The organism is Telluria sp. AC161 (genome assembly GCF_979258535.1).
The window spans coordinates 57672-284609 of sequence record NZ_OZ409861.1; the positions used below are offsets into that span (position 1 = coordinate 57672).

210 protein-coding genes and 1 riboswitch (1 of these 211 cut by a window edge) are annotated in these 226938 nt (G+C 64.2%); of the genes, 133 read left to right on the top strand and 77 right to left on the bottom strand.

Annotated elements, in window-relative coordinates:
* Positions 1 to 35 precede the first annotated feature (35 nt).
* From gshA to ACZ0AJ_RS00295, 9 genes are all read left to right on the top strand, one after another.
* On the top strand, positions 36 to 1337 hold the full coding sequence (gshA, locus tag ACZ0AJ_RS00255) for a glutamate--cysteine ligase (protein WP_499453127.1): 1302 nt from the start codon (positions 36 to 38) through the stop codon (positions 1335 to 1337).
* An 87-nt stretch (positions 1338 to 1424) separates the two neighbouring features.
* On the top strand, positions 1425 to 2369 hold the full coding sequence (gshB, locus tag ACZ0AJ_RS00260) for a glutathione synthase (RefSeq protein WP_499453129.1): 945 nt from the start codon (positions 1425 to 1427) through the stop codon (positions 2367 to 2369).
* Between the two features lie 4 nt (positions 2370 to 2373).
* Positions 2374 to 2775, top strand: coding sequence for a PTS sugar transporter subunit IIA (locus ACZ0AJ_RS00265; protein ID WP_183556650.1), 402 nt, complete (start codon positions 2374 to 2376; stop codon positions 2773 to 2775).
* Between the two features lie 87 nt (positions 2776 to 2862).
* A complete protein-coding gene (locus ACZ0AJ_RS00270) occupies positions 2863 to 3132 on the top strand; it encodes an HPr family phosphocarrier protein (RefSeq protein ID WP_183556652.1) in 270 nt (89 codons plus the stop codon).
* Positions 3133 to 3173: 41 nt separating this feature from the next.
* A complete protein-coding gene (gene ptsP / locus ACZ0AJ_RS00275; RefSeq protein WP_499453131.1) occupies positions 3174 to 4943 on the top strand; it encodes a phosphoenolpyruvate--protein phosphotransferase in 1770 nt (589 codons plus the stop codon).
* A 67-nt stretch (positions 4944 to 5010) separates the two neighbouring features.
* Positions 5011 to 6180: a homoserine O-succinyltransferase MetX gene (gene metX, locus ACZ0AJ_RS00280; RefSeq protein WP_499453133.1), complete on the top strand. Its 1170-nt coding sequence runs from the start codon at positions 5011 to 5013 to the stop codon at positions 6178 to 6180.
* A complete protein-coding gene (metW, locus tag ACZ0AJ_RS00285) occupies positions 6177 to 6794 on the top strand; it encodes a methionine biosynthesis protein MetW (protein ID WP_183556659.1) in 618 nt (205 codons plus the stop codon). The genes metX and metW overlap by 4 nt, the downstream gene beginning before the upstream one ends.
* 148 nt (positions 6795 to 6942) lie before the next feature.
* Positions 6943 to 7824, top strand: coding sequence for a M48 family metalloprotease (locus ACZ0AJ_RS00290; RefSeq protein WP_308638629.1), 882 nt, complete (start codon positions 6943 to 6945; stop codon positions 7822 to 7824).
* A gap of 7 nt (positions 7825 to 7831) precedes the next feature.
* The gene (locus ACZ0AJ_RS00295) at positions 7832 to 8770 is read left to right on the top strand and encodes a pseudouridine synthase (protein WP_499453136.1); all 939 of its coding nucleotides are present in this window, start codon (positions 7832 to 7834) and stop codon (positions 8768 to 8770) included.
* Here ACZ0AJ_RS00295 and ACZ0AJ_RS00300 read toward each other — a convergent pair whose 3' ends face one another.
* Positions 8771 to 9541, bottom strand: coding sequence for an exodeoxyribonuclease III (locus tag ACZ0AJ_RS00300; RefSeq protein ID WP_183556665.1), 771 nt, complete (start codon positions 9539 to 9541; stop codon positions 8771 to 8773).
* A gap of 204 nt (positions 9542 to 9745) precedes the next feature.
* Here ACZ0AJ_RS00300 and ACZ0AJ_RS00305 point away from each other — a divergent pair, with 204 nt between their 5' ends.
* Positions 9746 to 11707, top strand: coding sequence for a hybrid sensor histidine kinase/response regulator (locus tag ACZ0AJ_RS00305; RefSeq protein WP_499453139.1), 1962 nt, complete (start codon positions 9746 to 9748; stop codon positions 11705 to 11707).
* A gap of 32 nt (positions 11708 to 11739) precedes the next feature.
* Positions 11740 to 12411, top strand: coding sequence for an orotate phosphoribosyltransferase (gene pyrE / locus ACZ0AJ_RS00310; RefSeq protein WP_183556670.1), 672 nt, complete (start codon positions 11740 to 11742; stop codon positions 12409 to 12411).
* A 184-nt stretch (positions 12412 to 12595) separates the two neighbouring features.
* Here pyrE and gatB read toward each other — a convergent pair whose 3' ends face one another.
* From gatB to gatC, 3 genes are read right to left on the bottom strand one after another with little or no spacing between them, the layout of a single operon-like run.
* Positions 12596 to 14056: an Asp-tRNA(Asn)/Glu-tRNA(Gln) amidotransferase subunit GatB gene (gene gatB / locus ACZ0AJ_RS00315; RefSeq protein WP_499453141.1), complete on the bottom strand. Its 1461-nt coding sequence runs from the start codon at positions 14054 to 14056 to the stop codon at positions 12596 to 12598.
* Between the two features lie 32 nt (positions 14057 to 14088).
* Positions 14089 to 15564: an Asp-tRNA(Asn)/Glu-tRNA(Gln) amidotransferase subunit GatA gene (gene gatA / locus ACZ0AJ_RS00320; RefSeq protein ID WP_499453143.1), complete on the bottom strand. Its 1476-nt coding sequence runs from the start codon at positions 15562 to 15564 to the stop codon at positions 14089 to 14091.
* Positions 15565 to 15613: 49 nt separating this feature from the next.
* Positions 15614 to 15913 carry an Asp-tRNA(Asn)/Glu-tRNA(Gln) amidotransferase subunit GatC gene (gene gatC, locus ACZ0AJ_RS00325; protein ID WP_183556676.1) on the bottom strand — a complete coding sequence of 100 codons (300 nt, stop codon included), beginning with the start codon at positions 15911 to 15913 and terminating at the stop codon, positions 15614 to 15616.
* Between the two features lie 316 nt (positions 15914 to 16229).
* Here gatC and ACZ0AJ_RS00330 point away from each other — a divergent pair, with 316 nt between their 5' ends.
* The 6 genes from ACZ0AJ_RS00330 to ACZ0AJ_RS00355 all read left to right on the top strand — a co-directional run bounded on the left by ACZ0AJ_RS00330 (position 16230) and on the right by ACZ0AJ_RS00355 (position 23259).
* Complete coding sequence (locus ACZ0AJ_RS00330) at positions 16230 to 17273, top strand: rod shape-determining protein (RefSeq protein WP_183556678.1); 1044 nt, start codon at positions 16230 to 16232, stop codon at positions 17271 to 17273.
* A 99-nt stretch (positions 17274 to 17372) separates the two neighbouring features.
* Positions 17373 to 18533 carry a rod shape-determining protein MreC gene (gene mreC / locus ACZ0AJ_RS00335; protein ID WP_499453145.1) on the top strand — a complete coding sequence of 387 codons (1161 nt, stop codon included), beginning with the start codon at positions 17373 to 17375 and terminating at the stop codon, positions 18531 to 18533.
* Between the two features lie 6 nt (positions 18534 to 18539).
* Complete coding sequence (gene mreD / locus ACZ0AJ_RS00340) at positions 18540 to 19058, top strand: rod shape-determining protein MreD (RefSeq protein ID WP_183556682.1); 519 nt, start codon at positions 18540 to 18542, stop codon at positions 19056 to 19058.
* 34 nt (positions 19059 to 19092) lie between these two features.
* Positions 19093 to 21081, top strand: a complete 1989-nt coding sequence (gene mrdA, locus ACZ0AJ_RS00345; RefSeq protein ID WP_499453147.1) for a penicillin-binding protein 2 — start codon at positions 19093 to 19095, stop codon at positions 21079 to 21081.
* 3 nt (positions 21082 to 21084) lie between these two features.
* Complete coding sequence (rodA, locus tag ACZ0AJ_RS00350) at positions 21085 to 22203, top strand: rod shape-determining protein RodA (protein WP_183556686.1); 1119 nt, start codon at positions 21085 to 21087, stop codon at positions 22201 to 22203.
* 18 nt (positions 22204 to 22221) lie between these two features.
* Complete coding sequence (locus tag ACZ0AJ_RS00355) at positions 22222 to 23259, top strand: septal ring lytic transglycosylase RlpA family protein (protein WP_499453149.1); 1038 nt, start codon at positions 22222 to 22224, stop codon at positions 23257 to 23259.
* Between the two features lie 27 nt (positions 23260 to 23286).
* Here ACZ0AJ_RS00355 and ACZ0AJ_RS00360 read toward each other — a convergent pair whose 3' ends face one another.
* The 7 genes from ACZ0AJ_RS00360 to argS all read right to left on the bottom strand — a co-directional run bounded on the left by ACZ0AJ_RS00360 (position 23287) and on the right by argS (position 29699).
* Positions 23287 to 24063, bottom strand: coding sequence for a PEP-CTERM sorting domain-containing protein (locus tag ACZ0AJ_RS00360; protein WP_499453151.1), 777 nt, complete (start codon positions 24061 to 24063; stop codon positions 23287 to 23289).
* A 206-nt stretch (positions 24064 to 24269) separates the two neighbouring features.
* Positions 24270 to 24995 carry an SPOR domain-containing protein gene (locus tag ACZ0AJ_RS00365; protein WP_499453152.1) on the bottom strand — a complete coding sequence of 242 codons (726 nt, stop codon included), beginning with the start codon at positions 24993 to 24995 and terminating at the stop codon, positions 24270 to 24272.
* Positions 24989 to 25726, bottom strand: coding sequence for a type III pantothenate kinase (locus ACZ0AJ_RS00370; RefSeq protein ID WP_499453154.1), 738 nt, complete (start codon positions 25724 to 25726; stop codon positions 24989 to 24991). Before ACZ0AJ_RS00370 ends, ACZ0AJ_RS00365 begins: the two co-directional genes overlap by 7 nt.
* Positions 25723 to 26487, bottom strand: coding sequence for a biotin--[acetyl-CoA-carboxylase] ligase (locus tag ACZ0AJ_RS00375; RefSeq protein WP_499453156.1), 765 nt, complete (start codon positions 26485 to 26487; stop codon positions 25723 to 25725). Before ACZ0AJ_RS00375 ends, ACZ0AJ_RS00370 begins: the two co-directional genes overlap by 4 nt.
* Positions 26484 to 27269 carry an SDR family oxidoreductase gene (locus tag ACZ0AJ_RS00380; protein WP_499453158.1) on the bottom strand — a complete coding sequence of 262 codons (786 nt, stop codon included), beginning with the start codon at positions 27267 to 27269 and terminating at the stop codon, positions 26484 to 26486. Before ACZ0AJ_RS00380 ends, ACZ0AJ_RS00375 begins: the two co-directional genes overlap by 4 nt.
* A gap of 6 nt (positions 27270 to 27275) precedes the next feature.
* Entirely contained in the window at positions 27276 to 27953 is a 678-nt protein-coding gene (locus ACZ0AJ_RS00385) for an SPOR domain-containing protein (protein ID WP_499453159.1), read from the bottom strand.
* A gap of 33 nt (positions 27954 to 27986) precedes the next feature.
* Positions 27987 to 29699 (bottom strand): arginine--tRNA ligase, encoded by a 1713-nt coding sequence (gene argS / locus ACZ0AJ_RS00390; RefSeq protein ID WP_499453161.1) that lies wholly within the window; start codon positions 29697 to 29699, stop codon positions 27987 to 27989.
* Positions 29700 to 29908: 209 nt separating this feature from the next.
* Between argS and rsmB the strand changes: the two genes are divergently transcribed.
* From rsmB to ACZ0AJ_RS00430, 8 genes are all read left to right on the top strand, one after another.
* Complete coding sequence (gene rsmB / locus ACZ0AJ_RS00395; protein WP_499453163.1) at positions 29909 to 31498, top strand: 16S rRNA (cytosine(967)-C(5))-methyltransferase RsmB; 1590 nt, start codon at positions 29909 to 29911, stop codon at positions 31496 to 31498.
* Positions 31499 to 31541: 43 nt separating this feature from the next.
* Positions 31542 to 32117, top strand: a complete 576-nt coding sequence (locus ACZ0AJ_RS00400; protein ID WP_499453165.1) for a DUF4390 domain-containing protein — start codon at positions 31542 to 31544, stop codon at positions 32115 to 32117.
* A 4-nt stretch (positions 32118 to 32121) separates the two neighbouring features.
* Positions 32122 to 34422, top strand: coding sequence for a sensor histidine kinase (locus ACZ0AJ_RS00405; RefSeq protein ID WP_499456697.1), 2301 nt, complete (start codon positions 32122 to 32124; stop codon positions 34420 to 34422).
* A gap of 196 nt (positions 34423 to 34618) precedes the next feature.
* Positions 34619 to 35389: a response regulator gene (locus ACZ0AJ_RS00410; RefSeq protein WP_183556706.1), complete on the top strand. Its 771-nt coding sequence runs from the start codon at positions 34619 to 34621 to the stop codon at positions 35387 to 35389.
* A complete protein-coding gene (locus ACZ0AJ_RS00415; RefSeq protein ID WP_499453167.1) occupies positions 35389 to 35829 on the top strand; it encodes a GTPase in 441 nt (146 codons plus the stop codon). The genes ACZ0AJ_RS00410 and ACZ0AJ_RS00415 overlap by 1 nt, the downstream gene beginning before the upstream one ends.
* Positions 35830 to 35951: 122 nt before the next feature.
* Positions 35952 to 36209 carry a BTH_I0359 family protein gene (locus ACZ0AJ_RS00420; protein WP_183556710.1) on the top strand — a complete coding sequence of 86 codons (258 nt, stop codon included), beginning with the start codon at positions 35952 to 35954 and terminating at the stop codon, positions 36207 to 36209.
* Positions 36210 to 36289: 80 nt separating this feature from the next.
* On the top strand, positions 36290 to 37078 hold the full coding sequence (locus ACZ0AJ_RS00425) for a class II glutamine amidotransferase (RefSeq protein WP_499453169.1): 789 nt from the start codon (positions 36290 to 36292) through the stop codon (positions 37076 to 37078).
* Between the two features lie 97 nt (positions 37079 to 37175).
* The gene (locus tag ACZ0AJ_RS00430) at positions 37176 to 38453 is read left to right on the top strand and encodes an EAL and HDOD domain-containing protein (protein ID WP_499453171.1); all 1278 of its coding nucleotides are present in this window, start codon (positions 37176 to 37178) and stop codon (positions 38451 to 38453) included.
* A 252-nt stretch (positions 38454 to 38705) separates the two neighbouring features.
* Here the strand turns inward: ACZ0AJ_RS00430 and metH are convergent, their stop codons facing one another.
* Complete coding sequence (gene metH / locus ACZ0AJ_RS00435) at positions 38706 to 42476, bottom strand: methionine synthase (protein WP_499453173.1); 3771 nt, start codon at positions 42474 to 42476, stop codon at positions 38706 to 38708.
* A gap of 236 nt (positions 42477 to 42712) precedes the next feature.
* On the opposite strand from metH, the gene ACZ0AJ_RS00440 reads away from it, so the two are divergent.
* Entirely contained in the window at positions 42713 to 42943 is a 231-nt protein-coding gene (locus ACZ0AJ_RS00440; protein WP_499453175.1) for a BrnA antitoxin family protein, read from the top strand.
* Positions 42944 to 43039: 96 nt separating this feature from the next.
* Here the strand turns inward: ACZ0AJ_RS00440 and fmt are convergent, their stop codons facing one another.
* Together fmt and def are read right to left on the bottom strand one after the other, a co-directional pair.
* Positions 43040 to 43987 (bottom strand): methionyl-tRNA formyltransferase, encoded by a 948-nt coding sequence (gene fmt, locus ACZ0AJ_RS00445; protein ID WP_499453177.1) that lies wholly within the window; start codon positions 43985 to 43987, stop codon positions 43040 to 43042.
* Complete coding sequence (gene def, locus ACZ0AJ_RS00450; protein WP_183556720.1) at positions 43987 to 44526, bottom strand: peptide deformylase; 540 nt, start codon at positions 44524 to 44526, stop codon at positions 43987 to 43989. Before def ends, fmt begins: the two co-directional genes overlap by 1 nt.
* Positions 44527 to 44808: 282 nt before the next feature.
* On the opposite strand from def, the gene ACZ0AJ_RS00455 reads away from it, so the two are divergent.
* The 4 genes from ACZ0AJ_RS00455 to ACZ0AJ_RS00470 all read left to right on the top strand — a co-directional run bounded on the left by ACZ0AJ_RS00455 (position 44809) and on the right by ACZ0AJ_RS00470 (position 50654).
* A complete protein-coding gene (locus ACZ0AJ_RS00455) occupies positions 44809 to 45930 on the top strand; it encodes a LysM peptidoglycan-binding domain-containing protein (protein ID WP_499453179.1) in 1122 nt (373 codons plus the stop codon).
* Between the two features lie 7 nt (positions 45931 to 45937).
* Positions 45938 to 47068: a DNA-processing protein DprA gene (dprA, locus tag ACZ0AJ_RS00460; protein WP_499453181.1), complete on the top strand. Its 1131-nt coding sequence runs from the start codon at positions 45938 to 45940 to the stop codon at positions 47066 to 47068.
* 213 nt (positions 47069 to 47281) lie between these two features.
* Positions 47282 to 47740, top strand: coding sequence for a Smg family protein (locus ACZ0AJ_RS00465; RefSeq protein WP_183556726.1), 459 nt, complete (start codon positions 47282 to 47284; stop codon positions 47738 to 47740).
* A gap of 244 nt (positions 47741 to 47984) precedes the next feature.
* Positions 47985 to 50654, top strand: coding sequence for a DNA topoisomerase III (locus ACZ0AJ_RS00470; RefSeq protein ID WP_499453184.1), 2670 nt, complete (start codon positions 47985 to 47987; stop codon positions 50652 to 50654).
* Positions 50655 to 50725: 71 nt separating this feature from the next.
* On the opposite strand, the gene ACZ0AJ_RS00475 is transcribed toward ACZ0AJ_RS00470, so the two are convergent.
* From ACZ0AJ_RS00475 to ACZ0AJ_RS00485, 3 genes are read right to left on the bottom strand one after another with little or no spacing between them, the layout of a single operon-like run.
* Positions 50726 to 50932, bottom strand: coding sequence for an addiction module protein (locus ACZ0AJ_RS00475; protein ID WP_332532557.1), 207 nt, complete (start codon positions 50930 to 50932; stop codon positions 50726 to 50728).
* Between the two features lie 43 nt (positions 50933 to 50975).
* The gene (locus tag ACZ0AJ_RS00480) at positions 50976 to 54581 is read right to left on the bottom strand and encodes an ABC transporter permease/M1 family aminopeptidase (RefSeq protein ID WP_499453185.1); all 3606 of its coding nucleotides are present in this window, start codon (positions 54579 to 54581) and stop codon (positions 50976 to 50978) included.
* Between the two features lie 2 nt (positions 54582 to 54583).
* Positions 54584 to 55477, bottom strand: coding sequence for an ABC transporter ATP-binding protein (locus ACZ0AJ_RS00485; RefSeq protein ID WP_332532559.1), 894 nt, complete (start codon positions 55475 to 55477; stop codon positions 54584 to 54586).
* A 230-nt stretch (positions 55478 to 55707) separates the two neighbouring features.
* Here ACZ0AJ_RS00485 and ACZ0AJ_RS00490 point away from each other — a divergent pair, with 230 nt between their 5' ends.
* Both ACZ0AJ_RS00490 and coq7 read left to right on the top strand, forming a co-directional pair.
* The gene (locus ACZ0AJ_RS00490; protein WP_499453187.1) at positions 55708 to 56139 is read left to right on the top strand and encodes a hypothetical protein; all 432 of its coding nucleotides are present in this window, start codon (positions 55708 to 55710) and stop codon (positions 56137 to 56139) included.
* 15 nt (positions 56140 to 56154) lie between these two features.
* Complete coding sequence (gene coq7, locus ACZ0AJ_RS00495; protein WP_499453189.1) at positions 56155 to 56799, top strand: 2-polyprenyl-3-methyl-6-methoxy-1,4-benzoquinone monooxygenase; 645 nt, start codon at positions 56155 to 56157, stop codon at positions 56797 to 56799.
* A gap of 165 nt (positions 56800 to 56964) precedes the next feature.
* Here the strand turns inward: coq7 and ACZ0AJ_RS00500 are convergent, their stop codons facing one another.
* From ACZ0AJ_RS00500 to ACZ0AJ_RS00515, 4 genes are read right to left on the bottom strand one after another with little or no spacing between them, the layout of a single operon-like run.
* On the bottom strand, positions 56965 to 57387 hold the full coding sequence (locus ACZ0AJ_RS00500; RefSeq protein ID WP_499453191.1) for an OsmC family protein: 423 nt from the start codon (positions 57385 to 57387) through the stop codon (positions 56965 to 56967).
* Between the two features lie 54 nt (positions 57388 to 57441).
* The gene (locus ACZ0AJ_RS00505; protein WP_499453193.1) at positions 57442 to 58626 is read right to left on the bottom strand and encodes an ABC transporter permease; all 1185 of its coding nucleotides are present in this window, start codon (positions 58624 to 58626) and stop codon (positions 57442 to 57444) included.
* Positions 58623 to 59354 (bottom strand): ABC transporter ATP-binding protein, encoded by a 732-nt coding sequence (locus ACZ0AJ_RS00510; protein ID WP_499453195.1) that lies wholly within the window; start codon positions 59352 to 59354, stop codon positions 58623 to 58625. Before ACZ0AJ_RS00510 ends, ACZ0AJ_RS00505 begins: the two co-directional genes overlap by 4 nt.
* Positions 59355 to 59368: 14 nt before the next feature.
* Complete coding sequence (locus ACZ0AJ_RS00515) at positions 59369 to 60808, bottom strand: alpha/beta fold hydrolase (protein WP_499453197.1); 1440 nt, start codon at positions 60806 to 60808, stop codon at positions 59369 to 59371.
* 263 nt (positions 60809 to 61071) lie between these two features.
* On the opposite strand from ACZ0AJ_RS00515, the gene rplM reads away from it, so the two are divergent.
* From rplM to erpA, 4 genes are all read left to right on the top strand, one after another.
* Positions 61072 to 61500, top strand: a complete 429-nt coding sequence (gene rplM, locus ACZ0AJ_RS00520; RefSeq protein WP_183556744.1) for a 50S ribosomal protein L13 — start codon at positions 61072 to 61074, stop codon at positions 61498 to 61500.
* A gap of 9 nt (positions 61501 to 61509) precedes the next feature.
* A complete protein-coding gene (gene rpsI / locus ACZ0AJ_RS00525; RefSeq protein WP_183556746.1) occupies positions 61510 to 61902 on the top strand; it encodes a 30S ribosomal protein S9 in 393 nt (130 codons plus the stop codon).
* A gap of 166 nt (positions 61903 to 62068) precedes the next feature.
* A complete protein-coding gene (argC, locus tag ACZ0AJ_RS00530) occupies positions 62069 to 63106 on the top strand; it encodes an N-acetyl-gamma-glutamyl-phosphate reductase (protein WP_343024925.1) in 1038 nt (345 codons plus the stop codon).
* A gap of 229 nt (positions 63107 to 63335) precedes the next feature.
* A complete protein-coding gene (erpA, locus tag ACZ0AJ_RS00535) occupies positions 63336 to 63704 on the top strand; it encodes an iron-sulfur cluster insertion protein ErpA (RefSeq protein WP_183556750.1) in 369 nt (122 codons plus the stop codon).
* 69 nt (positions 63705 to 63773) lie between these two features.
* Here erpA and ACZ0AJ_RS00540 read toward each other — a convergent pair whose 3' ends face one another.
* Positions 63774 to 64871 (bottom strand): anhydro-N-acetylmuramic acid kinase, encoded by a 1098-nt coding sequence (locus ACZ0AJ_RS00540; RefSeq protein ID WP_499453200.1) that lies wholly within the window; start codon positions 64869 to 64871, stop codon positions 63774 to 63776.
* Positions 64872 to 64960: 89 nt separating this feature from the next.
* A complete protein-coding gene (locus ACZ0AJ_RS00545; protein ID WP_482897333.1) occupies positions 64961 to 66325 on the bottom strand; it encodes a peptidoglycan DD-metalloendopeptidase family protein in 1365 nt (454 codons plus the stop codon).
* A 180-nt stretch (positions 66326 to 66505) separates the two neighbouring features.
* On the opposite strand from ACZ0AJ_RS00545, the gene tyrS reads away from it, so the two are divergent.
* The 13 genes from tyrS (at position 66506) to ACZ0AJ_RS00610 (ending at position 79938) form a co-directional block, all read left to right on the top strand.
* Positions 66506 to 67735: a tyrosine--tRNA ligase gene (tyrS, locus tag ACZ0AJ_RS00550; protein WP_499453203.1), complete on the top strand. Its 1230-nt coding sequence runs from the start codon at positions 66506 to 66508 to the stop codon at positions 67733 to 67735.
* Positions 67732 to 68190, top strand: coding sequence for a D-aminoacyl-tRNA deacylase (dtd, locus tag ACZ0AJ_RS00555; protein ID WP_499453205.1), 459 nt, complete (start codon positions 67732 to 67734; stop codon positions 68188 to 68190). Before tyrS ends, dtd begins: the two co-directional genes overlap by 4 nt.
* Positions 68191 to 68236: 46 nt before the next feature.
* Positions 68237 to 68902 (top strand): YbhB/YbcL family Raf kinase inhibitor-like protein, encoded by a 666-nt coding sequence (locus ACZ0AJ_RS00560; RefSeq protein ID WP_499453207.1) that lies wholly within the window; start codon positions 68237 to 68239, stop codon positions 68900 to 68902.
* Between the two features lie 42 nt (positions 68903 to 68944).
* Positions 68945 to 69619 (top strand): histidine phosphatase family protein, encoded by a 675-nt coding sequence (locus ACZ0AJ_RS00565; RefSeq protein ID WP_499453209.1) that lies wholly within the window; start codon positions 68945 to 68947, stop codon positions 69617 to 69619.
* A gap of 281 nt (positions 69620 to 69900) precedes the next feature.
* Entirely contained in the window at positions 69901 to 70926 is a 1026-nt protein-coding gene (gene dusB / locus ACZ0AJ_RS00570; RefSeq protein ID WP_258836773.1) for a tRNA dihydrouridine synthase DusB, read from the top strand.
* A gap of 116 nt (positions 70927 to 71042) precedes the next feature.
* The gene (locus tag ACZ0AJ_RS00575) at positions 71043 to 71276 is read left to right on the top strand and encodes a helix-turn-helix domain-containing protein (RefSeq protein WP_005667930.1); all 234 of its coding nucleotides are present in this window, start codon (positions 71043 to 71045) and stop codon (positions 71274 to 71276) included.
* Positions 71277 to 71367: 91 nt separating this feature from the next.
* Positions 71368 to 72954, top strand: a complete 1587-nt coding sequence (gene purH / locus ACZ0AJ_RS00580) for a bifunctional phosphoribosylaminoimidazolecarboxamide formyltransferase/IMP cyclohydrolase (protein ID WP_183556791.1) — start codon at positions 71368 to 71370, stop codon at positions 72952 to 72954.
* 187 nt (positions 72955 to 73141) lie between these two features.
* The gene (ruvC, locus tag ACZ0AJ_RS00585; protein WP_183556793.1) at positions 73142 to 73681 is read left to right on the top strand and encodes a crossover junction endodeoxyribonuclease RuvC; all 540 of its coding nucleotides are present in this window, start codon (positions 73142 to 73144) and stop codon (positions 73679 to 73681) included.
* Between the two features lie 15 nt (positions 73682 to 73696).
* A complete protein-coding gene (gene ruvA / locus ACZ0AJ_RS00590; protein WP_499453212.1) occupies positions 73697 to 74275 on the top strand; it encodes a Holliday junction branch migration protein RuvA in 579 nt (192 codons plus the stop codon).
* Positions 74276 to 74288: 13 nt separating this feature from the next.
* A complete protein-coding gene (gene ruvB / locus ACZ0AJ_RS00595) occupies positions 74289 to 75365 on the top strand; it encodes a Holliday junction branch migration DNA helicase RuvB (RefSeq protein ID WP_183556797.1) in 1077 nt (358 codons plus the stop codon).
* 129 nt (positions 75366 to 75494) lie between these two features.
* Positions 75495 to 77831, top strand: a complete 2337-nt coding sequence (locus ACZ0AJ_RS00600; protein ID WP_499453214.1) for an ATP-binding protein — start codon at positions 75495 to 75497, stop codon at positions 77829 to 77831.
* The gene (locus ACZ0AJ_RS00605; RefSeq protein ID WP_499453216.1) at positions 77828 to 78295 is read left to right on the top strand and encodes a response regulator; all 468 of its coding nucleotides are present in this window, start codon (positions 77828 to 77830) and stop codon (positions 78293 to 78295) included. Before ACZ0AJ_RS00600 ends, ACZ0AJ_RS00605 begins: the two co-directional genes overlap by 4 nt.
* Positions 78286 to 79938: a hybrid sensor histidine kinase/response regulator gene (locus tag ACZ0AJ_RS00610; protein WP_499453218.1), complete on the top strand. Its 1653-nt coding sequence runs from the start codon at positions 78286 to 78288 to the stop codon at positions 79936 to 79938. Before ACZ0AJ_RS00605 ends, ACZ0AJ_RS00610 begins: the two co-directional genes overlap by 10 nt.
* Here ACZ0AJ_RS00610 and ACZ0AJ_RS00615 read toward each other — a convergent pair.
* The gene (locus tag ACZ0AJ_RS00615) at positions 79930 to 80337 is read right to left on the bottom strand and encodes a hypothetical protein (RefSeq protein WP_499453220.1); all 408 of its coding nucleotides are present in this window, start codon (positions 80335 to 80337) and stop codon (positions 79930 to 79932) included. The two genes, ACZ0AJ_RS00610 and ACZ0AJ_RS00615, sit on opposite strands and share 9 nt — an antisense overlap.
* Before the next feature lie 296 nt (positions 80338 to 80633).
* On the opposite strand from ACZ0AJ_RS00615, the gene ACZ0AJ_RS00620 reads away from it, so the two are divergent.
* The 3 genes from ACZ0AJ_RS00620 to ACZ0AJ_RS00630 are packed head-to-tail and all read left to right on the top strand — an operon-like array spanning position 80634 to position 84185.
* Entirely contained in the window at positions 80634 to 82445 is a 1812-nt protein-coding gene (locus tag ACZ0AJ_RS00620) for a CIA30 family protein (RefSeq protein WP_499453222.1), read from the top strand.
* A gap of 16 nt (positions 82446 to 82461) precedes the next feature.
* Positions 82462 to 83583 carry a sensor histidine kinase gene (locus ACZ0AJ_RS00625; protein WP_499453224.1) on the top strand — a complete coding sequence of 374 codons (1122 nt, stop codon included), beginning with the start codon at positions 82462 to 82464 and terminating at the stop codon, positions 83581 to 83583.
* On the top strand, positions 83580 to 84185 hold the full coding sequence (locus tag ACZ0AJ_RS00630) for a response regulator (protein ID WP_499453226.1): 606 nt from the start codon (positions 83580 to 83582) through the stop codon (positions 84183 to 84185). The genes ACZ0AJ_RS00625 and ACZ0AJ_RS00630 overlap by 4 nt, the downstream gene beginning before the upstream one ends.
* Here the strand turns inward: ACZ0AJ_RS00630 and ACZ0AJ_RS00635 are convergent.
* From ACZ0AJ_RS00635 to ACZ0AJ_RS00650, 4 genes are all read right to left on the bottom strand, one after another.
* Positions 84152 to 84676, bottom strand: a complete 525-nt coding sequence (locus tag ACZ0AJ_RS00635) for a hypothetical protein (protein ID WP_499453228.1) — start codon at positions 84674 to 84676, stop codon at positions 84152 to 84154. The genes ACZ0AJ_RS00630 and ACZ0AJ_RS00635 overlap by 34 nt on opposite strands.
* 61 nt (positions 84677 to 84737) lie before the next feature.
* Positions 84738 to 85079, bottom strand: coding sequence for an SMR family transporter (locus tag ACZ0AJ_RS00640; protein WP_183556821.1), 342 nt, complete (start codon positions 85077 to 85079; stop codon positions 84738 to 84740).
* A gap of 39 nt (positions 85080 to 85118) precedes the next feature.
* The gene (locus tag ACZ0AJ_RS00645; protein WP_183556824.1) at positions 85119 to 85571 is read right to left on the bottom strand and encodes a DUF2147 domain-containing protein; all 453 of its coding nucleotides are present in this window, start codon (positions 85569 to 85571) and stop codon (positions 85119 to 85121) included.
* Between the two features lie 106 nt (positions 85572 to 85677).
* Positions 85678 to 85872 carry a hypothetical protein gene (locus tag ACZ0AJ_RS00650; RefSeq protein WP_183556826.1) on the bottom strand — a complete coding sequence of 65 codons (195 nt, stop codon included), beginning with the start codon at positions 85870 to 85872 and terminating at the stop codon, positions 85678 to 85680.
* 232 nt (positions 85873 to 86104) lie between these two features.
* Here ACZ0AJ_RS00650 and ACZ0AJ_RS00655 point away from each other — a divergent pair, with 232 nt between their 5' ends.
* Together ACZ0AJ_RS00655 and ACZ0AJ_RS00660 are read left to right on the top strand one after the other, a co-directional pair.
* Positions 86105 to 87586, top strand: a complete 1482-nt coding sequence (locus tag ACZ0AJ_RS00655) for an alanine/glycine:cation symporter family protein (RefSeq protein ID WP_258836655.1) — start codon at positions 86105 to 86107, stop codon at positions 87584 to 87586.
* 161 nt (positions 87587 to 87747) lie between these two features.
* Positions 87748 to 88773, top strand: a complete 1026-nt coding sequence (locus ACZ0AJ_RS00660) for an MBL fold metallo-hydrolase (RefSeq protein ID WP_499453233.1) — start codon at positions 87748 to 87750, stop codon at positions 88771 to 88773.
* Here the strand turns inward: ACZ0AJ_RS00660 and ACZ0AJ_RS00665 are convergent, their stop codons facing one another.
* From ACZ0AJ_RS00665 to ACZ0AJ_RS00680, 4 genes are all read right to left on the bottom strand, one after another.
* The gene (locus ACZ0AJ_RS00665; RefSeq protein WP_499453234.1) at positions 88774 to 89457 is read right to left on the bottom strand and encodes a transglycosylase domain-containing protein; all 684 of its coding nucleotides are present in this window, start codon (positions 89455 to 89457) and stop codon (positions 88774 to 88776) included.
* Positions 89457 to 90602: an acyltransferase family protein gene (locus tag ACZ0AJ_RS00670; RefSeq protein WP_499453235.1), complete on the bottom strand. Its 1146-nt coding sequence runs from the start codon at positions 90600 to 90602 to the stop codon at positions 89457 to 89459. The genes ACZ0AJ_RS00665 and ACZ0AJ_RS00670 overlap by 1 nt, the downstream gene beginning before the upstream one ends.
* A 32-nt stretch (positions 90603 to 90634) precedes the next feature.
* The gene (locus ACZ0AJ_RS00675; protein WP_499453237.1) at positions 90635 to 91000 is read right to left on the bottom strand and encodes a hypothetical protein; all 366 of its coding nucleotides are present in this window, start codon (positions 90998 to 91000) and stop codon (positions 90635 to 90637) included.
* 242 nt (positions 91001 to 91242) lie between these two features.
* Positions 91243 to 94041: a valine--tRNA ligase gene (locus ACZ0AJ_RS00680; protein ID WP_499453239.1), complete on the bottom strand. Its 2799-nt coding sequence runs from the start codon at positions 94039 to 94041 to the stop codon at positions 91243 to 91245.
* A 246-nt stretch (positions 94042 to 94287) separates the two neighbouring features.
* On the opposite strand from ACZ0AJ_RS00680, the gene ACZ0AJ_RS00685 reads away from it, so the two are divergent.
* The 9 genes from ACZ0AJ_RS00685 to ACZ0AJ_RS00725 all read left to right on the top strand — a co-directional run bounded on the left by ACZ0AJ_RS00685 (position 94288) and on the right by ACZ0AJ_RS00725 (position 102818).
* On the top strand, positions 94288 to 96402 hold the full coding sequence (locus ACZ0AJ_RS00685) for a hypothetical protein (RefSeq protein WP_499453241.1): 2115 nt from the start codon (positions 94288 to 94290) through the stop codon (positions 96400 to 96402).
* Positions 96399 to 96839: a hypothetical protein gene (locus tag ACZ0AJ_RS00690; protein WP_499453243.1), complete on the top strand. Its 441-nt coding sequence runs from the start codon at positions 96399 to 96401 to the stop codon at positions 96837 to 96839. Before ACZ0AJ_RS00685 ends, ACZ0AJ_RS00690 begins: the two co-directional genes overlap by 4 nt.
* Positions 96840 to 96895: 56 nt before the next feature.
* Positions 96896 to 97008, top strand: a riboswitch (TPP riboswitch).
* Positions 97009 to 97085: 77 nt separating this feature from the next.
* The gene (gene thiC, locus ACZ0AJ_RS00695; protein WP_499453245.1) at positions 97086 to 99011 is read left to right on the top strand and encodes a phosphomethylpyrimidine synthase ThiC; all 1926 of its coding nucleotides are present in this window, start codon (positions 97086 to 97088) and stop codon (positions 99009 to 99011) included.
* On the top strand, positions 99012 to 99215 hold the full coding sequence (gene thiS / locus ACZ0AJ_RS00700) for a sulfur carrier protein ThiS (RefSeq protein WP_183556875.1): 204 nt from the start codon (positions 99012 to 99014) through the stop codon (positions 99213 to 99215).
* 56 nt (positions 99216 to 99271) lie between these two features.
* Positions 99272 to 100117 carry a thiazole synthase gene (locus ACZ0AJ_RS00705; RefSeq protein ID WP_499453247.1) on the top strand — a complete coding sequence of 282 codons (846 nt, stop codon included), beginning with the start codon at positions 99272 to 99274 and terminating at the stop codon, positions 100115 to 100117.
* Positions 100114 to 100857, top strand: coding sequence for a bifunctional hydroxymethylpyrimidine kinase/phosphomethylpyrimidine kinase (locus ACZ0AJ_RS00710; protein ID WP_499453249.1), 744 nt, complete (start codon positions 100114 to 100116; stop codon positions 100855 to 100857). Before ACZ0AJ_RS00705 ends, ACZ0AJ_RS00710 begins: the two co-directional genes overlap by 4 nt.
* 10 nt (positions 100858 to 100867) lie before the next feature.
* Positions 100868 to 101482, top strand: coding sequence for a thiamine phosphate synthase (thiE, locus tag ACZ0AJ_RS00715; RefSeq protein ID WP_499453251.1), 615 nt, complete (start codon positions 100868 to 100870; stop codon positions 101480 to 101482).
* Positions 101483 to 101520: 38 nt separating this feature from the next.
* Positions 101521 to 102234 (top strand): ion channel, encoded by a 714-nt coding sequence (locus ACZ0AJ_RS00720; protein ID WP_258836643.1) that lies wholly within the window; start codon positions 101521 to 101523, stop codon positions 102232 to 102234.
* Between the two features lie 59 nt (positions 102235 to 102293).
* Positions 102294 to 102818 (top strand): GNAT family N-acetyltransferase, encoded by a 525-nt coding sequence (locus tag ACZ0AJ_RS00725; RefSeq protein WP_499453254.1) that lies wholly within the window; start codon positions 102294 to 102296, stop codon positions 102816 to 102818.
* Here the strand turns inward: ACZ0AJ_RS00725 and ACZ0AJ_RS00730 are convergent.
* A complete protein-coding gene (locus tag ACZ0AJ_RS00730) occupies positions 102813 to 103940 on the bottom strand; it encodes a metallophosphoesterase (protein ID WP_499453256.1) in 1128 nt (375 codons plus the stop codon). The genes ACZ0AJ_RS00725 and ACZ0AJ_RS00730 overlap by 6 nt on opposite strands.
* 255 nt (positions 103941 to 104195) lie before the next feature.
* Between ACZ0AJ_RS00730 and ACZ0AJ_RS00735 the strand changes: the two genes are divergently transcribed.
* The 4 genes from ACZ0AJ_RS00735 to hpaR all read left to right on the top strand — a co-directional run bounded on the left by ACZ0AJ_RS00735 (position 104196) and on the right by hpaR (position 107532).
* Positions 104196 to 104582, top strand: coding sequence for a hypothetical protein (locus ACZ0AJ_RS00735; RefSeq protein WP_499453258.1), 387 nt, complete (start codon positions 104196 to 104198; stop codon positions 104580 to 104582).
* A gap of 75 nt (positions 104583 to 104657) precedes the next feature.
* Positions 104658 to 105764 (top strand): S-(hydroxymethyl)glutathione dehydrogenase/class III alcohol dehydrogenase, encoded by a 1107-nt coding sequence (locus ACZ0AJ_RS00740; RefSeq protein WP_183556889.1) that lies wholly within the window; start codon positions 104658 to 104660, stop codon positions 105762 to 105764.
* A gap of 211 nt (positions 105765 to 105975) precedes the next feature.
* The gene (locus ACZ0AJ_RS00745; protein WP_499453260.1) at positions 105976 to 106821 is read left to right on the top strand and encodes a hypothetical protein; all 846 of its coding nucleotides are present in this window, start codon (positions 105976 to 105978) and stop codon (positions 106819 to 106821) included.
* Positions 106822 to 107043: 222 nt separating this feature from the next.
* On the top strand, positions 107044 to 107532 hold the full coding sequence (gene hpaR, locus ACZ0AJ_RS00750) for a homoprotocatechuate degradation operon regulator HpaR (protein WP_183556894.1): 489 nt from the start codon (positions 107044 to 107046) through the stop codon (positions 107530 to 107532).
* A 56-nt stretch (positions 107533 to 107588) separates the two neighbouring features.
* Here the strand turns inward: hpaR and ACZ0AJ_RS00755 are convergent, their stop codons facing one another.
* Positions 107589 to 108134, bottom strand: a complete 546-nt coding sequence (locus ACZ0AJ_RS00755; protein ID WP_258836636.1) for an SRPBCC family protein — start codon at positions 108132 to 108134, stop codon at positions 107589 to 107591.
* A gap of 134 nt (positions 108135 to 108268) precedes the next feature.
* On the opposite strand from ACZ0AJ_RS00755, the gene ACZ0AJ_RS00760 reads away from it, so the two are divergent.
* Positions 108269 to 108811, top strand: a complete 543-nt coding sequence (locus ACZ0AJ_RS00760) for a hypothetical protein (protein ID WP_499453263.1) — start codon at positions 108269 to 108271, stop codon at positions 108809 to 108811.
* A 72-nt stretch (positions 108812 to 108883) separates the two neighbouring features.
* On the top strand, positions 108884 to 111196 hold the full coding sequence (locus tag ACZ0AJ_RS00765; protein WP_499453265.1) for a UvrD-helicase domain-containing protein: 2313 nt from the start codon (positions 108884 to 108886) through the stop codon (positions 111194 to 111196).
* Here ACZ0AJ_RS00765 and ACZ0AJ_RS00770 read toward each other — a convergent pair.
* From ACZ0AJ_RS00770 to ACZ0AJ_RS00780, 3 genes are all read right to left on the bottom strand, one after another.
* Positions 111126 to 112046 carry a BPSS1780 family membrane protein gene (locus ACZ0AJ_RS00770; RefSeq protein WP_499453267.1) on the bottom strand — a complete coding sequence of 307 codons (921 nt, stop codon included), beginning with the start codon at positions 112044 to 112046 and terminating at the stop codon, positions 111126 to 111128. The two genes, ACZ0AJ_RS00765 and ACZ0AJ_RS00770, sit on opposite strands and share 71 nt — an antisense overlap.
* Positions 112043 to 113026 carry a homoserine kinase gene (locus ACZ0AJ_RS00775; protein WP_499453269.1) on the bottom strand — a complete coding sequence of 328 codons (984 nt, stop codon included), beginning with the start codon at positions 113024 to 113026 and terminating at the stop codon, positions 112043 to 112045. Before ACZ0AJ_RS00775 ends, ACZ0AJ_RS00770 begins: the two co-directional genes overlap by 4 nt.
* A 64-nt stretch (positions 113027 to 113090) precedes the next feature.
* Positions 113091 to 113633, bottom strand: coding sequence for a hypothetical protein (locus ACZ0AJ_RS00780; protein ID WP_499453271.1), 543 nt, complete (start codon positions 113631 to 113633; stop codon positions 113091 to 113093).
* A 194-nt stretch (positions 113634 to 113827) separates the two neighbouring features.
* Here ACZ0AJ_RS00780 and polA point away from each other — a divergent pair, with 194 nt between their 5' ends.
* Positions 113828 to 116602, top strand: a complete 2775-nt coding sequence (gene polA, locus ACZ0AJ_RS00785; RefSeq protein ID WP_499453273.1) for a DNA polymerase I — start codon at positions 113828 to 113830, stop codon at positions 116600 to 116602.
* 95 nt (positions 116603 to 116697) lie between these two features.
* Positions 116698 to 119646, top strand: coding sequence for a hybrid sensor histidine kinase/response regulator (locus tag ACZ0AJ_RS00790; RefSeq protein WP_499453275.1), 2949 nt, complete (start codon positions 116698 to 116700; stop codon positions 119644 to 119646).
* On the opposite strand, the gene ACZ0AJ_RS00795 is transcribed toward ACZ0AJ_RS00790, so the two are convergent.
* A complete protein-coding gene (locus tag ACZ0AJ_RS00795) occupies positions 119643 to 121886 on the bottom strand; it encodes a TonB-dependent siderophore receptor (protein WP_499453277.1) in 2244 nt (747 codons plus the stop codon). The two genes, ACZ0AJ_RS00790 and ACZ0AJ_RS00795, sit on opposite strands and share 4 nt — an antisense overlap.
* A gap of 208 nt (positions 121887 to 122094) precedes the next feature.
* Here ACZ0AJ_RS00795 and ACZ0AJ_RS00800 point away from each other — a divergent pair, with 208 nt between their 5' ends.
* Both ACZ0AJ_RS00800 and ACZ0AJ_RS00805 read left to right on the top strand, forming a co-directional pair.
* The gene (locus ACZ0AJ_RS00800; RefSeq protein ID WP_499453279.1) at positions 122095 to 122979 is read left to right on the top strand and encodes a dienelactone hydrolase family protein; all 885 of its coding nucleotides are present in this window, start codon (positions 122095 to 122097) and stop codon (positions 122977 to 122979) included.
* A 188-nt stretch (positions 122980 to 123167) separates the two neighbouring features.
* Complete coding sequence (locus ACZ0AJ_RS00805) at positions 123168 to 123866, top strand: ZIP family metal transporter (RefSeq protein WP_499456698.1); 699 nt, start codon at positions 123168 to 123170, stop codon at positions 123864 to 123866.
* Between the two features lie 142 nt (positions 123867 to 124008).
* On the opposite strand, the gene ACZ0AJ_RS00810 is transcribed toward ACZ0AJ_RS00805, so the two are convergent.
* The 3 genes from ACZ0AJ_RS00810 to ACZ0AJ_RS00820 all read right to left on the bottom strand — a co-directional run bounded on the left by ACZ0AJ_RS00810 (position 124009) and on the right by ACZ0AJ_RS00820 (position 126966).
* Complete coding sequence (locus ACZ0AJ_RS00810; RefSeq protein WP_499453281.1) at positions 124009 to 124863, bottom strand: sulfurtransferase; 855 nt, start codon at positions 124861 to 124863, stop codon at positions 124009 to 124011.
* Positions 124864 to 124873: 10 nt separating this feature from the next.
* Entirely contained in the window at positions 124874 to 125794 is a 921-nt protein-coding gene (locus ACZ0AJ_RS00815) for a DMT family transporter (RefSeq protein WP_499453283.1), read from the bottom strand.
* Between the two features lie 71 nt (positions 125795 to 125865).
* Positions 125866 to 126966: an aromatic ring-hydroxylating oxygenase subunit alpha gene (locus ACZ0AJ_RS00820; protein ID WP_499453285.1), complete on the bottom strand. Its 1101-nt coding sequence runs from the start codon at positions 126964 to 126966 to the stop codon at positions 125866 to 125868.
* Between the two features lie 331 nt (positions 126967 to 127297).
* Between ACZ0AJ_RS00820 and ACZ0AJ_RS00825 the strand changes: the two genes are divergently transcribed.
* From ACZ0AJ_RS00825 to dxs, 3 genes are read left to right on the top strand one after another with little or no spacing between them, the layout of a single operon-like run.
* Entirely contained in the window at positions 127298 to 127564 is a 267-nt protein-coding gene (locus tag ACZ0AJ_RS00825) for an exodeoxyribonuclease VII small subunit (protein WP_499453287.1), read from the top strand.
* Complete coding sequence (locus ACZ0AJ_RS00830) at positions 127561 to 128454, top strand: polyprenyl synthetase family protein (protein ID WP_499453289.1); 894 nt, start codon at positions 127561 to 127563, stop codon at positions 128452 to 128454. Before ACZ0AJ_RS00825 ends, ACZ0AJ_RS00830 begins: the two co-directional genes overlap by 4 nt.
* Positions 128455 to 130329: a 1-deoxy-D-xylulose-5-phosphate synthase gene (gene dxs / locus ACZ0AJ_RS00835; RefSeq protein WP_499453291.1), complete on the top strand. Its 1875-nt coding sequence runs from the start codon at positions 128455 to 128457 to the stop codon at positions 130327 to 130329.
* A gap of 89 nt (positions 130330 to 130418) precedes the next feature.
* Here the strand turns inward: dxs and ACZ0AJ_RS00840 are convergent, their stop codons facing one another.
* The 6 genes from ACZ0AJ_RS00840 to ACZ0AJ_RS00865 all read right to left on the bottom strand — a co-directional run bounded on the left by ACZ0AJ_RS00840 (position 130419) and on the right by ACZ0AJ_RS00865 (position 135651).
* A complete protein-coding gene (locus ACZ0AJ_RS00840; RefSeq protein ID WP_499453293.1) occupies positions 130419 to 131342 on the bottom strand; it encodes a hypothetical protein in 924 nt (307 codons plus the stop codon).
* 130 nt (positions 131343 to 131472) lie between these two features.
* Positions 131473 to 132150 carry a TorF family putative porin gene (locus tag ACZ0AJ_RS00845; RefSeq protein ID WP_499453295.1) on the bottom strand — a complete coding sequence of 226 codons (678 nt, stop codon included), beginning with the start codon at positions 132148 to 132150 and terminating at the stop codon, positions 131473 to 131475.
* A complete protein-coding gene (locus ACZ0AJ_RS00850) occupies positions 132102 to 133367 on the bottom strand; it encodes a S8 family peptidase (protein ID WP_499453297.1) in 1266 nt (421 codons plus the stop codon). The genes ACZ0AJ_RS00845 and ACZ0AJ_RS00850 overlap by 49 nt, the downstream gene beginning before the upstream one ends.
* Positions 133364 to 134038 (bottom strand): zf-HC2 domain-containing protein, encoded by a 675-nt coding sequence (locus tag ACZ0AJ_RS00855; protein ID WP_499453299.1) that lies wholly within the window; start codon positions 134036 to 134038, stop codon positions 133364 to 133366. Before ACZ0AJ_RS00855 ends, ACZ0AJ_RS00850 begins: the two co-directional genes overlap by 4 nt.
* On the bottom strand, positions 134035 to 134622 hold the full coding sequence (locus tag ACZ0AJ_RS00860; RefSeq protein WP_499453301.1) for an RNA polymerase sigma factor: 588 nt from the start codon (positions 134620 to 134622) through the stop codon (positions 134035 to 134037). Before ACZ0AJ_RS00860 ends, ACZ0AJ_RS00855 begins: the two co-directional genes overlap by 4 nt.
* Before the next feature lie 126 nt (positions 134623 to 134748).
* The gene (locus ACZ0AJ_RS00865) at positions 134749 to 135651 is read right to left on the bottom strand and encodes a DMT family transporter (protein ID WP_499453303.1); all 903 of its coding nucleotides are present in this window, start codon (positions 135649 to 135651) and stop codon (positions 134749 to 134751) included.
* Between the two features lie 94 nt (positions 135652 to 135745).
* Here ACZ0AJ_RS00865 and ACZ0AJ_RS00870 point away from each other — a divergent pair, with 94 nt between their 5' ends.
* Positions 135746 to 136699, top strand: coding sequence for a LysR family transcriptional regulator (locus tag ACZ0AJ_RS00870; RefSeq protein WP_499453305.1), 954 nt, complete (start codon positions 135746 to 135748; stop codon positions 136697 to 136699).
* Here the strand turns inward: ACZ0AJ_RS00870 and ACZ0AJ_RS00875 are convergent.
* Genes ACZ0AJ_RS00875 through ACZ0AJ_RS00885 form a run of 3 tightly spaced genes read right to left on the bottom strand, consistent with a single transcriptional unit; the run spans position 136696 to position 138720 of the window.
* Positions 136696 to 137442, bottom strand: coding sequence for an SDR family oxidoreductase (locus tag ACZ0AJ_RS00875; protein WP_499453307.1), 747 nt, complete (start codon positions 137440 to 137442; stop codon positions 136696 to 136698). The genes ACZ0AJ_RS00870 and ACZ0AJ_RS00875 overlap by 4 nt on opposite strands.
* Positions 137443 to 137469: 27 nt before the next feature.
* The gene (locus tag ACZ0AJ_RS00880; RefSeq protein WP_499453309.1) at positions 137470 to 138162 is read right to left on the bottom strand and encodes a 2OG-Fe(II) oxygenase family protein; all 693 of its coding nucleotides are present in this window, start codon (positions 138160 to 138162) and stop codon (positions 137470 to 137472) included.
* A gap of 3 nt (positions 138163 to 138165) precedes the next feature.
* Positions 138166 to 138720, bottom strand: a complete 555-nt coding sequence (locus ACZ0AJ_RS00885) for a cob(I)yrinic acid a,c-diamide adenosyltransferase (RefSeq protein ID WP_499453311.1) — start codon at positions 138718 to 138720, stop codon at positions 138166 to 138168.
* An 80-nt stretch (positions 138721 to 138800) separates the two neighbouring features.
* Between ACZ0AJ_RS00885 and ACZ0AJ_RS00890 the strand changes: the two genes are divergently transcribed.
* From ACZ0AJ_RS00890 to ACZ0AJ_RS00920, 7 genes are all read left to right on the top strand, one after another.
* Positions 138801 to 140282 carry an FAD-linked oxidase C-terminal domain-containing protein gene (locus ACZ0AJ_RS00890; RefSeq protein ID WP_499453313.1) on the top strand — a complete coding sequence of 494 codons (1482 nt, stop codon included), beginning with the start codon at positions 138801 to 138803 and terminating at the stop codon, positions 140280 to 140282.
* Positions 140282 to 141346, top strand: a complete 1065-nt coding sequence (gene glcE, locus ACZ0AJ_RS00895; RefSeq protein WP_499453315.1) for a glycolate oxidase subunit GlcE — start codon at positions 140282 to 140284, stop codon at positions 141344 to 141346. Before ACZ0AJ_RS00890 ends, glcE begins: the two co-directional genes overlap by 1 nt.
* A 12-nt stretch (positions 141347 to 141358) precedes the next feature.
* Positions 141359 to 142591, top strand: coding sequence for a glycolate oxidase subunit GlcF (glcF, locus tag ACZ0AJ_RS00900; RefSeq protein WP_499453317.1), 1233 nt, complete (start codon positions 141359 to 141361; stop codon positions 142589 to 142591).
* A gap of 50 nt (positions 142592 to 142641) precedes the next feature.
* On the top strand, positions 142642 to 142962 hold the full coding sequence (locus tag ACZ0AJ_RS00905; protein ID WP_499453319.1) for a hypothetical protein: 321 nt from the start codon (positions 142642 to 142644) through the stop codon (positions 142960 to 142962).
* Positions 142963 to 143034: 72 nt separating this feature from the next.
* A complete protein-coding gene (locus ACZ0AJ_RS00910) occupies positions 143035 to 143499 on the top strand; it encodes a hypothetical protein (RefSeq protein WP_183556956.1) in 465 nt (154 codons plus the stop codon).
* On the top strand, positions 143499 to 144398 hold the full coding sequence (locus tag ACZ0AJ_RS00915) for a DUF2145 domain-containing protein (RefSeq protein ID WP_499453321.1): 900 nt from the start codon (positions 143499 to 143501) through the stop codon (positions 144396 to 144398). The genes ACZ0AJ_RS00910 and ACZ0AJ_RS00915 overlap by 1 nt, the downstream gene beginning before the upstream one ends.
* On the top strand, positions 144388 to 144879 hold the full coding sequence (locus ACZ0AJ_RS00920) for a hypothetical protein (RefSeq protein WP_499453323.1): 492 nt from the start codon (positions 144388 to 144390) through the stop codon (positions 144877 to 144879). The genes ACZ0AJ_RS00915 and ACZ0AJ_RS00920 overlap by 11 nt, the downstream gene beginning before the upstream one ends.
* 19 nt (positions 144880 to 144898) lie before the next feature.
* Here the strand turns inward: ACZ0AJ_RS00920 and ACZ0AJ_RS00925 are convergent, their stop codons facing one another.
* Complete coding sequence (locus tag ACZ0AJ_RS00925) at positions 144899 to 145381, bottom strand: glutathione peroxidase (protein WP_499453325.1); 483 nt, start codon at positions 145379 to 145381, stop codon at positions 144899 to 144901.
* A 193-nt stretch (positions 145382 to 145574) separates the two neighbouring features.
* Here ACZ0AJ_RS00925 and ACZ0AJ_RS00930 point away from each other — a divergent pair, with 193 nt between their 5' ends.
* Together ACZ0AJ_RS00930 and ACZ0AJ_RS00935 are read left to right on the top strand one after the other, a co-directional pair.
* Positions 145575 to 147848: a TonB-dependent receptor domain-containing protein gene (locus tag ACZ0AJ_RS00930; RefSeq protein ID WP_499453327.1), complete on the top strand. Its 2274-nt coding sequence runs from the start codon at positions 145575 to 145577 to the stop codon at positions 147846 to 147848.
* Positions 147849 to 147938: 90 nt separating this feature from the next.
* A complete protein-coding gene (locus ACZ0AJ_RS00935) occupies positions 147939 to 150125 on the top strand; it encodes a TonB-dependent receptor plug domain-containing protein (protein ID WP_499453329.1) in 2187 nt (728 codons plus the stop codon).
* 147 nt (positions 150126 to 150272) lie between these two features.
* On the opposite strand, the gene ACZ0AJ_RS00940 is transcribed toward ACZ0AJ_RS00935, so the two are convergent.
* Complete coding sequence (locus tag ACZ0AJ_RS00940; protein WP_183556964.1) at positions 150273 to 151409, bottom strand: PilT/PilU family type 4a pilus ATPase; 1137 nt, start codon at positions 151407 to 151409, stop codon at positions 150273 to 150275.
* A gap of 9 nt (positions 151410 to 151418) precedes the next feature.
* Positions 151419 to 152462: a type IV pilus twitching motility protein PilT gene (locus ACZ0AJ_RS00945; RefSeq protein WP_183556967.1), complete on the bottom strand. Its 1044-nt coding sequence runs from the start codon at positions 152460 to 152462 to the stop codon at positions 151419 to 151421.
* 54 nt (positions 152463 to 152516) lie between these two features.
* On the opposite strand from ACZ0AJ_RS00945, the gene ACZ0AJ_RS00950 reads away from it, so the two are divergent.
* Complete coding sequence (locus ACZ0AJ_RS00950) at positions 152517 to 153218, top strand: YggS family pyridoxal phosphate-dependent enzyme (protein ID WP_499453331.1); 702 nt, start codon at positions 152517 to 152519, stop codon at positions 153216 to 153218.
* A gap of 10 nt (positions 153219 to 153228) precedes the next feature.
* Entirely contained in the window at positions 153229 to 154041 is an 813-nt protein-coding gene (gene proC, locus ACZ0AJ_RS00955) for a pyrroline-5-carboxylate reductase (RefSeq protein ID WP_499453333.1), read from the top strand.
* Positions 154042 to 154194: 153 nt separating this feature from the next.
* Here proC and ACZ0AJ_RS00960 read toward each other — a convergent pair whose 3' ends face one another.
* From ACZ0AJ_RS00960 to ubiA, 4 genes are all read right to left on the bottom strand, one after another.
* Positions 154195 to 154497, bottom strand: a complete 303-nt coding sequence (locus ACZ0AJ_RS00960) for a hypothetical protein (protein WP_183556973.1) — start codon at positions 154495 to 154497, stop codon at positions 154195 to 154197.
* Positions 154481 to 154864, bottom strand: coding sequence for a phage holin family protein (locus tag ACZ0AJ_RS00965; protein ID WP_183556975.1), 384 nt, complete (start codon positions 154862 to 154864; stop codon positions 154481 to 154483). The genes ACZ0AJ_RS00960 and ACZ0AJ_RS00965 overlap by 17 nt, the downstream gene beginning before the upstream one ends.
* Position 154865: 1 nt before the next feature.
* Positions 154866 to 155186 carry an ElaB/YgaM/YqjD family protein gene (locus ACZ0AJ_RS00970; RefSeq protein ID WP_332532988.1) on the bottom strand — a complete coding sequence of 107 codons (321 nt, stop codon included), beginning with the start codon at positions 155184 to 155186 and terminating at the stop codon, positions 154866 to 154868.
* A gap of 66 nt (positions 155187 to 155252) precedes the next feature.
* Positions 155253 to 156107: a 4-hydroxybenzoate octaprenyltransferase gene (ubiA, locus tag ACZ0AJ_RS00975; RefSeq protein WP_332532989.1), complete on the bottom strand. Its 855-nt coding sequence runs from the start codon at positions 156105 to 156107 to the stop codon at positions 155253 to 155255.
* A 304-nt stretch (positions 156108 to 156411) separates the two neighbouring features.
* Between ubiA and ACZ0AJ_RS00980 the strand changes: the two genes are divergently transcribed.
* Positions 156412 to 157914, top strand: coding sequence for a PhoX family protein (locus tag ACZ0AJ_RS00980; RefSeq protein ID WP_499453337.1), 1503 nt, complete (start codon positions 156412 to 156414; stop codon positions 157912 to 157914).
* A 31-nt stretch (positions 157915 to 157945) separates the two neighbouring features.
* Positions 157946 to 158518 (top strand): PEP-CTERM sorting domain-containing protein, encoded by a 573-nt coding sequence (locus ACZ0AJ_RS00985; protein WP_499453339.1) that lies wholly within the window; start codon positions 157946 to 157948, stop codon positions 158516 to 158518.
* 96 nt (positions 158519 to 158614) lie between these two features.
* Here ACZ0AJ_RS00985 and ACZ0AJ_RS00990 read toward each other — a convergent pair whose 3' ends face one another.
* The gene (locus ACZ0AJ_RS00990) at positions 158615 to 159460 is read right to left on the bottom strand and encodes a rhomboid family intramembrane serine protease (RefSeq protein WP_499453341.1); all 846 of its coding nucleotides are present in this window, start codon (positions 159458 to 159460) and stop codon (positions 158615 to 158617) included.
* 125 nt (positions 159461 to 159585) lie between these two features.
* On the opposite strand from ACZ0AJ_RS00990, the gene ACZ0AJ_RS00995 reads away from it, so the two are divergent.
* Both ACZ0AJ_RS00995 and ACZ0AJ_RS01000 read left to right on the top strand, forming a co-directional pair.
* Positions 159586 to 161670, top strand: a complete 2085-nt coding sequence (locus ACZ0AJ_RS00995) for an alpha/beta hydrolase family protein (protein ID WP_499453343.1) — start codon at positions 159586 to 159588, stop codon at positions 161668 to 161670.
* A 315-nt stretch (positions 161671 to 161985) separates the two neighbouring features.
* Positions 161986 to 163692, top strand: coding sequence for a mechanosensitive ion channel family protein (locus ACZ0AJ_RS01000; RefSeq protein WP_499453345.1), 1707 nt, complete (start codon positions 161986 to 161988; stop codon positions 163690 to 163692).
* Here the strand turns inward: ACZ0AJ_RS01000 and ACZ0AJ_RS01005 are convergent.
* Positions 163670 to 164617, bottom strand: coding sequence for a LysR substrate-binding domain-containing protein (locus ACZ0AJ_RS01005; protein ID WP_258836589.1), 948 nt, complete (start codon positions 164615 to 164617; stop codon positions 163670 to 163672). The two genes, ACZ0AJ_RS01000 and ACZ0AJ_RS01005, sit on opposite strands and share 23 nt — an antisense overlap.
* Positions 164618 to 164764: 147 nt before the next feature.
* Between ACZ0AJ_RS01005 and ACZ0AJ_RS01010 the strand changes: the two genes are divergently transcribed.
* From ACZ0AJ_RS01010 to ACZ0AJ_RS01025, 4 genes are read left to right on the top strand one after another with little or no spacing between them, the layout of a single operon-like run.
* Positions 164765 to 165955, top strand: a complete 1191-nt coding sequence (locus ACZ0AJ_RS01010; RefSeq protein ID WP_499453348.1) for a PilT/PilU family type 4a pilus ATPase — start codon at positions 164765 to 164767, stop codon at positions 165953 to 165955.
* Between the two features lie 12 nt (positions 165956 to 165967).
* Complete coding sequence (gene rfaE2 / locus ACZ0AJ_RS01015; RefSeq protein WP_258836587.1) at positions 165968 to 166441, top strand: D-glycero-beta-D-manno-heptose 1-phosphate adenylyltransferase; 474 nt, start codon at positions 165968 to 165970, stop codon at positions 166439 to 166441.
* A gap of 5 nt (positions 166442 to 166446) precedes the next feature.
* Positions 166447 to 167625, top strand: coding sequence for an aminotransferase class V-fold PLP-dependent enzyme (locus tag ACZ0AJ_RS01020; RefSeq protein WP_499453351.1), 1179 nt, complete (start codon positions 166447 to 166449; stop codon positions 167623 to 167625).
* Positions 167625 to 168806 carry an SGNH/GDSL hydrolase family protein gene (locus ACZ0AJ_RS01025; protein WP_499453353.1) on the top strand — a complete coding sequence of 394 codons (1182 nt, stop codon included), beginning with the start codon at positions 167625 to 167627 and terminating at the stop codon, positions 168804 to 168806. The genes ACZ0AJ_RS01020 and ACZ0AJ_RS01025 overlap by 1 nt, the downstream gene beginning before the upstream one ends.
* A gap of 6 nt (positions 168807 to 168812) precedes the next feature.
* Here the strand turns inward: ACZ0AJ_RS01025 and ACZ0AJ_RS01030 are convergent, their stop codons facing one another.
* On the bottom strand, positions 168813 to 169967 hold the full coding sequence (locus ACZ0AJ_RS01030; protein ID WP_499453355.1) for an epoxide hydrolase family protein: 1155 nt from the start codon (positions 169965 to 169967) through the stop codon (positions 168813 to 168815).
* Between the two features lie 60 nt (positions 169968 to 170027).
* Entirely contained in the window at positions 170028 to 170459 is a 432-nt protein-coding gene (locus ACZ0AJ_RS01035; protein ID WP_499453357.1) for a pyridoxamine 5'-phosphate oxidase family protein, read from the bottom strand.
* A 75-nt stretch (positions 170460 to 170534) separates the two neighbouring features.
* Here ACZ0AJ_RS01035 and ACZ0AJ_RS01040 point away from each other — a divergent pair, with 75 nt between their 5' ends.
* Positions 170535 to 171206 (top strand): TetR/AcrR family transcriptional regulator, encoded by a 672-nt coding sequence (locus ACZ0AJ_RS01040; protein WP_499453359.1) that lies wholly within the window; start codon positions 170535 to 170537, stop codon positions 171204 to 171206.
* A 263-nt stretch (positions 171207 to 171469) separates the two neighbouring features.
* On the opposite strand, the gene trmL is transcribed toward ACZ0AJ_RS01040, so the two are convergent.
* Both trmL and ACZ0AJ_RS01050 read right to left on the bottom strand, forming a co-directional pair.
* Positions 171470 to 171940 (bottom strand): tRNA (uridine(34)/cytosine(34)/5-carboxymethylaminomethyluridine(34)-2'-O)-methyltransferase TrmL, encoded by a 471-nt coding sequence (gene trmL, locus ACZ0AJ_RS01045; protein WP_258836581.1) that lies wholly within the window; start codon positions 171938 to 171940, stop codon positions 171470 to 171472.
* A 24-nt stretch (positions 171941 to 171964) separates the two neighbouring features.
* Positions 171965 to 172696: a ComF family protein gene (locus tag ACZ0AJ_RS01050; RefSeq protein ID WP_499453362.1), complete on the bottom strand. Its 732-nt coding sequence runs from the start codon at positions 172694 to 172696 to the stop codon at positions 171965 to 171967.
* A 60-nt stretch (positions 172697 to 172756) separates the two neighbouring features.
* Here ACZ0AJ_RS01050 and ACZ0AJ_RS01055 point away from each other — a divergent pair, with 60 nt between their 5' ends.
* The 7 genes from ACZ0AJ_RS01055 to ACZ0AJ_RS01085 all read left to right on the top strand — a co-directional run bounded on the left by ACZ0AJ_RS01055 (position 172757) and on the right by ACZ0AJ_RS01085 (position 178681).
* Positions 172757 to 173671: a methyltransferase domain-containing protein gene (locus tag ACZ0AJ_RS01055; protein ID WP_499453364.1), complete on the top strand. Its 915-nt coding sequence runs from the start codon at positions 172757 to 172759 to the stop codon at positions 173669 to 173671.
* 298 nt (positions 173672 to 173969) lie between these two features.
* Complete coding sequence (gene coxB, locus ACZ0AJ_RS01060; protein ID WP_499453366.1) at positions 173970 to 175163, top strand: cytochrome c oxidase subunit II; 1194 nt, start codon at positions 173970 to 173972, stop codon at positions 175161 to 175163.
* Positions 175164 to 175202: 39 nt separating this feature from the next.
* Positions 175203 to 176828, top strand: a complete 1626-nt coding sequence (gene ctaD / locus ACZ0AJ_RS01065) for a cytochrome c oxidase subunit I (protein WP_183557012.1) — start codon at positions 175203 to 175205, stop codon at positions 176826 to 176828.
* A 10-nt stretch (positions 176829 to 176838) separates the two neighbouring features.
* Positions 176839 to 176946, top strand: a complete 108-nt coding sequence (locus ACZ0AJ_RS01070) for a cytochrome oxidase small assembly protein (RefSeq protein WP_332533005.1) — start codon at positions 176839 to 176841, stop codon at positions 176944 to 176946.
* 1 nt (position 176947) lies between these two features.
* Complete coding sequence (locus tag ACZ0AJ_RS01075) at positions 176948 to 177529, top strand: cytochrome c oxidase assembly protein (RefSeq protein WP_183557014.1); 582 nt, start codon at positions 176948 to 176950, stop codon at positions 177527 to 177529.
* Positions 177516 to 177725 (top strand): DUF2970 domain-containing protein, encoded by a 210-nt coding sequence (locus ACZ0AJ_RS01080; protein ID WP_183557016.1) that lies wholly within the window; start codon positions 177516 to 177518, stop codon positions 177723 to 177725. The genes ACZ0AJ_RS01075 and ACZ0AJ_RS01080 overlap by 14 nt, the downstream gene beginning before the upstream one ends.
* An 80-nt stretch (positions 177726 to 177805) precedes the next feature.
* Positions 177806 to 178681 carry a cytochrome c oxidase subunit 3 gene (locus ACZ0AJ_RS01085; RefSeq protein WP_332533008.1) on the top strand — a complete coding sequence of 292 codons (876 nt, stop codon included), beginning with the start codon at positions 177806 to 177808 and terminating at the stop codon, positions 178679 to 178681.
* Between the two features lie 15 nt (positions 178682 to 178696).
* Here ACZ0AJ_RS01085 and ACZ0AJ_RS01090 read toward each other — a convergent pair whose 3' ends face one another.
* Positions 178697 to 178897: a twin transmembrane helix small protein gene (locus ACZ0AJ_RS01090; protein WP_183557020.1), complete on the bottom strand. Its 201-nt coding sequence runs from the start codon at positions 178895 to 178897 to the stop codon at positions 178697 to 178699.
* Between the two features lie 33 nt (positions 178898 to 178930).
* On the opposite strand from ACZ0AJ_RS01090, the gene ACZ0AJ_RS01095 reads away from it, so the two are divergent.
* The 7 genes from ACZ0AJ_RS01095 to budC all read left to right on the top strand — a co-directional run bounded on the left by ACZ0AJ_RS01095 (position 178931) and on the right by budC (position 184945).
* Positions 178931 to 179656: an SURF1 family protein gene (locus ACZ0AJ_RS01095; RefSeq protein WP_499453370.1), complete on the top strand. Its 726-nt coding sequence runs from the start codon at positions 178931 to 178933 to the stop codon at positions 179654 to 179656.
* Positions 179634 to 180242 (top strand): SCO family protein, encoded by a 609-nt coding sequence (locus tag ACZ0AJ_RS01100; protein WP_499453372.1) that lies wholly within the window; start codon positions 179634 to 179636, stop codon positions 180240 to 180242. Before ACZ0AJ_RS01095 ends, ACZ0AJ_RS01100 begins: the two co-directional genes overlap by 23 nt.
* A 24-nt stretch (positions 180243 to 180266) precedes the next feature.
* The gene (locus ACZ0AJ_RS01105) at positions 180267 to 181424 is read left to right on the top strand and encodes a COX15/CtaA family protein (RefSeq protein ID WP_499453374.1); all 1158 of its coding nucleotides are present in this window, start codon (positions 180267 to 180269) and stop codon (positions 181422 to 181424) included.
* Positions 181424 to 182317 carry a heme o synthase gene (gene cyoE, locus ACZ0AJ_RS01110; RefSeq protein ID WP_258836573.1) on the top strand — a complete coding sequence of 298 codons (894 nt, stop codon included), beginning with the start codon at positions 181424 to 181426 and terminating at the stop codon, positions 182315 to 182317. Before ACZ0AJ_RS01105 ends, cyoE begins: the two co-directional genes overlap by 1 nt.
* 13 nt (positions 182318 to 182330) lie before the next feature.
* Positions 182331 to 182921, top strand: a complete 591-nt coding sequence (locus ACZ0AJ_RS01115) for an SCO family protein (RefSeq protein ID WP_332533013.1) — start codon at positions 182331 to 182333, stop codon at positions 182919 to 182921.
* A 29-nt stretch (positions 182922 to 182950) separates the two neighbouring features.
* On the top strand, positions 182951 to 184030 hold the full coding sequence (locus ACZ0AJ_RS01120) for an AI-2E family transporter (RefSeq protein WP_499453377.1): 1080 nt from the start codon (positions 182951 to 182953) through the stop codon (positions 184028 to 184030).
* 153 nt (positions 184031 to 184183) lie between these two features.
* Positions 184184 to 184945 carry a meso-2,3-butanediol dehydrogenase gene (budC, locus tag ACZ0AJ_RS01125; protein WP_499453379.1) on the top strand — a complete coding sequence of 254 codons (762 nt, stop codon included), beginning with the start codon at positions 184184 to 184186 and terminating at the stop codon, positions 184943 to 184945.
* Between the two features lie 67 nt (positions 184946 to 185012).
* On the opposite strand, the gene ACZ0AJ_RS01130 is transcribed toward budC, so the two are convergent.
* Both ACZ0AJ_RS01130 and ACZ0AJ_RS01135 read right to left on the bottom strand, forming a co-directional pair.
* A complete protein-coding gene (locus ACZ0AJ_RS01130) occupies positions 185013 to 185189 on the bottom strand; it encodes a hypothetical protein (RefSeq protein WP_499453381.1) in 177 nt (58 codons plus the stop codon).
* Positions 185190 to 185341: 152 nt separating this feature from the next.
* Positions 185342 to 186442: an NADH:flavin oxidoreductase/NADH oxidase gene (locus ACZ0AJ_RS01135; protein WP_183557035.1), complete on the bottom strand. Its 1101-nt coding sequence runs from the start codon at positions 186440 to 186442 to the stop codon at positions 185342 to 185344.
* A 201-nt stretch (positions 186443 to 186643) separates the two neighbouring features.
* On the opposite strand from ACZ0AJ_RS01135, the gene ACZ0AJ_RS01140 reads away from it, so the two are divergent.
* Positions 186644 to 186943: a putative quinol monooxygenase gene (locus ACZ0AJ_RS01140; protein WP_499453383.1), complete on the top strand. Its 300-nt coding sequence runs from the start codon at positions 186644 to 186646 to the stop codon at positions 186941 to 186943.
* Positions 186944 to 186980: 37 nt separating this feature from the next.
* On the opposite strand, the gene ACZ0AJ_RS01145 is transcribed toward ACZ0AJ_RS01140, so the two are convergent.
* The 3 genes from ACZ0AJ_RS01145 to ACZ0AJ_RS01155 form a co-directional block, all read right to left on the bottom strand.
* Entirely contained in the window at positions 186981 to 187226 is a 246-nt protein-coding gene (locus ACZ0AJ_RS01145; RefSeq protein WP_499453385.1) for a glutaredoxin domain-containing protein, read from the bottom strand.
* A 137-nt stretch (positions 187227 to 187363) separates the two neighbouring features.
* Entirely contained in the window at positions 187364 to 187837 is a 474-nt protein-coding gene (locus ACZ0AJ_RS01150) for a putative quinol monooxygenase (RefSeq protein ID WP_499453387.1), read from the bottom strand.
* Between the two features lie 39 nt (positions 187838 to 187876).
* Positions 187877 to 188764 (bottom strand): AraC family transcriptional regulator, encoded by an 888-nt coding sequence (locus ACZ0AJ_RS01155; RefSeq protein ID WP_499453389.1) that lies wholly within the window; start codon positions 188762 to 188764, stop codon positions 187877 to 187879.
* A gap of 317 nt (positions 188765 to 189081) precedes the next feature.
* On the opposite strand from ACZ0AJ_RS01155, the gene paoA reads away from it, so the two are divergent.
* The 8 genes from paoA to ACZ0AJ_RS01195 all read left to right on the top strand — a co-directional run bounded on the left by paoA (position 189082) and on the right by ACZ0AJ_RS01195 (position 198553).
* The gene (gene paoA / locus ACZ0AJ_RS01160; RefSeq protein ID WP_499453391.1) at positions 189082 to 189732 is read left to right on the top strand and encodes an aldehyde dehydrogenase iron-sulfur subunit PaoA; all 651 of its coding nucleotides are present in this window, start codon (positions 189082 to 189084) and stop codon (positions 189730 to 189732) included.
* A complete protein-coding gene (locus tag ACZ0AJ_RS01165; protein ID WP_499453393.1) occupies positions 189729 to 190688 on the top strand; it encodes an FAD binding domain-containing protein in 960 nt (319 codons plus the stop codon). Before paoA ends, ACZ0AJ_RS01165 begins: the two co-directional genes overlap by 4 nt.
* On the top strand, positions 190685 to 192895 hold the full coding sequence (paoC, locus tag ACZ0AJ_RS01170; protein ID WP_499453395.1) for an aldehyde oxidoreductase molybdenum-binding subunit PaoC: 2211 nt from the start codon (positions 190685 to 190687) through the stop codon (positions 192893 to 192895). The genes ACZ0AJ_RS01165 and paoC overlap by 4 nt, the downstream gene beginning before the upstream one ends.
* A gap of 57 nt (positions 192896 to 192952) precedes the next feature.
* Positions 192953 to 193984 (top strand): SMP-30/gluconolactonase/LRE family protein, encoded by a 1032-nt coding sequence (locus tag ACZ0AJ_RS01175; protein WP_499453397.1) that lies wholly within the window; start codon positions 192953 to 192955, stop codon positions 193982 to 193984.
* Positions 193981 to 196425 carry a membrane-bound PQQ-dependent dehydrogenase, glucose/quinate/shikimate family gene (locus tag ACZ0AJ_RS01180; RefSeq protein ID WP_499453399.1) on the top strand — a complete coding sequence of 815 codons (2445 nt, stop codon included), beginning with the start codon at positions 193981 to 193983 and terminating at the stop codon, positions 196423 to 196425. Before ACZ0AJ_RS01175 ends, ACZ0AJ_RS01180 begins: the two co-directional genes overlap by 4 nt.
* A complete protein-coding gene (locus tag ACZ0AJ_RS01185) occupies positions 196422 to 197012 on the top strand; it encodes a (R)-mandelonitrile lyase (RefSeq protein WP_499453401.1) in 591 nt (196 codons plus the stop codon). The genes ACZ0AJ_RS01180 and ACZ0AJ_RS01185 overlap by 4 nt, the downstream gene beginning before the upstream one ends.
* Positions 197013 to 197145: 133 nt before the next feature.
* A complete protein-coding gene (locus ACZ0AJ_RS01190) occupies positions 197146 to 197826 on the top strand; it encodes a carboxymuconolactone decarboxylase family protein (protein WP_499453403.1) in 681 nt (226 codons plus the stop codon).
* Positions 197827 to 197986: 160 nt separating this feature from the next.
* Complete coding sequence (locus ACZ0AJ_RS01195; protein ID WP_499453405.1) at positions 197987 to 198553, top strand: DUF3617 domain-containing protein; 567 nt, start codon at positions 197987 to 197989, stop codon at positions 198551 to 198553.
* A 13-nt stretch (positions 198554 to 198566) separates the two neighbouring features.
* Here the strand turns inward: ACZ0AJ_RS01195 and ACZ0AJ_RS01200 are convergent, their stop codons facing one another.
* Entirely contained in the window at positions 198567 to 199847 is a 1281-nt protein-coding gene (locus ACZ0AJ_RS01200) for an Nramp family divalent metal transporter (RefSeq protein ID WP_499453407.1), read from the bottom strand.
* Positions 199848 to 200156: 309 nt separating this feature from the next.
* Here ACZ0AJ_RS01200 and ACZ0AJ_RS01205 point away from each other — a divergent pair, with 309 nt between their 5' ends.
* Positions 200157 to 201185, top strand: coding sequence for a glycerophosphodiester phosphodiesterase (locus tag ACZ0AJ_RS01205; protein ID WP_499453409.1), 1029 nt, complete (start codon positions 200157 to 200159; stop codon positions 201183 to 201185).
* A 151-nt stretch (positions 201186 to 201336) separates the two neighbouring features.
* Entirely contained in the window at positions 201337 to 203019 is a 1683-nt protein-coding gene (locus ACZ0AJ_RS01210) for an alkaline phosphatase D family protein (RefSeq protein ID WP_499453411.1), read from the top strand.
* A gap of 42 nt (positions 203020 to 203061) precedes the next feature.
* Here ACZ0AJ_RS01210 and ACZ0AJ_RS01215 read toward each other — a convergent pair whose 3' ends face one another.
* From ACZ0AJ_RS01215 to nhaR, 5 genes are all read right to left on the bottom strand, one after another.
* Positions 203062 to 203421, bottom strand: a complete 360-nt coding sequence (locus tag ACZ0AJ_RS01215) for a hypothetical protein (protein ID WP_499453413.1) — start codon at positions 203419 to 203421, stop codon at positions 203062 to 203064.
* Positions 203422 to 203449: 28 nt separating this feature from the next.
* Positions 203450 to 205000 carry a hybrid sensor histidine kinase/response regulator gene (locus ACZ0AJ_RS01220; protein WP_499453415.1) on the bottom strand — a complete coding sequence of 517 codons (1551 nt, stop codon included), beginning with the start codon at positions 204998 to 205000 and terminating at the stop codon, positions 203450 to 203452.
* A gap of 6 nt (positions 205001 to 205006) precedes the next feature.
* Positions 205007 to 205810, bottom strand: coding sequence for an alpha/beta fold hydrolase (locus ACZ0AJ_RS01225; RefSeq protein WP_499453417.1), 804 nt, complete (start codon positions 205808 to 205810; stop codon positions 205007 to 205009).
* 86 nt (positions 205811 to 205896) lie between these two features.
* On the bottom strand, positions 205897 to 207237 hold the full coding sequence (locus tag ACZ0AJ_RS01230) for a hemolysin family protein (protein ID WP_183557055.1): 1341 nt from the start codon (positions 207235 to 207237) through the stop codon (positions 205897 to 205899).
* Positions 207238 to 207296: 59 nt separating this feature from the next.
* Entirely contained in the window at positions 207297 to 208205 is a 909-nt protein-coding gene (nhaR, locus tag ACZ0AJ_RS01235; protein ID WP_499453419.1) for a transcriptional activator NhaR, read from the bottom strand.
* Between the two features lie 115 nt (positions 208206 to 208320).
* Here nhaR and ACZ0AJ_RS01240 point away from each other — a divergent pair, with 115 nt between their 5' ends.
* The 8 genes from ACZ0AJ_RS01240 to ACZ0AJ_RS01275 all read left to right on the top strand — a co-directional run bounded on the left by ACZ0AJ_RS01240 (position 208321) and on the right by ACZ0AJ_RS01275 (position 221202).
* Positions 208321 to 209367, top strand: coding sequence for a DUF475 domain-containing protein (locus ACZ0AJ_RS01240; RefSeq protein ID WP_258836550.1), 1047 nt, complete (start codon positions 208321 to 208323; stop codon positions 209365 to 209367).
* A 118-nt stretch (positions 209368 to 209485) separates the two neighbouring features.
* Entirely contained in the window at positions 209486 to 210061 is a 576-nt protein-coding gene (locus ACZ0AJ_RS01245; RefSeq protein ID WP_183557061.1) for a TerD family protein, read from the top strand.
* A 63-nt stretch (positions 210062 to 210124) separates the two neighbouring features.
* Positions 210125 to 210820, top strand: a complete 696-nt coding sequence (locus tag ACZ0AJ_RS01250) for a TIGR00266 family protein (RefSeq protein WP_499453422.1) — start codon at positions 210125 to 210127, stop codon at positions 210818 to 210820.
* 12 nt (positions 210821 to 210832) lie between these two features.
* Entirely contained in the window at positions 210833 to 211417 is a 585-nt protein-coding gene (locus ACZ0AJ_RS01255; protein ID WP_499453423.1) for a TerD family protein, read from the top strand.
* A 381-nt stretch (positions 211418 to 211798) separates the two neighbouring features.
* Positions 211799 to 213415 (top strand): methyl-accepting chemotaxis protein, encoded by a 1617-nt coding sequence (locus tag ACZ0AJ_RS01260; RefSeq protein ID WP_499453425.1) that lies wholly within the window; start codon positions 211799 to 211801, stop codon positions 213413 to 213415.
* 94 nt (positions 213416 to 213509) lie between these two features.
* Complete coding sequence (locus ACZ0AJ_RS01265) at positions 213510 to 216353, top strand: PAS domain-containing protein (protein ID WP_499453427.1); 2844 nt, start codon at positions 213510 to 213512, stop codon at positions 216351 to 216353.
* Between the two features lie 227 nt (positions 216354 to 216580).
* The gene (locus ACZ0AJ_RS01270; RefSeq protein WP_499453429.1) at positions 216581 to 220720 is read left to right on the top strand and encodes a CheR family methyltransferase; all 4140 of its coding nucleotides are present in this window, start codon (positions 216581 to 216583) and stop codon (positions 220718 to 220720) included.
* An 80-nt stretch (positions 220721 to 220800) separates the two neighbouring features.
* Complete coding sequence (locus ACZ0AJ_RS01275) at positions 220801 to 221202, top strand: hypothetical protein (protein WP_499453431.1); 402 nt, start codon at positions 220801 to 220803, stop codon at positions 221200 to 221202.
* Positions 221203 to 221610: 408 nt separating this feature from the next.
* Here ACZ0AJ_RS01275 and ggt read toward each other — a convergent pair whose 3' ends face one another.
* Both ggt and ACZ0AJ_RS01285 read right to left on the bottom strand, forming a co-directional pair.
* On the bottom strand, positions 221611 to 223377 hold the full coding sequence (gene ggt, locus ACZ0AJ_RS01280) for a gamma-glutamyltransferase (protein WP_499453433.1): 1767 nt from the start codon (positions 223375 to 223377) through the stop codon (positions 221611 to 221613).
* Entirely contained in the window at positions 223378 to 223806 is a 429-nt protein-coding gene (locus ACZ0AJ_RS01285; protein WP_499453435.1) for a hypothetical protein, read from the bottom strand. It abuts the gene before it with no gap.
* 177 nt (positions 223807 to 223983) lie between these two features.
* Between ACZ0AJ_RS01285 and pstS the strand changes: the two genes are divergently transcribed.
* From pstS to ACZ0AJ_RS01300, 3 genes are all read left to right on the top strand, one after another.
* Positions 223984 to 225012 (top strand): phosphate ABC transporter substrate-binding protein PstS, encoded by a 1029-nt coding sequence (pstS, locus tag ACZ0AJ_RS01290; RefSeq protein ID WP_183557097.1) that lies wholly within the window; start codon positions 223984 to 223986, stop codon positions 225010 to 225012.
* Between the two features lie 90 nt (positions 225013 to 225102).
* Positions 225103 to 225765 (top strand): winged helix-turn-helix transcriptional regulator, encoded by a 663-nt coding sequence (locus ACZ0AJ_RS01295; RefSeq protein ID WP_499453438.1) that lies wholly within the window; start codon positions 225103 to 225105, stop codon positions 225763 to 225765.
* A gap of 22 nt (positions 225766 to 225787) precedes the next feature.
* Positions 225788 to 226938, top strand: partial view of a bifunctional diguanylate cyclase/phosphodiesterase gene (locus ACZ0AJ_RS01300; protein WP_499453440.1) — the start only. Its footprint extends 1543 nt past the window's final position; 1151 of the gene's 2694 nt are visible here — the first part of the coding sequence; it begins with the start codon at positions 225788 to 225790; the stop codon falls past the right edge of the window.

The window sequence follows — 226938 nt, forward strand, 5'->3', positions numbered from 1 at the left end:
AACAACAAGAAGCGCACAACAAGGACGTCCAATCAATGGTTCCGCACCTCGCCACCGCCCAGACCGGTCCTTTGCTGGACCTGGAAAAGAAAATCCTCGAAGCCACGCCTGCCATCGAGCGCTGGTTCCGCCTCGAGTGGCAGGAGCACACGCCGCCCTTTTATTGCTCGGTCGATCTGCGCAATGCCGGTTACAAGCTCGCACCCGTGGACACCAACCTGTTCCCGGGCGGCTTCAACAACCTGGCCAGCGAAATGCTGCCGCTGACGGTGCAGGCGGCCATGGCCGCTGTCGACAAGTATTGCCCGGACGCGCGCAACCTGCTGCTGGTGCCGGACGCCGACCGCCGCAGCCCGATCTACCTGCAGAACGTCGCGCGCCTGATGCAGATCTTCCGCCAGACCGGCTTGCATGTCCGCCTTGGCACGTTCTCGCCCGACATCACCGAGCCGACACCGCTGGCGCTGCCTGACGGCAATATGCTCGTGCTTGAGCCGCTCGTGCGATCAAGCAATGGCCGCCGCGTCGGCCTGCCCGACTTCGATCCGTGCACCATCCTGCTCAACAATGACCTGTCGGGCGGCATTCCGTCGATCCTGGAGAACGTCCACGAGCAGGCTTTGCTGCCGCCGCTGCACGCCGGCTGGGCGCTGCGCCGCAAGAGCAACCACCTCAAGGCGCTGGACGAAGTGGCCAAGAAGTTCGGCAAACTGATCGACATCGATCCGTGGCTGGTCAACCCGCTGCACAGCACCTGCGCCGAAGTCGACCTGCGCGAGAACGTCGGCACCGAAGCGCTGGCCGACGATGTTTCGGCGCTGTTCTCGAAGATCAAGAAGAAGTACAAGGAATACGGCATGAAGGAGCGCAAGCCCTTCGTGATCCTCAAGCCCGATGCCGGCACCTACGGCATGGGCATCATGACCATCAAGGACGCGAGCGAAGTGCGCGACCTGACCCCGGCCCAGCGCGCGCGCATGTCGGTGGTCAAGGATGGCGTGGCCGTGACCGATCTGATCATCCAGGAAGGCGTGCCCACCTTCGAATCGATCGACGACGCCGTTGCCGAGCCGGTCGTCTACATGATCGACCGCTATGTCGTGGGTGGTTTCTACCGCGTGCACGCCGAGCGCGGCATCGACCAGAACCTCAATGCCCCCGGTTCGCAGTTCGTGCCGCTGGCGTTCGCGCAGCAGCACGCGATGCCCGATCCGAAGGCCAAGCCGGGCACCGCCGCGCCCAACCGCTTTTACGTGTACGGCGTGGTCGCGCGCCTGGGCATGCTGGCCGCGTCGCTCGAACTCGAACGCACCGATCCGAATCCGGAAGTGTACTGACGCACTGCGTCCGGCAAACCTCGGGCCCTGGCCGCGAGGTTTGCCGTTTCGGGCTAAAATCAAGGTATTACATCGATTGGACGCCCCATGAAAATCGCTTTTCTCGCCGACCCGCTGTCCGGATTCAAGATTTACAAGGATTCGACCTTCGCCATGATGCGCGAGGCGGCCCGGCGTGGTCATGCCCTGTACTTCTTCGAACAGCGCGACATGGTGCTCGAAGAAGGCATCGTCAGCGCGCGCGTGACGCAAATCCACCTGACGGGCGAGCCGGATGTCTGGTACACGGCCGATGCCGCAGTCGACGTAAAGCTGTCCGAATTTGACGCCATCATCGAGCGCAAGGACCCGCCGTTCGACATGGAATACGTCTACGGCACCTACCTGCTCGAACTGGCCGTGCGCCAGGGCGCCTGCGTGATCAACAGCCCGTCGGCGATCCGCGACCACAACGAAAAACTGGCGATCGGCCAGTTCAGCCAATACACGTCGCCGACGATGGTCACTTCGGATGAAGCGCGCCTGCGCGCCTTCCACGCCAAGCACGGCGACGTGATCTTCAAGCCGCTCGACGGCATGGGCGGCGCCGGCATCTTCCGCGTAAAGAGCGACGCGCTCAATCTGGGTTCGATCATCGAGACGCTGACGGCCAACGGCCGCCACACGATCATGGCCCAGAAATTCATCCCGGCGATCGACAAGGGCGACAAGCGCGTGCTGGTCATCGGCGGCAAGCCGGTGCCGTTCGTGCTGGCGCGGATTCCGCAAAACGGCGAAGTGCGCGGCAACCTGGCAGCCGGCGGCATCGGCGTGGCGCAACCGATCGGCGAGCGCGATCGCGAGATCGCCGAAGCCCTTGGCCCGTTGCTGGCCGAGCGTGGCCTGTTACTGGTAGGATTGGACGTGATCGGCGAGAACCTGACCGAAGTGAACGTGACCAGCCCGACCTGCTTCCAGGAGATCTTCGACCAGACCGGTTTTGACGTGGCCGCGATGTTCATCGACGCGGTCGAACAGAAAGTACTTGGATAACGACATGGTAGGCATCCTGCTCCTGACCCACGCACCGCTGGGCCAGGCATTCATCGCCGCGGCAACGCACGTATTTCGCGGCCCCACCGAGCGCGTCGAGGCAATCGACGTGACGGCTGACCAGGATATCGGCCAGATCAACTGCCTGGCCAAGGAAGCCATCGCGCGTCTTGACGATGGCGACGGCGTCCTGGTGATCACCGACGTCAAGGGCGGCACGCCGTCGAACTGCTGCAATTCGCTGGCCGACGCGGGCCACGTGGAAGTCATCGCCGGCATCAGCCTGCCGATGCTGCTGCGCGCGATCACGTACCGGCGCGACTCGCTCGACGTGGTGGTGGAAATGGCGTTGGCCGGTGCGCAGAACGGGGCAGTGCGGGTGGATAACCGGATCCGGGTGGGCTAGGGCAGGCGGCGATGGCGTTGGCAATGGCGATGCGTGCGAGGAGATACCGGGCGCAGTCAGACACATTACAAAAAAGATAAAGCGACTATGATTCAACAAGAACTCGAGATCATCAACAAGCTGGGCCTGCACGCACGGGCCTCCGCCAAGTTCACGCAACTGGCCGCCAGATACAAGAGCGACGTCTGGCTCACCCGCAACGGCCGGCGCATCAACGCCAAGTCGATCATGGGTGTCATGATGCTCGCCGCCGGCAAGGGCGCCAAGGTCACGCTCGAAGCCGATGGCGCCGACGAAGAAGCCGCGCTGGCCGCCCTGACGGCGCTCGTCAACGACAAGTTCGGTGAAGGTGAATAATGCCGCGTGAAGCGGTCCCCTCGCGTTCAACGGATTCTTCCATGGCTTCCTTTCTCCTTCACGGCATTCCGGTTTCGCGCGGCATCGCGATCGGCCGCGCGCACCTGCTCACGCCGGCCGCACTCGACGTCAAGCACTATTTGGTCCCTGAAGAACAGGTCGAGGCCGAGGTGCGGCGCCTGCAGGATGCGATCGCCGCCGTCCACCATAATCTGCAGGAACTCTGGACCGGCCTGCCGAAGGATGCTCCGACCGAACTGGGCGCCTTCATCGACGTGCATGCGCTGATCCTGTCCGACCCGATGATCTCCGAAGCGCCGCTGGACATCATCCGCGCGCGCCACTACAACGCCGAATGGGCGCTGGTGACGCAGATCGATGAATTATCAAGCCAGTTCGACGAGATCGAAGACCCCTACCTGCGCGAGCGCAAGTACGACATCCAGCAGGTCGCCGAGCGCGTGCTGAAGGTCTTGACCGGCACTGCGCTGAGCGTCGCGCCGGTGTTTGCCGACGAAGACCAGCCACCGCCGCAGATGATCGTCGTGGCCCACGACATCTCGCCGGCCGACATGCTGGCGTTTCGCGATCGCGATGGCGCATCACGCTCGTTCATCGGCTTCGTCACCGACGTCGGCGGCCAGAACTCGCACACGGCCATCGTCGCGCGCAGCCTGGATATCCCTGCAGTCGTCGGCATGGACCAGGCGTCGCGCCTGGTGGAGCAGGACGACTGGCTGATCGTCGACGGCGACGCCGGCGTCGTCATCTGCAATCCGAGCCAGCTGGTGCTCGAGCAGTACCGCGCGCGCCAGATCACGATGGCCAAGGCACGCAAGCGCCTGCTCAAGCTCAAGAAAACGCCGGCCATCACGCGCGACGGCACCACGATCACGCTGCTGGCCAATATCGAACTGCCCGACGATTGTCCGGCCGCCCTCGAAGCCGGCGCCAATGGCGTGGGCCTGTTCCGCTCCGAATTCCTGTTCATGGGCCGCGGCGCGCAGGCGCTGCGCATCCCGGACGAAGAAGAACAGTTCGAGCAGTACCGCAAGGCGGTGCTGGCGATGAAGGGCCGTCCGGTCACGATCCGCACGCTCGACGTGGGCGCCGACAAGCCGCTCGATCAGACCGACCACACGGCGCTCAATCCGGCGCTCGGCTTGCGCGCGATCCGCTATTGCCTGGCCGAGCCGCAGATGTTTTTGGTGCAGCTGCGCGCGATCCTGCGCGCGTCGGCCTTCGGCAAGGTGCGCATCCTGATCCCGATGCTCGCGCACGCGTTCGAGATCGACCAGACGCTGGGCATGATCGAGCAGGCCAAGATCCAGCTGCGCGACGAGAAGATCCGCTTCGACGAAGGCATCGAGGTCGGCGCCATGATCGAGATCCCGGCTGCCGCGCTGGCGCTGCCGCTGTTCGTGCGGCGCATGGATTTTTTGTCGATCGGTACCAATGACCTGATCCAGTATCTGCTGGCGATCGACCGCGTCGATTACGAAGTGGCGCACCTGTATAATCCGCTGCACCCGGCGGTGCTGCAGCTGATCGCCTCGACCATCGCCACGGGCCACAAGGCAGGGCTGGACGTGGCGGTGTGCGGCGAGATGGCCGGCGACGTCAAGCTCACGCGTCTGCTGCTGGGCATGGGCCTGCGCGAGTTCTCGATGCACCCGGCGCAGCTGCTGGCGGTGAAACAGGAAATTCTGAATACCGACCTTGGCGTGGTCACGACCCGTACCCGGCGTATCCTGCGCGCGATGGAGCCGGGCGAAATCGCCAGCGCCGTCGAGCAGTTGCAGACCCTGTGAGTCGCGCGCCGTTGCCACGCCCGGCAACGGCTTGACCACCGCATCATCAATCAAAGCACACAGTCCCATGGGATCTCTAGGAATAGTCACACCGCAGGCGATGCACTTCGCCGAGCCGCTGCGCCTGCAAAGCGGCGCGCAGCTCAGCAACTACACGCTGATGTATGAAACCTATGGCACGCTCAACGCCGACAGGTCCAATGCGGTGCTGGTCTGCCACGCCCTGAATGCATCGCACCACGTCGCCGGCCAGTATGACACGCCCAAGAGCGCTGGCTGGTGGGACAATATGGTCGGCCCGGGCAAGCCCGTGGACACCGACCGCTTCTTCGTCATCGGTGTGAACAACCTGGGCTCGTGCTTCGGCTCGACCGGCCCGATGCATGTCAATGCCGCTACCGGCAAGCCGTATGGCGCGAGCTTTCCGCTGGTGACCGTGGAAGACTGGGTGACCGCGCAGGCACTGTTGGCCGACCGCCTCGGCATCGACCGCTTTGCTGCCGTGATGGGCGGCTCGCTGGGCGGCATGCAGGCCCTGTCGTGGAGCATCAAGTTCCCGGAGCGCCTGCGCCACTGCATCGTGATCGCGTCCACGCCGAAGCTGTCGGCCCAGAACATCGCCTTCAATGACGTCGCTCGCCAGGCGATCCTGACCGACCCCGATTACCACGGCGGCGACTTTTATGAACATGGCGTGGTGCCGAAGAATGGCCTGAAAGTGGCGCGCATGATCGGCCACATCACGTATCTGTCGAACGACGACATGGCCGAGAAGTTCGGGCGCAAGCTGCGCAACGCCGCCGAGACGAATGACTACAACTTCGACTTTGGCGTGGACTTCGAGATCGAATCGTACCTGCGCTACCAGGGCGACAAGTTCTCGGAATACTTCGATGCCAATACCTACCTGTTGATCACGAAGGCGCTCGACTACTTCGATCCGGCGCGTGAGTACGATGGCAATCTTGAAAAGGCGCTCGTCGGCACCAAAGCGCAGTTCTTGATCGCGTCGTTTACGACCGACTGGCGCTTCTCGCCCGAGCGCAGCCGCGAGATCGTCGAAGCCCTGATCAGCAACCGGCGCCGCGTGACCTACGCCGAAATCGACGCACCGCACGGCCACGATGCCTTCCTGCTCGACGATGCGCGCTACATGAACGTGGTGCGCGCGTATTACAACCGCATCGCCCTCGAACTGGCGCCAGGCGCCGTGACCACCGCCACGGAGGCCGCATGAATTTCGCCGACCTCAATACGCTGCGGCCCGACCTGGCCTTCATCGCGCACTGGGTGGGCGAGCGCGCCCACGTACTCGACGTCGGCTGCGGCGACGGCGCCATGCTGCGCTACCTCGAATCCGGCAAGCGCTGCTCAGGCTACGGCATCGAGATCGCCGACGACAAGGTCCTGGAAAGCACCGCGCGCGGGATCAACGTGATCCAGCACGATATGGAAAAGGGCCTGGGCCTCTTTGGCGACAACACGTTCGACACCGTGCTGTGTCTGAACTCGCTGCAGATGATGCAGCATGTCGAAGGCCTGCTCCGTGACATCGTGCGCGTCGGCCACGAGGCGATCGTCTCGTTCCCGAACTTCGCGCACTGGCCGCACCGCCTGGCGCTGCTGCGCGGGCGCATGCCGGTTTCGCGCGCGCTGCCGTACCAGTGGTACGACACGCCGAACGTGCGCTGCGCCACGATCTACGATTTCCAGGAACTGGCGGTGGAGTGCGGCCTGGAAGTGCTGGAATGCGTGGCGCTGGCCGACGGCAAGGTGGTCAAGTTCCTGCCGAACCTGCGCGGCAGCATGGCGGTCTTCCGCCTGCGTAAAAAAGCGCCGCCGGCAGTGTAAGGCGGGGCAGGTTGCGACTTATGTGCGTTGGCGGCTTGAGCTGGGCCGGTACATACGGCATGATCACGTCGATTCTGCGCGGGCGCTGCCCATTTATAACCAATTTTACGAGGCCGGCTGCCAACAACAGCCTGCCGGAGCCATGATGATGAAACTGAAACAACTCGCCGTTTGTCTGACCCTGTTTGCCGCGACCGGCCTGGCCACGGCGCAGGACGCCGGCGTCGTCGTCCAGGATGGCATCGAGGTCAAGCCACTGTCGCGCATGCGCGTGCTGGCGCCCGAAGAGCAGGTCAACGAAGCGGCGCGCCTGCAGTACACCGAGATGATGAGCCAGGCCAAGGAGAAAGGCTTGCTGGCGCCGACCAGCGACCCGCAGCTCAAGCGCCTGCGCACGATCGCCCAGCGCATCATTCCGTTTACGCCGCGCTGGAATCCGGTGGCCAGCAAGTGGGACTGGCAGGTCAACCTGATCCAGGCCGACGAGGTCAACGCGTTCTGCATGCCGGGTGGCCGCATCGGCTTCTACACCGGCATCCTCACCAAGCTGCAACTGACCGACGACGAAGCCGCGGCCATCATGGGCCACGAGATCGCGCACGCACTGCGTGAACACGGGCGCGAGCGCCTGGCCAAGTCCAACGTCACCGCGCTAGGCGCGCGTGTCGGCGGCGCGCTGTTGTCGGGCATCTTCGGCGTCGATCCCAACCTGACCGCCACGGCGGCCAATGGCCTGGGCAGCATGCTGGTGCTGAAATTCTCGCGCGACGAAGAGCGCGAAGCCGACCTGGTGGGCCTGGATATCTCGTCGCGCGCCGGTTACGATCCGCGCGCCGGCATCGCCCTGTGGCGCAAGATGGCCACGCTGAACCAGAGCGCGCCGATGGAAATCCTGTCGACCCACCCGGGCGGCGACACCCGCATCAAGGACATGGAAGCGCACATGAACGTGCTGCTGCCGCTGTATGCGCGTGCCAAGAAGACGACGGTCGCCAAGCTGCCGGCCTACAAGAGCACTGCGCTGAATTGAGGCGTTGATGGGCAGTAGCGCCAGGGGCCGCCAGGCCGAAGCCAATGCACTTGTCCCGCTGCCCGTGCGTGACGGCGTCGCGCCCAGCTATCTGTGGCTGACCGAGACGCGCGCCGGCGGCATGCTGCGCTTTTTGTGCGAGCGCTTTCCCGACGTGCCGATGCAATCCTGGGCAGCGCGGCTGGAACGGGGCGAGGTCGTCGATGCCAAGGGCGCGCGGGTGGCGTTCGACACGCCGGTGCGCCAGGGCATGCGCATCTGGTACTACCGCGAGCTCGACGTGCCCGAGGTGCCCATCCCGTTCCAGGAGGCGGTGCTGTTCCAGGATGACCACATCCTGGTCGCCGACAAGCCCCATTTTTTACCAACGATTCCGAGCGGGCGCTTCTTGAGGGAGACGCTGCTGGTGCGCCTGAAGCGCACGCATGACTTGCCGCACCTGGTGCCCATCCACCGGCTCGATCGTGAGACGGCGGGCGTGGTGATCTTCTCGCACAATCCTGACTCGCGCGGCGCCTACCAGTCGATGTTCCAGAAGCGGGTGGTCACCAAGACCTATGAAGCGATCGCGCCACTACTCGAGGGGCGTACGCTGCCGTTCACATACCGCAGCCGCATGCAGGATGCGGCGCAGTTTTTTCTCAGCGAAGAAGTGGCGGGCGAACCCAATTCGGAAACCCTGATCGAATTGATCGAGCAGCGCGGCGCGCTGGCACGGTACCGGCTGCATCCGCACACGGGGCGCAAGCATCAGCTGCGCCTGCACCTGGCGTCGCTCGGTGCACCGATTGTCGGCGACAGTTTCTATCCGGTGGCGCGGCCCTGTGGCAGCGACGATTTCAGCGCGCCGCTGCAGTTGCTGGCGCGCGCCATCGCATTCGACGATCCGCTCACGCGCCAGCCGCGCAGCTTTGCCAGCCGCTTCGACCTGCGCTGGCCCGCTTGATTACAGGTCGTAGTCGATGATGAGCGGGGCGTGGTCCGAGAACTTCACGTCCTTGTAGACCGAGACGGTTTTGGCGCGCGCCGCGATGCCGGGCGTGGCGACGTGATAGTCGATGCGCCAGCCGACGTTCTTCGCGTAGGCCTGGCCGCGGTTGCTCCACCAGGTGTACTGGTCCGGCCGCGCATCCAGGCCGCGGTGCACGTCGACCATCCCCAGCTCGTCGAAGATGCGCGTCATCCACGCCCGTTCTTCGGGCAGGAAGCCTGAGTTCTTCAGGTTACCCTTCCAGTTCTTCAGGTCGATCTCCTTGTGCGCGATGTTCCAGTCGCCGCAGATGACGACTTCGCGGCCCTCGGCCTGCAGTTCCTGCAGATGCGGCAGGAAGACTTCCATGAAGCGGAACTTGGCCAGCTGGCGCTCGGGTGACGAAGAGCCGGACGGGCAGTAGACCGAGATGACGGTCAGGTTGCCGAAGTCGCAGCGCGTGTAGCGGCCTTCGGCATCGAACTCCAGGCACCCGAAACCGATGCGGTGCTGGTCCGGTTCGGTGCGGCTGTAGACACCGGTGCCCGAGTAGCCCTTTTTCTCGGCGTAGTGGAAGCGCCCGTGGTAGCCGTGCGGACGCAGGAAATCTTCGGTCATGTCAGCTTCCTGGGCCTTGAGCTCCTGGACGCAGATGTAGTCGGCGTCCTGCGTGGCCAGCCAGTCAAAAAAGCCCTTCTTGTGGGCGGAGCGGATACCGTTGAGGTTTGCGGAAATGATTCTTGGCATGGAGATGTTCAAGCAGGTGAAAGAGGGCAGAGCGCACCATGGGGCACGTCGTCAGCCGGCAAGTGTAGCGTGTTTTGATGCTACCCGTCATGCCTTGAGGTTGTTGCTTTATGGGGACTGGCGGTGATAAATGGCAACGATCTGTTACACTGGCGGTCCCCTGCGCGTCGACGGCACGCCGCATTTTCCCTTCTTCCCGATCCCATGAACATTGACAAACCGCTCCCTGCGGACGTCGTCGCTATTCCCGTGCGCGAGCACGATGACGCCACGGCCGCCGAACTCTACGATTTCGTGGAGAACGCCGTCGAAGGGCTGCACCGCGTCGGCCCCGACGGCACCATCCTGTGGGCCAACCGCGCCGAATTGCAGATGCTCGGCTATGGCTGGGAAGACTACGTCGGGCGGCATATCGCCGACTTTCACGAAGACCCGGCCACGATCGATTTCATCCTGCGCACGCTGCTGGCGGGCGAGGCGCTGTACGACCAGCCCGCACGCCTGCGCTGCAAGGATGGCTCGATCAGGCACGTGCTGATCCACTCGAACGGGCATTTCGTTGACGGCCAGCTGCGCTACACGCGCTGCTTCACGCGCGACGCGTCCGAACGCCATGAGCGCGACCAGGCGCTGGCGCAGCGCGACGCCATGCTGATGGCCGCGCCGGTCGCTGCGGCGCTGTTGATGGGGCCCGAGTTGCGCTTCCGGCTGGTGAACAACCGCTACCGCGACCTGATCGACACCAGCAGCATGCTAGGCCAGACCTTCGACGAAGCGTTCCCGCATCTGGGCGGTGCCGGCGTCGCCGAGGCGGTCGCCCGCGTCTACGCCAGCGGCGTGTCATACCAGGCCGAGGAGCTGTCAATCACGCGCCTGGATGCAGATGGTCAACCGGTCGAACGCTTCTTCAAGTTCAGCCTGGAGCCGTTGCTGGACCTGGACGGCCGGCCGGAAGGCGTGATCGTGGTGGCGGTCGACGTGACCGAGCACGTGCGCAACCGGCTGGCGATCGAGCACGCCGCCCGCGAGCGCGAGCAGCTGCTGGTCGACCTGGGCGCGGCCAGCCAGGCCAAGGATGAATTCCTGGCGATGCTGGGCCACGAGCTGCGCAATCCGCTCTCGCCGATCGTCACCGCGCTGCAACTGATGCGCATGCGGGGCGACGGCACGTACGGCCGCGAGGGCGAGATCATCCAGCGCCAGGTCGACCATCTGGTGCGGCTGGTGGACGACCTGCTCGACGTCTCGCGCGTCACGCGCGGCAAGATCGAACTGAAGGTCGAACAGGTGGAGATGGCGCAGGTGACGGGCCGCGCGCTCGAGATGGCGAGCCTGCTGGTGGAGCAGCGCCGGCATCGTCTCGAGGTCGATGTCGAGCCGGGCCTGGTGTGGGAAGGCGATCCGGCGCGGCTGGTGCAGGTGGTGTCGAATCTCTTGACCAATGCCGCGCGCTACACCGAACCGGGCGGCCGGATCTGGCTGCGCGCACGGCGCGACGGCGCGGACGTGGTCGAAATCAGCGTGCGCGACACGGGCATCGGCCTGGCGTCGGCGATGCACGAGCAGGTGTTCGAGCTGTTCTTCCAGGGCAAACGCAGCATCGACCGCGCCGAGGGCGGGCTCGGAATCGGGCTGGCGCTGGTCAGGAACATCGTCGGACTGCATGGCGGCACAGTCGAAGCGCGCAGCGAAGGGCGGGGCCTGGGCAGCGAGTTCGTCGTGCGTCTGCCGCTGCACGGCGTAGCGGGGCTGTCCGCACCGGTGGCCATCGCGGCCGCACCAGCCACTGACAGCGCGCCGCAGCGGGTGCTGGTGGTGGACGACAATGCCGACGGCGCCAATACGCTGGCACGCCTGCTGACGGCGCACGGGCACACGGTCGAGGTGTATCACGATCCGGTGGCGGCGCTGGCGGCGATTGAACGCTTCCGGCCCGACGTCGCACTGCTCGACATCGGCCTGCCGGTGCTCGACGGCTACCAGCTTGCTGCGCGCATCCACGCGCTGCCGGCAGGGCGCCTGTGCCGGCTGGTCGCGCTGACCGGATACGGCCAGGCCACGGACCGCGCGCGCAGCCAAGCCAGCGGCTTCGCGGCGCACATGGTCAAGCCGATCAGCGGTGCCGAAGCACTACGGGTCGTCGCCGGCAGCGCCGTGAGCGATTAAAATAGCCGCTTTCGACATCCAGGGAGAAGTACATGACTGATCTGCGCCAGCAATTCATCGGGTTTTCGGTCGAGGCCGAAGTATTGAAGTTCGGCCAATTCACGACCAAGGCCGGGCGCCTGTCGCCATACTTCTTCAACGCCGGCCTGTTCCACGACGGCGCCACGCTGGGCAAGCTCGCCCAGTTTTACGCGCAGACGCTGCTCGACTCGGGCGTCGAATTCGACATGCTGTTCGGCCCGGCCTACAAGGGCATCACGCTGGCCTCCGCCACGGCAGTGGCCCTGGCCGCGAAAGGGCGCGACACATCGTACGCGTACAACCGCAAGGAAGCGAAGGACCACGGCGAAGGCGGCACCATCGTGGGCGCCAAGCTGCAGGGCAAGGTCGTGATCATCGACGACGTGATCAGCGCCGGCACCTCGGTGCGCGAATCGGTCGCCATGATCCGCGCCGCCGGCGCCGAGCCAGCCGCTGTGTTGATCGCACTGGACCGCATGGAGCGCTCGGGCGCCGACGACGCACTCTCCGAGCAGTCAGCAGTCCAGGAAGTCTCGCGCGAATTCAACATCCCGGTGATCTCGATCGCCAACCTCGCCGACCTCTTCACCTACCTCGACACCCACACCGCCGACCCGCGCCTGTCGCAACACAAAGACGCCGTCTCCGCCTACCGCACCCGCTACGGCATCCAAAAGCAATAGCCCAACAATTAGGGTCAGAGTCGAATTGTCGGGCAATTGCTCGCGCTCGCCCGATAAGTGGGGACATAGTGGCAAGGCTGGGCAATTAGTGCGGGTAAAAATGAATCAGGGTCAGCGTCGGATTGCTGGCAATTGTGGGCAATTGCTCAATAATTCGACTCTGACCCTAATTGAGGAGGAAGGATTAGCTGGTCAGCTTTTTCTTCAGCAGTTCGGTCACTTGCGCTGGGTTGGCTTTGCCTTTGGAGGCTTTCATGGCCTGGCCGATCAGGGCGTTGATCGCGGCTTCTTTGCCGGCGCGGTATTGTTCGACGGATTTGGCGTTGGCGGCCAGGACCTCGTCGACGATCGCTGCCAGTGCGCCCGTATCCGAGATCTGCTTTAGCCCCTTTTGGTCGATGACCGTGTCGGCCAATCCCTCGTCGTCCGATTTTGCGTCCCACATTGCGGCGAAGACTTCTTTTGCGGCCTTGTTCGAGATCGTGCCGTCGGCGATGCGCTTGAGCAGCAGCGCCAGTTGCGCGGCGCTCACTGGCGAGGCTTGCAGCTCGACGCCTTCGCGGTTCAGTGTCGACGACACGTCGCCCATCATCCAGTTGGCGGCCGACTTTGCGTTTTCTTTCCCGGCTTTTGCCACCACCGCTTCGTAGTACGTCGCCATCGTCTGCGACGACGTGAGCACCAGGCTGTCGTATTCCGGCAGGCCGTATTCGCCCGTGAAGCGTGCGCGCATGGCGCCTGGCAGCTCCGGCATCTCCGCTTTCACGCGCTCGATCCAGTCCTGGCCGATCGCCAGCGGCGGCAGGTCAGGGTCGGGGAAGTAGCGGTAATCCTGCGCGTCTTCTTTCGTGCGCATCGAGCGCGTTTCCTTGCGGTCCGGGTCCCACAGGCGCGTGGCCTGGATGACCTTGCCGCCGTCTTCGATCAGTTCGATCTGGCGCCGCACTTCGTAGTGGATCGCTTCTTCCATGAAGCGGAACGAGTTCAGGTTCTTGATTTCGCAGCGCGTGCCGAATTCCTGCTGGCCGACCGGACGCACCGAGACGTTGACGTCGCAGCGGAACGAACCCTCTTGCATATTGCCGTCGCAAACACCCAACCACATCACCAGCGAGTGCATCGCCTTGGCGTACGCCACCGCTTCGGCGGCGCTGCGCATTTCAGGTTCGGACACGATTTCCAGCAGCGGCGTGCCGGCGCGATTCAGGTCGATCCCGCTCATGCCCGCATAGTCTTCGTGCAGCGACTTGCCGGCGTCTTCCTCGAGGTGGGCGCGGGTCAGGTTGACCGTCTTCATTTCGAGCTTGCCGTCTTTTTCGTAGGCGAAGGACAGCGTGCCGCCCTGGACCACCGGATCGGCGAACTGGCTGATCTGGTAACCCTTCGGCAGGTCGGGATAAAAGTAGTTCTTGCGCGCGAAGACCGACTCCGGCGCGATGGTGCCGCCGACCGCCAGGCCGAAACGGATCGCGCGTTCGACCGCGCCGCGGTTCAGCACCGGCAGCACGCCTGGCAGTGCCAGGTCGACCGGGCTGGCCTGCGTGTTCGGCTCGGCGCCGAAACGGATCGCGCTGCCGCTGAAGATTTTCGATTGGGTCGTGAGCTGCACGTGGTTCTCAAGACCGATGACGACTTCCCATTGCATAGTGTTCTCTCTTTGTTCTGTGTCGGCGCGAATCAAACGCCGTCCGGCGTGCGCGTATGCCAATCGGTCGCGAGCTGGTACTGGTGCGCGATGTTGAGCAGCTTGGCTTCGGCGAAGTAGTTGCCGATGATTTGCAGGCCGACCGGCCGCTTGCCGTTCTTCTCGCCGGCGCCGAAGCCGCACGGGATCGACATGCCGGGCAGGCCCGCCAGGCTGGTCGAGAGCGTGTAGATGTCGGCCAGGTAGTTCGCCACCGGATCGTTCGACTTGGCGCCCAGATCCCACGCCACGGTCGGCGCGACCGGGCCCATGATCACGTCGCACTTGTCGGCAAATGCAGCCTGGAAGTCGTCGGCGATCAGGCGCCGGATCTTCTGCGCCTGCACGTAGTAGGCGTCGTAGTAGCCGTGGCACAGCACATAGGTGCCCACCAGGATGCGGCGCTTGACCTCGGTGCCGAAACCTTCGGCGCGGGTTTTGCGGTACATGTCCTGCAGATCCTTGTACTCGCTGGCGCGGTGGCCGTAGCGCACACCGTCAAAGCGCGACAGGTTCGACGAGGCTTCTGCCGGCGCGATGATGTAATAGGTCGGGATCGACAGCGCGGTCTTCGGCAGCGAGATGTCCACCAGCGTCGCGCCCAGTTTCACGAACTGTTCGAGCGCCGCGCGCACGGCGGCTTCGACGTCGCTCGCCAGGCCTTCGCCGAAATACTCGGCCGGCACGCCGATGCGCAGCCCGGTCAGCGGGTGCTCCAGCGCGCGCGTGTAGTCTTCCGCGACGTTGCCCTGGTCGACCGTCAGGCTGGTCGAATCGCGCTCGTCGAAGCCGATCATTTCATTGAGCAGCAGCGCGCAGTCCTCCGCGCTCTGGGCGATCGGGCCGCCCTGATCGAGCGACGAAGCAAACGCGATCATGCCGAAGCGCGATACGCGCCCGTAGGTCGGCTTGATGCCGGTGACGCCGCAGAACGCGGCCGGCTGGCGGATCGAGCCGCCAGTATCGGTGGCGGTGGCCGCCGGCGCCAGGCGCGCAGCGATCGCCGCCGCCGAGCCGCCCGACGAGCCGCCTGGCACTGCCGTCATGTCCCATGGATTCTTCACTGCGCCGTAGGCCGAGTTTTCGTTGGCCGAGCCCATCGCGAATTCATCGAGATTCACCTTGCCCAGCGTGACCATGCCGGCATTGCGGAAGCGCTCGACCACGGTCGCATCGAACGGGCTGACGTAACCCTCGAGCATCTTCGAGCCGGCCGTCGTGCGCCAGTCGCGCGTGACGAAAATATCCTTGTGTGCGATCGGCACGCCGGTCAGCGGGCCGGCCGTGCCGGCGGCGAAGCGCACGTCGGCCTCGGCGGCCTGGGCCAGCGAGCGCGCGTGGTCCACGTGCAGGAAGGCGTTGTGTTCGCTGGCGTCGATGCGGCCGAGGTAGTGGCGCGTCAGTTCGGTGCTCGAGATCTGCTTCGAGTGCAGGAGCGTGGACAGCTCCTTGAGGGTCTTGTTATGCATGTGCGTGTCGATTCTAAAAGCGGATTCGTGAGCGATTCAAAAGCCGGGATTACTCGATGACCTTCGGCACCAGATACAGGCCGTCCTGCGCTTTCGGGGCCGGCGCCTGGTAATCGTCGCGGTGGTTCTGTTCGGTCACCACGTCGTCGCGCAGGCGCAGCGGCAGGGCAAGGATCGCCGACAGTGGCTGCGCCAGTGGCGCCACGCCGGTGGTGTCGACCGCCTGCATCTGCTCGGCCAGCGCGAAAATGCCGTTCAGCTCGGTCAGGGCGATCTCGGCGTCGGCCTCGTTCATCTCGAGCTGGGCCAGGTTGGCAATGCGTTTTACGTCAGATAGGGTCAGGGACATGGCAAGGTGGCGCGGCCAAGGCTGCGCAGAATGTGATTAGGCGAATAAAGAATGTTAGCAAGTTGTCAGCGAACAGCATTTTAAAGTTGATAAAACCCTTCAAATATCGCGCAAACCGCTTGCAATTCGGTGGGGAAATCCACCTGTATTGGGCATGTAAACGACAAATTATAAGGTAGAATGGCGGGCTAATGCGTTGTCGTGCCGAAAGCTATGGCTCCCGCGCAATGAAAGTCCGCGGTGCCCTCGGTTGGCAGGTGCGGCACAGAATCCCCGATCAATGTTTAGGCGCACATTGATGCGCATCAGGACACCCATGTTTGGTTTTTTACGCAGCTATTTCTCGAACGACCTCGCCATTGACCTCGGTACCGCCAATACGCTGATTTACGTGCGTGGCCTGGGTATCGTGCTGGACGAGCCGTCGGTCGTCGCGATCCGCCAGCAGGGCGGGCCAAATGGCAAGAAGACGATCCAGGCGGTCGGCAAGGAAGCCAAGCAGATGCTGGGCAAGGTACCCGGCAATATCGAGGCGATCCGCCCGATGAAGGATGGCGTGATCGCCGACTTCACCGTCACCGAACAGATGCTCAAGCAGTTCATCCGCATGGTGCACGAGTCCAAATTCTTCCGCCCGTCGCCACGCATCATCATCTGCGTGCCATGCGGTTCGACCCAGGTCGAGCGCCGCGCGATCCGTGAATCGGCCCTTGGCGCCGGCGCCTCGCAGGTGTACCTGATCGAAGAGCCAATGGCCGCGGCCATCGGCGCCGGCCTGCCGGTGTCGGAAGCAACCGGCTCGATGGTCGTCGACATCGGCGGCGGCACCACCGAGGTGGGCATCATCTCGCTGGGCGGCATGGTCTACAAGGGCTCCGTGCGCGTGGGTGGCGACAAGTTCGACGAAGCCATCGTCAACTACATCCGCCGTAACTACGGCATGCTGATCGGCGAACAGACCGCTGAAGCAATCAAGAAGGCAATCGGCTCGGCGTTCCCGGGTTCGGAAGTCAAGGAGATGGAAGTCAAGGGCCGTAACCTGTCTGAAGGCATCCCGCGCTCGTTTACCATTTCGAGCAACGAGATCCTCGAAGCGCTGACCGACCCGCTGAACCAGATCGTCTCGGCCGTCAAGAACGCGCTGGAACAGGCCCCGCCAGAGCTGGGCGCCGACATCGCCGAAAAGGGCATGATGCTCACCGGCGGCGGCGCGCTGCTGCGCGACCTGGATCGCCTGCTGATGGAAGAAACCGGCCTGCCGGTGCTGGTGGCCGAAGACCCGCTGACCTGCGTGGTGCGCGGCTCGGGCATGGCGCTGGAACGGATGGACAAACTCGGTTCCATCTTCTCGTACGAATAAGCCGCACGTGGTCTTCCAGGACGGGCAGGGCGTGCAGTCACAAGCTGCGCGCATCTGCCCGTCTTGATATGAACTCCCGCGTTACCACCACCAGAGCTCATGGAATATAGTCCTCCGCCGCTGTTCAAACAAGGCGCGCCCGCGCGTGTCAAGGTGACGGTGTTCGCGCTGATCGCGATCGTTCTGCTGGTGGTCGACGCCCGCATGGGGCTTCTTGCCGGCGTGCGTACGGTCGCCGCGACCGTGCTGTACCCGATGCAGATGGCCGCCATGCTGCCGCGCGATGCAGTGGGCAATATGGGCGTCTATTTCTCGTCGGTCTCCACGCTGCAAAAACAGGTCCAGGCGCTGAAGAACCAGGAGCTGGCCCAGGCCCGCCTGCTGCAGCAGGCGCAGTTCCAGATGGCCGAGAACATCCATCTGCGGCGCCTGATGGACGGCAAGCAGCAACTGCCCGTGCAATCGCAGATGGCCGAAATCCTGTACGACGCGCGCGATCCGTCGACGCGCCGCATCGTCATCAACCGCGGCTCGCGCGACGACGTCACGCCGGGCCTGCCGGTGATCGACCATGCCGGCGTGGTGGGGCAAGTCACGCGCGTGTTCCCGTTCACGTCCGAAGTGACGCTCCTGACCGACAAGGACCAGGCCATTCCCGTCCAGGTACTGCGCAGCGGCTTGCGCAGCATCGTCTACGGCCGCGGTCATTCCGGTCAGCTCGATCTGCGCTTCGTGGCCCAGGATGCCGACATCCAGGTCGGCGACGTGCTGGTCACGTCGGGCCTGGACGGCATGTACCCGGCCGGCCTGGCCGTGGCGCGCGTGACGCAGGTCGAAAAGGCGACCGGATCGTTCGGCCGCGTCGTTGGCCTGCCGCTGGCCGGTATCGACCGCAACCGCCAGGTGCTCGTGATCATGTCGAACCACGCCTTGCCGGCGCGCCCGCCGCAGGAAACGCCGCCAACCGGCAACCGCCGCAAGCTGCCGGCGATGGCGCCGGTGCCGACGCCGCCGTTGCCCGCGTCGCCGTTGCCGGCGGCTGGCGCACCGGCGGCCGTGCAGGCGCCGATCGTACCGGGCGCTGCGTCAGGTCCTGTGCCAGGCACTGCGCCAGGCACTGCGCCAGGTACTGCGACAAGTACTGCGCCAACGACGACGCTGGCCACGCCCGTGCCGGCTGCAGCGACGCGCGCCGCCACTGCGCCTGCCGCACGGGCGCAGCCTGCACCGACGCAGCCTGCACCGACCCCAACCCGATAAGCGACCATGCCAGGTAACCGCCCGCATTACATCCTGCTGCCCGTCAGCCCGCTGTTCATCACGTTCAGCCTGGTGTGCGCCTTCATGCTCAACCTGATGCCGTGGGGCCGCTGGCTCGGCGCGCCCGACTTTGTCGCGCTGGTGCTGGTCTTCTGGGGCATCCACCAGCCGCGCAAGGTCGGCATCGGCGTCGCCTTCTGCATGGGCCTTCTGATGGACGTGCACGATGCGAGCCTCCTGGGCGAGAACGCGCTGGCCTATACGCTGCTGTCGTACTTCGCCATCATGATCCACCGCCGCGTGCTGTGGTTCCCGACGCTTACCCAGGCCATGCACGTGTTCCCGCTGCTCCTGATGGCGCAGGCAATCCAGCTGATCGTGCATTTCATCGTCTCCGGGCGCTTTCCGGGCCTGCTGCAGTTCATCGAGAGCGTGGTGGCGGTAATTTTGTGGCCCGTGATCACCTGGCTGCTGCTGGCGCCCCAGCGCCGCGCGGTCGACCGCGACCACACCCGTCCGATCTGACGACCTGAATCGACCTGAATCGACCCATAAGCGCATGACCGAATTCAAAGACAGCGATCGCGAGATCCACCAGTTCCGGATGCGCCTGACGGTGCTGATCGCCCTGGTCTTCATTTGCTTTGGCCTCCTGGTCGCGCGCGTCGTGTGGCTGCAGGTGCTGCACCACGACCAGTACGCGGCCCAGGCCGAGGACAACCGCATCGCACTGGTACCGATCGTGCCCAACCGCGGCCTGATCGTCGACCGCAATGGCGTGGTCCTGGCGCGTAACTATTCGGCCTACACGCTCGAACTGACGCCATCGAAGCTGCAGGCGAACATGGAATCGGTCATCGACGAACTGGCCAAGCTGGTGCAGATCGAGCCGCGCGACCGGCGCCGCTTCAAGCGCTTGCTCGAAGAGTCGCGCAGCTTTGCCAGCGTCCCGCTGCGCACGCGCCTGACCGATGACGAAGTGGCGCGCTTTACCGCGCAGCGCTTCCGTTTTCCCGGCGTTGAAGTGCAGGCGCGCCTGTTTCGCCAGTATCCGATGGGCGAGGTGGCCTCGCACGTGATCGGCTACATCGGCCGCATCAACCAGAAGGAAGCCGACGCGCTGGAAGAGGGCGACGACGCCGCCAACTACAACGGCACCGACCACATGGGCAAGGAAGGCGTCGAGAAGCGCTACGAGCGCCAGCTGCACGGCCAGACCGGCTACGAGCAGGTCGAGCGCTCCGCTGGCGGGCGCGCCATCCGCACGCTGCGCCGTACGGCGCCCACGCCGGGCAGCAACCTGATCCTGTCGATCGACATCGAACTGCAGAAGATCGCCGAAGAAGCGTTCGGTGACCAGCGCGGCGCCCTGGTGGCGATCGAGCCGGCCACCGGCGACGTGCTGGCGTACGTGTCGCGCCCCGGATTCGATCCGAACCTGTTTGTCGACGGCATCGACTCACAGAGCTGGAACGAACTCAATACCTCGCTCGACAAACCGCTGATGAACCGGCCGCTGTCGGGCACCTATCCGCCTGGCTCGACCTTCAAGCCGTTCATGTCGCTGGCAGCGCTCGAGATGGGGTTCCGCCGCCCGCAGGATGCGATCCGCGATCCCGGTTTCTTCATGCTGGGCGGGCACCGCTTCAACGATGACAAGCCGGGCGGCCACGGCATCGTCAATATGTATCACTCGATCGCCCACTCGTGCGACACCTATTACTATCAGCTGTCCAACGAGATGGGCATCGATAACATTTCGAAGTTCATGCGCGAATTCGGCTTTGGCCAGCCGACCGGGATCGACCTCGATTACGAAAAGACCGGCGTGCTGCCCTCGAAAGAGTGGAAGGCCGAGCGCTTCAAGCGCAACCCGGCGGCCCAGAAGTGGGTCGGCGGCGACACCATTTCGGTCTCGATTGGCCAGGGCTTCAACAACTACACGATGCTGCAGCTGGCGCATGCCACCGCCATCCTGGCCAATAACGGCGTAGTGATGAAGCCGCACCTGGTCAAGATGATCGAGGACGGCGCCACCCGCGAGCGCACGCTGACCGTGCCGAAGGAAACCCGGCGCCTGGCCATGAAGCCCGAGCACATCGCCTTCATCAAGGATGCGATGGCGGGCGTGATCCGCGAAGGCACCGGCCAGAAAGCCTTTGCCGGCGCCCTGTACACCGCTGGCGGCAAGACCGGTACCGCCCAGGTGATTGGCCTGCGCGGCAAGAAATACAATGCCAACGCGATCGATGAACGTCACCGCGACAATGCGCTGTTTACCGTGTTTGCGCCGGCCGAGCAGCCACGTATCGCGCTGGCGATGGTCGTTGAAAACGCCGGCTTTGGCGGCGCCGTGGCCGCGCCGATCGCGCGCAAGGTGCTCGATTACGCCATCCTGGGCAAGCGCCCGGCGCCGCCGGCCGAACCCAAAAAGGCCGAGCGTCCCGTCACCGTCAAGAAAATCGCACCAGCGCCAGCGCCGACGCCAGCGCCCGTGACCGCACCGCTCCAGACGGCCAGCGCACCCGCCGTCACCCGAACCGAGTAAATCATGGCCCATATCCCAGAACGGCGTTCGCTGCGGCGGCGCCTGCGCCCCTATTTCACGGTGTTCGACCTGCCGCTCACGCTGATCCTCGCGGTCCTGGTCACGATCAGCATGATCACCATGTCGTCGGCCGGCGCCGACTTCCCGGACCGGGTCGAGCACCAGATCCGTAACTTCCTGCTGTCGTTTGCCGTGATGTGGATCGCCGCGAACATCGCGCCGCAAACGCTGATGCGCCTGGCCGTGCCGATCTACACCATCGGCGTGGCGCTGCTGGTCGCAGTGGCCATGTTTGGCCTGATCAAGAAGGGCGCGCGGCGCTGGCTGCACATCGGCGTGATCGACATCCAGCCGTCCGAGATCATGAAGATCGGCGTGCCCCTGATGCTGGCCTGGTATTTTCAGACCAGGGCCCAGGTCGCGGGCTGGAAGAATTACCTGGCCGCCGGGGCGCTCCTGATGATTCCGGTGGCGTTCATCATGAAGCAGCCCGACCTTGGCACGTCGCTGCTGGTGGCGTCATCGGGGTTGTACGTGATCTTCCTGGCCGGCCTGTCGTGGAAGGCCATCGCCGCCGTGTCGGTACTGGGGCTGGCCAGCCTGCCGGTGGGCTGGTCGATGATGCACGATTACCAGCGCGAGCGGGTGATGACACTGATCGATCCGACCTCCGACCCGCTGGGCAAGGGCTTCCACATCATCCAGTCGATCATTGCGATCGGCTCCGGTGGCGTGAGCGGCAAGGGCTATATGAAGGGCACGCAGGGTTACCTGGAATTCGTGCCCGAGCGGACCACCGACTTCGTGTTCTCGGTGTATTCGGAAGAATTCGGCCTGATCGGCAACCTGTTCCTGCTGTTCGTGTACCTGCTCCTGATCGGGCGCGGCCTGATGATCGCGGCCAATGCGGCCAATACCTTCGGGCGCCTGCTGGCCGGGTCGATCTCGATGATTTTCTTTACCTATGCCTTTGTCAACATGGGCATGGTGGCGGGCATTCTGCCCGTGGTCGGGGTGCCGCTGCCCTTCATGAGCTATGGCGGCACTGCCTTTATCACACTCGGCCTTGGCGCCGGCATATTGATGAGTATTCAAAGACACCGTAAACTGGTGAAGACTTAACTAGCAGGAGGACTGCCAATGGGCGTTCGCAAAAACATCCCGGCGGTCGTAGCGGTTGCCTTTCTTGTCACGGCGTGCAGCAGTACCGGTGAACACAAACGCCTGTCGCCATTTCCATGGCCGCACAAGCCCACCGCCAAGCATGGCCCCGCGCCCAAGCTGCCCGCCGCCAATTCTGGGCGGGGCGGTTACTACAAGGACGACGGCCCGGGCGAGAATCCACCTGATGGCCTGCTCGAGACGCCCGACGCGGTCGTCGTGGCCGAACCATTCAACAAGTTCACCAGCCGTCCCTATACGGTGCTGGGCAAGACCTACACGCCGCTGGGCAACGATGAACGGTGGACCCAGCGCGGCATCAGCACGTGGTATGGCAAGAAGTTCCACGGTCAGCGCACGGCCTCCGGTGAGCTGTACGACATGTACAAGATGACGGGTGCGCACCCGACGCTGCCGATTCCGTCGTACGTGCGCGTGACGAGCCTGGAAAGCGGCCAGTCGGTGGTGGTGCGCATCAACGATCGCGGCCCGTTCCATTCCACGCGCATCATCGACGTGTCGTACACGGCCGCGCTGAAACTGGGCCTGCTCGGCAACGGCAGCCACGAGGTCGAGATCGAGCGCCTGTTCCCGGGCGATCCGATCGTCAATCCGGCGCAGATTGCCGCCGCGCGGCGTGAAGCGACATCGCAGGCGCAATCGGCGCCGCCCGAGATTGCCGCGCTGATGCTCGAAGACCGGGTGCAGTCCGACAGCGGCGCTGTCGTGCGCCTGGTGGAGCCGGCGACACCAGCAGCGCAAGAGGCGCCGGCGCCGCGCGCCACGACGGGCGACTACTACATCCAGCTTGGCGCGTATGGCCGCACCGGTACCGCCGAAGCGATCAGCGACCAGATCGCGCGCGCCGGCGTGGACGTGGGCACGCTCGAAGTGGTGAAGGTGGGGGCATTCAATCGCCTGTACGGCGGGCCGTATCCGACCCGTGCCGAGGCGACCGAGGCGATGGACGCGCTGCCGGCTTCGCTGGGGTTGAAGCCGATCGTCGTGCGGCGCTGACGCCTCGCCAGTCTTTCTGAAACGGCGTTATGCCGCCACGCGCTTGCTGCGGCGACGCACGGCGCCCAGACCGGCCAGACCGGCGAGCGCCAGCAGGATGCTCGATGGCTCCGGCACTTCGGCGGACGCCACAACCTTTGTGTAATCCAGCAGCAGTTGCGAATTGGTCAGAATCAGGTCACCCGCGACTTGCAGGTTCACCGTCAGCTGGTCGCTGCGCAGCAGTTCGTCGATGATCGACTGGTTCGAGATGATGCCGCTGATGGTGAAGGCGCCGGTGTAGTCGCGGGTGACGGTCGTGGTGTCGGTCCAGCTCTTCGTGTAGAAGTCGTAGCACTGGTAGTAGGAGCAGCCCGTGCCTTCGTACTTGACCTGAAGCGGGCTCGATGTGGTCGTGCTCGACTCAAGCAATGACGTGCTGCCCGTACCCAGAGCAACGCCGCCGATCGACAGGGCGGCGCTTTCCTGCTGGCCCATGCGATCTACCGTCGCGTAATTGGTCAGATAGCGTGCATAGCTGATCGACGTGTGGGGCATCCAGCCCGTCATGTTGCTACCAGTGGAGACTGGCGCCGACGTCGTGAACATATCGGTGCCATCGTCGCGGAACGAGAACGAGAAAGTCAGGCTGTTGACCGTGTAGTCGGCCGGCAGGAACGATTTGCCACTGAACACGGCGCTGTAATTGTTGTTTGCCATGTCGCTCGAGGCAAATGCGCCCGTCATCGCGATTGGCGTGGCCAGGGCCGAAGCGGAGATGGTGCAGAGTGCGGTCAGCAGAGCGGTCGTGATCAGTTTTTTCATGGCAAACCCCTAGTTTTGAATTTAAGAAACGATAATTTGTGTATAGCAATACTTATGCCAGCACAGCAACCTATTGATTGTAAACAATCTTATTTTCTTAAAAGAATTTAGTGTAAAGAAATTCGACAGGTTTGAGCGTCCGCGCAACACGTGGGGACGAAAAAAAGCGCACCCGCAGGTGCGCCGTCGTTGATCTTGAAACAGGATCAGCTGCAGCGGGTGACTTCAACACCGTTGTAGTTATCGGCAATACCAGTCAGACGATCGCGCTCGGCAGCGTCGATCTGGCGATACTGGTAGCCGGCGCGCGTCACTTGCGGTCCGCGCGGCAGAATGCGCACGCCGCGTACGCCCTGACGCTGCAGGTCGGCCACGAGCTTTTGCGCCGCGCCGTCCGATTTGAACACACCCAGCGAAATCGCATAGCGCAGCGGCGACGTGTCGTTCTGCATGATGAAGAAATTGGTCACGCCCCGTTCCCTGAGCTCGGCGACACGGCGCTGGGCGCCTTCGCGGCCCCCGTTCGGTGGCAGATAGACCAGGCGGCTCGTCACTTCCTGGTACGGCATCTCGATGCGCGACTGGCGCGGCGTGAGGCCAAGCCGTGCGACACGGGCCTCGAAGCGGCGCGCATCGGCCGTGCTGAAGGGGCCGGCCTGGACACAGGCGACCAGATCCCGCGCAACTGGCACTGGCACCGGCGCTGGCTCGGGCATGGGCGCAGCCACCTCGGCTTGCGGCTGCGGTGCAGCGCTCGCCGCTGCCTGCCTGGCCTGCGTTGGCGTAAGCTGCTGCATGCGTTCGGGCGCGAGCTGGTTCTTCAGGCGTGCCGGCTCGCGCGCCGCATCACCCGGCTGGCCGAGCAGGCCCTGCCCATACGCTAGCAAGACCCCGTTGGCGCCCAGCAGCGCCCAGAACACGAATTTCAGCACCGCATATCTCCCGTCGAGCCGGTGACTGCTGCATGCAGGCCGACCAGTACGATGTTATCGACCACCTGGTGCACAACCTTGAGGGCCGGCGCGATATGGGGCCCGGCGCCACCCGAGACGATGCAGAAGGCGCCGCCGAGGCCCGCCACCGCGCGCTCGATCGCGCCCGCCTGCGCCGAGAGCAGGCCGGCCAGGATCGCATCGTGCGTGTTGTCGCCAAACAGCGGCGGCAGTGCGCCGGCATCGACCTGCGGCAGTTGCGCCGTGTTGCGCGCCAGGCTCGCGGCCATCAGGGCCAGGCCGGGCAGGATCATGCCGCCGATGAAGTGGCCGTCGGCGCGCACCGCGTCGACCGTGGTCGCGGTGCCGCAGGTGGCCACGATCAGGTCCTGGCCGGGCGCCAGCGCGCGCGCGCCGATGGCAGCGGCGAAACGGTCGCACCCGAGCTGCGCCGGTTCGCGATAGCCGTTGGTAACGCCAGCGCGCTGCGGCGTGGACGCGAACCACTCGACCTGCGCCCTTGTCGGCAGCAGGGCCGCGATGCGTTCGGCCAGCACGGGCCCCGCCACGTTCGAGACCAGCACGCGCGTGGCGCCGGCCCAGTCGGACGCCAATGCATCCAGCCCGGCATGCGCTACCGCGCCAGTGGCCGACCAGGTGCCAGGCGCCGCGCCGTCGGCTGCCAGCGCCCACTTGACGCGGGTATTGCCGGCATCGATCAGCAGCATCATGCTTTCACTCGCAGCGAGACGTCGCCGGCCATCACGGTGATGCGGCCCTCGGCCGTATCGAGCAGCAGGCGCCCGCTATCGTCGACACCGGCCGCGCGGCCTTCGTGCCGTACGACGCCGCCGTCGAGCAGGATGACGGTCTCGCCCTGCCACGCATGGAGCAGGTTCCAGCGCGCGCTGAAGGCGGCAAACCCGCGCGCGGTAAATTCGCGCAGGCAGTCGGCCAGGCCGTCGAGCAGCGCCGCCAGCAACGCGTCGCGGTCCATGCGCGCCAGCCATGGCATGCCGGCCGCGCTGCGGCCCAGCTGCGCTTCCATTTCATCCGGCATCAACAGGTTCAGGCCAATGCCGATCACGGTCCAGGTGCCGCCGCCAGGGGCGGACTGGGTTTCGATCAGGATGCCGGCCAGTTTGTCGCCATCCTTGAGCACATCGTTCGGCCACTTCAGCTGCACCTGCTGGCCCAGCGTGCCAAGCGTGTCGGCCAGCGCCACGCCCACCGCCAGCGGCAGCCCAAGCAGCGCCTGCGGCCCGCCGTCGAAGCGCCAGGCCAGCGAAAACGTCAGCGAGCCTTCGGGCGACGACAGCCAGCTGCGCCCGGCGCGCCCGCGGCCGGCGCTTTGATGTTCGGCGATCAGCAGCAGCGGGGCGGCAAGTGTGCCGGCGCGCGCGAGCAGATCGGCATTGGTCGACCCGGTCTGCGCGACGACTTCAACCGCGACGCCTGCGCGCGACAGGGCGGCAATGGCGGCGGCGTTCATGGCTGCTCCCGGCGCTTCTTGGTCGGCGCGCGCGCAAAGAGACGGTCGAACAAGGCGTTGGGCATCAAGCGCAGCAGCTTGGCGACGACGCCCATCTGCCACGGGAGCACGCGGTAACTGTCGCCGCGCGCGATCGCCGCGACAGCCCGCGTGGCGAAGCGTTCGGGGGGCATCAAAAAGGGCATGGGGAAGCGGTTGGCACGGGTCATGGGGGTATCGATGTAGCCGGGCGCGATGGTCACCACGCGAATGTTCGACGGCCGCAGTTCCACGCGCAGCGCTTCGCAATAGCTGTGCAGCGCGGCCTTGCTGGCGCAGTAGGCGCCGGCACCGCGCATGCCGCGAATGCCGGCCACGCTGCCGATGCCGACCAGACGGCACGGCGTCGACTGGGTTTTCATGGCGGCGATGAACGGTGCGAACGTCGCCACCGTGGCATTCATATTGGTGGCGAAGACGGCGTCGAACACGCTCAGGTCGTCGGCCTGCTCGGTCAGCGTGCCCTGCGAAATGCCGGCGCAGGCGATGACGATGTCGGCGCCACCGTTCACGGCGATGAAGTCTTGTGCGGCACCGGCGAGGGCCGCGCGATCAAGCACGTCGACTGCATACACCTGGTGGCGCGAGGAATGGGGGAGCGATTGCCGCAGTTGGTCGAGCGCGTCGCGCCGCCGGCCGAGCAGGCCCAGCACAGCGCCACGCGCGGCATATTCGCGCGCCAGCGCGGCGCCGATGCCGCTCGAGGCGCCGGTGATGAAGACGCGCTGGCCCGGCAGCGACATGCCGGATCAGCGCTGGTTGCGCACGATGGCGACGTCGATGCCGCTGTCGAGCAGCTTGGCACGCGCGCGGTTGACGCCTTCGACCTGCGTGAACGGGCCGACGCGCACGCGGTGCAGCACGCCGCTGTCGGTGCTGCGGTCGGTGATCGCAGCTTCGAAGCCCAGCAGCGCCAATTTGGCGCGGGTGTTTTCAGCGTCCGACATTTCACGGAACGCGCCCGCTTGCAGGTAATAGATGTAGCCGTCGGTGACGGCGGCAGCCGCCGGCGCAGCAACCGTATTGACGGGCGCCGGCGAAGGTGCCGGCGTCGGGACGCGGCGCGGCGCCTGCATGCCGGCGATCGCAGCGCCCAGTGGATCGGCATCTGCGGGCGCTGCTGCCGGTGCGGCGGGTGCTGCGGGCGCTGCCGGTGCGGCAGCCGGTGCACTTGGCGCTGGCTTGGGCGTCTCGCGCACTGGCGTGCGGGTGCCGTACAGCGGCTTGTTCGGATCGTTGGCCTGGCTCGGCTCGAGGTCGGCCGGGCGGCCCATCTTGTTGGAGCGGTCGGTGAAGGGCGAGGCGCCCTTGGTGATCACGAGGGCGACCGCCACTGCGATGCCCAACCCGATGATCAGGCCGATGATGATGCCCGTCAGGGTGCTGCCGCGCTGGCGGAGGGGCGAGAAGGATCGAATGGCGGTCATGACGCTTTCTGGTTGGGCAGTGGGATGCAGTGATTACATTTTGTCCGGCGCCGACACGCCGATCAGCGCGAGGCCGTTGCGCAGCACCTGGCGCGTGGCCGCGGCCAGCGCGAGGCGGGCCAGCTTGAGCGGCTCGTCGTCGTCCAGCAGCCACTTGTGCGCGAAGTAGTAGCTGTGCAGGTCGCCGGCCAGTTCGCGCAGGTAGAACGCCACCTGGTGCGGGCCCAGTTCGGCCAAGGCGCGCTCGAGCACTTCAGGGTACGACGCCAGCTTGGCCAGCAGTTCGAATTCCTTCGGCGAGGTGAGCGGCGACAAATCGACGCTGGCGAGCGAAGCGACATCGCCGCCCCAGTTGGCCAGCGCCGAGCAGATGCGCGCGTGGGCGTACTGGACGTAGTACACCGGGTTCTCGTCGCTCGTCTCGAGCGCGACGTTCACATCGAACACGAACTCGGTGTCGGCCTTGCGTGAGATGAGGAAGAAGCGCACTGCGTCGCGGCCACGCGTGACGTCGCCCGCGCCCGACCAGTCGATCAGGTCGCGCACGGTGACGTACGAGCCGGCGCGTTTGGAAATCTTGACCTCTTCGCCGTCCTTCATCACGGTGACCATCTTGTGCAGCACGTAGTCGGGATAGCCTTGCGGGATGCCGATGTCGACCGCCTGCAGGCCGGCGCGCACGCGCGCGATCGTGCCGTGGTGGTCACTGCCCTGGATATTGATCGCCTGGTCGAAGCCGCGGCGGAATTTCTGGATGTGGTACGCCACGTCCGGCACGAAGTACGTATAGGTGCCGTCGGACTTGCGCATCACGCGGTCCTTGTCGTCGCCGTAGTCGGTGGTCTTGAGCCACAGCGCGCCGCCGTCTTCGTAGGTCTTGCCCGAGTCGACCAGCGTCTTGACGGCGGTGTCGACCTTGCCGTCGGCGTACAGCGACGATTCGAGGTAGTAGTTGTCGAACTTGACGCCGAAGGCCTGCAGATCCTGGTCCTGCTCGTTGCGCAGGTAGGTCACGGCGAAGCGGCGGATCGATTCGAGATCGTCAACGTCGCCGCTGGCGGTGGCCGGTTCGCCATCGCTGGCCGAGACGGTTTTTTTGGCCAAAAAGTCGGCAGCGATTTCGGCGATGTAGTCGCCGTTGTAGGCCGATTCGGGCCATTCGGCGTCGCCCGGCTTGAGGCCGCGCGCGCGCGCCTGCACCGAGTTGGCCAGCGTGGCAATCTGCACGCCCGCATCGTTGTAATAGAACTCGCGCGTGACGTCATGGCCCTGCGACAGGAACAGCGACGCCATCGCATCGCCCAGCGCGGCCTGGCGGCCGTGACCGACGTGCAGCGGGCCGGTCGGGTTGGCCGAGACGAATTCGATGATCACGTGGTGGCCGGCGCCGCTGGTGCTGCTACCGAATGCCGCGCCCTGTTCGAGCACGCTGCGCGCGACCGATTGCTTGGCGCTGGCGGCCACGCGCAGGTTGATGAAGCCGGGGCCGGCGATGTCGGCCGCGTCGATCAGCCCCTGCGCGCCAGGTTCGGCCAGCAGTGCGGCGACCAGGCGCGTGGCCAGTTCGCGCGGGTTGGTCTTGAGTGGCTTGGCCAGCTGCATCGCGATATTGCAGGCGATGTCGCCGTGCGATGGATCGCGCGGCCGTTCGAGCACCACGTTCGGGGTGAGATCGGTACCGGCGACGATCGGCGCGAGGGCGGCCTGGAACAGGGCAACGATTTGTTGTTTTTGTTGGGCGAGCATGGGAATGGTCGAAAATGTAATGAGGCGGCGCCTGGAGGTCAGGCAAACAGTGCACATTATACTAGCTTGACGGGCCGCTTTGGCGGGCTGCGGCGCCAGCGGCCGGCGTGTCACCCACTATCAGGATAACCACAGCGGCCACTATATTAAGCGTCGTCAAAGGCATAACCGTTACAATGGGAGCCCATTTTCGCAACATTTTATTCGCCATGACTGACAAGCGTCCAACGCTCTCCCTGAAACCCAAGGCCAAGCCGGCGTCCGACCGCCGCGGCGCCGGCGCAGCAGGCCGCAAGCCGGCCCAGGCCGCCGAGCGCGCGCAACCACGCGCACAGGGACAAGGGCAGGGCAGTCAGGGGCAAGGCGAACGCGCACCGGCCCAGCCGGCATCGGCGTCCGGCTATCAGTTGAAGCATCACGTCGTGCGTCCGCCGCGCGAAGAGCCGCGCCTGCGCGCCAGTCATGAAGTCAAAGTTGCGCCGCAGCGCGACTACAAGCCCGACCTCAAATCCGACTCGCTGGCGCTGGCGCTGCTGGGCGCGGCCAGCGCTGTCGCCCGCGTGCAGGGCGGCATGGCGCTGCCGCAGGCACTGTCGATCGTGTTTGGCGCCTATGACGTCACGCCGCAAACGCGCGGCGCGATCCAGGACATTGCCTACCGCACGATGCGCCAGCTGGGCCGCAGCGAAACGCTGCTGGGCCTGATGACGAGCAAGGCGCCCGAGCCGCCGATGCTTGGCGCCTTGCTGTGCGCGGCGCTGTCGCTGCTCGACCCGCCCGAGGGCACGCCGGCCCCGTATGAGGCGTTCACCGTGGTCGACCAGGCCGTCACCGGCGCGGCGGCGCACCCTGATTTTGCGCATGCCAAGGCAATGGTCAATGCGGTGCTGCGCCGCTTCCTGCGCGAGCGCGAGTCGCTGGTCGAAGAAGCGCTGCGCACGCCGCTGGCGCGCTGGAATTATCCGCAGTGGTGGATCGACACGGCGCGCGCCGCCTACCCGCGCGACTGGGAAGCCGTGCTTGCTGCCGGCAACGCGCATCCGCCACTGACGCTGCGCGTGAACCGTCGCCGCCAGGATGTCGCCGCGTATCTGCAGTCGCTGCAGGATGCGGGCCTGGACGCCGAGCAGGTGGGGCCGCACGCGGTGCGCCTGGCGCAGGCGATCAATGTGAGCCAGATTCCCGGCTTTGCCGAGGGCGTGGTGTCGGTGCAGGATGCCGGCGCCCAGCTGGCCGCGCCGCTGCTCGACCTGCAGGACGGCATGCGCGTGCTCGACGCGTGCGCAGCCCCTGGCGGCAAGAGCGGCCATATCCTCGAGACGGCGAACGTCGAACTCACGGCCGTCGACACCGATGCGCTGCGCCTCGGTCGCGTGGGCGACAACCTCGGCCGCCTGGGCCTGGCCGCGCAGCTCGTCACGGCCGATGCCGGCGCGACCGACTGGTGGGATGGCCGTCAATACGACCGCATCCTGGCCGACGTGCCGTGCACGGCGTCGGGCATCGTGCGGCGCCACCCGGATATCCGCTGGTTGCGCCGCAAGTCGGATACATCCCAACTTGCAACACTTTCAGCCAAAATACTCGACAACCTTTGGCAGATGCTGCTGCCGAATGGTAAATTGCTATTCGTGACATGTTCGCTCTGGCCCCAGGAATCGGAGGCGCAGGCGGCTGCCTTCGCGGCCCGCCACGACGCGGTCCGCCTCGATGCGCCGGGCCAACTGCTGCCCGTCGGTGGCGCCGGACAGGATCATGACGGTTTGTTCTACGCCCTGTTCCAGAAGAAAGCGGCGTGAAGTTCTTTTCACTACGCGCATTATTTAAGGCCCCGGCTCCCCCGTGACGTTACGATTTTTCCGCCTTCTCGCCTGTCAGTTGTTGCTGGCGATCGCGTGCGTTGCCATGGGCACGCCGGCGCAGGCGGCCGACGACATCGAAATCACCCGCGCAACCATCGAAGCGAGCGACGATGGCTACCGCCTCAACACGGCCTACAACTTCGAGCTGAACCACGGCCTGAAGGACGCGATCCAGCACGGGGTCCAGCTGCACTTCACCACCGAGATCGAACTCACGCGCCCGCGCTGGTACTGGCGCGACGAAAAGGCTGTCTCATTAAAACGCACCATCCGCATTTCGTACGACGTGCTCACGCGCCAGTATTACGTGGTCGTGGTGGGCTCGTTCCAGGAACGTTTCCAGACCTTTGAAGACGCGATGTTCATGATCCGGCGCCCGACGCGCTGGCTGATCGCGCCCAAGGGCACGCTCAAGGCCGGCGAAGTCTACGAAGTCTCGCTGCGCATGTTCATGGACCGCGAGTACCTGCAAAAGCCGTTGCAGGTCAATGCCTTCAACGACTCGGACTGGCGCCTGACCTCCAGCCGCAAGACGTTCACCTACCGTGCGGAGTGAAGTGATCAGCGGTGGGGTGCGTTACGCGCTGATCGTTGGCGGCGCCATCGTCTCGATCCTGCTGTTCCTGCTGGCCGGCGCATCCGACAACTCGGGCTTCTTCGGCCGTTACTACAGCTGGCTCCTTGGCCTGACTGCCGCGATGGCGTTCCTGCTCCTGATCGTCGTGGTCGTGGCGCTGGGGCGCCTGTATTCCCGCTACAAGGCCGGCAAGTTCGGCTCCCGGCTCATGGCGCGGCTGGTGCTGCTGTTTGCCGGCATCGGCATCCTGCCTGGTCTCGTCATCTTCATCGTGTCGGTGCAGTTCGTGTCGCACTCCATTGACTCGTGGTTCGACGTCAAGATCGAATCGGCCATCGAATCGGGCCTGAACCTGGGCCGCGCCGCGCTCGACGAATCGCTGTCCGAACTGGGCGCCACCGCGCAGACTGCCGCCGCCACGCTGGCAGGGCAGAGCGACATGACCGCGCAACCGGTGCTCGCGCGCCTGCTGGCTGACACCAGCGGCCTGCAAAGCGTGATGCTGGTCGACGCCAACGGCGCCGTGTTGTCGGCCGCCACCGAAGACCGCGGCGCCAATCTGGCGGCCGATGCACCCAATGAACGCATGCTGCGCAGCGCCGGCATGCCTGGCGGGTATGCCCAGGCCGAGGGCGGTGTCGGCCCTGCCGATGCGGGCGACGAGGCCGCAGACGGCGCTTCGAATGCGCTCGACGCCGTGACCGGCCTGCGCCTGCGCGTGGTGATGGCCGTGCCCGAACCGCCTGGCGTGCAGCAGCGCTACCTGCAACTGCTGCAGGCGGTGCCGGTGGGCCTGGCCTCGAACGCCGAGGTGCTGCGCTCGGCCTCCACCGAATACCGGCTGCGCCTCGAAGCGCGCACGGGCCTGCGCAAGATGTACATCGTGACCTTGACTCTGACGTTGCTGCTGGCGATCTTCGGGGCGATCGGCAGCGCCTTCCTCATCGCCGGCAACCTCGCGCAGCCGCTGCTGGTGCTGGCCGAAGGCACGCAGGCAGTGGCCGAGGGTGACCTGTCGCCGCGCCCGATCGTCGAGACCAACGATGAACTGGGCACCTTGACCCGATCCTTCAATGCGATGACGGGCCAGTTGTTCGAAGCCAGGAGCGCCGTGGAGCGCAACCGCGCCGCGCTGCAAAGCGCCAAGGCCCACCTGGAGTCGGTGCTGGCGAACATGTCGGCCGGCGTGATCGTGCTCGATGCCGAAGGCGTGGTGGTCAACTCGAACGATGCGGCGTACCGCATCCTGCAGGTGGAGCCGGGCGCGATGGCGGGGCCGCTGAACCGCATCGCCGGCCTCGAACATTTTTCGAACACGGTCACGCGCTCGTTCTCGGCGCAAAGTGCCCACGTGGCGGCCGAGCGCCGCAAGCGCGCGCACTGGCAGCAGCAGATCGAGATCCCGCGCGACGCCCAGCGCAAGACCGGCGCAGCCGACGAACAGGAGCACGACATCGTGCTGCTGGCGCGCGGCTCGCGCTTGCCGGTGGGCGCCGACAGCGGCTTCATCGTCGTGTTCGACGATATCTCGGACGTGATCACGGCCCAGCGCTCGGTGGCCTGGGGCGAGGTGGCGCGCCGCCTGGCGCACGAAATCAAGAACCCGCTCACGCCGATCCAGCTGGCGGCCGAGCGCATGCAGATGAAGCTGGCCGAGCACCTGCCGCAAGCGCAAGCCGACCTGCTCCAGCGCGGCACGACCACGATCGTCAATCAGGTCGACGCGATGAAGCGCATGGTCGACGACTTCCGCGACTATGCGCGCACGCCGCCGGCGATGCTCGACCAGCTCGACCTGAATGGCCTGATCGCCGAGATCCTCAGCCTGTACCTGGCCGACGACGGCAGCGACATCATTCATGCGAACCTCGCGCCGGACCTGCCGCGCGTGATGGGCGACGCGACCCAGTTGCGTCAGGTGATTCACAACCTGGTCCAGAACGCGCAGGATGCGCTGGTCGAGCGCGGGCCGGATGCGCCGGCGCCGCGCGTGGACATCACGACCGAGGCGATCCAGTACACGGGCGCCGGCGGCCTGGCCGGCACCGCGGTGCGGCTGGCGATCGTCGACAACGGGCCCGGTTTCGCGCCCCGCATCCTGGCGCGCGCGTTCGAGCCGTACGTGACGACCAAGGCGCGCGGCACGGGTCTTGGCCTCCCGATGGTCAAGAAAATCATCGATGAACACGGTGGCCGGATCGATGTCGGGAACCGCAGCGATGGAACTGGCGCAGCAGTGTCGATTTTGCTGTTAAAGTTAGCTCCCGAAGCAAGCTTGGCTTAAGGACAACTGAACAAGCGGCTGCGTGTTGCCTTGCCAATCGCACCGCCTGGCAGTGCACTGCGCCGTGTTTGTCAGTACAGTGCGTTTTTCCGGCCGATCGTGGCTCCGCTCGTAATGGTTTTTCGAACTCCCCTTCAGTGCAAAAAACTTATAAAATTGCACACACGTCGGGTAGAAGATCAGGAAGGTAGAAGAGATGGCGAACATACTGGTAGTTGACGATGAAATGGGAATCCGGGAGCTGCTCTCCGAGATTCTCGGTGACGAAGGTCATGCCATCACCCTGGCCGAGAACGCGCAGCAAGCGCGTGAGGCGCGCGCGGCCGGCGCCCCGGATCTCGTGCTGCTCGATATCTGGATGCCTGATACCGATGGCGTCACGCTGCTCAAGGAATGGCAGCGCGACGGCCTGTTGACCATGCCTGTCATCATGATGTCGGGTCACGCGACCATCGACACCGCAGTCGAAGCAACGCGCATCGGCGCGCTGAACTTCCTCGAGAAACCGATCGCGCTGCAAAAGCTGCTCAAGGCCGTGCAGCAGGGCCTGAGCCGCGCGCAGGAAGTCGCACGTGCGCCGATGGCACCACCGCGCCCGATCGCACCGAGCGTGCCAAGCATGGCGCTCGATGGCGGCGGCGCGGCATCCGCATCGGCCTCGCCATCGGCGCCGATGTTCGCATCGGCCAATACACAGCCGGGCGCCGGCGCGGCCCTTGGCAACGGCGCGCGCATGGTGCATGCGATGTCGCAGGGCGAGGGCACCGGCTACACGCTGTCGTTCGACCTGCCGCTGCGCGAGGCACGCGATGCGTTCGAGCGCATGTACTTCGAACACCATCTGGGCCGCGAAGGCGGCAGCATGACGCGCGTGGCCGAAAAAACGGGCCTGGAGCGCACCCACTTGTACCGCAAGCTCAAGCAGCTGGGCGTCGAGCCGGGCAAGCTGGCCAAGAAAGGGGGCTGATGGCCCGCGCGGCCACCAGTCTCGTTACCGGTTCGACGGCGGCGGCGCGCGAAGGCGCTATTGCGGCGCTCCTGGCCGCGCCGTTCGATGCAGCGTCTGCATCCGTCAGCAGCCTCGCGGCTGACGGACCAGCCTCTTCCGCAAGCCGCCTGCCGGCACCCGCCATTCCGTTCGACGCCGTCATCCTCGAAGGCCTGGGCGTGGCGGCCACACCTCTTGAAACCGGTCCCGGCCTGCAGGTCATGCGCATCGCGCCGGGCTGCCTGTGCTGCGACGGCAATCTGGTTTTGCGTGTAACATTGAATCGTCTGCTGCGCCAACGCCCTCGGCGCCTGTTCATCGGTCTGGCGAGCAGCGAACACCTTGATCAGTTGCGATCGTGGCTTGCAGCACCGCCATACGATCAGCTGTTGGCCCTGGAACCGACCGTGCACGCCTGAGTTTTACGGGTGCGTTCACTTGAAATCCAGCTGGCCAGCCCCACCTCTTTATCGAAGTGAACAGCCTGCCATTCGCCGCCATCCGGCAGGTTGGCACCAACTTTCTGATCGAAGGAGTCAACATGAACATGATCTATAACAGTGAACAGTACAGCGTCGTCGAATTCGGCGTCGACCGTGAACTCGAAGCACTGCGCTTTGGTGGCTTCGAGATCGTCGACAAGGCCGGCCGGCGCGAAGCGTTCATCGGCGGCCGACTCGCGCAATCGTTCCGACGCGATGTCAACAACCTGATCGCCAGCGAACCGACGATGGAAGAAATCGACGAGTTCCTGGGCGAGTACGACACCCTGATGAGCCAACCGGTGGTGCTGCATTAAGCCGCTGGTGAAGTACCTGCCGCGCCATCGCCAGCCAAGGTGATGGCGCTCTCATTTCAGTAGCATACGAAGCTGTACCCATGTGCCAGTTACTTGGAATGAACTGCAATGTCCCCACTGACATTGTCTTTTCTTTTACCGGCTTCGCCCACCGCGGCGGCCACACCGATACCCACCACGATGGCTGGGGGATCGCGTTCTTCGAAGGGACGGGCGTACGCCACTTCGTCGATCACCAGGCGGCAGTCGCCTCGCCGATCGCCGAGCTGATCAAACGTTACCCGATCAAGTCCACCAACGTCATTGCCCATATCCGCAAGGCCACCGTCGGCCAGGTGGCGCTGGAAAACTGCCATCCATTCGTGCGTGAATTGTGGGGCCGCTATTGGGTGTTCGCCCACAATGGCGACCTAAAGGCGTTCGCGCCCGTGCTCGATGGCGCATTCCGACCGGTCGGCACGACCGACAGCGAGCTGGCCTTCTGCTTCCTGCTGCAAAGCCTGCGCCGCGAGTTCGGCGACACGGCACCCACGCGCGCCGCGCTCGCTGGCGCACTCGAGCGCATCATTCCCGACATCGCCGCCCATGGCACCTTCAACATGATGCTGTCCGATGGCACCGCGCTGTACACGCATTGCTCCACCAAGCTGTGCTACGTCGTGCGCAAGCACCCGTTCGTGACGGCCTGCCTGTCGGACGAAGACCTGTCGGTGGACTTTTCGCAGGTGACGACGCCCGATGACCGGGTCGCGATCATCGTGACTGAACCGCTGACGACGAACGAGGCATGGACCCATTTCGCGCCGGGTGAACTCAAGGTGTTTGTCGATGGCTTGCCGCAGGATGTCGCGACCTTGGCAACGGCTTGATCGTTCCCCAACATTCTCACAAAAAATTTACGCTAGGAAACCCAACTGTCATTGGGATGCGGTAAAGTAGATCGGTTGCCGCGATATTGAGAATGATATGACCGATACAGCCCGCCTCGACGAGGCATCCCAGCCACTGCGCATGCGCAATTTCTTCCTGGCGCGCCAGCCGGTGCTGGACCGTAACCAGGCATTGTATGGCTACGAACTGCTGTTCCGCGGGAGTGCCCAAGGGCCGGCAGAGTTCGAGTCCGGGCTATCGGCCAGCGCCAGCGTCATCCATCATGCGTCCCAGCTCGGCCTGCCACGCGCGATTGGCGATGCGACGGCGTTCATCAATGTCGACAAGGATGCGTTGATGAGCGATATGTTTGCGTTCATGCCGCGCGAGCGCACGGTGCTGGACATCGTCAGCTCGGTCGAGCCCGATGTCGACGTCATCGAGCGCATGACGCACCTGGCGTCGCATGGCTTTCGCTTTGCTGCCGAAGCGTCGGCCCACGGCGCGGCGCTGTCGCGTTTCTTGCCGGTGATCGATTTCGTCAAGATGGATCTGCGCGCGCTGCCGCTCGTGACGATGCTGTCACTCGCACCGCGCCTGCGCAACACCGGCAAGCGGCTGGTGGCGGCGAAGGTCGAGAACCTCACCGAATACCGGACCTGCCTGGACGTCGGCTTCGACTATTTCCAGGGCTATTACTTTGCCAAGCCATCCGTGATCGCGGGGCGCAAGCTGTCGCCATCGCAGACGACGGTGCTCGACCTGATGAATCTGATCACGTCGGATGCCGACAATGCCGAGATCGAGCAGGTGGTCAAACGCGAAGTGACGATTGGCCTGAACCTGCTGCGCCTGGTGAATACGCCGGCAGTGGGGGCAGGGCGCCGCATCGAATCGATCAGCCAGGCCTTGAACCTGCTGGGCCGGCGCCAGTTGCAGCGCTGGCTGCAGATCCTGCTGTTTGCCGAACCCGACGTGCGCGGCCACAGCCAGAGTCCGCTTCTGATGCTGGCCACGACCCGCGCGCGCCTGATGGAGCTGCTGGCCCAGCGCATGCGCCCGGCGCAGCGCAACGTCGCCGATATCGCGTTCACGGTCGGCATGATGTCGCTGATGGACACGCTGTTCTGCATTCCGATGCGCGACATCGTCGAACAGATCCCTGTGATCGACGAAGTGCGCGCCGCGCTCCTGAACCGCACGGGCTTCTTTGGCGAACTGCTCAAGCTGGCCGAATCGATCGAGCGCATGGACGATGAGCAGGACGATATGCTCGCCGGCCTGAAGTCACTGGCCTTCGACGGCGACGATCTGGCCGAGCTCGAAGTAGCCGCATTCGAGTGGAGCGACAAGGTAGTACGCTACGCGATCTGACGCCACCAGAACATCACCCGAACGGGCCGCCAGGAAACTGCCGGCCCGTTTCACATCCCGCCACAGAAAAGCAATTGCCCAACAATTAGGGTCAGAGTCGAATTGTTTGACAACTTTTCCAATTTGCACGACCCCGAATGGCAGAGCCCGTTGTCAAAGAGATCAATTGCTCAATAATTCGACTCTGACCCTAATTAAAATTAGTGATATCAGGAAAAATTACTAATTAATTCTACTCTGACCCTCATTGGGTCAGGAGAGGTTGGGGGCCAGGTGGCGTTCGATTTCTTGTTTGTCCATGTTGCGGCGGGTGGCCATGTCGTCGACCTGGTCGTTGCCGATCTTGCCGACGACGAAGTACTTCGAGTCGGGGTGGGCCAGGTAGAAGCCGGAGACGGCGGCGCCGGGATACATGGCGTAGGACTCGGTCAGTTGCATGCCGATTTCTTCGGCTTGCAGCGTGGCGAACATGTCGGCTTTGACTGTGTGCTCGGGACAGGCCGGGTAGCCCGGGGCGGGGCGGATGCCCAGGTATTTTTCGGCGATCAGCGCTTCGTTGCTCAGGTCTTCGCCGACGGCGTAACCCCACAGGTCGGTGCGCACGCGTTCGTGCAGGTATTCGGCGAACGCCTCGGCCAGGCGGTCGGCCAGCGATTTGAGCATGATCGACGAGTAGTCGTCGTGCGCCGCTTCGAAACGCTGCTCGTGCTTTTCGATGCCCAGGCCCGCTGTTACGGCGAACATGCCGATGTAGTCGGCGACGCCGCTGTCTTTCGGCGCGATGAAGTCGGCGATGCACTGGTTCGGGCGCTGCTCGCCGTTCACCATGGGTTTCACGCCTTGCTGGCGCAGGCCGTACCAGGTCAGCGCCACTTGCGAGCGTGATTCGTCGGTGTAGATTTCGATGTCGTCGTCATGCACCGTGTTCGCCGGCAGCAGCGCGATGACGCCGTTGGCCGACAGCCAGCGGCCTTCGATGATCCGCTTGAGCATCGCCTGGCCTTCGGCAAACACCTTGCTCGCGGCGTCGCCCACCACCGCATCGGTCAGGATGCCGGGGAACGGGCCGGCCAGGTCCCAGGTCTGGAAGAACGGGCCCCAGTCGATGTAGCGCGCGATCATGCCCAGGTCGACGTTCTTGAAGATGCGACGGCCAATGAACTTTGGTTTTACCGGTGCGAATGCGAGACGTGCCTTGTTGGCGCGGGCCTGTTCCAGCGTGAGCATCGGCAGCGCCTTCTTGCTGGCGTGCTGGATGCGGATGCGTTCGTAGTCCTGCGCCAGCTCGATGATGTAGGCGTCGCGCGTGTCGTCCGTGACCAGCGACTGGCCGACCGACACCGAGCGCGATGCATCCGGCACGTACACGACCGGGCCGTCGTAGAACGGCGCGATCTTCACGGCCGTGTGCGCGCGGCTGGTGGTTGCGCCGCCGATCAGGAGCGGCATCTTGCGGTCGCGGAAGTACGGATCGCGCTGCATCTCGCGCGCCACGTGCGCCATCTCCTCTAACGATGGCGTGATCAGGCCCGACAGGCCCACCATGTCGGCGTTTTCTTCTTTCGCACGCGCGAGGATGTCGGCGCACGGCACCATCACGCCCATATTGACGATCTCGAAGTTATTGCACTGCATGACGACCGAGACGATGTTCTTGCCGATGTCGTGCACGTCGCCCTTGACGGTGGCGATCACCATCTTGCCCTTCGGCTTGGAGACGATGCCGGTGCGCGCTTCTTCGAGCGCTTTTTCTTCTTCGATGAACGGCACCAGGTGCGCCACGGCCTGCTTCATCACGCGCGCCGACTTGACCACCTGCGGCAGGAACATCTTGCCCTGGCCGAACAGGTCGCCGACGATGTTCATGCCGTCCATCAGCGGGCCTTCGATCACGTGGATCGGGCGGCCGTTCGCGGCCAGCACCTGCTGGCGCATTTCTTCGGTGTCTTCGACGATCCACTGCGTGATGCCGTGCACCAGCGCGTGCGCTAGGCGCTGCTCCACCGTCGCTTCACGCCACTCGAGGTTCTGTTCCTGCTTGTTGCCGCCGGCCTTCAGGGTGCCGGCGATCTCGATCATGCGCTCGGTGGCGTCCTTGCGGCGATTGAGCACGACGTCCTCGACGCGCTCACGCAGTTCGGGCGCCAGGTTGTCGTAGACGCCGACCATGCCGGCGTTGACGATGCCCATCGTCAGGCCCGCCTTGATCGCGTGGTACAGGAACACGGTGTGGATCGCTTCACGCGCCGGATCGTTGCCGCGGAAGCTGAACGACACGTTCGACACGCCGCCCGAGATCTTCGCGTACGGCAGATTGTCGCGGATCCACTGGCACGCCTGAATAAAGTCGTTGGCGTAGTTGTCGTGTTCTTCGATGCCGGTCGCGATTGCGAAAATGTTCGGGTCAAAAATGATGTCTTCGGGCGGGAAGCCCACCTGCTCGGTCAGCACTTTATAAGCACGCGCGCAAATCTCGGTCTTGCGCGCGAACGTGTCGGCCTGGCCCTGTTCGTCGAATGCCATCACGATCACGGCCGCACCGTAGCGGCGGCACAGGACCGCCTGGCGAATGAATTCTTCTTCGCCTTCCTTCATCGAGATCGAGTTGACGATCGCCTTGCCCTGCACGCACTTCAGGCCCGCCTCGATCACCGACCACTTGGAGGAGTCGATCATCACCGGCACGCGCGAGATATCGGGCTCCGATGCGATCAGGTTCAAAAAGCGCGTCATGGCCGCCTGCGAGTCGAGCATCGCTTCGTCCATATTGATGTCGATGACCTGGGCGCCGTTCTCGACCTGCTGGCGCGCGACCGACAGCGCCTCGTCGAACTGCTCGTTGAGGATCATGCGCGCAAACGCTTTCGAGCCCGTCACGTTGGTGCGCTCGCCGACGTTGACGAACAGCGACGACTCGTCGATGGTGAACGGCTCGAGGCCCGACAGGCGCATCGCCACCGGGATCTCGGGGATCTTACGCGGCGCGTGCTGCTCGAGGATGGTCGCGATCGCGTTGATGTGCTCCGGCGTCGTGCCGCAGCAGCCGCCGGCGATATTGATGAAGCCCGCATCGGCGAATTCGCGCAGCAGCGCGGACGTGTCTGCTGGCAGCTCGTCAAAGCCCGTGTCGCTCATCGGGTTGGGCAGGCCGGCGTTCGGGTAGATGCAGACGAACGTGTCGGCGATGTTCGACAGCTCTTGCGCATAGGGGCGCATCAGGGCGGCGCCCAGTGCGCAGTTCAGGCCAATGGTCAGCGGCTTGGCGTGACGCACCGAGTTCCAGAAGGCCGGCACGGTCTGGCCCGACAGGATGCGGCCCGAGGCATCGGTCACGGTGCCCGAGATCATCAGCGGCAGGCGCGGCACATCCGGGTGTTCGTCGAAGTACAGGTCGATCGCAAACAGCGCCGCCTTGCAATTGAGCGTATCGAAGATCGTCTCGACCAGCAGCACGTCGGCGCCGCCGTCGACCAGGCCGCGTACCTGCTCATGGTACGACGCGACCAGCTGGTCGAACGTCACGTTGCGCGCCGCCGGGTCGTTCACGTCGGGCGAAATCGAGGCGGTCTTGGGGGTCGGGCCGAGCGCGCCGGCGACAAAGCGCGGCTTGTCCGGCGTCGAGTACTTGTCGCAGGCAGCGCGCGCCAGTTTGGCGGCCTGCACGTTCATCTCGTAGGCCAGGTGCGCCATGTGATAGTCGTCCTGCGCCACGCCGGTCGCGCCGAACGTGTTCGTCTCGAGCAGGTCGGCGCCGGCGGCCAGGTAGCGCTCGTGGATTTCCTGGATGATCTGCGGCTGCGTCAGCGTCAGCAGCTCGTTATTGCCCTTGACGAACAGTTCGCGCGCGCCGCTGCCTTCGGGCGCGGCAAAGGTTGCAAACCGCTCGCCGCGGTACGCCGCTTCATCGAGCTTGTACTGCTGGATGATCGTGCCCATCGCGCCATCCAGGATCATGATACGGCGCGCGAGAATGTCACGCAGCTGGGTTTCGATCGGCGAGATGGCGTTGGAGCGGGCGTTCATGGTGAGGTCTTTCGAGGAGGGCGGCTTGACAGATGGAGCCTGTTGGGCGGTCTACGATTATACGCCAAGCCGTTGATATCGCTGAAAGTCGGACCCATGTATGTATCCTTTTGTATGTAACACGGCATGTGTTACATGGCGTTACAATTCGCGACTTAGTAGCAATCTTTACGTTACATGGTGAGACGACAATGAAGTCAAGCCACCGCGAGTGGCGTGAACAGATGGGATTACGCATGAACAAAGAATACCGACCGGATTGGGATCAGCCAATTGACAGCAGCACGGACTCAGCAGCATCGTCGAAGCCGCAAGTCGCCAGTAATGGTGTGAAACAGATCGTCACGATCCGTCTGGATGTGGATATGCTGGAATGGTTCAAGACCGCAGGTCCTGGCTATCAGACCCGCATCAACCAGGTTCTGCGTGAACATATGGATGCCCAGCGTAATTCGCAGGCAGAGTAAGCAGTTGCAAGGCGCCGGCGAGGCGCCTTTTTCACGGCGTGAAGACAAAAACGGCAGCCCGCGGGCTGCCTTGTCATATCCGGAGCAGGCGCTTGATTAACTGAACCTCAAGCCTGTCAGCGCAAACCCTTTCAGGAATTCCGCCGCCGCCAGGCGCTTGCCACCCGGTTTCTGCAGCTCGGTCAGGCGCAGCGCGCCTGCGCCGCATGCCACCACGATTCCGCCCGCATCCGCCTGCAGCACCTGGCCCGGCGCGCCGCTGCCTTCAACGGCGTCGGCATGCCAGATCTTGACGGCCACGCCATCGACCACGCCATTCGCACCGGGGAACGGATTGAACGCACGGATCTTGCGCGCCAGGACGTCCGCCGGCAGCGTGAAATCGAGCCTGGCTTCTTCTTTCGTGATCTTGGCCGCGTAGGTCACGCCGCTTTCGGGCTGCGGTGTGGCCACCAGTTCGCCGGCGGCCATCTTGTGCAGCGCCTCGACGATCATGCGCGCGCCCAGCGCTGCTACCTTGTCGTGCAGCGTGCCGGTGGTGTCGGTGGCCTCGATCGGCAAGCCTTCCATCAACAGCATCGGGCCGGTGTCGAGGCCTTCTTCCATTTCCATGATGGTCACGCCGGCATCCACGTCACCCGCCTCGATCGCGCGGTGGATCGGCGCGGCGCCGCGCCAGCGTGGCAGCAGCGAGCCGTGAATATTGATGCAGGGGCGGATGTCGAGCGTGCTGCGCGGCAGGATCAGGCCGTAGGCCGCCACCACCATCACGTCGTAGTCCAGCGCCAGCAGCTGGGCGTGGGCCGCGCGTGCCTGTTCGGCGCGCTCCGGATCCTTGCTGTCGGTGCGCAGCGACAGCGGCTGCGCGACCGGCATGCCATGCGCCAGCGCGTATTGCTTGACGCTGGAAGCCTGCAACTGCATCCCGCGCCCGGCCGGGCGGTCGGGCTGGGTCAGGACCAGCGGCACGGTAAAACCGGCTTCGTGGATCGCACGCAGGGCGACGGCGGCAAATTCCGGCGTGCCGGCAAAGACGACCTTCATCAACGACGCGCGCCGCGCTGGGCCGCTTCGCGTGCCAGGCCGCGCTCTTCTTTCTGCAGCTTGGCCTTGATGCGGTTGCGTTTCAAAGGCGACAGGTATTCGACAAACACCTTGCCTTTGAGGTGATCCATCTCGTGCTGGATGCAGACGGCCAGCAGGCCATCGGCGTCGACCGTGAATTCCTTGCCCTCGAGATCGAAGGCGCGCACCTTGACGCGCGATGGCCGCTCGACGCCGTCGTAGACGCCCGGCACCGACAGGCAGCCTTCGTCGTACACGGCGCGCTCGTCGCTCGACCAGGTGATTTCAGGATTAATGAAGACCATCAGATCGTCCTGCGCTTCGGTCACGTCGATCGTGACGACTTGCTCGTGCACGTCCACCTGGCTCGCGGCCAGGCCAACGCCGGGCGCGTCATACATGGTGTCGGCCATGTCGGCAACCAGCGTGCGCAGGCGCTCGGTGCCGAATTCGGTCACGGGCGTGGCAATCTTGTGCAGGCGTGGATCGGGATAGCGAAGGATGTCGAGTAGGGCCATGATCAGTTCGGATTTCGAGAGGGTGGGTGCGGTTGACGGGGTGCTGGAGCGCAGACAATTTCAGACAGCAAATGCGCCACACGCCCCGCAGGACAAACGCCGGTTTGTCTTGCTAGTTCAGGCAATTGTGTGCAGAATTTGATTCTATACAGCAACCCTTCCGTGGGCGGGGAGCGGTACGTCGTGATGCTTCTGGCGCCGCGGCCAGGCGCAATAGGCGCGCGGCCTGCAATCGTATTCGGATTTACGCTGTCTTAACGCCGGACTTAACGGACGTCTTCAATGAAAAATTTTAGCACAGTCATGGCCCATGCTGCAGCGGTGGCCTTGCTGGCCTGCGCCGCGAGCGGCGCCGCCGTGGCCCAGACGGATACTGCCACCCCGTCGGCGGCCTGCGCGTTCCGCCCCGACGCCCCCGACAAGCACGTCGTTGTCAAGCGCGATACCCTCTGGGATATTTCTGGCAAGTTCTTGCGCAACCCATGGTGCTGGCCCCAGGTCTGGGGCATGAACCGTGATGAAATTCGCAACCCGCACTGGATCTATCCGGGCCAGGTGATCTGGTTCGACCGCGCGCGCGGCCGCCTGTCGTTCAACCGGCCCGGCGAAGATGGCGATGGCCGTGGCCAGCCGCCGCTGACGCGTCTGTCGCCGCAGGTGCGCAGCGAAGGCACGGGCCAGGGCGCGGTGCCGTCGATTCCCGCTGGCGCCATCGAGCCGTACCTGACCCAGCCGCTGGTGGTCGAAGCCGACGAGCTGGCCGGCGCGCCGCGCATCGTCGCCTCGCAGGAAGGCCGTTTCTACCTGGGCAAGGGCGACCGCGTGTACGTGCATGGCGCGCTCACGAGCGACACGGTGTACCAGGTGTTCCGCCCCGGCACCGTGCTGCGCGATCCACAGACCGGCAAGGTGATGGCGCATGAGGCGGCTTTCCTGGGCAGCGTCAAGCTCGTCACCCCGGCCGGCCCCGGCGTCGATGCGCACACCTTCCAGGTCGTCGACACCGTGCGCGAAATGGGCGTGGGCGACCTGCTGGTGCCGCAGCCGCCCACGCCGGTGCGCAACTACGTGCCGCATGCGCCATTGCAACCGATCGATGCGCGCGTGATGTCCATTTACGCCGGCGTGACTTACGCCGGCCAGAGCCAGGTCGTGACTGTCAACCGGGGCGCGGTTGACGGACTCGATGTCGGCGCCGTGCTGCAGCTCTATCATGTCGGGAAGACTGTGGCCGACCCGGCGAGCCGGGGTTTCCTCGGCATGGGGCGTGCCCAGTTGAAAATGCCTGACGAGCAAAATGGCAGCCTGTTCATCTTCCGCGTGTTCAAGAACGTCTCGTACGGCTTGATCATGACGGTGACAGCGCCCGTGCAAGTCGGCGACGTGGTCAAATCACCGGAGTAACCCCGCCGTGCAGGCCACGGATCCCCACCCAACGCCGGACCAGCACGCCACTCCGATCGCCGACTGGCTGCGCCTGGAACAGGCGGCCGGGGTAGGGCGCCGCAGCGTACACGCGCTGCTGGCCGTGTTCGACACCCCCGGCGCCATCCTGCGCGCCGGTCCGCAAGCGCTGGGCGCCCACGTCACGCCGGCCCAGGCGCGCGCCATCTGCGCCCCCGTCACGCCCGCGCTGGCGGCGCTCATCGATGCCACGCTGGCCTGGCTGGCCGCGCCTGACCACCATCTCGTCACGTGCCACGATCCACGCTATCCACCGGCGCTGGCCGAGATTCCCGATCCGCCGCTGCTGTTATATGTCAGTGGCCGCGTGGAATTGCTGGCGCAGCCGCTCGTCGCTGTCGTGGGCAGCCGTAATGCCAGCGTGCAGGGCAGGGTGGATGCCGAGTCGTTTGCCGCCGCGTTGTCAGGCGCCGGGCTGTGCGTGGTGTCGGGGCTGGCGCTGGGGATCGACACGGCGGCGCACGAGGGCGCGCTGCGCGGCGCTGGCTCGACGATCGCCGTCGTCGGCACCGGCCTGGACCGCGTCTATCCGGCACGCAACCGGGCGCTGGCGCACCGGATCGCCGCGCAAGGCTGCATCGTCAGCGAATATCCGCTGGGCATGCCGCCGCTGGCCGCCAACTTCCCGCGCCGCAACCGCATCATCAGCGGCCTGGCCGCCGGCGTGCTGGTGATCGAGGCAGCGGCGCAGTCCGGCTCGCTGATCACGGCGCAACTGGCAGCCGAGCAGGGCCGCGAGGTGTTCGCGCTGCCCGGTTCCATCCATTCGGCGCTGACCAAGGGCTGCCACCGCCTGATCCGCGAAGGCGCGCAACTGGTCGAGACGGTGGACGATGTGTTGACGGCAATGCGGATGTCGCCGCTGGCAGGGCTGCCGCAGGTCGATGCCGCCGCGCCTGCGTCGGAGGACGATGCCATCCTGCTTGGCGCTCTGGGCCACGAACCGGTCGCGCTCGACGCGCTGCTGGCCCGCCTGGCGCTCGATCCGGGGACCCTTGGCGCACGCCTGCTCGAGCTGGAACTGGCCGGCCTCGTGACACAGTTGCCGGGCGGCCGCGTGCAGCGCATCTGGCGTTGACAGCGCCGTGGCAGGGCGTATTTATGACCGACAATGACAGCGGGGTGATGCTTCCCGATCCGTATTATGCCAATGGTATGTGCTTGTTTTTAATCATTATTAATAAGCTGGCTTATTGAACAAGGCTTGGATACAACGGTTTTTCCGTGGTGCGGCGTGGCTGGCGTGCTCCACTTGTGCCTCACGAAGTTTAGCTGCTACAGTAGCGTCACTATGTTCGACATCCTGGTCTATCTCTACGAGACGTACTACCGTCCCGACGCCTGCCCCGAGCCGGCAGCCCTGGCGCGCAAGCTCTCCGCCGTTGGTTTCGATGACATCGAAATCACGGAGGCGCTCGACTGGCTGGGCGGGTTGACCGACGCGCCGCTGCCCGAAACAATCGATGCGTCCACGGGCACCCGTTACTACGTCGACGAAGAATATATCGAGCTGGGCAGCGCAGCGATCGGCTTCATCGCCTTCCTCGAAAGCGCCAAGGTGCTCGGCCCGATCCAGCGCGAAATCGTCATCGAGCGTGCGCTCGCCTGCGACGAATCGCCCATTGCATTGAGCAAACTCAAGATCATCGTGCTGATGGTGCTGTGGAGTCAGGGCAAGGAGCCGGACGCGCTGATGTTCGACGATCTGTTCAGCGACGACGACGAGCAGGAGCCGCGTTTATTGCACTAAATTCGGTGCAATAAGGGTAATAAACGAACGGGGCTGCGCGCCCCGTTTTGTATTTCCGGCCTGTCTGTCTGAATGCACCAGCGTGGGGCGGCCCCTTGCCGGAAGCGCGAAAACCCGCTTATCATTGGCCGCTTCATTCAGGACGTTACCAAACTGGCATGATGGCCAGAATTTCACCGGCGCCGGCCCGAGCATGTATGATGCGCAAGCCCCACACTATATAGACAGTACGACGAGAAACACTATGACCAAATCCCTCATCATCGCCGAGAAGCCGTCGGTCGCGAACGACATCGCCAAGACGCTGGGCGGCTTCACCAAGCACGATGAGTACTTCGAATCGGACGAATTCGTGCTCTCGTCGGCTGTTGGCCACCTGCTCGAAATCGCCGTGCCCGAAGAGCACGACGTCAAGCGCGGCAAGTGGAGCTTCACGCACCTGCCGATGATCCCGCCGTACTTCGCGCTCAATCCGATCGCCAAGACCGAATCGCGCCTGAAGGTGTTGAATCGTTTGATCAAGCGCAAGGATGTGACGACCCTGATCAACGCATGCGATGCCGGGCGCGAGGGTGAACTGATCTTCCGCCTGATCGCGCAGAATGCGAAGGCCAAGCAACCGGTCAAGCGCCTGTGGCTGCAGTCGATGACGGCCGGCGCCATCCGCGACGGCTTCGCCAATCTGCGCAGCGACGAAGAAATGCTGCCGCTGGCCGACGCCGCGCGCTGCCGCTCCGAAGCCGACTGGTTGATCGGCATCAATGGCACGCGCGCCATGACGGCGTTCAACTCGAAAGAGGGCGGCTTCTACCTGACCACCGTTGGCCGCGTGCAGACGCCGACGCTGTCGATCGTCGTCGAGCGTGAAGAAAAGATCAAGAAATTCGTCCCGCGCGACTACTGGGAAGTGCGCGCCGAGTTCGTGTGCGCCGCCGGTATCTACGAAGGCCGCTGGCTCGACCAGAAGTTCAAGAAGGACGAGAACGACCCTGAAAAACGCGCCGAGCGCCTGTGGAGCAAGACCGCGGCCGACTCGATCGCCGCCGCTTGCCGCGGCAAGCAGGGCGCCGTCACCGAAGAATCCAAGCCGACCACGTCGATGGCGCCAGCGCTGTTCGACCTGACCAGCCTGCAGCGCGAAGCCAACGGCCGTTTTGGTTTCTCGGCCAAGAACACGCTGGGCCTGGCCCAGGCGCTGTACGAAAAGCACAAGGTGCTGACCTACCCGCGTACCGATTCGCGCCACTTGCCCGAAGACTATATCGCCACGGTCAAGGAAACGCTGGTCGCGCTGGCCGAAACCAATAACTACAACCAGTTCGCCAAGCAAGTGACCAAGGGCGGCTGGGTCAAGCCGAACAAGCGCATTTTCGACAACACCAAGATTTCGGATCACTTCGCGATCATCCCGACCGGCATCGTCCCGAAAAACCTGTCCGAGCCGGAACAGAAACTGTACGACCTGGTCACGCGCCGCTTCCTGGCCGTGTTCTTCCCGGCCGCCGAATTCCTGGTCACGACGCGCTTTACCGAAGTCTCCGGTCACCAGTTCAAGACCGAAGGCAAGGTCATGACCAATCCCGGCTGGCTGGCCGTGTACGGCAAGGACCTGGGCGACGACAAGGATGGCGCCAACCTGGTGCCGGTGGCCAAGGGCGAGAAGGTTCTGACCGAAAAAATCACGGCCAACGGCCTGGTCACCAAACCGCCCGCACGCTACAACGAAGCGACGCTGCTGTCGGCCATGGAAGGCGCCGGCAAGCTGATCGACTCGGATGAGCTGCGCGACGCAATGGCCGGCAAGGGCCTGGGCACGCCAGCCACCCGCGCCGCCATCATCGAGGGTCTGCTGACCGAGAAATACCTGCTGCGCGAAGGCCGCGAGCTGATGCCGACCGCCAAAGCATCGCAGCTGATGACCTTGCTGCGCGGCCTGGGTGTGAATGAACTGACAGCGCCCGAGCTGACCGGCGAATGGGAATTCAAGCTCTCGCAAATGGAAAAGGGCAAGATCTCGCGTGAAGAATTCATGCGTGAAATCGCCCAGATGACCCAGATCATCGTCAAGCGCGCCAAGGAATACAGCAACGACACGATTCCGGGCGACTACGCGACGCTGACCACCCCGTGCCCGAACTGCGCGAACGTGGTCAAGGAAAACTACCGCCGCTTCGCCTGCACCAAATGCGATTTCTCGATGAGCAAGACGCCGGGCAGCCGCCAGTTCGAGATCAGCGAAGTCGAAGAGCTGCTTGAAAAACGCACGATCGGCCCGCTGCAAGGCTTCCGCTCGAAAATGGGCCGCCCGTTTGCCGCCATCCTGCGCATCGTGCGTGACGAAGAGATCAAGAACTTCAAGCTCGAGTTCGATTTTGGCCAGGACGATGAAGGCGCCGACGGCGAAGGCGTGGACTTTACTGGCCAGACGCCGGTCGGTCCGTGCCCGAAGTGCACCGGCGGCGTGTTCGAAATGCCATTGGCCTATGTGTGCGAACACAGCGTGGCCAAGCCAAAGACGTGCGACTTCCGCAGCGGCCGCATCATCCTGCAGCAAGAAATCCTGCCTGAACAGATGAGCAAATTGCTCAATGAAGGCAAGACCGACCTGCTGCCGGGCTTTGTCTCGCAGCGCACGCGGCGCGCGTTCAAGGCGTTCCTGGTGCGTGGCAAGGACAACAAGATCAGCTTCGAATTCGAAGAGCGCAAGGCCAAGCCGGGCGCCAAGGTCAAGGCGGGCGCTGCCGATGGCGCCGCAGACGCCGAGGCAACGGTCGACGGTGCAGCCGCACCGGTGAAGGCGGCGCGCAAGGCGGCCGCCAAGCCAGCGGCGAAGAAAGCACCTGCCGCCAGGAAGGCAGTGGCCAAAAAGCCGGCGGCCAAGAAAGCGCCTGCCAAGAAGGCGGCGGCGAAATAAGACAGCGCCCACCGGCGTAAAAAAACCGCGGCATGCCGCGGTTTTTTGTTTGTGAGACGAACCGAACGCTGTCAGTCTTGCCATTCCTTCAAGGCGCGAATCGCTGCTTCGCCGTTGTGAATGGCTTGCACGCGCCGCACGACTTCGTTGCGCCACGCTTCATCGGCGTCCTGATCGGGCCCGTCGATGTCCTGCAGCAGCATGTGTAGCACTTGCTGTTTCTCTGTTGCGTTCAGCATCTGGATTTTTTCGGTAATCTCCGTGACCAGGTTTGACATGACGCTTCCTCCCCCATATTTTGATTTGATCATAGCGCGAGAACTACGGCTTGTCGACTGCACGCATATTGTCACGCGGTTTTCGATCGATCAGCTTGTTATCGGGATCGATGCCGGCGCGCGCCGGGATGCCATCGACCACCAGCGTAATCTGCTGTTCATCCTTGCTGACGAGGCGCCGTTCGCGTGCCAAAGGATTGCCGTCGCTGTCGTCCACACCGAATTCGATGAAATCGTGTAATGGCATCGGCTGCTCTTCGCCCTGGTCGGTAGCACGCATCTTGCCGGCGCTGGCGCGGATCGTCACGTCGTAGCGGCCATCCGCGCGCCGGTGTGCCGTGGCGCTGTCGGCCCGGTTCTCGTACAGCACGATTGATTCGAACAGGTCGTCGATCAAATAGGCCTTCGCGGGCGGTGTGACGGCGCGCAGGCCGTCGATCAGGCTTGACGCGGTCGGGTAGGGCGGGCCCTGGTAGCCGTGCTGCGCCAACAGCCCGCGCAAGACGCCGTTGACGACATCCTCGCCCAGCATGTCCTGCATCAGGTACAGCGCCAGCGCGCCTTTCTGGTACTGGATGTACGGCTGCTGCTCGTTGAGCGCGAGCGGCGCTTCCTTGCGCTGCTCGTTCGCGCGGCCCCTCAGGTAGCCGTCGAGGTCATAGCGCAGGAAACGCCGCATCTTGCCCGCGCCGTAGGCGCGTTGCATGACCATCAGCGCCATGTATTCGGACACCCCTTCGCTCAGCACCGCACTGCCCCGTGTGTTGGCGCCCACTAACTGGTGCCCCCACCACTGGTGCGCCGTCTCGTGCGCGCTGATGTAGAACGGGTAGTCGAGGTCTTTCGGCGAGCCGGGATCGATGCGCGCAATGAAGCCGGCGCTTTCCGAGAACGGGATCATGCCCGGGTAGGCAACGGCCATAGTGCTGTAACGAGGGAATTCGACGATGCGCAATTCGCGCAGCGGATAGCGCCCGAAGTTGCGCGCGCCATAGTCGAGGCCCGCCTGGGCGCCGCGTACCATGCGCTCCACATTGGCTTCGTGGCCCGGGTGGTAATACACGTCGATCGTCACGTCCTGCCAGCGTTCGTGGCGCACTTCGTAGCGCGCCGACTGGAAGGCGTAGTTGTTCAGCATCGGGCGGTCCATCTTGTAGCGGAAGTAGCGCCGCCCGTCCTGGCTCCATTCGCGCACCAGCGTGCCTGGCGCCACCGCGATCTGGTCGGCGCTCGTGCTGACGGTGGTCTCGAAGTCGATCCAGTCGGCGTCCACGCCCAGCAGGTGGTTGGCGCGCGCCGCAGGGTCGTCGCGCGCGGCCATGCGCGCGCGCGGGGCCAGGCCATAACGGCGGCGATCGCGCTCGTCGCGCAGTTCCACCGCCGGCTGGTAGCCGATGCGCGGCATGACGTCATTCGTGAAGAACGTGCCGTTGCCGACCACTGGCGTTTCGCTGCCCAGGCCCAGCAGGCCGCGCGGCGCGTAGTCGACGGTAAAGTCGAGCGCCATGCGCGCGCCCGGCGCCATCGGCGCGGCCAGGCGGTAGCGATAGAAACCGCGCTCCGGGTCACTGGCCGCCAGCGTTGCCGGCTGCGTGAACGTCACGTTCAGGCGCGCGCCGCGTTGCTGGTACAGCACCACGTCCGACACCGGCTTGCCGCTGCGGTTTTCAAGCTGATAACGGCCCTTGACCTGCAGCGCGCGCGCTGCCGGATGGATGGCCGTGTCGAGCCTGACGGCCGTGATGCGCGGCTGCGGCAGGAAGGCGGTGCGGTGGTAGCGTTGTTCGTAGTCGGCGCGCAGCTGTTCGGTCTGGCGCGCGCTCAGGTAGCCGCCCTGCGCCATTTCCCACGCGATGAAGGCGCCGCTGCCCGCGAACACGACGGCGCCGGCGCCGATCGTGGCCAGCACCGGGAGGCTCAAGCTGCGGCGCGCCAGGTGCAGGCGCTCGCGCCAGCCGCTGTCGACGCCGCGCGGCCACAGAGCGCGCGCCGCGCCCAGCAGCATCAGCGCCGCGCCGCCCCAGTACAGCAGGTAGAAGCGTTCGCGCAGCAGGTAGTGGCCAAAGCCGTTCACCGCCGAATACGTCAGGTCGGGCCAGACCGCGTACAGCACCAGCGGATGATCCAGGCCCGCGCCATTGAAGGTGAGCGCCGCCAGCACCCAGCCGATCATGACGAAGTTGGCCAGGTATTTGTGGTTGACGATGACTTGCACGGCGATCGCCAGCACCGCGAGCAGCGCGAAGTGGGGCAGCATGATCGAGAACAGCGCCTGCAGGTACAGGCCCGGTTCGAGCTGGAAGTACCCCTTGAACAGCTGGATCAGCATGGCCGTGACCATGGCAACGAGCAGCAGGCAGGCTTGTAGTCCGACCAGCGCCAGCGTCTTGCTGGCCAGTGGCAGCCAGCTTGGCACCGGCAGCGCATCGAGGATCTGGCTGGTGCGCATCTCGCGCTCGCGCCAGACCAGTTCACCGGCATAGAAGATGGTCGTGATGATCACGAAGAGACCCGTCACATCGCGGATCAGTTCCAGCATCATGTAGGTGACGGGATAGGTTGGCGTCCCATACATCGCGCCCAGGTCGAGCGCGCTGGCGATCAGCGCGAGCACGCCGGCCGTGGCCAGCGCCACGAAGTACGCGTTGCGGGTCGATTCGCGCAGCTCGCCCCAGCCCGATTTGACGAGCAGCACGGCCAGGCTGCGGGCCGCGAAATCGGGCGGCGTGCTGGTGTCGCGCGCCGCGCGCGACAAGGGCGGGGTGAGTCCGGAGGGCAGTCCGGACGGCAGTTCGGGCGCCAGCTTGCGGCGCGCGCGCGTCTGCCCTTCGGTCTCGCCGACAGCCTGGAAGCGCCAGTAGCCAAGCAGCAGCACCAGCAGCGAGAAGCCGGCCCAGATCACGCGGTTGACCAGATACACGTCGGTCAATGCGATCAGGCGCGCGTTGCGCTCGGCCAGCGGCCAGTATTCGGTCAGACGGATCAGGGCCGTGGTGCCGAACGGGTCGATCAGCGCGGCCAGCGTCTTGAAATCGAGGTCGCGCGCCAGCGACGGCGCGACCGTGTACCCGAGCGTCATGATCACGCTGGCCACGTACACCGGCAGCATGCGCCGGGTGAGGGCGGCCAGCACGAAGAAGATCGCGCCAAAGATGAACAGGTTGGGCAGGAGCGTGAACAGATACGGCGTGAGCCAGGCGGCCAGCGGCGCGGCGCCGAGGCGATCGGGCGCGATCCCGGGCAGCATGGTGCCGAACCACAGGCCCAGCACGATGCCGGCGAAGATCACGGCCAGCGTGGCGTACGCGCCCAGGAAGCGGCCGAACACGTAGTCGGCCTTGCGCAGCGGCGCGCTGAAAAAGAAGTGGTGCATCTCGTGCTCGAAATCCTGCTGCACCGCGCGGCCCATGACGGCGGCGGCAACGATGACCCCGAGGCTGCCGAGCATCGCCGTGGCCAGTGCGATCTGACGCGGCCCGTCGATCGCGATGCGGGTGCCGAACGTGATCGACAGCTCGCGAAACGCGCCGCCCGACGCCACCATCCACAGCATCCCGAGCGCCAGGAAGCCGCCAAAATACACCCAGGTCGACAGCAGCCGCAGGCGCTGCCTGGCCTCGAAGCGGGCAATGACGAGCAGCGCGCGCACGGTCAGCAATCCCCGGCGGCGGGATTATGACGGCCGGCGATGGTGGCGAAGTACACGTCGTCCAGGCTCGCGCGGGCCGGCTCGAAGCCATCGCCCGGATCGTCCTCGGCATACACGTGGATCAGCGTACGGCCACTGAGCAGGCGGCTCGAGATCACGCTGTGGCGTGCCTGAAATGCCGGCAGTTCGGCCTTGGTGACGAAGCGCGCCCAGATGAAGTCTTCGATGCCGTAGATGAGTTCTTGCGGCTCGCCGCACAGCAGCACCTGGCCCTTGTTGATGATCGCCATATTCGCGCACAGGTCGGCCACGTCGGACACGATGTGGGTCGAGAGCAGCACGGTGCGCTCTTCGCCGATGTCCGACAGCAGGTTATGAAAGCGCACGCGTTCCTGCGGATCCAGGCCGGCCGTGGGTTCGTCGACGATGATCAGGCGCGGGTCGCCGAGCAGGGCCTGGGCGATGCCGAAGCGCTGGCGCATGCCGCCCGAGAAGGTGCCCAGGCGCTGCGCGCGCACGTCCCACAGATTGGTCTGCTGCAGCAGGCCGTCGACGACCTCGCGCCGGCGTGCCCGGTGCGACAGCCCCTTGAGCTGCGCGAAATGGTCGAGCAGGTCGTAGGCCGTGACCTTGGGGTAGACGCCGAAATCCTGCGGCAGGTAGCCGAGCATGCGGCGCACCGCGTCTTTTTCATCCAGCACATCGATATCGTCGAGGAACACCGAGCCGGCGTCGCATTCCTGCAGCGTAGCGAGAATCCGCATCAGTGTCGATTTGCCCGCGCCGTTCGGGCCGAGCAGCCCGAACATCCCGGCCGGGATATTCAGCGTGACACGGTCGAGCGCGACCACGCCGTTGGCGTAGGTCTTGGACAAATTGCGGATCTTTAATTGCATGACAACTCCCGGCTGCAGTGATGTATTTACATCGCAGCTACTCTTTTTTCACACTGGCATTGTATTCAATCGTCACGGCCAGGACAGGCACGGTGCGATACACGGGCCAAAGCGGGCCCCAGGCTGCATTATCCGGTGACAGGGTGCATGCCGGGTTTCTTTCTATAAATTTGTTGTCCCGCGCAACGGGTGCGCGGCCCGCGCCCGTCCAAATTATGGATAATGGCAATATGGATGCCGCCACCCAAGACAAACTGCTGGTCCTGATGCGCGAAGGGCGCAGCCGGGCCGAATCGACCGACTGGTTCCGCGTCGGCCTGGGCCTGGTGTACCTGGCCGGCCTGATGACGAAGGACGAAATCGACTTCAAGACCGTCGACCGCGAATTCAACCGCTTCATCTATCACACGCTGGGCAACGGCCACACGATCACCAGCGTGCTGCAGTTCATGAGCGGCGAAAAGGTCATGCCCACCGTGGAGTCAAGCCGTTTCCTGGACGCGTTTTCCCGCCACTGTCCCGGCGTGCCGATCGTGTCGGTGCCGTACCTGCTCGAACTGAACCTGGGCGTGGCCAAGAACATCTCGGGCATCGAGCCCGAAGGCCCGCTGGTCGAGTGGATCGCGAGAACTAAAGCTTATAATGAAGGCCTCAGCGACTAGATTACCGAGCCAGCCATGACCGCGAATCGTTTCATCAGCCCCCTGGACCATCTGATTGTCGGCGTCGACAAGGCCTTGCGCGTCGTCGGCGGCGTGACCGCCATGTCGCGCCCGAACCCGGCCACGCACGCCATGGACAGCGAACTGTCCGATACCGATCGCCGTCACAGCGCGGGTCTGATGCGCGTGAACCATGTCGGCGAAGTGTGCGCCCAGGCGTTGTACGATGCGCAGGCCAGTTTCGCCCACACGCCGCAACTGCGCGCACAGTTCGAAGAAGCAGGGCAAGAAGAAGAAGACCACCTGGCCTGGTGCGCGCAGCGGCTGGACGAACTGGGTTCGCAACCGAGCGTCCTGAATCCCCTGTGGTATGCGGGCGCCTATGTGATGGGCGCGGTGGCGGCCCGGATCGGCGATCCGGTCAGCCTGGGCTTCGTGGTGGAGACCGAACGCCAGGTCGAGGCGCACCTGAACAGCCACCTCGAACTGCTGCCGCAGCAGGACGCCAAATCGCGCGCGATCGTCGACCAGATGCGCATCGACGAAATCGCGCACGCCGACGCGGCCCAGGCGATGGGCGCAGCCCCGTTGCCGATGCCGGTCAAGATGGCGATGCGGGCGATGGCCAAGGTCATGACGACGGCGGCGTATCGGATTTGATCGGAGGGGCCTTGCACCCGTGCCCCTTGAACGTCATTCCCGCGCAGGCGGGAATCCAGGTGGCCCAGCATGCTACCTGCTTCAACGTCAGTGGCAGTGCATCGGACCTGGGTTCCCGCCTTCGCGGGAACGACGTGCCAGCGTCAACAAATCAGGACGAGCGGCCTAGCTTTCGACGATCTCGATCGAGTGCGTGATCTCGGCGGTCCTGGCCAGCATGGCCGACGCCGAGCAGTACTTGTCATGCGATAGCTGCACCGCGCGTTCGACGGCCGCCGGTTTCAGATTGCGGCCCGTGACCACGAAGTGGAAGTTAATCTTCGTGAAGACCTTCGGATCGGTCTCGGCGCGCTCGGCCTGCAGCGTCACGTCGCACCCGCGCACGTCTTCACGCCCGCGCTTGAGGATCAGCACCACGTCATACGCGGCGCAGCCGCCGGTGCCGATCAATACCATCTCCATCGGGCGTGGTGCCAGATTATGGCCGCCGCCTTCCGGCGCACCATCCATCGCCACCATGTGGCCGCTGCCCGTCTGGGCCCGGAAGCTCATGCCCGACGGGCCGTTCCAGCTGACTTTTACATCCATGTTCTGCTCCGCTGTGCTGTGTTCTTGAAAAGGGGCTTCGATTGTACGGCGGGATCACACACCCAGCACGTATTTCTCGCTCTTCATGCGCCAGCTCGCGAACGCCACCACCAGCAGCGCCGGAATCAGCGCGCACAGGAATGTCAGCACGAACGGCAGCGGGCCGATGTCGCCCGTCTTGGCCAGTTCCTTGACGAGGGTCTGGTTCGACAGCATCGGCACCAGATACATCCAGGTCGCGGTCTTGAGTTCCATGAACGAGATCACGAAGCCCGGAATCACGGGCAGGATGGTCACGAAGCTGACCGTGGTCTGGGCTTCCTTGAAGGTCTTCGCGTTCATCGCCAGGCCAATGAACAGGGCGCTCGAGAGCAGCGACAGCGGCACCGTGACCAGGCACACGAGCATCAGCTCACCCCAGCCCAGGTTCCACGACATGCCGATTTCCTCGAGTGGCAGCCAGCGCAGGATCGCGTGGGCGACGCACAGGATCAGCGTCACGCCCAGCAGCGACGGCACGCTCGCGGCCAGCCATTTGCCGACCACCAGCTCCCAGCTGCGGGCCGGCTGCGCCATCAGCACTTCGAGCGAGCGCCGTTCGCGCTCGCCCGCCGTGCTGTCGACGGCCGCCGACAGGTTCAGAAAAAACGCCGGCAAAAACAGGATGCCGATGATGCCGCCGATGACCATCGCCGAGCGCGAGGCATTGGTGCCCGTGTCATGGCGCTGCAGTTCGATGGGCGAGAGGGTGGCGGGCGAGACGCCGTGCGCGAGCAGGCGCGCGCTGGCGATATTGCTGCTGTAGGCCTGCAGGATGTCTTCGACATCGCGCCGCTGCGGGCCGCTCTCGGTGGACGAATCGAACCACAGCTCCAGGCGCGCCGGGCGCATGGCCTGGTAGTTGGCGACGTAGTCGTCCGTCACGCGCAGCACGGCAACGGTCTTTTTGGCGCGCAGCAGCTCGCCAATCGCGTCCTCATTCATCGGCGCGGCCTCGGTGACGGTCACGCTGCGCTCGCGCAGCTGGGCCATCAGGGTCGGCGCTTTGGCGCCGCCGATGACGACCATCTCGATGCCTTCACGCTCGGTGCGCGTGTTCCGCTCGATCATCTGGTTCAGCAGCAGGCCGATGATGGCCGGGTACATCAGCGAGGCGGCCAGCAGGAAGGCCAGCGTGCGGCGCTCGCGCAGCATCTCGCGCAGCTCTTTCAAAAACACGATCCGGATCTTGGACTTCATGCGATACCTTCTTCGGTGCCGACCAGGCTGACGAAGGCGTCTTCCAGGTTGGTGATGCCGGTGCGCCGGCACAGTTCTTCGGGCGAGCCCTGGGCTACGGTATGGCCCTTGGCGATGACGATGACGTCGTCGCACAGGTGCGTCACTTCCTGCATCACGTGGGTGGCCATGATCACGCAGCTGCCGTCCTCGCGCAGCGCGTTCAGCGCCGTGCGCAGCGCGCGTGTGCTCATCACGTCCAGGCCGCGGCTCGGTTCATCGAGCAGCAGGTGGCGCGGGCGGTGCAGCAGCGTGCGTGCCAGCGCGACCTTGATGCGCTGGCCCTGCGAGAAGCCCTTGGCCCGGCGATCCAGGATGTCTTCCATGCCCAGCAGCTCGGCCACTTCGCCGATGCGCGTGCGCAGTGCCGCGGCCTGCATGTCATTGAGTTCGCCGAAATAATGCAGGTATTCGCGGGTGGTCAGGCGCTCGTACAGGCCGAACTGGTCGGTGAGAAAACCGATATTGCGGCGCACCGCCATCGGGTCCTGTTCGGGGTCGACGCCGCCGACCAGGATGCTGCCGTGGTCGCGTTTGAGCAGGCCGACGAGCGTGCGCAGCAGGGTGGTCTTGCCGGCGCCGTTGGGGCCGAGCAGTGCGGTGATCTGGCCATCGCGCGCGGTGAAGGAAACGCCGCCCAGCGCCTGGACGGCGCCGAAGGCCTTGCGTACATCGTGAACTTCGATCATGGCGTGTCCGAATCTTATGGTTGCGGCCCGGCGCTGCCGAGCTGGAAGGTGGGCGCCGGGATCTCGGCCATGCAGGCCGCGTCGAGCTTGTCCTGCGGATGGTCGAGAAAAGCGCGCAGCAGGCGCGGCGCGCAGCCCAGTTGCGAGACACCGTGGCCGGCATTGGCCACCACGATCTGCTGGGCATGCGCCATCGACCGGGCGGCGCTCGCGGCGCGGTGCGGCGGCGTGACCGGATCGAGCGCGCCCGAGAGCAGCAGGGCCGGTGCGTCGATGCGGGTCGGTTCTGCATACGGCACGACCGGTACCTTGATGTCGTCCTTGCACAGCTTCGGCATCATCTCGGCCAGCGGCCGCGCCAATACGGCGGCATCAAGCTTCATCAGCTCGGGCGTGAAACGGGGCACGTCTTCGGCGCACACCACGGCGAAGTGCAGCAGCATCGACATGCTCGCATCGTTGCCGAAGTCACCGGCCAGGTTCTGGCGCGCGATGAACGGCTGCCAGCGCCCGCGGCTCGCGTTATGGATCAGGAACGGCAGGCGCCGTGCATCGGCTGGCGCATACAGGATGTTGTGCACGGTGCCCAGGAAGCGGTCGGACGACATCGTGAAACTGGTCTGCTCGGCCGTGCGTGGATTGGGCAGCGACAGGCGCAGGTCGCCCGCTTCGAGCCGGGTGACCAGGCCATCGAATTCGGCGCGCAGGTTCGGGTATGCCTTGTGGCAGGCAGCGTCTTTGGCGCAGGCGGCAAACACGCCGTCGAGCGCGGTCTGCGAGTCGCGGCCGCCGGCCGGGATCACCTGGTCGGGGGCGGCCACGCCGTCGAGCACGAGCGCGCGCACGCTGGCCGGATAGGCGCGGGCATAGGTTTGCGCCAGGCGCGTGCCGTACGAGCCGCCCCACAGATTGACCTGGCCGTAGCCCAGCGCAAGGCGCACGCGTTCGAGGTCGCGCGCAGCGGCCAGCGTCGTGTAGGCGCTCAGTGGCGACGTGTTGGCCGCGATGCAGGCGCGCAGTTCGGCCATCAGCTCGGCGTCGCCCATGGTGTCGTGTTCGGGCTTGCTGACGCAGCCGAGCTTGCCCGAACGGCCGGTGCCGCGCTGGTCGATGAAGACGATGTCGCGCGTGGCGCGCACGCGGTCGAATGCGGCCTTGAGCAGTACCAGCACATCGCTGCCCGCCTGGCCCGGGCCGCCGGCCAGCACGAACAGCGGATCGGTGCGGCTGCCCTGGCGGAAGGCCGGCGCCACGGTCACGTGCAGCGCCAGCGTCGGGCCCTGCGGCTTCGCATGGTCGAGCGGCACCGTCACGCTCACGCAGCGCAGCGCCTCGACCACGCCGGGCAGGTGGCAGCTGCGGTCCGTCACGGCCGGTGCGGCGGCGCTGGCGCTACCCGCAGCCAGCAGCAGCGGCAGCGCCAGCAGGGCGGGCAAAATCTTGAATATCGTCACGACATCTCCTCAGGTTGCAACGATGATAAGTTCGCGTTGTTTCTATGGTCAACCCATTGTTTCAACTATGCATCAAGGCATGCGGACCGGGTCAGGACTGTGGCAGGGATGGCCCCTGAAATCACCAGATGGCGATTGACGGCAGTGCCCGTGCAGGTTATGATCGTCGGCTTTCCGTTTGCTCAGGAAAAGATAACAAGGCCGAGTCCGCTGAAGTACAGGGCGGAACCACCATTTGAGCAATTTTTTATTTTGGAATAAACATGAAAACTTTTTCCGCTAAGGGCCATGAAGTCCAGCGCGACTGGTTTGTCATTGACGCGACGGACCTGGTCCTCGGACGTGTTGCCAGCGAAGTGGCACTCCGACTGCGCGGCAAGCACAAGCCGGAATTCACCCCGCACGTCGACACCGGTGACTTCATCGTTGTGATCAATGCAGGCAAACTGCGTGTGACCGGTACCAAGGCCACCGAAAAAACGTACTACCGTCACTCGGGCTACCCGGGCGGTATCTACGAAACGAACTTCCTGAAAATGCAACAGCGTTTCCCAGGTCGCGCACTCGAGAAAGCGGTCAAGGGCATGCTGCCTAAAGGCCCACTCGGCTACGCAATGATCAAGAAGCTGAAAGTGTACGCGGAAGGTTCGCACCCACACGCTGCTCAGCAACCACAAGCACTGACCCTCTAAGGAACTGACATGATCGGTAACTACAACTACGGCACCGGCCGTCGCAAGAGTGCAGTCGCTCGCGTGTTCATCAAAACTGGCACCGGCCTGATCATCGTGAACGGCAAGCCTGCTTCGGAATACTTCTCGCGCGAAACCGGCCTGATGGTCATTCGCCAGCCGCTGGAACTGACCGGCAACGTCGAGCGTTTTGACATCAAAGTCAACGTGCACGGCGGCGGCGAGTCGGGCCAGGCTGGCGCCGTCCGTCACGGTATCACCCGCGCTCTGATCGACTACGACGCAGCACTGAAGCCAGATCTGGCCCGTGCTGGCTTCGTCACCCGCGATGCGCGTGAAGTCGAGCGTAAAAAAGTTGGTCTGCGCAAAGCACGTCGCGCAAAGCAATTCTCGAAGCGTTAATTCGCTGTTGCCAGCGCCTTCGGGCGCTGTGCCGAAAAAGCCGTCCACCGCAAGGTTGGGCGGCTTTTTTGCTTTACAGAGCGGTACGCCCCGCATTTCCCAGGCTGTTAAAATGCACCCTTCGTCCTGAACGCAGGGCCTTTCTACCATTCTCGAGGAACAGAACATGATCAAAGTTGGCATCGTTGGCGGCACCGGATACACGGGCGTGGAATTGCTGCGGCTGTTGGCCGTGCATCCGGATGTGCAACTGACGGCAATCACGTCGCGCAAGGAAGACGGCCTGCCGGTGGCCGACATGTTCCCGTCGCTGCGCGGCCGCGTCGACCTGGCGTTCTCCAGTCCTGACAAAGCCGACCTGAAAAGCTGCGACGTCGTGTTCTTCGCCACCCCGCACGGCGTGGCGATGGCGCAGGCGCCCGAGCTGCTGGCAGCCGGCGTGAAAGTAATCGACCTGGCGGCCGACTTCCGCCTGAAAGATCAGGCGACGTTCGAGAAGTGGTACAAGATCGACCACACGGCGCCCGAGCTGCTCGAAGAAGCCGTGTACGGCCTGGCAGAGCTCAACCGCGACGCGATCAAGGGCGCGCGCCTGATCGCCAATCCGGGCTGCTACCCAACTACGATGCAGCTTGGCTACTACCCGCTGCTCAAGGCCGGCATCATCGACGCGGGCAACCTGATCGCCGACTGCAAGTCGGGCGTGTCGGGTGCCGGTCGCAAGGCCGAGATCGCCACGCTGTTCTCCGAGTCGAGCGACAACTTCAAGGCCTATGGTGTGAGCGGTCACCGCCACACGCCGGAAACGACGGCCCAGCTGGCACGCTTCACCGACCAGAAGGTCGGCCTGATCTTCACGCCGCACCTGGTGCCAATGATCCGCGGCATGCACGCGACGCTGTACGCGCGCTTGACGCAGGAAATCGACGATGCGGCGCTGCAGGCCCTGTTCGAAGACGAATACAAGGACAGCGAGTTCGTTGACGTGATGCCGTTCGGCTCGCATCCTGAGACGCGCTCGACCCGCGGCTCGAACGTGCTGCGCCTGGCGCTGCATCGCCCGGATGGCGGCGACACGGTCGTGATCCTGGTGGTGCAGGACAATCTGGTCAAGGGCGCTTCGGGCCAGGCTGTGCAGTGCATGAACCTGATGTTCGGGCTGGATGAAGCGACCGGCCTCAAGCAGATCGCGCTGTTGCCGTAACCGGCGTCGCTGGTGCCTGCCAGACTTGAATTGCGGCCACTTGGCCGCATATTCGAGGCTACTGCACCAGCGCTTGCAGAAGGATCATGTCCTCTTGACATCATCAAGGGACGGTATCCTGTCTGAGTGACAACTGGTGTCTCATCTCGCCGACTTTCCCTGAGGGTCGGCAGCATGAGTTCCCCCAACCGTCTATAATGGGCGGAGTTTGATTATCCAGGAGCATTCCATGACCGCAGTCGCCGAAGTAGTAGATTTCGACACGATTCCCGTACCAATCAACTTCACCGACAGCGCGGCACAGAAAGTGGCCCAGCTGATCGAAGAAGAAGGCAACCCCGACCTCAAGCTGCGCGTCTTCGTGCAGGGCGGCGGCTGCTCGGGCTTCCAGTATGGCTTCACCTTCGACGAGATCATCAACGACGATGATACGACGATGGAAAAAGCAGGCGTCCAGCTGTTGATCGACTCGATGAGCTACCAGTACCTGGTCGGCGCCGAGATCGACTACAAGGATGACCTCGAAGGCGCGCAGTTCGTGATCAAGAATCCGAACGCCACCTCGACCTGCGGTTGCGGTTCGTCGTTCTCGGCGTAGGCAGCGTAGCGCACCCCGGCTGCTGCCGGGGAATCAGAAAAAGCCCGCGTCAAGCGGGCTTTTTTGCGTTCATGCCGGGTACAGCGCGCCCAGCACGCGCAGGCCGCGTGCGCCCGTGACCGCCGGCAGATTACCCGGCTCGCGCTGCGTGAAGCGCCAGCCCAGCCAGGCAAATGCCAGCGCCTCGACCCGGTTCGGTGCCACGCCCAGTTCGGCCGTTGACGCCACCGTCACGCCATCGAGCTCGGCGCTGATGGCGCGCAGCAGCATGCCATTGTAAGCGCCGCCACCGCATATATATACCGCGTCCGGCGCGATGCCTTCATCACGGATGGCGCGTGCGATCGTCACGGCCGTCAGGCGCGTGAGCGTGGCCTGGACGTCGGCCGGGGCGACATCGTGGTAGGCGGCCAGCCTGGCATCGAGCCAGTCCGCATGGAACAGATCGCGCCCCGTGCTCTTGGGCGCAGGCAGCCCGAAGTACGGCTCATCCAGCAACGCTGCCAGCAATGGCGGGTGCACGGTCCCGCTCGCGGCCCAGGCGCCATCCTCGTCATAGGCGCGGCCCTGATGACGCGCAATCCACAGGTCCATCAAGACATTGCCCGGACCGGTATCGAAGCCCGTCACACGCCCGTCGCCGTGCAGCACGCTGATATTGCCGATGCCGCCGATATTCACGACCACGCGCGCTGTGCCCGGCGCGCCGAACGCGGCCGCGTGAAAGGCCGGCACCAGCGGTGCGCCCTGGCCGCCGGCGGCGACATCGCGGCTGCGAAAGTCGGCGATCACGTCCAGGCCGGTCAGTTCAGCCAGCAGCGCCGGATTATTGGTCTGGCGCGTGAAGCCCAGCTCGGGACGATGGCGGATCGTCTGGCCATGCACGGCCACGGCAGCGACTATACCCGGGCTGGACGGCAACAGCGCGCGTACGCAGTCGGCATACGCTAGTGCCAGCGCATTGGCGGCCAGCGCCTCGCGCTCGAGCTCGTTGTGGCTGGCCGCCTGCAGCGCCATCAGCTCATCGCGCAAGTCGGCAGGAAAGGGCGTGAAGGCGGCTGCAATCGTGCGGATCGCGCCTTGCGAAAAGTCGGCCAGCACGCCATCGACGCCGTCAAGGCTGGTGCCAGACATCAGGCCGATGAAAAGGGATGGGGTCTCGGTCATGTTTTTATCAATGAATCAGGCCATACAAAGCAAAACGCCCTCCGGCATCGAGATGCAGCGGAGGGCGTCGGGACAGGGGTGAAGCTGTCTTAGCGGGCGGCCATGGCCGAACCGCTTGGACCCAGCAGCGAGAAGCGGTGATTCATCTCGGCTGCAGCCATGCGGAAACGTGCGAGTTCGGCCTGGTTCAGCGGTTGCTGTGCCAGCGACTTGTACTGGTTTGGATCCTTGGCCACGCCTGCAACACGGAATTCGTAGTGCAGGTGTGCGCCGGTCGACCAGCCGGTCGAACCGACGTAGCCGATGACCTGGCCCTGGTTGATCTTGGCGCCCTTGCGCAGACCTGGCGCGATACGGCTCATGTGCGCGTAGGCGGTGCTGTACGCCGACCAGTGCTTGAGCACGACCATATTGCCGTAGCCATTGCCGTTGCCGGCGAAGTCGACGGTGGCGTCAGCCACGGCGCGGATCGGGGTGCCGGTCGATGCTGCGTAATCGACGCCCTTGTGCGCTTTCCATTTGCCCGACAGCGGGTGCACGCGCATCGAGAAGCCCGACGAAATGCGCGAGTACTCGAGTGGCGACTTCAGGAAGGCTTTCTTGAGTGCCTTGCCGTCCAGGGTGTAGTAACCGCCCTGTTTGGTGATCGGGTCTTCGTACCAGACCGACTGATAGGCCACGCCGCGGTTGACGAACTCGCCAGCCAGGATACGGCCGGTCTTGACCTGTTCGCCGTCGAGCCAGAAGGTCTCGTAGACCACATTGAAGCGGTCACCGCGCTTGACGTCGGTGCGGAAGTCGATATCGGTCGAGAACATCTCGATGATCTGGCCGACGATCGAATCGGGCAGGCTGCCGCCGTCGACGTTGGAGTCGGTGGCTGCATACAGCGACGACGCGATGTCGCGCGAGCGCATCTCGACGCGACGCTCGAGCTTGGCCGGCGCTTCGAGGGCGACGAAGGATTCGCCCTTGCGCTCGACGCTGATCGTGCGTGCGTTGCCGTTCTTGCCATCGATGACGGTGGCACGCATCGACAGCAGCAGGCCATTTTCATCGGTCTCGGCCTGGATACGCTTGCCGGTCTGGAGCGACAGCAGGCGACGTGCCAGCTTGTCGGAACGAACGAATTTCTGTGCCTGTGCATCTTCGATGCCAAGGCGGGTGAAGAGCGAGCCGAGCGAATCGCCGCGGCGGATGCGTTCTTCGTGGATGAATTGCTGCTCGTCTTGCTGGAGCGCGGCGATCTGGGATGCCAGATTTGGCAATTCCAGGTTCGTCGCGACCGAGGTCACGGGCAGGTCGGAAGGATCGCTGGCGATCGGGGCGACACCTACTGCGCCAAAGGCGCACATACTGAGGAAGACGGCGCCGGCGCTCAAAACGCGGGCTTTGCGGGTCTTCGGCACCAGCTGCAGCAGTGTCTGACGGGTAATTTTCTGTATAGGGTTCATGCAATCAGTTAAAATTTGCGGCTGAACTTTCAAGGGCCATGTTCATGACGTTTAACAAAGTTTTCTTTGGGAAACGAAAACAGGATCGTGAATTATACCAAAAGATGTGGTCCTACAACCGTTTTAGCCAATTTCCTACACGAATTTATGACCTCAACAGCAGTTCCTGGCGGCAATTCCATGGTAAATGCGCCTGTGCGCCTTCCTCTGACTGACCGCGTTCTCGAGTCCCTCGCCATCGCAAAAAGGGGTGTCGACGAGTTGCTGGTCGAGGCCGATTTTGCGCAAAAGCTGGCGCGGTCGGAGCAAACCGGCACACCGCTGCGCATCAAACTGGGTCTGGACCCAACGGCGCCAGACCTGCATCTGGGTCACACCGTGGTGCTGAACAAGTTGCGTCAATTGCAAGATCTGGGTCACCAGGTGATCTTCTTGATTGGTGACTTCACGTCGATGATTGGCGACCCGTCGGGGCGCAACGCCACCCGGCCGCCGCTGACGCGCGAGCAGGTCGAAGAAAACGCGATGACGTACTTCCGTCAGGCCTCGCTGGTGCTGGACGCCGGCCGCACCGAGATGCGCTACAACTCGGAGTGGTGCGATCCGCTCGGCGCGCGCGGCATGATTCAGCTGGCGTCACGCTATACCGTAGCGCGCATGATGGAGCGCGACGATTTCACCAAGCGCTACAAGAGTGGGACACCGATTGCCGTGCATGAGTTCCTGTATCCGCTGATGCAGGGCTACGATTCGGTCGCTTTGCACTCCGACCTTGAGCTGGGTGGAACGGACCAGAAATTCAACTTGCTGGTTGGCCGCGAACTGCAGAAGGACTACGGTCAGGAGCCGCAGTGCATCCTGACCATGCCGCTGCTCGAAGGCCTGGATGGCGTCGAGAAGATGTCCAAGTCGAAAAACAACTACATCGGCATCACCGAAGCACCGAACACCATGTTCGGCAAGCTGATGAGCATTTCGGACGACATGATGTGGAAGTACTTCAATTTGCTGTCGTTCCGCTCGCTGGACGACATCGCCCAATTGAAGGCAACGATCGACGGCGGCGCCAACCCGCGCGACGCCAAGGTGGCGCTGGGCAAGGAAATCGTGACGCGCTTCCACTCGGCCCAGGCGGCCGACGATGCGCTGGCCGACTTCGTCAACCGTTCCAAGGGCGGCATCCCCGACGACGTGCCGGAAGTGGCGCTGTCGGGCGCCCCGATGGGCGTGGCGCAATTGCTCAAGCAAGCTGGCCTGTGCGCATCGACGTCCGAAGCCATGCGCATGGTCGGCCAGGGCGGCGTGCGCATCGACGGCGCCGTCGTGGCCGATAAAGGGTTGCAGGTGGCTGCCGGCACGCTCGTCGTGCAAGTGGGCAAGCGCAAGTTCGCGCGCGTGACGCTGGCATGATCGGCCTGCTGCAACGCGTGAGCGAAGCGGCAGTGCGCGTCGACGGCGCGATCGTCGGCGCCATCGGTCCGGGCCTGCTGGTATTACTGTGCGCCGAAAAGGGCGACACCGAGCGCGAAGCCGACCTGTTGCTGACTAAGATGCTCGGTTACCGCGTCTTTTCGGACGAGGCCGGCAAAATGAACCGCAGTCTGGTCGACGTCAATGGCGGCCTGCTCCTGGTGCCGCAATTCACGCTCGCGGCCGATACCAAATCCGGCACGCGGCCATCGTTCACGCCGGCGGCAGCGCCGGAAGACGGCCGGCGCCTGTTCGATTACGCCGTGCGCCAGGCGCGCGCGCGTCACGGGCAGGTGGAAACCGGCGTGTTCGGCGCCGACATGAAGGTGTCGCTCATCAATGACGGGCCGGTGACATTCTGGCTGCGCGTTGATCCGGTCGTAGCAACGCGCTGAAACCCCGCCTGGCTCCAGGTGTCAAACCAAGTAGCCGGGAGGAAGCATGCGCATCTGGAGCAATTCGTTTACCAACGGGGCCGCCATGCCCGCCGCCTGCGCGTTTGCCGTGGGCGACTCTGCCGCCCGTGTCAGGCTGTCGAGCAACCGCAACCCGCATATCGCCTGGGCCGACGTACCGAACGGCACCGAATCGCTGGTACTGGTCTGCCACGATCCCGACGTCCCGCGCGATGGCCGCGGCGTCAATGTCGACGGCTGCACGGTGCCGCTGACGGCGCCACGCATCGATTTTTTCCACTGGACGCTGGCCGATATCCCCGTGTGCCTCACGGCGCTGGCCGAGGGCAGGTTCTCCAATCGCGTCACGCCGCATGGCAAACCGGGTCCGCTGGTGCCGTTCACCATCAAGAACGGCATCGAGCACCAATTGCGCCATGGCCTCAATGACTATACCGACTGGTTTGCCGGCGCGCCCGGTATGGCCGGCGAGTTCTATGGCTATGACGGCCCGTGCCCGCCCTGGAACGACGAGCGCGTGCACCACTATGTCTTTACCCTGTATGCGCTCGATATGCCACGCCTGCCGCTCACGGGGCGCTTCACGGGATTGGAAGCCCGCATGGCGATCTACGGGCACATCCTCGACGAGGCGTGCATCTTCGGCACCTATGCACTCAATCCCCACGCCGTCGCCGATCTGCCAAAATAGCGCTTCCATCCGATTGCCCCGAGGTTCGGGCACAAGAACCTCATGACCCAGACCACGGCGCCCCAGGGCGCGACCACGATCCTGCTCATCCGCCACGGCGAAACCGCCTGGAATGCCGAACGCCGGCTGCAGGGCCATCTCGATATCCCGCTCAACGCCGAAGGCGAGCGCCAGGCGGCGCTGCTTGGCGCGGCACTGGCCGGTGAAGCCATCGACCACGTGCTGTCCAGCGACCTGGGCCGTGCCCGGCAAACCGCCGAAGCGATCCTGCGCGCACGCGGCGCAACGACGGCGTTGCAGGTCGATCCCCAATTGCGCGAACGGTGCTATGGCGGCTTCGAAGGCTTGCTATATAGTGAGATCGCGGCTCGCTATCCGGCGGACTTTGCCGCCTGGCAGGCGCGCAATGTCGACGCAACGCTGCCACCGGGCAAAAACCAGGGTGAATCGTTCCGCGCCTTTTTCGACCGCGTCACGACGGCGATCGCGGCCCACGCTGCCCGCCATCGGGGGCAGACGCTGGCGTTGGTGGCACACGGCGGCGTACTCGAGTGCGCCTACCGCGCCGCGCTGGGCCTTTCCCTGGACACTCCGCGCGACTTCAAGGTGCACAACGCCAGCATCAACCGCTTTGCGGTCGAGCAGGGCAAGCTGCGCCTGCTCAGCTGGGGCGAAGTCGAGCATCTGCGGCAACCCGCCCTCGACGAGTTGCCGTAGGGTGGAAGGCTCCGCCTTCCACGCGGTGATGGTTGGCAGTGGGTTATCCGGCACGGAACCGGCACCGATTGGTTGGCGGTGGGCTCGCCTCTCGCGTGACCGGCGCCCATAGCGATCGACGCGTGGACGGCGCAGCCGTCCACCCTACGTGAGCGTCTCACTCCCCATTTCCTGACCTTGCCAATATCGCACACACAACAATTTGAAAAATTGTGCTGATAAATTGAGCAGCGCTTGAGGTAAAATAGCAGGTTCCCGTGTCACTTTTGAGTCTGCCTGCTGTGCAAATAGGTCCTTATCTCCTGCGTAATAACGTCTTTGTCGCGCCGATGGCTGGTGTGACGGACCGTCCGTTCCGGCAACTGTGCAAGCAGCTCGGCGCGGGCTATGCGGTGTCCGAGATGGCTGCGTCCAATCCGCGCCTGTGGGCCAGCGAAAAGACATCGCGCCGGATCGACCATGCGGGCGAGATGGAGCCCAAGGCGGTGCAGATCGCCGGCGCCGATCCGAAAGACCTCGCCGATTGCGCGAAGTTCAACGTCGAGCGCGGCGCGCAGATCATCGATATCAATATGGGTTGCCCGGTCAAGAAGGTCTGCAACAGCTGGTGCGGGTCGGCCCTGTTGCAGCACGAAGACCTGGTCGAGCGCATCCTGCACGCGGTGGTCGAGGCCGTCGACGTACCGGTCACGCTGAAGTTCCGCACCGGCTGGGATCGCCAAAACAAGAACGCGCTGCGCATCGCGCGCCTGGCCGAGCAGGCCGGCATCCAGATGCTGACCCTGCACGGCCGCACCCGGGCCGACGGCTACAAGGGCGACGCCGAGTACGACACCATCCGCGCCGTGAAGGCGTCGGTCGGCATCCCGGTGGTGGCCAACGGCGACATCACCACGCCCGAGAAGGCGAAGTTCGTGCTCGACTACACGGGGGCGGACGCCGTCATGATCGGCCGGGCGGCCCAGGGCCGGCCATGGATCTGCCGTGAAATTGATCACTTCCTGCGCACGGGCGAGCACATGCCTGCGCCGCTGGTGGAAGAGGTGCGCGAACTGATGCACGAGCACTTGCCGGCGCACTACGCCTTCTATGGCGAGTTCATCGGCGTACGCACCGCGCGCAAGCACATCGGCTGGTATGTCCAGGACTTGCCAGATGGCGAGGAATTCCGTCAGCGCATGAATCTGCTGGAATCGACCGCCGAGCAACTTGCGGCGATGGATGACTTCCTGAAATCCCAGCACCGCCATGGCGAGCGGTTACAATACCGCCCCGCGCTTCCCGCCGTGGACGCGATCGCCGCATAGAACACCAGTACAACCAGCGACAAGAAGAACAATTGGGGACGCGCTGCCCGCAGATGCAGCAAGCCAGTGCAGCAAGCCGGGCAGCAATCACACAACCAGGATGAAGCAGCAAAGACATGAGCAAAGAAAGTATCCAGGAAGTCGTCCAGAAGAGTCTTGAAGACTATTTCAACGATCTCGGCGAGCAAAAACCGACCAACATCTACGACATGATGGTGTTGACCGTCGAAAAGCCCGTCCTCGAAGTGGTCATGTCGCGCGCCGACGGCAACCAGTCGCATGCCGCGCAGATGCTGGGCATCAATCGCAATACATTGCGCAAGAAACTGCAAGAGCACGGGCTGCTCTAAGCGTTGCCGGTTGGCTGCGCTTCCTGCGCGGCCCCGGAGACCCAACGGTCTCCACGTCCGGCGCCAGGAATTCTCAACCATAGGCCTCACCATGATCAAACAAGCTCTCATTTCCGTATCCGACAAGACCGGCGTGCTCGATTTCGCGCGCGCGCTGAACCAGCTGGGCGTGAACATCCTGTCCACTGGCGGCACCGCCAAGCTGCTGCAAGAAAATGGCGTGCCAGTCACGGAAGTGGCCGATTACACCGGTTTCCCGGAAATGCTCGATGGCCGCGTCAAGACGCTGCACCCAAAAGTGCACGGCGGCATCCTGGCCCGTCGCGATTTCCCCGAGCACATCGCGAAACTGGAAGAGCACAATATTCCGCAGATCGACATGGTCGTGGTCAATCTGTACCCGTTCCAGCAAACCGTCGCCAAAGAGCAATGCTCGCTGGAAGATGCAATTGAGAACATCGACATCGGTGGCCCGACCATGCTGCGTTCGGCCGCCAAGAACCACCGCGACGTCGTCGTGGTCGTCGATCCGGCCGACTACGGCGTCGTGCTGGCGGAAATGAAGGGCTCGGGCGGCGACGCCGGTCCGGTCAGCTACGAGACCAAGTTCCGCCTGGCCAAGAAAGTGTTCGCACACACCGCCCAGTACGACGGCGCGATCACGAATTACCTGACCAGTCTGGGCGAAGACCGCGCACACGCGACCCGCTCGAACTTCCCGGCCACGCTGAACATGGGCTTCGAGAAAGTCCAGGAAATGCGCTATGGCGAAAACCCGCACCAGGGCGCCGCCTTCTACCGCGACCTCGTCACGATCGACGGCGCATTGGCCAACTACCGCCAGCTGCAAGGTAAAGAGCTGTCGTACAACAATATCGCCGATGCCGATGCGGCTTGGGAATGCGTCAAGTCGCTCGGCGGCCTGGGCCAGGCCGCCGGTTGCGTGATCGTCAAGCACGCCAATCCGTGCGGCGTGGCCATCGGCGTCGATGCACTGGACGCGTATTCGCGCGCCCTGCAGACCGACCCGACCTCGGCCTTTGGCGGCATCATCGCCTTCAACGTCGAAGTCGATGGCAAGGCAGCCGAAGCGCTGGCCAAGCTGTTTGTCGAAGTACTGATCGCGCCGAGCTTCACCGCCGAAGCGCGCCAGATCATGTCGGCCAAGCAGAACGTGCGTTTGCTGGAAATCGCGCTGGGCGCCGGCCAGAATGCCTACGACGTCAAGCGCGTCGGCGGCGGCCTGCTGGTGCAGTCGCCGGACGCGAAGAACGTCGGCATGGAAGACCTGCGCGTCGTCTCCAAGCTGCAGCCATCGCCGCAGCAGCTGCAAGACCTGATGTTTGCCTGGCGCGTGGCCAAGTTCGTCAAGTCGAACGCGATCGTGTTCTGCGGTAACGGCATGACGCTGGGCGTGGGCGCCGGCCAGATGAGCCGTATCGACTCGGCGCGCATCGCCTCGATCAAGGCCCAGAACGCTGGCCTCAGCTTGACCGGCTCTGCCGTGGCGTCGGATGCCTTCTTCCCGTTCCGTGATGGCCTGGACGTTGTCGTCGATGCCGGCGCGACCTGCGTGATCCACCCGGGTGGCTCGATGCGCGACCAGGAAGTCATCGATGCCGCCGACGAGCGCGGCGTCGTCATGCTGTACACGGGCACGCGTCACTTCCGTCATTAATCGCACTAATCCGAACGCGTGGACGACATAGCCGTCCACCCTACGATGAAGTGTAGGGTGGGCGGCTCCGCCGTCCACGCGTTCAAATCACGTATGATTTGTGGATGGTTTCCCCAAACCGTCATGCACCTGTGTTTTTGCACAGTATTTTTCCCACGAACACCCCCAGCCGGGGTAACATTCCAGCATGATTATTCTCGGCATCGACCCGGGCCTGCGCACGACGGGGTTTGGCGTCATTGAAAAACACGGCACGAAGCTGCGCTACATCGCTTCGGGCACCATCAAGACCGGGCTGGAGGGCGCCTTGCCGCCACGCCTGAAAGTCATCCTGCACGGCGTCAGCGAAATCATCGCGACCTACCAGCCGGCCTGTTCCGCCATCGAAAAAGTGTTCGTCAACGTCAATCCGCAATCGACCCTGCTGCTGGGCCAGGCGCGCGGCGCGGCCATCACGGCGCTCGTGGGCGCCGATCTCGATGTGGCCGAATACACAGCGGTGCAGGTCAAGCAAGCGGTGGTGGGCACCGGCCGCGCGGCCAAGCCGCAGGTCCAGGACATGGTCGCGCGCCTGCTCAAGCTGCCAGGTCTGCCGGGCAGCGACGCTGCCGATGCGCTCGGCGTGGCCATTTGCCATGCCCACACGATCGACACGCTGGCCCTCTTGGGCGCGATTGCGCCCGACATGATCGGGCTGCGCATGAAAAACAGCCGTCTCGTCTCATAACAAGGAATTCATTCGATGATCGGTCGTCTCTCCGGAACCCTGCTCGAAAAAGCGCCGCCCCACGTGCTGGTGGATTGCAATGGCGTCGGCTATGAAGTCGATGTGCCGATGAGCACGTTCTACAACCTGCCGCACACCGGCGAAAAAGTCGTCCTGTTTACGCACCTGACCGTGCGCGAAGATGCGCACCTGCTGTTCGGTTTTGGCAGCGCGTCCGAACGCGCGCTGTTCCGGCAACTGATCAAGATCACCGGTGTCGGCGCGCGCATGGCGCTGTCGATCCTGTCCGGCATGACCGTGGCCGAGCTGTCGCAGGCCGTCACGCTGCAAGAGACGGGCCGCCTGGTCAAGGTGCCCGGCATCGGCAAGAAGACCGCCGAGCGCCTGCTGCTCGAACTGAAAGGCAAGCTCGGCGCCGATATCGGCATGGTGGCCGGCGTCCCGCGCGACGACACGCAGACCGACGTACTCAACGCGCTCGCCGCGCTGGGCTATTCCGATAAGGAAGCGCTGCTGGCGATCAAGAACATGCCAGCCGGCGCCGGCGTCTCGGATGGCATCAAATTTGCGCTCAAGGCGCTCTCCAAAGCCTGACCGGATGTAAGCAATGAGTATCCAGACCGACAACTTTACCGAACAGCGCGTGATCGACGCCGCGCCGGCCTCGCCCAACGAAGAGGCGATCGAACGCGCGCTGCGGCCCAAGCAGCTCGACGAATACGTTGGCCAGGAGAAAATCCGCGACCAGCTCGAGATTTTCATCACGGCCGCGCGCAACCGGCGCGAAGCGCTCGACCACACGCTGCTGTTCGGCCCGCCGGGTCTGGGCAAGACGACGCTCGCGCACATCATTGCGCGCGAGATGGGCGTGAACCTGCGCCAGACCTCGGGCCCCGTGCTCGAGCGCCCGGGCGACCTGGCGGCATTGCTGACCAATCTCGAGCCGAACGACGTGCTGTTCATTGACGAGATCCACCGCCTGTCGCCGGTGGTCGAAGAGATTCTGTACCCAGCGCTCGAGGATTACCAGATCGACATCATGATCGGCGAAGGCCCGGCCGCGCGCTCTGTCAAGCTCGACCTGCAGCCGTTTACGCTGGTGGGCGCGACGACCCGCGCCGGCATGCTGACCAATCCGCTGCGCGACCGTTTCGGCATCGTGGCGCGCCTGGAGTTCTACAACGTCCCCGAGCTGACCAAGATCGTGCTGCGCAGCGCCGCGCTGCTGGTGGCGCCGATCGACGAAGAAGGCGCGCGCGAAGTGGCCAAGCGCGCCCGCGGCACGCCGCGTATCGCCAACCGCCTGCTGCGCCGCGTGCGCGACTTCGCGCAGGTGAAAGGCACGGGCGAGATCACGCGCGACATCGCCGACCGCGCCCTCAAGATGCTCGACGTCGACAGCGTCGGCTTCGACGTGATGGACCGCAAGCTGCTCGAAGCAGTGCTGTTCAAGTTTGCCGGTGGCCCGGTCGGCATCGGCAACCTGGCCGCCGCCATCGGCGAAGCGGCCGACACGATCGAAGACGTGCTCGAACCCTTCCTGATCCAGCAAGGCTATCTGCAGCGCACCCCGCGCGGACGCATTGCCACGCCGCTGGCGTATCAGCACTTTGGCGTGACGGCGCCGCGCATCAGCCCAACGGGTGACTTGTGGGACAGTCTGCCGCCAGGGCAGGGCGCTTGACCGCTTGATGTGCTTGTCCGAAAACCATCGGTTTTCGGGCGCACACGACGATTATTTACCCTGTTCTCATGTAAGTGCTACTCTTCGCCCCTTCGTCTAGCAAACGGCCATGCGATAAAGAGTCACTCAATGAGTCGCAGCACCCTGCCGTTCCCGTACAGTATCAAGCGCCATGGCGTCTCCCTGTCCAACTGCGATGATGAGCCGGTGCAGACCCCGGGCTGTATCCAGGCGCATGGCTTGCTGCTGGCGCTCAGTCCCGATGATCTGATCGTCCGTCAGGCCAGTGAAAACTGGCCGCAGCGTACCGGCCTGGCCATGGACCAGGTGCTGGACCAGCCACTGGCCGCTGTCGTCGGCCCGGATGCGGCGCAGCGCATCGTCCATGCGATGCGCACCGAAGTCCTTGAACGCAATGCACTGTACGTGCTGACGGCGCCGCTGCCCCATCCGCCTTCCCAGGAGGTGCCGATGGATTTTTCGGTGCACCAGGCCGACGGCGTCCTGATCGTCGAGATCGAGCCGGCCAGCCGCCCGGGCGACACGGTCGTGACCGACAGCGACTACTATTCGATGGTGAAAACGACGCTGGTGCGCCTGAAGTCGGCCAGCAGCCTGAGCGCGTTCTGCGACATCGCCGCCAACGAGGTACGCCGCACAACGGGCCTGGACCGCGTGATGATTTACCGCTTCCATCGCGACGAGACGGGCGAAGTGATCGCCGACGCGCACCGCAGCGACCTCAATTCGTGGCTGGGATTGCGTTATCCGGCCAGCGATATTCCGGTACCGGCGCGCGCGATCTTCAAGCGCATCGGCGTGCGGCCCTTGCCGGACGTGGATGGCGCGCTGATGGAAATTGCGCCGCTGCTGAACCCCGTGACGGGGCGGCCACTGGACATGACCTATTGCGCCCTGCGCGGCGCGTCCGTCATGTACACCGATTACCTGCGCAATATGGGCGTGGCCGCCACGCTGACGATGCCGATCCTGCGCGATGGCCGGCTGTGGGGGCTGATCGCCTGCCACCATTACGCGCCGATCGTGCTGCCCTATACCCTGCGCGCGGCCGCTGAATTCCTCGGCCAGGTCACGTCTCTCGAAATCGCCTCGGCCGAAGGCCGGGAACATCTGGAATACCGGCTCAAGTTCGAGGCGGCGCACCATGCAGTGCTGGGCCAGGCGCTTGCTGACGGCAACTACGCGGCACTGACCGATGGCACGCCCTCGCTGCTCGACGGGATCGATGCGGGCGGCGTGGCGGTGTCGGAGAACGGCCGGTGGAGCACGGCCGGCGCCACGCCAGATGCGCAGCAGCTCACGGCGCTGGCGGCCTGGCTGACGCTGCACAGCGCGCGCCTGGCCGATGGCGGCACGGTCATCGCGCTGGACGACCTGGGCCGCGCGTATCCTGAGGGCGGCGACGCGCTCGGTTGCTGCAGCGGCCTGCTGGCGTTTCCGATCTCGCAGCGCAGCCAGGGCGACTGGGTCATCTGGTTCCGCCCCGAGCAGCTGCAGACGTATCGCTGGGGCGGCAATCCGTACGAAGCCGGCAAGGCCACCGGGGAGCACGGCGCGCGCCTGACGCCGCGCCAGAGCTTCGCCGTGTGGCAGGAAGAAGTACGGGGCCGCGCCGAACCCTGGAAGGCCGTCGAGATCGAAGCGGCCAAGAACCTGCGCCTGTTGATGCTCGACGTTGTCGTCGCCCGCGCCGAACAGCTGGCGGCGCTGAACACGGACCTGGTGCGCAGCAACGACGAACTCGACGCGTTTGCCTACGTCGCCGGCCATGACCTGAAAGAACCGCTGCGCGGCATCCACAAGTACGCCCACTTCCTGCTCGAAGAAACGAAGGCGGGCCGTCCGCTCGACGCGCAGGGCCGCGAACGTATCGACGCCATGCTGCGCCTTACGGTGCGCATGGACAGCCTGCTCGACGCGCTGCTGCACTTTTCGCGCGTCGGCCGGCTCTCGCTCGCGCGCCAGCCGATCGCGCTGGGCGACGTGGTGGCCGAGGCGACCGATATGCTGGGCGCGAGTCTGCTCGGGCGCGACATCGACGTGCAGATTCCCCGCCCGCTGCCGACGGTTTCGTGCGACCGTATCCGCGTGCGCGAAGTATTCGCCAACCTGATCTCCAACGCCGCCAAATACAACGACAAGCCGCAGCGCCGGATCGAGATCGGCTACCTCGATCCGGTCGATGGCGCGGATAACGTCTCCACCTTCTACGTGCGTGACAACGGCATCGGCATCGACACCAAGCACAGTGAGCGCGTCTTCATGATGTTCAAGCGCCTGCACACGCGCGACGCGTACGGGGGCGGCAGTGGCGCCGGCCTGGCGATCGTCAAGAAGCTCGTCGAGCAGCACAATGGCCACAGCTGGTTCACGTCCGAACTGGGCGTTGGCACCACCTTTTACTTCACACTGATCGGCGCCGGCATGAAGCAGCCAGGCGCATGACGCCCCTGGTGCGGAGCGACTTGTCGCCCATTCTGGTCGTCGACGACAGCGACGAGGATTTCGACACCGTCTCGCTTGCCGCGCGGCGCGCCGGCATCGGCAACCTGCTGGTGCATGCCATGGATGCCGACGACGCCAGGCGCCAGCTGTTCGTCGTGCCTGGCGCGGACTACGCCTTCATGCTTTTGGACTGCAATCTGCCGGGTGAAGATGGCCTGACGCTGCTCGAAGAAGTGCGCCGCCATCCGCAACGCCGCACGCTGCCCGTTATCGTGCTGACAGCCAGCATCAACCCGCGCGACCGGGACGCGTTCTATGCGGCCGGCGGCAACGCCTATCACGTCAAACTGGTGAACTTCGGGGAAGGCCTGGCCAACCTCGAGAGCATCTTTCGCTACTGGCTGACGCACGTCGTGCTGCCGGGCGCGGACACATCATCGACTGGAAAACCCTTATGCCCGTGACCTGTGATACCGATCGTCCCTGGCGCATCCTGCTGGTCGATGACAATGCGCTGGACCGCGCCGATGCCAAAGCGGCGCTGCTGGGCGGGCACGATCGCCGCTACCAGTTCGTCGAAGCGACGTCGGCGAACGAGGCGATGCACCTGTGCGCGAGTTCGGCACCATTCGACTGCATGCTGCTCGACTTCTTTTTGCCCGATGGCGATGCGCACGACGTGCTGGCGCGCCTGCCGTGCGACGCCGACAAGATTCCGCACCTGCCGGTCGTGATCCTGACCGGCGTGGCGGGCACGGAGAGCCGCGCGTCGCTGCGCCACGGCGCCCAGGATTTCGTGGGCAAGGCCTGGCTGGGCCGCGAGAGCCTGACCTGGGCCGTCGAAAACGCCATCGAGCGGCGCAAGATCGCGCGCGAAGTCATGACCGAACGCCACGTAATGGACAACCAGCGCCAGTACCTGTTCGAAGCCGAGCGTACGGCGCGCCTGGAGAGCGAACGGGTAGCGCTGCTGAAGGACGAATTTCTCGCCACGCTCAGCCATGAACTGCGCACGCCGCTGGCCGTGATCGTCGGCTGGGCCGGCGTGCTGCAACGCGCGCAGGACAACCCTGCCACCGTCAGGCGCGGCGTCGACGCCATCGCGCGCAATGCCGGGCTGCAGGCCAAGCTGATCAACGATCTGCTGGACATGAACCGCATCGTAACCGGCAAGTTGATTCTGGATCTGCAGCACGTCGACCTGAGCGCGCTGCTCGATTCGGCCGCCGAATTCTTGCGTCCGCTCGCCATCGAGAAGGGCGTCGAAATCCGGGTCGACACCCATGACGGCGCGCCGCTGGAACTCGATGGCGACCCGGTCCGCCTGCAGCAGATCTTTGCCAATTTGCTGGGCAATGCGCTCAAGTTCACCCCTGGCGGCGGCGCGATCACCCTGACGGCGCGGCGCCGCGCCGATGCGCAGGTCGCGGTGACGGTGCACGACAACGGCGAGGGGATCGATGCGTCATTCCTGCCGCAGTTGTTTACGCGCTTCAGCCAGGAAAACAGCAAGGCGGCGCGCGTGCATGGCGGGCTGGGGATCGGCCTGTCGATCGTCAAGCAGCTGACCGAGCTGCATGGCGGTACGGTCAGTGGCGACAGCGCGGGTGTGGGCCAGGGCGCGACCTTCACGGTGATGCTGCCGCTGCGCGCCATCGAACAGGTGGGCGGCGACGTGGCTGGCATGGTTGCGCAAGCAGAGGCGGATCAACTGATGCTGATCGACCTGCGCGGCGTCAGCGTGCTGCTGGTGGACGACAACGAAGACATCCTGGAGCTGAGCCGGCGCGTGCTGGAAGAGCGGGGCGCCGCTGTCGTTACCGTGAATTCGGTCGTGGCGGCGCTCGCGCAATTAAGCGCTGTGCGCCCGCAGGTGCTGGTCAGCGATATCAGCATGCCCAAGCTCAATGGCTACGACCTGATCCGCACGGTGCGCAATGACATGCGGCTCGATGAATACATGCTGCCGGCGGTGGCGATGTCCGCGTTTGCGCGGCCGCTGGACCAGCAGCGCGCCTTGCAGGCGGGGTATCAGGCGTATGTGATCAAGCCGCTGCAGCCGCATCTGCTGATCCGGGCGGTGGCGCGGCTGGCAGGCCTAGTGTAATGACGCCAGCTGCCGCGCAGCGCGCCAGCGCAGCCAGGCCTGCGTCTGCGCGCGCAGCACCGGATAGACGAACGTCAGGTACAGCGTCAGCGTAAAGCCAAGCAGCACGCCGGCAGTCCACATGAACGCAGGCGCGGCGCCGCGCCACAGCAAGGCAGCGCAAAAGGCGAGGGGCACCGCCAGCAGCAGCGCGGCCAGTGCGCGCAGCAGGGCAGAGCGGCGCAGCAAGTGGCCGGCCATCCCGGTCACGAAAAAGGCGCACGCGCCGAGCACGAGGCAGGCCAGGGTTGCCGCCGCCTTGCCCGCGTGCGGCGTCATGGCGCCGGCCGGGAGCACGATTGCTGGCGCGACGAGCACCAGCATGCCGGCGGCAAAGCACAGCAGCCGCAGGATCGTCATGGCGGTTCCTCGCGCGGCAAAGTTGACAGGGGTAATGTTCTGGCTCATACGAAATCGATTGCATTATTCAGCAAGCACGGCAGTGTGACAAAGATAGCACACAGGCAATATTGCGGTCTTAATTACTGTCTTTGGCACACGACAGATTTGTCCTTGTTTTGCCGTGAATGTGTCGTTCAGATGTAGCGCGGGCCTGGTCGCACATGACAGTTGTCATCCGATAGTGATGGCAAGTGCGCCTGTCGGCATCCCGGCGCGATCGCCATACTGGTTTCACACCAACCCGTGAGGAAACCATGTCCACCATCGTCGCAAAAGCGGCAGTTGCCGCAGCCGGTCTGTCCCTCTCCTGCCTGGCGCTGGGCGCCGCCACCCTGGTCCAGGACGTACGCGTCTTCGACGGCAAGGCCGTGCACGAACGGCGCTCGGTGCTGTTCGATGATGCGCGCGTCGTCGATGCGGATTTTCGCGGGTCGGCCCCGGCAGGGGCGCGCATCGTCCAGGGGGCCGGACGCACGCTGCTGCCGGGCCTGATCGACGCCCACACCCACGCGTTCAGGCAATTCGACCTGCCGGTGCTGTTTGGCGTGACGACCCAGATCGACATGTTTACCGCCGTGCCGGTCATGCAGGACGCCAAGCGCAGCATGGCCGCAGGCCGGCATGCGGGGCAGGCCGACCTGTTCTCGGCCGGCACCCTGGCCACGGCGCCGGGCGGCCACGGCACCCAGTTCGGCGTGCCGATCCCGACCCTGAGCAGTCCTAGCGAGGCGCAGGCCTTTGTCGACGCCCGCATCGCCGAAGGCTCCGACTTCATCAAGATCGTGCTCGAAGCAGGCGGGCACGGTGTCGGCGCGATGAACTCGCTCGACATCGCGACCGCCACCGCGCTGATCGAGGCGGCGCACCGGCGCGGCAAGCTGGCCGTCGTTCACGTCAGCACTGAAAAAGACGCCCGCGCCGCGCTCGAGGCGGGCGCTGACGCGCTGGTCCATCTGTTCCTGGGCGCGGCGCCCGATGCCATGGCAGTCGACAGCCTGGCCAGGCTCGCCAAACGCAGGAATGCCTTCGTGATCCCGACCTTTACCGTGATGGAAAGCATGGCCGGCGTGCGCGGCGACGACTTGATGGGCGATGCGGATCTGGCGGCGCTGGTCGAACGCGAGGGCGCGACGACCCTCAAGGCGCGCTACGGCCAGCAGGCGCGGCCCCAATTGCTGGCCATGCCAAAGGCGATTACCGCCGCATTGGCGAAGGCGGGCGTGCCCATCCTGGCCGGCACCGATGCCGGCAATGCGGGCACGCTGTACGGCATCAGCATGCACCGCGAACTGGCCGCGCTGGTGGAGGCCGGTTTGACGCCGACCGCCGTGCTGGCCGCCGCCACCAGCGCGCCGGCCGCCGCCTTCCGACTGGGCCGGCGCGGCTGTATCGCCACGGGCTGCAAGGCCGACCTGCTGCTGGTCGAGGGCGACCCGACACGCGACATCACGGCCACGCGCCGCATCGTCGAGGTGTGGAAGGACGGGCAAAGCGCAAATGCCCTGCGCGACGCCAAGCGGCAACAGGTCGCGCAAGAGCGCGGCGCATCGACGCGCCAGGGCTTGCCGGCCGATGGACGCATCAGCCAGTTCAGCGCGGCGAAACTGGCCAGTCCATTTGGCAGCGGCTGGATGCCATCGACCGACCAGTACGCCGGCGGCAAGTCGACCGTCAAGCTCGCCGTGCTGCCGGCGCTGTCCGACGGGCAGGTACCGCTGGCGGTGCAGGCCAGCGTCGCCCCCGGTCTGCCGTATGCGTGGTCGAGTGTCGCCTTCATGCCCGGTGCGCAGCCGATGCAGCCGGCCGACCTGAGCGCAGCCCGGGTCTTGCGCTTCAAGGTGCGCGGTGACGGCAAAACCTATCAGGTGATGCTCATGGGCGCGGCCAATGGCCGGCCAAGCAGTGTGCCATTCGTCGCCGGCCCGGAATGGGCGGAAATCAGCCTGCCGCTGTCGGCCTTTGCCGGCATCGATCCGGCGGCGGTTGCCATGCTAGCATTCAGTGCCGGGCCACAGCCGGGCGAGTACCGCTTCGAACTCGCCGACGTGCGCCTGCTGGCGCAATAACGATCACGGAGTCACGATGACGACGACCTTCAGGCAGGTGCTGGCGCGACCGTGGATGCCGGCCGACTACGGCGCATTGCAATACACGTGGCTGCTGTCACTGGGCTACCTGTTCTGGAAGTTTTATTACGTGACGCCCGGCGTGGCCGAGGCGGTGCTGCTGGCGCTGACGATCATCCTGTTCGTGCCGCTGTACTGCGCCAGCTTCTGGCCCCGCGGCTGGCGCGTCGGCGCCTGCGTGGCAGCCACGTGCCTGATCGGCGCAGCCTGGGCGCCGTGGAATCCGGGCGCTGCCTGCTTCTTCATCTTTGCCTGCGCCATGTGCGCCCGCATTCCCGGCACGGCTCGCCCCGTGTGCGCCATGCTGGCCGTGATTGCCAGTGGCGCAGTCGTTGCCTTGCTGATCCCGCAGATGCAGATGGTGTTTCTGCTGCCGATCCTGATGGCCGGCATGCCGGTCGGCCTGTCGTGCATCATGGATGCCCGGCTGCGCACGTCGCGCACGCTCCTGATGCGCAAGCAGGAAGAGGTCGAGCACATGGCGCGCATCGCCGAGCGCGAACGCATTTCGCGCGACCTGCACGACCTGCTGGGCCACTCGCTGTCGATGATTGCGCTCAAGGCCGAACTGGCGCGCAAGCTGGCGCGGCGCGATCTGGCGGCCTGCGAGCGCGAAATCGCCGACATCGAAACCAATGCGCGCCGGGCGCTGGCCGAGGTGCGCGCCGCCGTGACGGGCTATCGCCACAGTGGCCTGGTGCAGGCGCTGGCCAGTGCGCGCGCCAGCCTGCTGGCGGCCGACGTGATCCTCGACGAGCGCATCGAGCGCATGGACCTGGCGCCGGCGGCCGAACACGTGGTGGCGCTGGCCGTGCGCGAAGCGGTGACGAATATCGTGCGCCATGCCGGCGCGTCGCGCTGCACGCTCAGCCTCGTGCAAGAGCAGCAGGATGGGCAGATGCACGCCGTGCTGCGCGTGCTCGACGACGGCAAGCTGCGCAGCACGGATGGTCTGCAGCCGGGCAACGGCCTGGCCGGCATGCGCGAGCGCGTCGCGGCGCTCGGCGGGCGCTTGTCGCTGCAGGCCGGCGCCGGTCTGGCGCTCGAACTGCACGTACCGTCGGGAGCATCGGCATGATCCGCATCCTGATCGCCGAAGACCAGACGCTGGTGCTGGGCGCGCTCAGCGCGCTGCTGCGGCTCGAACCGGATTTCGACGTCGTGGGTGGCGCCGCAGACGGACGCGCGGCGCTGGCGCTGTGCGTCCGTCTGGTGCCGGACATCGTGCTGACCGATATCGAGATGCCGCACATGACGGGCCTCGAACTGGCGCAGGGCCTGGTTCAGCGCAAGCTGGCGTGCCGGGTCGTGGTGGTGACCACGTTCGCGCGTAGCGGCTACCTGCGCCGCGCGATGGAAGCCGGCGTGCGCGGCTATCTGCTGAAAGACGCGCCGGTCGACGCGCTGGCAGCGGCGATCCGCGTCGTGCACGGCGATGGCCGCGCAATCGCGCCCGAACTGGCATTGGAAAGCTGGAACAGCGGCAGCGATCCGCTGACCGAGCGCGAGCGGCAGGTATTGCGGCTGGCGGGGGAAGGGCGCAGCAGCAGCGAGATCGCGCGCCAGGTGCATCTGTCGGAAGGCACGGTGCGCAACTACCTGTCCGAGGCGATCAGCAAGCTGGGGGCGGGCAACCGCGTCGAAGCCTACCGGTTGGCGCGCGATGCTGGCTGGTTGTAGTCGTCGGCGTTGCCGCGCGGCCGGCTCAGCTGGTTCCATGCGGGTGTTTTACCACCGCGCCGGGGCGGCGCTGGTGGCTGCGGCACGTGCATTAACGGATAGATGAAACTGCAATAGAGCAGGACCGTGTGCACCAGGAAGAACGTGCACAGGTAGACCATCAGCATATTGCTGCCATGCCAGATGACAACGCCGCTGGCGCCGAACGGCACCATCAGCAGCAGCGCCGCGAACGAGCGCAGCATGGCGTCGCGCCCCATGCGATGCCCCGCCATCGCCACCAGAAAGAACCCGCCCGAACCCAGCGCCACGCCCACCAGCACGATATACGGTTCGAGCCAGTCCGGGATGCCATGCGCCGTCGAGGCCAGCAGCGCAGCCGGCAGCAGGATGGCAAACACGCCGGCCGCCATGCTCAGAAGCCGCAGCACGCGCATCTCGCGCCCGCGAAAAACGGGGCGTGCGGTACGCGTGATCGGGATGGGTGTCATGGTGCGAAGGATCGGGATGGGGCCGGTTGTAACGTCCGGGCGCACGACGCGGTTGACATGATCAGTGGCCGACGCTTTTTGAAAACAGGTTAATGACCAGCACGCCCGCAATGATCAGCGCCAGCCCGGCGATGGCCGCCAGATCCAGGCTTTGCTTGAAATACAGCCAGCTGACGATCGAAATGAGCACGATGCCCACGCCCGACCAGATCGCGTAGGCGATGCCGGTTGGCAGCACGCGCAGGCTGAAGGTGAGCAGGTAGAACGACAGGGCGTAGCAGCCGACCGTGATCAGGCTGGGCAGGGGCCGGGTGAAGCTGTCGGAGGCTTTGAGGGCCGTGGTGCCGATCACTTCGGCAACGATGGCAAATCCGAGATAGAGGTAAGCGAGGTGCAGGGTCATGGAAAATAAAAACGGCCCGTCGCCGGGCCGTGGTAATGATTACTGCTCGCGCTGCCAGGTCTGGGTGCGCCCGAACATCGGCGCGCCAATGTAGCCGCGCACTTCGAGCTTGTTGCCGTTGTCGGCCAGCGTGGCCTTGCTCTTGTAGGTCTTGCCGGCGGCCGGGTCGAGGATTTCGCCACCGGTGTAGTCGCCGCCGTCTTTTTTCAGGCCCGACAGGATCGTCATGCCAATGATCGGCTGGTCCTTGCGCGCGTCGCTGCATTTCCCGCACAGCGGGTTCTGCTCTTCGGATGGCGCGCGGTACAGTTTTTCGATCTTGCCGGTCAGGACGCCGCCTTCTTCGGTGATCCGCACCAGCGCTTTTGGCTTGCCGGTCTTGTCATCGATGGTTTTCCAGGTGCCGACAGGCGAGGTGGCCTGTGCCCACGCGGCGGCGGGCAGGGCGAGCATGGTGGCGGCGATCAGGCTTGCTTGGATCAGGTGGCGCATGGTGGTGTCTCCAGTGTTGTTGTAGGTACGGCGCCAGTGTAGCCTACCGCTTCGCCCGTGTGACAGGTTGACGCCCGAGGATGTCTTCCAATCGCGCAGCCCGCGGTTATGGCGCGTTGCGTACGTCTTCCGGTGTGACCTGGTGGCGCCGTTCGGCCGGGCGGGTGAGCACGCGCAGGCTCACTTCGAGCGGCACGCCGAGCGTGGCCAGTTCGCGCGCCGCAGGGCGGGCCTCGATCGACACGTCGTGCAGCACGGCGTCGATGAGGAGGGAGGTCTTGTAATCGCTTCGTCGGTCCATGGTGGGATCGTATCATGTCCACCACGCTTTAGATCGCCAGCAATTGGTGCGCCGACCGGGCACGCCTGCACCAGCAGCGCCCATTTTCCGTCCATCCTGAGCCAGCCCGGCGCATGGCGCCACAGGACCGAAAAAATGATGTTAATTCCCTACGGAATCATGTAACTTGTGCGACGTCACGGCGGCGATATGCCGCTCTTCCGGAACCCCTCAACGCAGGAGTCGCACCCCCATGCTCGACCTGGTCAACGCAGTCAACGGTATCATCTGGAGCCCCATCATGATCGCCCTGTGCCTCGGGGCGGGCTTGTATTTCTCGATCCGCGGCCGCTTCCTGCAGGTGCGGCACATCCGCGAGATGCTGCGCCTGATGCGTGAAGGGAAAAGCTCTGAGCAGGGCGTGTCGTCGTTCCAGGCGCTGGCCATGACACTGGCCGGCCGCGTCGGCACTGGCAATATCGCAGGCGTGGCAACCGCCATCACGTTCGGTGGCCCGGGCGCTGTATTCTGGATGTGGGCCGTGGCCTTCCTGGGCGCCAGTTCGGCCTTCGTCGAGTCAACGCTGGGCCAGGTCTACAAGGAGCAGATCGGCAACCAGTACCGCGGCGGCCCGGCCTTCTATATCGAAAAAGGCCTGGGCATGAAGCGCTATGCCTGGACCTTCGCCATCGCCACGCTGTTCGCCACGGGCCTGCTGCTGCCGGGCGTGCAGGCCAACTCGATCGCGGAAGGCCTCAAGACCGCCGCCGGCATCGATCCGCTCTACACCGGTATCGGCCTGGCCGTGGTGCTGGCCGCGATCATCTTCGGCGGCGTCAAGCGCATCGCCCATTTCGCCGAGATCGTGGTGCCGTTCATGGCGGCCGCCTACATCCTCGTGGCCGTCGTGGTGGTGGCGATGAACATCGAAGCGCTGCCGGGCGTGCTGCGCCTGATCGTCAGCTCGGCCTTCGGCCTGGACGCGGGCTTTGGCGCCATGCTCGGCATGGCGATCCAGTGGGGCGTCAAGCGTGGCATCTATTCGAACGAAGCCGGGCAGGGCACTGGCCCACATGCGTCGTCGGCGGCCGAAGTGAGCCACCCGGCCAAGCAGGGCCTGGTGCAGGGCTTCTCGGTGTACATCGACACGCTGTTCGTGTGCTCGGCCACCGCCTTCATGCTCCTGGTGACGGGTCAGTACAACGTCGAAAATACTGACGGCACGGCGCGCTTCATCGGCGTGCAGGGCGTGGCGTCGGGCCCGGGCTATGTGCAGACGGCGCTCGAGAACGTGCTGCCGGGCTTTGGTGCACTGTTCGTCGCGATTGCGCTGCTGTTCTTTGCCTTCACGACCATCGTCGCCTACTACTACATCGCCGAGACCAATATCGCCTACATGGACCGCCATAACCGCCATCCGTGGCTGGGCGTGCTCCTCAAGCTGTGCATCGTCTCGGCCACGATCTACGGCGCGGTCAAGACCGCCGACGTGGCCTGGGGCCTGGGCGACATCGGCGTCGGCCTGATGGCCTGGCTGAACATCGTCGCGATCTTCCTGCTCCGCAAGGACGCCTTCAAGTGCCTGCGCGACTACGAGGCGCAGAAGAAGGCCGGCAAGGAACCCGAGTTCGATCCGGTTGCGCTCGGGATCAAGAATGCGCATTACTGGGAGGGGCGTGCTGCTGCGCTCAAGCTCCAAGGCGATAGTGCGCGCGACGCGGCGGCGATCAAATAGAGACGTGCGGCGTCCCGGCCATCCAGGCCCGGACGCCCGCTGGAGCGTGTGCCATCCGCCCCAGCGCCAGGAAGTCCGGATCGGCCGTAGTGCACTTTTATCGAATCGACGCGTTCATGCGCCTGCTTGTCGGCATCATCGTTACGGGAGCTCTCGCTACCATGGCAATCTGCACCTCTGTCTCGGCCACGACGACCCAGTCAGTCTCGCCGCAATACCATGACGGCAAATACCGCAATCCGGTCGCCATGCACAAGCTGGGTGCCGGCGGCATTGCCAAGCTGTGGTGGGCTTTCCTGTTCGACAAGCCGGCCGGGACCACGCCCCAGCAGGCAGTGCCGGTGCAGCCGCTGACCCGGGCGGCCCTGCTGGCGGCGCCCGACAACACGCTGTACCGCCTCGGTCACTCGACGATGCTGATCAAGCTCGCCGGTGAGTTCTACCTGACCGACCCCGTGTTCTCGCAGCGTGCATCGCCCGTGCAGTGGTTCGGCCCGGCGCGCTTTCATGCGCCGCCCATCTCGATCGACGAACTGCCGCCCATCAAGGCGATCATCCTGTCGCACGACCATTACGATCATCTCGACTACGCGGCGATCATGGCGCTGGCGGCAAAGACGTCGGTGTTTCTCACGCCGCTGGGCGTGGGCGACCGGCTGGTCGACTGGGGCATCGATCGCGCCAAAGTGCGCCAGTTCGACTGGTGGCAGGACGCCGAGATCGACGGCGTGCACTTCGTGGCGACGCCGGCCCAGCACTTCTCGGGGCGCGGGCCGCTCGACGGCAACTCGACGCTGTGGGCGTCATGGGTGATCCGGCACGATGACCTGCGCTTGTTCTTCAGCGGGGACACTGGCTATTTCAAGGGCTTCAAGGAGATCGGCGCCAGGTACGGACCATTCGACATGGCGCTGATCGAAACCGGCGCCTACGACAAGCTCTGGCCGGACATCCACATGCAGCCGGAAGAAACGCTGCAGGCATTTGTCGACCTGAACGCAGCCTGGCTGCTGCCGATGCACAACGGGACGTTCGACCTGGCGCTGCACCGCTGGCAGGAGCCGCTCGACCGGATCGAGACGCTGGCTGATGATCGGGGCATCAAGCTGACCACGCCGGAGATGGGCGAAGCACTGAGCCTGACGCAGCCGCATGCCGGCGGGCGCTGGTGGCATGGCCTCAAGTGATCACGCGCCGCAGTGCGCCAGTGTTGTATCGAACCAGCTTTGCGCTTTGCACGTGCCCTGCACCAGCGCACGCACCCGTGCCACGCGCGCCGCATGCGCTGCGGGCTGCCTGACAGGATGGTACGTGTTGGGCGCCTTGATCATGGCAACCAGGCCAATGAATTCTTCTTCGCTGGTCTGTTCCAGCGACTTGCCGAGATAATTCCGGGACGCCGCTGACAAGCCCATGATCTGCCTGCCGTTGTGCGTTCCCAAATAGACATGGGTGGTGTACAGCGCCAGTTGTCGCGCCTTGGACAGCCTGGCGTCGAGCACCACGGCCATCGCATCACGGCCCAGATCGATCCGTTTGCAGCATGCGAAGACGCCGCGGTACAGGGCCTGCAACGCGCCGCCAGCCCCGCCCAGGTCCGCACCTTCCAGGTAGAGGTCGCGCGCGACCGCGCCCGAGATCGTCGCAAAGCCCTGGCCGCTGGTCAGGCTCACGCCGTGGTGTACGAAGAAGGCAGGATCTTCGACGCGCAGCAGGATCTGCGTCTGCCGCGCGGACAGGGGCGCGTCAGCGATTGCAGGCATGTGCGCAGTGACAGTGTCAAAGGTGGCCCAGGCCCAGATGACGACAAGGAGCAGATAGCCCGCCACCATCGCGGGCAGGATCGACAGCCAACGGGTTCGTCGTCGCATCACACGCCTTTGACGGGCGCCTGGCCCACGGATGGTCTGCGCTGCAAACCCAGATGCATGGCGCCGTGTTCGAGCAGGCGCGCCAGCGCGTAACAGCACAGCAGCACCGGCACGTAGACGACGAAGGTCCAGGTTTGCACATTGCCCATCAGCGCGCGGTACAGGCCCGCGGTGGCAAGCACGATGAACATGTGGAACAGGTACAGCTCATAACTGAGGCTTCCCATGCGCGCCAGCCATCCCAGACCACGGCGCGGCGCAGGTGGCTGCGCGTGAAAGGCCAGCAGCAGCAGGCAGGCGCCGACGCAAATCACATATAGGTTCGACTTGAACAGATGACGGTAGACCACGTCCGACCAACCCAATACCAGCACGAGACACAACGCACCAGTCAGACCCATGATGCGGGCCCCTCGCTTGCCTGGCTGCCACCGGCGCGTCAGCAGTGCAGCGAGCACGCCCCAGGCCAGCGCCGCCATTCCGGGCAGGTATGCTTTTTCCCACCAGACCTCATCGCTCATCGGCACCAGCGCGCGCAACGGTTGCAGTCCCAGCGCCAGCACGACCAGCATGCCGATCAGGATGCGGCGCGGCAGCCACAGGCACAGCAGCGGAAAGCCCACGTAGAACACTTCTTCGATCGACAGCGACCACAGGACATCCCAGCCCGCCGGCGCCCAGCCAGTGCGGCCTTCGTACCAGTTGAACGTGAACGTCAGCGCCGAACCGAGCAAGCCGGCCAGCGAGTGGCGGTCGGTCTCTGGCATGAATCCCGGCACCTGGCACACGGCCAGCAGCGAGAGCAGCGTCAGGGCCAGGCCGAGCAGGGGCAGGATGCGCCGCGCGCGGGCGCGGTAGAAGCGGCGCAGGTCGACCCGTCCAATGTCGCCATCGCATTCGATGATACGCATCGTGATCAGAAAGCCCGACAACGTGAAGAAGATGAAGACTGCTTCGTAGCCGTTGAAGCTGATGGCGTCGATCAGTCGCTTGGGCAGCCACTGGCCAAGCAGGCTTGGACCCAGCGGCAGGCGAAACGGCAAGGCCAGATGGTGCACGATCACGAGCAGGATCGCCAGGCCACGCAGGCAATCGATGCCGACGTTGCGCCGCGCGGCGTGCCAGTGGGGAAGGGAAGTCGTCATGCGGTGCTTTCCAGGGTGATTGCTGCCATCGTCTACAGGGTGCGTTCCCAGACCAGGCGCCAGGTTGCGCGCACCCGATATGTCGTTGCGCGCAGCAACGGCGCGTTGCCTTCGAACGTGCGCCGTTCGAGAAGGTCTTGCTGCAGCAGGTCCGAGACCGACAGCCGCAGGCGCGATCTTGCATCACGCTTCCACAGTGTGTAAAGGTCAAGCTGGCGTTTCATGCTGTCTGCATCGACGATCGATGCGCTGCTGCGGCTGACAACGCGGCTGGTGTGGGTATAGCTGCCGCCGACGTCGATGCGCCCGCTCGTGCCGCCAGCCGGTCGATCGTGGCCTTGCCTTCTGATTCGACGCCACGCGCGGTCGCCCCTGCATTGACCGGCGTTGCGGTCCACGACTAAAAGCCAGGGTCAGGTCTGACATTCGGACACGAACTCGACAATTGGGTAGTCGGAACCAGCTTACACCGGGTCATGCTAATGCCGGGCAAGAAGCCATTGCAAGTAGTTAGGGCTGAGGTCGTGTCCGAATGTCAGACCTGACCCCGGCTGCGGCTGTGCTGACGACAAGGATTAAAGCGAGCGGGGCAGAAACAAAAAACGCGGCCGAGGCCGCGTTTTCTTCGGGTACTGGCTGCTTACGCCGCTGCCAGCTTTTCCAGCTGTTCCTGCATCTTGCTGAGCGTGGCCGAGAAGTTTGCCACGCGTTCTTGCTCCTGCGCCACGACGGCGGCCGGGGCGCGCGCGACGAAGCTCTCGTTCGACAGCTTGCCGTTGGCCTTGGCGATTTCGCCGGCCACGCGCGCGATCTCTTTCGACAGGCGCTCGCGTTCGGCGGCGACGTCGATCTCGACCTTGAGCATCAGCTTGGTGGTGCCGACGATCGACACGGCCGCTGGCGATTCCGGCAGTGCGTCGACGATCTGTACTTCGGCCAGTTTGCCCAGCAGCTGGATGTACGGTGCGAACACCGCCATGTCAGCGCGCCCGGCGTCGCTCGATGGTTCGACGATCAGCGGCACGCGCAGCGACGGCGCCAGCGACATCTCGCCGCGCAGGTTGCGGGTGGCGTCCACCAGCGCCTTGAGTTGCTCCATCCAGGCTTCGGCGCCTTCGTCGATCTGCGTCGCATCGGCTTGCGGATACGGTTGCAGCATGATCGTCGGGCCGGTCTTGCCGCTAAGAGGGGCGATGCTTTGCCACAGTGCCTCGGTCACGAACGGGATGATCGGATGCGCCAGGCGCAGGATCACTTCCAGCACGCGCAGCAGCGTGTGGCGCGTCGCGCGTTGCTGCGCTTCGGTGCCTTGCTGGACCTGGACTTTCGACACTTCAAGGTACCAGTCGCAGTATTCGTCCCAGACGAACTTGTAGATGCTGTTCGCGATATTGTCGAAGCGGTAGTCGGCAAAACCTTTGGCGACATCCTGCTCGACGCGGTTCATCAGCGAGATGATCCAGCGATCGGCCTGCGACAAATCTTCCGGTGCCGGCGCGCCGCAATCCTTGCCTTCGGTGTTCATCATCACGAAGCGGGTCGCGTTCCACAGCTTGTTGCAGAAGTTGCGGTAGCCTTCGGCGCGGCCCAGGTCGAAGTTGATGTTGCGGCCCAGCGACGCGTAGCTTGCCATCGTGAAGCGCACGGCGTCGGTGCCGAAGGCCGGGATCCCGTCCGGGAATTCGCGGCGCGTGGCCTTGCCGATTTTCTCGGCGGCGCGCGGGTCCATCAGGCCCGTGGTGCGCTTGGCCACCAGCGTCTCGACGTCGATGCCGTCGATCAGGTCGATCGGGTCGAGCGTGTTGCCCTTCGACTTCGACATCTTCTGGCCTTGCGAATCGCGCACCAGGCCGTGCACGTAGACGGTCTCGAACGGCACCTTGCCGGTGAAGTGCGCGGTCATCATGACCATGCGCGCCACCCAGAAGAAGATGATGTCGAAGCCAGTGACCAGCACCGACGACGGCAGGAACAGTTTCATATCGGGCGTTTCTTCGGGCCAGCCCATGGTCGAGAAGGGCACCAGCGCCGACGAGAACCACGTGTCGAGCACGTCGTCGTCGCGGCGCAGGGCGCCCGTGATGCCGGCAGCTGCGGCCTTGGCCTGCGCCTCGGCTTCATCGCGCGCGACGACGATCTGGCCGTCTTCGGCGAACCAGGCCGGGATGCGGTGGCCCCACCACAGCTGGCGCGAGATGCACCAGTCCTGGATGTTGCCCAGCCACTGGTTGTAGGTCGTGCTCCAGTTGTCGGGCACGAACTTGATCTCGCCGCTGGCGACTTTTTCCAGCGCTACGTCGGTGATCGACTTGCCCGGATTGAACGTGCCTTCCGGCGCCGGCTTGGTCATCGCGACGAACCACTGGTCGGTGAGCATCGGCTCGATCACGACGTTGGTACGGTCGCCTCGCGGGACCATCAGCTTGTGCGGCTTGATCTGTTCCATCAGCCCCAGCGCTTCGAGATCGGCGACGATCTGCTTGCGCGCGGCGAAGCGGTCCAGCCCCTGGTACTGGGCCGGGCCGTTTTCGTTGATCCTGGCGTCGAGCGTGAAGATGCTGATCGGCGCGAGGCCGGCGCGCTGGCCGACCGCGTAATCGTTGAAGTCGTGGGCCGGCGTAATCTTCACGCAGCCGGTGCCGAATTCCTTGTCGACGTAGCTGTCGGCGATGATCGGGATTTCGCGGCCGGTCAACGGGAGCGTCAGCGTCTTGCCATGCAAATGCAGGTAGCGCTCATCGGTCGGGTCGACCGCGACGGCGACGTCGCCCAGCATCGTTTCAGGGCGCGTGGTGGCGACCGTCAGGTGGCCGCTGCCGTCGGTGAGCGGGTACTGGATGTACCACATGAAGCCGTCTTCTTCCTGCGAGTCGACTTCGAGGTCGGACACGGCCGTGCCCAGCACCGGGTCCCAGTTGACCAGGCGCTTGCCGCGGTAGATCAGGCCCTGCTCGTACAGGCGCACGAAGACTTCGACGACCGATTTCGAGCGCGGCTCGTCCATCGTGAAGTATTCGCGCTGCCAGTCGGGCGACGTGCCCAGGCGGCGCATCTGGCCGGTGATCGTGCTGCCCGATTTTTCCTTCCACTCCCAGACTTTTTCGAGGAACGCGTCGCGGCCCAGGTCATGGCGCGAGATCTTTTGCGCGTCCAGCTGGCGCTCGACGACGATCTGGGTGGCAATGCCGGCGTGGTCGGTGCCCGGAACCCATGCGGTGTTGTAGCCGCGCATGCGGTAGTAGCGCGTCAGGCCATCCATGATCGTCTGGTTGAACGCGTGGCCCATGTGCAGGGTACCGGTGACGTTCGGCGGCGGCAGCTGGGTGCTGAAGGAGGGCTTGCCCTCGTCCATGGTCGCGGCAAAGTAGCCGCGCTGTTCCCACTCGGCGCGCCAGAACTGTTCAATATCGGCTGGCTCGAAAGACTTGGCTAATTCCATGATGTGGTCGTGTGTGAATTTTGCGAAAGAAACCATTATAGGTCACCTTCCAGCGCCAGCCTATCCTGGCAACGTCGCTGAATTGCCAGTCGTTGTCCAGCTCGTTTGAATCCTTCTTTGTTTGACCGGGCTCCTTGATCTACCTCCAAATGTGCAAGTGATTCCTCTGAATATCTGCAGCCTCGACGAACCATCACCCCCACTCCACTGGTCGAACGAGGGCTTTTTGACCATGAGGAGAACACCATGTCACAACTCGACCCAACCGGGATCGATAATGCAAACGAAGACGCCATCGGCGACACCGGCGTGATGACCTATGAAGAAGTATCCGGGCTGTCCAATGGCGACCTGGGGATTCCCGAGCCGTACGACACCGGGCCCACCGGCGCTGCGCCCGGGATTGCTGCGGGGCCGGGCATCGCGCCTGCCCCGCAGGTGCCCTTGCCGATCCCCTCGCTGCCCATCCCGTCCATACCGGCCATCAAGAAGGCAGTCAGCGGTTGCTACGCCAGCTCGCTGGGCAGCTTCCAGCTCGATCTGCGGGTCGACGTTGATCGCAACCGGCCGATGCGCCGGGTCAGCGGCGACTTTTACCAGACCAGCGGCAAGACCAAGTCGTACTTCGGCTCGTTCGTGGTCGACAGCCCGACCGTCACAGTGTCGACCACCCGCATCGTCGTCAAGGGCATGGGCCGCTTCACGTTCTCGGCCGGGGCGCCGGTAATACAAGTCACGATCCCGCGCGTCAACATCTTCCAGCCACAGGCCGCGGCCACGCTGCAGTTCTTCACAGTTAACAATACGCCGGGGGCGTCCTACCATTGCCCGTTCTCGTCACTGCATTTCCGCACGGTGCGTATTGAAACCGACAGCGTGTCCGACGTGAAGACCACGCCGTTTTCGAGCTACAACACGGGCTCACTGCCTTCGGGCGGCAGCGCCCGCACGGTCAATGTGGTCAGCGCCTTTGGTGAAGCGGGCATCGGCATGGTGCCCACCGCCGGCAACAATGTCATCGATGTCAGCGCGGCCGGGGCGGATGCCACCTGGAGCAATGCCGAGCTGCACGCGTCGATGCAGCAGCATTTTTCCCTGTGGGGCGACCTGCAGCAGTGGTGCGTCTGGCAGCTGGTGGCGCAGCAGCATGACCTGGGCACGGGCCTGTACGGCATCATGTTCGACCAGCAGGGCAAGCAGCGCCAGGGCTGCGCCGTGTTTCACGCCGGGATCGGCGGTGCCACGGCCGAGCAACACCGGCTGCAGCTCTACACCTACGTGCACGAACTGGGGCATTGCTTCAACCTGATGCACTCGTGGCAGAAATCGTATGCCAATCCTCCCAAACCGAACCGTCCCGAAGCGCTGTCGTGGATGAACTACCCGTGGTACTACCCGAATGGCGGCGCACCCGGCTTCTGGAGCAGCTTCGACTTCCGCTTCGACGACGAAGAGCTGATCCACCTGCGTCACGGTTTCCGCAACGACGTCATCATGGGCGGCAACAGCTTCACGAGCGGCGCCTCGCTTGGCCGTGACGTGATGGCCGATCCGATCTCGGACGAATCCGGCCTGGTGCTCGATATCTCGACCCACCAGCGCAGCTTCGCGCTGGGCGAGCCGGTGGTGCTCCAGCTCAAGCTGCGCGCGACCGATACGCGCGGGCGCCGCGCCCATACGTGGCTGCATCCGAACTATGGGCTGGTGAAGGTCATCATCGAACAACCTGGCGGCCGCCTCTGCGCCTACGAGCCGATGATCGACCACCTGGTGGGCGAGCGCCAGACGATGCTCGGGGTGGACAATCCGGTCCAGGACAGCGCCTATATCGGCTATGGCAAGGACGGTTTCTATTTTGACCAGCCGGGCCAGTACCGGGTGCGGGCCGCGTATGCGGCGCTCGACGGATCGCAAGTGCTGTCCGATATCCTGACGGTGCGCGTGCGCTATCCGGTCAGCACTGACGACAACGTGCTGGCCGACCTGTTCATGGGCGAGGATCAGGGCGCGCTGTTGTACCTGCAGGGGTCGGACAACGAAACGCTGCGCTCGGGTAATGCCGCCTTCGACGAGGTCCTCGACCGCTTCGACATGCATCCGATGGCCGCCTATGTGCGCATGGTCAAGGGCGTCAATGCCGCCCGCGCGTTCAAGACAGTGAACGCGGGCGAGGGCAAGCCGCTGTTCGTGCGCGCAGCGCGTCTCGACGAGAGCGTTGCACTGCTCTCGAGCGCTGCCCAGTGCAAGGTACTCGATCCGGTGTCCCAGGGCGAGTTGCTCACCTGCCTGGCCACGATCCAGGATGGTACTGCGGCGACTGGTGCGACCGGGCCGGGCACGCGGCCGCACCGCAAGGCATGATCCATGCTGAACCGCAGGGGCTGCGCCGGGCAATCGGGCTGGTCGGGCTGGTCGTGCTGGCGTTACTCTGTTCCGGACAAGCCTGCCGTTCAGGCGGCTTGTCCGGCAAACCTGTTGCAGTCAATGGAAAGGCGAGGCAAGCGATGACGTTACGCGTGAGGTTGGGCGAGGGGTTTCAAGACAATACGGTCAGCGTGCGGGTCGACGGCAAGCAGGTCTATGACCGGCCGAACGTGAGTACCGACCTGACGATTTCGCGTGCGGATTCGTTCGATGTGGCGGTCGACGGCCCCAGCGTGCAGCTCGAGGTGGCGGTGCAGGGCGGGCCGACGGTGCGCCGGGCGGTCGAGCCGGCGCAGACGCCGTTCGTCGAAGTGCGTTTCATCGACGGCGCTTTGCATTTGCTGCCATTGCCGGCCGAGCCGCCGATGTTGTAACCATGAGGCCCATTCAATAGTTGTTCGGCTATAATCCACCCGCTGCCATCACTGGCAGCAAACGCTAGGGGTCCTGCGCGTCGTTGCTTTTACAACGATGCGTGGGTGAGAAATACCCTCCGAACCTGATCTGGATAATGCCAGCGAAGGGAAGCAGCCGATTCGTGCGGCCGTGCGCAGTTTTGCGCCCGACCTTGCCGCACCCGGTAACTCCTTTGCTGGCTCTCATGCACGCAAGGGAGCCACATGAACGCACCGCCGAAGTCTTCGCAACTGTTCGATGCCGCCACCGCCACGGTGGACCAGGCAGCCATCGCATCGCTACCCAATTCCCGCAAGGTCTACATCGAAGGCAGCCGGCCCGATATCCGCGTGCCGATGCGCGCGATCAGCCAGTCGGCCACGTCCGACAGTTTTGGCGGCGAACCCAATCCGCCGCTGTTCGTCTACGACACGTCCGGGCCGTACACCGAACCGGCCACCGCGATCGATATCCGCAGCGGCCTGGCGCCAATGCGTCAACCGTGGATCGACGGGCGCGGCGACACCGAGCAACTGGCCGGGCCATCGTCGCAGTATGGCCAGCAGCGGCTGAACGATCCGGCCTTGAGCGCGCTGCGCTTCGACCTGCAGCGCGCGCCCCGTCGCGCCAGGAGTGGCGCGAATGTCACGCAGATGCACTACGCGCGCCAGGGCATCATCACGCCCGAAATGGAATTCATCGCGCTGCGCGAAAACATGCAGCGCAAGGAATACATCGCGTCGCTGCATGCGTCCGGCCCGATGGGCAAGCGGGTCGCCGACCTGATGGGCCGCCAGCATCCGGGCCAGTCGTTCGGCGCCAGCATCCCCGCTGAAATCACGCCGGAATTCGTACGCTCCGAAGTCGCGCGCGGGCGCGCCGTCATCCCGCTCAATATCAACCACCCTGAAATCGAGCCGATGATCATCGGCCGCAATTTCCTGGTCAAGGTCAATGCCAATATCGGCAATTCGGCCGTGACCTCGTCGATTGGCGAGGAAGTCGAAAAGATGACCTGGGCGATCCGCTGGGGCGCCGACACGGTGATGGATCTGTCCACCGGCAAGCACATCCACGAAACGCGCGAATGGATCCTGCGTAACAGCCCGGTCCCGATCGGCACGGTGCCGATCTACCAGGCGCTGGAAAAGGTCAATGGCAAGGCCGAGGACCTGACCTGGGAGATCTTCCGCGACACGCTGATCGAACAGGCCGAGCAGGGCGTCGACTACTTCACGATCCACGCCGGCGTGTTGCTGCGCTACGTGCCGATGACGGCCAATCGCCTGACGGGCATCGTCTCGCGCGGCGGCTCGATCATGGCCAAGTGGTGCCTGGCGCACCACCGCGAATCGTTCCTGTACACCCACTTCGAAGACATCTGCGCCATCATGAAGGCGTACGACGTGACGTTCAGCCTGGGCGACGGCCTGCGGCCCGGCTCGATCTACGACGCCAACGACGAAGCGCAGCTGGCCGAACTGAAAACGCTGGGCGAACTCACGCAGATTGCGTGGAAGCACGACGTGCAGACGATCATCGAAGGCCCCGGCCACGTGCCGCTGCACCTGATCAAGGAGAACATGGACCTGCAGCTCGAGCAGTGCCATGAAGCGCCGTTCTACACGCTCGGGCCGCTCACGACCGATATCGCACCCGGGTACGATCACATCACGTCCGGCATCGGCGCGGCCACCATTGGCTGGTACGGCACGGCGATGCTGTGCTATGTAACGCCCAAGGAGCACCTGGGCCTGCCCGACAAGCAGGACGTCAAGGACGGCATCATCACGTACAAGATCGCCGCGCATGCGGCCGACCTGGCCAAGGGCCATCCGGGCGCGCAGCTGCGCGACAACGCACTGTCGAAGGCGCGCTTCGAATTCCGCTGGGACGACCAGTTCAACCTGGGCCTGGATCCTGACAAGGCGCGCGAATTCCACGACGAGACGCTGCCCAAGGATTCGGCCAAGGTGGCCCATTTCTGCTCGATGTGCGGTCCGCATTTCTGCTCGATGAAGATCACGCAGGAAGTGCGCGCCTACGCTGCCGCCAATGGTGTCCAGGGCGAGAAGGCCCTGCAGCAGGGGATGCAGGAAAAAGCGATCGAGTTCGTGCGCGACGGCGCCCGGCTGTACCGGGAGGTCTGAATGACATCCATCGAAGTCAATGGCGCGCCGTGCGGCGTGCCGCCGGGCCAGACACTCGCTGGGCTGCTCGAACAGCTGGACCTGAGCGGGCAGGGGATGGCGCTGGCCGTCAATCGCGAGGTGGTTCCGCGCCAGCAGTGGCCGACGCGCCGCCTGCAGGCGCAGGACCGGGTCGATATCGTGCGCGCCATCGGTGGCGGCTAAAGGAGAACAGGATGAATGTCATGAACCAACTCAGGCAGCAACGCATGCAACCAGACATGCAACCAGATGTACAGCATGAAGTACAGCCAGACGTACTCACCATCGCCGGGCGCGCCTACCACTCGCGCCTGCTGGTAGGCAGCGGCAAATACCGCGACCTGGCGCAAACGCGCGAGGCCACGCTGGCGGCCGCCGCCGAGATCATCACGGTGGCGATCCGCCGTGTCAACATCGGCCAGGATCCGAGCGCCCCCAGCCTGCTCGACGTGCTGCCGCCGTCCGACTTCACGATCCTGCCCAACACGGCCGGCTGCTTCAATGCGAAGGACGCGGTCTACACGCTGCAGATGGCGCGCGAGCTGCTGGGCGGGCGCAACCTCGTCAAGCTCGAAGTGCTGGGCGACGCCACGACGCTGTTCCCGCACATGCCCGAAACGCTCAAGGCGGCCGAAACGCTGGTGCGCGACGGCTTCGACGTGATGGTCTATTGCAGCGACGATCCGATCCAGGCCCGCATCCTGCAGGAGATCGGCTGTGTGGCCGTGATGCCGCTGGCGTCGCTGATCGGCTCGGGGATGGGCATCCTCAACCCGTGGAACCTGTCGCTGATCATCGAGCAGGCCACGGTGCCGGTGCTGGTCGACGCCGGTGTGGGCACGGCATCGGATGCGGCAATTGCGATGGAACTCGGCTGCGACGGCGTGCTGATGAACACCGCGATCGCCGGCGCGCGCGATCCGGTGCGCATGGCGCGCGCGATGAAGCATGCGGTGCTGGCCGGGCGCGACGCGTACCTGGCGGGGCGCATGCCGAAGCGTTTCGCGGCCTCGCCGTCGTCGCCGGTCGACGGCAAAATCACGGGCGACGTCACGAGCAACGTCACGGGTAACCTCGCCGCATGACACCGTGCGTGCTGGTCTTCGCCGGGCTCGACCCCGGCGGCGGCGCGGGCCTGGCAGCCGACATCCTGGCCATTGCTGCGCAGGGCGCTCACGCGCTGCCGGTGGCCACGGCGCTGACCTGCCAGGACAATAACCGCGTGTTCGAAGCGCACCCGGTCGACGCCGGCCTGGTCACGCGTCAGGCCGCGCCACTGGTTGCGGCCTTCGATATCCGCGCCGTCAAGCTGGGCATCCCCGGCAACGCGGCCAATGCCGCGGCAATCGCGGCCATCATTCGTAACCTGCGTGCACGGCGACCGGATCTGCCGGTGGTGCTCGACCCGGTGCTGGCCAGCGGCCATGGCGATGCGCTGGGACCGGGCAGCGCCATGGCCGCCCTGTCCGATTTGCTGACACTGGCGACGATCGTGCTGCCCAATTTGCCGGAGCGCGCCGCGCTGGACATGCCAGGCACCCTGCAGATGCTCGTCACGGGCGGCCATGCGCCGGGCGACACGGTGATCAACCGCTGGCTGCAGGACGGTCAGGTGTTGCGCGAGTGGCACTGGCCGCGCCTGCTAGACACCTACCACGGCAGCGGCTGCACGCTGGCTGCCGCACTGGCGGCGCGCCTGGCGCTGGGCGAGTCGATGGCCATCGCCCTCGAGCGCGCCCAGGCCTACACGCACGCCACGCTGGCGCAATCGTTCGCAGTCGCGCCGGGGCAGCGCATCCCGCGCCGCCTGCCTCAACCCCATTGAAGGAGCCTCCATGCAAGGCCTGTATCTCGTCACACCCAACTGGAACGACACCGACCGGCTGCTGGCCGCCACCGACGCCGCACTGCGCGCCGGCGCCGCGTTGCTGCAATACCGGCACAAGGAGGCAGACGCGCGCTTGCGGCTCGAGCAGGCGACGGCGCTGCTGGCGTTGTGCCGCCGCCACGGCTGCCCGCTCGTCATCAACGACCATCTCGACCTGTGCCAGGCGATCGACGCTGACGGCGTGCACCTGGGGCATACGGATGGGGCGATCTCCGCTGCCCGCGTGCTGCTGGGCCCGGACAAGATCGTCGGGGCCTCGTGCTACGGCGACCTGGCGCTGGCACGCGCCGCGCGCAACGCCGGTGCCAGCTACCTTGCCTTTGGCGGCTTCTATCCGTCTCCGGTCAAGAAGTACACGTTCGTGACGCCGCCGACACTCTTGGACCAGGCACGCGCCGAGTTCACGCTACCCCTCGTCGTCATCGGCGGCATGACGCCAGCCAACGCCGCGCCCCTGGTCGCGCGCGGCGCCGACATGGTCGCTGCGATCACGAGCGTGTACGGGGCGGCCGACCCGCACACGGCCGCGCACGCATTCGGGAGCCTGTTTTCGGCCGGCTGAACCTACAATGGCAGTACTTACGACTTTGTCCTGCCACCATGATCTCTCCGCGCCTGTTCATCCACACCCGCCGCCATCCGTCCGCCATCCTGCTGCTGGTGCAGCTGCTCGGCATGCTGTCCTATCCGTTCATCGAAGGCACCCGGGCCGGTCAGGTGGCGTTCAACTGCTTCGGCATCGTGGTGCTGGCGTTTGCCATCCGCATGGTGCGGCGCACGCCCGGCGAAGTGCGCGTGAGCTGGGCGCTGGCAGTGCCGATCATCGTCCTGCTGCTGGCGCAGATCCTGCTCGGCTACAACCACTTGCTGGCCTGGTCGTCGGGGCTGGAAGCACTGTTCTACTTCTACGCGGCCGGCAGCCTGATTGCCTACATGATGGAAGACGAGCGGGCCACGACCGACGAGCTGTTCGCGGCCGGCGCCACGTTCACGCTGCTGGCCTGGGCGTTCACGCACATGTACATCCTGCTGCAGGAAGTTCAGCCCGGCACCTTTGCCGCCGCCGTCAACGCGGGCGCGCCGCGTACCTGGACCGAACTCAATTACCTGAGCTTTGCGCTGCTCTCGAGCACGGGCATCGGCGACGTGATTCCACTGACGCCACCGGCGCGGGCGCTGGCCAGTGTCGAGATGCTGGTCGGTTTGATGTACCTGGCGGTGGTCGTGGCACGGCTGATCGCCTTCACGACGCGCAACCGGATCGAGGTCGGCCGCGCACGCAAGCGCAAGCTGGAAGAGTGGGAACAGGATTGAGCCACAACGCTAGAATTGCTTGCTAGAATCGTCCTCCAACGACCAACAGGAGCACGTGCATGGCGTATCAACTTGAAGGCTACACGATTCGCAACTTCACGCCCGATGCATGGCCGCTCTACCGCGCGCTCCGCCTGCGCGCGCTGGAAGATGCACCCGACGCCTTCGGCAGCACGCTGGCCGCCGAATCCACGCGGCCGCGCGAAGAATGGGCGGCGCGCATGGCCCGCGCGGCCACGTCCGGCATCGACCATCCACTCGTGGCCCATGTCGCTGGCCAACCCGTCGGGCTGGCCTGGGCGAAGGTCGACGCCGACGACCCGGCCCTCGTGAACCTGTTCCAGATGTGGGTGGCGCCCGAAGTGCGCGGGCAGGGCGTGGCCGCCGGTTTGCTGGCTGAGGCGGTGCGCTGGGCGGGCGCGCGCGGCGCCACTGCCATGCAGCTTGGTGTCAATTGCGCCAACAATGGGGCAGTGCGCCTGTACACGCGCGCCGGCTTCGTCGCCACGGGGTGGCAAGAGCCAATGCGGCCCGGGTCGGATCAGGTCGAGCAGCGCATGCGGCTGGTCATCGCAGGATCATGAGCGTGCTGTCTGGCGCCGCAGCGTGATCCGGGTCAGCTCGGACGGCACGCCCAGGCGCAGCGCGAAGCCCGGCCACAATGCGGTGCCGTTGTTCAGGTACAGCGTCATGCCGTCGACGTTGTAGCGGCCCGAGACGAAGCCATTGTTGGCGCGCGCCACCACTTGATCGAGCCCGACGATCATCCCGCCATGGGTGTGGCCGGACAATTGCAGCGCGACGCCGCGGCTGGCGGCGTGGCGCGCATTGCGCGGCTGGTGGTCGAGCAGGATGACCGGTGCGCCGGCCGGCGCGCCGCGCAAGGCCGCATCGACGTCGGGCGGCGCTGCGCCCGTCTGCGGGGCGGTCACGTCGTTGACACCCGCCAGCACCAGCTGACCATTGCCGCGCTTGAGAACGGTATGGCTGTTGTCCAGCGGCGTCATGTTGAGCCCCGCGAAATACGCCATCCACGCCTTGTGGCCGAAAAAGTACTCGTGGTTGCCAGGAATGACCCAGACGCCATCCGGTGCGCGCAGGTCGCGCAGCGGCGCCACGTCGCGTTCGCGGTGCGCGATATTGCCGTCGATGAGGTCGCCCGTAATGACGATCAGGTCGGCGTCCAGCGCATTGGCGTCGGCGACGACCTTGCGTGTCCAGGGCGCGTCGAACAGGCGGCTGATGTGCAGGTCGGTCAGATGCACGACCTGATAGCCGTCGAATTCGTGCGGCAGGTTCTTCACCTCGATCAGCACGTCTTCGAGTGACGGCGACTTGATCGCCTGGTTCACGCCCAGGGCTGCCAGCAGCGCAGCCGCAATGGCGATGCCGTAGCGCAGGCGCGGCGCAATCGCCACGCGGCGGCGCCGGATCGCCATCACGATCAGGGCGCCGGCATCGACCAGCAGCTGGAACACGGCCAGCAGCAGGATCGCGCCGAAGCCCCAGTTGAACAGGATGACCAGCCCTTTCGGGAATTCGGGCGAGAACACGCTGCCCGACGACAGGCGCGACCACAGGTGGTATTGCGATATCAGCACCAGCACGACGGCGCTGGCCACTTTGGATTTCGTGGACAACGGCAATGGCCAGAGCCAGCGCACCAGGACCAGCAGGCAGGGAAGGCTGAACATCAGATGAAACATCAGCTACGCTCCGTTCGTGCCGGGACGCGGCCTGCGGTTGCCAGGGGAGTGCATGGGGGCGTCGTGACGCCCACGGAATGAGTCGGGTAAATATGCATCGTGCGGTCTGCCTGAATAATTCAACCGGTAAGCATAGCCCAGATTGGCATCAAGCACAGGCCGCCTCGCCAGCATGAACCGGGCGCGGTATAGTCTTCGATGAAACGCCAGTGCCGGCACGGCGCCTGGCACGGACCCGATCATGATTGGATGGCCATGCAGAAAATAGAGTTCGCCAGGTTGATGCACCTTGCCCAGGCGTCGGCGGCAGTCACGATGCCATGCAGCTGTACCGAGGTTCCCCTGAACGCCTGGATGGCGCAGCCGCTGACGCTGGAACTCGACCGCTTTGAAGACATCGGCACCTTGCTCGATGATCCGTATGACGAGCCCACGTTCACCGAATACCATCCGGCGGGCACGCGCTACGAGAGTGAGGACGCCCCCATCGCCCCGCGCTTCTATCCGTATAACCGCTGCACGGTGGCGCGCTGCATGACGTGTGGCCGGGTTTACCTGCGCTACAACGAGGCCGGCGGTTACTTTACCGAGTGGCGTATCCGCGCACTGCAGCCCGCGTTGCTGGTGGACGCGCGTCCTTGATGCCGCAAGCTTGTTATCATGACGTTTTGCAGCGCGCCTGCGCGCGCGGGTCCATTCAAGCAACGGGAAAATGACATGAAAACCAAGGCAGCAATCGCGTGGAAAGCGGGTCAGCCGCTGACGATCGAAGAAGTGGAACTCGAAGGCCCGAAGGCCGGTGAAGTGCTGGTTGAGATCAAGGCCACCGGCATTTGCCATACCGATTACTACACGCTGTCGGGCGCCGACCCGGAAGGCATCTTCCCGTCGATCCTGGGCCATGAAGGCGCGGGCGTGGTGGTGGACGTCGGCCCGGGCGTGACCAGCCTGCGTAAAGACGATCACGTGATCCCGCTGTACACGCCGGAATGCCGCCAGTGCAAATTCTGCCTGTCGCAAAAGACCAATCTGTGCCAGGCGATCCGCTCGACGCAGGGTCGCGGCCTGATGCCGGACGCGACGTCGCGCTTTTCGATCGATGGCCAGCCGATCTATCACTACATGGGCACGTCGACCTTCTCGAACTACATCGTGGTGCCCGAGATCGCCCTGGCGAAGGTGCGCAATGACGCGCCATTCGACAAGATCTGCTATATCGGTTGCGGCGTGACCACCGGCATCGGCGCCGTGATCTTCACCGCCAAGGTCGAGGCGGGCGCGAATGTGGTCGTGTTCGGCCTGGGCGGCATCGGCCTGAACGTGATCCAGGCAGCCCGCATGGTGGGCGCCGACAAGATCATCGGTGTCGACCTGAACCCGGAACGCGAAGCGATGGCGCGCAAGTTCGGCATGACCCATTTCATCAATCCGACCCAGGTCGAGAACGTGGTCGACGCCATTGTTCAATTGACCGATGGCGGCGCCGACTACAGCTTCGAGTGCATCGGCAACGTGAACACGATGCGCCAGGCGCTGGAGTGCTGCCACAAGGGCTGGGGCAAGTCGATCATCATCGGCGTGGCCGCTGCCGGCCAGGAAATTGCCACCCGTCCGTTCCAGCTGGTGACGGGCCGCGAGTGGAAAGGCTCGGCCTTCGGCGGCGCGCGCGGGCGCACCGACGTGCCGAAGATCGTCGACTGGTACATGGAAAACAAGATCAATATCGATGACTTGATCACCCATCACCTGCCGCTCGACCGCATCAACGAAGGCTTCGACCTCATGAAGTCCGGCGAGTCGATCCGCTCGGTGGTCGTGTATTAAATCAAGGCAGGCCTCGCCGCTTGCGTTGTATGCATGAATTGAACGCGGCCTTCGGGCCGCGTTGTCGTTATGAGTCTCGATTGACGGCCTGCGCCGCGATTTCGACGGCCTGTCGCAGCGCGCTGGTTCGTGGCGGGAGCGGCGGCTAGAGTGATGTCATCGCCGGCTGCGTCCGGCCCGTTGTCATTGTCCCTGGCCCAAGGAGAACATCATGCCGCATCCTGCACCGCTCACACGCCGACTGGCGCTTCCTTTCATTGGCCTGGCGCTGTGCGCCGCTTCGCTGGCATTGACCATGCCCATGCAGGCTGGCGCGCAGGAGGCCAAACGCGCGGTGCGCGTGACGCAGGGTGAGCCGTACGCGCTGGTACGCGGCAAGGAAGGCAGCTTCAATATCAGTGGCAGCAGCGACGACTGGCCGGCGGTGAAGGCGGCCCAGCGCGCCATTCCCGGCGAGTTCATCTGGTTCCGTGAAGGCGGACGCGACTACGTGATCCAGGATGCGGCAATCATGGCCAAAGTGCGTACCGCCTGGGCGCCGCTGGACCGGCTGAGTGCCCGCATGGACGTGCACAGCAAGGAAATGGATGTCCACAGCAAGAAAATGGACGAGCTGGGGCACCGGATGGACCGGGTTGCCGTCAGCAAGGACAACCTGCCGAGCGAGCGCGACATGCGCGAAATCGATGGCGGCATGCAGGCGCTGAGCCAGCACATGGAACGCCTGAGCAGCCAGATGGAAACGGCACGTGACCAGGCCGAGCGCGAGCGCCTGAGCCGCGAGATGGCGGCGACCGGAGCGCGCATGAATGCCGCGGGCCGGCAGATTGGCCAGGCCTACGACTCGCCGCAGATACGCAAGTCGCACGCATCGATGGAGGCAATTGGCCGCCAGATGGAAGAGGCCGGCAAACCGATGCATGTGCTGGGCGAACAGATGGGCATGCTGGGCAAGGAGATGGAGCGCGAAAGCAAAGTCGCCGACAAGACAGTGCGCGCGTTGATCCGCGATGCGCGGGCGAAGGGCCTGGCGCGGCCGGCGCCGGTTGCCGGTTGATGCGCTCCCGTTGATGATAAGAGGGCGGCCATCAAGCCGCTCTTTTGTGCTGCGGAGGGGCTGCGGTAATATCTGTTCACAAAAAATTCGCATGGAATCGGCTGCGTGAAGCGAAATCCACCGGGCTGGCAAGTATATTAGTCAGCCAGGCACGACTGCGGCGCTCGTTGCGCAGCGGTCGATGCAGAACCAGAGACAGAATCACCTATTACGGAGCATTCCTTGGCCCGCCGGATCACCCACCGCAATCTTCCCCAGCTCTTTCTGAAGGCGCGAGAGTCGTTGTTGCTGCACTTCCGTCCCATCCTCAACCACTTCGGTGTGACCGAACAGCAATGGCGTATCCTGCGCGTGCTGGACGAGCATGAGCAACTGGAACCACGGGAAATGTGCGAACTGTGCCAGATCCTGAGCCCGAGCATGACGGGCGTGCTGTCGCGGATGGAAGAGCTGGGGCTGATCGAGCGCCAGCGTGTGGCGGCCGACCAGCGCCGCATCTGGGTGCGCCTCGCGCCCAAGGGCGACCGCCTGATCGACGACATCGCGCCGCTCATCGAGCGCCAGTACAAATTGATCGAAGCGGCTTACGGGGCGCAGGTCGTGGCCGATCTGTCGCTGGCGCTCGAAGGTTTTATTGCCGCGCAGACGACGCCGGTCGAGCGCGTCGCACTGCCGGCGTCGATCAAGCCGGTCAACAGCCGCCGGCCGTAGCCGGCGTGCCTGTGCCAGCGTGGATCGATCAGTGCTGCTCGATCAGTGCTGCTCGATCAATGCTGGTCGACCTTGCCGCGCCAGGCGCCGGTTTCACTGCCACGTTGTTCGAGCAGTTCCTTGAGGTTGGCCAGGTTGGCGCGCGCTTCCATGCGCACGGCGCCCAGGGCGTCGCCCAGGGTTTCCAGCGCGCCTTCGGGCTCGTAATCCATCTGCAGCGCGATGCGCGTCACGGTGTCCGAGATCTTGTGGAAGGTGACGACGCCGCCATTTTTCACGCCGGTGACGCTGCGCCACGCGATGCGGTTGTCCGGGATCTGCTCGGTGATCTCGGCATCCCACTCTTTTTCTTCGCCGGCGACGTTGGCGCGCCAGTGCAGGTGCGTGTCGTCGAGCTGGCGGATTTCCTTCACGCTCTTCATGAATTGCGGGAAGTCTTCGAACTGCGTGAACTGGTTATAGGCGGTGCTCACCGGCACATTGATCTCGATGGTTTCGACGATTCCCGAGCTGGCGCCAAAGCCATTGTTTCCCTTGAATTTTTTCGACAGCATGACACCGCCGACGGCCAGTGCGGCCATGGTCACTACGCGTCCTAGCATGATCATTCTCCTTGTTAAGATTTTCACGAGATTGTCGCAACGATGGCTTTAACATAAGCCAAAAAGGTGATCGCGGGGCGCGCGGTTGGGATGGATTTCGAAAGAAATTATGCGAAGTTAATGAGATTTCCTCAATGAAATCCGTGATGACGAAGTTCATGCGTTCCGCATTGAAATACTTGCAAGAAAGTGGGACGATGATTCCATCCCGGCATGACAGCGGGCTGCCCGCCCATAAGGAATGTACTATGCCGATGTCTTCTGCCGTCAAACAGCGCCGCCTGTGCCTTGCCCTGCCAGCGGTCATTCTTGCCGGCGCAACCAGCACAGCCGCCCAGGCCCAATCGTTGCTGGGCACCACGCCCGCCCGTATGCTGGGCATCGGTGGCTATGACGTGGCGCTCAGCGTGGATCTGTTCGGCGAGTCGAGCAAGCATGTAGTTCGCGCCTGGAACACGGAACGCGTCACGGTCACTGGCAACCACAGCGACACGCCATGGCATCTGGAATTCATCATCACGCGCTTCAAAGATGGCGAAAAACTGCTTGTGAGCACAAAGCTGATGAGCGGCGCTGACGTTCTGGCTGCGCCAGTCCGCACCAGTGATTTTGGCCAATGCGTGGTCGTGCGTGCCGACGATGCGATGAATGTGGCACTGGTGATTAAAAACGTTTGACGCAGCCGGTGGTGACGCGTACGCCACGAAACTGGATGGGCATACAGTATATGGCGGCGGTATAATGGCCGGATGCTGAAACTCGACACCCTGAATCCTGAACAATTTGCCGCCGTCACCTTGCCGGCGCAAAGCGCCCTGATCCTGGCCGGCGCCGGCTCGGGCAAGACGCGCGTTCTGACCACGCGCATTGCCTGGCTGATCCAGACCAATCAGGTCTCGCCCGCTGGCATCATGGCGGTGACGTTCACGAACAAGGCCGCGAAAGAAATGCTCACGCGCCTGTCGTCAATGCTGCCGATCAACACGCGGGGCATGTGGATCGGCACCTTCCACGGCCTGTGCAACCGGCTGCTGCGCACGCACTACCGCGACGCCGCGCTGCCGCAGACGTTTCAGATTCTCGATTCGCAAGACCAGCTTTCGCTGATCAAGCGCATGCTCAAGGCGCACAACGTCGACGATGAAAAGTACCCGGCCAAGGCGCTGATGTACTTCATCAACAACGCAAAAGACCAGGGCTTGCGCGCGTCGCAGGTTGAGGCCTACGACCCGATCGAGCGCCGCATGGTCGAGCTGTATGAGCTGTACGATCAGCAATGCCAGCGCGAAGGCGTCGTCGATTTCGCCGAACTGCTGCTGCGCTCGTATGAGCTGCTGTCGCGCAACACGCCGCTGCGCCACCACTACCAGATGCGCTTCCGTCACATTCTGGTCGACGAGTTTCAGGATACCAACGACCTCCAATACAATCTGCTCAAGCTGCTGGCGGGGCAGGGCGAATCGGGCGGCGGCGCCATCTTCGCCGTCGGCGACGATGACCAGAGCATCTACGCCTTCCGCGGCGCCAACGTCGGCAATATGTCGGCGTTTGAACGCGACTACCAGGTCAAGAACCTGATCAAGCTCGAGCAGAATTACCGCTCGCATGGCCACATCCTCGACAGCGCCAACTTCCTGATCGCCAACAACGCCAAGCGCCTGGGCAAGAACCTGCGCACGGATGCGGGTCAGGGCGAGCAGGTGCGCGTGTATGAGGCCTCGTCGGATCTCGAAGAAGCGCAGTGGATCATCGAAGAATCCAAGAGCCTCATGAACGAGGGCATGGGCCGCAATGAAATCGCGATCCTGTACCGCAGCAACGCCCAAAGCCGCGTGATCGAGCATGCGCTGTTCGCGGCCGGCATTCCCTATACGGTGTACGGCGGCCTGCGCTACTTCCAGCGCGCCGAGGTCAAGCACGCGATCGCTTACCTGCAGCTGATGGACAATCCGTACAACGATTCGGCCTTCATGCGCGTGGTGAACTTTCCCACGCGGGGCATTGGCGCGCGCTCGATCGAGCAGTTGCAGATGGCGGCCGACAGCTATGGCATTTCGCTGTACGCGGCGGTGCCGTACATGACGGGCAAGGCCGGCACCGTGCTGGGCAACTTCGTCAAACTGATCGAAGGCGCGCGCTTCGAGACCCAGCAATTGCCGCTGCCCGAACTGGTGCGCGTGGTGCTCGAGCGCAGTACGCTGCTGACGCACTACGGCAATGAAAAAGAAGGCGCCGACCGCATCGAAAACCTGGAGCAGATGGTCAGCGCCGCAACCCAGTTCGTACAAGAAGAAGGGTTCGGCACGCAGGCGCCGGCCCACCTTGGCCCGCCGGCGCAGGCGCAGGCCGGCGAATCGGTCGTGTATCAGGATGGCATCGAGATCCTCGATGGCGGCGCGCCGCTGCCCACCGTGATGTCGCCGCTGTCGGCGTTCCTGTCGCACGCGTCGCTCGAAGCAGGCGACGCCCAGGCGCAGGCTGGGCAAGAGGCGCTGCAACTGATGACGGTGCACTCGGCCAAGGGCCTCGAATTCGATGCCGTGTTCATCACGGGCCTCGAAGAAGGCCTGTTCCCGCACGAGAGCAGCGCGCGCGAAGCCGATGGTGTCGACGAAGAACGGCGCCTGATGTACGTGGCGATCACGCGCGCGCGCCGCCGTCTGTACATGAGCTTTACGCAGCAGCGCATGCTGCATGGCCAGACCCGCTTCAACATGAAATCGCGCTTCTTCGACGAACTGCCCGATGAATCGATCAAGTGGCTGTCGCCACGCGTGCAGGGCAACTGGTTTGGCGGGCGCAAGTCGACGACGGCATGGGACGACGCCAAGTTCCGCGAAGGCGGCAGCGACAACAAGATCGCGCAGCAGATCACGCAAAAGGCGGGCAACGGCACCGGCTGGCGCGTGGGCGAGAGCGTGGTCCACGCCAAGTTCGGCGAAGGCGTGATCGTCAATATCGAGGGCGGCGCCGGCGCGGCGCGGGCCCAGATCAACTTTGGTTCGGCGGGGGTGAAGGTGCTGGATCTGTCGATCGCGAAGCTGGAGCGGGTAGGCCGCTAAGGGAAAAGCCAACACTGGCGGCATGGCCGCCAGTGTTTGCTGATTGCTGCTGATCGTTCCTGACTACCGCTGCTTGTCGAGGCTGACCTTGCTGCCGGGCTCTGCCGGTGGCTTGCCGAAGATACTCGCGGTAACCCACATACAGCGCGCACTGCAGCAGCAGGATGAACAAAAAGATCACCCACATGATCACGACGCGCGCGATGCTGCTACCACCCAGAATGACGGCGATGACCATGCACACGGTAAAGAAGATGCCGAACCACGCCAGCAGCATCACGATGAAAATGCCGGCGCTGCGTTTGACGGCAAAAAAGCTGTAGAACACGGCCTTGAACGGCGGCATTTTCTGCCAGTAGGTCAGCGGCGCGGCAAAGCACAGCGAAATCAGCGCCACCGCGTCGAGCGCGAAAATCAGGAACATCGCCAGCACGTCCTGGCCTGCCAGCACGGCCGGGGTGCCACTGGTGCTCTGGGCCTGCACCTGTTCCCAGAAGTCCGGCTGCACGGCAAAGCGCGTGATCAGCGTCAGGATCAGCGAGACGCCCAGGTAGACGATGCCGACCTTGCACAGCTCGCGCAGCACCGGCTTGCGAAAACCCGTCAGCGCCACGGCCGGGGTAACGCGCTGGCCGTTTTCGATCATCGAGCACGCCATCATGAACGCCATCGAGAACGAGGGGATCAACACCACCGCCACCATCGCGCCCAGCACCGGCACGGCGCTGATCAGAATACTGACCAGGATATTGGCGAACAGCAGCGTGGTCAGCGCGGCCGGTTGTTGACGAAACAGCAGGGCGCCATTTTTGAGCCAGGTCCAGCCGGTAGATGCAGGTAGTTTGTTCATGTAATGACAGTGGTGGGCAAGCCCGGCGCGGGGTGCGCAATGCGCTCGCGCAGAATACGTTCGAAATGGGTGGGGTCGTGCGGCGTCAACAGCTCGGCCGCGCGGGGAAGGTGCAGATCATACAGGCGTGACAGCCAGAAGCGTAGTGCGCCTGCGCGCAATAGTGGTTGCCAGGCGTCGCGCTCGTCATCGGTGAACGGGCGCACCGCGTGGTAAGCGTCGAGCAGGGCGCGCACGCGTGCTTCGTCCAGCTCGCCCGTGGCCAGATCGACGCACCAGTCGTTGACGGTGACGGCCACGTCGTACAGCCAGGTGTCGATGCCGGCAAAGTAAAAGTCGAAGCAGCCGCTCAGGCGCTCGCCCTCGAACATCACGTTATTGCGAAACAGGTCGGCGTGCACCGGGCCGCGGGTCAGGTTGGCATAGGAAGCGCTTGCGGCGAATGTGGCCTGGTACGCGACCTCGTCCTGCAGCAGCGTGGCTTCGGCCTCGCTCAACAATGGGGCGACCTCGGGCGCGGTTGCCGTCCACCAGTCGATACCGCGCAGGTTAGGCTGCTGCAGCGTAAAGTCCTGCGCCGCCAGATGCATCCGCGCCAGCATGCGGCCCACTTCGGCGCAATGCACCGGCTGGGGGGCAAGCTGCGAGCTGCCATTCAGGCGGCTGACGATGATCGCCGGCTTGCCATGCAGGCTCACGATCAGCTCGCCATCGTTGCTGGGCACCGGCGCCGGCACGGGAATGCCGCGTCCGGCCAGGTGGCGCATCAGGTTGACATAGAAGGGGAGCTGATCGAAGCGCAGGTTCTCGAAGATCGTCAGCACGTAGTGACCAGACTGCGTACCGTGCTGAGTATTCAAGAAGAAATTGCTGTTGTCGATGCCGGAGGAAATGCCTTCAAGCCCGACGGCCTGGCCGAGGGGGAACTGCTTGATCCACTGGTGAAGGTCATCCAGCGAGACCGCGGTGAAAACTGCCATGAGCTAGCAAGAAAGAGAAGTGGACGATGGCCGCGAAACTGCCGCGCGAACGCGGCAGGCGGGATCATTGTTTGGTGGTCGGCTCGAGCGCAGGTGGCGGCGGCACGTCGGCGCGCGCCGGGACGGTCCCGGCTGCACCGGCACGGGCTGGCGCCGCTGCGGCTGGCTGCTCGTCGGTGTTCTGCTTCTTGGGATTGCCAAAATCAAATTCCATCACTTGCCATTGTGGGGCGCGGATGCTGCTGCCCGAGATATCGCCTGGTTGGGCATTTCCCGGTGCAACGTTGGGTTTCATGGTGTAGCGGCTTGGGCCGGCTTGCACTTCGACTTCGTTGATCTTGCCATCATTGCCGCGTTTCTCGGTAATAACCGTGCCTTTGCGCGGCGGGATCGTCGTGGCCGGCACGTCGCTGCCCGGCTCGATACGCTCGAGCTGCGGCGGCGCGTCGCTTGGGCGCTGCTGCTGGGCTGGCTGGGCTGGCGTCGTGGCGCGTGGCGCCGGCTGGGTCTGTGTTTGCGGTGGTGTGGTCGGCTGCGCCGATGCCAGGCCCGCGTGGGCGAACAGGCACAGCGTCAGGAGGGCAAAGCGGGGTGTCGAGCGCAGCATGATGGTCACCTAATGTCGTTTAGTCCATTGTAGCAAACAGTATCGCCTCCCTGTGAAACGTGTGCCACATCCCATGATTGCTGCGAGGAATTGAGACGCTGGAGCGGGCGCTGCTCATCCTGCGGATTCTGCGATAATGGCAGCGACCCTGGCGCCACTCTCGACGCCGCATGCTTACCTGATTTTCGCCCCCTATGGACAATACCCTTCTGCTCGTCGACGGTTCCAGCTATCTCTACCGCGCCTTCCATGCATTGCCCGACCTGAGGAGCCCGGATGGCTTCCCGACCGGCGCCATGCACGGCATGGTCAATATGCTGCGCCGCCTGCGCGCCGACTTCCCGGCCGCCTACATCGCCTGCGTGTTCGATGCAAAAGGCAAGACCTTCCGTGACGACCTGTATCCCGAATACAAGGCCACGCGCGCGTCGATGCCGGAAGACCTGGGCAAGCAGATCGGGCCGATCCACGAAGTGGTGCGGCTCATGGGCTGGCCGATCCTGATGGTCGACGGCGTCGAGGCTGACGACGTGATCGGCACACTGGCCGTGCAGGCCACCGCGCGCGGCATGAAGACAGTCGTCTCCACAGGCGACAAGGATCTGGCCCAGCTCGTCAACGACAAGGTCATGCTGATCAACACGATGAGCAACGAGCGCCTGGACGACGCCGGCGTGCTGGCCAAGTTCGGCGTGCCGCCAAACCGCATCATCGATTACCTCACCCTCGTCGGCGACACCGTCGACAACGTGCCGGGCGTGCCCAAGTGCGGACCGAAAACAGCCGTCAAGTGGCTCACGCTGCACGGCTCGCTCGATGGCGTGATGGAAAACGCCGGCAGTATCGGCGGCGCCGTGGGTGAAAATCTGCGCGCGGCGCTGGACTGGCTGCCAAAAGGCCGTGAACTCATCACCGTGAAAACCGACTGCGACCTGGTCAAGCACGTGGTGTCGTTCGAGGAAACGCTCGTTGGCCGACCGGAAGACGCCGACGCGCTGCGCGAATTCTTCAGCCGCTACGGTTTCAAGACGATGCTGCGCGACCTGGGTGGCGCCAAAGCCGGTGACGGCAGCGTGCGCCCGGCGGCCGGCAGCGCGCCGGGCGGCGGTCCGCTCAATTCGCCGGAAGGCGCGCAGGCCACGCTCGATGGCATGCCGGTCATCAAGGGCGAGTACGAGACGATTCTGAACGACGCGCAACTGGACGCGTGGCTGGCGCTGATCGATGCTGCCGCACTCACGTCGGTCGATACCGAAACGACGTCGCTCGATCCGATGACGGCGCAGATGGTGGGCATTTCGCTGTCGGTCGAACCGGGCAAGGGCGCCTACATTCCGCTGGCGCACCGCTATGCTGGCGCGCCTGACCAGCTCGAGCGCGAACACGTGCTGGAAAAGATGCGCGCCTGGCTGGAAAATCCGGCCAAGCCCAAGCTCGGCCAGAACCTCAAGTACGACATGCACATCTTCGCCAACCATGGCATCACCCTGAAGGGCATCGTGCACGACACGCTGCTGCAGTCGTACGTGTTCGAGTCGCACAAGCCGCACGACATGGACACGATGGCCATGCGCCACCTGGGCTACACGACCATTCCGTTCGTCGACGTGTGCGGCAAGGGCGTCAACCAGATCTGCTTCGACCAGGTCGAACTGGGCCGCGCCACCGAGTACGCGGCCGAGGATTCCGATATCACGCTGCGCCTGCACGGATCGATGCTGCCGCACGTCGAAGCCGACAAGGGCCTCACCTACATCTACCGCGACATCGAGATGCCGACGATGGAAGTGCTGCACAAGATCGAGCGCAACGGCGTGCTGATCGACAGCGACCTGCTGGGCGTGCAATCGAACGAACTGGGCAAGCGCATGCTCGAACTCGAGCAGCAGGCGTACGAACTGGCCGGCGGCCCGTTCAACCTGGGTTCGCCGAAGCAGATCGGCGAGATTTTCTTCGTCAAACTCGGCCTGCCGGTGATCAAGAAGACCGCTACCGGCGCGGCGTCGACCGACGAAGAAGTGCTGCAAAAGCTGGCCGAGGATTACCCGCTGCCGAAGATCCTGCTCGAGCACCGCGGCATGTCCAAGCTCAAGTCGACCTATACCGACAAGCTGCCGAAGATGGTCAACGCCAGCACGGGCCGCGTGCATACCAATTACTCGCAGGCGGTGGCGATCACGGGGCGCCTGTCGTCCAATGAGCCGAACCTGCAGAACATCCCGGTGCGCAACGCTGAAGGGCGGCGCATCCGCGAAGCCTTCATCGCGCCGCCGGGCAGCGTGATCGTCTCGGCCGACTATTCGCAGATCGAGCTGCGCATCATGGCGCATATCTCGGGCGACGCCGCGATGCTCAAGGCCTTTGCCGATGGCGAAGACATCCACCGCGCGACGGCCGCCGAGATCTTCGGCATCCCGCCAGGGGACGTGCAGAGCGAACAGCGCCGCTACGCCAAGGTCATCAACTTTGGCCTGATCTACGGCATGAGCGCCTTCGGCCTGGCCGCCAACCTGAACATCGAACGGGGCGCAGCGGCCAATTATATTGAACGCTACTTCGCGCGCTTCTCGGGCGTGAAGCAGTACATGGACGAGACGCGCCTGCAGGCCAAGGCACGCGGCTATGTCGAAACGGTGTTCGGCCGCCGCCTGTGGCTGCCCGAGATCAATTCGCCGAACGGCCCGCGCCGCGCCGGCGCCGAACGGGCCGCGATCAATGCGCCGATGCAGGGCACGGCCGCTGACCTGATCAAGCTGGCGATGATCGCCGTTCAGAATTGGCTCGAAACTGAACAACTTGGCACGCGCATGATCATGCAGGTGCACGATGAACTGGTGCTCGAAGTGCCGCAGGCCGAACTGGAACTGGTGCGCGTGAAGCTGCCTGAGCTGATGGCGGGCGTGGCAACGCTGAAGGTGCCGCTGGTGGCCGAAACGGGCGTGGGCGAGAACTGGGAAAAGGCACACTAAGCCGTAGGGTGGACGGCTACGCCGTCCACGTGTCGACCCACAAAATCCGTTACAGAACGCGTATTTTTCTCGCAATTTATATGTGAGAATAAGTGATGTTTACGCAACCTGACTACGCGGCACTGTTCGCGGCCTCGCCGTATCCTTACCTGCTCATCAACCGGGATTTCATCATTATCGGTGCGAATCCCGCGTATCTGGAGTCGACCGGGCGCACGGCGCAGCAAATCGTCGGCCAGCATATCTTCGAGGCGTTTCCGGCCGATCCGGACGATCCCGCATCGACCAACGTCGACGAGGTACGCCGGTCGATCGAACAAGCCTTTGCGACGAAGCAGCCGCACACCAGCGCGCTGCTGCGGTACGCGGTGCCGCGCGAGACGCCCGGCGGCCACGTGTTCGGCGAGCGTTACTGGAGCGCGATCCATACGCCGGTGTTCGATGCTGCCGGCGAGGTCGCCTTCGTGGCGCAAAACGCCATCGATGTCACGGACCTATACCGCTTCGACGCTGCCAGCTGCGCCTACCATCTCAGGCATGGCGCGCATGTGGTGTCCGACATGCCGCAGATGACCCGGCCGCAGATGCACGAGGCGATGACGCGCATCCTGAGCCTGGAGCGCAGCCAGTTGCAGACGATGTTCAACCAGGCGCCAAGTTTCATCGCGGTGCTCACCGGCCTTGACCATGTCTTCGAGATGGCCAACGAAGCGTATTACCAGCTGGTCGGGCGCCGGGAGCTGATCGGCAAACCCTTGCTCGACGCATTGCCGGAGCTGGCGGCGCAGGGCGTGCGCCGCGTATTCGATGGCGTCTTCGCCAGCGGCAAACCGGTCGTGCTGCGCGATTCATTGATCTCGCTGCAGCGCCGGCCGGATGGCGCGCTGGAACAACGCTACGTCGATCTGCTGTGCCAGCCGATCTTCGGTCACGACGGGCAGGTGACGGGCATTTTCGCCCAGGGCAGCGACGTCACCGAGGCCTATCACGCGGCGCAGGCGCTGTTCGAAAAAGTCCAGCAGCTCGAAGAGGTCCGCGAAAACCAGACCTTCCAGCTCACACTGGCCGACCGCATCCGGCAACTCGCCGATCCCGATGATGTGACCGAGGCAGCCTGCGAGCTGCTGGGCCGCGCGCTGCAGGCATCGCGCGTGCTGTATGCCCAGATCGACGACGCCGCCGGCACCGTTGCGATCGTACGCGACTGGACCGCCCAGGGCGTGGCGAGCCTGGCCGGCAAGGTCATGGTCATGGACGATTTCGGCCCGCCGATGATCGCTGCGCTGCGCGCCGGCCAGACCGTCGTCAACCACGATGTCGCGCAGGACAGCCGCACCGCGGGCAATACCGGCATCTATGCGCAGATCGGCGTCGGCGCCGACCTGCTGGTCCCGTACATCAAGGCCGGCAAGATGAAGGTCGTGCTGACGGTGCAGAATGCCGCGCCGCGCCGCTGGCGCGAGGCCGAGATACGGATGGCGCAGGATACCGCCGAGCGCACCTGGTCGGCGGTCGAGGCGGCGCGCGCGCACGCGGCGCTGCGCCGTGAACGCGATCAGAGCCAGAGCATCTTCGACAGCATGGGCGAGGGCTTCGCGGTGCTCGACAAGGACTGGACCATTCTGCGCATGAACGCCGAAGGCCTGCGCCTGACGCAGCGCCGCGCCGAAGATGTCATCGGCCACAACCACTGGGAAGTCTGGCCCGAACTGCGCGCTACCCCAGCGGACGCGGTGTTCCGGCGCGTGATGAGCACCGGCGCCCCGGGGATTCTCGAGCTGGCCCACCGCATGCCGGACGGGCGCCAGGCCTGGATCGAAACGCGCACCCACCGCTCGCTCGATGGCGGCATCGCGTTCTTCTTCCGCGATGTCACCGAGCGCCGCGAAGCGCAGGAAAAGCTCACTGCTGCCGACCGGCGCAAGGACGAATTCCTGGCGATGCTGGCGCACGAGCTGCGCAATCCGCTCGCGCCCATCGGCGCGGCCGCCGACCTGCTGCAACGGGCGCGGCTCGATGAAGCACAGGTGCGCAAGACCAGCCAGGTCATCGGGCGCCAGGTGCGCCACATGACGAGCCTCGTCGACGATCTGCTGGACGTCTCGCGCGTCACGCGCGGCCTGGTGGCGCTGCACACCGGGCGCCTGGACATCCGGCATATCGTGAACGACGCGATCGAGCAGGTCACGCCCCTGATCCACGCCCGCCGCCATCACCTGGCGCTCGAACTGCCGCCGCAAGCGCCGCTGGTCGAGGGCGACCACAAGCGCCTGGTGCAGGTGCTGGCCAACCTGCTCAGCAATGCAGCGAAGTACACGCCCGAAGGTGGCCACATCACCTTGAGCACCGAAGTGCGTGCGACGCACGTGCTGCTGCGGGTGGCCGACGACGGCATCGGCATGGCGCCCGACCTGGTCGCGCGCGCGTTCGAGCTGTTTTCGCAGGCCGAGCGCTCGTCCGACCGGTCGCTGGGCGGACTGGGACTGGGCCTGGCGCTGGTAAAAAGCCTGGTCGGCCTGCATCATGGCAGCGTCGCCTGCGAGAGTGCGGGGCAGGGCAAGGGCAGCACCTTCACGGTGTGCCTGCCGCGCCTGGACAGCGAGGCGCCTGTCGCCGAGTCCCCGGCTGCTGGCAAGGCGAGCGCACCCGCGCCGTCCGACCATCTTCGCATCATGGTGGTGGACGACAACGTGGACGCCGCGACGATGCTCGCGCTGCTGCTCGAAGCGAACGGGCACGAGGTGCGCGTCGAGCATGCGGCGTTGCCGGCGCTGGCCGCGGCCGAGCACGCGGCGCCGCATGTGTACCTGCTCGATATCGGCCTGCCCGACCTCGATGGCATCGAACTGGCACGGCGCCTGCGCGCCCGGGCCAGCGCGCAGCGCGCGGTGCTGGTCGCGATCACCGGCTACGGCCAGGAGCACGATCGCGCGCGCACTGCGGCCGCCGGCTTCAACCACCATCTGGTCAAGCCGGTCGACATGCAGAAGCTGTACGCGATCCTGGGCGAAGTCTGCTCTGCCCGCGTCCGGGACAGCGCTTAGAACGTCGCGCGCAGCGTGGCCGATGCCGTGCGTGGCTCGGCGTAGTGCAGGCCGTTATAAAAGCCCACCCGGTTGTAGTAGATCTTGTTGAAGACGTTGTTCAGATTGACGCTGGCCGTGAGGTTCTTGCTGATACGGTAGCTGGCCATGAGATTGGCTAGCCACACCGACCCTTGTTCGATGCGCGACAGGCTCGTGACCGGCGCCCCGCTGGCGTTGTAGCTGCCGGTCGGCTTCTGCGCGGTGTTCCACAGATTGCTCTGCCAGTTCACGCCGCCCCCGAGTGCATACTGGCTGTCGGCACCGAAGCGGTAACTGGTAAACACCCGCAGCAGGTTGCGTGGAACGACCGTATTGATGGCCCCGCCCTGCGCGTTACGCGAGCGCGTATGGCTGTAGCCCGCCGTCAGATTCCATTGCCGCACGATCTGGCCTGATGCTTCGACCTCGATACCATCGACTACATTGCCCTTGCCGGTGGAGCGGTATGCCTGCACCGCGCCCGGCAGCGAATTGGGGGGCACGCTGTCGTCGATTTCGGCGACGTTGTCCTTCTTGCTGCGGAAGATCGCTGCGGAGAGGTTCATGCGCCGGTCGAACAGTTCGGCCTTCACCCCCGCCTCGATATTGTTGCCCTCGACCGGATCGAGGAGTGCATTGCCCACATCGCGGAAATTCTGTGGCTGGAAGATGCTCGTGTAGGCGGTGTAGGCCGTCCATTGCTGGTTCAGGTCGAACAGCAGGCCGATATACGGCGTGACGATATCGTCGTTGGTAAAGCCGGTGGTGGTCGTGACGGGGCCGGCGGCACTGAAGTTGCGGGTATTGGTCGTGTACTTGCCATGTCGCACGCCGACGACGGCCTTGAGCGCATCGGACAGATTCAGGCGCGTGGCCAGGAAAGCTGCCTTCTGGTCGACCTGCCCGATGCTGGTCGGGACCGCGCCCACCGTAGTCGGAAATGCCGGCACGTCGCCGCTCCAGCTGCGCCAGTCGGGGATCGCGCTGTAGCCCGCCGGGACCGCGCCGAGCGTGATGCGCGGCGAGACCGTTTCGCGCTCGGCCTTTCCCCAGCCGAAGACCAGGTCGTGCTGGCGGCCGAACAGGTTGAATTTGCCGTCGATGTTCCATTCGACGACGTCCATCGTTTCATCGGCCGGGAAGCGGCCGTAGGCCACCGTGATGCCGCTGCCGTCGCGCCGCGGGTAGCCGCCATAGCCGAAGTACAGGCTGCCATCCTGTTCGCGATCGGCCGTGGTCCAGCCGGCGCGCAGGCGCCAGTTGCGGTTGAAGCGATGTTCGAGCGTGGCGAAGGTCTTTTCTTCCAGCAGATTCCACGAAGCCCACGGCGTGGACAGGTTCAGGTCATGCGGCATGTTCGCCAGCGAGCCGTCCGCGTTCCAGTACGGGACCGTGCCCCAGGTCGAACCGCGCGGGTCGGACTTCTGACGCTCGTGGCCGATTGCCAGTACCGTGGCCGGGCCCAGGTCGGCCTCCAGGATGCCGTACACGGCGCCCAGGTCCTGTTCATATAGCGGGCGGAACGACTTGGCTTCCTGCCTGGCCACGACGAAGCGTCCGCGCAGCTTGCCGTCGAAGGCGAGGGGGCCACTCACATCGAGTTCGGCGCGGCGCAGCTCGTGCGTGCCGATGCGCAGCGCGGCATTGGCCTGGAAGGTCCTGGTCGGGCGCTTGCGCACCTGGTTGATCGTGGCCGACGGATCGCCCGCGCCGGTGGTCAAGCCAGTGGCGCCCCGTACCACCTCGATGCGGTCGTAGACCACGTTGTCGCCATTGGCCTTGAGCGAGCTGCCGAACAGGTTCAGCATGCCGTCGACCTGGAAGTTGTTCACTGCGTAGCCCCGCGCGTTGTAGGTCACGCGTTCGGTGTCGTTGTAGTTGACGTAGATGCCAGTGACCTGCTGCATGGTGTCGGCCAGCGTCTGCAGGCCTTGCTCTTCCATGCGCTCGCGCGTGACGATCGAGAGCGACTGCGGTGTCTCGCGCGGCGTCAGGTTCAGGCGCGACCCGGTGGTCAAAGGGCCGGTCGTCGTGTACGAGCCGCTCCCTTCGGTCGTTGCGTCGCGCGCGCCGGTGATGGTGACCGCCTGCAGCGTGGTCGGGATGGTTTCCGGTGCCTCTTCGGCCTGGGCATGCCACAACGGCAGGATGCCAAGGATGGCGGCGGTGCAAGTGCGAAGGACGAGGCAGCGAGGCAGCAAGGAGCGTGGCGGGAGCATGAGCAGGTCTTCTCGGTATGAATGAGCGATGACCGGACACGCCCGTCAGCGTTGCTGAAGGGATGGTCCTGTCAAGATGTTCTAAATTATAATGCGAATCATTCTCATTTGAAAAGTGTTATCACGTCATCATCGGGGCGTATGCGTGTGCCGGGCTGCACCGATGCTAAACTCGCAAGCCTGTCCACCACTGATCGAAGGGATGACCATGAAAGACCTCGTCAACGACGCCGGCAGCCTGCTCGGCGCGAGCGCATACACCGATGGCGTCGGGCGCCGCGACTTCATCCGGGCCGCCATCGGCACCGGCTTTGCCGCCAGTGCGCTGCCGGTCATGGCGCAGACCCAGATCCAGACCGATACCGACGGTCTCGATGCCGGCGACACCATCCTCGTCATCGACGGCCAGGACGTGCCAGTCTATCGCGCGCAGCCCAAGGGCAAGACGGGCGTGCCGGTGATCCTGGTGATTTCCGAGATCTTCGGTGTGCACGAATACATCAAGGACGTCGTGCGCCGCTTCGCCAAGCAGGGTTATATGGCGATCGCGCCCGACCTGTTCGTGCGCCAGGGCGACGCGACCAAGGCCCCGAGCACGGCCGAACTGATGAAGAACATCGTCTCGAAAACGCCCGATGCACAAGTGATGTCGGACCTCGACCGCGTGGTCACGTGGGCCGCCCAGCGCGGCGGCAACACCGAAAAACTGGGCATCACCGGTTTTTGCTGGGGCGGGCGCATCACCTGGCTGTACGCGGCGCACAACCTCAACGTCAAGGCGGGCGTTGCCTGGTACGGCCGCCTGGTGGGCGAAGCGACCGCCACGTCGCCCAAGCACCCGATCGATTTTGCCCAGAACCTGAAAGTGCCGGTCCTGGGCCTGTACGGCGCGAAGGACACCGGCATTCCGGTCGAATCGGTTCAGCGCATGCAGGCCGCGCTCGACAAGGGCAACAGCCGCTCGACGATCCACGTGTATCCGGAATCGGGCCACGCCTTCCACGCCGACTACCGCCCGATGTACAACGCGGCGGACGCGCAGGATGGCTGGAACCGCGCGCTGGCGTGGTTTGCCAAATACGGCGTCGCCTGAGGTAGCATGCGCCGCCTTGGACGAGCGCAGGCCGGGAGCGGTACAATGCCCGGTTTGCGGCTCGTCGCACGTACAGAACAAGAGGCCTTCAAATCGACCCGTTTTCAGCCCCATTCATCGACCCGACCCTGCGCTCGATCCTGCTGGCGACGCTCGTCGCCGGCGTCGTCAGCATCTCCGGGGCTGCCATTTTCTCGTTTGCCCTGCTGTCGAAAGTGGTGGAAAAGATGGTCAGCCTGTCGGTCGGCATCATGCTGGCCACATCGCTGCTGCACGCGCTGCCGGAAGCATTCGATTCGGGCGCCGATACCCGGAGCCTGTTCGCCACGCTGCTGGGCGGCCTGCTGGCCTTCTTCCTGCTGGAAAAGGTCGCTCTGCTGCGCCACTCGCACCACCACGAAGGCGACGGCCACCACCACGCCCACGGGCACGACGCGCGTGAAGCGGGCAAGGCCGGCTGGATGATCCTGCTCGGCGACGGCATGCACAACTTCACCGACGGCATCCTGATCGCCGCGGCCTTCCTGGCCAATCCGGAGCTGGGCATCGTCACCGCGCTGGCGATCGTCGCCCATGAAATCCCGCAGGAGATCGGCGACTTCATCGTGCTGCTCAATGCCGGCTTCTCGCGCCTGCGCGCCTATGTGTTCAACCTGCTGTGCAGCCTGATGGCAGTGGCGGGGGGCTTGCTGGGGTATTACACGCTGGACCGGGCCAGCGGCCTGATTCCGTACGTGCTGGTGTTTGCGTCGTCAGGGTTCATCTATATCGCGGTGAGCGATCTGATGCCGCAAATGCAGCGGCGCTCGACATTGCGCGAGTCGATTCCGCAGGTGGTGCTGATCGGACTGGGCGTGGCAATCGTCTTCGCGTTGCACGCGTTTTGATGTTGAATTAGTGGCAGCGCTGCGGACTTGGGTTCCAGCCTCCGCTGGAACGACGTGTTTGTGTCGCGTGTCGCAATCGCCGCTTTTAGCTGCTTGCATGGAAACCGTCGTTCCAGCGAAGGCTGGAACCCAGGTTGGTTGACTAATTCGCGCCTTTAGCGACTGGCCGCGCAGGATCGCCGACCCACTCGCTCCATGACCCCGGATACAGCGCGGCGCCCGGCAAGCCTGCCACTTCCAGTGCCAGCAGATTATGGCAGGCGGTCACGCCCGACCCGCACTGCATGATGGCTGCAGCAGGATCATCGATCAAGGCACCAAATTCTTCCCGCAGCTGCGCAGCATCCTTGAAGCGCCCGTCAGGTCCCAGGTTATCCTTGAAGAAGCGGTTCTTCGCACCGGGAATATGCCCGCCCACCGGATCGATGGTCTCGTTTTCGCCCCGGTAGCGATCGGCCGCGCGGGCATCGATCACGATCCGTTTGCCGCTTTCCAGATTGTCCAGCACCTCGCGCACCGTCACGGTCGGCACGAACGGCGCCCGGACATTCAGGGCGCCGCGCGGCCTGGTGCGCACCTCGGTCGTCAACGGCTGCCCGGCAGCCTCCCACGCCGCCATCCCGCCATCGAGCACCGCCACCGCCTCGTGCCCCAGCCAGCGCAGCAACCACCACAGGCGCGCCGCGAACATGCCGCCGTGCGCGTCATACGCTACCACCTGCGTGGTGTCGTCGATGCCGAAGTCGCGCAGGGCTTCGGCCAGCACTTCCCGGTCGGGCAGCGGATGCCGGCCCAGGAACACGCCATCGGCGCCGTTCCTGGCGCCCGACAGTACCGTCTCGATATCGGCAAACACCGCGCCCGGCAGGTGGCCGCTCGCGTAAGCGTCGCGGCCGGCAGCCAGGTTCATCAGATCGTGGCGGCAGTCGACGACGACCCAGGCCGGGTCGTCGATGTGCGCAGCCAGGTCGGCGGCAGAGATCAGGGTCTGGTGCATGACGGTTCCTTTACGTTTCGCTGGCGATCGGATCGGTGTCCTTGACGACGGCGCCGCGCGCCGTCTTGCGGGTATTGTAGAACGTCGCGGCCACGCCCGACACCAGGATCACGCCCACGCCCAGCCAGACGTGCCAGTCGAACGTGTCATTCCACAGCAGCAGACCCCACAGGCACGAGAACACGATGCCGGTGTACTGCAGGTTGGCCACCACCAGCACCTTGCCGACGCGGTAGGCGCGGGTCATGGCCATCTGCGCCATCAGCGCCGCAGCGCCGATGCCGGCCAGCAGCAGCAGGCCATACGGCGTATGGGCGTGGAACACGGCGCCCTTCGGCCCGTCGCCGGCCAGCGTGGCCAGCAGGCCCACGACCGCGGTGGTGAGCGAAAAGAAGAACACGACGCGGTATTCGGGTTCACCCAAGAGGCCCAGTTTGCGCACCTGCATATAGGCCGCCGCTGACACCACCGACGAGCACACGCCGGCCAAGGCGCCGAGCCACTGCTGGCTTTCGATCGCCGGCTGCAGCACCATCGTGACGCCAAAAAAACTCATGCCGATGGCGACGACCAGTGGCCACTCGGCGTGTTTGGTGCGGGTCCACCAGCCCAGCGCGAACATCCAGGCCGCGATCCAGATCGGGGCCATGTAGTTCAGCGTCATGGCCGTGGCCAGCGGCAGGCGGCCGATGGCGAAGAACCACATCCAGAGGGCCGTCACGCCGACGAAGCTGCGGATCAGGTGCGATTTGGCGAAGGGCGTTTTGAACGTGCCGCCACGATGGCGCACCATCGCCAGCAGGATGACGGTGCCGATCAGGCCCCGGTACATCAGCAGTTCGGACGTGGAGTAAAACTCGGAGGCGAGCTTGACGCCCGCGCCCATCGCGGCGAACGCGAAGCTGGCGAACAGCATCCAGAGTGAAGCCATGGTATTCCCAATAAAAAAGGAGGGGCAGCCGACTGGCCACACCCTCCGCAGCGCTGCGTGTCACGACACGACTAGAGCGCCATCTTGCTGCGATACCACTCATGGAAGTGCTGCATGCCGTCTTCCATGGGCGACTGGTACGGACCGACTTCGTTGACACCGCGCGCCACCAGGATCTTGCGGCCGGCATCCATGCGCAGGCCGATTTCATCGTCCTCGACCGCCGTTTCCATGTACGCGGCGCGTTCGGCCTCGACGAATTCGCGTTCGAACAGCACGATCTCTTCGGGGTAGTAGAACTCGACCACGTTGCGCGTCTTGTCCGGGCCATCGGGCCACAGCGTCGACACCACCAGCACATGCGGATACCACTCGACCATGATGTTCGGGTAGAGCGTGAGCCAGATTGCGCCGTACTTCGGCGGCGCGCCGTTGTTGAACTTGAGGATCTGCTCCTGCCAGCGTTTGTAGGCAGGCGAACCGGCCTTTTGCAGTGCGCGGTTCACGCCCACCGTCTGCACACTGTAGTCGGCGCCGAATTCCCATTTCAGGTCGTCGCACGAGACGAAGTTGCCCAGGCCCGGGTGGAACGGTTCGACGTGGTAATCCTCGAGGTAGACTTCAATAAACGTCTTCCAGTTGTAGTCGCACTGATGCACTTCGACGTGGTCGAGCATATAGCCCGAAAAATCGAGGTCTTTCGTCACCGACAACTGGCCGAGCTTGTCCATCACGTTGTAGCCGTTCTGCTCGAACAGCAGCCCGTTCCAGTTCTGGAGCGGCGTCTTTGACAGGTTCAGGCAGGGTGTGTCGGCAAAATGCGGCGCGCCGATCAGTTCACCCTTCAGGTCATAGGTCCAGCGGTGCAGCGGGCAGACGATGTTCGTCGCATTGCCGCGCCCATTGAACATGAGCGCCTGGCGATGACGGCAGACGTTGGACAGCACCTCGATGCCGTTGGCATTACGCACCAGCATACGGCCTTCGTGCTCGGCAGCGAGCGTGGCGAAGTCGCCCGTTTCGGGCACCATCAATTCATGCCCGACGTAACGCGGGCCATTCACGAACAGCTGCTGCATCTCTTGTTTGAGCAGCGCCTCGTCAAAATACACAGTTACCGGAAGCTGCGCGTTGGATCGCGCCAGCTTGGCGTGGGTAGCCAGATCGGACATCCCAACCCCCCTTAAATAAGCATCCAAAGAAGAGAAAGAATCCAAAGACCAGTATTTAAGTAAAGGAATACGGTATTTCGGACAGAACCGGCGATTATACTTCGGAACGAGCTCTACCGTCTCGGTCCGGCGCGCGGCTGTTGCGTGCGCTGGTGAGGAAATTGCCTTCGAGGCATGATTTTCATGATGAGGGAGGGCGAAGCCCAATCGATGGACGGGACTGCATGTTGCGAATGGTGCAATGTGCGCCCCCCGTGGTGTGGGATTGATCTAAAATACGCGATTGGATTGACCCACGGCGCACAACTGGACGCCCTTACGATACCGACCTATGGCAAAGAATATGACAGCGGGCAGCGCGGCAGCGGCAGCGGCGCCACCCGAATCCTTCGAGGGGGCGATGGCCGAACTGGCCCAGCTCGTGACACAGATGGAGTCCGGCGCCTTGCCGCTGGACGCCTCGGTCGCGGCATATGCGCGCGGCTCCGAACTCGTCAAGTACTGCGCGGGCCAGCTCGAGAAAGTCGAGTCGCAGGTCAAGGTACTTGAAGGCGACATGCTCAAGCCGTTCTCGGGCGACGACGAGGGTGGGCAATGAGCGCGCTGCCGTTCGCCGACTGGACCCGCCAGGTGCAGCACGACGTCGAGGGCGCGCTCGATGCGTTCCTGCCAGCGGCCACCCAGGTGCCGCACAAGCTGCACGAAGCGATGCGCTACACGACGCTGGGCGGCGGCAAGCGCGTGCGCCCGCTGCTGGCGTACGCCGCCGGCGCGCTGTTCGACGCCGACCCGGCCGCGCTCGCGCGGGTGGCAAGCGCCGTCGAAATGATCCACGTGTATTCGCTCGTGCACGACGACATGCCGTGCATGGACGACGACGCGCTGCGCCGTGGCAAGCCGACGGTGCACGTGGCCTACGACGAAGCGACTGCGCTGCTGGTGGGCGACACGCTGCAGGCGCAGGCCTTCACGGTGCTGGCCGAATGCGCCACCGTGCCACCGGCGCGCCTGTTGACGATGGTGCGCCTGCTGGCGCAGGCCGCCGGCTCGAACGGCATGTGCGGCGGCCAGGCCATTGACCTCGACAGCGTGGGCCTGGCGCTGACGCGCGACGAACTCGAACGCATGCACCAGTTGAAAACGGGCGCCATGCTGCGCGTGTCGGTGCTGCTTGGCGCGCTTGCGGGCCGCGACCTGACGCCACTCGAAGTCGAGGCCCTGAACGCCTATTCGGCCGCGATTGGCCTGGCGTTCCAGGTGGTCGACGATGTACTTGATGCGACCGCCGACTCGGCCACGCTGGGCAAGACCGCCGGCAAGGATGCGGCCGACAACAAGCCGACCTATGTGTCGATCCTCGGCCTGGCGCCTTCGCGCGACCTGGCCGAGCAATTGCGGCGTGACGCGCATGACGCGCTGGCGCCATTCGGAGAACAAGCACAGCGGCTGCGTGAACTGGCAGACCTGATCGTGCAGCGGAAGGCCTAAATGAACCTGCTAGACAATATCAACGACCCGTCCGACCTGCGCAAGCTGCCGCGCACCCAGCTCACGCCACTGGCCAAGGAGCTGCGCCAGTTCCTGCTCGAGTCGGTCTCGAAAACGGGCGGCCACCTGTCGTCCAACCTGGGCACGGTCGAACTGACCATCGCGCTGCACTATGTGTACGACACGCCGCGCGACCGCATTGTCTGGGACGTCGGCCACCAGACCTATTCGCACAAGATCCTGACGGGCCGCCGCGGCCGCATGCCGTCGCTGCGCCAGTTGAATGGCCTGTCGGGCTTCCCGAAGCGCGACGAAAGCGAGTACGACACGTTCGGCACCGCCCACTCGTCGACCTCGATCTCGGCCGCGCTCGGCATGGCCGCAGCGGCCAAGATCAAGGGTGAAGACCGCCACGCCATCGCCGTCATCGGCGACGGCTCCATGACCGCCGGCATGGCGTTCGAGGCGCTGAACAACGCGGGCGTCGAAGACGACGTGAACCTCCTGGTCATCCTGAACGACAACGACATGTCGATCTCGCCGCCGGTCGGCGCGCTCAATCGCTACCTGGCGCGCCTGCTGTCGGGCCAGTTCTACGCCGCTGCCAAGAACGTGGGCAAGAGCGTCCTGCCGGCGCCCGTGCTCGACCTGGCGCGCAAGCTCGAAGAACATGCGAAGGGCATGGTGGTCCCGGCCACGATGTTCGAGGAATTCGGCTTTAATTACATCGGCCCGATCGATGGCCATGACCTCGAATCCCTGATCCCGACGCTGGAAAACATCAAGAAGCTCAAGGGCCCGCAGTTCCTGCACGTGGTGACCAAGAAGGGCCAGGGCTACAAGCTGGCCGAGGCCGAGCCGATCCTGTACCACGGCACCGGCAAGTTCAATCATCTCGAAGGCATCAAGCCGGCCACCGCGCCGGGCAAGATCACCTACACCGAAGTCTTCGGCAACTGGCTGTGCGACATGGCAGCGGCCGATCAGCGCCTGGTCGGCATCACGCCGGCGATGCGCGAAGGCTCGGGCATGGTCCGCTTCCACCAGGAATACCCGCAGCGCTACTTCGACGTCGGCATCGCCGAGCAGCATTCGGTGACGTTCGCCGCCGGCATGGCGACCGAAGGCGTCAAGCCCGTACTGGCGATCTACTCGACGTTCCTGCAGCGCGGCTACGACCAGCTGATCCACGACGTGGCGCTGCAGAACCTCGACGTGACCTTCGCGCTGGACCGCGCGGGCCTGGTCGGCGCCGATGGCGCGACCCACGCCGGCAACTACGACCTGGCTTACCTGCGCTGCATCCCCAACATGGTCGTCATGGCCGCATCGGATGAAAACGAATGCCGCCAGATGCTCACGACGGCTTACCATTATCCGGGCCCTGCGGCCGTGCGCTATCCGCGCGGCGCCGGTGTCGGCACGCCAATCGTGGAGGCCCTGAACTCGATCGAGATCGGCAAGGGCGAAGTGCGCCGCAGCGGCAAGAACATCGCCATCCTGGCGTTCGGCTCGATGGTCTCGCACAGCATCCTGGCCGGCGACGAACTCGATGCGACGGTCGCGAACATGCGCTTCGTGAAGCCGCTGGACGTCGACCTGGTCAAGCGCCTGGCGCAGGAGCACGACCTGATCGTGACGGTGGAAGAGGGCTGCATCATGGGTGGCGCGGGCGCTGCCGTGATGGAAGCGCTGGCCGCTGCCGGCATCGCCAAGCCGGTGCTCAATCTGGGCTTGCCGGATACCTTCATCGACCAGGGCGATCCGGTGGCGCTGCTGTCGTCGGTGGGGCTGGACGCCAAGGGCATCGCGGCATCGATCCGCGCGCGCCTGTCGGCATCCGGTGAACCGCGCCTGGTGGTGAATAACGGCTGACGCGGCTTCTGCGCCGTTTCTCGTGCGGCTTGACGCAAAAAAGGGCTGGCGATCAACGCCAGCCCTTTTTTATCCCGTCTGTTTGACGGTTATTGCGCCAGGCGCGCCTTGAGGCGGTCGGCTTCGGCGACCGGGAACGGCGCGCCCAGGACGACAGCGCCGCCGCGGGTGCGGTTCTGCGCCTGGCACTTGTGCGTACAGGCAGTGGCTGGTGGCGCCACTTCAACGGCATCTTCGCCCATCACCTGACCCATGCGCCCGCCGCTGGCGACGGACCACTGCGACACGCCGCCGCAATGCTGGACCCTGGCCACGCCGCCGGTACGGGTGACGATATTGTTGGTGCACAGCGGTTCGGCGATGCGGTCGGCGAACTGCGGGCTGTCGCGGCCGACGAATTTCGCCGCGTAGTCGTTGCCGAAATTGATGCGGGGCGTGACGGTCAGCGTGGTGTCCTTGAACGGCACCGTATCGCCTTCGCGATTGCGGAAATTGCGGTTGTCGAAGTAGAAGGCGCTTGGCGCCAGCTTGTGCGTGAAGACGGTCTTGGTTTCGTCGCTGCGCTCGACTTCCATCTGGAACAGGCCGCCGGTGGCGCAATCCTTGGCCTGGATCTTCATCGTGACGCCCGGCCCGCTGCGGGTCAGCACGATATCGGCCGAACTGCTCAATTCAACGCTGACGGCGCCGTTCAGGACCAGGCCCCGGTGATCGGGCATCTTGCTGTCGAAGACGGGCGTGGCCTTGCCGCCCGTGATGTCTTCCTTGTTGGCGGCGCCGGTCAGCGTGTAATTGAGCACGCCGAAGGAGGCGGCATCGACGTCGAACTGGACGTAGCGGCCCTGTACCCGAAACACCGATGTCACGGCGCCCGGCGCGACCGACACCGCTTGCGCGCCGCGTTTGCCCAGTACCGTGAAGCCGCCGCTCTCGCAGCCGGCCGAATCTGCTGCGTACGCAGCCTGCGCAGTCATCAACAGGCCCATGCTGCAAGCCGCCATCCAATTTTTCATGCTGTTCTCCGTTGTCGGAACGTGGCGCCCGATGCGCTCGTGTTCTGACCCGTTAATACCCTCGCGCGCGGCCAGGGTTCAAAGAAGATCAACAAATTTTTTTAACCCGATGCGGATAAGCTGGGACGTGTCAGAAATGGTAGCTGGCGCTGGCCGTGAATGCACTTGGCTTCGGGAAGTCAGGCAGGTAAGTCCGCCAGCGCGCCTGCCATCCGGCCTGCAGCGTGACATCGCCAACGTCGGTCACGAGCGCGATGCGCACGTCGGCGCTGTCCTTGGCCGCAACGCCGTCATAGGCAAACGGATGCAGCACACCGACGTGGGCGGCCAGGCGCACTGTGTCGGTCAGGGGATAGGCGCCGCTCAGATCGAGGTAGACACTGCGCCCCTCGCCATAGTAAGCGGGTGAATAGAACACGCGCACGCTGGCGCGTTGCAGCGCCACGCCGGCATAGAACTCGTGATAATTCCGGCGGCCATCGCGCAGGTAGGTGTTGCGCGTGACACCCGCGTCCCATGACAGCGTCGACGTCAGCCTGCGGGCCCTGCCGGCGTAGGCGGTCAGCTGGCCCTGCGTGCGATTGTCGAGCGTGACGGGCGACGCAAACGCGCCCCCGTACCAGCCTGCGGCGGTGTCGTGCTCCACCCGTAATTGCAGCGCGGGGCGCGTGTACAGCGCGACGCCGCGGCCGGCATATTCGGAAACGAGTGTGAGATCGCCGCTGGTCTGGGCCCGCGCGTCCTTGTACAGCGGCAGGGTCAGCGCAAACGCGAGGAGGATGGTGCCGTGGCGACGGTCGAAGTACATAGGCAGACGCAGGTGTCAGCTGCCCGTGACAGGGCGGCACATGCGTCAATGTTACCACCCGTCCGCGCTGCCACGGCGCCGTCCGCCTGGCGCCGCAGCGTTTGTGCGACCGTGCCCGGTTGGCGCTCGGCCAGCAGTGCCGCGAGGCCAGCCACGTGCGCCGCCGCATACGACGAGCCGGACACCATGTGCCAGCGCCGCCCCGGCGCGCAGGTCGGGATGTCGGTCCCGGGCGCGTACACCAGCGTCGACGGCGCCGGGTGGCGGTCGCCTGGCCGCGCGACCCCGATCACGCCCGGCAGCGCGGCCGGGAAGCCGCCGTCGGGCAGGCGCGGATCGGCCGCTGCCACCACGATGACGCCGCGCGCCAGTGCCGCCTGCAGCAACGCTTGCAGCAGGCGGTCGGCTGGCCCGGCCAGGCTCAGGTTGATGATCCGGGCGCCGTTTTCAAGCGCATAGTTGATTGCCTTGCCCAGCGTGAGGCTGTTGCAGCGCGCAGGCCGCGCACCGGTTTCCCAGCAGGCGCGCAGGGCCATCAGTTTGACGCCCGGCGCCACGCCGGCGATGCCCGCGCCATTGCCGGCCAGTGCGCCGATGATGCCCGCGACTGCCGTGCCATGGACCTCAGCGACATCGCCGGTGTCGTCAACGAAGTTGCGGCGGACCTTGATGCGGCCAGCCAGGTCGGGGTGGTCGGCATCGACACCGCTATCGATCACGGCGACGCTCACGTTGCGCCCCGTGCTGACGCGGTGCAGGTCGGTCAGGTGCCAGTCGTGGCCCGCCGGCTGCAGCGGGTAGAGCGGATCGCCGCCGTCCTGCGCCTGGAAATCGGCCAGCGGCTGGGCCCATGCGACGCGCGCATCGTGCGCCAGCGCGGCCACCACGCGCCCGATCGGCGCGTCATCGGGTTCTTCCATCACGAAGCAGTCGACGCCGATGGCCGGCATCGGCCAGCTGTCGAGCAGGCGCAAGCCATGCGCGGCGGCGATGTCGCTCGCCACGCGGCGGCGTGCGGCGCTGCCGCCATCCTTCAGGTAGCCGCCGCCGTATGAGGCATCGGGACGAAAGTGCTGGGCCGGCAGGCGCAGCATCACCAGCACCTGGCGGCGCGCGGCCTGCGCCAATGGATCGGCATGGTCCTGTGCGTGCGCCGGCCTGCCCGCCAGGCCGAGCAGGGCGGCGATCAGGGTCACGCAGGCGAGCAGGCGGTTCATGGGCTGGCCTGGACGCCGAGCGGCTCGGCCAGCGTGACGGCCGATTCGGTGCGCAGGCGCGCCGCGACATCGGCCGGCGCTTGCGCGCTGCCCAGCATCCAGGCACCCGTGACCGTCGGGCCGCCGACGATGTGCGCGCCGCTGGCCGCCAGGATGCGGCGCAGTTCATGTTCCGGCGTGTCCGGTTTGAAGGTCACGGCCACGATGCCATCTGTGCCGGCCTCGGCGCCGAGCACGCGGTACGCGTCGTCTTGTGCTGCCATCTGCGTGTCTACGGACGGGCGCACCAGCAGCGCGCCCAGCACGACGATGGCGCAGAACTGCAGGCCCACGGCGGCGCGCAGCCAGCGCCCGTCGTTCGCGGCAAGGCGCGTGCGCCAGCCGGGGATGACCGGCGCCGCATCCGCAGGCGCCACCGCATCGAGCTGCGGCAGCAGGCGCGCGAATGCCTTGTCGACGTCCAGGCCTGGTGGCGGCAGGTCGGCGACATCCTGCAGTGCGTAGAGCGTATCGAGATCGGCGCGGCATGTGGCGCAGGTGTCCAGGTGTGCCTGGACACGCTGCAGCTCTGCGCCGTCGAGGCGACCGTTGGCCAGCCAGGGCAGCAGGTCCTGCGCCTCGCGGTGCGCCGCCTCGATATCCGGTGTGTCTTGATTCGACAGGCGGGTCATGACCGCACCTCGATCTGGCCTTCCAGCAGCACGGCCAGGCGCTTGCGGGCATGGAACAGGCGGGTTTTGATGGTATTCACTGGGCACTCCATGATCTCGGCAATCTCTGTGTAACTCATGTCATGATAAAAAGTCAGTTGGAACGCGGTGCGCTGCGCCAGCGGCAATTGGGCCAGCGCGGCATGCACGGCACCGGTCAGCTGCAGTTGCGCCAGTTGCCAGTCGGGCCGGTCGGCCTCAAGGCCTTCGCGTTCATCGATGCCGGCGTCGACCGGCTCGTCCAGCGCCTGCAGGCTTTTGCAGGCACGCCGGTAGGCGATGGCAAAGATCCACGTCGAGACCTTGCTGCTGCCATTGAATGTCGCCGCCTTGCGCCAGACCACCAGCAGCGTGTCGTTGACGATTTCCTCGATCAGTGGCGTGCTGCGCGTCATGCGCTGCAGGAAGCGCGCCAGCCGTGGGTGGTAGGCCCGGTACAGCGTCTCGAAGGCGCGCCGGTCGCCCGTTGCGACATGCTCGATGAGTTCCGCTTCGTCGTGCTCGGTACGCGCCCCGGCCGGTCTGGCGTCAAATCGTCGTTCCACGCACGTCCTCTCGTTCTTCTACGGTAGATACCCCGCCACGCCGAAAAGGTTCATGGCGTCGTCACGATTGTCGAACGGGGGCACGCTGCATGCTAACTGACAGCAGCAGGGCAGCGTGCAGCTTTTTCAGGATTTGGCAGTGCGTGTGCACAGATACACGGCGCCGGCCGTGATGGCGAAGCCGGCGATCGACACGGGGCCAAGCCGTTCGCCCAGGAGCGCAAAGCCCATCAGCGCCGTCGTCCCCGGAATCAGGTAGAACAGGCTGGCAACCCGGCTCGCGTCGCCGCGCCGCATCATCAGGAACAACAGGCTGACGGCGCCGATGGAGTTCACGACCGACAGCCAGCCGGACGCCAGGATCAGCGTCGGCGTCCATGCGACCTGCCAGCCTTCGAGACCCAGTGCCAGCGGCAACGCGACGGCGGTGGCCACCGCCAGCTGGATGCAGCCGCCGGTGCGCAGATCCAGGCCGGTGCAGTACTTCTTCTGGTACAGTGTGCCAAATGTGATGCCGGCCAGAGCCAGCACCACGGCGCCGATCCCGGCTGCGCCCGTATGCCAGGCGACGCCCTTGCCAAGCGCCACCAGCAGCACGCCGGCGATGCCTGCGATGAGGCCCATCCACTGGCGCACGCCAACGCGTTCGTGCAGGAACACGCCTGCCCCGAATGCGGTACACAAGGGCATCGCGCCGATGATCAGCGCCGAAACGCCTGCGCTCACGCCCAGTTTCAGGCCCGTGTACAGGCCACCGAACTGCAGCGCCTGGACCAGCAGCCCGACGACGACAAGATGCGCATACTGCGCGCGCTCGCGCGGCCACGGCGCGCGGGTGACGATGGCCACGATGAGCAGCACCAGCGCCGCCAGACCAAAGCGCAGCACCAGCAGCGTGAACGGGCCGGCGAAGGGCAGGGCCAGCTTGCCGACGACGTAGCCGGAACTCCACATCAGGATGAACAGCATGGGCAGCACAAGCAGGGGTGGCGCCAGGCTGGCGGGAAGAGCAGTACGCAACGTGGTCATGATGGTCTCCGGTGGTGAGAAGACAGCATACGACCCCCTGTTTGCCGATACAATCCTCTGTAATTACAACACATTGTTTCCAACAGGGATACGCATGCCTGGTTTAACACCACGCGACTTTTCGGATATCTGGGCCTTCGTGCGGGTTGTCGACGCCGGCAGCTTTTCGGAAGCGGCGCGCCAGATGGGCACCACCAAAGCCAGCATCAGCAAGGCGGTCGCGCGACTGGAAGCGGCGTTGCAGGTCAAGCTGCTGAACCGGTCGACACGCCGCATCGGCCTGAGCGAAGCGGGGCGTGACATCCACCAGCATGCGCTGCGGATGGTCGAGGAAGCCCGCGCCATCGAGTCCACCGCTGCAGGTCAGCAGTCCGGGCCGGGCGGCACGCTGCGCGTGTCCACGTCGATGGCATTCGGGAATGCGCAGCTGGCGGCGCTGCTGCCGACATTCATGGCACGTTACCCGGCTGTGCGCGTGGTCCTGCAACTGCAGGACCGGTATGTCGACCTGGTCGAAGAGGGCATCGATGTCGCCCTGCGACTGAGCCCAAAGGTCGATCTGATGAGCGCCGTTGCGCGGCCGGTCGCGCCACTGAACTACGTGCTGGCCGCGTCACCGGGCTACCTCGAACAGTATGGCGTGCCCGCCGATCTCGCCGCGCTGCATGAGCACCGCTGCCTGACCTTCGGCGACTCCGGCCCCGCCGGCGGCTGGCAATTCGACGTGGCAGGCGCGCGCCTGCAGTTCAAGCCCGCCGCTGCGCTGGCCATCAACAGCAGTCAGGCCTTGCGCGAGGCGATGCTCGGCGGCGCCGGCATCGCGCTGTTGCCCACCTTCGTCGTGGGCGAGGATATTCGCGCCGGGCGCGCCGTCCATGTGCTGCCGGCGCTCGCGCCTGTGGGCATGTTCGGTACGCACGTGCTGGCGGTGTACCGCGAAAACCGCTTCCTGCCGCAGAAGGTCAGGGTGTTCATCGACTTCGTGCTCGAGCACTTCGGCGAGCATCCGCCCTGGGATGCGTTCCTTCGCCGCACTGCAAGCCCCTAGACGATCCCGCCATTGACCCGCAACGTCTGGCCATTGACCCAGGCGCCCTGCGGACCGACCAGGAACGCCACCGTGTCCGCGATATCCTCCGGCGTGCCGAGCCGTTCGAGCGGCGCCATCTTGCCCAGGCGCTCGACCAGCTCGGGCGTCTTGCCTTCCATGAACAGGTCGGTTGCCGTCGGACCCGGGGCCACGGCCGTCACCGAAATCCCCTTGCCCCGCAATTCCTTGGCAAAGATATTGGTAAACGTTTCAACCGCTGCTTTCGAGCCGGCATAGATGGCGTAGCCGGGCAGCGCCAGGCCGATCACGCTGCTGGAAAAATTGACGATGCGGCCGTTGGCGCGCATGCGTGTGGCGGCCAGGCGCAGCATGTTGAACGTGCCGCGCGTGTTGATGGCGAAGATGCGCTCGTACAGGGCGTCGTCGGTATCGGCCAGCATGGTCGTGCCGGGCTGGATGACGCCGGCGTTGTTGATGACGATGTCGACCCCGCCAAACTGCGCTTCGGTCGCATCGAACAATCGCGCGCAATCGCTTGCGTTGGCCACATCGCCCTGCAGCGCGATGGCCCGGCCACCGGCTGCCTCGATGGCCTGCACGACGTCGTCGGCGTCGCTGGCGCGGTGGGCGTAGTTGACGACAACGGCGATATTGTCTTGCGCCAGGCGCAGCGCGATCGCCCGGCCGATGCCGCGCGAGGCGCCCGTGACGATGGCGACTTTACTTGTATTGGTGCCCATGCTTGCCTTCCTGGTGATCAAGGTGGTTTATGCGAACAGCGTCTCGGCGCGCTGGTACAGGAGCCACGAGGTGGCGATGTATTTGTCGCCACTAGTCGCCACATTGCCACGGTGCGTGTGCGTGAAGCCGGCTGGCGCAATCACCATGCGGCCTTGTTTGGGCGCGATCTTGCGGCCCTGGTACAGGAACTCGGTTTCGCCGCCCTCGGCCACGTCGTTCAGGTAGACCATCCACAGCAGCACCCGATGGAGCGACTCGCAGCTTGCGTTCTGCGGATAGATCTCGGAATGCCAGTGGTGATAGCCGCCGCTGCCGCGCAGGTATTTTTGCAGGTTGATCGTGCCGGGCCGGTACAGCACGCGCAGCAACTCATCGATGTTGGGCCGCCCCAGCTCGTCGAAGTTGGTCATCGACAGCACGGTCGGCACGCCCGTCACGGGATGCTCGAGCGTGGGCGAGAGTGACCCCATCAGCAGCATCCGGTAGCGTTCGGCGTAGTCAGCCAGGTGGCGCGCCATCGTGTCCACCAGCAGGCCCGTGGCGTCGGCCCACTCGGGATGCTGGTTGATCGTGATGTCGTAACTGTCCTTCTTGACGACATCGACGCCGTTGCCCGTCTGCCCGCGCACCACCTTGTCGCTGGCGTCGAAGCGCTTGATGAGCGCTTCGCACTGCTGCGCGGTGAGTGCGTCGTCATAGACGCCGATGAAGTCGTCCATGACTTATTTGGCCTTGCGCTCGTGGTTCCACAGCACGTCACTGCCACCCGCGAAGCGGTTCAGCACGCGCGCCAGCACGAACATCAGGTCGGACAGACGATTGACGTACTGGCGTGGGTGCGCGTGGATATCTTCTGCCTTCGACAGCGCGACGATCGCGCGTTCGGCGCGCCGGCACACCGTGCGGCACAGGTGCGCCGTGGACGCTGCGCGCGAACCGGCCGGCAGGATGAATTCCTTCAGCACCGGCAGGTCGGCGTTGTATTTTTCGAGCATGGTGTCCAGGCGCAGCACGTGTTCTTCCTTGATCATCTGGTAGCCGGGGATGCACAGCTCACCGCCCAGGTCGAACAGGTCGTGCTGGATGCCCACGAGTTCGTCGCGCAGATCCGCCGGCATGTCTTCGCACAGCAGCAGGCCGACAAAGGAATTGAGTTCGTCGACTTCGCCCAGCGCGTGGATGCGCGCGCTGTCCTTGCCGGTGCGGCTGCCGTCGCCGAGGCCCGTGCTGCCGTCGTCGCCGGTGCGGGTTGCTATTTTTGAGAGGCGGTTGCCCATGATGTTCTCTTATGCAGTAGGGTGAAAATACGATGGCACGAGGATACGACAAAACCTGCCGATTTGCTTACAATCGACCCATGTCTTCGTCCAATCCAGCCTTGTCTGACCGACGTGCGCAGGTCGTCGCCGCGCTCCTGGCGCGCGTGCCCGCGGCGTGCGTCCTGTTTGCGCCCGAAGACACGCGGCCCTACGAATGCGATGGCCTGGCCGCGTACCGCCAGTTGCCGATGATCGTGACGCTGCCGACCGACGAAGAGCAGGTGCTGGCCATCCTGGCCGTGTGCCGCGCACTGAACGTGCCGGTGGTTCCGCGCGGCGCCGGCACCGGCCTGTCGGGCGGCGCGCTGCCGATCCACGATGGCGTCGTGCTCTCGACCGCGCGCATGAACGCGATCAAGCGGGTCGATCACCTTGCCCGTACCGCTGTCGTGCAACCGGGCGTGCGCAACCTGGCGATTTCCGAAGCCGCCACCAGCCACGGCCTGTATTACGCGCCCGACCCGTCGTCGCAGATCGCCTGCACCATCGGCGGCAACGTCGCCGAAAACGCGGGCGGCGTGCATTGCCTCAAATACGGCCTGACGATCCACAACGTGCTGCGCGTGCGCGTGGCCACGATCGAGGGCGACATCGTCGAACTGGGCGGGGGCGCGCTCGATGCGCCGGGCCTGGATCTGCTGGCCGTGTTTATCGGCTCGGAAGGCATGCTCGGCATCGTCGTCGAGGTGACGGTGAAACTGGTGCCCAAGCCGGCGCTGGCGCAGGTCATCATGGCCTCGTTTGCCGACGTGGTCACGGCCGGCAATGCGGTGGCCGACGTCATTGCGGCCGGCATCATCCCGGCCGGCCTCGAGATGATGGACCGCACTTCGGTGCGCATGGTCGAACCGTTCGTCAAGGCCGGCTACGACCTGGACGCCGCCGCGATCCTGCTGTGCGAAGCCGATGGCACGGCGCTCGAAGTGGCCGAAGAAATCAGCCGCATGAGCGCAGTGCTGGCGCGCGCCGGCGCCACCGCGATTACCGTGTCGCAGAGCGAAGCGGAGCGCGGGCGCTTCTGGTCGGGCCGCAAGAATGCATTTCCGGCGGCGGGGCGCATCTCGCCCGATTACTACTGCATGGACGGCACGATCCCGCGCAAGCAGCTTGCGCGCGTGCTGGCCGGAATCGCGGCGATGGAAGTCACGTACGGCCTGCGCTGCTCGAACGTGTTCCACGCGGGCGACGGCAATATGCATCCGCTGATCCTGTTCGACGCCAGCGTGCCGGGCGAATTCGATCGCGCCGAAGCGTTCGGCGCGGCCATCCTGGCGCTGTGCGTCGAGGTGGGCGGCACCATCACGGGCGAGCATGGCGTGGGCATGGAAAAGATCGGGTCGATGTGCGTGCAGTTCGGACGCAAGGAGCTCGACGCCTTCTTCGCCGTCAAGCATGCGTTCGATCCGTGCGCGCTGCTCAATCCCGACAAGGCTATCCCCACGCCGCACCGCTGCGCCGAGTTCGGCAAGCTGCACGTGCACCATGGGCAGGTGCCGTTTCCAGAATTGCCGCGCTTCTGATGAATACTGTCGAACACTTCCAGGAGCAGGTCAGGGCAGCCGCCGCCAGCGGGCAGGCGCTGTGCATCCGTGGCGGCGGCACCAAGGACTGGTATGGCGGCATGTTGGCTGGCGCCGTCCTCGACACGCGCGCTCATGCGGGCATCGTCGACTACGAGCCGACCGAGCTGGTGATCACGGCGCGCTGCGGCACGCCGCTGGCCGAGATCGAGGCCGCGCTGGCCGAACGCAACCAGATGCTGGCGTTCGAGCCGCCGCATTTCGGCCCGCACGCCACGCTGGGCGGCGTGATCGCCAGCGGCTTGTGCGGCCCGCGCCGCGCGACGAGCGGCGCCGCGCGCGACTTCGTGCTGGGCGCCACGCTGCTTGATGGCCGCGGCGACGTGCTGGCCTTCGGCGGGCGCGTCATGAAGAACGTGGCCGGCTACGACGTCTCGCGCATGCTGGCCGGTTCGCTCGGCACGCTGGGCGTGCTGCTGGAGGTCTCGGTCAAGGTGCTGCCACGACCCTTTGCCGAAACGACGCTGCGGTTTGCGTGCAGCGAGATCGACGCGCTGCGATCCCTGAATATGTGGGGCGGTCAGCCATTACCCATCTCGGCCAGCGCCTGGGTCGATGGCGTGCTGGCGCTGCGACTGTCGGGCGCCGAGGCAGCGGTCGATGCCGCCGTGCGGGGCCTCGGTGGCGAGGTGATGCCGGAGCCCGATGCGTTCTGGCACGCCGTGCGCGAACAACGCACGGCGTTCTTTGACGGCGACGGCGACAGCGCGCTGTGGCGCCTGTCGGTGCCGTCGACCACGGGCGCGCTGGTGCTGGGCGGCGCGCAGATGATCGAATGGGGCGGCGCCCAGCGCTGGTTGCGCGCGGATGGCGACGCGGGTACTGCGCAGGCGATCCGGCGCACCGCGCAGGCCTGCGGCGGCCATGCGACGCTGTTCCGGGGCGGCGACAAGGCGGCCGGCGTGTTCCAGCCGCTCGCGCCGGCGCTGGCGCGCATCCACGTGCGCATGAAAGACGCGTTCGATCCCGCGCATATCTTCAACCCCGGCCGCATGTATCCATAAGGCGCACAAGACATGCAAACCACGTTGGCCGATTTCATCAAGGGCACGCGCGAGGGCACCGAGGCCGAAGCGATCCTGCGATCCTGTGTGCACTGCGGCTTCTGCACCGCCACCTGCCCGACCTACCAGTTGCTGGGCGACGAACTCGATGGCCCGCGCGGGCGCATCTACCTGATCAAGAACGTGCTCGAAGGCGCCGAACCGACGCGCAAGACCCAGTTGCACCTGGACCGCTGCCTCACGTGTCTGAACTGCGAAACCACGTGCCCGTCGGGCGTGAAGTACGGGCGGCTGCTCGACATCGGCCGCAAGCTGGTCGACGAGCGCGTGGCGCGGCCCCTGGGCGAGCGGCTCACGCGCACGACGCTCAAGGCCTGCCTGCCGCATGCGGGCCTGGCCACGCCCGCATTCAGGGCGGGGCGCCTGCTGCGGCCTCTGTTGCCGGAGACGTTGCAGGCCAAGTTGCCGCCCGTACGCGCGGCGGGCCGCTGGCCGACACGCACCCACCCGCGCAAGATGCTGGTGCTCGATGGCTGCGTGCAGCCCGGCATGGCGCCCAATATCAATGCCGCTGCGGCGCGTGTGCTCGACGCGCTGGGCGTGCAACTGACCGTGGCGCCCAAGGCCGGCTGCTGCGGTGCGCTGCGCTATCACATGAACGACCAGGACGGCGGGCTGGATGACATGCGCTGCAATATCGATGCCTGGTGGCCCAGCGTGGAAAACGGCGCGATCGAGGCGATCGTCATGACCGCCTCGGGCTGCGGCGTCACCGTCAAGGAATACGGCCACCTGCTGGCGCACGATCCCGCGTACGCTGCCCGCGCCGAACGGATCAGCGTGATCACGCGCGACCTGTCGGAAGTCCTGGCCCTATTTCAGGACCGGATCGCCGCACTGGCAAAGGGGAAGGGCGGCCCGCCCGTGGCGTACCATCCGCCGTGCACGCTGCAGCACGGTCAGCAGATCCGGGGTAAGGTCGAGGGCGTGCTGCAGGCGGCCGGCGTGGACGTGGTGCTGTGCGCCGACAACCACCTGTGCTGCGGCTCGGCCGGCACCTATTCGGTGCTTCAGCCGGCCATCTCGCTGGCGCTGCGCGAGCGCAAGCTGGCCAGCCTGGCCGCGACGGGGGCCGACTACATCGTGTCCGCCAATATCGGGTGCATCGCGCATTTGCAGGCGGGCACCGGGACGCCCGTGACGCACTGGATCGAGCTGCTGGATCGGATCTGTACAGCAGACTGACAGGGGCCGTGGTAGCATCGCCCGGACCCCAGCAACGAACACCAGCAGGAATGATCTTGAGCTTTACCTTTCAACTCGTGCGCGAGGACGAAGACAGTCCGCGCGCCATCGTCTTCGAAGACAGCAGCACCCCGGGCCTCGTGCCGGTATGGGAAGCAGCAGGCGTCTACGACGCGCTCTACAACAGCGATGGCCAACTGGCGCGCGACGTGTCGCGCCGGCTGGCGTACGGCGTCGATCGCCTGAACGACGACCCCGGGCTTGCCAGCCTGCTGCCGCCCGGCCTGTCGATGGATGTGGCGATCCGCTTTCTGGACAACGTCACCCGCGCCTGCATCACCCACGGCGCAGCCCGCATTCAGACGCGATAAAATTGCCCTATGGTCATTCGGCGCAAGGGCTTGTACCATAGGAGCGTTCTGCTCGCCAAATGAAAGAGTTTTATGACCTTGCCTATCCTTTCCCGCACGCTGTGCCTGACCCTGTTCGCCGCCGCCTGCAATGCGCCCGCGCAGGCTGACAGCTTCGCGTCGTCCGCGTCCAGCGCCGGCTCGGCGTCGTCGGCCAGCATTTCCGATTCGGTCAGCGGTTCCAGCAACAGCTCGAGCGACAATGACAAGGTCGCCGCTGGCCAGTACCGCGTGATCAACATCGCGCACGCCCCGAACAAGCCCGACACTACCCGTCTGACGCTGCGCGCAACCGCCGCCGGCCAGGCCCGTTCGTTCGAGCTCGATGTGCCCAACCGCGCCCTCGCGACGCGCACCGTGATCGCGGGCGACGTGGTCCAGGTCAATGAGCGCGCCTACGGCTACGAATTCGCCTACGCCGACACCCAGCGGCCGTTCTTCCTGGCGCTGCAGGACGAGTGGTACCGCGAACTGGGCTCGCGTAAAGTCACGATCTGATGCTCGTGCGCCAGGCCGCGCTGGCGCTGCTGTTGTGTGCGAGCGGCAGTGCCTGGGCCGGCTTTCCCACCTTCTGCGACCGCTCGCGCGACCTCAGCGCGACCGAGCAGGACCGCGTGCTGCGCTTTGCTGGCGTCGTCAAGCAGGAGCTGGCGCGCTCGAACGGCAAGGTCGCCCTGATCGCGCGCGCCGGCACGGACCTGAGCCGCTTCAATCTGGTGTATTCACACGCCGGCGTCGCATTGCGCGACACGCCGGGCAGCCCGTGGGCCGTGCGCCAGCTGTATTACGAGTGCGACGAGGCGCGTCCGTACATCTTTGACCAGGGCATCGCCGGCTTCGCGCTCGGCGCCGACGCACCGGGCAAGGGCCATATTGCCTTGTTATTCCTGCCGGATGACGACAGCGCATCGCTCGAACGCGCCGCCCGCGACAAGGCGCTGGCGCTGGCCCTGCTGGCCGGTCAATACAGTGCCAACGCCTATGCCTACGGCACCAAGTACCAGAACTGCAACCAGTGGGTGGCCGAGCTGATGGCCAGCGCCTGGGGCGGCGCGGCAGGTGACGGCAACGCACGGAAAAAAGCGCAGGCCTGGTTGCGCGCGAACGATTACGTTCCCGGTCCGGTCAAGGTGCCATCGCATTTCACGATGTTCGCCGGGCAGTTCGTGCCGCTCGTGCACGTGGATGACCACCCGGTAGAGGACCTGCACGCGCTGTCGCTGCAGGTCAGCGTGCCGGCGTCCATCGAGGCGTTCGTGCAACGCCGCGCGCCCGAGACGCAGCGTGTCGAAATCTGCCACGACGAGCGCCGGATTGTCGTGCGACGCGGCTGGATGCCGCTGGGCGCACGCTGCGAGCCGGGACCAGGTGACGAGGTGATTGCCCTTGCGCCGTAAGCACGCAGGATTGCTGGTACTCGCCGCATGCTGGCAGCTTGCCGCCAGCGCGGCCGATGCGCTGCCTTCGTCGCTCCAGGGAAGTTGGCACACGTCCGAAGCAGTCGGCGAGGGCGACATCCGGCAAACCGATATGCTTCTTGCAACTGATGGCTTCGGCATGATCTCCGGCGCTTCGCCACTCATGGCGCGCATGCAGGGCATGGACAAGAGCGGCCTGAAGTTATCGACCATCCCCTTCGGCATGCCGATACAGGCGACGCTCGAGGCCACTACCCGTCAAGTACACATCGTTCCGCATGTGTTGAATGGTGTCGATGCCGCCGGTCGCAGCACATTCCGCTGCAACCTCGATTCGTTAGCGACGACGCTCACGTGTCTGTCGAACGACGGCGGCGTCACGGTGTGGCGGCGACGTAGTGAAACGATGTCCGACAAGGATGCCGCCACGATCACGATGTTGAGACGGCACTTTCCATGAACCGCCGGTGCAATCTCCCTTAGCCTGCCAGCACCTTCTCGATATCCCCGCCCAGGTCTTCCGGCTTGGTGGTCGGCGCGTAGCGCGTGACGACCGCGCCTTCGCGGTTGACGAGGAATTTGGTGAAGTTCCATTTGACCGCCTCGGTGCCCAGCACGCCGGGCGCTTCGCCCTTCAGGAAGCGAAACAGCGGATGCGCGTCGTCGCCATTGACGTCGACCTTGGCGAACATCGGGAACGTGACGCCGTAGTTCTTTTCGCAGAAGGCGCCGATCGCTGCTTCGTCGCCCGGTTCCTGGTGGCCGAACTGGTTGCATGGGAAGCCCAGTACCACGAGGCCCTGGTCCGCATAGCGGCGCTGCAGCGCTTCGAGCCCCTGGTATTGCGGCGTGAAGCCGCAGGCGCTGGCCGTATTGACGATCAGGAGCGCCTTGCCGCGGTAGCGCTGCAGGTCGACCGGCTGGCCGTCGAGGGCAGTGGCGTTGAAATCGTAGGCATTCATCTGAGGTCTCCTTGTTGTAAACAATACAGTTTACGCTACTGCTGACGAACGCACGGCAGAGCGTTGGCCCCGGCGGCGTCCGTTCGCCGATCAATGCTGTGACATTTCGTCCGTCTTAGCATTTCTTAACAAATTCCGGGCATGACGCGTGCGACAATCACGCTCGTCCAAACGTCCCGTCACCCAGGTATTCATGTCACGTCACCGTTCTTCCGCCCTGTTGTTCGCGCTGCTTGCGCCTGTCTGTGCATTTGCCCAGGAAACCGCCGTACGCCCTGCGGATCCCGTCACCGGCGCCGTGACGCCGACCGCCCCGGCGCTGCAGGCGGCTGACGTTCCCGTCGCCTCTACCGTCGCCGTCACGGCCGCGCGTTCGTCCAACCGGATCGACCGCCAGGCGTATGACGTCAAGAGCGACGCCGCGTCGACCAACGACACGGTCGCCGACACGCTCAACAAGGTGCCGTCGGTGGCGGTGGACGCGGACGGCAACGTGACGCTGCGGGGGCGCAGCAATGTGCAGATCCTCGTCGATGGCAAGCCGTCGGCGATGATGCAGGGCGAGAACCGCGCTGCGGCGCTGGGCGCGATTCCGGCGGCCGATCTCGATTCGGTGGAAGTGATCAACAACCCCGGCGCGCAGTTCGGCAACGAAGGCGGGGGCGGCCCGATCATCAATCTGGTGATGCGGCGCGAGCGCACGCCGGGCGGCTTCGGTGCTGTCAATGCGAACGTCGGCCCGGAAGGGCGCGCCAATGCGTCGAGCTTCGGTAGCTACACGACCGGGCGCATGAGCGTGCAGGGCGGCGTGTACGTCCGGCGCGACACGCGTGGCTCCGACGGCGAAACGAACCGCGACCGGATCGATCCGCTTACCGGCGCCGTGGCCAGCAGCACGCAGCGCTCGAACAGCGAGACCGACACCGAGGCCGTGGGCATGAACAGCTCGCTGACCTACAACCTGGGCGACAAGGATGTGCTGTCGGCCAAGGCCAGCTTCTCGGCCAACGGCAGCGACGGGCAGTCGCAGGAGCGCTATCGCGGCGTCAACGCCGACGGCAGCATCGACGGCGACTACCTGCGTTCGAGCGTGCGAGACAACGATAATCGCAGCTACAGCCTGAGTGGTGGCCTGGATCACAAGGGCGCGCGGCCCGGCGAAATCCTCAAGGTCGACCTGCGCCTGTCGGGCAACAAGGGCGAGGCCGACACGCGCTTTGCCAGCGATTACACGGTGCGCCCCGCCAATTCGACCGCGCCGCGCACGCACCAGAACAACCTGACCGAAACGCGCGTGATCGACTTCACGGGCGACTATGAACTGCCGGGCGAGAAGGGCGTGTTCAAGGCGGGCTACAAGGTCGCGCAGAACAGCAATGTGTTCGACACGCGCTTTTTCAATGTCGACGAGGCGACGCTGGCCGAAAGCCTCAGCAACCAGCGCACCAACCGCTTCGAGCTCGATGAAACGACGGTGGCGTTGTACGGTACCTATCAACTGCGCCTGGCCGAAAAATGGGGCTTGCTGGGCGGGTTGCGCACCGAGTACACCGACCTCGATCTGAACCAGGTCACCACGAACGTCAAGGCCAACAACCATTACTTCGACGCGATCCCGAGCGCGTTCCTCACCTACGATTTGTCCGACGACACGGCGCTGCGCCTGAGTTACGCGCACCGCATCCGCCGGCCGGGCGCGGGCGACCTCAATCCCTTCGTCGTCTACCGTGACGAAACCAACGTCTCGTCGGGCAATCCCGACCTGATGCCCACCAAGACCGACTCGATCGAACTGGGGCTGGAGACCAAACTGGGCAAGGTCGAGACCAATGTGCGTCTGTATGCACGGCGCGACTCGGACCTGATCCAGGAGCGACGCACCTTCATCTCCGACACCGTGCTGCTGACCACGCGCGAGAACGCCGGCAGCAGCAACTCGGGCGGCATGGAATTCACGTTCAGCGGGCGCGTGACCCCGAGCTTGACGGTCAACGCCAGCGGCAACCTGGGGTACTCCGAGCAGTCAGTGCTGGGCAACAGCCAGGACGACAAGCGCAGCGCCACGTCGCTCAGCGGCCGGGCGCGCGTGAGCTACCAGATTAACCCGACCAACAGCCTGCAACTGGTACTCAACGCGCAGGGCAAGACGCTGTTTGGCGAAGGCTACCGCCAGCCGACGCGCAGCGCTGACCTGAGTTATCGCCGCAACCTGAGCCAGGCCCTGAGCCTCGTAGTGAACGTCAACGACGTCTTCGACTCGCAAAAGACCGAATCGATCACCGAGACCGACCGCCTGCGCGAATACAGCATCCGCCGCCAGGAAGGACGCCTCGTGTACGTCGGGCTGTCGTACCGCTTCGGCAGTTTTGGTGGCGCGGGCGGGCGCCGACCGGATGGACCGCGGGGCGGGCCTGGCGGTGGACCAGGGTTCGGGCCACCGGGCGGCGGCATGGGGCCGGGCGGGTGAGCGTTTGATCCGTATGCGCGTCGGGTAATTTGACGACGTGCTGTTCGGAGCAGCAGGGGCATGACAGAATACGGCACCTTTGAATCTGCCATGACTGTCCCCCAGATGCTTCGCCCCACGCTTGTCGCGCTTTCCCTGTCTGCCTTGCCTGCTTACGCCCAGAACACCGCGGCACCGGCACTCTCCACGGACACTGTCCAGAAGGTCGAAGTCAAGGCCGACGCCAACGGCTACGATCCGCGCCGCGACGATACCGCCAGCAAGATCGTGGTCTCGACCGAGGAAATCCGGCGCTACGGCGACACCTCGGTGCTCGACGTGTTCAAGCGCCTGCCGGGGATCACCGTCAGCGGCGGCGCCGGGCGTGGCGGTGGCGAGATCCGCATGCGTGGCCTGGGCAGCGGCTACACGCAGATCCTTCTGAATGGCGAGCGCGCGCCGGCCGGCTTCGACATCGACCAGCTCTCGCCCGAGTCGATCGAGCGCATCGAAATCCTGCGCGCCGCCAGCGCCGAGTTCTCGACCCAGTCGATCGCCGGCACCATCAATATCGTCCTCAAGCGCGCGGTGAAAAAGGCGCAGCGCGAACTGCGCGTGGGCTACGGCAAAAGTGGGGAGGTGAGCAATCCTTCGGCCAGCCTCACCATGTCGGACCGCGTCGGCAAGATGTCGTACTCGCTCGCCGCGAGCGCCTGGCGCTACGAGTTCGATCGCCCGTCGCCATTCGAGGAGTCGCAAATCGATGCGGCTGGGCGCCCCATCTTCGTGCGGCGCAGCGAGCAGGCCGATCGTGGCAGCCCGCAAGGCATCAACCTCACACCACGGCTGAACTGGAGCCTGGAGAACGGCGACACGGTCAGCTGGCAATCGCTCGTCGCGCACCAGCGCAACAACTACCAGGGCAGCACTTCAACCGAGACCATTCTTGGCCTGCGTCCCCTGTACGACGAGCGCGACGTGCGCAGCAAGGGCACCAACACGACGCTGCGTTCGGACCTGACCTGGATGCATAACCTGGAAGAAGGCGCCAGGTTCGAGCTGAAACTGGGCATGAACGGGTCGCGCAGCCGCGGTAACTGGCATGAAAACGACTTTCGCACGCTGGACAGTGTTGATCGTCTCGCGCGCGACTCCACCGTGCTTAGTGCCACTGACGAAGTTGGCGTCACCGCGGTGGGCAAGTATTCGCGGCCATGGAAGAAGGACCACGCGCTGTCCATGGGCTGGGACGCTGGCCATACCTTGCGCGACGATGGACGCGGCGAACTGGAGCTGTTCCCGCTCGCGGGCAGCACGCTGCGCCGCGATGAAGATTACGACGCCACCCTCAAGCGCCTGGCGCTGTTCGTGCAGGACGAGTGGAACGTGACCAAACAATGGTCGATGTACGCGGGCCTGCGCTGGGAAGGGCTGGAAACGCGCAGCAGTGGCAACACGTTCGACACCAGCATCAACCGCGCCAGTGTCTGGAGCCCGCTTGCGCAGACGCTCTACAAGCTGCCGGACAGCCGCGACCAGGTGCGCCTGGCGCTGACGCGCACGTTCAAGGCACCGGCGGCCAGCAACCTGATTCCACGGCGCTTCACGACCCCGAACAACAGCCAGACCGACCCTGACTACCGCGGCAATCCTGACCTCAAGCCCGAACTGGCGACCGGCATCGACGCGTCCTACGAACATTACTGGGCCGAGAAGGCGCTGCTGAGTGCCAGCCTGTCGGTGCGGCGCATCAGCGACTACACACGCCAGGGCCTGCTTTTTGAGGACGGTCGCTGGATCCAGACGCCGGTGAATGATGGCGACGCGCTCACGCGCAGCCTGGAGCTCGAGGCGAAGTTTCCGCTGTCGGCTGTGCTGCAGGACGTGTCGGACATCGACCTGCGCGCCAGCCTGGCGCGCAACTGGTCGCGCGTCGATGCGGTGCCGGGGCCGGACAACCGGCTCGATCAGCAGGTGCCGGTATCGGGCACGCTCGGTGTGGACTACAAGACGCCGGGCGGCAAGCTCACGACAGGCGCGAGCTTCGCCTTCAAGAACGGCGGCAATGTGCGCGTGAACGTGGAGCAGTCACGCTACCAGAGCGTGCGGCGCGAGCTGGATGTGTATGCGCTGTGGAAGCTTAATCCGACCTACCAGCTGCGGCTGGCGGCAACCAATCTGCTGGCGCAGGATACGGTGTCCGAGTCGCGCTATGTGGACGACAACGGCGTGCAGCGCAGGACGACGTTTTCGGATGGGCAGGCGATGGCGCGGGTGACGCTGGAGTCGCGGTTTTAACTGGGACGCGCCACCTGACCGTCGTTCCCGCGAAGGCGGGAACCTAAGTCCTGTGCGTTGCCGCGAAAGTGCCCGTCGGTGGCTGTGCTCGAGCTTGGGTTCCCGCCTGCGCGGGAACGACGGTGACGAGGTTGATGCTACAAGCGGCTACACCAACCCCAACGCCTCCGTCCCGCTCGAAAAATCGCGGTTCTTCGCGTGCTTGCTATTGAGCTTGATGTTCAAGCGCAGGTCATTGACCGAGTCCGCGTTGCGCAGCGCGTCTTCGTAGGTGATCTTGTCGGCCTCGTACAGGTCGAACAGCGCCTGGTCGAACGTCTGCATGCCCAGCTCGCGCGACTTCTTCATGATTTCCTTGATCTCATGGACTTCGCCCTTGAAGATCAGGTCCGAAATCAACGGTGAGTTCAGCAGGATCTCGATCGCCACCACGCGCCCCTTCGATTCCTTCTTCGGAATCAGGCGCTGCGATACCAGGCCTTTCAGGTTCAGCGACAGGTCCATCAGCAGTTGCTGGCGGCGCTCTTCGGGGAAGAAGTTGATGATGCGGTCCAGCGCCTGGTTGGCGCTGTTGGCGTGCAGCGTGGCCAGGCACAGGTGGCCCGTTTCGGCAAATGCGATGGCGTGTTCCATCGTCTCGCGGTCGCGGATCTCGCCGATCTGGATCACGTCCGGCGCCTGGCGCAGCGAGTTTTTCAGCGCTGCTTCAAAGCTGTCGGTGTCCACGCCCACTTCGCGCTGCGTGATCACGCAGTTCCGGTGCGGGTGGACGAATTCGACGGGGTCTTCGACCGTGATGATGTGGCCGTAGCTGTTCTCGTTGCGGTAGCCGACCATCGCCGCCAGCGTCGTCGACTTGCCCGAACCCGTCGCGCCGACCATGATCACCAGCCCACGCTTGGTCATCACGACGTCCTTGAGCGTGTCCGGCAGGCTCAGTTCCTCGAACTTCGGGATCGCCGTGGTGATCACGCGCAGCACCATGCCCACGCAGCCCATCTGCATAAAGGCCGAGACACGGAAGCGCCCCAGGTCGCCCGGCGTGATCGCAAAGTTGGCTTCGCGCGTGAGCTCGAAGCCGGCCCCCTGCTTGTCGTTCATGATGGCGCGCGCCAGGTCGCCCGTGTGGCCGCTGGTGAGCGGCTGGCTCGACACGGGCGTCATGCGCCCGTCGATCTTGATCGCCGGCGGAAAGCCCGCCGTGATGAACAGGTCCGAGCCGCCCTTGGTCACCATCAAGCGCAGCAGGTCGAACATGAATTTGGTAGCCTGGTCGCGTTCCATGGATGGCCCTTAGCCGAGGAAGTTTTCGGGGATCTTGGCGGCGCTGCGCGCAGCAACCGACGAGATCATGTTGCGGCGTACGAGGTCGGTCAGGTTCTGGTCGAGCGTCTGCATGCCGACATTGCTGCCGGTCTGGATCGCCGAGTACATCTGGGCGATCTTCGCTTCGCGGATCAGGTTACGGATGGCCGGCGTGCCGATCATGATTTCGTGCGCCGCGACGCGGCCCGAGCCGTCCTTGGTCTTGAGCAGCGTTTGCGAAATCACGGCCTGCAGCGATTCGGACAGCATTGCGCGCACCATCTCTTTTTCTTCGGCCGGGAACACGTCGACGATACGGTCGATCGTCTTGGCGGCCGATGACGTGTGCAGCGTACCGAACACGAGGTGGCCCGTTTCGGCGGCCGACAGCGCCAGGCGGATCGTTTCCAGATCGCGCAACTCGCCGACCAGGATCGCGTCCGGATCTTCGCGCAGCGCCGAGCGCAGCGCATTGCTGAACGAGAGCGTGTGCGGGCCGACTTCGCGCTGGTTGATCAGGCATTTCTTGGAGTCGTGGACGAATTCGATCGGGTCTTCGATCGTCAGGATGTGGCCGTATTCCTGCTCGTTGAGGTGATTCACCATTGCCGCCAGCGTGGTCGACTTGCCCGAGCCGGTGGGGCCCGTGACCAGCACCAGGCCGCGCGGCTTCAACGCCAGTTCGCCGAAAATCTTCGGTGCATTCAGGTCTTCGAGCGACAGGATCTTGGATGGAATCGTGCGCAGCACGGCGGCGGCGCCCCGTTCCTGGTTGAATGCATTGACGCGAAAACGCGCCAGGCCCGGAATCGCGAACGAGAAGTCGCACTCGAGCACTTCTTCGTACTGCTTGCGCTGGCCGTCGTTCATGATGTCATAGATCATGCCGTGCACGTCCTTGTGCTCCAGCGGCGGCAGGTTAATCCGGCGCACGTCGCCATGGACGCGGATCATCGGCGGCAGGCCGGCCGACAGGTGCAGGTCCGAGGCCTTGTTCTTGACCGAGAAAGCGAGTAATTCCGATATGTCCATTTATAATCCCAGTGCCGCAAACGGCCTCAAAAATATTTCCTATAGAAAATCATTATGTCCATAATCGCCGGGAACTTGCAAGCTGTCGAAGCGACAATCACCGATGCTGTAAAGGCATCGGAACGCGCCAGAAACGACGTCCAGTTGCTGGCTGTATCGAAGACGTTCCCTGCGCAGGCGGTGCTCGATGCGATGGCTGCCGGCCAGCTGGCGTTCGGCGAAAACTATTTGCAGGAAGCGCTCGACAAGATCGCAAGCGTCGCGCAGGCGCAACCAGATGCGGCCGTCGAGTGGCATTTCATCGGACCGATCCAGAGCAACAAGACGCGACCCATCGCCGCCAGCTTCGCCTGGGTGCACACGGTCGAGCGGCTCAAGATCGCGCAGCGCCTGTCGGAGCAGCGGCCGCCCGAACTGGGCCCGCTGAATATCTGCCTGCAAGTGAATATCAGCGGTGAGGCCAGCAAGAGCGGCGCATCGCCTGAGGAATTGCCGGCCCTGGCGCGCGAGGTGGCGCAACTGCCCAACCTGCGCCTGCGCGGCCTGATGGCGATCCCCGAGCCCACCACCGATGTCGCAGAACAGCGCGCCGCCTTTGCCCGCGTGCGCGCCTTGTTCGACGCGCTGCGCGCCGACGGCCTGGAAATGGATACGCTGTCGATGGGCATGTCGGGCGACCTGGCGCCGGCAATCGCCGAAGGCGCGACAATTGTGCGCGTGGGCAGCGCCATCTTTGGCAAACGCGATTACACCTGACAGGATCACCATGAACATCGTCTTTATCGGCGGCGGCAATATGGCCGCAGCCCTGATTTCCGGACTCGTGAAGGTCGCGGGTTCCGGCGCGCAGATCCACGTGGTGGACCGCAATCCCGAAGCACTGGAGCGCCTGATGCGCGACTACGGCGTGCGCACCGCGACTGCCATCGACGAGGGTGTCCAGCATGCTGAAGTCGTCGTGCTGGCCGTGAAACCGCAGCAGATGCGCGAAGTGGCCACAGCACTGGCGCCGCACCTGACGCGCCAACTGGTGTTGTCGATCGCCGCGGGCATCCGCAGCAGTGACCTGACGCGCTGGCTCGGCGGCTACGACGCCATCGTGCGCACGATGCCGAATACGCCGGCGCTGATCGGCATGGGCGTGACGGGCCTGGCGGCGCAGCCGGCCGTGAGCGCCGCGCAGCGCGAGCAGGCCGACGCCGTCATGCGCGCGGTCGGCAAGACCGTGTGGCTGGACGACGAAGCGCAGATCGATGCGGTAACGGCGGTCTCGGGCAGCGGGCCGGCCTACGTGTTTTACTTCCTCGAAGCGATGCAGGAAGCGGCGCGCGCGATGGGCCTGAATGCGGAGCAGGGCAGGGAGCTGGCGCTGGCCACGTTCACGGGCGCAGCGCAGCTGGCGGCGCAGTCCGATGAAGCAGTCGACGTGCTGCGCGCGCGCGTGACGTCAAAGGGCGGCACGACGCATGCGGCAATCGAGAGCATGGAAGCGGCAGGTGTGAAAGGCGCGATCGTCGCGGCGATGCAGGCTGCAGCGGCGCGTGGCAAGGAACTCGGGGACGAGCTGGGTCAGGATTGAGCGTGCGGTGCCTGTAAAAAGCTTGGGTTCCCGCCTTCGCGGGAACGACGGTCTGGAGGCTGATTGCCACGATCAACATCCGTAGCTGCCAACCCTGAAACCGTCGTTCCCGCGCAGGCGGGAACCCAAGTCAGTTCGCGAACCGCAAACCGTTCAATGTACTTCGAACTTCCGCCACCCTAATACGGGCAACACCTTCTGCGCCAGCTTGTAGGCCGACAATGCTGCGGTGATCGCACCGACCACCCAGGTCGGCTTGGTCAGCAGAATGCCCACCCCGACGCCGGCGGCGGTCAGGATGGCTTTCTTGTGCTGCACCACATACCCCGTGGTGCCGCCCATCGCCGACGGCGTGCGCAGCAGCGTCACGTCGGCCGACATCTGGGCGCGCTGTTCGGCGCATTGCGCAGCCAGCAAACGGCGGCGCACCGCCAGTGGTTCAGATTTTGACGTCATCGATCGGCTCTCCTTTGACAGCTTGCGCATCCTTGCGCAGTTCGGCCAGCGTGGCAGCCATGATTGGTCCACGGTTCGTCAGGTCGCCACGGACCTTGAAGAACGCCAGCACACTGCCCAGCGCGAACAGCAGCGTCATGCCGCCAACGGCGAGCAGGCGGTGCGTATCCCAGAACAGCACCAGCACGAACAGGATGAGCAGCAGCACCGCGACCAGGCCGAAGAAGGCGGCCGCGATGCCCCAGGCCACATACCCGAACAGGCGGTGCGTTTCTTCCTGCAGTTCGAGCGTCGCCAGCTCCAGCCGCGTGCGCAGCATGGCCAGCAGCGTGGCCCCGATGCGCGAAATGGTCGCGGGGATCGTCATCTTATTTACGGACGATCAGCATGCCGATGACGACACCGATGGCAGCGCCCAGGCCAACCGATTTCCATGGGTTGTCCTTGACGTATTCGTCGGTGGCCTTGGCGGCGACCTTGGTACGCTCGACCACGGTTTCTTCGGCATTGATCAGGCCGACCTTGGCCGAGGCCAGCGTCTGCTCGAACTTGGCCTTGGCCGACTTGAGTTCTTCGCCGGTCAGCTGGCTGCCGTTGCGCAGCCACGATTCCGCGTCGCCGATGACGCTTTTCAGGTCATTGACCAGCTGGTCGCGGGTATTCGTCTGGGTCGGGATTTTTTCGATCATATTGGGCCTCTTGGTGTGGTGGTCGATCACGCTGCCGGAGCAGCGATGAATGCATTTCGGACAATATTAACCTAATGCATAATCTAGTGCGACACCAATGAACAGTGCGGCCCCCAGCCAGTTGTTATGGCGGAAGGCCTTGAAGCAGTTCATCCGGTCACGATGGCGGATCAGCGTGTAGTGATACAGCGCGATCGCCCCCGCCACCGCTACCCCGGCCACGAACCACCAGCGCAGCCCAAGCGACCAGCCGCATAGCAAAAAGATGGCCAGCGACGCGCCATAGCACAGCATGATGGCGGCCACGTCGAAGCGCCCGAACGTGATGGCCGACGTGCGCATGCCCAGCTTGATGTCGTCATCGCGGTCGACCATCGCATACGCGGTGTCGTAGGCCACCGCCCAGAACACGTTCGCCACCAGCAGCCACCAGGCCACGCCCGGTACCGCGCCCTGCACGGCGGCAAACGCCATCGGAATGCCGAAGCCAAACGCGATGCCCAGGTAAGCCTGCGGAATGGCGAAGAAGCGCTTGAAGTACGGGTAGGTGCCGGCCACCACCACGGCCACCACCGATAACTGCTTGGTCAGCGCATTGAGCGGCAGGATCAGCAGGAACGACGCGATCGCCAGCACGGCCGCGACCATCACCGCTTCCCAGCCCCGGATCTTGCCGCTCGTGAGCGGGCGGTCGACCGTGCGCTTGACGTGGCGGTCGAAGTCGCGGTCGGCGTAGTCGTTGATGGCGCAGCCGGCGGAGCGCATCAGCGCCGTGCCGATCACGAAGATCGCCAGCACATCGAGGGCCGGCACGCCGCCCGAGGCCATCCACAGCGCCCACAGGGTGGGCCACAGCAGCAACAGGATGCCGATCGGCTTGTCGGCCCGGATCAGGCGAAAGTAGAGCGCCAGCTTGTTCATGTGTTCGCTTTTTTGTCGCAAAAAATATTGATCGGAAGACAGCAATTCTAGCCGGTTTGGCGACGCTGCGCGGCGCACCCTTGCCGCAGCAGGCCCCATGCGATGTGCATGACAGGCAGATGTCACGACCAACCGTGCAGGCTGAAAAATTGTCTTTTTGTTGTCATTAACTTGACATGATCGTTTGCTTTAATGCATCGGTCCAAGCCGGGGTGGTAAGGACAGGCGGGCCGCCGCTCAGGCGCTGCCAACATTCGAGATGCCGGTCCACCGGCTCGCACGTCCAATCAATGGAGAAGCACACATGAACAACCAAGACACGTCGCCGTCGCGCCGCAACCTGCTTAAGGGCATCGCTGGCGCCAGCGCGCTGCCATTTGTCGGCGCCTTTGCCGCGCTGCACGCCCGTGAAGCGGCCGCCGCCAATGGCGTCACCGCGCTGGTCGACAGCCCGTACGGCCCGATCGCGCCGACCAATGACCTGAGCACCGGCCTGCCGCTGCTGCAACTGCCGCCTGGCTTCACGTACAAGAGCTATGGCTGGCGTGGCGACATCATGACCGATGGCCGGCCATGCCCGGCGGGCCACGACGGCATGGGCGTGATCGCCACCCGCAAGGTCGGCCGCAGCACCGAGCAGGTGTTGGTGCGCAATCATGAAATCACCAGCAGTGCAGCTGGCAATTTCATCAACGCCTACAGCTTCTACGACGGCGGCACGATCAACACCACCACGACCAACCGCTCGTGCGGCGGCACCACCAACCTGGTGTTCCGCGACGGCGACTGGGTCAGCATGACGCCAAGCCTGGGCGGCACCCAGCAGAACTGCGCCGGCGGCGTCACGCCGTGGGGCACGTGGCTCACCTGCGAAGAAGTCGGCTCCGACGCGATCACTGCCGGCGGCAAGAAGCATGGCTACGTGTTCGAAGTGACGGTCGATCCGCGCCAGACGACCGGCCAGCCGATCGTGAACATGGGCCGCTTCGCGCACGAAGCCGCCGCCGTCGATCCGACCAACTGCAATGTCTACCTGACCGAAGATGCATCGGGCAAGTCGGGCTTCTACCGCTACGTGCCGGACATCAAAACGGGCGCGGCCGGTTCGCTGGCGCGCGGCGGCGTGCTCGAGATGGCCAAGGTCAAGGGCGTCAACAACGTCAACCTGGCCACCGCATCGGTCGACCTGACGTACGAACTGGAATGGGTGTCGATCCCGAACCCGGACGCCAACCGCGGCAACAGCGTGGGCCTGAACGGCCAGGCGATCAGCAATGCCGCCGGCCCGTTCAACCAGGGCTGGGCCAAGGGCGCGCTGCGCATGAACCGCGGCGAAGGCATCTTCTACACCAAGGGCAAGCTGTACGTGATGGACACGTCGGGCGGCCCGGTCAACCGTGGCGCAATCTGGGAGCTGGACCTGGCCAGCCAGACGCTCAAGTGCATCTACTCGAGCCCGAGCCCGCTGATCGGCAATATGGGTGACAACCTGGCGGTCAGCCCGCGCGATGGCCTGCTGATCTGCGAAGACTCGTCCAGCCCGATCACCGACACCTTCGGTTTCGGCCAGCGCCTGATGGGCCTGACGGGCGCCGGTGATGCCTACATTTTCGCCAAGAATAACGTGAACCTGACGACGGCCGAGCTGACCGCCGCCGGCAAGTCGACGGCGCTGGCCGGCGATGGCCGCGGCAATGAATTTGCCGGCGCCTGCTTCGATCCGACCGGTCGCTACCTGTTCGTCAATATCCAGACGCCAGGCATCACGTTCGCGATCTCGGGTCCGTGGGCCAAGGGTCCGCTGTAATTCTTACCGCATTCATTCAAGGATATTCATTATGACCATCAACAAATTCATTACCGCCGGCCTGGTTGCGCTGGCGTTCTCGACGTCGAGCCACGCAGCGCTGCTGGTGAGTTCGGACAGCGCGGCTGGCAATGCCGTGACCGACTACAGCGCCGCCGGCGCCGTCTCGTTCGACCTGGAGCTGGGCAATTTTGCCGGCACGACGCTCAACTTCGTGCTGCAGGAAGCCGACCTGGCTGGACCGCTGAGCCTGAGCGCAATGGTGTTCAACCTGAGCGGCATGTCGTTCCCGCAGTTTAACTTTGGCTTGCAGGGCATCCGTTTCGCGGCGCCGGGCACCGTGTCTGCGTTCTCGCAGGACCTCAGCGTCAACAGCTCGTTCTACAACGCAGCGATCACGTTTGCCAACGGCGAACCGGCCGAGTTCCAGTTCGGGAACCCGACGCTCGTCGATGGCCGTAGTGACTGGCTGCTCGATACCAGCGGCATGCGCGCTGGCGACACGTTCTCGATCGTGGCCGAAGTGCCGGAACCGTCGACGATCGCGCTGATGCTGCCGCTGCTGCTGGGCGGCTTGATGGTGGCCCGTCGCCGCCAAGGCTGATCGGGTTGGTTGCATTGCGTTGAACGCGTGGACGACGTAGGGTGGGCGGGTATCCCGCCCACGCGTTCAAACCAATGTTGCACGACGTGGACGACGTTACGGGCGTTCAGGATTCACGGCCCGCGCCGCGTCCCGCTGCGCGGCGAGCACCTCCGATGCGCGCAGGATCTGCGCGATCCGGCTGACCTGGTCGGATGGCGGCTGCTTCACCAGCACCACCAGCACGCCAAGGCTGACGGCGAATACGACCGCCGACTGCACCGCAGTACCGATCCGCAACACACGCCCTGGCAGCATCAGCAGGGCGCCGATGGCGATCCCGGCGAGCGCGCCACCGACGTGGGCCGCGTTATCGGTGCCGGTCATCAAGAAGCCCATGCCGATATTGAGCGCCACCACCTGGAAGATGACTTTCAATTCGATTTTGGCCGCGTTGCCGGCGCACAGCGCATGCACGAGCAGGGCACCGGATGCGCCGAGCAGCGCGCCGGATGCGCCAATGCTGACCGTGGTCGCGAAATGCGGCGTGAAGCCCATCGCGGAGGGAATCAGGTCGTAGCCCGTATTGCGCACGGCCACGCTCGCATACCACCAGGCGCTGGCCAGCCCGCCGAACAGGCCCGACAACAGATAGAGCAATGTAAAGCGTGTGCGGCCCCAGACCGCCTCGGACAATGGGCCGATCTGCGACAGCATGAACATGTTCAGGCCCAGGTGCAGCGCGCCGCCGTGCAGGAACATCGATGTCACGAGCCGCGTCCAGTCGCCAGTGAGGGTATAGGGGCCAAGGTTGCCGCCCCAGGCAGTCAGGTCGGCCGGGCTGGGTGACATCCAGTCGACGCCGCTCATGCCCAGGTACACCCAGGCGCCGATATTGAGCAGGATGAGCCAGAAGGTGGGGGAGGTGAAGAAGCTCGGGCGCGTGCCCGGTGTGGTCTGCATGATTGTTACCGAAAATAAATTATCGGTGAAAATAGCACCTTTCAGACAAGCCGTCGATTCGATATGGCGAATCACTCTGGCCCGGCAGCGGAACTGCGTGTGCGCTTGCAACGGATGGGCATACGATGTTTCCTGCCCTTGTTCGGATGCGCTATCCTTGCCGTTTTTCAGATGTGTGCGAGGGATGCGTGAAAAGTAAGGATTGGTGGCAGAGTACGATTGGACGGTGCGTGCTCTGTACAGCAGTGACTTTTGGATTTGTTGCCAGCGCAGTGGCGCAAATCCCCGCGCCGCTCGCCCCTGTTGAACACTTTTTTGAAAACGATGCTTTTGGCGGCGCTGTGTTGTCGCCAGATGGCATGTTTCTGGCGGTCCGATTGAGCAAGCCGGGGCGCCGCGATTTTCTCGCCGTCGTCGAACTCGCGACCAAGGCCGCGAAAGTGGTTGCCGAATATCGCGACGCAGATGTGGCCGATTTCCAGTGGGTGAACGACCGACGTCTTGTCTACAACCTGCGCGATAGTACTGATAACTATGCATCGTATGATTTCGGGCCTGGGCTGTATGCCGTCGACCGGGACGGTGAACGAAAAAAGCAGCTGGCCGCCCGAAATCACGGGCAGAATGCACCTCAGCCATGGAACACCCTCCTGATGTCGCAAGCCGGCAGCCAGAATTCTGACTGGCTCCACGTTGAACGGCCCATGTTCGACAAGAACAACAAATATTTCGGCACGCGGCTGCGGCGCATTAACACGGTGACCGGTGAAGGCGAGATCGCATCGGAGCCGGATGTCGAGGTCAGCAGTTTCATGCTCGACGCCAGGGGCGAGCCAAGGCTGGCACTGTTGAACACCGACCTGCAAAGAACGATCTACTATCGCGACGAAACAACAGACAAGTGGCGGGAACTGGCCAGCTACGAGATTTACAAGAACCTTGGTAGCGAGATCAAGCCCATCGGCTTTGGCCGTGACGGTACGCTGTATGTGATCGCACGGGCGGGTGACGATCTGGCAACACTGCGAACGCTCGATCTTGCGAACGGGACTGTCAGCAAGGAAGCGCTGGTTGCCACGGCCGGCTACGACTTCGCGGGTGAACTGGTTCAGAACGAGAAGATGCTGGGCGTGCGTTTCACCACGGATGCGCTGACCAACCTCTGGTTCGACAGCACGATGAAAGCACTTCAGGATGCCATCGACAAAGCCTTGCCACGCACGGTCAACCTGATTTCAGTGCCAGCCCGGCCGGCCGCGCCATGGGTGCTCGTGGAAGCCTACTCCGACGTGCAGCCGTCGAGCTACTTTCTGTACGATACCAAATCAGGTCAGCTCGACCCCATTGGACAAGCCTACCCCAGGATTGATCCTGCAGGGATGGGCCGCCAGCGGGCAGTCCAGTTCAAGGCAAGAGACGGCCTCGACATGTCCGGCTTGCTGACCTTGCCGTCTGGCGGCGCCAGCAAGAATCTGCCCATGGTCGTGCTGGTCCATGGTGGTCCCTGGACACGTGGGAGCAGCTGGGGCTGGAATCCGCAATCCCAGTTCCTGGCATCGCGCGGATATGCGGTACTCGAAGTGGAATTTCGTGGCAGCACTGGCTTTGGTGCAAAACACTTCGAGGCGGGCCTGAAACAGTGGGGCCTGGCCATGCAAAACGATCTCGCAGACGGCACACGTTGGGCGATTGGCCAGGGTATCGCCGATCCGCAGCGAATCTGTATTGCGGGTGCAAGTTATGGCGGTTATGCAGCGCTGATGGGACTGATCAACGATCCATCCCTCTACCGCTGCGCGATCAACTGGATGGGGGTGACAGACATCAAGCTGATGTTTACCGGGACCTGGTTGTCGAAGTCGGACCTGTCCGAGGCCTATCTGCAATATGGCATGCCTGTCCTGATCGGGGATACCAAAAAAGATGCTGCGCAGTTGCATGCAACATCACCAATTCAGCAAGCGTCCCGAATACATCAGCCCGTTTTATTGGCCTATGGCGGCGAAGACAAGCGCGTGCCTATTCATCACGGCAAGCAATTTTATTCAGCAGTCAAGAAACAAAATAGCCAGGTCGAATGGGTCGAATACAGTGAAGAGGGCCACGGTTGGCGGTTGCCCGAAAATCGTATCGATTTCTGGCGCCGCGTCGAGCGCTTCCTGGACAAGCAAATCGGGTCGCGCGCACCCGTCGACGCAGCCAGCAAATAGGTGAATGGTCAGGTTGACGACACCTCGCCAACGGCCTTCGCCACCCTTGCGCTCTCAGCAATAGTGCGGGCATGACATCGGCAGGATGCTAGACTTTGGGTCCCGGACATGACTGTCCGGCCATCGAACCGATCGCATCGCACGTTCGGGCCAGCAAGTTGGCCCTGACACCGCGTGTCCGTCACTGCGCATCCGCAGACACGTTATGTCGCGGCGACAGCACCGTTGCTCCTGCCCGGCTGACGCCATTCAATATGCGCCATGCGCCATGCGATCAAACACGTGCAAGGAGTCGTTTTGAATAGAGTATTTTCCATGAGATTACTGGTCTCGCTGTCCCTGGCATTGCTGCTGGGACTGACCCAACCGCCGGCGTTTGCCGCCGGCCAGGACGCCGAGGCGCCCGCCGCCGCTGAATCTGCCGTCCCCGATCCGCTCAAGCGCGAGACGCCGCGCTCCATGGTCTCCGGCCTGCTCGGCGCCCTTGGTCAATCCGACTACGATCGCACCGCGCTGTACTTCGACTTGCCGCCAGCAACCAGCTCACGCCAGCGTACCAACGCGGTGGAGCAGGCGCGCGCGTTCCATGCGGTGCTGGACGATGGCGGCACGCTCGACACGTTCATCACGCTGTCCAACGACCCCAATGGCAAGGTGAGTGACGACTTGCCGGTCGATCAGGAGCGTGTCGGCGAGATCGCCATCCAGGACAAGAAAATCCCGGTGCTGCTCACGAAAGGGCAGGACGGCGAGCATCAGGTATGGCGCGTCTCGCGCGAGACGCTGACCCAGATTACCGCAGCCACCAAGCGCGCGCCCGTGGTCACCGAACCTGCGGCCGACCAGGTCATCGTTGCCGGCGCACCGCTGAAGGACTGGGCGCTGCTGCTGGGCCTTGGCGTGCTGGTGTTCGGCGGCTTGTGGATGCTGTCGGCGCTGATCGTGTTCTGCATGCGCAAACTCGTGCCCGATCCGGAAGCCAATGGCCTGTACCGCTTCTTCGAGGCGGCCCTGCCGCCGGTGAGCCTGTTGATCGCCGTCGGGGTGTTCTACAACTGGGCCGAGCAGCTGCCGGTGTCGATCGTGGCGCGCCAGACCTTGCTGCGCTATACCGGCATCGTCTCCGTCATCGCGCTGGTGTGGTTCGGTCTGCGGCTGGTCGATGCGATCTCGGAACTGGCGATTGCCCGCATGCAGCGCAGCCAGCGGCGTCAGGTCATTTCGGTCATCACGCTGGCGCGCCGCGCCGCCAAGGTCATCCTGCTGGCGTTTTCGTGCATTGCGATCCTGAGCACTTTCGGCATCGACGTCACGACGGGTATTGCGGCGCTCGGTATCGGTGGTATCGCGCTGGCGCTGGGCGCCCAGAAGACAGTGGAAAACCTGGTTGGCAGCGTGACCGTGATTGCCGACCGCCCGATGCAGGTGGGCGACTTCATCAAGGTCGGCGACGTGGTGGGCACCGTGGAAGACGTCGGCATCCGCTCGACCCGCATCCGCACCAACGAGCGCACGGTGGTGACGATTCCGAATGGCGACCTGTCGGCGCGCCAGATCGAAAACTACGCTGCGCGCGACCGGTTCCTGTTCAATCCCGTGATCGCGATCGCTTACGGCAACTCGTCGGCCAAGCTGAAGGAAGCGATTTTCATCGTCCAGCAAGTCCTGGCGGAAGAAAAGAACATGGCAGAAGGGCACCGCGCGCGCCTGGGCAGCATCAGTGAGCGCGCCTTCAACATCGAGGTGTTTTCCCACATCGATGTGCACGAGTTCGACACGCAGGTGATCATTCGCGAAAAGCTGCTGCTGACGATCTTCGAGCGGCTGGAAGCGGCTGACATCAGCCTGGCGTTCCCGACCCAGACCATCGTGTTCTCGCCGTCGCAGCTCGAAGCGGTCAGGGGCGGGTCTGCGGCCAACGGCGATGCGGACGATGCGGACCAGACCGCCAAAGCCGCTACACCAGCGCTGCCAGCGCCGCCGGCCGTGTGGACCGGCGCTACGCCGCCGCCTCGTACGTGATCATCTCGACGCCGGGCAGGTGACATTCACTCACCGCCTGCATCACCGCATCGATGGCGGCGCGGCGGGTGAAGCTCTTGCGCCAGGCGATCACGACGCGGCGCGACGGCGCCGGCCTGGTGAACGGCACATACGCCAGCAGGCCGTTCGACTCGCTCAGGTCGGTGACCGACGCGCGCGGCAGCACCGTCAGGCCGATGCCGCTGGCGACCATGTGGCGGATCGTTTCCAGCGACGAGCCTTCAAACGTGCGCTGCATGCCGGTGCCACCGCCCGGCGCCGAGAAGCGCGCCATTTCCGGGCACACTTCCAGCACCTGATCCCGGAAGCAGTGGCCGGCACCGAGCAGCAGCATCGTTTCGCTTTTCAGGTCTTCGGCCGAAATTTCCTTGCGCTTGGCCCATGGGTGGTGTTTGGGCATCGCCACGATGAACGGCTCGTCGTACAGCGGCTGCACCGCCATGCCGTGGTCGGGCAGCGGCAGCGCCATGATTGCGGCGTCGAGCTCGCCCTGGCGCAGCAATTCAAGCAGCTTGTGCGTGAAATTCTCTTGCAGCACCAGCGGCATCTGCGGCACGTTGTCGATCAGGTTTTTGACCAGCGGCGGCAGCAGGTACGGGCCGATCGTGTAGATCACGCCCAGGCGCAGCGGGCCCGCCAGCGGGTCCTTGTTCTGCTTGGCCAGTTCCTTGATGGCAGCGGTCTGCTCCAGCACGCGCTCGGCCTGCGCCACGATCTGCGCGCCCAGTGGCGTGACGGAGACTTCGGAGCCGCCGCGCTCGAACAGCAGCACGCCCAGCTCGTCTTCCAGCTTCTTGATGGCGACCGACAGCGTGGGCTGGGCCACGAAACAGGCTTCGGCCGCGTGGCCGAAGTGCTTGGCGCGGGCGACGGCGACAATGTATTTCAACTCGGTCAGGGTCATGGTGGGTGTCTCGACTAGGCGCGTTGCCGGCGCCGCGTGGTGAGCGGGGCAGCAGGGTGCGCGCCATGAAATAATGGTGTAGCGAGAATGATAGTCGATATAATCTCTTGATAGGCTCCGCCTATGCATCTTTTCTGAAAGGCCCGCATGTCCACCACGTTTGGCCCGGCGGAAGCCCAGGTCTATATCCATAAACTGCTCACGGTGATGCATCACCAGGGCGGTTCCGATCTCTTCATCTCGGCTGATTTCCCGCCGAGCATGAAATACCAGGGCGCCATGAAAGCCCTCAGCCAGCAGCGCCTGAGCGGTGAAGTCACGCGCGCGCTCGCGGTCTCGCTGATGAACGAGCGCCAGCGCGCCGAGTTCGAAACAGAGATGGAGTGCAATTTCGCGATCTCGCTGCCCAACGTCTGCCGCTTCCGCGTGAACGTCTACGTGCAGCAGCAAAGCGTCGGCATGGTGGTTCGCACCATCTCGTCCGAGATTCCCAACTTTGAAAAGCTCGACCTGCCCGAGGTGCTCAAGGATGTCGTGATGACCAAGCGCGGCCTGGTGCTGGTCGTGGGTGGCACGGGCTCGGGCAAGTCGACAACGCTGGCGGCGATGATCGACTACCGCAACAACAATTCGGCCGGTCACATCATCACGGTGGAAGACCCGGTCGAATACGTCCACAAGAACAAGAACTGCCTGATCACGCACCGCGAAGTGGGCGTGGACACGCTGTCGTGGCACAACGCGCTGAAGAACACGCTGCGCCAGGCGCCGGACGTGATCCTGATCGGCGAGATCCGCGACACCGAAACGATGGAGCACGCGATCGCGTTCGCCGAAACGGGCCACCTGTGCCTGGGCACGCTGCACGCGAACAATGCCAACCAGACGATGGACCGGATCATCAACTTCTTCCCCGAAGAACGGCGCAACCAGCTGTTGATGGACCTGTCGTCGAATCTGCGCGCGATCGTCTCGCAGCGCCTGGTGCGCACCGAAGACGGCAAGGGCCGCAAGGCCGCCATTGAAATCCTGCTCAACACGCCGACGATTGCCGAGATGATCCTGAAAGGGAACTTCCAGAGCATCAAGGAGATCATGCACAAGTCGCGCGAGCTGGGCATGTGCACGTTCGACCAGGCCTTGTTCGAGCTGTACAACAAGGGCTTCATCAGCTACGACGAAGCGATCCGCAATGCCGACTCGGCCAACGGCCTGCGCCTGCAGGTCAAGCTGTCGGGCGAGCGCAAGGAACCGGGCCTGCCGACCGGCGCCGCGCGGCCATCCGAACTGTCGATGGCGCTCGATGAAGAAACCGACGACGAACCGCCCAAACATTGACTCTGAATACCCATGCCTTCATTTGAAAACAAGCTCTGCACGCGCGCCGACCTGGCTGCGCGGATCGCCGCACTGCCAAAGCCGGTGGTGCTGACCAACGGCGTGTTCGACATCCTGCACCGCGGCCACGTGACCTATCTGGCGCAGGCGCGCGAGCTGGGCGCCTCGCTCGTGGTGGCAGTCAACACGGATGCGTCCGTCAAGCGGCTGGGCAAGGGCGACGACCGCCCGCATAACACGCTGGCCGATCGCATGGCGGTGCTGGCTTCACTGGAATCGGTCAGCCTGGTGGTCGAGTTCGACGAACAGACGGCGCTCGAAGTGGTCCAGGAAGGCCGGCCCGACATCTATGCCAAGGGCGGCGACTACGTGATGGACCAGATTCCCGAAGGGCAGGCCGTACTGGCCTATGGCGGGCGCGCGGTGGCGATCGACTTCGAGCATGACCGCTCGACCACCAAGCTGGTGGCGCGGATCCGGGGCTGACCGGCATGGCCAACGCATTTGCAATACCTGCGATGCCGGCACTGGCCGGCCTGTATCCGCCAGCGCCCGACGGCATCGTCAATCTCGAGCACGGCTACTTTGGCGCGATGGCGCAGCCGGTGCAGGCGGCGCTGGTCGAATCGGTCGACTATCTGAATCGTCATCTGAGCCCGTTCCTGCGCAGCGCGCAAGCCCTCGAGTATGGCGCGGTGCTGTGCACGCGGCTGGCCAAACTGATCAATGCCGAACCACACGAGATTCTGCTCACGCGCAGCGCGAGCGAATCGATGCAGGTGCTGATCGGGCAATACCACCGGCTGGCGCCTGGCGACGGCGTCCTGTGGAGCAACCTCGATTATCCGGCGATGCGCTATGCGATGGCGTGGCTGCAAGGGCGGCGCGGCGTGGTGCCGACGGAACTGCACTTGAGCCTGCCGTTGTCCGGTGACGCGCTGCTGGAACAGTATGCGACGGCGATCCGCGATACGCCGGGCCTGAAATTGCTTTTGCTCTCGCAGGTGTTTCCGGCCAATGGCCAGTCGGTGCCGGTGCGCGAGATCGCTGCACTGGCGCGGGCGCGCGGCGTCGACGTGCTGGTCGACAGCGCCCATGCGCTGGGCCAGCTGGACGTCGACGTGCAGGCCATGGGCATCGACTTCGTCGGCTTCAACCTGCACAAGTGGATCGGCGCGCCGCCGGGGCTGGGCTTCGCGTATATCCGGTCTTCGCGCCTGGACCGGATCGAGCCGCATTTTGGCGACCGCGATTATCCGGCGGACGATATCCGGGGACGCCTGCATGCCGGCATGCCGCCGATGAGCGCGATCATGGCTGCGCCGGTGGCGCTCGACGTGCATGCGCAACTGGGCGGTTCGGCAGCAAAAGGCGCGCGGCTCGCGTGGCTCAGGAATTACTGGGTGCAGCGCGTGGCGGACCTGCCGGGCCTGCAGTTGATGAGCCCGCTGGTGGGCGACACGGCGCTGGCGGCGTTTACGATCGACGGCATGCGCGCGCGTGACGTGCAGGCGGCGCTGCTGGAGCGCTTCGGCGTGTTCACGGTGGAGCGGCCGGTGGGCGACGCCAGCCTCGTGCGCGCCACGGTGGCGTTGACGACCACGGTGGAAGAACTCGATCGCCTGGTCGAGGGCTTGACGGTGCTGACCGGCGAAGCGGCAGGTGCCTGATGACGGGCACGTCGATGTACACGCTCTCGCCGATTCCCGCAGACTTGATCCATGGGGCGGTCGAGCTCCAACGCACCGATGCCGGCCTGCTGCCGCAGCGTTTGCCGGCCTGGGCGCTCGCGCAGCACCTGGATGTGCAACTGGCGCTGGCCGCCGCACAGCCATCCGGCGTACGGCTGGCGTTTCGGACCACGGCCCGTGTCGTCGAGGTGCTGGTGCTGCCGACCAAGCGCCGCTACGGCAAGATGGCGCCGCGGCCCGACGGTATCTTTGATCTGGTGGTCGATGGGAAGCTGCTCCAGCAGGCGAGCGCGCCAGGCGGCAAGCTCCTCGAGATCGACATGATCAGCGGCGCAACGCGGGTACATCCGGGCGAACCGCACTGGCTGCGCTTTGCCGACCTGCCGGCGGGTGACAAGACCGTCGAACTCTGGCTGCCGCACGACGAGACGACCGAGCTAGTGAGCCTGCGCGCGGATGCGCCGGTGTCGGCGCTATTGAAAGGCGGCCAGCGCCGCTGGCTCCATCACGGCAGTTCGATCAGCCAGGGCTCGAATGCGACCCATCCGACCGGCATCTGGCCTGCGGTGGCCGCCAGCCTGGCCAACGTCGACCTGTTCAATCTGGGCTTTGGCGGCAATGCCTTGCTCGACCCGTTCACGGCGCGCACGATCCGCGACCTGCCGGCGGACCTGATCAGCCTGAAGCTCGGCATCAACCTCGTCAACACCGACCTGATGCGCGTGCGCGCGTTCGGGCCGGCCGTGCACGGCTTTCTCGACACGATCCGCGAAGGACGGCACCGGACTACGCCGCTGCTGGTGATCTCGCCGACCTGGTGCCCGATCCATGAAACGACGCCGGGACCGACCATGTTCGATGGCAAGGCCATGGAGCAGGGCAGGCTGCTGTTCCGGGCGATGGGCAACGACGCCGAGCGGCGTCAGGGCAAGCTGACGCTGGGTGTGATCCGCGAGCAGTTGCAGAGGATCGTGGCGCAGCGGGCAGCGACCGATGCGCACATCCATTATCTCGATGGCAGCGCGCTGTATGGCGCCGACGACAACGCGCACCTGCCGCTGCCCGATGCGCTGCATCCGGACGCTGCCACGCACCGGCTGATCGGTGAGCGCTTTCATGCGCAGGTGTTTGCCGATGGCGTGTTCGGCCATCGGCGCTGAAGGTGTTCAGAGCATCGTGCGGAACGTTGCGCGCAGATGCTCAACGAGAGTGGCCGGGTTTTCCATCGCCGCGAAGTGGCCACCGCGTTCGGCCTCGCCAAAGAAGCGCAGGTCGGCGAAGCGCGATGCGGCCCAGCGCTCCGACAGACGCATCTGCTCGCCTGGAAACATGCTGATGCCGGCTGGCAGGGGCAGCGGGGCGGTGGGCATGCCCTTGGCCATCTCGCGCGCGGCTTCCCAGTAAAACCGCGCCGAGGTGGGCCCGGTATTGGTCAGCCAGTACATCATCACGTCGTCGATCAGGCGGTCCGGCGCGATTGCGCGCTCCGGCTGGCCGTCGGTATCGGACACATCCTGGAACAACGCGTACAGCCAGCTGGCCAGGCCTACCGGTGAGTCCGCCAGCGCAAACGCGACCGATTGCGGGCGCGTGCACTGGAGCTTCATGTAGCCCGAATAGTCCTTTTCGTAGCGGGCGGCATCGTCGAGCATGCGCTGCTCTTCTGGCGTCGCGTCGGCGATTTCCTGCTCGGTCGGGTGAAACATCACCATATTCAGGTGGATGCCCGCCAGGCCCGGCACGCGCATGTGCGCCAGGGCACTCGTGACGGCCGCGCCCCAATCGCCGCCTTGCGCCACCCAGCGCTCGCCGTAGCCGAGGCGGCGCATCAGTTCCGCAAAGGCCTGCGCCGTGCGGCCGACGCCCCAACCCGGTTCGGGTGGCTTATCGGAAAAGCCGAAGCCGGGCAGGGCCGGAATCACCAGATGAAATGCATCGGACGCGAGGCCGCCATGCGCCTGTGGCTGCGTCAGCGGTCCGATCAGCTCGCGAAATTCCAGCACCGAGCCCGGCCAGCCATGCGTCAGCAGCAGCGGCGTCGCGTTCGGTTCCGGTGAGCGGATATGCAGGAAGTGAATGCCCAGTCCATCGATGACGGTGCGGCTGCTGCCCCACTCGTTGAGCGCGGCTTCCGTGCTGCGCCAGTCGTAACCGTCCTGCCACCGTTCCACCAATGCGCGGATGCGGGCCAGTTGCGGGCCCTGCGAGGTGTCGTTCACGGTCTCGGCATCGGGCCAGCGCGTGCGCGCCAGTCGGTCGGCAAGGTCGGTCAGGTCGGCGTCTGGAATATGGATGGGAAATGCGTCGATTGCAGTGTGCATGGCGGGCCTGTCAAGTCGGTGATGGGGCAGGGGCCGGCGTGACCCGTGCGTGTTCGGGTTTTACAGAACGATCTCGCCCTGGTCGGCGCCATTCCAGTAGTGGATTCGGACGGCGCGAACGCGTATCATGACCAATCCCGGCGTGTCGACGCCTTGCTCGAACCAATGATCGAGCCCTGCCGTCCAGTGCGCTGCGAACATGGCCTTGTCGCGAATCAGTTCTGCATTGCCTTGCACTGCGATGAACAGCGGTGGCTGCCCATGGGGGCCGGAAGCACCGGTAAAGGTCAGGCCAACCGCTGCGTCGCCCTCGATGTCGGCCACGGTACGGGCCTGGTCATAAGTGAAAAAGTAGCTGTCCCCGTGATAGTCGACCTCGCCGTTGTTGCTCATGGGCCGGCTGGCGAAGGCGCCGCCTTCGGTGCGGGTCGAGAGCATGCCAAAATCAATGGCCTTCATATTGTCAGATAGAAATTTCAAACGCATGTCCATCGCTTCACCTTTGATTGAGAATTCAGAAACTGAACTATACCATTCAGTTCATTTTATTATGATGACTATGTTGCCATGCGCGTGACATCCAACCTGCCGGAGCCAGAACAAGCGCCAGCCACGCGCAAGCGGGGTGGCCGGCCGTCTGCCGAGCATGCCGGTGAAGTGGACCGCCGCATCCTCGATGCAGCGACAACGCTGTTCCTGCGCGCGGGTTTCGATGCGACGAGCTGCGACCAGGTCGTTGCCATGGCGGGCGCCGGCAAGGCGACGCTGTACGCACGCTACGCTAACAAGGATGCGTTGTTCAGCGCCGTCGTGCACCGCGCGCTAGAGGGCGTGGCGCCGGCTGCGCCCGACCTGGCGCCTGCCATGTCGATACGGGAACGCTTGCGCGCGGTGGGACTGCATCTGCTGCAGCAGGCGCTCACGGAAGAGTCGGTGGCGCTGCTGCGGGTCTGTTTGACGACTGCACAGCGGCTACCAGAATTGTCGCGGATGGTGGACCAGTCTGGACGCGACAGCGGCGTGGCGAGCATCGTTGCCGCGCTGGCGGGGCCGGCGCAAGATCAGATCGCAGCGGCCACGGCCATCGCGCAGCGTTTCATCGACCTGGTGATCGTGCCGCAGCAGATGCGCGCCCTGGTTGGCGACGACCGCGAGCAACTCGACACCGCCGCTACGCGCCGCGTCGATGAAGCCATCGACCTGCTCGCCCGCGCCGGTCTGCTCGATGCATTCGAATGAGTGGCACAAGCTGGCACAAGCCGGGGTCAGGTCTGACATGCGGACACAAGCTCTACTGTAATCCCGTCTTTTTATTATCGGTATGGCCTCGGTTTTGAGGCCAGCTTTTCATATGTGCCTCTCAACAGTCGAGGCCGTGTCCGAATGTCAGACCTGACCCCGGCTTTTTCTTCGAGCTGTCGAGGCCGTGTCCGAATGTCAGACCTGACCCCGGCTTTGACCCGGCTTTTGACACGACGGCCGGTTTAGAAAGTGGTGTCGGTTCAGGCGCCGCCGGCGTAGCCGTTCTGGCGCCAGGCTTCGTAGACGACGACCGCCACCGTATTCGACAGATTCAGGCTGCGGTTATCGGGGCGCATCGGCAGGCGGATGCGCTGGGCGGGTGGGAATGTCTCGCGCAGGGCGGGGGGCAGGCCACGCGATTCCGGGCCGAATACGAACACGTCGCCCGGCTGGAAGTGGGCGTCGGCGAAGGGCGCCGAGCCGTGCGTGGTCAGGGCGAACATGCGCGCCGGGTCCGGTTGGGTGTCCGCCAGGAACGCGGCCCAGTCCTTGTGCACCTTCATCGTCGCGTAGTCGTGGTAATCGAGGCCGGCGCGGCGCATCTTGGCGTCGTCCAGCGGAAAGCCGAGCGGCTCGATCAGGTGCAGTTGCACGCCGGTGTTGGCGCACAGGCGGATCACATTGCCGGTATTCGGCGGTATTTCTGGTTCGACCAGGACGACGTGGAACAACGTGCTTCTCCTTGATGATGAGGCTTATCCATGCGGCGGGGTGCGCGCGAAGACGATGTTCGTCACGCGCGCAGCGCCCGCCCGTTTCAATACGGCGGCAATTTCTGCCAGTGTGTGGCCGCTCGACATGACATCGTCGACCACGCCCACATGCCGGCCATGTACGTCGAACGTGCTGGGCACGCCAAACGCGTCCCGCACGTTCCTGCGCCGGTCGCCCGGTCCGGCGCCCGATTGTGGCGCTGTCTCGCGCAGCCGGTGCAGCAGTTGCGGGACGACCGGCACGCCCAGCGCGCGGGCCAGCGGGCGCGCGACTTCGAGCGCCTGGTTGTAGCCGCGCTCGATCAGGCGGGCCGGGCCCAGCGGCACCGGACACAACACGTCGGGCAACGCCCGTGCCTCGGACCCGATGGCCGCATGCAGCACGCGCGCCATCCACGGCGCCAGCGCCAGTTGCGCGCCAAACTTCAGCTGCAGCACCAGGCTATCGAGCGGCGCCGCGTAGTCGCAGGCCGCCCAAGTGGCATCGAAGGGCGGCGCCTGCGCCAGACAGGCGCCGCAATGCCGTGTGCTGTCCAGCGCGCCGGTGGGATTGGCGCAGCAGGGGCAGCGCGGCGTCGGCGCTACATACGCCTGCTCGCAAGCGGCGCACACCGCCGCCCGCGCGTGCCCGCCACAGAGTGCGCAGCACGAGGGCAAGAGTGCGTCCAGCAGCGCGTGCACGAGGCGCATCGGCAGCGGGCGAAGGTCCGGCATCGGCTCGGCGTCCCACAAACGGTTAAACTGCCCACATTATCTCATCACGCATCCGATCCCATGGCATCTCCTCAATCCCCGTCCAAGCTGAGCGCGCCCATTGACCTGTCGCGTGTGCGCAACCTGTTCGCGCGGCCCGAACGCATTGCGTCGTCGGATTTCCTGCGCCGCGAAATCGCCGCGCGCATGCACGAGCGCCTGAGTCTGGTGAAGATCATCCCCAAGCAAGTGCTCGACGCCGGCTGCGGCCCCGGGGGCGACCTGGCCCTGTTGCAAAAGACCTATCCATCGGCGCAGATCGTCGGCCTGGATGGCGCCGGCGCCATGGCGCGCGCGGCGAAAAAGCCGGGCGCCTCGGGTTCGCTCAATCAGTTATTGAGCCGGTTGATGCCGGCCAAGGCGGGCGTCGACATCCTGTGCGGTGACTACGGCAACCTGCCGCTTGGCCCGAACTCGGTCGATTTGTTGTGGTCGAACCTGGCGTTGCACTGGCATCCGTTGCCCGACCGCGTGTTTGCCGAATGGCGCCGCGTGCTGCGCGTCGAGGGCTTGCTGATGTTTTCCAGCTTCGGTCCCGACACGTTCACCGAACTGCGCACGGCATTTGCGGCGCTGGATGCTTATCCGCACACGTTGCCATTTGTCGACATGCACGATTTCGGCGATCAGCTGGTCGAGGCGGGCTTTTCGACACCGGTCATGGACATGGAGCGCATCACGGTCACCTACGACACGCCGCAGGCGCTGCTGCGCGACGTACGCGCGCTGGGCGGCAATCCGCTCGAATCGCGCCGGCGCGGCTTGATTGGCCGTGCGGCCTGGCAGCGTGTGCTCGCTGCGCTCGAGGCGCAGCGCCTCCCCGATGGCAAGCTGGGCCTGACCTTCGAAGTGATCTACGGCCACGCGTTTCGCCCGGCGCCGCGCCAGACGGCAGCTGGTGAATCGATCGTCCGCTTCCAGCCACGCAAGCCGTAACGTCGTCGCCGCGCACGGGCAGATTGGCGGGGTCCCCGATATTCCTTGAATAAAAATTAGTGCTTTAGATATAATCAATTGCTATTTTTCACGTCTAGCCGATAGAATCGCTTGAAAAAGCGGCATCGCAAGCCGCGAAACAGAGTCAAAACAGAAACAGAAAAAGAATTGCAGCAGCCGCAGAGATGCCCCGGCACGGCATCGGTGTTCTGCGGCCAGCACGGAGCGGCGTCGTTCGTTCGTGGAATGGCTGACCGTTTAAAAATAATTCTTATTTTTTGGGTGGTTGGGGACATACATGACATATGCAACGCGACTTCGGGCCGTGCTGTACGGCTGTGCCGTACTCGGCGCCGCCGCTGGTTCTGTGCCGGCTTGGGCGCAGCAACTGACGGGCCGGCCTCAGGAGCACCAGCTCAATATGCAGGCCCCGGTCACTGCCGTCGGCGCCGACATCTACGGCTTGCACATCTGGATGATGATCGTCTGCCTGGTGATCTTCGTCGCCGTGTTCGGCGTCATGTTCTACTCGGTCTTCAAGCACCGCAAATCCCTGGGCCACAAACCGGCCACCTTCCACGAATCCACCGCCGTCGAGATCGCCTGGACGATCGTGCCGTTCCTGATCGTCATCGGGATGGCGCTGCCGGCCACCAAGACCGTCGTGGCGCTGAAAGACACCTCCAATGCCGACCTGACCATCAAGGCCACTGGCATGCAGTGGAAATGGGGCTACGACTACCTGAAAGGCGAGGGCGAGGGCATCTCGTTCCTGTCGAACCTGTCCACGCCACGCTCGCAGATCGGTGAGCCCGGCGTCGCCCCCACTGAGGCCCGTACCGAGAACTACCTGCTCGAAGTCGATAACGAGATGGTCGTGCCGGTCAACAAGAAGATCCGCATGGTCTTCACGGCCAACGACGTGATCCACGCCTGGACCGTACCGGCGTTCGCCATCAAACAGGATGCGATACCCGGCTTCGTGCGCGACGGCTGGTTCAAGGCCGAGCAGATCGGCGTGTACCGCGGCAACTGCGTCGAGCTGTGCGGCAAGGACCACGCATTCATGCCGATCGTCGTGCGCGTCGTGTCCGATGCCGACTACACGGCCTGGGTCGCCGGCAAGAAGAAAGAGATGGCGGCGCTGGCCGACGATCCCACCAAGGTCTGGACCATCGACGAACTCAAAACCCGTGGCGAAGCCGTCTACACCGCCAACTGCGTGGCCTGCCACCAGGTCAATGGCAAGGGCATCCCGGCGGCGTTCGCGGCGCTGGACGGCTCGCCAAATGTCCTGGGCAGCAAGGCGCACCAGATCGACATCCTGCTGCACGGCCAGAAGAGTGGCAAGTTCCCCACCGCGATGCCGGCCTGGCCACAATTGTCCGACACCGAGATCGCCGCCGTGATCACCTATACCCGCAATTCCTGGTCGAACAAGGCTGCGGAAAATATCGTCCAGCCGGCCGAAGTCCTGGCCGCCCGCAAATAATGTCCGCCACCAACGCACGTAACGAGCAGGGGTAACGCCATGAGCACCACGACGATCGACCACGCACCAGGTCACGGCAATGAGCACGGTAATGAGCACGGCCACGCACACGACGAACACCACGACCATCCGCACGGCTGGCGGCGCTGGGTGTATGCCACCAACCACAAGGACATCGGCAGCCTGTACCTGTGGTTTTCGTTCATCATGCTGCTCTCGGGCGGCGTGCTGGCGCTGATGATCCGGGCCGAGCTGTTCCAGCCCGGCCTGCAGTTCGTACGCCCCGAATTCTTCAACCAGCTCACGACCATGCACGGGCTGATCATGGTGTTCGGCGCGATCATGCCGGCCTTCGTCGGCTTTGCCAACTGGATGCTGCCGCTGCAGGTCGGCGCATCCGACATGGCGTTTGCGCGCATGAACAACTTCTCGTTCTGGCTGCTGCCACCGGCGGCGATCCTGCTGGCCACGTCGTTCCTGGTGCCGGGCGGGGCGACCGCCGCCGGCTGGACGCTGTACGCGCCGCTGTCGACGCAGATGGGCCTGGGCATGGACATGGCGATCTTTGCGATGCACATCATGGGCGCATCGTCGATCATGGGCTCGATCAACATCATCGTCACCATCCTGAACATGCGCGCACCCGGCATGACGCTGATGAAGATGCCGATGTTCTGCTGGACCTGGCTGATCACCGCCTACCTGCTCATCGCCGTGATGCCGGTGCTGGCCGGCGCGATCACGATGACGCTGACCGACCGCCACTTCGGCACCTCGTTCTTCAACGCCGCCGGCGGTGGCGATCCGGTGATGTACCAGCACATCTTCTGGTTCTTCGGCCACCCCGAGGTCTACATCATGATCCTGCCGGCATTCGGCATCGTCTCGCAGATCATTCCGGCGTTTGCCCGCAAACCGTTGTTTGGCTACGCCTCGATGGTCTACGCGACGGCGTCGATTGCGATCCTGTCGTTCGTCGTCTGGGCCCACCACATGTTCACGACCGGCATGCCGGTGACGTCGCAATTGTTCTTCATGTACGCGACGATGCTGATTGCCGTGCCGACCGGCGTCAAAATCTTCAACTGGGTCGCCACGATGTGGAAGGGCTCGATGACGTTCGAGACGCCGATGCTGTTTGCGGTCGGCTTCATTTTCGTGTTCACGATCGGCGGCTTCACGGGCCTGATCCTGGCGGTGACCCCAATCGACATCCAGGTGCACGACACCTATTACGTCGTGGCTCACTTCCACTACGTGCTGGTGGCCGGCTCGCTGTTCGCACTGTTCGCGGGCTTCTATTACTGGGCGCCGAAGTGGACCGGGCACATGTACCCGGAAGCGCGCGGCAAGATGCACTTCTGGCTGTCGCTCATCACGTTCAACGTCACGTTCTTCCCGATGCACTTCCTGGGCCTGGCCGGCATGCCGCGCCGTTATGCCGATTACGCCGTGCAGTTCACTGACTTCAACATGATCGTCTCGATCGGCGCGTTCGGCTTCGGCTTCAGCCAGGTGTACTTCCTGTTTGCAGTCGTGCTGCCGACGATCCGCGGCGGTGCCAAGGCGCCTGCGAAACCATGGGAAGGCGCCGAAGGCCTGGAGTGGACCGTGCCGAGCCCGGCGCCGTTCCACACGTTCGAGACGCCACCGCTGGTGAAGTAAGGACAATCCGATGACCGCGCCACGCAAACCCAATAACCTGAGAACCGCGCTGTGGCTGGCCGGCCTGGCGCTGTTCTTCTTCATCAGCGTGTTCGTCAAGTTCACGCTCCTGAGCTGATATGGCCACCGGCGTCAAACTGCTGCGCCTGAACCGCCGCACCTTCGGCAAGCTGGTGGTGGTGGCCGTGGCGATGTTCGGCTTCGGCTATGCGCTGGTGCCCGTGTACCGGCAGATTTGCGAAGTGCTGGGCATCAACGTGCTCACGCAGCAGGATGGGTTTGTCGCGGCGCCGACCAACAGTCAGGTCGACAAGTCGCGCACGATCACGATCGAGCTCGACGGTAATTCGCAGGGCCCGTGGCGGTTCCGGCCAACCACGCGCAGCATCGACGTGCATCCGGGCGAACTGGCCACCGTCATGTACGAGGTCGTCAACACGCAGGGCAGGGCAGTGAAAGCGCAGGCGATTCCGAGCTATGCGCCGCAGTCGGCCACGCCGCACTTCATGAAGGTCGAGTGCTTCTGCTTCCGCGAGCAGACGCTGGCCCCGAACGAAGCGCGCCAGATGCCGGTGGTGTTCTTCATCGATCCCAAGTTGCCGCGCGAAGTGAAGAACATCACGCTGTCGTACACATTCTTTGAAATTGGCGGGGCGTTCAAGGCCGCCGCCGCGCCGAAAGAAGGCGATGCAAACGGATAAGCCCCATCAGCGCAAGGGGAGTTTTCTGGCCAGCATGAAGGCTGTGCTGTGGTCGTTCTTCGGCGTGCGCAAGCGCGCCGATTACGAGAACGATGCGGCCAGCCTGAACCCGGTCCACGTGATCGTCGCCGGTCTGATCGGGGTGGCGATCTTCATCGGCCTGATCATGCTGGCGGTAAGTTTCGCGGTGGCATAAGTACGTCATTCCCGCAGAGGCGGGAATCCAAGCAAGCATGCATGACGCAACAATCAACAGCATCGCCCGAGGAGATAAAGATGAGTTCGTCACAACCAGCTTCGCCAACGACCGCCGCGCCTTATTACTTCGTTCCCGGCCCCTCGCGCTGGCCGTTGCTGGCCGGCCTGTCGATGCTGGTGACGATGGCCGGCGCGTCGGGCTGGGTCAACGGGCTGCCGTTCGCGATGCCCGTGTGCCTGACGGGCATCGTCGCGATGCTCGTCGTGCTGTACTTCTGGTTCGGCGAAGCGATCGGTGAATCCGAATCGGGGTTGTACGGCAAGCGCATCGATTTGTCGTTCCGCTGGTCGATGAGCTGGTTCATTTTCTCGGAAGTGATGTTCTTCGGCGCGTTCTTTGGCGCGCTGTTTTATGCGCGCGTGATTTCGATGCCGTGGCTGGGCGACCTCGATCACCAGATCCTGTGGCCTGATTTTTCGGCGCACTGGGGCAATACCGGACCGGCCGGCATCGTCGAGGGCTTCCGCACCATGGGGCCGTTCCCGATCCCGACCATCAACACGGCGCTGCTGCTGACGTCGGGCGTGACGCTGACCATTTCGCACCACGCCCTGCGCGCCGGCCACCGCGCCAAGACCGCGTTCTGGCTGGCCGCGACCATTTTGCTGGGTGCCGTGTTCATGGGCTTCCAGGTGTATGAATACATGCACGCCTACCAGGACCTGAACCTCAAGCTCACGTCGGGCATCTACGGTTCGACCTTCTTCATGCTGACGGGGTTCCACGGTTTCCATGTGACGATGGGCGCGATCATGCTGTCGGTAATTTTGTACCGAGTGCTGCGCGGGCATTTCACGGCCGAACACCACTTCGGCTTCGAAGGGGCCGCGTGGTACTGGCACTTCGTCGATGTGGTGTGGCTGGGCCTGTACGTAGTGGTGTACTGGCTGTAAGCAAGCACAACCCGATCAACGCAATCCGGTCGGCGCAATCCACCCCATCTGGTGCGCCGCCAGCAGGCACAGGAACAGCACGATCGACAACCCCACCCGCAGCGCCAGCGCATTGACGGTGCGGTTGGTGCGCCCCTTGTCGCGCATCATGAAGAACAGGGCCGACGCCAGGCTGGCCAGGATCAGGACGAAGGCGATGGCAACGAAGATTTTCATGATGGACCCGCGAAAGGTTGAGAATTCATTGTAATGCGCTTCGCCTTCCGATTTCGCCCCGTCGCCCTGATTGCAGCACTGATTGTGGCCCTCATCGGCATCATGCTCGGCAATTGGCAACAGGACCGGGCCGCCTACAAGACCGCCCTGCAGGCGCGCCAGCTGGCGCGCGCCGCCGAGCCACCGTTTTCCCTCGGTCCCGCCATCGCCGCGTCCCCGGATCTTGAATTTCGCCGCGTGCGCGTACACGGCGAATTCGTCGCCGGCTGGCCCGTCCTGCTCGCGAACCGCCCGCGCGGGAGCCAGTCCGGGTTCTATCTCGCAATGCCGTTTAAAATAGCGGGTGCCGACGAGCACGTGCTGGTGCTGCGTGGCTGGTTGCCGCGCCAGGCCGAGTTCGACAAGCTGCCGACATTTGCGACGCCAGCCGGGCCGGTCACGCTCGAAGGACGGCTCGTCCTGTCCGCCGGCAAGGTGATGGAACTGGGCGACGGCCCGCCGCTGGCGCCGGGCGCGGCGGTGCAGAACCTGACGCCGCAGGCACTGGCGCAGGCAAGCGGCCTGCGCTTGCTGCCGTTTCTCGTGCAGCAGACGCTGCCGGCGACGCCGGCCGACCTGATGGCGCGTGACTGGCCGCTGCCCGAGGCAGGGATCGACAAACACCGCGGCTATGCCTTCCAGTGGTATGCACTGGCGGCGCTGGCCCTTCTTTTTTATGTGATGACGGGATTTCGACGTGGCTCAAGAACAACTCGCTGACCCTGACACCGCGCGCCGCCGCGGCCGCCTCAAGCTGCTGCTGGTGCTGCTGATCTGCGCCGCGCCGCTGATCGTGTCGTACATTACCTTCTACATCGTCAAGCCGACCGACCGCACCAATTACGGCACGATCCTCGATGCACGCACGCTACCGATCCCGCAGATGGCCACGACCACGCTCGACGGCCAGCCGCGCACGCTCGCCGACCTGAAAGGCAAGTGGGTCATGCTGCGCGTGGGCGGTGGCAAGTGCGACGATGAATGCATGCGCCAGCTGTACGCGATGCGCCAGTGGCGCACGATGCAGGGCAAGAATATGGAACGGATGGAACGCGTGTGGCTGATCACGGACAGCGAACCGCTCGACACTGTCATGATGCGCGAATACGACGGCATGGAATTGCTGCGCGCGCCGGCCGCGACGGTGGCCAAGTGGCTGCCAACCGAAGCAGGCCACCCTCCGAGCGACCATATCTACCTGATCGACCCGCTGGGCAACCTCATGATGCGCTTCCCGTTCCAGCCCGAACCGGGCCGCGTCTACAAGGACATCGCCAAACTGCTCAAGGCATCGGCCATCGGCTGAACCACGTTACCGGTAAAGAATCACATGGACCTGTCTTCCCTCATACACCTCGGCCTGATGGGCCTGCTCGTGGCCAGCCTGCCGCTGGCGATCGTCTGGATGTCGTCCGACGCCCACAAATACCGCAAGCTGGTCTGGGTGATGGTGTTTTTGACGTTCGACCTGATCGTGTTCGGCGGCTTCACGCGCCTGACCGACTCGGGCCTGGGTTGCCCGGACTGGCCGGGCTGCTATGGCGAAGCCAACCCGTTCCTGGCGCACGAGCAGATCGCCGCGGCCGAAGCCGCGATGCCGACCGGTCCGGTCACGGTGGCCAAGGCCTGGATCGAGATGATCCACCGCTACCTGGCAATGGGCATCGGCGCGCTGATCCTGGCGCTGCTGTTCACGTCGGTAAAACAATGGCGCCGCACGCACGACGCCGTGTTCCAGCCGGCCATGCCGATCGCCTTGCTGGCCTCGGTGCTGGTGCAGGGCGCGTTCGGCGCCTGGACCGTGACGCTCAAGCTGCAACCGGTGATCGTCACCATCCACCTGTTGCTGGGCATGACGCTCCTGGCGATGCTGGTCTGGATGGGATGCCGCGAAGACGCGCTGCTCAAGCCGGCGGCGCCACTTCGCGGTCCTGGTTTGGTCGCACGGCTGCGCAGTCTGCGCTGGCTGTCACTGCTCGCTGCCGTCGTGCTCACCGTCCAGATCGCGCTGGGCGGGTGGGTAAGCACTAACTATGCAACCATGGCCTGCGACACGTTCCCGCTCTGCCAGGGCGCGCTCGTGCCGGAGCTCGATTTCGAGCATGGCTTCCACCTGTGGCGCGAGCTGGGCAAGACGATGGAAGGGCATTATTTGCCGTTCTCGGCGCTGGTGGCGATCCACTGGGTGCACCGCGCCTTTGCGCTGGCCGTCGTGCTGGTGCTGGGTCTGGCGGCGTGGCGCGCCTGGCGCCTGCCGGTGCTGGGCAAGACTGCCCGCCTGCTGGTGCTGGTCATGGTGGCGCAGCTGTGCACGGGCATCGCGACCGTGTATTTCAGCTTTCCGCTGGCGATTGCCGTCATGCATAACGCCGGGGCGGCGCTGCTGGTGATCCTGGTGACCATGTTAAACTACCGGGTGAAGTTCCAACTCGACGCGGCCCGCGCTGTCCCAGCGCCCGGACTCGCCGCGTCCGCAAGCACCCATTGATGACAACCCAGACAGCCATCCCCAAGCCCCAGAGCCGTTTCTCGCAGTATTGGACCCTGACCAAGCCGCGCGTGACGAAGCTGGCGGTATTTTGCGCCGTGATCGGGATGTTTCTCGCCACGGACGGCTTCCCGGGTTGGCAAACGCTGATCGCCGGCACCGCCGGTATCTGGCTGCTGGCGGCTGCCGCATTCGCTGTCAATTGCCTGGTCGAGGCGCGCGTCGATGCGCGCATGACGCGCACCGCGCGCCGCGCCACCGCCTCGGGCGAACTGAGCACGACGCAGACCGTGGTCTTTTCGTCGATCATCGGCGGCCTGGGCATGCTGGTGCTGTACACGCTCGTCAATCCGCTGACCATGTGGCTGACCTTCGTCACGTTCGTCGGCTACGCCTTCATCTACACGCTGCTGCTCAAGCCGAACACGTCGCAGAACATCGTCATCGGCGGCCTGTCGGGCGCGATGCCGCCGGCGCTGGGCTGGGCGGCGGTGGCCAACGAAGTCCCGATGGAAGCGTGGCTGCTGGTCCTGATCATTTTCATGTGGACCCCGCCGCACTTCTGGGTGCTGGCGATGTATCGCCGCGAAGACTACGCGCGCTCGGGCCTGCCGATGCTGCCGATCACGCACGGCATGAAATTCACGGGCCTGCAGGTGTGGCTGTACACGATCGGCCTGGCCGCTACCACCTTGCTGCCGTTCGCGGTCGGCATGAGCGGCCTGATCTATCTGGCGGCTGCGGTGCCGCTCAATGCGGTCTTCCTGCGCCACTCGTGGCGCGTGCACCGCAACTACAGCGATGCGCAGGCGCGCAAGACGTTCACGTGGTCGATCGTCTACCTGTCGCTGCTGTTCGCGGCGCTGCTGGTCGACCACTATTTCAAGTTCTGATAACGGGTTCAAGATGAAACGACTGCTGACCATCGCGGCGTTCTCGGCCGTGGCGCTGTTTGCCACCGGCTGCGACAAGCTGCGCGACAAAGCCCCGGCCTTCCACAACACGGACGTGACGGGCGTCGACTATGCCAAGGGCTTCACGCTGACCGACCACACCGGCAAGGTGCGCACGCTCGAAGACTTCCGCGGCAAGATCGTCGTGATGTTCTTCGGCTATACCCAATGCCCGGACGTGTGCCCGACCACGATGGCCGAAATGGCGACCGTGCTGAAAGAAATGGGCCCGTCGGCCGATGAAGTGCAGGTGCTGTTCGTGACGGTCGACCCCGAACGCGACACGCAGGAACTGCTGTCGCACTATGTGCCAGCGTTCGACAAGCGCTTCATCGGCCTGTACGGCGACGCCGCTGCGACGGCGAAAGTGGCCAAGGAATTCAAGGTGTTCTACGCCAAGGCGCCGGGCGCCGACGCGAGCAGCTACACGGTCGACCACACGGCCGGCAGTTTCGTGTTCGACAAACAGGGCCAGCTGCGCCTGTTCGTGCGCCATGGCCAGGGGCCGGGCCTGATCGCCCACGACCTGCGTCAACTGCTATGATGCCGTAAATACCACTTCCCTGAGGCAGCATGGAGCAGCAACGACCCGGCAGGAACTACACCCGCATCGCCATGGTCATCCTGCTCACGCTGGGCTGCCTTTATGTGCTGCGGCCGTTTTTGCCGGCGATCCTGTTCGCCGCCGCCGTCGCCATCTCGAGCTGGCCGCTGTATCTGCGGCTGCTCACGCGCCTGAACGGCCAGCGCACGATCGCAGCGCTGACCATGACGCTCTCGCTCACGCTGCTGTTCATCATTCCGCTGTCGATGGTCGCCTACAACCTGGGCGACGACGTCGCACGTGGCTTCGGCGAACTGCGCCTCTTGATCGAGCACCGTGAACTGGCGCCGCCCACCTGGCTGCGCGACATCCCGCTGGTCGGCCCGTCGGTCGAGACCTATCTGAATAACCTGATCGCCAGCCGCGAGCAGATGCTGGCGCTGGCCCAGCGCATGCTCGAGCCGGCGCGCCACTGGCTCGTCAAGGGCGGCCTGATGCTCGGCACCGGCGTCGTGCAAATGAGCCTGGCCGCATTCGTGAGCTTCTTCCTGTACCGCGACGGCAATGGCCTGCTGTCGATCATCGAAGTCACGATGCGCAAGGTGATGGGCGAGGGCGCCGAGTCGATCCAGGCCACCGTCAGCCAGACGGTGCGCGGCGTGATGTACGGCCTGCTCGGCACCGCGCTGGCCCAGGCGATCGTCGCCGCCATCGGCTTTGCGATTGCCGGCGTGCCAGCCGTGCCGCTGCTGTCGGTGCTGATCTTCCTGACGTCGCTGATTCCGTTCGGCCCGCCACTGGTCTGGGGCGGCGCCGCGCTCTGGCTGTTCGCGCAGGGCGAGACAGGCTGGTCGATCTTCATGACGGTGTGGGGCGCGGTCTTGATCAGCGGTGTCGACAACGTCGTGCGGCCGATGCTGATCAGCCGTGGCAGCAGCCTGCCGTTCCTGCTCACGCTGCTCGGCGTGCTGGGCGGCCTGATCGCATTCGGCTTCATCGGGATGTTCATCGGGCCGGTGCTGCTGGCGGTGGGTTACTCCCTGATGAGCGAGTGGACCGGCACCGAAGATCCGATCGTCAAGCACGACGAAGAACGCATCGTCGAATAGAGTCGATCGGAGTTTTCCTGCTGGAACCGTAAGAGGGGTGCACGAACCGCTGTGCTATCGTCGGCAGCACATACTCGTGAACCAACAAGGCATGATGAATGGCCCGCTTGCCGTGCGCAACCGGGCTGTCGCCGCCCCCTCGAAAGGAACTCAATGAACCGTTTCAACGATAAAACCGTCCTCGTCACCGGCGCCGCATCCGGCATCGGCCTGTCGGCTGCCCGCCGCTTTCTGGATGAAGGCGCCCGTGTCGTCATGCTCGATATCGATGGCGATAAACTCGACAAAGCTGCCGCCAGCCTTCCCCAGGATCGCGTGCTCGTGCAGGTCGGTGACACCGCCGACAAGGCCACCGCGACAGCCGCTGTCAAGGCCACCATCGAGCGCTTCGGCGGCCTGCACATCCTGATCAACAATGCCGGCATCGCGACGGACGGCGACATCATGGCCACGAGCGAAGAAGACTTCACGCGCGTCATGGCCGTCAATGTCACTGGCTACTATCACATGGCCAAGGCGGCGATGCCCGAACTCGTCAAGACACGCGGATCGATCGTCATGACGTCGTCGGTGTCGGGACTGGGCGGTGACTGGGAAATGTTTGCCTACAACACGTCGAAAGGCGCGGTCAGCAATATGGTGCGCGCAATGGCGATGGATGCGGCCAAGGACGGGGTGCGCGTGAACGCGGTCAATCCAAGCTTTACTGACACCGGGTTGACGAAGGATATGGTCAGCAAGCCCGAGCTGGTCGCCAAGTTCAATGAGCGCATGCCGCTGGGCGCGCCGGAAGATCCGGATGGCGTTGCAGCCGCGATGGCGTTCCTGGCGAGCGACGATGCGCGCCTTATCACTGGCGTGAACTTGCCGGTGGATGCGGGCTTGATGGCGTCGAACGGTCAGCCACCGCAGTAAAACACTGGCAGCACGGGGCGATGCGTCTGGCACGCCCCGCGCTGCAAGGTTATGTCAGGCGAGGCGCTTAGCCCCCGCCAATACCCACAGTCACATGCCCGCTGCCGCCGCATTGCGGGCAGGCCTTGCCGTCCGGGAGTGTGCCTTTGCCGGCACAGGCGTCACAGACGTCCTCGCCGGTACCGGGCGTGCCGGGTTCGGCATCGTCGCCGGGATTGAGGTCGTGTTCGGGATGAATGCTCATGATGCTCCTCGTTGCTGATCGGTCAACCGATTGTAGTGAGGTTTTCGAGCGGGTGGCGCGAGGCAGGCGCTGCAGGAAACGCAAGCGCCCCAATCGCTAGTCGCACAACGGTTCGGCAGTCAGGGCAACGCTCCCTGCCTGCCGAAACACGCTTACTTCTGCATGCTGTAACGCTCGAGCCAGTGCGCATACGGCGCCGGCAACACCCAGGTCGGACGCTCGATGCCCAGCTCTTTGGCCGCTTCCAGCGGGTAGTGCGGATTGGCCAGGTGGGCGCGGCCGACCATGACCAGATCCAGCTGTTCGTCGGCCACGGCGCGTTCTGCCAGGTGCGGACCGTCGAAGCCCCATGCCGACGCGACCGGGATGCCGGCTTCGTCACGCACGCGCTTGGCCACCGGACCCAGGAAGGCCGGACCCCACGGGATATTCACATCCGGAATCGTGAAGTTGACGCTGACGCTCAGCATGTCCAGGCCGCGCTGGCGCATCATGCGAATCAGTTCGATCGACTCGTTGACGGTTTGCTCGTCGTTGCCATCGTATTCGATGACGCCAAGACGCGCGGTGAGCGGCAGGTTGGCTGGCCAGACTTCGCGCACGGCCTCAAGCGTCTCGAGCAAAAAGCGGCTGCGGCCGGCGAAATCACCACCGTACTGGTCAGTGCGCTTGTTCGAGTGCGGCGAAAAGAAGCTCTGGCCCAGGTAACCGTGAGCAAAGTGCAGTTCGAGCCATTCGAAGCCGGCAGCCAGTGCGCGACGGGCAGCGTCGACGAAATTGGCCTTGACGCGCGCGATGTCGTCCAGCGTCATTTCCTTTGGCACTTTCGGCAGGTTCTTGCCGAAGGCAATCGCCGACGGTGCGATGGTGTCCCACCCATACGCATCGTCCGACGGGATATGGTCATCGCCTTCCCACGGACGGTTGGCGCTGGCCTTGCGGCCGGCGTGGCCGATCTGGATACCGGCGACCGAACCTGCGGCCTTGATACGGGCGGCGATGTGGGCCATGCCCTCGACCTGTGCATCGTTCCACAGGCCGGTGCAGCCCGGGGTAATCCGGCCTTCGGGCGAGACTGCGGTCGCTTCGACGATCACCAGGCCGGCGCCGCCGCGGGCAATGCTGGCGTAGTGCGTCTGATGCCAATCGTTGACGAAGCCGTCATTGGCGGTGTACTGGCACATTGGCGGCACCGCGATACGGTTGCGCAACGTGACGTCTTTGAGGGTGAACGGGGTAAACAAGGCTGCCATGGATTTTTCGTTTTCTTAACGTAGGGGTCAAGCCGCGGTCTGCGCCGCGGCGGTCGGCCAGTATAGAAGGAAGGCGTAAAACGTGCTGGCGAGGCCAGCGTTTTGCAGTTGGACCGTCGATTTGTGCCCAGCGCCGGTCGCGGAACTTTCTGCCAGCGCCATTGTGATAATCTTGTCGGTCGCTCACTTTCAGGGACCACCATGACCTTGCCCGTCGTTGCTATTTTTGTTGCCAAGCCCGGTTTGGAAGAGAAACTGGAAACACTGTTACGCAGCGTTGTCGAGCCGACGCTGCGCGAGGAAGGATGCATCAGCTACCAGGTGAACCGCGATATCGCCAATCCACGACGCTTCGTGTTCACCGAGGAGTGGCGGAGCAAGGCCGACCTTGACCGGCATCTTGCGACGCCACATCTGCGGATGCTGTCGGAGCAGATACCGGCGTTGATCGAATCGAGCGATGTGATCCTGCTGGCGAAGGTTGCCGGCGGTCCGGCATAAGCCGGTGGGCGCCTGGCGCCCGCCAGGCGGCTGGCGTTTACTTCTCGCCTAAAAAAGCGGTGAGTTCTTCATGCCCGCCAATGCGCTTGCCGTCAATATAAGTCTGCGGCGTCGTCTCGACACCCTCGGCCTGCATGAACGAATCGACTTCGCTCCGGGTCGTCAATTGATGATCCTCGACCTGGTAACCCGCCTGTTGCAACAAGTCGAGTGATGCGACGCCGAATGGGCAAGTATGTTCCGGGGTGACCATGCGGTGCAGTGTTGCTTGCTTCGATTCCATTGGAATAACCTTTCTTGAATAGCTCGGTTGCCTGTGGCAACGCGACGAGCAGTGACATCGGGAGTTCGAGATTAGGCGTGTGGTACGGGCCGCGCCGTGCGTGAACGCACCCACATCCGTAAATCATCACGCCTGACTCACTCGGCACTGACCTTCATCTTTGTAAACATGCGGCCCATGGTCTTAGCGTCGATCGCCTGCATATCGACCAACTTCAGCGACTTAACCATGGGCAATGTTGTGGATTTGTACTTTTGGAAATGGGCCGTCGTTAAATGCGACTCGTACGCCCGGCGATCTGCATAAATCTCGAGAATCCTGAATGTCGTATCGCTCTCTTTTTCGTACATCGGAAAAATCGCAATGACACCAGGTTCCAGTCGCACTGACGCTTCGGCCTCTTCTGCCAATATTGCCTTGTACTGATCTAGTTGACCCGCAGTAATTTCAATCTCGGATATGCGTACCATCATGGCCGCTGGCGCCTGGGCATAGGTTGTGCTGGAAAGTGTCAGCATGATCGCCGAACTCATAGCCGCAATAAGGTTTCGGATTCCTCCAAAGGAAATCCGCTGCAGATTAGCGCCAGTTCGCTCAAAAGAATTGGTCATGAATGTCATTTCTGCCCCTTAGTGGTAAAGACGATTCGATCAGGTGGCGAGGCCATTGCCGACTGCCAGCAGTGACCGGACATCGCGCAGCGGCGGCTTGCCGAAAGCACGGCTGTATTCGCGATTGAACTGACTGGCACTTTCGTACCCCACGACGAAACCTGCACTTGCAGCATCCATGCCGTCTGTCAGCATGCGCCGCCGGGCTTCGTGCAGACGCAGTTTTTTCTGGTACTGAAGTGGCGTCATCGAGGTCATGAGGCGAAAGTGATGATGCAGCGTAGACACGCCCATGCAGGCGATTTGCGCAAGTTCGTCGATACGAAGAGGTTCAGTGAAATGATCCCTGATCCATTCAACCGCCTTGGCTGTCTGCTGGCTGTTGTCGCCTGATGTCGCTATCGCGCGAAGGCGTTGCCCTTCGGCGCTTTGAAGAATGCGGAAAATAATCTCACGTTCAATCAACGCGCTCATGAAAGGGATTTCAGCTGGCACACTTTGAAGATCAATCAGCCGCGAAAATGCATCGAGCATTTCTGCGGTCGTTTCCGCCGTCGTCATGCCCGGTTCGCTGTTGTTCATTCCCGTAATAGTCGCCGACACCCCTGCGAGCATCTCCCGGACAACGCCCATGTCCAACTTGAGCCTGATACACAAATAAGGTGCTTCCGGGCTGGCCTCTACAACCTGGCTCGTCACCGGCAGATCGATCGAGGTAATCAGAAAATGCGACGCATCGTAATCAAAGCGGATGGGCCCCAGCATCACCCGTTTCTTCCCCTGCAGGACCACAGCCACGCTTGGCTCATACGTAACGGAGTCTGGCACTGTAGGCGCGACATAGCGATACAGCGTCACACCGGGGATGGAGGTCGAAAAACTCGGCTCGGCGCCAACCAGTGGTATGACGCGTTCGACCAACTGCATCCTGAGTGCGTCACGCCGGCTCGGCGAAGGATCCGGGGAGAGAACAGACGTTTGAGCCAACGAATTCATAATTTTTGACTGGATTTATTTTATTCAAGGATAAGACGAGTGACTGGCCATGCCTACCGAATTCACGCTCGTCAGAGGATCAGGCAATAAATCAGGAGGATGAGGATACCGTTTGAATCGTGCGCCCCGCAAGCTGGTCATATTCGTACAAACGTACTTTGCTTTGCCAGGGGAATTGAATGCATCGTCGATGAAACGATCAAGGCTCCCAATCATTGAACACTCAAAACGAATTGGATACCGCACCCATGAACCATCCAGAACAGCTGGCAGTTTCACGTCGAGAATTTCTTGTCACCGGCTCGGCCGCAGCCGCGGTCAGCATGCTGCCGATCGAGGCCAACGCGCAGGCACAACATACCGGGTCAGGTACGCCGGCAACGGTGGCGATCCAGGTCAACGGCACGACACATCGCATCGAACTCGATACCCGTACCACGCTGCTCGACACGCTGCGTGAGCACCTGCACCTGACTGGCACGAAAAAAGGCTGTGACCAGGGGCAGTGCGGGGCATGCACCGTACTCGTCAATGGACAGCGCATCAATTCTTGCCTGACGCTTGCTGTCATGCACGATGGCGACAGTATCACCACGATTGAAGGGCTGGGGACGCCTCAGCGCCTGCACGCCATGCAGCAAGCCTTCGTCAAGCATGACGGTTTCCAGTGCGGCTATTGCACGCCAGGCCAGATCTGTTCGGCCGTGGCAGTTCTCGACGAAATCAAGGCAGATATTCCAAGCCACGTAACGGCCAATCTCACCACCAGGCCGGTGCTGAGTGCAGACGAACTGCGGGAGCGTATGAGCGGCAATATTTGCCGATGCGGCGCCTATTCGAACATCATCGACGCCATCACGGAAGTCGCGGGCGCAACAGTCGTGAAAGGGCAGCCATGAAAGCCTTTACCTACGAGCGCGCCCATTCTGCAGCCGAAGCGGCATCTGCAGCTGCCCGACACCCTGGCGCGAAATACATTGCAGGCGGAACGAATCTGCTCGATTTGATGAAGCTGGAGATTGAAACGCCGGTTCACCTGATCGATGTGAATGGACTGGGACTCGACAAGATCGAACCCATGGCCGATGGTGGACTGCGCATTGGCGCACTGGTGCGCAACACGGCGTTGGCCTCCCATCAGTTAGTGCGGCGCGACTATGGGCTGCTGTTCCGTGCACTGCTTGCCGGTGCATCCGCGCAACTGCGCAACAAAGCGACGACAGCCGGCAATCTGCTGCAACGGACGCGGTGCCCGTATTTCTATGACACCAATCAGGCATGCAATAAACGCCGTCCTGGCAGCGGTTGCAGCGCGATCGGTGGTTACAGCCGTCAGCATGCCGTGCTGGGCGCCAGCGACGCATGCATTGCAACTTATCCGGGCGACATGGCCGTGGCCATGCGCGCACTTGACGCGACAGTCGAGACAGTCAACGCAGGCGGCGCAAGCCGCACGATCCCTATCGCAAATTTCTACCGGTTGCCCGGCACCACGCCCCATGTCGAAAACACGCTGCAGCCCGGTGAACTGATCACTGCCGTCACGCTGCCACCACCGATTGGGGGCACGCACATCTACCGCAAGGTACGCGACCGCGCATCCTATGCGTTTGCGTTGATCTCGGTCGGCGCCATCGTGCAAGCGGATGGCACTGCGCGCATTGCACTGGGAGGAATGGCTCACATGCCATGGCGAGTAGAGGCAGCCGAACGCGCCATGTCCAGTGGCGACAAGGCCGGCATGGCCCAGCTGCTGTCAGGCGCCAGGACGACCCCTGAAAACGCATTCAAGTTGACACTGGCCGAGCGCACCCTCGCGTCGGTGCTGGCGCAAGCAAGGAGCACACAGTCATGAAATTCGATACCCCCGCTACAACCAATCCCATCGACCAGATGAAGGTCGTTGGTCATCCAGCCGATCGGGTAGATGGCCCACGCAAGGTCACTGGCACCGCCACCTATGCTTATGAACAGCACGAGGCGGCGCCGGACGCCGTGTACGGCTACGTCATTGGCGCCGCGATTGCAAAGGGAACAATCGAAGCGATCGACACGCGGGCGGCCAGCCGGGCGCCGGGAGTGCTGGCCGTGATCAGCGCCGACAACGCAGGCAAGCTGGACAAGGGCGAGTTTTATGCGGCGCGGGCTCTGGCCGGACCTGATGTGGATCATTACCACCAAGCGGTCGCGATTGTTGTCGCGCAGACCTTCGAGCAGGCGCGGTCAGCTGCGCAACTGGTGCGGGTGCACTACCGACGTGGCAACGGCGTATTCGATCTGGCCGCTGCGAAAGATGGCGCACCGCCCCCGAAGCCAGGCCCGTATTCGCCACCGGCCGAGACGTCGGTGGGGGATTTTGAAGGCGCTTTTGCCAGGGCGGCCGTCAAGCTCGATGCGCATTTCACGACGCCAGACCAGTCACATGCAATGATGGAACCCCATGCGACCATCGCTGTCTGGAAAGGACAAAAGCTGACGCTGTGGACCTCGGTTCAACAAGTCAATTGGGGCGTACGCGATCTGGCCAAAACACTTGGCATTGCCAAGGAAGACGTACACATCATTACACCCTACATCGGCGGCGGGTTCGGCGGCAAGGGAACGATTCTGTCGGATGCAGTTCTTGCCGCCGTCGCCGCGCGCAAGGTGCGGCGCCCAGTCAAGGTAACGCTGCAGCGCGCGCTCATGTTCAACAATGTGACGCACCGGCCCGCCACGATCCAGCGCGTACGGATCGGCGCGTCTCGCGACGGCAAGATCGATGCCATCGGACACGAAAGCTGGTCTGGCAACATCGAAGGCGGCAGGCCGGAAGCGGCCACTGCAGCCACCCGGCTGCTGTATGCCGGCCCGCACAGAATGACGCGCCTGCGGCTTGCGCATCTGGACCTGCCCGAGGGAAGTGCGATGCGCGCGCCCGGCGAAGCGCCCGGCATGATGGCACTTGAAATTGCGATGGATGAGATGGCCGAGAAACTGGGTCACGATCCCGTGGCGTTCCGTATCCTCAATGATACCCAGGTCGATCCGGAAGACCCGAAGCGGCCATTTTCAACGCGACAGCTCGTCAAGTGTCTGGAAACCGGGGCGAAGCAGTTTGGCTGGAGCGAACGCAATGCACGACCGGGCAGCCGGCGTGACGGTCGCTGGCTGGTTGGCATCGGCATGGCCTCTGCCATCCGCGGTGCACCTGTTACGAAGTCAGCAGCACGGGTCCGCCTCGACCACCGCGGCATCGTCACAGTGGAAACCGACATGACCGATATCGGCACGGGCAGCTACACGATCATCGCCCAGACGGCAGCAGAGATGATGGGCGTCGGCATCGACAAGGTGCGCGTCAGCCTGGGCGATTCGCACTTTCCCGAGTCTGCCGGTTCAGGGGGGCAGTGGGGTGCAGCGTCTTCCACGGCAGGCGTGTATGCGGCCTGCGTCAAATTGCGCGAAGCGGTGGCAAAACAACTGGAACTGGATCCTGCGACCGCCGAGTTTGCCGGTGGCCTGGTACGCGTCGGCAATCGCAGCGTGCCATTGACCCATGCTGCAAGGTGGCGCGACCTGGTTGGGGAAGATGTCATGGAATATGGTGACCTGGCCAAGCGTTATGCAATCCAGACGTTCGGCGCCCATTTCGTGGAAGTAGGCGTCGATGCCGCCACCGGTGAAATCCGCGTGCGGCGCATGCTTGCCGTTTGTTCGGCCGGTCGCATCATCAATCCCAAGACCGCGCGTAGCCAGGTGATCGGTGGCATGACAATGGGTATCGGGGCCGCCTTGATGGAAGAACTCGTCGTCGACAAACGCGTCGGTTTTTTTGTCAACCATGATCTTGCAGGCTACGAAGTGCCAGTGCATGCCGATGTGCCTCACCTCGATGCAATCTTCCTTGATGAAACAGACCCCACGATTGCGCCGCTCAAAGCAAAAGGCGTGGGCGAACTTGGCATCAGTGGGGTTGCTGCTGCGATCGCCAACGCCGTCTACAACGCGACTGGCGTACGGGTCAGGGAATATCCGGTCACGCTGGACAAACTGCTTGATGGTTTGCCGCCTGTGGCGTAAGCAGCCCATCTTCGAAGTGAAATGATGCCTACACATTGCTCTCTGAAAAAAAGATCCATGCTGCTTGGCGCGCTGGGTGGCATGGTTGTCGTCTCCTGTCCCGCGCTTGCGCAAACCGCCCCTGACCCGCTTGCGTTGCGCCGGGATCCGCGCATGACGGGCCCGGTGCCCATTCCTTCCGCAGAACGCAACATACCGACTGCGGTTGCGGAAAAGTGGGCAGAGGTCATCGACACCGATACGGCGCTTGAAGGCGCGCTGTTCGACACCGAAGGCAACCTGCTGGTGTGCGATGTCGGTGGCAGCAGGATCGTGCGCCTCGACGCCAATCGGCGCATCTCGGTATTACTGCATCAAGCCGGATTACACGCGGGTGGCCTGGCCATCCACCCGGACGGGCGCATTTTCGTTGCAGCTGCGGGAGACCGCAAGCGCGGCATGCTGGGTGTGATCGAATCTGGCCGCCATGAATTCAACAAAGTAGCGGTAACGGCCGATGCCTACGTGCCGAATGACCTGGTACTTGATCGGCATGGCGGATTTTATTTCACCGACTTCAAAGGCACGGCGTTCGATCCGACTGGCGGGGTCTATTACGTGGCACCGGACATGCGTACCGTCACGCCCATCGTGCAACGCCTTGCACTGGCCAACGGCATCGCGCTGAGCCCGGACGGCAAGTATCTGTGGGTGACGGAATTTGGCCAGAACCGCCTTCTGCGCATTACCCTGGAAACGCCTGCAACCGTGTCCAGTCTCGGGGTGGCAGTGGTGTATCGCTTCATCGGGCCGGCTCCCGACTCGATGCGGGTCGACGTCGAGGGCAACGTCTACGTGGCGCTCAATGGCCAGGGCAGGGTACTCGTTTTCAGTCAGGGCGGCATTCCGATCGGCCAGATCCTGCTGCCGGGGCGCGATGCAGGCCATTACCTCAAATCGGCGAGTCTGGCCCTCAAGCCTGGAACGAACGAGGTGTATATCGTCGCCAGCGACGGTGCAGGCGGGCAGGGTGGCGCCGTCTTCCGTGCGCGCACGTTCGTCACGGCGCAGGCACTTCCCAAACCGCAGCAGGCAGCAAAACGATCATGACCCTACCCAAGGAACCAAGATTGAACAGCTGGATTCGTCATGGCATGGCAATCCTGTTTGCACTCATCGGATTCGTACTGCTGATCGGCGGGGTGCGCTTGTTGCTGGCCAACGGCTCGGCTTATTACGCCCTGAGCGGGGCGGCACTCGTCGCAATCGGCTGGATGGTGGTGCGGCGTCATCCCCATGCAATCCATGCTTATGCGCTTGTCCTGGCACTCACGCTGGCGTGGAGTATCGGCGAAGTCGGCTTCGATGGGTGGGCGTTGGTCCCACGGCTGGGCGCGCCGTTTGCCATGGGCCTGCTCCTGCTGTTGCCGGCCGTACGGCGGTCTCCCGACATGGCAGCGGTGACGGCTGCCACATCAGGACGCCGTGGTGCATTGGCAGGCGTCGGCGTCTTTGCCATTGCCGCAGTTGCCGGGACGGCAATCCACGCCGCTGCAGGGCCGGATCCCGCGCCACCCTGGATGCGTCGGGGAATGCAGGCCCAGGTACCTTCCGCTGCATCCAAGGCAACGGGCGCAGCCGACCGTACGGATTGGCTGGCTTTCGGCAACGACCAGGCCGGTACCCGCTTCAGCCCTTTGTCCCAGATCAACGTCGATAATGTCGACAAACTGGAGGTCGCGTGGACAGCCGATACGGGCCCCATGTCGCCAGGACCGAAAAATGGCCTGGAAACGGTCCCCATCATGGTGGGCGACATGCTGTATGCCTGTAGCGGATTCAATCAGGTCGTGGCGCTCGACGCCGAAGATGGCACCAAACGGTGGAGCTACGACATGTCTGGTGGCGTGCCTGCGTCAGGCAAACCGTGCCGCGGCGTTTCGTATTACCGGATACCGAATGCGACAGGCGCCTGTGCGGAACGCATCATTGCCGCCAGCCAGACGCCAGCGTTGATCGCGGTGGACGCTCACACCGGAAAGGCGTGCACGGGCTTCGGCAAGCAAGGCTTCGTCGACCTGAACGCAAACATCAGCAAGTATCCGCGCGGGCAGTTCTATGTCAGCTCGGCGCCCCAGATCATCCGCGGCAACATCGTGGTTGGCGGCGGCATACCGGACGGTCAGTTCTGGGGCGGTCCTTCGGGCGTCATCCGTGCATTCGATGCTGTCTCCGGACAACTGGCGTGGGCGCTCGATCCCGGGCATCCCGAGCGTATCGGTGCACCGCCCGAGGGCGACGTCTATACCCCATCGTCACCCAACAGCTGGGCGCCGATCAGTGCTGACGAAACACTTGGTCTGGTGTACTTGCCGATGGGAAGCGCCACGCCGGACAATTATGGCGGACAGCGCCGCGCGCTCGACGACCAGTATGGTGACGCCGTCCTTGCCCTGGACGCCGAGACAGGCCGGCCGCGCTGGAGTTTCCAGACCACGCACCACGACATCTGGGACTACGATGTACCGGCCCAACCGACCCTGGTTGACCTGCCAGGCCCCGACGGTGTGCGCCATGCGCTGATCCAGGCCACCAAGCGTGGCGAGGTCTTCGTTCTTGATCGTACCAATGGCAAGCCGATTTTCCCGGTCGAAGAGCAGGCTGCATTGCAGGGTTCCGTTGCTCCCGGAGAGCGTTTGTCACCGACGCAACCTGCTTCCATCCGGTTGCCGGCGTTCAGAGGGGCGACGCTGGTGGAGAAAAACATGTGGGGGGTCACGCCGATCGACCAGATGCTGTGCCGCCTGCAGTTCCGTCAATCGCGTTACGAAGGCCACCTGACGCCATCCACGCTCGACACGCCAACCTTGTTCGATCCCGGCTCTGCAGGCGGCATCAACTGGGGCGGTGTCTCGATCGACCTCGATCGTGGCGTCATGGTGGTGACGTGGATGCAGACTGCCGACCGGGTCGAAATTCTGACACGTGCCGAGGCAATACGACGCAAGTTCAAACTCATGGACGGTCAGAGTTCGGGCGGCGATGCAGAACGCCCCATGCTCAATACGCCGTATGCCTCCTATGGGACAACGTTCGTTTCGCCGCTTGGCGTTCCCTGCAATGCGCCACCCTGGGGGCAGATCGGCGCTGTCGATCTGGCAACCGGTGCGCTGCTCTGGCACAAGCCGCTGGGATCGGCGCGCGACTCCGGTCCATTGGGCATCCCATCCATGGTGCCGTTGACGATCGGGACGCCACTCACGGGTGGCACCGTCACGACGCGCGGCGGCCTCATATTCGTTGGCGCAGCCGCAGAAAAGACGCTCCGGGCGATCGATCTGCGCACCGGGCGCGAGCTTTGGCAGGCACGGCTACCAGCCGGCGCCAACGCGTCGCCCATGACATATCGGGGGCCGCGTAGTGGCCGTCAATTCGTCGTCATCGCCGCAGGCGGAAAAGTGGCGCTGAAAACAAAGCTCGGCAACAGCATCGTGGCATTTGCGCTGCCCGGTTCAGGTCCTGCATCGGCATCTGCCGACGTCGTCAGATGAGCACCTTCTACAACGGTCATGCCATCGAGCGGCGATTTTTAACAGCATCATCGGGTCACAGGGAAATCCATGAACCTATCATCATAGCAACACTATCGCTCTTTCTTGCCGCACCTGCTTTCTCGCAAACTGCGACAGGACAGGCCAAGCCAGGGACTGCAGCGCAAGGCGCCGACGCCAGACCCGGCGAAATGACGATTGCCCGCGCCGGCAGCCAGGCATCAATCAAAGGGCCAGCGGAAAACTTTACCGGTAACGTCCGGGTCGACCCGGTGTTTGGCGCACACCCGCCGGTTACCACCTCGGCCGGCGCAGTCACGTTCGAACCACGCGCCCGGTCGGCCTGGCATACCCACCCTGCAGGGCAGGTCCTCGTTGTGACATCCGGCGTGGGACGGATTCAGCAGTGGGGCCGCAAAGCGGAAGATATCCGTCCCGGTGACGTGATCTGGACCCCGCCAGGCGTCAAGCACTGGCACGGCGCTGCGCCGACCACGGCGATGACCCATATCGCCATCCAGGATGCGGTGGGTGGCAAAACCGTCGAGTGGCTGGAGAAAGTCAGCGATGAACAGTACGCGCAATAAGTCCGTCATGCCAAACAGCGGGCTCGCTCTTGCATTGCTTGGCTGCGCAAGCTTGTTCGCCATGTCGGGCGATGCAAGTGCGCAGCCGCGCACAAGTGCGCCCGGTTCAACACCGCCAACCAAAGGAGTACTCATGGCTGCACCAGCATTCGACAACTACACCCAAAAACTGTTATTTGACGACGTATGGAAGCGCCCGGACCTGTCACAACGTGACCGGTCGCTTGTCACCATTGCCGTACTCGTTTCCAAAAACGCGACAGCGGAACTGCCTTCCTACCTGGCCCGGGCTCTCGACGCCGGGGTCAAGCCTGGCGAAATAGCGGAGATCATCACCCACCTCGCTTTCTATTCGGGCTGGCCCAATGCAAGCGGGGCCGCAAGTGCCGCGCAAGCCGTGTTTGCCCAACGCCAGATCGATGTGTCGCAACTGCCTCCGGCAAGGGTCGCGTTGCTGCCTCTGGACAAACAAGCAGAGGAAAAGCGCGCCAGGACTGTCGAAGAGAACTTCGGGCAGGTTTCGCCAGGCGTGGTGAAGTACACGACCGAGGCGTTGTTCCGGGACCTTTGGCTGCGTCCGGGGCTCGCACCGCGTGATCGCAGTATGGTCACGGTCAGCGCCCTGGTGACGTCCGGTCAGGTGGCGCAAATCACTTACCACCTGAACCGCGCCATGGACAATGGCCTGACCGAAAAAGAAGCGGGGGAAATGCTGACGCAGCTGGCGTTCTATGCCGGTTGGCCAAACGTGTTCTCCGCGATGCCCGTTTTCAAGGAGGTGTTCAGCAAGCGTGCAGAGACCGTGGGCAAGTAATCCTCATCGGGACCTGGCGCCGCCCAGGACATCGGATCGAAGGTATGCGTTGCCTGTCACCCGACACTGAGTTACTTGCATCGCATCGATTGCACAACCTCAGAATTCGCTCTCTGCCCGAATCGCATACACTGAAACATCCCACCTATCAGGAGCCAGTATGCGAACGAAACACGCCACACAGATCGTCTTTGCCCTCGCCAGCCTCTGTGCAGGGCAGGCATTCGCGCAGCAACCGACCATCAAACCCGGGCTGTGGCAGATCGATATGGCGCTGCCCGACAAGGCGAGTGGCAACCCGCTGGGGGGCTACCTCGAAATGATGAAAAGCCAGATGGCCATGATGACGCCCGAGCAGCGCGCGCAGATCGACAAGATGCTGGCTGCGAATGGCACCGAACTCAATGGCAATGGTTTGCGCACGAGACAGTGCATTACCCGGCAAAACATCAACGACTTCGATTTGTTCGGTAAAAAAGGCGCGGATTCCTGCATCAAGAAAATGACACCAACCGCCGGCGGGATGAATGTGAGCATGACCTGTGCCCAGCCCCGGATGAAGGTCGACGCCGTCGTGACGGCCGAGAGCGAGACATCGTATCGGTTTGAATCAGTTACTACCGTACCGGGGCCGGGCGGCGCAGACATCAGCCAGAAATCGAGCGGCACCGGAAAATGGCTGGGAAGCGATTGTGGCAAGACCGCTGCAGCAGCGGTTGGCCGGTAACGGGCACGCCCGTTCAGGCGAGGGCAAACATGCACGCCACAGCGAGCGCCATCACCGACGTGCATAGCCATCCAAGGACTTTCAAGCGTCGGGAGATGGTCAACGCGCCCATGACGTCGTGGTGCGCTGCCATCAGCAGCATCACGGCCATGATCGGGATCGAAACGACACCGTTGATGACGGCGCTCCAGTAGAGCGCCTTGATCGGGTCGATGGGTGCGTAGATCAGCGCCACCCCGAGAAGCGTCGCCAGAACGATGATCGCGTAGAAACGCGGCGCCACGGCCGGCTTGTCCTGCAAGCTGTTCTTCCATTCAAAGGTGCCCGCCATCGCATAGGCAGCCGATCCCGCAAGCACGGGAATCGCCAGCAGGCCGGTGCCGATAATGCCAAGACTAAAAAGGGTGAACGCGAATTCGCCGGCAATCGGCCGCAGCGCTTCGGCCGCCTGCGCCGAGGATGAAATATCGGTGATGCCGTGCAGGTGCAACGTCACGGCAAAGGTCAGCATGATGGCGAATGCCACCGCATTTGAAAAACCCATGCCAATATAGGTATCGACCTTGATACGGTCGAGGCTTGCCTTCGCTGCGGCCGGCGCATATTTCAGGGCCCGCGCGTCGGGTATCGCACGCAGGTTTTCGACTTCCTGCGATGACTGCCAAAAGAACAGGTACGGGCTGATGGTAGTGCCGAATACCGCGACAATCGTCGTGACGTAGGCTGCTTTCCAGGGCAGGTGCGGGAATGTGATCAAGCCGACTGCGACTGTGGCCCATGGCACCCTGACGACAAACACGGTCACCACGTACGCCAGTAGCGCCAGCGTCATCCATTTCAGGATACGCACATAGCGGGTGTACGGAATCATCACCTGCAGCACGGCGGACAATGCACCAAAGCCGATCGCGTACACATGTGCGGGGCCGCCCACTACCAGCCGCAGGGCGTCGCCCATTGCCGCAATGTCGGCGGCGATATTGATGATATTTGCAAGCAGCAACAGCATGACGATTGCATACAGCAACGTCTTCGAATAATGGCGCCGGATATTGGTGGCCAAACCATGCCCCGTCACCACGCCAATACGTGCGCTGACAATCTGGATACCGACCATCAGCGGATAGGTAAATATCACCGTCCACAGCAACCCGAAACCGAATTGCGCACCGGCCTGCGAGTAGGTTGCGATACCGCTCGGATCGTCGTCTGCTGCGCCGGTGATCAGGCCAGGTCCTAATTTGGATAGTAATGTGGTGGGTTTTTCTGCGAACGCCGGCAGGGACTCTTCCATAATTGCAGGCTATTCCATTTACTCATGCATGGTCCAGGACGGACTGGAGGGGATGTTCATCACTTCCCCACGAGTCTAACGCGTAAATTCGTCTTGTAGGATATTTCTTACACGACCTTGATGGCGACAGTGACAGCTGCAACGCCGCGTCGTCAGCAACACATTGGCACGCGAATTCATGCCACTGTCATCATGCCGAATTAGCATCCCCCCGTCAGACCCGCCGATATGGCGCTGACAACTTCTGATGCGCTCGCCCGTCATGCGTGGCGCGAAATAACTCATCACACTTGAAGAGGGTTTGCTTTTATGAAAACGTCGCATCTCGGACTGTTGCCGCTTGCTGCCATGCTGTTCGCGCCGGTCGCCGCCCATGCCATGCCGGTGTCGACGCTCACCGGTGAGCGTCCGCTGGTCATTTCCCACCGCGGCGCCAGCGGGTATCTGCCGGAAGAGTCCGTGCAGTCCTATCAACTGGCCATGCGGATGGGCGCCGACTATATCGAAGGCGACGTCTACCTGACCGCCGACAACAAGGCCGTGATGCTGCATGACGGCACTTTGAACGCCACGACGAATGTCGTCGCATTCGCCGCCACGCATCCCGAGATCGCCGCCCTGCGTTCCAGCAACGGGACCTACGATGTGCGCAAATTCACGCTGGCGCAGCTCGAGCAGTTGTCCGTGACGTGCCGCAACGCGAATGGCTACTGCACCGACAAGACTTATTTCAACCCGGCCATGTCGTACAGCTTCACGTCCTACGACGCCTTCCTCGACCTGGCCTACAACCATTTCCTGGAAACCGGTGTCGCCATCGGCGTCTTCCCGGAAGCCAAGCAAAGTGGGCTGGAGGTGGCGGAAGCCATCCTGGCAGGCCTGACCAATGCAAAGTACAACGGCTACTTCACGACAGTCGGCCGCGCCCTGACGCAGTCCTTCAACGCAGCGCAGGTGGAATACCTGAATGCCAACTCGTCCATCCCGGTCAGCTATCTGGGCGTGTGCCCCACCACGGCAGCAGGGGCGGCTGCGGTCGCCGCCATCGCCGACGGCATCGGTCCATCGGCGGGCCAGCTCAGCGCAGCCTGCGTGCAGGCCGCGCACGACGCAGGGATGACGGTCACGCCGTACACGTTCCTGAACAACCCGGCCAGCTACGAGGCGGCCTACAACCTCGGTGTGGATGGCGTGTTCACCAACTATCCGGACATCGCCGTCACCGTGCGCGACCAGGTATTCGGCCCGGCCACGCCAGTGCCCGAGCCACATTCGCTGGCGCTGCTGGGCCTGGGTCTGGCCGGCATCGTCGGACTGAAAAAACGCAAGCAGGCTTGATCACGCATGTGATTGGCACGCCCGGCCGGCCTGTCCGGCCGGGCGTTTTTTCACGCCCGGCACTTCATGCCCCATGCATCGCCCACGTCATCAGAGCGTCATCGGCGCTGGCTAAGATTTGCCGTCTTTCACTTTTACCAACTGCCATCCCATGAACCAATCGCCCTCACGCCGCAATTTCATTCGTACCTTCTCCCTCGGCACCGTCGCCGTGTCGACCCTCCCGCTCGCGGCCTGCGGCGGTGATGGCGACGACCGCACCGTCAGCTTCGCGCATGGCGTGGCCAGCGGCGATCCGCTGGCCGACCGCGTCATCCTGTGGACGCGCATCACGGCCACCGGTACCGCCGACATCGATGTCGGCTGGGAGATCTCGGAGACGAGCGACTTTTCGCGTACGGTGGCCTCGGGCAGCCTGCGCACCGGCAGCGCCAGCGACTTCACGGTCAAAGTGGATGCAACCGGCCTGACGGCCAACCGCAGCTATTTCTACCGCTTCGGCTGCTACGGCCAGCTCTCGCCGGTGGGCCGTACCAAGACACTGCCAACGGGCAGCGTCTCGCGCGTGCGCTTTGCCGTGTTCAGCTGCTCGAACTACCCGGCCGGCTACTTCAACGTGTATGCCGATGCCGCCAGGTTCGACGATATCGATGTCGGCCTGCACCTGGGCGACTACATCTACGAATACGCCGCCGGCGGCTATGCCTCGCAGAACGCGGGCACCCTGGGGCGCGTGTCGAAGCCGGCCACCGAGATCATCACGCTGACGGATTACCGGATCCGCTTCCAGCAATACCGCACCGACCCCGACCTGCAGGCGGTGCATGCGCGTATGCCCTTCATCGCCGTCTGGGATGACCATGAACTGACCAACGACACCTGGAGCGGCGGCGCCGAGAACCACGACCCGGCCACGGAAGGCCTGTGGTCGGCGCGGCGCCAGATGGCGATCCAGGCGTATCACGAGTGGATGCCGATCCGTGTGCCGGATGCCGCGCGCCCGGACAGGATCTACCGCTCGTTCGACTTCGGCAACCTGCTGTCGCTGCACATGCTGGACACCCGCGTGATCGGTCGCGACAAGCAGCTGGCCCTGGCCAGCTATGTCGGCGCCGACCGCAGCTTCAACAGCGCGGCCTTCACTGCCGACGTGACGAACCCGGCGCGCCAGCTGATGGGCACGGAGCAGACTGCCTGGCTGCGCAACCAGATGACCAAGTCGACTGCCACCTGGCAGATCCTGGGCCAGCAGGTACTGATGGCGCGCATGCTGCTGCCGGCACCGATGGTGCTGGGCACGACGGGCTATGCGGCGTACTTCGCGATCGCTGCCAAGGTCAAGGCCGGTGTGGCGCTGAGCGCCGCCGAACAGCAGCTGCTCGCGGCCACGCCGGTGCCGTACAACCTCGATGCCTGGGATGGCTACCATGCCGCGCGCGAGACGGTGCTGAACATGGCGCAGACGCTGAACAAGAACATGGTGGTTCTGGCAGGCGACACCCACAATGCCTGGGCCAGCGACCTGGCCGACCAGCAGGGGCGGGCAGTGGGCGTCGAATTCGGCGTGCCGGCCGTGACCTCGCCTGGTTTCGAAAGCTATTTCCCGACTGTCGCGCCGGCCATCGTCGCGGGCGGCATGGAGCAGCTGATCGGCCCGCTGCAATATGCCGAGACGGCGTCGCGCGGCTTTGTCGTGCTGACGGTCACGCCGACCGAAACACGGGCCGAGTACCGTTATGTCGATACGGTCACGTCGAAAACGTACAAGGCGGTCGTCGGCAAGACGCTGCGCATGTTGCCGGGCGCAGCGAACCGCAAGATCGTCGCCGCCTGACGGGGGCATGGGGCGAGGCGCAAGTCCTCGCTCCGTACACTTTCAGCACACTCCCAGCTGCCAGACGAGCTTCTCCCGATCCTTCTCTAATAGCTGCACCTCGACCCCCTTGCTGGCCGAGCGCGTGATCACGACCGTCTTGTGAAAGTACGTGTACTGGATGCTGACCGCGCCCGAGCTCTCGGTGCGCTTCACATCGGCCCGGTCGAGGTTGAGCTTGAGGTTCTGCAGGATCTGCGCATCGGGCCAGCCGGCCGACAGGCGCACGTGGCGCGTGCGGTCGTCGCCATTGGCCTGCGGGTAGACGCGCTCGCAGGCGTGGGCGGGCGCTGGCGCCACGACGAACGCAGACAGTGACAGCAAGCCTGCTGCAAGAAGGTTCAGGGACAAGGCGCGGGTCATGGTGTCGATGCCGGTGAGGAACAGGTGCTTACTGTAGCAGCAAGCGCAGCCGCTCGATATCGATCGGCTTGGTCAGGTGATGGTCGAACCCGGCATCGCGCGCCAGTTGGCGGTCGCGCTCCTGGCCCCAGCCCGTCGCCGCAATCAGTTTGGTGCTGGCGCAGGCATCCAGTCCGCGCAGGCGCCGCGCCAGCTCGTAGCCATTGAAGTCGGGCAGGCCGATATCGAGCAGCGCCACTTCGGGCAGGAAGTCCGGCGCCAGCGCCAGTGCGCCGGCCGCCGTATGCGCCAGCAGCGTCGTGCAGCCGAACAGCTCGAGCATCGTCGCCATCGTCTCGGCCGCATCGACATTGTCATCCACAACCAGCACCCGCAGTGGTGCTGGCTGGTCAGGCGCTGTTGCTATTTCTTCCGCCACCGCGCAACCTGCAATCAGTGGCAGGCGCAAGGTGAACTGGCTGCCGCGGCCCGGGCCATCGCTCTCCACCAGGATCTCGCCGTCATGCAGCAGGGCGATGCCGCGCGCCAGCGCCAGGCCGATGCCCAGGCCGCCGCAGGCGCGCTCGCGCCCCGGTTCCAGCTGGGTGAACAACTGGAAGATCGTGCCCAGCGCGCCCGCCGGAATGCCGATGCCGTTGTCGCGCACGCGCAGTTCGGCGTGGCCGGCCTGGCCCGCCAGTTCCACATCGATCAGCCCGCCATCGGGCGTGTACTTGGCCGCGTTGCCCAGCAGGTTGATCACCACCTGCGCCAGGCGCGTGGCGTCGCCATCCACCGTCAGCGGCGCCTCAGGCAGCGCCAGGCGCAGCGTGTGGCGCGCCGCCGTCATCACCGGCGCCATGTCGTGCACCGCGCCGCGCACCAGCGCCGCCATGTCGACCGGCGCGCGCCGCAGCTGCATGCGGTTCTGCGTGATGCGCGAGACTTCCATCAGGTCGTCCACCAGCCGCGTCAGGTGGCGCAGCTGGCGGTCGAACGCGCCGATCACGCGCGCATCTTCGTCGTTGCCGTGCTTGATCTTGAGTACGTCGAGCGCGCTGCGCATTGGAGCGAGCGGATTGCGCAGCTCGTGCGACAGCGTGGCCAGAAATTCATCCTTGCGCAGGTCGGCTGCCGACAATTGCGTGTTCACCGCCTGCAGTTGCAGGTCGCGCTGGCGCTGCACCTCGCGGCCACCATCGGCGGCCTCCGACTTGCACAGCAGTGCGTTTTCGTAGGCATGCCGGCCACCGGCGCGAAACAGGGCCCAGTGGTCGATCTCGCGATCGCCATCGCGGTGACGCACGAGCTGGAGCAGCACCGGCAGCCGCGCGCCACCTGCCATCAGGAGGTCGATCTGGATGTCGTGCGCCGCGCCCTCGCTCTGCAGGCGCGGCACGCAGCACGTGTAGTGGAACAGGCGGGCGCTGGCCGGTAGCAGGTCGTGCAGGCGCGTGCCCACCAGCGCGCCGGGGGCCATGCCGAGCCACGCATGCAAGCTGGCATTGGCCGTGAGGATCATGCCGTGTGCATCGGTTGCCATCAGGCCGCAAGCAGCCTGGTCGAAGAACAGGTCGGTCGCGGTGAGGGCGGCGTTCATGGATGGTCAGCTTGGCTGCTGTGTGAGGAAGGTGTCGATCGCGGCCGAGACGGCGGTCGGCGCACTCATGTGCGGACAGTGGCCGACATTCGGTACCATCGCGAACGTGCTGCCGGGCAGGTTCTGGTGCAGCCATTGGCCGGCGGTGCGCGGCGCGATCAGGTCGTCGCTGCATTGCAGGATCAGCGCCGGCGTCGTGGACCTGGGCACATCAAGGCGGTGGTCCGAGCGGAACGTGACGCTGGCAAAGTGATGGGCGATCTCGGGATTGTTGCGGCAAAAACTGGCCGTCAGCCCGGAGGCCAGGTGGGGCTGGTTGGGCGCGCCCATGATGGTGGGTGCAAGGCTGTGCGACCAGGTGATGAAGTTCGTCTCCATCGTCTCGAGCAGTTCGTCGATGTCGTCGCGCGTGAAGCCGCCGGTATAGTCGCCGTCGTTGATGTAGCAGGGCGACGGACTGACCATGATCTGCGCGGCAAAGCGCTCGGGCGCGGCGATCGTGGCCAGCATGCCGATGGTCGCGCCGACCGAGTGCCCGACAAACACTACCGGGCCGCTGGCATGGGCGTCGATTAGGGCGAGCAGATCGTCGGCGTGACCCTGCAGCGTCGCATGGCGGGCGCGGTCATAGGCCGAAAGATCCGAGCCGCCGGAGCCGACGAGATCGTAGGTGAGAACGCGATACCGGTGCTGGTAGGCGGGGGCGAGGTGACGCCACATCGTCTGGTCGCAACCGAAACCATGGGCAAACACCATGGTGGCGGCGCCCTGGCCGGCAAGGTGAACGTTATGGCGAAGCTGGGCGGACATTGAATGCCTCTCGTCGGTTCACGCAGATATACACAAAAAATAGCATCATTCTTGTGTAATGTCAGCAATGCCGATGTAAAAGGCGGTTAGTCGTGGTCGTCGTTCTCGCCAGCGCGGGTCAATTGCGGGATCACCTTGACCAGCAGGATGCGTGGGCCATTCATCTTCTTGACCACGACATCGAACTGCGGGAAGCCGATGCGCTGGCCCTGCTTGGGGATGTCGCCCAGCTTGGCCATCAACAGGCCGCCGACCGATTCGACATCGTCCAGCCCCATTTGTTCGTTGTCGATGTCGATGCCCAGCAGGCGTTCGAGCGAGAAGATCGGCAGGCTGGCCTTGCCGATCCAGGTGCCGTCGGCCTGCTTGAGCCAATCGTTTTCGTTCATCCGGAATTCATCGCGGATCTCGCCGACCATCGCGCCCAGCAGATTGTCGAGCGTGACGAAGCCAACCGGGCGCTTGCCTTTTTCGCCGATCAGCGCGAAGTGAGGCGCGCCGCCGCGGAAGCGCCGGAAGATGTCCTGCGCCGGCGTGCGCGCCGAAATCGATTCGACCGGTCGCAGGAACTGGGTCAGGTCGCCGATGGGCCGGCCCGACTGCAGCGCGAAATACAGGTCTTTCAGATGGACGATACCGATGACTTCTTCACCGTCCTTGTCGAAATACGGGTAGCGCGAAAAGCGGTTGCGGCGCACGGTTTCCAGATTCTGCTCAAGCGAGCGGCTGGCGTACAGGGCGCTGACTTCGTTGATCGGGCGCATCAGCTCGGACACGGCCAGCTGGCTGAAGTCGAGCGACTGGGCCAGGATATTGCGGTCGTCCTGCGTGATCTTTTCAGCCGGGTTGCTGGTGCGCAGAATCAGTTTGAGTTCGTCGAGCGAGTAGTGGTGGTCGTGCCCGCCCTTGCCGGCCAGGCCTGCCACGCGCAGCAGCGTATTGGCGCTGGCATTGAGCAGGGCGATCGCCGGATACATGGCCCAGTAGAACGCGTACAGCGGGATGGCGCACCACAGCGCCACCGATTCCGGCAGCCGGATCGCCAGCGTTTTCGGGGCCAGTTCGCCCACCACGATGTGCAGGAACGAAATCACCGAGAACGCGACGATGAACGAAATGCTGTGGATCAGCTCTTCGGACGTCACGCCGACAAACGCGAAGACCGGTTCGAGCAGGCTGGCAAAGGCCGGCTCGCCGACCCAGCCCAAGCCCAGCGATGCCAGCGTGATGCCCAGCTGGCAGGCCGACAGGTAGGCGTCGAGCTTGCCGTGGACTTTCTCCAGGATGCGTCCGCGCAGGCCGGTGGTCTTGGCGATGGCGTTCACGCGCGTCTTGCGCAGTGTGACGATACTGAATTCGGCGGCGACGAACAGGCCGTTCAGCGCGACCAGAAACAGGGCGAGAACGAGGAAGAGGATATTTTCCATGCTGGAGATGTATTAACAAAAGGCAAAGCAAGAGGGCATTGTACAACCCAACACGGCCCTTATCCGTCTGATAACGCGCCTTTGTGCACGGCCGACAGGATTGCCTCGACCGCCGGATGCTTGATCTTGCGTTCGTTCGAGATCGCATAGAAGTGTTCGCGCACCTCCGGCACCCGGCCGACCAGCTCGGCGCCGAGCTGGTAGTCGATGTCGGCAGCGGGCGCAGCTGGCGTGAAGAACAGCCCCAGGCCGCGTCGCCCAAAGGTATTCAATAACGCGTTGTCTTCGAACTCACCGACCACGTCGGGCCGGATCGCATGGCGCTCGAACCAGTCGTCGATCTTGCCGCGCAGCGCGTTGTTGCGCGTGGGCAGCAAAAACGGCGCCCCGTGCAGCGATGCCGGAAAATCATCGCGGTACGCGTGCGCCAGGGCCGGGGCGCCGACGACGAACATCTCGCTTTCGGAAAGCAGGTGGCTGAACACGCGCAGCGTGGTGCCGGTGGGCACGGCGCGGTCGGTCAGCACGACGTCGAGCTTGTGCAGCGCCAGGTCGCCCAGCAGCGCCTCGTACTGGTCTTCGTGGCACACCAGGCGCACCGGCGTGGCCAGCCGGGTCGTGACCTCGAGCAGGCGGTAGGCCGTGAACTTGGGCAGCGAATCGGAAATGCCCACTGCCAGACGGATGCGCGTGCTGTCGGAAGCGTCGAGCGCTTCCTGCATCTGCTCGCCCAGCAGGAATATCTGGTCGGCATACGACAGCGCCAGGCGGCCTGCTTCGGTCAGTGTCAGGCGCCGGCCTTGCTGGGTGAACAGTGCCTTGCCGAACGCCTGTTCAAGTAAGGTAAGCTGCGTACTCACTGTCTGGATGGCCAGGCCAAGGCGCTCGGCGGCGCGCGTAATGCTACCTTCCTTGGCAACTACCCAGAAGTAATAGAGGTGGCGAAAGTTGGGGAGTGCGTGGCTCATGGCTTCTGTTTTTCGGAAGTAATCCTCCGATTATCTTCGCTTTTTCAATCGCTTGGCAACCTTTACAATTGTTCGTCAGCACCGTTTTTTATAAATTATAAGAGGGGAAATATTAATGAAGTACTTTACCTGGTCATTCATCGTGACCGCGGTCTGTCTTGCCCTTGCGGCCTGGTGGGGATTCGACCATGGCGGCACGTCGGGCATGATTACCGCGCTGGGCGTGGCGGCCATTCTGGCCGTCATGGAAGTGTCGCTGTCGTTCGATAACGCGGTGGTCAACGCCTCGGTCCTCAAGACCTGGGACGAGTTCTGGATCAAGCTGTTCCTGGGCGTCGGCATCATCATCGCCGTGTTCGGCATGCGTCTGGTGTTCCCGCTGGTCATCGTGGCCGTGGCTGCCGACCTGGGCGCGGCAGAAGTCTGGAACCTGGCGCTGACCAATCCAAAAGCGTTCTCGATGCACCTGACCAACCACCACGCTGAAGTGGCGGCATTCGGCGGCATGTTCCTGCTGCTGGTGTTCCTGAACTTCATGCTGGACGATGAAAAGGAAACCCACTGGCTGGGCAACTTCGAAGCAAAACTGGGTTCGCTCGGCAAGGTGTCGTCGATCGCCGTCATGATCGCCATCGCCGCGCTGCTGTTCAGCCTGACGTATGTTGATGAAGCGCAGAAGATGGTCGTTGCGATCGCCGGTATGTGGGGCATCCTGGTCTATGTTGCTGTCGATATGCTTAGCAGCCTGCTGGAAAAGAGCGAATCGGGCGAGGGCGCTGTCGGTGACGCGGTCAAAAAAGGCGGTATCGGTGGTTTCCTGTACCTCGAAGTGCTGGATGCGTCGTTCTCGTTCGACGGTGTGATCGGCGCGTTCGCGATCACCAGCGACGTCGTGATCATCATGCTGGGCCTGGCAATCGGCGCGATGTTCGTGCGTTCGATGACCGTGTTCCTGGTGCGCAAGGGCACGCTGGATGAATACGTCTACCTCGAGCACGGCGCGCATTACGCGATCGGTATCCTGGCCGTGATCATGCTGGCCAGTATGAAGTGGCATGTGCCAGAGCTGATCACCGGCGGTGTGGGCGTGGCCTTCATCCTGGCATCGCTGTGGAGCTCGATTCAGTACAAGAAGAAGCACGCCGCACTGGGCGGCGCGTAAGCGGTAACCGGGCCGGCGGCATGCATGCCGGCCCTGCAGTACAGAATTCGCTGCGAGTGGCAGAACACCAGCTCGCGGCGCTTGCAACCCGGTGTTCACAATTTAGGAGATTCTCATCATGGCAATCAGTCTGCAAAAAGGCGGCAACGTCAACCTGTCGAAAGAAGCACCAGGCCTGACTTCACTGAAAGTCGCACTCGGCTGGGACATTCGCGCCACCGATGGCGCAGCCTTTGACCTCGACGGCGCTGTGTTCCTGCTCAATTCGTCCGGCAAAGTCCGTTCGGATGGCGACTTCATCTTCTATAACAACCTGAAGTCGAGCGACGGTTCGATCGTCCACTCGGGCGACAACACGACCGGCGCCGGCGACGGCGACGATGAATTCGTCACGATCGACCTGACCAAGGTTCCGGCCGACGTCGACAAGGTCGTCCTGGGTGTGACCATTCACGACGCCGAAACCCGTCGCCAGAACTTCGGCATGGTCGGCAAGGCGTTCATCCGCTGTGTCAACAACGCCACCAACGCCGAAGTCGCGCGCTACGACCTGTCGGAAGACGGTTCGACCGAAGCAGCCATGATCTTCGGTGAGGTCTACCGCAACGGCGCGGACTGGAAATTCCGCGCAATCGGCCAGGGCTTTGCCGGCGGCCTGGGGCCCCTGGCCCGCAACTACGGCGTCAACGTTTAATCAATCAAGCCAGGGCGCTTCTGCGGAGGCGCCCTGCGTGGAACCTCATTCTAAGGAAGCCAAATGCCAGTATTTACCGTGACCGGGGACGTCGATCCTTTCCTTCATGTGTCGATGAAGCAGGGCGAGACCATCTATTGCGAATCCGACGCGATGGTGATGATGGAATCGACCCTCGACCTCAAAGGCAAGATGAAGGGCGGGCTCGGTAGTGCGCTGATGCGCACCTTTGCCAACGGCGAGTCGTTCTTCCAGCAGCACATCGAAGCCACGCGCGGCGATGGCGACTGCCTGCTGTCGCCAACCCTGCCGGGTGCGATGCAGACGGTCGATGTCGGTCCGAACCACTACATCATCAGCGATGGCGCATTTGTCGCGGCCACGTCCGGTGTCGACCTCAAGGTGCGCACGCAAAGTCTGGGCAATGCGATCTTCGCCAACAGTGGCGGCTTTTTCGTTACCGAGACAGGCGGCCAGGGCCAGGTGGTGGTGTCGGGCTTCGGGTCGATGTCGGTGCTGGATGTCGAGCCAGGCAAGGACGCGATCATTGATAATTCGCACGTGGTGTGCTGGGACAGCACGCTGCGCTACGAAATTTCGATCACGACCGGCACCAGCGGCGGTTTCCTGGGTAACCTGATCAACAGCCAGACCAGTGGCGAGGGCATGGTCCTGCGCTTCTCGGGTCGTGGCAAGGTGTATGTATGTTCGCGCAACCGCACTGCATTCAAAGCCTGGATGCAGCAGCCAGCGAAATAACGGAGGAACACAATGTCAGTCAATCTGCAAAAAGGCCAGAAGATCTCTCTGGACAAGGAAGCCGGTGGCGGCCTGTCCCGCGTGACCATGGGTCTGGGTTGGGATGCGATCAAGTCGAAGGGTTTCTTCGGCTTCGGTGGCGGCAAGTCGGACGCCGTCGACCTGGACGCATCGGTGGTCATGTTCGACGAGTCGAACAAGCCGGTGGACGTGATCTGGTTCCGCCAGCTCAAGAGCAAGGACGGCAGCATCGTCCACACGGGCGACAACCGCACCGGCGCCGGTGATGGCGACGACGAGCAGATCACTGTCGACCTGAACGCCGTGCCGGCATCGGTCAAGGCGCTGGTCTTCACCGTCAACAGCTTCACCGGGCAGACTTTCGCCACGGTGGAGAACGCCTACTGCCGCCTGATCAATGCAGGCAACCAGCAGGAAGTCGCGCGCTTCAACCTGTCGGTGACGGGATCGCACTCGGCGCAGATCATGGCCAAGCTGTACCGCCATGGCGGCGAGTGGAAGATGCACGCGATCGGCGAGAACGGTAGTGGCCGTACGTTTGACGATCTGATGCCGCAGATTTCAGTGCATTTGTAATCGGCGCGATTGTTTGACCAGAGAACCGGGGCCATGTGCCCCGGTTTTTTATTCCTTGGTGAAAATAAGCTGGATGACAGTCGTAGGGTGGGCGGCTACGCCGTCCACGCGTTCAACCAACCTCACTCAGTGCTTTTGCGAAGTCCAGTTCAACATATAGGTGGGAAACCTGTCTGCACACGGACATAGGTAACACTTTTCAAATGAACAAGCTTGCAGCCAAAAAAAATCAGCAGACCTTCGCACTGTTGCTCAAAGACAACTACTTTTCAGGATATTGAACGTCAGAATCTATTTTTTGACGAGAAGTAGTCACTTCCGGGCTATCGTCTTTCTGTTGCGGTATTTGCTCCGCGCAAGAAAACTTTATCCAGGGCCTCCATGCTTTCCAAATTAACATTGCGTTTCCGACTGATCTCCACGCTGGCGGTCCTCGGTCTTCTCATTGCCGCCATCGGCGTGCTCGGCATCTACGGCATGCGTTCGAATCATGCCGCGCTCGAGCAGGTGTACAGCAACCAGCTCGCCTCGAGCATTGCAATCAACAATTCCAAGAACTTCCTGAACCGCGCCCGTTTCGGTCTGGATCGCGCCGTGTTCCATCCGGACGCGCCCGACGTCGCCAAGACGATCGCGCGCGCCAAGGGCTTCATCGACGACGCCAACAAATCGTGGCAAACCTATCTGGCCATGCCGCGCGATGGTGAGGAGGCAATACTGGCCAAGACGCTGGAAACCGAACGCACACGCTACATCAATGACGGCATGCTGGCGCTGGCCACCGCCATCGAGCAGGGTAATATCGAGCGCATCGAAGCGCTGTCGATGAAAGAAATGACGGCGCTGTACGGTATCTTCGACAAGGCGTCGGTCGCGCTGGACGACTACCAGCTGGCCACCGCCCGCCACGAGTTCGAGTCCAGCCTGGCGCTGTTTACCACCTTGATGTGGGCGGCGGGCCTGAGCGTGGTCTTCGGCCTCGTGCTGGCGATCGTGTCGTCGGTGCTCTTGCTGCGCGCAATCATGCGGCCGCTCGAGCAAGCCATCGGCCACTTTGACGCGATGGCCCACGGCGACTTGTCGACGACGGTCGTCGTCGATCGCCAGGATGAAATGGGCGCGCTGCTCAAGGGCTTGGCCTCGATGCAGGAGCAGTTGTCCGGCACCGTGCGCAGCGTGCGTGACAGCAGCATGTCGATCGCCACCGCCAGCGCCGAAATCGCCGCCGGCAACATGAACCTGTCGGGCCGCACCGAGCAGCAGGCCAGCAGCCTGGAAGAAACCGCGTCCTCGCTGGAAGAACTGACCAGCACCGTGCAGCACAATGCCGACAACGTCCGCCAGGCCAACAATGTGGCGCGCTCGGCATCCGAAGTGGCCATCCGCGGCGGGAAGCTGGTCGGGGACGTGGTCGAGACCATGAGCGCCATCAATGCGTCGTCCAAGCGCATCGTCGACATCATTTCCGTCATTGACGGCATCGCGTTCCAGACCAATATCCTGGCGCTCAATGCGGCCGTCGAAGCAGCGCGCGCCGGCGAGCAGGGCCGCGGCTTTGCGGTCGTCGCCAGTGAAGTGCGCAATCTGGCGCAGCGTTCGGCAGCGGCAGCAAAAGAGATCAAGGAATTGATCGGCACGTCGGTGACCAATGTCGAGGCGGGTACGGCCCTGGTCGACAGCACCGGCACCACGATGAACGAGATCGTTTCGAGTGTAAAACGGGTCTCGGACATCATGGCCGAGATCCTGGCTGCCGGCGAAGAGCAGACGTCGGGCATTGGCCAGATCAACGAAGCGGTCAGCCTGATGGACCAGGCAACCCAGCAGAACGCGGCCCTGGTCGAAGAAGCGGCGGCCGCCACCGGCGCGCTGCAAGAGCAGGCCCAGGCGCTGCAGCAGATGGTCAGCGTGTTCAAGGTCGACGCACAGGCGGCCGGGCAGCAGCACGGGCGCGCGCTCGGGCACAAGGCGCAGCAGCGCATCGCCATCGCAGCGTAGTGCAGTGGGGGGCACCGCCCATGCCATAATGCCGGCATCATGAGCGTGCGCACCCCTTTTCCGCTGACAGCCGGTCCCGTAGCCTGTCGATCCCATGCGTAATCCCAACGCATTTCCCATCGACGGCGGGGCGCTCGGCGCCGCAATTCGCGAGCATGACTGGGCTGCCACGCCGCTGGGGCCCATCGAGGATTGGCCGGCCACCCTGCGCACCGGCGTGAGCATCGTGCTCGGTTCGGCGTTCCCCAGTTTTCTGGTCTGGGGCGCCGGGCAAACCCTCCTGTATAACGACTCTTACGCCGAGATCCTGTGCGACAAGCACCCGCGCGCACTGGGCGGCAGCTTCCAGGCCGCCTGGCCCGAAATCTGGGACGTGCTCGCCCCGCTGGTCGACCGCACGCTCGTCGGTGGTGAGTCGTACAAGATGCACGACCTGCCGCTGGTCATGCAGCGCAAGGGCTATGCCGAGCATACCTGGTTCACGTTTTCGTACGGCCCGGTGCGCGGCGACGACGGCGAGATCCTTGGCCTGTTATGCACCTGCATCGACACCACCGACACCATCCTCACCCGGCGCCGTCAGGTAGCCGACGAAGCCGTGCTGCGCGAGCACGAAAGCAATTCGCGCATCGATGCCGAGCGGGTGCAACTGGCACTGGCCGCAGGCGCCATCATCGGCACCTGGTTCTGGGATTTGCCCACCGACCGGTTCACGGTCGACGAGGCGTTTGCGCGCGCCTTCGGCCTCGACCCGGCGCTCGGGCGCGTCGGTCTGAGCCTGGCCCAGATCGTCGCCACGGTCCATCCCGACGACCAGGCCGGCCTGGCGCAGGCGATCAACACGGTCATCGCGCGCGGCGGCCATTATGCCCACCAGTACCGTGTCAGGCGCACCGACGGGCGCTACTACTGGATCGAGGCCAACGGCCGGGTCGATCTGGCGCCGGACGGCACCGGGCTGTCGTTCCCGGGCGTGCTGATCGACGTCGAGGGCCGGCGCGCGGTCGAGGCTGAACGCGACCAGGCGATCCTCAAGCTGCGCGCCCTCAACGAGCAGCTCGAGCAGAAAGTCATTGCCCAGGCGCTGGCGCGCGGCCGCACCTGGCAGGTCAGCCCTGACATCCTGGGCGTGCTCAATGCCGACGGCTTCGTCGAGACGTCGAACCCGGCCTGGGAAGCCAGCCTGGGCTGGACCGAGGAAGAAATCGCCCGCACGCACTTCATGGAGTTCATCCATCCCGACGATCACGCGCTGACCCGGGCCGTGTGGCGTGATGCACTCGAGCGCAACATCCCGGCGCTGCGATTCGAAAACCGCCACCGCCACAAGGCCGGCGGCTGGCGCTGGCTGTCGTGGGTGGCGGTCCCGGACGACGGCAAGGTGTATTGCTCGGCGCGTGACGTGACCCTTGAAAAAGAAGCCCAGGCCGAACGCGACCGCATGTGGGACACATCGCCCGACCTGTTGCTCACGATTGATGCCAATGGCGTGTTCCGGCGCGTCAATCCGGCATGGACCCATTTGCTTGGCTACACGCCCGGCGAACTCGTAGGGCATCACACCAATGAATTCGTCGTGGCCGAAGACCATGCCTCGACGATGAATGCGTATGGCGCTGCAGCGGAAGGCGAGCAGCCGCATCTGGTCAACAGCTATCGCCACAAGGACGGCTCGATACGCTGGATTTCGTGGGCCGCGGCGCCAGCAGGCAGCGTGACGTATGCGACCGGCCGCGACATCACGGTCGAGCGCGAGCGCCAGGCCGAGCTCGAACGGGCCCAGGAGCAGCTGCGCCACTCGCAGAAAATGGAAGCGGTCGGCCAGCTCACCGGCGGCCTGGCGCATGACTTCAACAATCTGCTGGCCGGCATCGCGGGCAGTCTGGATCTGGTCAAGATCCGCATCGCGCAAGACCGCGTGGGCGATGTCGATCGCTACATCGGCGTGGCGCAGGGGGCGACCCGGCGCGCTGCGGCGCTGACCCATCGCCTGCTGGCGTTCTCGCGCCGCCAGACGCTCGCACCGACGGCCATCTGCGTCAACGCGATGGTCGATGGCATGCTTGACATGATCCGGCGCACGGTCGGCCCCGGCGTGCAGGTGGAGCCACGCGCCGAGCGCGCGCTGTGGGCGGCGCTGGTGGACCAGTCGCAGCTTGAAAATGCATTGCTGAACCTGTGCATCAACGCGCGCGACGCCATGCCGGCCGGCGGCTCGATTACTATCGAAACCGCCAATCGCCAAATCGACCCCGTTGCCGCCCGCGCGCTCGAACTGCCGCCTGGTGACTACCTGACGCTGTCGGTGTCCGACGCCGGTACCGGCATGGCGCCGGACGTGGTGGCCAAGGCGTTCGACCCGTTCTTTACGACCAAGCCGATCGGGCAGGGCACGGGGCTGGGCCTGTCGATGATCTACGGCTTCGCCAAGCAGTCTGGCGGCCAGGTGCACATCGATTCGGCGGTAGGGCGGGGCACCACGGTGAGCATTTACCTGCCGCGCCATCGCGGCCAGGCCGAGGGCGTCGATGCCGCGCAGCCGGTGGCGCTGGCATCCCCGGACGGCCGGGGCGAGACGATCCTGGTGGTCGACGACGAGCCAAGCGTGCGCATGCTGGTGGTCGATCTGCTGGAAGACCTGGGATACCACGTACTGAACGCCGAAGATGGCGCCGGCGGTCTGGCCCTGCTGCAATCGGCCACGCGCATCGATCTCCTGATCACCGATGTCGGATTGCCCGGGATGAACGGGCGACAGATGGCTGATGCCGCGCGGGTGGGACGGCCTGAATTGAAAGTGCTTTTCATCACCGGCTATGCCGAAACCGCCTTGCTCGACAACGGGCAGCTAGGGCCCGACATGGCGATCCTTACCAAGCCGTTTTCGATCGACATGATGGCGCAGCGGGTGCGGGAGATGGTGGCCCGACGAGCTTGATGTGATCGATGAACCGCATTCCTGCAAGGACTGCAGGTGGGTCAGGTCGGAAATCAGAAAAACCAATATTTATGTATCGCAACTTCAGTATAAGCGTAGAAATTCTGGTCCTGAAATTGTTGGACTTTTCGTTAATTTCTTAAAAATATTGCGCTAATTGCCCCTGATTTGACTCGAATCAATGTGCGGTAATCTAGAATACCCACGAGTTAACACTTGGTTACATCATGACGAATCCTGGGAAACTTCCAAGTGCGCTCCTCGCCGACCAGGCAAGCGTCCCATCGACCTTGGATTTCCCGGTCGTCGGCATAGGTGCTTCTGCCGGTGGCATGACTGCCTTGCTCAATATGTTCGAGCACATGCCTGTATCACACGATATGGCCTTCGTGGTAATCCTGCACCTGTCGCCGACGCACCCCAGTGCGGCTGCCGCCATTCTTCAGCGTTCGACACGCATGCCGGTAGTACAAGTTACCGCCAAGGTAAAGATCGAACCAAGCCACATCTATGTCATTGCTCCAAACCATCAACTATCCATGTTCGATGGTTTTTTAGTGGTCAGCGAGCTGGAACGGCCGCGCGGCAAGCATGTCGCCATTGACCTGTTCTTTCGCACGCTGGCGGAGGTGCACCGGGAGCGCGCGATCGCCATTGTATTGTCGGGTACGGGAAGCGATGGCGCCGTGGGGCTGGCCCGTATCAAGGAGAATGGCGGACTTACCCTCGCGCAGGCGCCCGATGATGCCGAGTACGAGGGCATGCCGCTGGCTGCCATCCGTACGAACGCCGTCGATTTCGTCCTCCCGGTGATCGATATTCCGCAAAAGCTCATCGAGTTGTGGGATAACGCCAGGATCATCGAGCTGCCATTGCCGGGCGATGGAGAGGCGCCAATTGCCCTGCTTCCCGGCCCGGTCGAAGCGGCAGTTGCCGAAGAGGCCTTGCAGCAGATTATCGGTCAGCTGTTTACCCACACGGGCCACGATTTTCGGCACTACAAACGTGCCACGGTGCTGCGTCGCATTGAACGGCGCCTGCAGGTGCGCGCCGTGCGTACGCTGCCGGAATACAGCGAAGTCCTCGAGGCCGATCCTGGCGAATTCAAGGCCTTGCTCGATGACATGCTCATTGGGGTGACCAACTTCTTCCGCGACCGTGAAGCCTTCGAAGCACTTGAACGTGATGTCATTCCCGATTTGTTCAAGGACAAAGGTCCAGGGGAGGTCCGCGCGTGGGTAGCGGCCTGTGCCAGTGGGGAGGAAGCCTATTCGCTGGCCATCCTGTTGACCGAACAGGCAGCGCTGAATGACAACGCGCCGCCGTTTCAGGTGTTTGCGTCGGATATTGACGAGCACGCCATCAATACGGCGCGCGCAGGTATTTATCCAGGCGCGATCATCACCGACGTGGCACCGGCGCGACTGCGGCAATATTTCACAAAAGAAGATGAGCGTTACCGTATCCGAAAGTCAGTACGCGACCGGATTTTGTTCGCAGCGCATAATCTCCTGCGCGACCCGCCTTTCTCGCGGCTCGACCTGGTTACTTGCCGCAACCTGCTGATTTACCTGAACCGGGATGTGCAGTCGAAGGTACTGCAAATGTTTCACTTTGCGCTCAAACCCGGCGGGTTTCTGTTTCTGGGCAGTTCTGAATCGGCCGATGCGGTCGCCGATTATTTCATCCCGGTCGACAAGAAAAACCGCATCTACCGCGCGCGTTTTGATATTCCCCAGGTGCAATATCAAAGTCCCGGCAGAGCCGGTTTTGGCGTACGCATGCCGGAAAGTCTCCGCAGCCGGGTACCGCTGAAGCGCGCCTTGTCCTACGGCGCACTGCACCAGCGCGCGCTGGCGAAGATTGCCCCGCCTTCCGCCATCATCGACCGCGACGGCAATATCGTTCACCTGTCCGAGCATGCCGGGCAATTCGTGCGGATGACCGGCGGCGAGCCGTCACGCAGTTTGCTCAATCTGATCCTGCCCGAATTACGTCTCGAATTGCGCTCGGCGCTGTTTCAGGTTACCCAGGGCAATGCGGCGATTACCTGCCGCCCGATTGCGCTGGCCAGCCACTTGGCACCTTACCCGATCGCGATGACGCTGCAACCGTTTCGCGACGAAGAGGCCGAGAGCGATTTCGTGCTGGTGTTGTTCAGGCAAGCCGAGGAGACGTCAGGGTCACTGGTCGAAAAGCACCCCAGCGGGAGTCACGATGTGGTGCTGGCCCAGCTCGAGGCTGAACTCCAGCGCAGGCGTGAACAGTTGCAAGAGACGATCGAAAGCTCCGAGGTGTCGACCGAAGAGTTGCGCGCGTCGAACGAAGAGCTGCAGGCCATCAATGAAGAGCTGCGCTCGGCGACCGAAGAACTGGAGACCAGCAAGGAAGAGCTGCAATCCGTCAATGAAGAGTTGGTCACCGTTAATTATGAGCTGAAGGTGAAAGTCGAGGAAACAGGCAAGGCCAACGATGACCTGAACAACCTGATCGCCTCGACTGACATCCCGACCATCTTCGTCGACGGCGGCATGCGCATCAAGCGCTTCACGCCGCGCGCGGCAGATCTGTTTTCGATCATCGCGTCCGACGTCGGTCGTTCGCTGCTCGACCTGACCCATAAACTCGATTACGAGCAATTGCCGGAAGACGTCAATGCGACGTTCGAGACACTGCGCCTGGTAGAACGTGAAGTGCGCAGCAATGAAGGGCGTTGCTACATCGTGCGCTTGCTGCCATACCGGACCAACCAGGATCGGATTGAAGGTGCGGTGATGACGTTCTTCGATGTTACGCTGCGACGTCAGGCCGAAGAGCAGGCGCGCGCCAGCGAAGCGCGCATGCGCCTCGTGGCCGAGAGCGCGGGCGATTACGCCATCATCACGCTCGACGCGGAGGGAAGAGTAACAAGCTGGAGCAGGGGAGCGGAATACGTGTTTGGCTACAGCGCACAAGAAATGGCTCAGCAGACGCTGGAGCGTTTGTTCGTTCCGGAAGACATCGCCAATGGCGTGCCGGCCGACGAGTTGCGGTGCGCACTTCTCGATGGCAGGGCCGAGGACGAACGGTGGCACGTGCGCAAGGATGGCTCGCGTTTCTACTGCAGCGGGGTCACGACGCCGCTGTTTGACGATGCTTTTTACGGCTATGCCAAGATTGCGCGCGACGCGACAGTGCGCGTGCGCCACGAGAACGAACGCGAGCAGGCACTTGGCCGGGAGCAGGTCAGCCGTTCGGAAGCGCAGCAAGACTCAGCCCTGAAAGAAGAGTTCCTGTCGGTGATGGCGCACGAACTGCGTAATCCCTTGAACATGATCAACATCAATGTCGAACTGCTTTCACGGATGCCCGTGGTGCGGGAGGCGCCCGGCTTCCCCCGTATCGCCAAGGGGATTCGCAACGCGGTGACAAGCCAGGCAAAAATCATTGATGATTTGATGGATATGTCGCGCATACGAACAGGCAAGTTGTCTCTGGCGAAAGTGCCCCTTGATATAGGACGTGTCGTCTGCGAACTCATCGACACTGCGCGCGCCGGGGATGCTGCCAGCGAAGTGGCGATCGGTTTCTCCGATAACGGGGAAGGTGCAATGGTACTGGCCGACAAGGTACGCATCGAACAGGTTGTGATGAATTTGCTGAGCAATGCAATGAAATTCACGCCCGCGGGCGGCCATGTCGAGGTGTCGATCGTGCGCGAGGATGCATGGGTACGGCTGGACGTGGTCGACAACGGACAAGGTATCGCGCCGGAATTTTTACCCCATGTATTCGATATGTATGGACAGAGCGGCGCGGTGATACACCGTGCAAATGGCGGCCTCGGTATCGGCCTGGCGCTGGTCTGCGACATCATGAAATTGCATGGCGGTCGTGTCGAAGCATTTTCGGACGGGGTGGGCAAAGGCGCGCGCTTCGGCGTCTGGCTTCCGCTGGCGGCAAGTGCCGAGTCGTCACCACAGCAAGGTCAGCGCAGCATGGACGAGGCCCTCGCAGGGCGGCGCATCCTGGTGATCGACCCTGTGCGTGACATGCTCGACGTGTTCACGTCCCTGCTGGAGGTGAGCGGGGCGACCGTATTTGCCGCTATCAGTGCCGAAGAGGGGCTGCGCATTCTGGGCCAGGAGACTGTCGACCTCTTGATTGCGGACATATCGACAAACACCGCCGACGGTCTTGGCCTCATGCAGCGAGTGCGTGCGCAGGAGCAGTTTGTGACGTTGCCTGCCATCGCCGTGAGCAGCATGCAGCGCGCTGACAATATTGCAGCAGCCATTGCCGCCGGATTTTCAGTACAACTCGGCAAACCGATGTCGGTGGAAGAGCTGAGCGCTACAGTACGTCATTTGCTGCAAGAACATTCCTGATCCGGCAGCGGATGCGTGACGGGGCTGATCGTCGATAACGGTCACGGCCAGTGGGAATGCAGGGAATACCAGGGGATCTTATGAGTGTTGTTGTACGCCAGAATACGCTGATTTCGCAACGTGTGGAGGTCGCATTGGTCTATAGAAGCATGCTCGGGATGGATGAGGCGCTGGCTTACCTGCAACGGGAAAATGTCCCTGAATCGATCGCACTGCGCGTACTGGGAAACGGGCATACACGCAGTCGGGTGGAAACGCCCGCAGGCAGTCCTGTCGCATCCGGCACGCAATTCGAATTTTGCAGACGTCGTAACCAACTGCACGATGCTATCGTTGAAGCGGCGCTGAAAATCGAACAAAAACTCGGCCGAGAATGGGCGCTAGCGCTTCTTCGCAACGAGCAGGTGCCAGACAGTGTTGCCATCCGAATCCTGGCGGTGGGGCCTCGTCAACTACGATGCAAGACCAGGGTCACAACCTGATAAGTCGGCACGTTCTTCATTTTTATTTCAGGACTGTGCTGCTGATCGACGACATGGCACGCGGGCAGCACGGGCAGGGTCAGGCAGCATGGGCAGGGTCACACGGGCAGGGTCAGGTCTGGCATTTGGACACGGCCTCTACATTAGTTCGCCACATCGCTCGCGTCGAATCTCACGGCTGCCGTTCCTCACCATGGCTACTGATGTGATCGTGTCCGAATGTCAGACCTGACCCCGGCTTTCTGACCCGCACGGGCAGGGTCCACGGGCAGCGTCAGGTCTGGCATTCGGACACGGCCTCTACATTAGTTCGTCACATCCCTCGCGTCGAATCTCACGGCTGCCGTTCCGCACCATGGCTACTGATGTGATCGTGTCCGAATGTCAGACCTGACCCCGGCTTTTGCGTTAGTGTCCGCGCCGCTGTACCAGTGCGGTACCTGCTCCATGGCGCTTGCTTTCGGTGACCGCGGTTACGGTGCCATCCGGGTTGAACACCAGCGCATTGGCCGCGCCGATTTCTTCCGGTGGTGATTCCCAGCGCTGGCCGAAGCGGGTCAGCGCCGTTGCCTGCGCGCTGCCTGCAAAGCCAGGCTCGACCGAGGTGGCCGGCGCATTGCGCTGGCTGATGCGCGGTGCGTCGAGTGCCTGGTTCATCGGCATGTTGAAGTCGACGTGGTTGACGATTGTTTGCAGCACGGTCGTGATGATGGTCGCGCCGCCCGGGCTGCCCACCGAAAATGCCGGCTTGCCATCCTTGAGCGCAATCGTCGGCGCCATGCTGGAGCGGGGCCGCTTGCCGGCTTCGGGCACGTTCGGGTGCAGGCCGGCGAAGTCGAAGTCGGTCATCTCGTTATTGAGCAGGAAGCCGTAGCCCGGCACGACGATCCCGCTGCCGCCCCACGATTCGATGGTGAACGTGTACGCGACCACGTTGCCATCTTTGTCCGACACTGTCAGGTGCGTCGTGTGCAGGCTCTCCGGTGGAGGCCGGATGCTGGCGCGCACCGGTGGCAGCAGCGGCACGCTGGGATCATTCTGGAATGCATACGGATTGCCTGCCGCCACCGCCCCCGGCGCGGCCTGCTGCAGCGAGATCAGCGCGCGGCGCGTGGCGGCAAAGTCCTTCGACAGGAAGCCGGCCAGCGGCGCATCGATGTATTCGGGATCGGCCAGATATGCATTGCGGTCGGCGAACGCGAAGCGGCTCGCTTCGATGTACAGGTGCTCGGCCTGCGCGCGCGGCAGGGCTTTCAGGTCGTAGCCTTCGAGGATATTGAGGGCATGCGCGACCGTCGCGCCGCCACTGCTGGGCAGCGGCATGCCATACAGTTCGTAGCCCCGGTAGGTGCTGCGCAGGGCAGGGCGGATGCGCGCCTCATAGTTGGCCAGGTCGGCCAGTGTCATCGTGCCGGCGCGCACGCTGACGCCCTTGGCCACGGGCGGGCGGTTGACGGTGTCGACGATCGCGCGCGCCATCGGGCCTTCGTAGAATGCCTTGACGCCGCCCGAGGCGATGGCGCGGTAGGCCCGCGCCATATCGGGATTGCGCAGCAGCGTGCCGGTAGGGATGGCCTTGCCGTCGTGCAGGTACAGCGCGCTGGTCGGCGTGAACTGGCGAAACTTGGCCAGGTTCTGGTCGACCAGGCCATTGAACGTGGCGTTGACCCGAAAGCCCGTATCGGCCACCGCGATGGCCGGCGCCAGCACCTGCGCGAAGCGCATGCTGCCATAGCGTTCGAGCGCCTCGTGCCAGCCGCGTACCGTGCCCGGCACGCCCACTGCCGCGCCGCTGGCGACAGCGGTGTCGAAGTCGATCGGCTTGCCATCGCGCTCGAACAGCGTGGGGCCGGCCTTGGCTGGCGCCGTCTCGCGGTGGTCGATTGTGATCACCCGTTTGTCTTTGGCCAGGTAGATCACCATGAAGCCGCCGCCGCCGATGCCGCAGCTGAACGGATCCGTCACGCCCAGCGTGGCCGCTGCGGCGACGGCCGCATCGACCGCATTGCCACCGTTGTTCAGGATGGTCAACGCCGCCTGCGATGCCTGCGCGCTGATGGTGGCCACGGCGCCGCCGTGACCCGTCGCAACGGGCGCGCCCGTGGCGGGCGCAATGACAATCGACAGGACCAGGCCACAGGCCAGTGCGGCGATGACCGGCGAGCGGGCCGTCACTTAAGTCCCGTACATATTGAGCACGACCGGATACGACGCCGGCTTCGCCTCGATCATGCCGCGCGCCGGCGGCTCGAACGACCGGTCGAGCTCGACACGCGCGCCGCGCAGCGCGGGCGACGTGAAGCCCGGTTTGCCCGGCACCAGCCAGAATGCCTGCGCCACGTTCTGGATGCGCAGCGTGAAGCGGTAGGCGACACGCCCGGCCACGATGCAGCGTGCATTGTCCGGGCAGCGGGTGTCGTCGGCGCCTTCATACGTCAGGCTCAGGCGCTGTTCGGGCGCCAGCAGCAGGCTCTGGCTCTCGCTGAGATTGTATTGCGCATCCGGCAGGCGCTCGGGCGCGGCGCAGCCGGACAACAGGCCAGCGCCGAGGCAGACGGCGGCGATGCAGAAGACGCGGGCCGGACGGAAGATCGAGGGGCGCATGGTGTCATCCAGTGTTTGGCAGGGAAAACCCATGATAGCAAAAGCGCAAGCGCAGCGGCGCGGCATGATGCGCCCGGGCGTCATGAACACGGCGATTGTGAAGTCATAAACAGGTCATATTCGCAGGCTATTCTTTGTCCCGTAGTGCAAAACATATCCCTCAACTAAGGAATAACAATGTTCAAAAAGATCCTCGCCGGCGCCGCTGCCGCACTCGTGATGACGACCTCGTTTGCCGCCGACATGACCGGTGCAGGCGCTACCTTCCCGTACCCGATCTACGCCAAGTGGGCCGAGGGTTACAAGGCAGCGACCGGCAATGGCCTGAACTACCAGTCGGTGGGTTCGGGCGCCGGTATCAAGCAGATCAAGGCCAAGACCGTCGACTTCGGCGCGTCGGACATGCCACTCAAGGCAGATGAGCTGGACAAGGAAGGCCTGATGCAGTTCCCGGCCATCATGGGCGGCGTGGTTGCCGTGGTCAACGTCGACGGCGTGACCCCAGGCCAGCTGAAGATGACGGGTCCAGTGCTGGCCGACATCTACATGGGCAAGATCACCAAGTGGAACGCTGCGCCGATCGCTGCGCTGAACCCGGGCGTCAAGCTGCCGGACACCGACATCACCGTCGTGCACCGCGCTGACAGTTCGGGCACCTCGTTCCTGTGGACCGACTTCCTGGCAAAAACCAGCCCGGCCTGGAAAGAAAGCATCGGCTCGGGCACCACCGTGAAGTGGGCCGTGGGCGTGGGCGGCAAGGGCAACGAAGGCGTCGCCGCCAACGTGCAGCGTATCAAGGGTTCGATCGGCTACGTCGAGTGGGCTTACGCGAAAAAGAACAAGCTGTCGCACACCCAGCTGCGCAATAAGGAAGGCGTCGACCTGCAGCCAAGCGACGACGTGTTCAAGGCAGCTGCCGCGAACGCCGAGTGGAACAAGACCCCAGGCTTCGGCGTGGTCCTGACCGACGGCGCCGGCAAGCAAAGCTGGCCAGTCACCGGCGTGTCGTACATCCTGATGCACAAGGAACAGGCTGATGCCAACAAGGGCAAGGAAGTCGTCAAGTTCTTCGACTGGGCCTTCAAGAATGGCGCACCTGCAGCGGCTGAACTGGACTACGTCCCGATGCCAGCGAGCGTCGTCAAGCAAGTGCAGGATGCCTGGAAAGCCAACCTGAAAGACGCTTCCGGCAAAGCGATCATGTAATCAGGCAGGTGAAGCAACGATCCGGCAGCGCGACTGCCGGATTTTTTTATCAGCACATCCAACCTCGGCATCTCACAGACTGGGTATCCCATGACAATGGCGAACACGATCGTCCTGGTGATTGACGACAAGCCGGCCATCGCCGAACTGCTCAAATTTTCACTGCACGAGGACGAGTGGGTCTGGCACAACGTGCCGAGCCTGGCGCAAGCCTGGGACTTCATCGGACGCGAACGGCCCGAACTCCTGCTGCAGGAATCGATGCTGCGCAACGAAGGCGGCATGCGCCTGCTGGCCCGCCTGCGCGGTGACCGCCGCCTGCGCGAACAGCCTGTCATCCTGCTGGCGGCCGAATGTGCCGAAGGCGAGCGTCCGTCTGCATTGCCGGCAGCGGTCGCGCATCCCGAATTCATCCCGCAGGCGCCGGTCGGCGAGGCGCGCGAACTGTCGCCCGAATCGCGGGTGCTGCGCTCGGGCCGCCTGGTGCTCGATCCGCTCAGCTGCAGCGTCAGGGTCGGCAACAGCCGGGTCGAAGTACGCCACGCCGAATATCGCCTGCTGCGTTTTTTGCTGTGCCATCCGGGCCAGGTTTTCTCGCGTTCGCAGTTGCTCGAACAACTCTGGGACGCGCACCAGTCGCTCGACCAGCGCACCGTCGACGTCCACGTGCTGCGCCTGCGCAAGGCGCTGGGCCGCGCGAAATCGCTGATCAAGACCGTGCGTGGCGCCGGTTACATGCTGGCGCCGACCTGACAATGCAGTGTTTGCCGGCAGCATGAGCCACCACCCCCGTATCGCCCCTTCCATCACGCCTCACCGCAACAAGCGCTACCTGGTGCTGGTATGGCCGCTGCTTGCCCTGTTGCTCTGCATGGCGCTGTGGGGCGCAACCCTGGTGCGGGTGGACACCGAACAGGAGCGCGTTGCCGGCCAGATCCGCAAGGACGCTGCTGCCTATGCCGAAGCCTACGAGCAGTACATCACGCGCTCGGTCGCGCAGATGGACCAGATCACGATGCAGCTCAAGTTCAGCTGGGAGAACTCGCGCAAGCCGGAACTCCTGGCGGACATGCGGCGCGACGGCATGTTCACCGACAGCGCCTTTCACGTGGTCGCCGTGCTCGACCGGCGCGGGATCGTGCGTTCCAGCACGCGCCCCGGCCTGGTTGGCGCGGATCTGGCGGACGGTCCGTATTTTGCGCGCCACCGCGACAACAATTCGACGGCGCTGCGGCTGGGCACCACGCCGGTGCAGTTCGGCGCGGCCGACGACGTGGTGCTGTTCACGCGTCGGCTTGACGACCGTGAGGACGAGTTCGACGGCGTGATCATGATGGCGGTCGATGCGCGCTACTTCACGTCGTTCGTCAGCCCGGCCACGCTCGGCGCCGGCGGCATCGTCGCGCTGGCCGGCAGCGAAGGGCGCCTGCGCGTCGAACAGCGCAGCGACGGCGCCGCGTTCTTCGACACGGCCACGCTGCCGCGCCGCGGCGCCGCCTGGTCGGGCGAGCAGGGCGTGCGCGAGGTCGATGGGGCGAATGGCTTTGCCGACGGCCAGTCGCGCGTGCTGGGCTGGCGCCAGTCGCCGGTCTATCCGCTGGTCGCACTGGTCGGCCTGCCGCGCGCCGATACGCTGGCCGCAACCAATACCTACTGGACCGACAGCCGCGACCGCGCCATCGCCGCCACGCTGTGCCTGATGCTGCTGGGCGCCGTCGGCGCCGTGCTGGCGCAGCGCGCGCTGCAGCGCGGCACCGAACAGGACGATGTACGGCGCGCCTACCGCACCGCCACCGAAAGCGGCAACGACGGCTTCTACATGGCCGCCGCCGTGCGCGGGCGCGGCGGGCAGATCGTCGACTTTCGCATCGTCGATTGCAACGAGCGGGGCGCCTTCTTCTATGGCATGACGCGCGACGATCTGGT

Coding starts and splice junctions, on each gene's coding strand:
- ACZ0AJ_RS01145 (WP_499453385.1), bottom strand. CDS start 187,226: ATGGAATCGAAGCAAGCAACACTGCACCGCATGGTCACCCCGGAACAT.
- dxs (WP_499453291.1), top strand. CDS start 128,455: ATGAACCTGCTAGACAATATCAACGACCCGTCCGACCTGCGCAAGCTG.
- ACZ0AJ_RS00630 (WP_499453226.1), top strand. CDS start 83,580: ATGATCCGCATCCTGATCGCCGAAGACCAGACGCTGGTGCTGGGCGCG.
- ACZ0AJ_RS00730 (WP_499453256.1), bottom strand. CDS start 103,940: ATGTTTCATCTGATGTTCAGCCTTCCCTGCCTGCTGGTCCTGGTGCGC.
- ACZ0AJ_RS01040 (WP_499453359.1), top strand. CDS start 170,535: ATGCGCGTGACATCCAACCTGCCGGAGCCAGAACAAGCGCCAGCCACG.
- ruvC (WP_183556793.1), top strand. CDS start 73,142: ATGATTATTCTCGGCATCGACCCGGGCCTGCGCACGACGGGGTTTGGC.
- ACZ0AJ_RS00960 (WP_183556973.1), bottom strand. CDS start 154,497: ATGACGTCAAAATCTGAACCACTGGCGGTGCGCCGCCGTTTGCTGGCT.
- ACZ0AJ_RS00625 (WP_499453224.1), top strand. CDS start 82,462: ATGACGACGACCTTCAGGCAGGTGCTGGCGCGACCGTGGATGCCGGCC.
- ACZ0AJ_RS00385 (WP_499453159.1), bottom strand. CDS start 27,953: ATGACCGCCATTCGATCCTTCTCGCCCCTCCGCCAGCGCGGCAGCACC.
- ubiA (WP_332532989.1), bottom strand. CDS start 156,107: ATGAACAAGCTGGCGCTCTACTTTCGCCTGATCCGGGCCGACAAGCCG.
- metW (WP_183556659.1), top strand. CDS start 6,177: ATGAATTTCGCCGACCTCAATACGCTGCGGCCCGACCTGGCCTTCATC.
- ACZ0AJ_RS01000 (WP_499453345.1), top strand. CDS start 161,986: ATGAGATTACTGGTCTCGCTGTCCCTGGCATTGCTGCTGGGACTGACC.
- ACZ0AJ_RS00710 (WP_499453249.1), top strand. CDS start 100,114: ATGACACCGTGCGTGCTGGTCTTCGCCGGGCTCGACCCCGGCGGCGGC.
- ACZ0AJ_RS00990 (WP_499453341.1), bottom strand. CDS start 159,460: ATGCAGACCACACCGGGCACGCGCCCGAGCTTCTTCACCTCCCCCACC.
- ACZ0AJ_RS00290 (WP_308638629.1), top strand. CDS start 6,943: ATGAAACTGAAACAACTCGCCGTTTGTCTGACCCTGTTTGCCGCGACC.
- ACZ0AJ_RS01030 (WP_499453355.1), bottom strand. CDS start 169,967: ATGCACACTGCAATCGACGCATTTCCCATCCATATTCCAGACGCCGAC.
- pyrE (WP_183556670.1), top strand. CDS start 11,740: ATGACTGATCTGCGCCAGCAATTCATCGGGTTTTCGGTCGAGGCCGAA.
- ACZ0AJ_RS00605 (WP_499453216.1), top strand. CDS start 77,828: ATGACGCCCCTGGTGCGGAGCGACTTGTCGCCCATTCTGGTCGTCGAC.
- ACZ0AJ_RS00830 (WP_499453289.1), top strand. CDS start 127,561: ATGAGCGCGCTGCCGTTCGCCGACTGGACCCGCCAGGTGCAGCACGAC.
- ACZ0AJ_RS00305 (WP_499453139.1), top strand. CDS start 9,746: ATGAACATTGACAAACCGCTCCCTGCGGACGTCGTCGCTATTCCCGTG.
- ACZ0AJ_RS00415 (WP_499453167.1), top strand. CDS start 35,389: ATGGCCCGCGCGGCCACCAGTCTCGTTACCGGTTCGACGGCGGCGGCG.
- ACZ0AJ_RS00755 (WP_258836636.1), bottom strand. CDS start 108,134: ATGCTAGGACGCGTAGTGACCATGGCCGCACTGGCCGTCGGCGGTGTC.
- ACZ0AJ_RS01215 (WP_499453413.1), bottom strand. CDS start 203,421: ATGACCCGCGCCTTGTCCCTGAACCTTCTTGCAGCAGGCTTGCTGTCA.
- ACZ0AJ_RS00610 (WP_499453218.1), top strand. CDS start 78,286: ATGCCCGTGACCTGTGATACCGATCGTCCCTGGCGCATCCTGCTGGTC.
- ACZ0AJ_RS00880 (WP_499453309.1), bottom strand. CDS start 138,162: ATGGACGACTTCATCGGCGTCTATGACGACGCACTCACCGCGCAGCAG.
- gshA (WP_499453127.1), top strand. CDS start 36: ATGGTTCCGCACCTCGCCACCGCCCAGACCGGTCCTTTGCTGGACCTG.
- ACZ0AJ_RS00380 (WP_499453158.1), bottom strand. CDS start 27,269: ATGTCGCTGCCGGGCCAGCGCGTCTTCATCACCGGCGCCTCGAGCGGC.
- ACZ0AJ_RS01080 (WP_183557016.1), top strand. CDS start 177,516: ATGCAAACGGATAAGCCCCATCAGCGCAAGGGGAGTTTTCTGGCCAGC.
- erpA (WP_183556750.1), top strand. CDS start 63,336: ATGACCGCAGTCGCCGAAGTAGTAGATTTCGACACGATTCCCGTACCA.
- ACZ0AJ_RS00615 (WP_499453220.1), bottom strand. CDS start 80,337: ATGACGATCCTGCGGCTGCTGTGCTTTGCCGCCGGCATGCTGGTGCTC.
- thiS (WP_183556875.1), top strand. CDS start 99,012: ATGACATCCATCGAAGTCAATGGCGCGCCGTGCGGCGTGCCGCCGGGC.
- ACZ0AJ_RS00505 (WP_499453193.1), bottom strand. CDS start 58,626: ATGAAGTCCAAGATCCGGATCGTGTTTTTGAAAGAGCTGCGCGAGATG.
- ACZ0AJ_RS00685 (WP_499453241.1), top strand. CDS start 94,288: ATGTCACAACTCGACCCAACCGGGATCGATAATGCAAACGAAGACGCC.
- ACZ0AJ_RS01035 (WP_499453357.1), bottom strand. CDS start 170,459: ATGGACATGCGTTTGAAATTTCTATCTGACAATATGAAGGCCATTGAT.
- ACZ0AJ_RS00425 (WP_499453169.1), top strand. CDS start 36,290: ATGTGCCAGTTACTTGGAATGAACTGCAATGTCCCCACTGACATTGTC.
- ACZ0AJ_RS00645 (WP_183556824.1), bottom strand. CDS start 85,571: ATGCGCCACCTGATCCAAGCAAGCCTGATCGCCGCCACCATGCTCGCC.
- ACZ0AJ_RS00690 (WP_499453243.1), top strand. CDS start 96,399: ATGATCCATGCTGAACCGCAGGGGCTGCGCCGGGCAATCGGGCTGGTC.
- ACZ0AJ_RS00840 (WP_499453293.1), bottom strand. CDS start 131,342: ATGAAAAATTGGATGGCGGCTTGCAGCATGGGCCTGTTGATGACTGCG.
- budC (WP_499453379.1), top strand. CDS start 184,184: ATGAACCGTTTCAACGATAAAACCGTCCTCGTCACCGGCGCCGCATCC.
- argS (WP_499453161.1), bottom strand. CDS start 29,699: ATGCTCGCCCAACAAAAACAACAAATCGTTGCCCTGTTCCAGGCCGCC.
- ACZ0AJ_RS00265 (WP_183556650.1), top strand. CDS start 2,374: ATGGTAGGCATCCTGCTCCTGACCCACGCACCGCTGGGCCAGGCATTC.
- ACZ0AJ_RS00540 (WP_499453200.1), bottom strand. CDS start 64,871: ATGACCGAGACCCCATCCCTTTTCATCGGCCTGATGTCTGGCACCAGC.
- ACZ0AJ_RS00300 (WP_183556665.1), bottom strand. CDS start 9,541: ATGCCAAGAATCATTTCCGCAAACCTCAACGGTATCCGCTCCGCCCAC.
- ACZ0AJ_RS00635 (WP_499453228.1), bottom strand. CDS start 84,676: ATGACACCCATCCCGATCACGCGTACCGCACGCCCCGTTTTTCGCGGG.
- rfaE2 (WP_258836587.1), top strand. CDS start 165,968: ATGCCTTCATTTGAAAACAAGCTCTGCACGCGCGCCGACCTGGCTGCG.
- dtd (WP_499453205.1), top strand. CDS start 67,732: ATGATCGGCCTGCTGCAACGCGTGAGCGAAGCGGCAGTGCGCGTCGAC.
- ACZ0AJ_RS01210 (WP_499453411.1), top strand. CDS start 201,337: ATGAACCAATCGCCCTCACGCCGCAATTTCATTCGTACCTTCTCCCTC.
- ACZ0AJ_RS01005 (WP_258836589.1), bottom strand. CDS start 164,617: ATGACCCTGACCGAGTTGAAATACATTGTCGCCGTCGCCCGCGCCAAG.
- gatC (WP_183556676.1), bottom strand. CDS start 15,913: ATGTCCCTGACCCTATCTGACGTAAAACGCATTGCCAACCTGGCCCAG.
- ACZ0AJ_RS00330 (WP_183556678.1), top strand. CDS start 16,230: ATGTTTGGTTTTTTACGCAGCTATTTCTCGAACGACCTCGCCATTGAC.
- ACZ0AJ_RS00475 (WP_332532557.1), bottom strand. CDS start 50,932: ATGTCAAACCTGGTCACGGAGATTACCGAAAAAATCCAGATGCTGAAC.
- ACZ0AJ_RS00770 (WP_499453267.1), bottom strand. CDS start 112,046: ATGAACAAACTACCTGCATCTACCGGCTGGACCTGGCTCAAAAATGGC.
- ACZ0AJ_RS01190 (WP_499453403.1), top strand. CDS start 197,146: ATGGCTGCACCAGCATTCGACAACTACACCCAAAAACTGTTATTTGAC.
- ACZ0AJ_RS00780 (WP_499453271.1), bottom strand. CDS start 113,633: ATGCTGCGCTCGACACCCCGCTTTGCCCTCCTGACGCTGTGCCTGTTC.
- ACZ0AJ_RS00660 (WP_499453233.1), top strand. CDS start 87,748: ATGGCAATCTGCACCTCTGTCTCGGCCACGACGACCCAGTCAGTCTCG.
- ACZ0AJ_RS00620 (WP_499453222.1), top strand. CDS start 80,634: ATGTCCACCATCGTCGCAAAAGCGGCAGTTGCCGCAGCCGGTCTGTCC.
- ACZ0AJ_RS00360 (WP_499453151.1), bottom strand. CDS start 24,063: ATGAAAAAACTGATCACGACCGCTCTGCTGACCGCACTCTGCACCATC.
- glcE (WP_499453315.1), top strand. CDS start 140,282: ATGAATACTGTCGAACACTTCCAGGAGCAGGTCAGGGCAGCCGCCGCC.
- ACZ0AJ_RS00510 (WP_499453195.1), bottom strand. CDS start 59,354: ATGATCGAAGTTCACGATGTACGCAAGGCCTTCGGCGCCGTCCAGGCG.
- ACZ0AJ_RS00810 (WP_499453281.1), bottom strand. CDS start 124,863: ATGCACCAGACCCTGATCTCTGCCGCCGACCTGGCTGCGCACATCGAC.
- ACZ0AJ_RS00890 (WP_499453313.1), top strand. CDS start 138,801: ATGTCTTCGTCCAATCCAGCCTTGTCTGACCGACGTGCGCAGGTCGTC.
- ACZ0AJ_RS01135 (WP_183557035.1), bottom strand. CDS start 186,442: ATGGCAGCCTTGTTTACCCCGTTCACCCTCAAAGACGTCACGTTGCGC.
- ACZ0AJ_RS01200 (WP_499453407.1), bottom strand. CDS start 199,847: ATGGAAGAGTCCCTGCCGGCGTTCGCAGAAAAACCCACCACATTACTA.
- mreD (WP_183556682.1), top strand. CDS start 18,540: ATGCCAGGTAACCGCCCGCATTACATCCTGCTGCCCGTCAGCCCGCTG.
- ACZ0AJ_RS00420 (WP_183556710.1), top strand. CDS start 35,952: ATGAACATGATCTATAACAGTGAACAGTACAGCGTCGTCGAATTCGGC.
- ACZ0AJ_RS01220 (WP_499453415.1), bottom strand. CDS start 205,000: ATGAACGCCGCCCTCACCGCGACCGACCTGTTCTTCGACCAGGCTGCT.
- ACZ0AJ_RS00760 (WP_499453263.1), top strand. CDS start 108,269: ATGAAATCCGTGATGACGAAGTTCATGCGTTCCGCATTGAAATACTTG.
- rplM (WP_183556744.1), top strand. CDS start 61,072: ATGAAAACTTTTTCCGCTAAGGGCCATGAAGTCCAGCGCGACTGGTTT.
- ACZ0AJ_RS01075 (WP_183557014.1), top strand. CDS start 176,948: ATGGCCACCGGCGTCAAACTGCTGCGCCTGAACCGCCGCACCTTCGGC.
- ACZ0AJ_RS00855 (WP_499453299.1), bottom strand. CDS start 134,038: ATGACCCGCCTGTCGAATCAAGACACACCGGATATCGAGGCGGCGCAC.
- fmt (WP_499453177.1), bottom strand. CDS start 43,987: ATGAAGGTCGTCTTTGCCGGCACGCCGGAATTTGCCGCCGTCGCCCTG.
- ACZ0AJ_RS00985 (WP_499453339.1), top strand. CDS start 157,946: ATGACCATCAACAAATTCATTACCGCCGGCCTGGTTGCGCTGGCGTTC.
- ACZ0AJ_RS00950 (WP_499453331.1), top strand. CDS start 152,517: ATGTCCATAATCGCCGGGAACTTGCAAGCTGTCGAAGCGACAATCACC.
- ACZ0AJ_RS00640 (WP_183556821.1), bottom strand. CDS start 85,079: ATGACCCTGCACCTCGCTTACCTCTATCTCGGATTTGCCATCGTTGCC.
- metX (WP_499453133.1), top strand. CDS start 5,011: ATGGGATCTCTAGGAATAGTCACACCGCAGGCGATGCACTTCGCCGAG.
- ACZ0AJ_RS00725 (WP_499453254.1), top strand. CDS start 102,294: ATGGCGTATCAACTTGAAGGCTACACGATTCGCAACTTCACGCCCGAT.
- ACZ0AJ_RS01285 (WP_499453435.1), bottom strand. CDS start 223,806: ATGCGCCCCTCGATCTTCCGTCCGGCCCGCGTCTTCTGCATCGCCGCC.
- ACZ0AJ_RS01140 (WP_499453383.1), top strand. CDS start 186,644: ATGACCTTGCCCGTCGTTGCTATTTTTGTTGCCAAGCCCGGTTTGGAA.
- glcF (WP_499453317.1), top strand. CDS start 141,359: ATGCAAACCACGTTGGCCGATTTCATCAAGGGCACGCGCGAGGGCACC.
- ACZ0AJ_RS00600 (WP_499453214.1), top strand. CDS start 75,495: ATGAGTCGCAGCACCCTGCCGTTCCCGTACAGTATCAAGCGCCATGGC.
- ACZ0AJ_RS00865 (WP_499453303.1), bottom strand. CDS start 135,651: ATGACCACGTTGCGTACTGCTCTTCCCGCCAGCCTGGCGCCACCCCTG.
- ACZ0AJ_RS00875 (WP_499453307.1), bottom strand. CDS start 137,442: ATGGGCACCAATACAAGTAAAGTCGCCATCGTCACGGGCGCCTCGCGC.
- ACZ0AJ_RS01085 (WP_332533008.1), top strand. CDS start 177,806: ATGAGTTCGTCACAACCAGCTTCGCCAACGACCGCCGCGCCTTATTAC.
- ACZ0AJ_RS00410 (WP_183556706.1), top strand. CDS start 34,619: ATGGCGAACATACTGGTAGTTGACGATGAAATGGGAATCCGGGAGCTG.
- ptsP (WP_499453131.1), top strand. CDS start 3,174: ATGGCTTCCTTTCTCCTTCACGGCATTCCGGTTTCGCGCGGCATCGCG.
- ACZ0AJ_RS01010 (WP_499453348.1), top strand. CDS start 164,765: ATGTCCACCACGTTTGGCCCGGCGGAAGCCCAGGTCTATATCCATAAA.
- ACZ0AJ_RS01175 (WP_499453397.1), top strand. CDS start 192,953: ATGCTGCTTGGCGCGCTGGGTGGCATGGTTGTCGTCTCCTGTCCCGCG.
- ACZ0AJ_RS00995 (WP_499453343.1), top strand. CDS start 159,586: ATGTTTCCTGCCCTTGTTCGGATGCGCTATCCTTGCCGTTTTTCAGAT.
- ACZ0AJ_RS00885 (WP_499453311.1), bottom strand. CDS start 138,720: ATGGGCAACCGCCTCTCAAAAATAGCAACCCGCACCGGCGACGACGGC.
- ACZ0AJ_RS00775 (WP_499453269.1), bottom strand. CDS start 113,026: ATGGCAGTTTTCACCGCGGTCTCGCTGGATGACCTTCACCAGTGGATC.
- ACZ0AJ_RS01295 (WP_499453438.1), top strand. CDS start 225,103: ATGACAATGGCGAACACGATCGTCCTGGTGATTGACGACAAGCCGGCC.
- cyoE (WP_258836573.1), top strand. CDS start 181,424: ATGACAACCCAGACAGCCATCCCCAAGCCCCAGAGCCGTTTCTCGCAG.
- argC (WP_343024925.1), top strand. CDS start 62,069: ATGATCAAAGTTGGCATCGTTGGCGGCACCGGATACACGGGCGTGGAA.
- ACZ0AJ_RS00825 (WP_499453287.1), top strand. CDS start 127,298: ATGGCAAAGAATATGACAGCGGGCAGCGCGGCAGCGGCAGCGGCGCCA.
- ACZ0AJ_RS01240 (WP_258836550.1), top strand. CDS start 208,321: ATGAAGTACTTTACCTGGTCATTCATCGTGACCGCGGTCTGTCTTGCC.
- gshB (WP_499453129.1), top strand. CDS start 1,425: ATGAAAATCGCTTTTCTCGCCGACCCGCTGTCCGGATTCAAGATTTAC.
- gatA (WP_499453143.1), bottom strand. CDS start 15,564: ATGCATAACAAGACCCTCAAGGAGCTGTCCACGCTCCTGCACTCGAAG.
- ACZ0AJ_RS01205 (WP_499453409.1), top strand. CDS start 200,157: ATGAAAACGTCGCATCTCGGACTGTTGCCGCTTGCTGCCATGCTGTTC.
- ACZ0AJ_RS00650 (WP_183556826.1), bottom strand. CDS start 85,872: ATGGACCGACGAAGCGATTACAAGACCTCCCTCCTCATCGACGCCGTG.
- ACZ0AJ_RS01195 (WP_499453405.1), top strand. CDS start 197,987: ATGCGAACGAAACACGCCACACAGATCGTCTTTGCCCTCGCCAGCCTC.
- ACZ0AJ_RS01025 (WP_499453353.1), top strand. CDS start 167,625: ATGACGGGCACGTCGATGTACACGCTCTCGCCGATTCCCGCAGACTTG.
- polA (WP_499453273.1), top strand. CDS start 113,828: ATGGACAATACCCTTCTGCTCGTCGACGGTTCCAGCTATCTCTACCGC.
- ACZ0AJ_RS00655 (WP_258836655.1), top strand. CDS start 86,105: ATGCTCGACCTGGTCAACGCAGTCAACGGTATCATCTGGAGCCCCATC.
- ACZ0AJ_RS01180 (WP_499453399.1), top strand. CDS start 193,981: ATGACCCTACCCAAGGAACCAAGATTGAACAGCTGGATTCGTCATGGC.
- ACZ0AJ_RS00575 (WP_005667930.1), top strand. CDS start 71,043: ATGAGCAAAGAAAGTATCCAGGAAGTCGTCCAGAAGAGTCTTGAAGAC.
- ACZ0AJ_RS01150 (WP_499453387.1), bottom strand. CDS start 187,837: ATGACCAATTCTTTTGAGCGAACTGGCGCTAATCTGCAGCGGATTTCC.
- rpsI (WP_183556746.1), top strand. CDS start 61,510: ATGATCGGTAACTACAACTACGGCACCGGCCGTCGCAAGAGTGCAGTC.
- ACZ0AJ_RS01265 (WP_499453427.1), top strand. CDS start 213,510: ATGCGTAATCCCAACGCATTTCCCATCGACGGCGGGGCGCTCGGCGCC.
- ACZ0AJ_RS01070 (WP_332533005.1), top strand. CDS start 176,839: ATGACCGCGCCACGCAAACCCAATAACCTGAGAACCGCGCTGTGGCTG.
- ACZ0AJ_RS01120 (WP_499453377.1), top strand. CDS start 182,951: ATGGAGCAGCAACGACCCGGCAGGAACTACACCCGCATCGCCATGGTC.
- ACZ0AJ_RS01245 (WP_183557061.1), top strand. CDS start 209,486: ATGGCAATCAGTCTGCAAAAAGGCGGCAACGTCAACCTGTCGAAAGAA.
- purH (WP_183556791.1), top strand. CDS start 71,368: ATGATCAAACAAGCTCTCATTTCCGTATCCGACAAGACCGGCGTGCTC.
- ACZ0AJ_RS01260 (WP_499453425.1), top strand. CDS start 211,799: ATGCTTTCCAAATTAACATTGCGTTTCCGACTGATCTCCACGCTGGCG.
- ACZ0AJ_RS00925 (WP_499453325.1), bottom strand. CDS start 145,381: ATGAATGCCTACGATTTCAACGCCACTGCCCTCGACGGCCAGCCGGTC.
- ACZ0AJ_RS01225 (WP_499453417.1), bottom strand. CDS start 205,810: ATGTCCGCCCAGCTTCGCCATAACGTTCACCTTGCCGGCCAGGGCGCC.
- ACZ0AJ_RS00820 (WP_499453285.1), bottom strand. CDS start 126,966: ATGTCCGATCTGGCTACCCACGCCAAGCTGGCGCGATCCAACGCGCAG.
- pstS (WP_183557097.1), top strand. CDS start 223,984: ATGTTCAAAAAGATCCTCGCCGGCGCCGCTGCCGCACTCGTGATGACG.
- ACZ0AJ_RS00970 (WP_332532988.1), bottom strand. CDS start 155,186: ATGATCGAAAAAATCCCGACCCAGACGAATACCCGCGACCAGCTGGTC.
- gatB (WP_499453141.1), bottom strand. CDS start 14,056: ATGCAATGGGAAGTCGTCATCGGTCTTGAGAACCACGTGCAGCTCACG.
- ACZ0AJ_RS01165 (WP_499453393.1), top strand. CDS start 189,729: ATGAAAGCCTTTACCTACGAGCGCGCCCATTCTGCAGCCGAAGCGGCA.
- paoC (WP_499453395.1), top strand. CDS start 190,685: ATGAAATTCGATACCCCCGCTACAACCAATCCCATCGACCAGATGAAG.
- nhaR (WP_499453419.1), bottom strand. CDS start 208,205: ATGAGCCACGCACTCCCCAACTTTCGCCACCTCTATTACTTCTGGGTA.
- ACZ0AJ_RS01105 (WP_499453374.1), top strand. CDS start 180,267: ATGGACCTGTCTTCCCTCATACACCTCGGCCTGATGGGCCTGCTCGTG.
- ACZ0AJ_RS00470 (WP_499453184.1), top strand. CDS start 47,985: ATGACCAAATCCCTCATCATCGCCGAGAAGCCGTCGGTCGCGAACGAC.
- ACZ0AJ_RS01230 (WP_183557055.1), bottom strand. CDS start 207,237: ATGGAAAATATCCTCTTCCTCGTTCTCGCCCTGTTTCTGGTCGCGCTG.
- ACZ0AJ_RS00930 (WP_499453327.1), top strand. CDS start 145,575: ATGTCACGTCACCGTTCTTCCGCCCTGTTGTTCGCGCTGCTTGCGCCT.
- ACZ0AJ_RS00680 (WP_499453239.1), bottom strand. CDS start 94,041: ATGGAATTAGCCAAGTCTTTCGAGCCAGCCGATATTGAACAGTTCTGG.
- def (WP_183556720.1), bottom strand. CDS start 44,526: ATGGCCCTACTCGACATCCTTCGCTATCCCGATCCACGCCTGCACAAG.
- ruvA (WP_499453212.1), top strand. CDS start 73,697: ATGATCGGTCGTCTCTCCGGAACCCTGCTCGAAAAAGCGCCGCCCCAC.
- ACZ0AJ_RS00765 (WP_499453265.1), top strand. CDS start 108,884: ATGCTGAAACTCGACACCCTGAATCCTGAACAATTTGCCGCCGTCACC.
- ACZ0AJ_RS00740 (WP_183556889.1), top strand. CDS start 104,658: ATGAAAACCAAGGCAGCAATCGCGTGGAAAGCGGGTCAGCCGCTGACG.
- ACZ0AJ_RS01115 (WP_332533013.1), top strand. CDS start 182,331: ATGAAACGACTGCTGACCATCGCGGCGTTCTCGGCCGTGGCGCTGTTT.
- ACZ0AJ_RS00800 (WP_499453279.1), top strand. CDS start 122,095: ATGAAAGACCTCGTCAACGACGCCGGCAGCCTGCTCGGCGCGAGCGCA.
- ACZ0AJ_RS00720 (WP_258836643.1), top strand. CDS start 101,521: ATGATCTCTCCGCGCCTGTTCATCCACACCCGCCGCCATCCGTCCGCC.
- ACZ0AJ_RS00560 (WP_499453207.1), top strand. CDS start 68,237: ATGCGCATCTGGAGCAATTCGTTTACCAACGGGGCCGCCATGCCCGCC.
- ACZ0AJ_RS00815 (WP_499453283.1), bottom strand. CDS start 125,794: ATGGCTTCACTCTGGATGCTGTTCGCCAGCTTCGCGTTCGCCGCGATG.
- coq7 (WP_499453189.1), top strand. CDS start 56,155: ATGACCGCGAATCGTTTCATCAGCCCCCTGGACCATCTGATTGTCGGC.
- mrdA (WP_499453147.1), top strand. CDS start 19,093: ATGACCGAATTCAAAGACAGCGATCGCGAGATCCACCAGTTCCGGATG.
- ACZ0AJ_RS00905 (WP_499453319.1), top strand. CDS start 142,642: ATGATCTTGAGCTTTACCTTTCAACTCGTGCGCGAGGACGAAGACAGT.
- ACZ0AJ_RS00670 (WP_499453235.1), bottom strand. CDS start 90,602: ATGACGACTTCCCTTCCCCACTGGCACGCCGCGCGGCGCAACGTCGGC.
- ctaD (WP_183557012.1), top strand. CDS start 175,203: ATGAGCACCACGACGATCGACCACGCACCAGGTCACGGCAATGAGCAC.
- ACZ0AJ_RS00270 (WP_183556652.1), top strand. CDS start 2,863: ATGATTCAACAAGAACTCGAGATCATCAACAAGCTGGGCCTGCACGCA.
- ACZ0AJ_RS01050 (WP_499453362.1), bottom strand. CDS start 172,696: ATGCCGGACCTTCGCCCGCTGCCGATGCGCCTCGTGCACGCGCTGCTG.
- ACZ0AJ_RS01095 (WP_499453370.1), top strand. CDS start 178,931: ATGCGCTTCGCCTTCCGATTTCGCCCCGTCGCCCTGATTGCAGCACTG.
- tyrS (WP_499453203.1), top strand. CDS start 66,506: ATGGTAAATGCGCCTGTGCGCCTTCCTCTGACTGACCGCGTTCTCGAG.
- ACZ0AJ_RS00455 (WP_499453179.1), top strand. CDS start 44,809: ATGAAAAATTTTAGCACAGTCATGGCCCATGCTGCAGCGGTGGCCTTG.
- ACZ0AJ_RS01020 (WP_499453351.1), top strand. CDS start 166,447: ATGGCCAACGCATTTGCAATACCTGCGATGCCGGCACTGGCCGGCCTG.
- ACZ0AJ_RS00355 (WP_499453149.1), top strand. CDS start 22,222: ATGGGCGTTCGCAAAAACATCCCGGCGGTCGTAGCGGTTGCCTTTCTT.
- thiE (WP_499453251.1), top strand. CDS start 100,868: ATGCAAGGCCTGTATCTCGTCACACCCAACTGGAACGACACCGACCGG.
- ACZ0AJ_RS01255 (WP_499453423.1), top strand. CDS start 210,833: ATGTCAGTCAATCTGCAAAAAGGCCAGAAGATCTCTCTGGACAAGGAA.
- ACZ0AJ_RS00935 (WP_499453329.1), top strand. CDS start 147,939: ATGACTGTCCCCCAGATGCTTCGCCCCACGCTTGTCGCGCTTTCCCTG.
- ACZ0AJ_RS00980 (WP_499453337.1), top strand. CDS start 156,412: ATGAACAACCAAGACACGTCGCCGTCGCGCCGCAACCTGCTTAAGGGC.
- ACZ0AJ_RS00705 (WP_499453247.1), top strand. CDS start 99,272: ATGCAACCAGATGTACAGCATGAAGTACAGCCAGACGTACTCACCATC.
- ACZ0AJ_RS00940 (WP_183556964.1), bottom strand. CDS start 151,409: ATGGAACGCGACCAGGCTACCAAATTCATGTTCGACCTGCTGCGCTTG.
- ACZ0AJ_RS00790 (WP_499453275.1), top strand. CDS start 116,698: ATGTTTACGCAACCTGACTACGCGGCACTGTTCGCGGCCTCGCCGTAT.
- rsmB (WP_499453163.1), top strand. CDS start 29,909: ATGACTGACAAGCGTCCAACGCTCTCCCTGAAACCCAAGGCCAAGCCG.
- paoA (WP_499453391.1), top strand. CDS start 189,082: ATGAACCATCCAGAACAGCTGGCAGTTTCACGTCGAGAATTTCTTGTC.
- ACZ0AJ_RS00735 (WP_499453258.1), top strand. CDS start 104,196: ATGCAGAAAATAGAGTTCGCCAGGTTGATGCACCTTGCCCAGGCGTCG.
- ACZ0AJ_RS00945 (WP_183556967.1), bottom strand. CDS start 152,462: ATGGACATATCGGAATTACTCGCTTTCTCGGTCAAGAACAAGGCCTCG.
- ACZ0AJ_RS00485 (WP_332532559.1), bottom strand. CDS start 55,477: ATGCAATTAAAGATCCGCAATTTGTCCAAGACCTACGCCAACGGCGTG.
- mreC (WP_499453145.1), top strand. CDS start 17,373: ATGGAATATAGTCCTCCGCCGCTGTTCAAACAAGGCGCGCCCGCGCGT.
- metH (WP_499453173.1), bottom strand. CDS start 42,476: ATGAACGCCCGCTCCAACGCCATCTCGCCGATCGAAACCCAGCTGCGT.
- ACZ0AJ_RS00795 (WP_499453277.1), bottom strand. CDS start 121,886: ATGCTCCCGCCACGCTCCTTGCTGCCTCGCTGCCTCGTCCTTCGCACT.
- ACZ0AJ_RS00965 (WP_183556975.1), bottom strand. CDS start 154,864: ATGACGATCCCCGCGACCATTTCGCGCATCGGGGCCACGCTGCTGGCC.
- ACZ0AJ_RS00915 (WP_499453321.1), top strand. CDS start 143,499: ATGCTCGTGCGCCAGGCCGCGCTGGCGCTGCTGTTGTGTGCGAGCGGC.
- proC (WP_499453333.1), top strand. CDS start 153,229: ATGAACATCGTCTTTATCGGCGGCGGCAATATGGCCGCAGCCCTGATT.
- ruvB (WP_183556797.1), top strand. CDS start 74,289: ATGAGTATCCAGACCGACAACTTTACCGAACAGCGCGTGATCGACGCC.
- ACZ0AJ_RS01185 (WP_499453401.1), top strand. CDS start 196,422: ATGAGCACCTTCTACAACGGTCATGCCATCGAGCGGCGATTTTTAACA.
- ACZ0AJ_RS00665 (WP_499453234.1), bottom strand. CDS start 89,457: ATGCGACGACGAACCCGTTGGCTGTCGATCCTGCCCGCGATGGTGGCG.
- ACZ0AJ_RS01130 (WP_499453381.1), bottom strand. CDS start 185,189: ATGAGCATTCATCCCGAACACGACCTCAATCCCGGCGACGATGCCGAA.
- ACZ0AJ_RS01155 (WP_499453389.1), bottom strand. CDS start 188,764: ATGCAGTTGGTCGAACGCGTCATACCACTGGTTGGCGCCGAGCCGAGT.
- thiC (WP_499453245.1), top strand. CDS start 97,086: ATGAACGCACCGCCGAAGTCTTCGCAACTGTTCGATGCCGCCACCGCC.
- ACZ0AJ_RS01055 (WP_499453364.1), top strand. CDS start 172,757: ATGGCATCTCCTCAATCCCCGTCCAAGCTGAGCGCGCCCATTGACCTG.
- ACZ0AJ_RS01250 (WP_499453422.1), top strand. CDS start 210,125: ATGCCAGTATTTACCGTGACCGGGGACGTCGATCCTTTCCTTCATGTG.
- ACZ0AJ_RS00565 (WP_499453209.1), top strand. CDS start 68,945: ATGACCCAGACCACGGCGCCCCAGGGCGCGACCACGATCCTGCTCATC.
- coxB (WP_499453366.1), top strand. CDS start 173,970: ATGACATATGCAACGCGACTTCGGGCCGTGCTGTACGGCTGTGCCGTA.
- ACZ0AJ_RS00910 (WP_183556956.1), top strand. CDS start 143,035: ATGACCTTGCCTATCCTTTCCCGCACGCTGTGCCTGACCCTGTTCGCC.
- ACZ0AJ_RS00375 (WP_499453156.1), bottom strand. CDS start 26,487: ATGAACGCCGCCGCCATTGCCGCCCTGTCGCGCGCAGGCGTCGCGGTT.
- ACZ0AJ_RS00490 (WP_499453187.1), top strand. CDS start 55,708: ATGGATGCCGCCACCCAAGACAAACTGCTGGTCCTGATGCGCGAAGGG.
- ACZ0AJ_RS01275 (WP_499453431.1), top strand. CDS start 220,801: ATGAGTGTTGTTGTACGCCAGAATACGCTGATTTCGCAACGTGTGGAG.
- ACZ0AJ_RS00845 (WP_499453295.1), bottom strand. CDS start 132,150: ATGTACTTCGACCGTCGCCACGGCACCATCCTCCTCGCGTTTGCGCTG.
- ACZ0AJ_RS00370 (WP_499453154.1), bottom strand. CDS start 25,726: ATGATGCTGCTGATCGATGCCGGCAATACCCGCGTCAAGTGGGCGCTG.
- rodA (WP_183556686.1), top strand. CDS start 21,085: ATGGCCCATATCCCAGAACGGCGTTCGCTGCGGCGGCGCCTGCGCCCC.
- ACZ0AJ_RS00745 (WP_499453260.1), top strand. CDS start 105,976: ATGCCGCATCCTGCACCGCTCACACGCCGACTGGCGCTTCCTTTCATT.
- ACZ0AJ_RS00430 (WP_499453171.1), top strand. CDS start 37,176: ATGACCGATACAGCCCGCCTCGACGAGGCATCCCAGCCACTGCGCATG.
- ACZ0AJ_RS00870 (WP_499453305.1), top strand. CDS start 135,746: ATGCCTGGTTTAACACCACGCGACTTTTCGGATATCTGGGCCTTCGTG.
- ACZ0AJ_RS00850 (WP_499453297.1), bottom strand. CDS start 133,367: ATGAACCGCCTGCTCGCCTGCGTGACCCTGATCGCCGCCCTGCTCGGC.
- ACZ0AJ_RS00295 (WP_499453136.1), top strand. CDS start 7,832: ATGGGCAGTAGCGCCAGGGGCCGCCAGGCCGAAGCCAATGCACTTGTC.
- ACZ0AJ_RS00545 (WP_482897333.1), bottom strand. CDS start 66,325: ATGAACCCTATACAGAAAATTACCCGTCAGACACTGCTGCAGCTGGTG.
- ACZ0AJ_RS00465 (WP_183556726.1), top strand. CDS start 47,282: ATGTTCGACATCCTGGTCTATCTCTACGAGACGTACTACCGTCCCGAC.
- ACZ0AJ_RS01090 (WP_183557020.1), bottom strand. CDS start 178,897: ATGAAAATCTTCGTTGCCATCGCCTTCGTCCTGATCCTGGCCAGCCTG.
- ACZ0AJ_RS00500 (WP_499453191.1), bottom strand. CDS start 57,387: ATGGATGTAAAAGTCAGCTGGAACGGCCCGTCGGGCATGAGCTTCCGG.
- ACZ0AJ_RS01270 (WP_499453429.1), top strand. CDS start 216,581: ATGACGAATCCTGGGAAACTTCCAAGTGCGCTCCTCGCCGACCAGGCA.
- ACZ0AJ_RS00440 (WP_499453175.1), top strand. CDS start 42,713: ATGAACAAAGAATACCGACCGGATTGGGATCAGCCAATTGACAGCAGC.